Below are 229,257 nucleotides of genomic sequence, written 5' to 3'. Positions count from 1 at the left end.
TCGTCGATATCGTCGAGACGGGGGCGACGCTTCGCGCGAACGATTTAGAAGAATATGAGACGATTTTCACGGTTAACGCGAAATTCATCACGAGCGAGACAGCGCTCGCGAACGACCCGGACGAATTGAAAGCGTGGATTCGCCGGTTAAGCAAGGAGGCAGACAGATGAACGGACAAACGAATCGCACGCGCCGAGAACAGTGGGCAGAAGCCGTCAAACCGATTTTAGAATCGGTTGAGGCGAGAGGTGACGCGGCGCTCCTCGAATGGACGACGCAATTTGACGGGGTCGATGTGATTGAAACGGTCGACCTTGAGACGTTTGAACCGCCGGAGGCGTATCGGGAATTGACCGAGGCGCTAACGCTCGCGGCCGAACGGATCCGTACGTTTCATGCGCGGCAACAGCGTCAAGACGACGTCTTCGAAGATGAGATGTTCCGGCTCGGTCGTCGGTTCATGCCGCTCGATTCGGTCGGCGTCTATGTGCCTGGCGGGACGGCGGTCTACCCGTCGAGTGTGTTGATGAACATCATCCCAGCGAAAGTGGCCGGAGTGAAGCGGGTCGTCATGGTGACGCCACCGAAACAAGGCGGGATCGACTTATCGCTGTTGATTGCCGCGAAGATTGCCGGTGCCGACGAATGTTATCTCGTCGGTGGTGCCCAAGCCGTCGCCGCACTCGCGTTCGGCACCGAGACGATTTCGGCCGTCGATAAGATCGTCGGGCCGGGCAACGCTTATGTGGCGACCGCGAAGTCACTCGTCTCGCATTTCGTCGGGATCGATTCCGTCGCCGGTCCGTCCGAGGTGTTGATCATCGCCGACGAAACGGCCAATCCTAGATGGGTCGCAGCCGACCTGCTCGCGCAAGCCGAGCATGACGTCGAAGCGACAGCACTCGCCCTCGTGACGACAAGTGAACAGGCCGAAGCGATTCGGTCTGAGCTGGACAAGCAACTGCTCGATCTGCCACGTCGCGACATCGCGGTCGAAGCGCTCAAGCGCGGAGGCGTCCTCGTCAAAACGAAAGCAGAAGCAATTCGCTACGCGAACGATATGGCGGCCGAACACGTGCAACTTGCGGTGACAGATCCAGCCGATTATATGGCACAGATTCGCCACGGCGGCTCGTTCTTCCTCGGCCATGAGGCGGCCGAGGCGTTCGGTGACTATATTGCCGGACCGAACCACGTCTTGCCGACGAGCGGGACGGCCCGCTTCTCGAGCGGACTGTCGGTCGATGATTTTTACCGCAGACAGACGTTTCTCGAGATGACAGCGATCGACGAAGCGGTCACACGCGCCGCGATCCGAATCGCGAGACAAGAACAGCTTGAAGGACACGCCCGAGCGATGGCGGTCCGATTGGAGGACGTATGAGACGTAACTATACAGCGATCCCGCGCTATGTCCCACATGCGGTGAGCGGATACGCGCTAAATCAAAACGAGAGTCAATTCGAGCTGCCGGAGCGCTTGCAACGAGCGATTCAGCTCGTGACGCTCCGCTCACTCAGCCGTTATCCGGTCGATGAGCTGACGGCCCTTAAAACTAGCTATGCGACTTATGCGGGTGTACAACCTGACCAATTGATGGTCGGGAGCGGCAGCGATGAGCTGCTCGCCATACTTTGTCAAGCCATTCTCGACACAGAAGACGTCGTCTTGGCACCGGCACCCGACTTTTCGATGTACGGCATTTACGCGCACATCGCCCGGGGCCAGTTCTTCCAACCTGAGGCAGACGGCCTCACGATCGATTCATTGCTTCGATTGATTGAAGCGAACGAACCGAAACTTGTGCTCGTGTCGAACCCGAACAATCCGACCGGGAAGATGTGGACGCTCGACCAATTAGAAATGATTGCGAAACAAGTTCCGTACCTCGTCGTCGACGAGGCGTATATCGACTTCACGATGAGTGATTCCTTCAAGTCGCGACTCGCGGATTACCCGAACGTCATCATTTTGCGGACGTTATCGAAAGCGTTCGGACTCGCGAACTTACGGATCGGCTTCATGATCGCCCATCCCGATTTGATCGAGAAGATCGACCGGTTCCGCTCGCCGTTCAACGTCAGTGGATTGAGCGCGGCTGTTGCGACCGTCGTCCTTGACGACCCGGATTATATCGCTCAGTCCGTCGCCTTCCATAATGGGCAACGTCAAAAGCTCGAACGACTGCTCGTGCCAATCGGCAACGTCTTGCCGAGCCGGGCCAACTTCCTATACGTCGAGACGCCCAATAGTGAGCTGTGGGCCGAGCGGTTCCTCGCTTACGGTGTCCACGTCCGTGCGTTTCCGACCGGACTGCGCGTCAGTGCGGGGACGGACGAGGCGTATCGATTCATCAAACAAATGTTAGAAGAGGTGACTTCTTTTGAGAACAGCTGAAATTAAACGTGAGACGAAAGAAACGAACATCGAGCTTCGCCTCGATTTAGACGGTACAGGTCAAAGTGACATTAAGACAGGCGTCGGCTTTTTCGACCATATGTTGACACTGTTCGCCTTCCATAGCCGCATCGACTTAACGGTGCAAGTCGAAGGGGACACATGGGTCGATGCGCACCACACGGTCGAAGACGTCGGCATCGCCCTCGGGCAGATGATCTTAGAAGCGCTCGGGGACAAAGTCGGGATCCGTCGCTACGGGACGAGCTACTTGCCGATGGACGAGACACTCGCCCGGGCCGTCATCGACGTCTCGGGACGCCCGTTCCTCGTCTACCGAGCTGAAATCAACAATCCGAAGCTCGGTGACTTCGACACGGAACTCGCGGAAGAGTTCTTCCGCGCCGTCGCGATGAACGCGCGGTTGACGCTCCATCTTGACGTGTTATACGGCTCGAACTCGCACCATATGATCGAAGGGCTGTTCAAAGCGTTCGGCCGCGCCCTCGCAGAAGCGATCGGGAAAGACGGGCTCGACCGCCTCCCTTCGACGAAAGGACGGATCGAAGGATGAACGTCGCGGTGATTGACTACGGCATGGGAAACGTCTTCAACGTCGAACGGGCGCTTCAAGCGATCGGTTGTTACGTCACGATCACGAACGATCCGGCTGAAATCGAAGCGGCCGACGCCATCCTCTTGCCTGGCGTCGGTGCGTTCCCGCAAGCGATGCAGTCGCTTGAGGACACGGGACTCATTACGTTGCTCAAGCGAGTGGCGACAGAGAAGCCGTTGCTTGGGATTTGTCTCGGGATGCAACTGTTATTCGAGTCGAGCACGGAAGGCATGCCGACGCCAGGACTTGGTTTGATTGAAGGACGGGTCGAACGGATGCGGGCCAAACGGTTGCCTCACGTCGGTTGGAACTCGATTTTACGCGACGAGGACGTCTATTTCGTCCACTCGTATCACGTCGTGACCGCTGACGACAATATCGTCGCCTCAGCTGACTATATGGGAGAGCGCGTACCGGCCATCGTCCGATCAGGTCTCGTGACCGGGATGCAATTTCACCCGGAGAAGAGCGGCGCGTTCGGACTCAGCTTATTAAAAGAATGGAAGGAGGCGGTCGAACGTGAAACTGCTACCGGCAATTGACTTAATCGGCGGCAAGATTGTCCGCCTGACTGAAGGAGATTTCAACACGGAAGAGCAATACGGCGACCCGTATGAGAAGTTAAAAGAATGGACCGGGCGCGTCCAGATGCTCCACTTGATCGATTTAGAAGGAGCGAAAGCTGGTGAGCCGAAGCATCTCGATGTCGTCCGTTTCGCCAAATCGTGCGGCTTTTTCGTCCAGACGGGCGGAGGGATTCGCTCCGAAGCAGCGCTTGATGCTGTCATGGCTACTGGTGTGGACCGTGTCCTGCTCGGTACGAAGGCGTTCACCGATCCTGATTTCCTGGACCGGGCACTCGCCAAGTACGGGAGTCGTGTCGCCGTCGCCCTTGACGCCTATGACGGCATCGTCGCCATCAACGGCTGGCAAGACGCGACCGAACTAAAAGACATCGATGTGGCCATCGATCTCGCCAGCCGCGGGGTCGAGACGATTCTTTACACGGACATCGGTTCGGACGGGAAACTGAACGGACCGAACTTAGAGCGCATGAAGGCGCTCCGGGCAGCTGTCTCGGTCACGCTCATCGCCTCGGGCGGTGTCACGACCGAAGCCGACGTCAAGGCACTGAGTGAGGCCGGAATTGATGAGGCGGTCGTCGGGAAAGCGCTTTTGTCTGGCAAAGTCAGTCTTGACGACTTGATCGAATGGGAGGCGCGACATGCTAAAGCGTAGAATCATCCCATGTTTAGACGTGAAAGACGGACGTGTCGTCAAAGGCATCGAGTTTGTCGAACTGCGTGACATCGGTGACCCTGTCGAGATTGCCAAGTACTATGACGCCTCAGGTGCGGATGAACTTGTCTTTCTAGACATTACGGCAAGCACGGAACGAAGACAGACGATGCTTGACGTCGTCAGTGCCGTCGCCCGAAAAGTGTTCATCCCGCTCACGGTCGGGGGCGGCATCCGTTCACTTGAAGACATCTCGTCCCTGCTCAAAGCAGGAGCCGACAAAGTGTCGCTCAACACGCTCGCCGTCGAGTCACCTGACTTGATCAAGCGGGCAGCCGAACGTTTCGGTTCCCAGTGTATCGTCGTCGCCATCGACGTCCGTTTCGAAGAAGGTGACTATTACGTATACACGTACGGCGGGAAACACCGGACCGAGCTGACGGCAGTCGATTGGGCCAAGCGCGTCGCTGAACTCGGGGCCGGGGAGCTGCTCGTCACGTCGATGAACCAAGACGGGAAACAGAGTGGCTATGATTTAAAAATTCTCGAATTGCTACGGGCAGCGGTCGATATCCCGATCATCGCCTCAGGCGGGGCCGGGAACGCTGAACACGTCGTCGAGGCACTTGAAACAGTCGACGCCGCCTTACTCGCTTCGATCTTGCACGACCGAAAAACGACAGTAGAAGAGGTGAAGCACGTATGCAGCGCGAACAACTTGCCGATGCGGTTCGTTACGACGCAAACGGACTAATCCCGGCGATTATCGTTTCGACGGAAGATAACGCCGTGCTCATGCTAGGTTATATGAACGATGAGGCGATTCAGAAGACGATTGAGACGAATATCGTCACGTTCTGGTCACGTTCGAAAGGGCGGCTTTGGATGAAAGGTGAATCGAGCGGCAACACGCTCGACCTTGAGAGCATCCATGTCGATTGCGATCAAGACGCGCTGTTAGTCCGCGTCCATGCGAACGGACCGACGTGCCATACCGGAAATCGCAGTTGCTTTTTTACGGAGGTGAACACATGATCCACGAACTCGAAAAACTGATTCAAGAACGAAAGACAGAGCCGAAAGAAGGTTCTTATACGTCGTACTTGTTTGATGAAGGGTTAGACAAAATCGCGAAAAAGTTTGGGGAAGAGTCGTTCGAGGTCGTCATTGCGGCATTGAACGATGAAGACTTGGTCGAAGAGACGGCTGATTTGTTGTACCACTTGCTCGTCTTGCTCGCAGCCAAAGGCGTCTCCTTACATGACGTCGAGACGTTGCTCGCCGAACGGCATGGGACGACGACACCGGCGAAACCGCGCCGCGACGTCACGGAATGGTGACAGACAAAGGGAAGGAAGCCGCGGCTTCCTTCCCTTTCTGGTTAACGATTGACGGAAGCAGCCATACGAATGTACGTATGACGGCGTCCACGGATGGCGATTGACAACGCCTGAATATTCTCAGGTGTGGCGATTCCGGACAGACCGGCGTCGCCGATATGGAAGATGTCGGTACCGCCGCGTTTTGATGATAAGGCGATGTCGCGGATCGTCCCTTCGTCGGCGCCTTCTTGTGACGTTCCGATGGCGGCCAAGACGAGCTTGTTCAGTGCTTGGATTTCTTGCGTCACGTGATAGAACTCATCTTCACGGACACCTGGGACGGTTCCTGGCGCGGGAATCAAGATGATGTCGGCACCAGCTTCGGCAAAGCGGACGTACGCATCACGGTCGATCACGTTACCGACACCCGCTTGATGCATCTTCCCGGCAATGATGACGCCGGCAAATTCAGATCGGGCCGTGATGATCGCCTTTTCGATAGCCTCATTCGTGACACCGGTGTTCGGATTACCGGTCAAACAGACGAAGTCGATTCCGAGTTCGGAAGCGCGGGCGAACGCTTCCTGCGTCGCCAGTCGGCCTTGTTTCACGTCGAACATGTCCGAGGACTTCTCGCTGAAGTCGACAGGCTCGAGATTGACACCGACCGGCAGTCCGATCAGCCGTTTTAATTCCGTGATCGGATTGTCGGACATCGTCTCACCCGGGATGTCGCCGAATAGGGCGTGGCTTTCAAGCCCCTTTATGTACGGATGGAACACGTCAAGCATGTTGAGCAAGATCATGTCGGCACCGAAAGCCCGGGCGAGCTCGGCGTTCGTCACTTCAGGATAGAGCGGCTGCACGGTCGGAATGACTTCGGCGAGCACGGTCCGGCCTTCGGCTTTTCGGATCGACTCAATCAAATCGTTACGGTTGAACGTCAAGAAATCACTCGCTTTGCAATCAAGAATGCGTTTCATAGTCAATTACCTCCTCTGATTCGTCCATTTTCCTATTCCCTATTCTCGCCAATATTCCTCTATAATAAAATAGAATGGAGGCAAAAACATGACAGAAAAAGAAAAGATGATTCAAGGTGAACTTTATCTGGCCGGTGATTTGGAACTCGTCGCTGACCGGCGGCAGGCGCGACGTCTGACGGAGCGGTTCAATCAGTCTGGAATCGATGAGCTCGACGTCCGCAAGCAAGTACTCGGCGAACTGTTCGGTTCGACCGGGGCATCGTTCTACCTCGAACCGACGTTCAAGTGTGACTACGGATACAACATTCATCTCGGGGACCGTTTTTTTGCGAACTTTGACTGCGTGTTTTTAGATATCTGTCCGATCCGGTTCGGAGATGATTGTATGCTTGCTCCAGGTGTCCATATCTATACAGCAACACATCCGCTCGACCCGACGGAACGGATCTCGGGCCTCGAGTATGGCAAACCGGTCACGGTCGGACATCGCGTCTGGATCGGTGGCGGGGCCATCATCAATCCGGGCGTGACGATTGGGGACGATGCGGTCATCGCCTCAGGTGCGGTCGTGACGAAAGACGTGCCGGCCCGTGCCGTCGTCGGAGGCAATCCGGCCCGAGTGATCAAGCTAATTCCATGAATCTTAAAATGACCTTTCCGAACTCGTTCGGAAAGGTCATTGTTCATTTCCAGACTCGTTTTACGTTGAGCGTTTCTTGGGCATAACCCCAAACGGAAATCGGGGACATGAACAATTGATAGCTCACAACAAAAAAGATGAATCCGAAGAAGTTTTTGCGGACCCGTAAGTTCAAGTTTTTGAAAACGTAATCGCGTTGGTAGAAGTAGAGCAGTCCATAGCTAAGGACGGTCAATGGCAGGACGAGGAGCGTCATCGGTCCAACGATCCAATAATGACCGAACAGAGCGAGAACGAGACCCGGGATCCAGAAGAACGTGAAGGCGATATCGAGATACGGCATGATCAAATTGACCCCGGTCAAGTACTTCGTATAAAGCTGGGGCTGACGCCACGGTTTCACTTCTTGCAATCCCTCGATCATCCCACGGGCCCAACGCGACCGTTGACGCGCAAAGTGGCGGAACGATTCAGGTGCGTCCGTGAACGCGACGGCGAGCGGTTCGAAATAGACGCGACGCTTCATTTCAAGGAGGCGCCACGTGAGAACGATGTCTTCTCCGATCGCGTCGGGCCAACCGCCGACTCGTTTGACGGCATCGGTCTCATACAAACTGAACGCACCTTGAGCGACGAGTGTCCCTTGGTAAAGCCCTTGAAGCCGCTTGATCGATGCGATGCCGAGAAAATAATCCCACTCTTGAAGCCGTGTCCAAAACGAACTGCGGCTATTGCGAACGAGCATGCTGCCGGCGACGGCACAGACGTCTTTTGGACTCGACACGAGCCGTGCGACCAAATAGCGAATCGCGGACGGATGAATCAACGTATCGGCATCGAGCGTGATGATGTATGAGGTAGTCACTTTCGTTAAACCGTAATTGAGCGCTTGGAACTTGCCGGCTCTCGGTTCATGCAATAGCTCGATTTGTAAGTCGAAATCTTCTTGCGCCCGCATCACTTCGGCTGATGTCGCATCGCTTGAGTTGTTATCAATGACGAAAACTTGGAGCGGGCCCGTGTAGTCTTGCAGTGCCACGTAACGAATCGTCTCGTAGATAGATGATTGTTCGTTGTAGGCGGCAATCATGACCGTCACGGCTTCGTCCGGATGTTCGTTTGTGAACGGCGGTTGCCGATCGAGGACGAGACTCGCGAGCAAGAACGCCATCAAATAGCCCGGAACGTAAGCGATACCGCCGATGATGAACAAGGCGAGCACCCAATTCGTCAGTGCAGCCAAATCGGTCAACCAAGGTAAAGAGATGTAGATAGAAAACAATAACCAGAGCCATGAAAAACCGTGTGCCAACCAAAAGCGAGTCAAAATCGTCCAATACCAACGATTTCCGATGCGATTGCGTCCCCATCTCGATTCGACCGGTTCATTTCGTGAAATCATATGATGTCCTCAATTCTGTTTCAATGGAAACGAGCTTGTCTAATATTGGAAATATATCGTTCAAGTTAGATATACAGACAGCAAATTGAATTTTGATGGGGAATGATTATAAAGTCAACAAATGATGCGTCGTGCATAAAAAATATTGACCCAAATTAAAAACAGGACCCGGGTCCTGTTTTTAGTTTTAGTTATGAAATTGTTTTGGATGCGTGCGCCCAAGCCATCAATGTTTGTCGAGCAAGGGCAAGTGCTTGCTCGTTCCCGAGCGTGACGCGAATCCCGTCCGGTTGCCGCGACGTATGGATGCCGTGCTCGGCTAAGTGGGACCAAACCGCTTCGGGTTGGTCGAGTGTGACGTATAAAAAATTCGCCTCAGCTGGCTGAACTTGACCGATCGTCCCGAGTAAATCTGACCACTTGACGCGCATGTCGTGATGCCAAGCGATCGATTCGTCCAAATAGGTCGCATCAGCCAAAAAGACGTTGGCAATTTTCGCGCTCACACCGCTTATATTGAACGGGGGGACGAACTGCCGGAAATACTGAGCGAGTTCGGTCGTCGTGATCATAAACCCGAGACGGACGTTGGCTAAGCCGAACGCCTTTGATAGCGTCCGTAAGACGATCACGTTCGTCAGTTCATTCAAGTGCGTGACGATACTCGATGCAGGCGTGAAATCGATATACGCCTCATCGACGATCAAATAAGGGACGAGGCCTGCCAGTTCGGTCAACTCACCGACCGTCCACAACTTACCGGTCGGGTTGTTCGGGTTCGACAACAGCAACAGCTTCGGTGCATGTTGCTGAATCGCCAGGGCGAGCGCCTCATACGATAAATCGTCCGCCTGAACATGCCGACCGTGTGCGATTGTCGTGAAGATCGGGTAGAGCGCGAAGTCAGGACTCGGTGACAAGACGACGTCTTCTGGTGACAAGAGCGCCTGCGTGACGACGTGAATCATCTCATCACTGCCACAGCCGACGAGCAACTGGTTCGGTTCGACGCCAGCATAGGCCGCGTAGCGGGTGAACAGTTCATCGATCGGTTGGACCGGATACTCATGCAGGTCATGGAACGAGATCGTTGCCAGCTGTTCATGCAACCGCTTTGGCACCGGGAACTGGCTTTCGTTTTGATTCAACCGATGTCCTTCCGGATAAGTGACGGGATAGATCGGGAGGTCGACTTGCCTCATTCCGTCGGCTCCATCGAGAACCATTTTTTAGCGAGTTTATCGATCTCGCCTGAGTCGATCATCTTGTTCAGCTCGTCGTTGAACTGATCACGCAAGTCGTCTTCCAATTTGAAAGCGGCCGCCGATCCTTTTTCGCCGTCTTCTTTAAGCGCGAACGTATAAAGACCTGCGTCTTGGTCTAAGTATTTTTGAGCGACCGTGTCTTCGATGACCATCGCGTCGATGCGGCCCGTGTTCAACTCTTGAACGATTTCTGGAATCTTATTCAATGAGACGAGTTCAGCGTCAGGTGCTTGGTCTTGAGCGATAGTCTCTTGAATTGAAGCGGTTTGGACGCCGATCTTCTTGCCGGCTAGCGCTTCGATCTCTTTTAGCGATTCATCTTTTGTCATGATCAAGTTCGTTGCCGATAAATAGATGTCCGAGAACGACGCATTTTCTTTCCGCTCTTCGGTCGGCGTCATGCCAGCCATGACAAAGTCGATCCGTCCGGCGTTCAAGGCTCCGAGCAAACTACCGAAGTCCATGTCCTCAATCTTTAACTCATAGCCGAGACGCTCTGTGACCGTTTCAGCGATCTCGATGTCGAAACCGACGATCTCATCCCCGTTCGCCGTATCAACGAACTCATACGGGAAGTAATCGGCACTCGTTCCCATGACGAGTGTCTTTTTTTCTTCTCCCGTTGTCTCTTGGCTGCATCCCGCTAATAATGCGCTTGCGACTAGTCCCCCTGTAACGATCCACTTTTTCATGTATGAATTCCTCCTTCAAGATATGAGACTAAGTGTAATTGTATAATTATTAATTGTAAAGTATAAAAATACAGAAAAGCTAAAAAAAATCATCCAGTCCGCTTTAAGCTGGATGACAAGGATCATCCGTCAATCTGCTGCACGTAGCTGATGACGTCGGTCAAATAGGTCTCGATCGGGCGATTTGCATCGATTGTAAGCGTATGCATAAAGTCGGGTTTTTTACGGTTTGCGACAGTTCGATGAAAACCGTCCGGGGAAACGGATTCGATTTGACTAATCTTGCGTTCGCGCTCGGAAAGGCGGCGATTGATTTCATCGACGTCGTCGACGATGCACTCGACGTAGCGATAAGTGGCACCATGGTTTTCGGCGAGTGCCAATCCGCGTTCAAGCATCACATCATACAGGCAAGGGCTGTCCAGAATGACGTTCCGGCCTAGTGACAAATTGAACGCAACAAGTGCCCAATCGATGTCATAGGCGACTTTTCCGGCCAGTGCCGGGTCAAGCGGATGATCCACCATTGATTCGAGCAAGGCTGTCTTCGTCACGTCATGGTCGACGATGACCGCATTGAGCTGAGGCGCGATGGCACAGGTCAGCGTCGATTTGCCTGAGCCCGGAAATCCGGACATTTGTAAAAAGAACATTGTCTCACCTTACTTTTCGTTTGATTTACCACGGCTGAAACCGGCGAATAACCTGCCACCGAACGGCAACATCGCCTCGTCAACGAAGCAGACGAGGTCGTCAATCTCATTCATTTGTTCATGTCTTCTTTTGCGGTGATGTTCCATTTTTTCAACGCTCCGTCTTCTTCGTAAATGACCCGGACTTCCATCTGACTCAGTACGAGCCGTTGCTCCGAGGCAAAAAGGACGAGCGGATAGCCGATCGACAGCGGCTCGTCCGCCTCATAAATGGGACTGTGGGCCTGCATCGCGTAATAGCCGTCAGACCTGGTGTTAGCCGCACCGGCGTCAACTTGGATGACTGTCTCGAAACCTTGTAGCCGTAGTACGTAACTGTACGTCGTTCGGGCCCCGCGTTCGAGCCGCCATTCCTCAATCACGGCCTCATGATCGTTTTGATTCGCTTCGAATAAAACTTCTTGCGCCGTGTATTCTCGTTCATATGGAATCATCTCTTGAATGTTGACGGCCGTCATCGTCGCGAGTTTTTGCGATTCTTCCGACGGCGGTGTGATGAGAATCCCGATAAAGATCAAGATAGGGATGAGCAAATAAATGATGACCCGACTTTGCATATGGCTTCACCTGTCCTTTATCGAGTTTTTTCGCCATAATTTGTCAGAACCCTGCCTGACACTTGAAATATGTCACGAGCAGCACGTTCAATCGTCAAAAATAGGACGACCGGATGTATGATGAATTCAGGAGGGGATTGGGATGAAGATTGGGGTTATCGGCGGGGGAATTGCCGGGTTGACAACGGCGGCTCTCGCTAGTCGATCGGGACATGACGTGATCGTGTTTGAATCATCGCGCGAATGGGGCGGATGTGCCGGTAAGTTTGACCGCGGGGACTACCGTTTCCCGGCGGGGGCGACGCTCGGGATGGGGTTCGAACGAGGCGGACTCCATCAACGCGTGCTCGACTACTTAGACGAGGCGGTCGCAGTCGAGAAGCTCGACGAAGTGATGCATGTCCATATGAGTGATCGAACGGTCGTCTACTATCAAGCGCGCCAAGCGTTTCTCGATGAACTGAGCGCGAAGTTTCCGGAACTGCAGTCGGATATCCGGTCATTCTTTCAAGAAGTATGGACGGATTTTGATAGAATTCGACCGCTGTTCGAACGGTTGCCGGCTTTACCGCTCTGGACGCTTGACGATGCGCTGACCGCATTTCGCGGATTTCGGCCGAATCAAGTAGCGGCACTTGTAAAACTATATCGTCCGCTACATGAAACGTTGCGACGTCATCGGTTGGGCGGGACACCGTTCGAGCAGTTCATCGATGGCATTTTACTCGATAGTTTACAGACGGGGGCACGCGAGGCGAGTCACTTGCTCGCGACCGTCGCGCTATCGATTTATCATGAAGGGGCATTTTACGTCGAAGGTGGATTGTACACACTCGCCCACGCCTTGGAACGATCGATTCGACATAGCGGAGGCACGACGCTGCTCGGTCGTCAAATCATGAAAATCGAGCGCGTCGCCGACGGCTGGTTATTGACCGATCGCCGGGGCCGGCTTGAGATCGTCGACGTCGTCGTTGCCGCGATCCCGCTCGAGGCGACACATCGCTTGCTGAGCGGTGCTGACGAGCGTCGATTTGCCGGGCAATATCGACGTCAGTTGAAGCAATCGCAATGGGGCACGTTCAGTCTATACGTGACGTTGCCCGAGCGCGTCTGTCTGGACCGGCCCTTATTCCAACAAGTGTATACGGACGACTTGCCGTCCGGCCATGCCTTCATCTCGATGTCGGCCGAGGACGACGTATTACGGACGTCTCTCCCCGAACGAACCGTGACGGTCTCGACGCATATCGATTTATCAGAGTGGGACGATTGGAAAGACAGGGCCACCTATGAGAAACTAGAAGCAATATGGACCGAGCGTCTCATCTCGGCCGTGAAGCGGGCGTTTCCGGACTGGACGAGCGAATCAGCGGTCCTCCTTCCCGGGGGTCCAGGAGCGTGGGTGAAATATACGAGACGACCGCACGGTGCTGTCGGCGGCTATGCGCAAACACCGCGTCAGGCTCTGTTCCATGCCGCGAGCTATCGGACGACGCTACCGAACTTTTTCGTGTGCGGGGATACGGTGTTCCCGGGAGCGGGGACGATCGGGGCAATGACGAGCGGGTTGCACGTCGGACGTGCGCTCGGTGCAAAGCTATAATGAAGGAGACGGTGTCATGCATAAGAAAACATTTAATGAGCTGACGACGAAAGAACTGTATGATCTGTTGGCGCTGCGGACCGAGGTGTTCGTCGTCGAGCAAGATTGTCCGTATCAGGAAGTCGACGGGAAAGATGTCACGGCGCATCATTACTGGATCGAAGAAGACGGGACGATTGTCGCCGCACTCCGAGTTCTCGTCGAAGAAACGCCGATCGCCATCGGTCGTGTCGTCACGAAAGCGTCACATCGAGGCAAAGGGTACTCGCGCAGGTTAATGGAAGAAGCTGTCATTGACTTCGGGTCCGTCGAGCTCTACTTACAAGCTCAGACATACGTCGAACCGTTCTATGCGAGTTTCGGCTTTTCGCGAACGAGTGAAGAATACTTAGAAGACGGTATCCCGCATGTTGATATGACGCGGGAAAGAACAAAATCTTCCTAAAGCAGTGCGGTACCGTTCGCCAGAAGTTCATGGTAGAATGTTGAGGAATACATGCGCACATGAAAACGTGCGATAACATTATAGCGTGCAAAGGGGTTTACGATGGTGACTGACCAACAAGTAATTGAAAAAGCGAAAGAATTAGCCGACCTTTTGGCAAAGACTCCAGAAGTGGCCCGCTTCAAAGAAGCGGAAACGAAAGTGAACGAAAGTGAACGCGTCCAAACGTTGATCAAACGGATCAAATATTTACAAAAAGAAGCGGTCAACTGCAAACATTACGGCAAGACCGAAGCGCTTGCCAAAGTCGAACTAAAAATCGACAAGGCGATGGACGAACTCGATTCGATTCCGGTCGTCCAGGCGTTCCAAGAGACACAAGTCGAAGTGAACGACCTCCTTCAATACGTGACGGTGACGCTCGCCAACTCGGTGACGGACCGAATCATCGAAGCGACGGAAGGCGACGTACTCGCAGGTAAAACAGGAAGCGGCATGGCAGCGGAGAAATCACGCGGCGGTTGCGGATACTAAAAAACAACAGCTGGCCTTTGGTCAGCTGTTCTACTTTATAGAGGTGAGACGAAATGGAAGCGATACATCAGACACCGATGATGAAGCAATATTTTTCAATCAAGGCGGATTATCCTGACGCCTTTGTATTTTACCGGCTCGGTGACTTTTACGAGCTCTTTTTTGAAGACGCCCAAATCGTGGCGAAAGAACTCGAATTGACGCTCACCGCGAAAAACGGCAAAAACGCCGAGCATCCGATCCCGATGTGTGGAGTCCCGCATCACTCGGCAGCCGTCTACATCGAGCAGTTGATCGAAAAAGGATTCAACGTCGCGATCTGCGAGCAGATGGAAGATCCGAAAGCGACAAAAGGCCTTGTGAAGCGGGAAGTCATCCAAGTCATCACGCCAGGTACTTACATGGCCGCGCTCGGAGACAAAGACAACCGTTATTTGGTCGCAGTCGCCAAAGTTGGTGAAACCTACGGGGTCGCCCGTGGTGACGTGACGACAGGTGAATCTTGGCTGACGACGTTGCCGACGAAAGAAGCGGTCCTCCGTGAAGTCGAAGGATTGGTCCCGAGTGAGATATTAGTCGATGACGATCAGCTCGCGGACATGTTGCAACCGCTCGGGATCCCGCTGTCGATTCAAGTCGAACGCCGGTCGAGCGAACTGTCCACATCGGCGAAAGACGACGCCCAAGTGAGCGCGTTTGATTTGCTGTACGCCTATTTGACACGGACACAAAAGCGGGCGCTCGACCACTTGCAGCCGGCGATCGCCTATGAGGTCGAGGCCCACATGCAGCTCGACCCGAATACGGCACGCAATTTAGAACTGTTCCGCTCGGCCCGGTCCGGAGAACGGAAAGGCTCACTCTTATCACTGCTCGACGAGACGACGACCGCCATGGGTGGACGTCTTTTAAAGCGTTGGCTCGAACAACCGCTCTATACAGAGCAAGCGATCCATGAGCGTCAAGACGCGGTCGAGAACTTACTTGACGATTTCATGCTGCGCGACCAACTCCGGGACGAATTGAAACACGTTTATGATATCGAGCGGCTCGTCGCGAAAGTCGGCTACGGGACGGCGAACGCGCGCGATCTCGTACAATTGCGCGACACACTAGCACGCATCCCGGCTTTGAGCGTGATGCTCGAAGCGGTCGCATCAAGCCGGTTGCATCATATCCATGAAGACTTGGACACGTTCGAAGACTTGGCGGCGCTTCTTGAAGCGGCGCTCGTCGAATCTCCACCGATCTCGACGAAAGAAGGCGGAATGATTCGTAAAGGCTATTCTGAAGAGCTCGATCAGTTGCTTGAAGCGAAAGCGAACGGGAAGTCGTGGATCGCCAACCTGGAGCAACAAGAGCGGATCGCGACCGGGATCAAGTCATTAAAGATTGGCTACAACCGTGTCTTCGGGTATTATCTCGAAGTGACGAAAGCGAACGCCCGTTTACTCGAAGAAGGTCGGTACGAGCGGAAACAGACGCTGACGAACGCCGAACGCTACGTCACGCCCGAGCTGAAAGAAAAAGAAGCGCTCATCCTCGGTGCGGAAGAGAAGAGCTGCACGCTCGAGTATGACTTGTTCGTCACACTGCGCGACCGAGTCAAACTCGAGACGAAACGGTTGCAACAGCTCGCACGGTCGCTCAGTGAACTTGACGTCCTGCTCGCTTTGGCGATCGTCGCTGAAAAGCGGGACTACGTGCGTCCGACAGCGTCCGCAAACGTTCAAATCGATCGCGGCCGGCACCCGGTCATCGAGACGGTTCTGCCACGCGGTGACTATGTCGCCAACGACTTGACGCTTGACGACTCGCGTCAGATGCTGTTGATCACCGGACCGAACATGTCCGGTAAATCGACGTACATGCGCCAGTTCGCGTTGATCGCGATCATGCACCAAATCGGATCGTTCGTCCCGGCCGAGGCGGCCGAACTGCCGCTGTTTGACCGCATCTTCACTCGCATCGGGGCAGCGGACGACCTCGTGAGCGGTCAGTCCACGTTTATGGTTGAAATGACCGAGACGCGCCAGGCCGTGACCGAGGCGACGGCGAACAGCCTGATTTTGCTTGATGAGATCGGGCGCGGGACGTCGACGTATGATGGGATGGCGCTCGCGCAAGCGATCGTCGAATATATCGCCTCCTCAATCGGCGCGAAGACGCTGTTCTCGACGCATTATCATGAGCTGACCGTCCTCGAAACGACGATCCCGACGCTCGAGAACGTCCACGTCCGCGCCATCGAACGCGACGGACGCGTCGTCTTCTTGCATGAAGTTCATCCAGGCAAGGCCGACAAGTCTTACGGCATCCACGTCGCGGAACTGGCCGATTTGCCGCAATCGCTCATCGAACGAGCCCGGACGATCTTAACAGAGCTCGAACAAGAGAAAGAGCGGGTCGCTGCCCCGACTGACCCGATAACGAAGAAGTCGAGCGATGAAACCGCTCAGCTCTCTTTGTTCGAGACAAAAGATGAGTTAAAACAACAATTGCTCGAGCTCGATCTTTTAGCGATGAACCCGATCGAGGCGATGCAGGCGCTCTATGCGCTCCAACAGTCTGCGAAGAAAGGGTGAGTCGATGGGAATCATTCAAGAGTTGCCAGAACAGTTAGCCAACCGGATTGCGGCTGGGGAAGTTGTCGAACGACCGGCATCGGTCGTGAAAGAACTCGTCGAAAACGCGATTGATGCCGGCGCGACGAAAGTGGAAGTCGAGCTAGAAGAGGCCGGGATCCGGCTCATCAAAGTGCGGGATAACGGCCACGGCTTTTATGAGGATGACGCGGCCCGTGCTTTTTTAAGACATGCGACGAGCAAGATACGAGACGAACATGATTTGTTCCGGATCCGGACGCTCGGATTCCGGGGCGAGGCTCTCGCCTCGATCGCATCGGTCAGTCACGTCACGTTAAAGTCGCGCCAGGCTGATGAGGCCGGCTTTGAGATGACGCTACATGGCGGCGTCGTGATCGAGCAAACACCGACTGCTGCGAACGTCGGGACAGAGATCACGGTCAGTCAATTGTTCTATAATACGCCAGCCCGTTTGAAATACTTGAAAACGTCTGCGACCGAGCTCGCGAGCATCACCGACACGTTGAACCGGATCGCCTTGTCACACCCAGAAGTTCGATTGACGGCTTTCCATGAAGACAAGGAGCTGCTCCGAACGAACGGGAACGGGGACATCAAGCAAGTTATGCTCGCGATCTACGGTCGGCAAGTCGCCGCCCAAATCGTGACGGCGTCGAGCAAGACGAATGACTACAGCTTGAGTGCTCACCTCGTGCGGCCCGAAGTGACGCGTTCAAATAAACAGTATGTGACTTTGATCTTGAACGGGCGGAGCATCAAAAATTTCGCGCTCACACAAAGTGTGCTCGAAGGCTATCATACGCTTCTGCCGATCGGTCGTTACCCGATCGCTGTGCTCGAAGTGAACATGGACCCGATGCTGATTGATGTCAACGTCCATCCGACGAAGCGGGAAGTGCGGCTGTCAAAAGAGAAGGAACTCTGTCAACTGATCCGGGAGACGGTTCAGCTGACACTTCGGGAGCAACGGTTGATTCCGTCGGTCAAACCAAGACAGCCGTCCGTTCCGACAGAGCAATCGAAGCTTGATTTCACCGTCGAACGCTCAGACACAACAGTTGAGCCGAGCGCATGGAACTATCCGATTCCACGCGATCCGGTGACATCTCCGAGTCGCTGGTCGCCGACACCACTCGTTCAAGAGACACCGGTCGAAACAGTGCTGTCAGAAGAACCGGGGGTTGAAAAGGCGGAACGCCGGCTGCCGGCGCTCGACGTCATCGGCCAACTCCATGCGAGTTACATCGTCTGCGGCGCGGACGATGGCATGTACATCATCGACCAACACGCCGCCCAAGAACGCATCAAGTACGAGCTGTTTTATGACCAACTCGGCCAGCCTGAAAAAGAGTATCAGTTGTTGCTGTTGCCGCTCACGCTCGAGTTCACCCAACAAGAGACGCTTGCGATCGAAGAAGTCGTCCCGCTTCTTAAAGAAGCGGGCCTCGATTTAGAGGCGTTCGGAGGCAATACGTTTCTCGTCCGGGAAATCCCGACATGGTACCCGCAGCACGATCTCGAAGGGACAGTCCGTGATTTGATCGAGATGGCGATTCGGGACCGATCAATCGATATCGCTAAATATCGCGAAGAGGCGTCGATCCTGATGGCGTGCAAACGATCGATCAAAGCGAACCATCCGTTAAACCTCGAGATGATGCGACAGTTGATCCGCGACCTTGGCGAGACGACGTCTCCGTATACGTGTCCACACGGACGTCCGATTTTAGTGAAGTGGAGTACGTATGAACTCGAGAAGTTGTTCAAACGTGTCATGTGACAAACGTTGTAATCTTATTTTAACCGACTGTAACGTTTATGGATGCTTAGCTATGGGAACAATATACACATGTCGTCAAACGCATCGAGGTTGAGAGGTGGAGTTCACACTGCCTCACCCTCAAGGTGTAGACATGATTCATAAACCAGTAGGGGGAAATGATTATGACAGACACGCTTAAAGTAACGACACGAGAATTACGACCACGTTCGGTTCGAACAAACTTACGTAAAGAAGGAAAAGTACTTGGTGTCGTTTACGGCTACAAAGTCGAAAGCACACCAGTCGCGTTTGAAGAAATGGCATTGCGCAAGATTCTCCGTGAACACGGAGACAACGCCTTGATCGAACTCAACATCGACGGCAAGAAAGTAAACACACTCGTTCACGGGACGGAAGTTGACCCGTTCACGAACACATACAAGCACGTCGAGTTCATGGCAGTCAAAATGGATGAGGCAACTGAAGTTGAAGCAGACGTCACACTCGTCGGCGACGCGAAAGGTGTCAAAGAAGGCGGCTTCTTGTCGCAAGCACTCTATAAAGTCACTGTTTCGGCAACACCTGCTAACATCCCAGAGCGGATCGAGCTCGACGTTAGCAAGCTAGAGATCGGTGACTCACTCACAGTTGCTGATATTCCGGAGAATAAAGATTACGAAATCTTATCTGAAGGCGATCTTCAAATCGCATCAGTGAACGAGCCGGTAGCAGTCGAAGAAGAGGAAACTGAAGGTGAAGAAGCTTCAGCTCCAGAAAAATCGACTAAAGCATCGACTGATGAGACGACAGAGTCTTCTGAGAAAGAATAATTGGTTTCATGCGGCCCTTTACGAAGGGTCGCTTTTTTTAGTCACAAATCCGACAAATGTAACCGATTACGATGTGAAAAGTATGTCAACAGTTCGAATGGGCAGTTGCAAAAATGTCGCTCCGGGCTTATATTGTTAATGATTTCACATGTTTGTTCTTATTATATGGTTCATTTAAACAGAAAGAAGGGTTTGTGACATGGCATCAATGGAAATCCATGCACTCGAATCATTACGGAAGAAAGCACAGGCTTCCTCAGCGATGATTCACTATCGGCCGATGGAATATTTTTTACGGGCAATGCTCGCGGGGATTTTTATCGGGTTCGCATCAATCTTCACATTAAAAGTCGTCAACGGCATGTATCTTGTAGATTCACCATTTACGACGCTCATCGGGGGATTCTCGTTCGGGATCGCGCTCGTCATGATCATCTACGGAGGCGCTGAACTATTTACCGGGAATACGATGTATTTTACGACTTCAACGATGCGTGGCTATACGACGCTGAGTGATACGATGCTCGTCTGGTTGCTTTGCTTCGTCGGGAACGCGCTCGGCGGCATTCTTTTCGCCTTGTTGCTCGCGCCGACTGGAGTCATTCAAGAGCTCGGCATGAACAACTGGTTATTTTCCGTCGTCGAGAGCAAGATGCATCATACGACAGTCGAAATCTTTTTTAGAGCCATCTTCTGTAACTGGATGGTCTGTCTCGCCATCTTCTTGCCGAAACAGATGAAAAATGAATTTGCCCAAATCTTCTCGATGATCTTCCTAGTAGCCGTCTTCTTCGCTTCAGGGTTTGATCACGTCATCGCCAACTTCGTCTTGTTCGCACTCACACTCGTTGTTCCGCATCCAGAAGCAATCAGCTTTGCTGGAGCCATCCACAACTTGATTCCGGCTACGTTCGGAAACATTATCGGAGGCGCGTTATTCATGGGAGCAATCTATACATGGTTGAACGCTAAAGGATTGCGTGAAGCACAAGAGTCAGAGCAAGAAGAAGTCGAACTGAAAATCGTCAAGCCAGCCAAAGAAGTATGACATACATCACGAAACGCACAGTCGAGCCCACATCAGGGATTCGGCTGTTTTTTTACGTTCGGGATCGGTTGCAACTGTCACAATATCGACGTGCCTCAAATCGGTAAAACGTGACATAATCTATATATAGAATTTTTATCGGTTATCAGCCGTTAAATAATCAATATATAGCGAGGTGATGCGGAGTGAACATGCTCCAGCTTTATAACGATGTCTGTGTGCTACCAGATCAAGATTTGATCCAAGAGAACGCCAACGTCGACGGGAAGTCGCCACTCGGCAAACTAGCGCGCATATCTTCAGAAGTGTCAAAACAATTATCGACCACGTACCTATTGTCGGAACGGTCACGTCTAGCGATCCGTGATAACTACTTGTATGTGCATGACGCCGATTACTATGTGACCGGATCGACGACGTGTTGTCAAATCCCGCTCGGAGAGTTACTCGCGAACGGGTTCCACACCGGACACGGGACGATTCGTCCCCCGCAGGACATTCGTTCGGCGCTGGCGCTCGCCTCGATCATTCTTCAAGCGAATCAGAACATGCAGCACGGGGGACAGGCGTTCCCGATGTTTGACGTCGATCTCGCTCCTTACGTCGAGAAGACGTATGAACGTCAACTCGAGCGGTTGAACGGACTACCGATTGAGCTGACGGTGGAGCAACAACAGCAGATTGCTGAAGCAGAAACCGTATCGGCGACGTACCAGGCGTGCGAGGCGTTTATCCATAACGCCAACTCGATGCACTCGCGCGGCGGCGGTCAAGTTCCGTTCGTGTCGATCAACTACGGCACCGACACGAGTCGGTGGGGACGGGTGTTTATCCGCGAGTTGTTAAAAGCGACAGAGCGAGGATTAGGCAACGGGGAGACGCCGATTTTCCCGATTCAAATCTTCAAAGTAAAGGAAGGCGTCAATTTCAATGACGGGGACCCGAACGTCGATTTGTTCCGCCACGCATGCCGCGTGACTGGCAAGCGGTTGTTCCCGAACTTCTCGTTCGTCGATGCGCCGTTCAACCTTCAGTACTATGACGGGACACATGCTTCGGAAGTTGCCTACATGGGCTGCCGGACGCGGGTGATGGGAAACCGTCATGGGGCAGAGACGTCGATCGGAAGAGGTAATTTATCGTTCTCGACGTTGAATTTAGTGAAGATGGCACTCGTGTCATCCGATATCGAGTCGTTTTATAAGACGTTGGATGGATTTGTTGACATCGCCATCGAGCAATTGCTTGAGCGTTTCGATTATCAATGCAAGCGACATGCGGACGAATTCCGCTTTCTTTATGCGCAGCACGTCTGGCGGGGGAGTGAGACGCTTTTGCCTGAATCGGAATTACGAGACGTGTTAAAACAAGGGACGTTGTCGCTCGGCTTCATCGGTCTCGCCGAAGCGCTACGCGTCCTCGTTGGCGGGACGCACGTTGAATCAAGAGAAGCAGAACGTCTCGGGCTTGATATCGTGACCCATCTCGCGGAACGGATGAGGCAGGCGGGAGACGATCATGATTTAAACTTTTCGCTACTGGCGACGCCGGCCGAAGGATTGTCCGGGAAGTTCGTGTTAAACGATCAACACGAATTCGGGATGATCGCCGGTGTGACCGATCGCGCGTTTTATACGAATTCGTTCCACGTCCCAGTTTATCAACACGTCTCAATCCGGGACAAGGTTCGAATCGAGGCACCATACCACGCCTTATGTGACGCCGGACATATTACGTACGTCGAGGTCGACGGTTCGCTCGCCCATAACCCGGAAGCGGTTGAATCGATCGTGCGGCTCATGCGGGCGCATGACGTCGGCTATGGCTCGATCAATCATCCGGTCGATCGTTGCGGGAGTTGCGGTCTAGAAGGAATCATCGACGAGTCGTGCCCGACGTGCGGGGAACGAGATCAAATCGAGCGGATCCGTCGTATCACCGGTTATTTGGTCGGGACGATGGATCGATGGAACTCGGCGAAACGAGAAGAAGAACGAGCGAGGGTGAAACATCATGCGCGTCCTATCCGTACTTGAAGAATCGGTCGTCGATGGTCCGGGCATTCGAACTGTGATTTTTACAGCAGGCTGTCCGCATCGTTGCCCGGGCTGTCACAACCCTGAATCGTGGAATCCGCGAGGCGGTCGTGACATCTCGGTCGAAGAGTTGTTGGACCGTGTCGAGACGGCCGCATGGGAAGGCGTGACCATATCGGGCGGTGAACCGTTCCTGCAACCGGCTGAGCTGTCGGAGGTCGTGCGCGGTTGCAAGACACTCGGGAAGAACGTCTGGATCTATACTGGCTACACGTTCGAAGCGCTACAACAGCTAGAAAATGAGGACATCGACATCGTCCTTGACCACGCCGACGTGCTCGTCGACGGGCGTTTCGAGCAGCCGCTCATGGACCGCTCGCTCCGTTTCCGGGGGTCGAGCAACCAGCGGATCATTTTTCTGAACAAAGCGTGATCGGGGCGACAACGCCCCGATTTTTTGTATACTAACAAAAAAGGGGGAAATCATTATGAAATGGTGTAGCTATGAAATCGAAGGGGAGACAAGAGTCGGGGTGGTCGAAGCGGACCAAGTATATGATGTCAGTGATCAACTACATACGAACTCATTGTTAGAAGTGATCGCGCGCGAATTTAAACCGGATATCGATCTAGACGTCGCAAGCGTACGAGCGCTCGAAGACGTCAAACTTCAAGCGCCATACCGGCCGCTAAAAAATGTCATCTGCATCGGTAAAAACTACGAGGAGCACGTGAAAGAGATGGATACGGCGGGAGCCGGTAAACTCGTCATCTTCACGAAAGCGCCGACCTCGGTCGTCGGTCCTGATGCCATCGTCGAGCGTCATGCAGCGCTTACCGACCAACTTGACTATGAGGGTGAGCTCGCCGTCATCATCGGAAAGTCAGGACGCGACATTCAAGACGTCGAGGACCACATTTTTGGGTATACCATCATTAACGATATTACGGCACGAGACGTGCAAAAGCAGCACGTCCAGTTTTTCCGCGGCAAGTCGTTCGACACGTTCTGTCCGTTCGGACCATTTATCGTCACGCCGGAAGAACTCGAATTTCCACTGTCAATCCGCACAGACGTGAACGGGGAAAACCGTCAGCTCGGATCGACAGATGACATGATCCGACCGATCGATGAACTGATTCGGACGCTCTCAGCAGGGATGACGCTCGAAGCGGGTGACATCATCGCGACCGGGACGCCAGCCGGGGTCGGACATGGGATGAAGCCACCGGTCTACCTCCAGTCCGGAGACCGGGTCGAAGTGACGATTTCCGGGCTCGGCACGTTACGGAACGACATCGTCTGACGAAATTGACGCAAATTGTGAAGAATCTTGTAATCGTTCCGTCAATTCCATGAAACGGTGCCGGCTTCTATTATACTCAGGGTAGAAGTTAGAGGAAACATCATTGAGGAGATGACATGTTATGGAACGAAATGATCGGCCAAATGAACATAATCGACATGAAGATTGGTTAGATACAGAGCTAGGTTCGTCAAAGCGGGCGCCTGAGCCTCCGCAAGCGGAACAAGTCACTCGGCCCTCTTTCATGAGCCGTATGTTCCCAGGGTTCATCGGCGGCGTCGCCGGGGCGTTGTTGACCGGTGCGATTGCGTTACCGTTTATCGATCAAGCACCTGACGTCACGTCGAATACGAATGTGACGTCAGACGGGACACCTGTCCAAACCTCATCGAACATCAAAGACACATCGGTCACCAATGCGGTCGCGGTGGCACAACCGGCAGTCGTGACCGTGAACAACTTCGCGGCGAGCGGATTCTCGAACGAAGCGGTCGAAGCGGGTGTCGGATCAGGGGTCATCTATAAAAAAGAAAATGGCTCGGCTTACATCGTCACGAACCATCACGTCGTCAATGGCGCCGACCGTCTGACCGTCACGTTCAACGACGGTTCAACTGCTGAGGCGAAGCTTATGGGAAGCGATGCGACGTACGATTTGGCCGTGCTCGAAGTCGACGCGGACAACGTATCGTCTGTGATTAAGATCGGGAAATCGAGCGAATTGAAACCGGGGCAGACGGTCATTGCCATCGGTAACCCGCTCGGACAGTTTGAGAACTCGGTCACACGCGGGATCGTCTCTTCGACGTCGCGTCTCGTACCGGTCGATACGGACGAGAACGGACAAGCCGACTTCAATGCCGAAGTCATCCAAACGGATGCGGCCATCAACCCCGGTAACTCTGGTGGGGCGTTGATCAATGAATCCGGTCAGTTGATCGGGATCAACTCGATGAAAATCGCGACCGATTCTGTCGAAGGGGTCGGCTTCTCGATTCCGGTCGACATCGCGTTGCCGCTCATCAATCAAATTGAGCAGACCGGCGAAGTGAACCATCCGTCGCTCGGTGTCTCATTGCGTGACGTTAATGAGTTCCCGCCTGGTTATTTGACTGAACAGATCAAGCTACCGGAGTCGGTGACGGCCGGGACGATTATCGTCGACGTGCAGGCGAACAGTTCGGCGGCGGCAGCGGGCCTTGAGGCTCGTGACGTCATCGTCAAAATCAACGATCAACCCGTGTCCTCGTTCATCGATTTGCGGAGCGAATTGATTCGTGACACGGACGGCGTCGTCACGATCGAGTACGTCCGGGACGGCAAGACCGAAACGGTCGATGTCGAGATTCAAAATGCGAACGGAGACGCGTTGTAAAGATGGGCACGATGCCCATCTTTTTTGTTATGCTTAGAAAAAGGAGGGGATAACGTGATTCGTAAGTTATACGGTGTGTTATTTTTAGGGGCCGGCATCATGCATTTCGTTCAAGAGCGCGCCTTCATGTCGATTATTCCGAAATCATGGCCGTTCAAGCGCTTCATGGTACAGGCTAGCGGTGTGATTGAAGTCGTCTATGGCGTGTTGTTGCTCTTGAACAAAGGGACCGGTTTCGTCAAGAAGACGTTGCCAGCTTTTTTGATTGCCGTGTTCCCGGCAAACATCAATATGGCACTCAAACCATCCCGGATCGGGGGCAAGACGTTACCAAAATGGGTGACATGGGGTCGACTGCCGCTGCAATGGGTGTTGATCAAAGGCGTCAAGAAACTGTGACTACATAACGGGGGAATCAATCATGACTACGAACGTACTGAACTGGTTCGAGCATTTTCATGCTCATCCGGAAGTGAGTTGGAAAGAAGAAAAGACGACGAAGACGATTGCGGACATCTTGGCGTCATGGAACGTGCGTCACGAGACGTTTGACGACGTGACGGGTGTCATCGCTGAAATCGGCACCGGTGCCGACGTTATCGCCGTCCGAGCCGATATCGATGCCTTATGGCAACAAGTCGACGGAGAGTTCAGGGCTAACCATTCGTGCGGCCACGACGCCAACATAAGCATGGTGCTCGGCGCGCTCGAGCTGTTAAAGGACGAGGCGCTCTCGAAACGGATCCGCTTTATCTTCCAACCGGCGGAAGAACAAGGTAACGGCTCGCTCGCGATGATCAATAAAGGGGCACTTGACGATGTCAGCCACTTGTACGGCATTCATTTGCGCCCGCTCGAAGAGCTGAAGCGCGGCCAATACGCCGCTGCGATTCAACACGGCGCCGCTTTGTTCTTGAAAGGACGGATCATCGGGGACGATGCCCACGGTGCGAGGCCACACCAAGGTCAGAATGCGCTCGACGTCGTCTTCACGATTCAACAGATGTTGAAAAGCATCTATCTGTCGCCGTTTGAGCCGCATTCGATCAAGCTGACCGGTGTCCAGGCAGGAAGTGACAACATGAATATCATTCCGGGCAACGCCACGTTCTCGATTGACGTGCGGGCCCAGCAAAATAAAGAACTGCTCGAGCTTCGTGACCGTCTCGAGACGATGTTGCATCAAATTAGCGTGCTGCATGGCGTCGAGATCGAGTTGGAATGGCAAGACTTCACGCCGGGTGCCGAGATCGGGAAACACTCGAGCCGGATTGCAGCAGAAGCGATCATCGCACTCCATGGCGAGGACGCGCTCGTCAATCGCATCGTGACGTCGGGAAGTGACGATTTTCATTTTTACACGGTCGAGAAACCGGGACTCGATGCCACGATGATCGGGATCGGGGCAAATTTGACGCCGGGACTGCATCACCCGCAGATGACGTTCGACCGCGACGTCTTGCCTGAAGGGGCGGCTTTGCTCGCCGAGACGCTACGCCGAGCGGTTGCAATACGATAAAGTGAAACGAAATGGACGGGGCGTGAGCTTGCCGTCCATTTTTTTGTTGCCAACTCCTCATGTAAGCGTTATCATAATTTCATTAGCGACAATATAACGACAATTCTGAATTTTCGCTAACGGGGAGGAATTTACATGGAACTGCAGGGGAACAGGCAAGACATGAAGCTTGGTTGGGCGTTGTTGCCGCTACTTGTCATGATTGGGGTCATGCTCGTCGCCATCGTCAAACTCGAGCAAGGGCCACACATCCCGCTCATCGTCGGGACGGCGACCGCTTCGCTTGTCGCGTGGCGTCACGGCTACAAATGGAAAGACATCGAGGAGATGATGTACAAGGGGATACGGCTCGCCTTGCCGGCGGTCGTCATCATCATCTTGGTCGGTTTGACGATTGGCGCCTGGATCGGGGGAGGCGTTGTCGCCACAATGATATATTTTGGGTTGAAGATCATCTCGCCGGCCTACTTCCTCGTGACGATCTGTCTCATCTGTGCGGTCGTTGCTTTGTCGATCGGCAGTTCGTGGTCGACGATGGGGACGATCGGTGTCGCCGGGATGGGCATTGGGCTCAGCATGGGGATTCCGGCGCCGATGGTCGCAGGTGCCGTCATCTCGGGCGCCTACTTCGGCGATAAGATGTCGCCGCTGTCGGATACGACGAACCTTGCGGCCGGTTTGACGCATACGAACTTGTTCGTCCACATCCGTCATATGCTTTATACGACGATTCCGGGACTCATCATCGCGCTTGGCGTCTATTGGTGGCTCGGGACGCGTTTCAATGATACGGCGACGAATCCTTCAGATATCGTGCAGACGCTAGGCATTTTGGAGGACAGTTTCGTCATTTCGCCTTGGTTGCTGCTGATTCCGCTCGCGGTCATCGTGCTCGTCACGAAAAAAGTACCGGCCATCCCGGCACTCGTCGTCGGGATCGCGCTCGGCTTCCTGGCCCAAGTCGTCATTCAAGGCGGATCGCTCTCGGATAGCGTCGGTGCGCTTCAAAGCGGCTATGTCATCGACACCGGCAATGAGCTCGTCGATAATTTATTCAGTCGGGGTGGGCTCGACGCGATGATGTATACCGTCTCGATGACGATCGTCGCGATGACGTTCGGGGGGATTTTGGAGTATTCGGGGATGCTGCAATCAATCATGAACCAGATCGTCAAACTGGCGAAGACGGCCGGCTCGATGATCGCGTCGACGATTCTTGCCGGGATTGCGACGAACGCGACGTGTTCCGAGCAATACATATCGATCGTCGTGCCGGCACGCATGTTTGCCGGGGCCTATGAGAAGATGGGGCTCCACTCGAAGAACTTGTCCCGGGCGCTCGAGGACGGCGGCACGCTGACGTCAGTGTTCATCCCGTGGAACACGTGCGGGGTGTTCATTCTCGGGACGCTCGGTGTCGGGGCGTTCGAGTACGCGCCGTACGCCGTGCTCAACTTCGTCGTCCCGGTCATCTCGATCATCTATGCGTTCACAGGGTTCACGATCGAACGGATCACGGTGTTGCAAGCAGAAACACAAGTCGAAGATCAAGCGGCATTATAAAAATTTCCCGGCCCTCTAGGCCGGGAAATTGAATTTATAGACGGCGCGGGGGCGGCCTTGGGCGTAGCTCATTTCTTCACCAATGACGCTGACAAGGTATGCGTCGTGTAGTTTTTTGATGAGCCGCTCGGTCGTCCGTCGCGAGACGTTCAAGTAGTCGGTCAGCTCTTTGGCGGTGAACTCGAGTTTGCGTTTCGAGAATCGGATGATCTTGCCGGCGTTGGCCGGGCTGATGCCGACTTGTTTGACGATATCGAACGCAACTTCTTCGGTCACACGGTAAGAAGTCACGTCGTCGCGTTTCGGGAAAGACAATCGCTTCGAGTCGTCAACGATGCGGACTCGTTCGTCGGTGGCTGCAGACAAGGCGATTTGTGCATGTTCGTAAGCTTGTTGGTATTGGGTGCCGTAGCCGATCCCGATTGAAGAGTCAAAAGACGCGGGGGCGAGCGTATTTTCTTCGAGGGCGCTGATCGTCTCGCCTTTCGTCGTCAACAGAGCGGTCGAGGGACCGTCCGTCGTTTCGAGATGTCCGCCGATATAGTGAACCGTTGCCAAATGGTCGCGGAGCGCCTCAGAATCGGTATCATATAAAATGATTGAAAATTGAGCGTTGTCCGCCAATAGTTGCCGAACACGTTGAATCAGTTGCTCGAGATGGTACCGGATCGTACTCGGCGGCTCGATCATGAGCTGACTCTCATAGCCTTGCTCTTGCAATTGGCGGTGGACACGCTCGATGCTCGTCAAGGCCAAGTTCGTTTGAGCGGGTTGTAAGTCCGCGTGAAACGCGAATACGTCTTGAAAGTCGACGTCAGGATGAATCTTCATTAAACGAGGTGGTGTCGTCACTGCGGGGAGGGACGATAAAATCGCCGCCAACCGTTTCGGCTCGATCACATCGATCGACACGTGTTCGAGGGAGACGGCACGAGTGAGCGCCGCCGACAGGAGCGTCGTCAACAGCACGGTCTCGTCTTGGACGACGTGGTGTGCCATATTCGTACTGAGATAAGGCAGCGCGTACGAATAAGGGAACGATCCCGAGAAGAAGACGCCGTCGAACGAACCGAGCTGTTTGGCGATCGTGGCCGCCTCGTGCGGATGTTGATACGTATAGTAGGCGAAGCGAACATCTTCATAATCAGGGGCCAGCGCTGTGATGGTAGCGACGAAGTCGGCTGAACCGACGATTGCTAAATGAAGCGACATGCGAAAACTCCTCCTTGCAATTTAGCGACTATTTAACGACAATATATACAATGAACTTTTAAATGTAAAGGAGCACTTATCATGAAACTAGAAAAAATAGAACTGTTTGCGATTGAACTACCGCTCAAAGTCCCGTTCATCGTCAGCTACCATCGCTATGACGTCATGCCGTCGGTGATCGTCAAGATGACGACCGAATGCGGTCTCGTCGGGTACGGTGAGGCGGTTGCCGACGAACACGTGACGGGCGAGTCGCTTGAGAGTACGATCAGTGTCATTCGCCACTTGCTCGGTCCACTGTTGATCGGACGGAACCCGATGCATCTAGAACGGATTCACGACGAGATGGACCGGGCCATCCGTGACGTTCCAGCGGCCAAGGCAGCGCTCGACATTGCTTGCCATGACTTGATCGGGAAGAAGCTCGGACAACCCATCTACGAGTTGCTCGGCGGACGCTATCACGACGCCTTCCCGGTCACACACGTCTTAAGTATCGGTGAGCCTGAAGCGATGGCGGCGGAAGCGTCGGAACAGGTCGGAGAAGATTACACGGCCGTCAAAATGAAAGTCGGCGTCGATGTCGCCTCGGACGTCCGTCGTGTCGCGGCAGTAAGGCAAGCGGTCGGTCCTGACGTCCCAATCCGTGTTGATGTCAACCAAGGCTGGGTAAACGCGGCGAAGACGCTGCAGGCGATGCGTAAGCTCGAACCGTTCGATATCGATTGGGTCGAGCAACCGGTCAAAGCCGACGATTTTGAAGGAATGCTCGAAGTTAAAGGCAAAATATCGGTCCCGCTTATGATTGACGAAGGGGTACGGGGTGTCGCCGACATGCGCCGCTTGACGATGATGCAAGCGGCGCATAAAGTGAACGTGAAATTGATGAAGTGCGGCGGTATCTATCCGGCGAAAAAACTCGTCCATATGGCCGAGATGTCCGGTATCGAGTGTCAAATCGGCTCGATGGTCGAATCGTCGATCGCCTCGAGCGCGGGCTTCCACGTCGCGTTCTCGAGCAAAATCGTTCAATCGGTCGAACTGACCGGCCCGCTCCGGTTCGCTACGGACGTCGGCAATTTGACGTACGATTTACCGTTCATCCGCTTGAACGACCGCCCGGGTCTCGGTGTCGACGTCGATGAGGACGTGCTCCGTCGCCTGACGACCGATTACTACGAAGTCGGAGGCGCCGATCATGTGGCACGGTGAATGCAATGGACTTGAACTCGACGTTCGGCATCTGACCGATATGGACTTGACGGCCATCGAAGCGGTGCAACAAACCGTGATTGCTGATTTGGCCGAAGGTAGCCATTACCAAGCGCTCACGACAGACGAATTCATGAAGCTGTTGTCGGATCAGACGATCATCGGCGCGTTCCATCAAGGGGTGTTGATCGCGTTTCGGGCGTTGCTCATCCCGCCGCTCGATGACGAACATTTAGGTCGTGACATCGGGCGGTGTGAGGATGAACTCGATCGCATCATCTACCAAGAGGTGACGAACGTCGATCCGTCTTATCGGGGCTACCGTTTGCAGCAACATTTAGGGAAGCTGTTGATGGAAGAATTGAGCCAAGACGAGCGGTTTGACCTCGTCTGTGCGACCGTCGCCCCGTTCAACATCCCGAGCTTGAAGGACAAGTTTGTCCTGGGCCTAAGAATCGGCGCCCTCAAACAAAAGTATGGCGGTAAACTTCGTTATATCTTTATGAAAGAACTGCATACGGGTTGGCGACCGTTAGGTGAGACGGCGTGGCTTGAGATGAGTGATACGGACGGCCAAGTCGAATTATTGAAGACGGGTTGGTACGGCACGGCGATGAAACGAGTCGACGAGACGTGGCTTATCCAATATGAACGGTAAAAATGGCCTGATCCATGTGATCAGGCCAAACGTGTTTAGTCGAGGATAAATAAAATGTCATCGGCAAGTTTTTCATACGTCCGATCGCTCGGGTGGAACTGGTCGCTTGCGAGGTCTCGGGTGACGTCGCTCACGTACGCGAACGGATCGATCACGTCGATGCGGTACGTATTCCCAAGGTTAGCCGCCGCAGCGTTCCAGTCGAGAATCAGCTGGTTGAACGCCTGTCCGTTTGTGTTCTCGGGGAACGGGTTGTAAAGCGCGATATAGACGATTTGAGCCGTGTCGTTCAGACCACGGATTTCTGCAAAGATATCATTTAAGTTTGCTTTAGCGTCCGTGACGACTTGTTCGATATCGACAGATTCGAAGTTATCGACGTTCTCGCCCCGGTTGAACAGGTCGTTGCCGCCGATCGTGAGCGTGATGTAGCGGGCGTTTTTGATTGTCCGCTGAACTTCCGGCTGAGCGAGCTGAGCGAGCAGGTCCTCGGTGCGTGCCCCCGATATGGCCAAGTTTTGTGTGCGGATATCTTGGTCTTCGAGAGCTGCGCTGACCGGTTGAACGTAACCGGCGCCTGACGTCGAACCGACGCCGCGTGTGATTGAATCACCGAGAGCGACGAAAATTTCGCCGTCTGGTTCAGGTCTCGTATCTTCGCTGACCGAGAGCGTACGCTCCGGCGGGTTGACGATGTCTTGATACCCAATCCAAAGACCAAACAAGGCCGTTGCCGTCAACAAGACAGAGCCGATTAAAAAGGCATACCATTTCCCATTTTTCATCTGATGACCTCACTTTCTATGTAACCATCATATCAAATATATTTGAACCTGCCCTATGTGAATGTTCGAATAGGACAGAAGCGGACGAGTCCGCTAGAATAGAGTTGAGGTGAGACGATGCAACCAACATTGAAAATAGACCATTTGACAAAAGTAATCGGGAAAAAAACCATCATCGACGATATCTCGTTCGATGTGTTTCCTGGGGAAGTGTTCGGCTTTTTAGGACCGAACGGTGCTGGTAAGACGACGACGATCCGGATGATCGTCGGCTTGATCAAACCGACGAAAGGGTCCGTCTCGATTTGCGGTTTTGGCGTCGAGCGCCAGTTCGTCCAAGCGATGAACCAGATCGGGGCGATTGTCGAGAATCCCGAGCTGTATAAATTTTTGAGTGGCCGCGAGAACTTGAACGTGTTCGCGCGCATGTTACCGGGTATCACGGAGGCCCGGATTCAAGAAGTGATCGACCTCGTCGATTTGACGGCCCGGATCGATGACAAAGTGAAGACGTACTCGCTCGGGATGCGCCAACGGCTTGGAATCGCGCAAGCGATGCTCAACAACCCGCGTGTCTTGATTTTAGATGAACCGACGAACGGGCTCGATCCGATGGGGATCCGTGATTTGCGACTGTTTATCCGTCGCCTCGTCGAAGAAACCGGACTCAGTGTGCTCGTTTCAAGCCACATCTTGGCGGAAATTGAGTTGCTCGCTGACCGTGTCGCCATCATGTCGCGCGGCAAGATTGTGAAAGTCGGTACCGTTCAAGAGCTGATCAATGAATTGGCGTCGACGGTCGACGTTCACGTGGCGGACAGTTTTGAGGTGTTGCCGATTGTTCGTGGTTTTGAATCGATCGAGCAGGCGGACGTCGTCGACGAACGGACGATCCGTGTCTCGATGAACTTAGAAGACACGGCCCGATTAAATCGTTATTTGCTTGATCGAGATGTGGAAGTCTTTGGTCTCGAACGACGTGTTCAGACGCTCGAAGAACTGTTTATCACATTGACCGGGGGTGACCATATTGTCTAATCCATCTTTACTCGGCCTGATTCGTAACGAAGTGTTGAAGATCCATAATAAGCGACGACTATTGGTCGTCTCGGTCATCCTCGTCGTACTCGTCTCGATGTTCACGTACGCCAACTATCGTCAAATCGAGAAGCAGCGTGAAGAGCAAGGGACGATCGACTGGCGTGTCGACTTGCAGCAAGAGATCGTCGATACGCAAAACCGGCTCGCCTCGGCGAACGTCCAAGACGAGTTCCGGCAAATCCTCGAGTTCCAAGTGCAACAAAATCAATACTACTTAGATAACGACATCAACCCGAGTTATCCTGGGGCGCCGACGTTCATGCGTGTCTTCTTCTCCCAAGGGACGACGCTCGTCCTGCCGCTGTTCATCATCGTTCTGATGGCAGACATCGTCAGCGGCGAGCATAATGACGGGACGATCAAGACGCTGTTGTCACGTCCGGTCCGGCGCTTTAAGATTTTGCTGGCGAAATGGATGACGACGCTGTTGTACACATCGATCCTCATCTTCATCACGGCGTTCGTCAGTTACGCCATTTCCGGGATCGTGCTCGGATGGGACGGTTGGACCGCACCGATCTTGACCGGATTCCAGGCCTCAGCGACCGGGACGTTCTCGACCGACTTCGTCCATACGCTGCCGATGTGGCAATACTTGCTCATGTCGGTCGGTCTATCGTGGTTCGTCGTGGCGGCCGTCGGTACGATCGCACTCATGATTTCGGTCCTCGTCAAAAATACGGCGACCGGGATCGGGATCATGATGGCCATCCTCATTTCGGGACCGCTCCTCACGTCGCTCGGTTCGAACTGGGACAGCTCGAAATACTTGGTGAACGTCAACTTCGGTCTTCATACCTATCTCGAGGGGCAAGCCCCGCCGATCGATGGTATGACACTGCCGTTCTCGCTCATCGTCATTTTCGTTTGGACGCTCGCGGCGTTGGCGTACGCGTTCTATCACTTCACCCAAAAAGATGTCTATTAAATGAGAAAGTGTCACCATCCCGGTGACGCTTTTTTTATACGGTTGAAAGCACTAAACAGGAAGACTGAATAGGTTAAATGTCTCAATAGTTAGAATTGTCAAAATAATCAATAAGTTGGATTCCTTAACTGTGGGAAACTATGTAAAGTAAGAGACACCACATAAGGAGGGAAACACATATGAAAAAAGTTTTATCGACATCATTGATCGCAGGCGTCTTACTCGTTCCACAATTCGCCGGGGCGGCAGAACTGAAGACAGGCACGTTGACAAAACCATCGACTGAGGCGCCGGCGACGATCGTCAAAGAGTTCGCCAAAGCGAAAGGAGAATTCAAGACGATCGAATCGAAGCGCGACAAAGTCGGACAAGTCGTCAAACTCCAACAGACGGTGGACGGTGTTCCCGTATTCGGCGGTATCGTCGTCGGAGTGGTCGACGAGGCCGGGCAATTGAAGACGGTCGTCGATGACACGAAACAACTGAAAGGACTACATAAATCGATCAAACTGAACGAACGAAAAGCAGTCGCCCGCTATAAAGAACTTGTCGGTCATACAGGCGCCTACGAGCTCGAGCCGGCAGCGGAACTCGTCATCTACCCGAACAAAGGTGAAGCGGCTTATGCCTATGAGGTGACCGGGACGATCCTCGATGCTGAGGAACCATCACGTTGGACGTACTTCATCGATGCGGCGAGCGGCGAGGTGTTGAACAAATACAACCAGTTGGCTCACGCCAAACCGGCGAACGGCGTCACAGGAACGGCGTTTACCGGAACGGGGATCGACGTGCTCGGACAGAGCCAAACGTTCAAGACGACGAAGAGCGGTTCATATTACTATTTACAAGACTCGACGCGCGGTAAAGGCATCTACACGTACGATGCCGGCAACCGGACACGTCTTCCCGGATCACTTTGGGCCGACGTCGATAACGTCTTGAACACGACGTATGACCGGGCCGCGGTCAGTGCGCACGTGAATGCGACTAAAACGTACGATTTCTTCAAAAACACTTACGGCCGCAATAGCTACGACAACAACGGGGCGGCTCTCAACTCGACGGTCCATTACAGCCGCAGTTACAACAACGCGTTCTGGGACGGCAGCAAGATGGTTTACGGGGACGGGGATGGACAGACGTTCACGTACCTCTCGGGTGCGCTCGATGTCGTCGCCCACGAGTTGTCACACGCCGTCACCGAGTACACGGCCGGCTTGATCTACCAGAACGAATCGGGTGCGATCAACGAAGCGGTGTCTGATATCTTTGGTACGGTCGCCGAATACAGTGTCGGATCGAACTTTGACTGGTTGGTCGGGGAGGATATCTACACGCCAGGCGTTGCAGGGGACGCTCTACGTTCGATGTCGAACCCGGCCGCTTACGGTGACCCGGATCACTATTCGGTGCGTTATACAGGAACGCAAGACAATGGCGGTGTCCATATCAACTCAGGAATCGTCAATAAAGCGGCCTACTTGTTAGGTAATGGCGGATCGCATTACGGTGTCTCGGTCCAAGGTGTCGGCGTCATGGAGATGGGGGACATCTACTACCGCGCCCTCACGGTCTACTTGACACCGACTTCGAACTTCTCGAGTCTTCGCCAAGCGGTCGTCCAATCGGCTAAAGACCTTTACGGTTCGACGAGCACACAAGCCGTTGCTGCCGCGAAATCGTTTGACGCGGTCGGCATCTATTAATCGGAATCAATTAAGTAGACAGACATCTCTTCCCGCGCGGAAGAGATGTTTTTAGTTTAGTAGGTGATAGACTCGCTAAAGAGGGTAAATAGGGTTGTAGTTTAAACTGAACTGATTCAGAGGAGGATTTATGAATATTCACCAATTTCGTATCGACCATAAAAATGGAATTCGCTTGAGCGACTTCCAAACGAGCATGCAAGACCGGCCGTCTGATGAGACGTTGACTGAGGAATTGATTCCAAAAAGTGTCGACAGGTTAAAAGAGTTACATTGGAAGCTATATGCCGAGGCTAAAAAGGGTGTCGTCGTCGTCTTGCAGGCGCTAGATGCCGGAGGGAAAGATGAAGCGATCAGCTATATCTTCTCAAACTTGAATGCCCAAGGGTTGAAGACGAACGCCTTCCAAAAGCCGTCGGACACCGAAAAGAAACATGACTACTTATGGCGGATGCACGATTTGATGCCGGAGCGGGGTCAAGTCGGTATTTTGAACCGATCGTATTACGAAGAAGTCATCGCACCCCGCGTCCACGATCTACTAGGCGACGAGGTGATCCCAGATGAAGCGAACGTATGGGCCGTGCGCTACCGTCAGATTAACGATTATGAGCAGTATCTTAAGGAGAACGGCTTTGAGGTCATCAAATTTTTCTTTGACGTCTCAAAAGAAGTGCAACGCGATCGTCTGCTCGAACGCTTGAAAGACCCGAAGAAGAATTGGGAGTTTTCATTCAGTGATGTCGAGGAGCGGAGACATTGGGACGATTACCAGGCCATCTTCGAAGACATGTTGTCGAATACGTCGACAAGTCAGGCACCATGGTATATTCTTCCGGCCGACGATGACTGGTACGCGCGTTACATTGTCTCGACCGTTATGATCGACGTGCTCGAGAACATCAATCCGCAGTTCCCGACGTTCACGGAAGAGGAGCAGGAAAAGATTGACGAGGCGATTAAAGAGTTAGAAAGTGAATGATTGAGCGTCGTGTGCTGAAACGATTGATTTCCCTATTGCGTTGAAAGCGAATCCAATGTACAGTGGACGTATCGAATCAGACGTCAGACATCTATACAAAGGAGCAATCATTGTGGGGAATATTAGTTTGTTGTTCGGCGGCGTGGCACTGTTCATTAACAGCCTCGTCCTGTTTGGGAAAGTCGATATGAAAAGTGCCGGGGTGTTCAGCCTGTTCACCGGCATGTTCCAGACGTTCATCGCGACATGGCTCGTCATCGGGGCGAGCCCGTCAGAACTGTTTGGATACGCAGGTATTTACTTGTTCGCATTCACGTATTTGTACGTCGGTGTGACGTTCATCTTTAACTTGGACGGACGCGGTGTCGGCTGGTTCTCGCTGTTCGTCGCGATTTCGGCACTATTTTACGCCGTCGTCGGGTTCGCGAACGGTGACAGCATGGGCGCGGTGACGTGGTTGTTCTGGTCGTTCCTTTGGGGATTGTTCTTCTATGGGATGGCGCTGGAACGAGCGATCGACGGCGTGACAGCACGCGTCGCCTTCGTCCTCGCTTGGTTGACGTTGATCGTACCCGCATTGCTCGGCTTGGCCAATTTGATGACGCCGCTCTATGACGTCATTTGGTGGGCGGCGAGCGGTACGGCTGTTCTCTACTTTGCCTTCGCGATGTCGCGGTTCAAACGCCAAGTCGAGACGGCAAACTAAAAACGCTCATCCTGAGCGTTTTTAGTTTGCATGTTAAATTGTGTCTAAAGTGTGAAAAGTGGGAAAGGAGTAGGTAAAGGAGGCGGTCACAGATGAGTGATGGCTTGATTTTACTGCTCGGTTTATTAATCTGCGGTTGGATGCTGTTTGCGGTCGTGTTTGATGATACAATTAAAAGAAGAATTTGACGGGCCGTTTCCTTTTTAGGAACGGTCTTTCGTTTGAGGAGTGACAGAAATGAAAAAGACACCAGTCATCGTGATTGTCGGGCCGACGGCAGTCGGGAAGACGAAGACGGGCATCGAGCTCGCCAAGGCGTTCGACGGAGAAATCGTATCAGGCGACTCGGTCCAAGTGTACCGCGGAATGGATATCGGTTCCGCCAAAGTGACGGTCGAAGAGGCGGAAGGCGTACCGCATCATTTGATCGACATTTGTGACCCGGATGAAGCGATGAGCGTCGCCAAATTTCAACGTCTCGCCCGCACGGCGATCGATGATATCTACTCGCGCGGGAAGGTGCCGATTGTAGTCGGTGGGACGGGCCTGTATATTCGGGCGATTTTATACGATTACGAGTTCACGGAGCGACCGGTCGATACGGAACTGCGTGCAGCGCTTGAAGCCGAAGCGGAAGCACACGGCGCGGAGGCGTTACATGACCGCTTGCGTGGCCTCGACCCGAGGCGCGCTGACATCATTCATCCAAATAATGTCCGCCGTGTCATCCGTGCCCTCGAAGTCGCGCTCTCAGGTGACGAGCAGGCAATGGATAGTGCCCCATCTGAGCATTACGATTATAAGTTGTTCGTCCTGCACGCCGATCGCGACGTCTTATATGAGCGGATCAATCATCGCGTCGATTTGATGATCGAAGCGGGTCTCATCGAAGAAGTCGAGCGCTTATTGCGTGCCGGGTACCGGGAGACACAGGCGCTACGGGCCATCGGCTATAAAGAAGTCGTGCCGTACTTAGACGGGAAGCTGACGCGAGAGCGGATGACCGAGACGTTGAAACAACATACACGCCAGTTTGCAAAACGGCAATTAACGTGGTTCCGTCATCAATTTGATGGGATTTGGGTAGATATGGGAAAGAAATCATTTGAACTATCGTATAAAAATATCTATGATGAGGTTGAGGAGTTTTTTCGAAAATTCCGATTATTTGAACGAGACATAGACTAGGGGGAATGCAACATGAAGGCAAGCTATAACATCCAAGATCATTTTCTGAACCAATTGCGCAAAGAGATGGTTCCGACGACCGTGTTTTTAGTCAGTGGCTTCCAAATTCGCGGAGTCATCAAATCATTTGACAACTTCACAGTGATCGTCGAGTCGGAAGGGCGCCAACAGTTGATTTATAAACATGCGATTTCGACGTTCTCGCCAGCACGGAACGTCACGTTGTTCGAACCGGAAGCGGTCGAGATGACGGAAGGTTAATTGAAGCATAAGGAAAGAGCGGCCCGGGGACCGCTCTTTTCTTATGCCGTTTTTATGTTGCGGTCATCATGGAGCGCCTCGAGGACGCGATGGATGGCGCAGCCACCGAGCAACGAGTCGAGTTGCTCGCACATTTGGGCGGGACTCGACCGATACAAGTGCGTATACGTCCGTTTCCACGAGCGGTCGGCCGACTGGATGCGGACGAGCAGGTCGGCGTGACCGAGCTCTTTCAGCTTATCGATATTCATCCGGTTCGTCCGGGCGAAGGCAGATAAGACGACCGCTTTCGCGAGCGGTGTTTGCACCGGATACCCTGAGACGATTAAAGCGGCCATCGCCCCTTTCATCTCATGCGCGACGACCGAGTCGATGAGGTCGTCGTGCGTATATGGATTTCCAGCGTGACCGGCGACTGCCCGTTCAAGCTCATTGTCTGATACGGGACAGACCGCCCCTTCAAGGATACCGTCAATCGTTGGATGGACATCTGCATAACGTGCCGCTTCCCCTGTCGCGATCAACCGTTCATACGTGTCTAGTAGTGAAATCATCATCGTTCCCCCTTTTTGTAACTACTTATATCGTAACAATATAGGTAAGCGCTTTCAATATATTCCTCGCAAGTTTCTGACCAGTAACGAAAGTATGTTCGCCTCGAACGATAAAACACGATACAATGGGCAAAGAGAAGAAAAAGGGGGTCATATCATGAATTATTATCAACAGATCGACGCGGTCGCAGGTAGTGGTACGTTCGACCGGGCCCGGTTTCAAGTTCCGAAAGTCGAGAAGTCGACACTTCGGCTAACGGATTTGTCGGACGGGACACCGATTCAGACGAATGCGCTCGTCAGTTCGGTCGAGGTCCGTGAAGGGAAGTCTGGCGCCAAATGGTTGCAACTCAATTTGACGACGTCTGGCGGGCTGATCCGGGCCAAACACTGGCTGCGGGGAAACGAAGATCAACTGCTACCGATTTACGAATCGGGCGTGATCGCCTTAGAAGGAAAGATTGACGTCTATCCGAAGCCGGACGGCGCCAAATCGATTACGATCGATCGTGTCCAACCGATGTCCCGGGACGAGGCGGTGTCGCTCTTACCTGGACTTCCAGGCGACGAGACGTTCGATCAGTATGCCGAAGAGCTATTCGCGATTTTGTCGACGCTGTCTTCGGACTATGAGGCGATCGCGCTGGCGCTCCTCGATCAATATTGGGACGATTTCGTGTTGGCCCCGGCTGCGCTCTATCATCACCATAACTACGTCGGTGGACTGTTAAAACATACGGTCTGCATGTTGCGACTTGGTTACCGCATCCAAGAGCAAGACGATTATTTGGCGACTGCGTTCCGGATCATCAAAGAAGCCGAGCAGTTGCACAAAGTAGACGTATGGAATACGATGAACGGTGTTAAAGTCGAGCAGGCGTTCCGTGGGACGTTTGAGTCGCTCTATACGGCGTGTGAGGCGATGGCAGAACTGAAAGAACCGCTCCGCTGGGACGAGCTCGCGCTCGGTATCTTGTTCCATGATATCGGCAAGTTGTTCGAATACAGTCATCTGTTGTCGTCACCGAGACGGTTCGAGCAGCTGTTTTACGTCACCGGCACGAGTGAGACGACAGGGATCGCCATCAATCCGATGGGGAGTCTGGTCGGTCACATGCCATACGGAGGGCTGTTGTTCGAGAAGAGTCAACAAGCCGCCGGCATCACGTTGCCGCTTGACGTCCACCACCGGATTTGGCATATGATCTTGTCCCACCACGGAAAACGGGAATGGGGTTCTAGCGTCCTGCCGGCCACGACCGAAGGGTGGCTGCTCCATTTGATCGACTTGTTGGACGCTCGCTACGAGAAGTGGGCACGGGTCCACGAAAATTTATAAAGTGAGGTGCAAGGCATGATTCCCGTGCAATTAGTGACCGGCTTTTTAGGCGCCGGAAAAACGACATATATGAACCGTCTTTTAGAAGCGACGGACGAACGATTGCTCTTGATCGTCAACGAGCTCGGCTCGGTCAACATTGACGAACAATTGATCGTCAACATGGATCAAGAACAGATCGAACTGTCGAACGGTTGTATTTGTTGTTCAATCCAAAATGATTTGAGTAAGACGTTTTATCAACTCGCCTCGCGAGGCGAGTCGTTCGATCGCATCGTCATCGAGACGACAGGTGTTGCCGACCCGGCCCCAATCATCCAGACGATTTATTACGACGATTACTTACGCTCGCGCTTTAAACTGACGGCGATTTTGACCGTCGTCGATGCGAGCCAGATGGACCGCGAACTGTTCATCGAAGGTATCCATCAAATCGCCTATGCCGATGTGATCTTGCTCAACAAAGTCGATCTCGTCAGCGAGGCCGAGCTCGAGCGTGCCCACGGCCGGATTCGTGAATTGAACCCGACCGTACGTGTCATCGAGACCGAGCAGACGGTCGGAGCGTATGAGTTACTCGAGAACACGTTCCAGCTCTCCCGCATCGATGAACGTCTGCTCGGCGAGCTGACAGCCGGACATACGTCCGTCTCGACGCTGCGGGCTATCACGATCACGACCGACGTGCCGTTAAACCGCGAGCGGGTCACGCGTTACGTCAGAGAAGTGCTCATGCACTATGAACAAGACGTCTATCGTCTCAAAGCGATTGTCCGTATTGAAGGCGAGTCTTCAAAATTTGTCGTCCAGGCGACGAACCAGTTGATGGGCGCGACGTTCGCCAATGAACCGAGCGACGATACCCGGTCTGTTTTTGTCTGGATCGGCAAAGAACTTGACCGGGAAGCGCTTGAACGTGGGATGAAAGCTTGTGAGGTGAATGAACGATGAGGTTGATGCTAGTAGATGGATTTAACTTATTATCGCGTTATTATTTTGCGACCGAACGGCGCCGGGCGCTCGACCCCGAAGTGACGTTGAAAGGTTTGCTCCGTAAAGTCGACGGCTGGACGAACGAGTTTACCCATATCGCTTTCTTTTGGGACGGACCAAGAGAGACGACCCATCGGTTCGCCTTGTTCCCCGACTATAAGGCGACCCGGACCGGTCTACCGGAGCCGTTGTTTCATGATTATGTCAAACTGCGGGCCGCGCTCACGGAACGCGGCATCTTTCAGTCTGAGCTGGCCGGGTACGAGGCGGACGATTTGATGGGGGCCGTCGCGACGGCGTTTCCCGGAGAATCGTACATGTACTCGTCCGACCGGGACTTGCATCAACTGTTATCCCCGAACGTGTTTCAAATCGTCCCTAAAAAAGGTGAGGAACTGTTGATGAGCCGGGAATTGTTCGAAGCGACGTACGGGGTGAGACCGTTACAGTTCGTCGATGTGAAGGCGCTCCAAGGCGATGCGTCGGACAACATTCCGGGCGTCAAAGGGATCGGTCCGAAGACGGCGACGATCCTCGTGCAGTCATACGATACCGTCGAGCAATTATACGAGCTGTTGCGAACGGAACAGTTGCTTGAAGCACACCAAAAGTATGCGAAAAAATTGGACGGTCACGAAGAAGTCGCGTTGCTGTCGAAGCGTCTGTCACAAATCGATATCGACGCTCCGATCGAGACCAACTGGGAGGCGTACCGCTTTGGTTCACGTTTATTTTGACGCGGCCACGAATCAACAGACCGGGGAGAACGGGCTCGGTGTCTGGCTAAAGGCGTCCGATGGGACGGTCGTTACGTTCACAGAGAAGCGGACCGGGCTATCGAGCGTTCAAGCCGAGCTCGCGGCACTCGTCTTCGCGCTCAAACAAGCAGAAGCGCTCGAAGGGGAGTCGACGTTCCTGTTTTATTCAGACGCCGAGACAATCGTTCGAGCGCTCGAGCAGCGCTTTATGAAAGATAAATCGGTCAAACCGCTATTTCTCGAGGCGTTGATCGCCTACGACGAACTGCCGGTCACGTTCATCAAGTGGATCCCACGGGCAGACAACCGGGCTGACTCGGTCGCAAAGGCAGCGCTGCTTGGCAGATGAAGAAGTCGAGACGTGTCTCGACTTTTTTTCGATTCTCATAGGCGCACGTTTCTTTTTTGCAAAAATTTCGCTAAAATGAAAGCGTAGTCAAAAAAAGAGGGGGAATTTTTCATGGATTATCGGATCGAACGGGACACGATGGGGGAAATCAACGTCCCAGCTTCAGCAAAATGGGGAGCACAAACACAACGAAGCTTAGAGAACTTTAAAATCGGGACGGAGAAAATGCCGCTCGAAGTCGTTCATGCGTTCGCGATTCTGAAAAAAGGCGCGGCCTTGGCCAACGCTGAATTAGGGGTCCTCGAGCAGGGCAAGGCGGACATCATCGCCGAGGTCGCAGATGAGATTGTGGCGGGTGATCATGACGCCGAGTTCCCACTCGTCGTCTGGCAGACAGGATCAGGCACACAATCCAATATGAACGTCAACGAAGTGATCGCCCACTTGGCGAACGACAAGTTAAAAGCACGCGGGCAGACGCTGACGATTCATCCGAACGATGACGTCAACAAGTCACAAAGTTCAAACGACACGTATCCGACTGCGATGCATATCGCCGCCATCCTTGCCGTCGAGGACAAAGTCATTCCGGCCATCGAAGCGCTCCATGCGACGCTCGAGAAGAAAGCTGAAACGTATATGGACGTTGTGAAGATCGGGCGCACCCACTTGCAGGACGCGACGCCGGTCACGCTCGGGCAAGAGATCAGCGGCTGGGTCCGCATGCTTGAACTATCGAAACAGATGATTGAACGGACGCTTGAACCGTTAACAGAACTCGCGCTCGGTGGGACAGCGGTCGGGACAGGTATCAACGCGCACCCGGATTTCGGTGAAGTTGTCGCTGCCAAAATTTCGACTGAGACCGGTAAACATTTCGTGACGGCCGTGAACAAGTTCCACGCACTGACGAGTCACGATCAACTCGTCTTCACGCACGGGGCGTTGAAGGCGCTCGCAATGGACGCGATGAAGATCGCCAACGATGTCCGCTGGCTCGCCTCTGGTCCCCGTGCCGGAATTGGTGAGATCACGATTCCTGAAAATGAACCGGGTAGCTCGATCATGCCTGGAAAAGTGAACCCGACGCAAAGTGAGGCGTTGACGATGGTCGCGGCCCAAGTGCTCGGCAACGATACGACGATCGGATTCGGCGCGAGCCAAGGGAACTTCGAATTGAACGTCTTTAAGCCGGTCATCATGTACAATTTCTTGCAGACATGCCGTTTATTGACAGACAGCCTTCATTCGTTCGACGTTCACTGTGCCGTCGGGATCGAGCCGGATTTAGATGTGATCGCCCATAACGTCGAACGCTCCCTTATGCTCGTCACGGCGTTGAATCCGCACATCGGCTACGAAAATGCTGCGAAGATTGCCAAGCATGCCCATAAAAAAGGCATCTCATTGAAAGAGTCAGCGCTCGAGACGGGTCTATTGACCGAAGAGCAGTTCGACCAGTGGATTCGTCCGGAAGAGATGACATCACCTAATCTAAAAGTTGGAAAATAACAGGAAGAGCGGTCGTTGAACCGCTTTTTTTTTGATTTTATAGGACTTTTGAACTAGATTAATGTCAAACAATAGGAATTAAATGAGGAAATAGTTGTATTTTCGCGGGTGAAGTCGCATAATCAGAGACAGAAGCGAATATCGGGGAGAGCGAAACTGGGGGGTCGGGCATGGAGCAACATCAACTCACAGATCAAGTACATAGAATTTTGGCGAAAATCACGGAAGCTAGACAGATTCAAAAAACCGAAATCGAATTTTTATTAGATTGGATGAAAACGGAAGTCAAAAATCGTCGACTCATGCATTTGCTTGAGATTTTTAGCCGGGTCGAGTCTGACGTGCGTGAGCTGCCGCCAGTCTTGACGCAGTCAGAAGCGATTGCGTTGATTGCGCCGGTCAAACGTTATATTCATACGGTTTTGGGAATCGAACAAGAAGATGAAGACTTAGTATTGATTTTATCGGGTAGTTTCTCTACGTTTAGTCGCTACAAACCGAGAGTTGAAAAGTTAGGGGCGAGGCCGGTGTTTCTGCAGACGATCGCAGAAGCGGTCGAGTACGATTATGAAGACGTCCCGAAAGCGATCGTCATGGATGTCGAACTATGGTCTCACTTTCCAGAGCGAGACATTCAGTCGTTCGTCAGCAAAATGAAGAAACTCTATGTGCCGCTCATCGTCATCGGGACGAATGAGCATTATCGCTTGGCCGCTTACTCATACGGCTTTGATGATTACTGGGAATCGTGGATCCCGATGGAAGAACGGCTTGTCCGGCTCGGCTTACATATTGAAAAGGCACGGCTCGTCTCGAACGCGCTTCTCATCGATGAATTGACGGGCGCTTTTAACCGTAAATACTTAAAAGCGACGTTCAGCCGGTTCGTCTCCCGCTTAGAACGTTCCGGAGAGAGCTTCACGCTTGCACTTTTAGACATCGATCACTTTAAGCAGTTAAATGACACGTTTGGCCATACGTATGGCGACGAAGTGTTGCATCGCATCGCCGAAGAAATCCGTCTAGCCATCCGGTCGAGCGATGAGTTGATTCGGTACGGCGGCGAAGAGTTTTTGGTCATCCTTAACGTTTCCGATCGGACCATCGTCGACGCGGTGCTCGAACGGGTCAGGACGCGGATTGAGCAGATGGAATTTCCTTATGAGCACCATGTCACCGTGTCGATCGGTTATACGCGTGTCTGCCAGACCGGGATGACGCTAGGGGAATGGTGTGCCTATGCCGACGAGGCCTTATATAAAGCGAAGCGTGACGGGCGTAACCGCATCATCCGGTACTCGTCAGCGGTTCGTGAAGAGAAGCGTCTCGCTTATGTGACGATGAGTCCACAGCAATACGCCTCACTCGCCGAACAGCTACCGAAACAACATCGGCGCTATGAGGTCGTCTATCGACCGTACGACTTATACGTCTGTAACGACAACGTTGAGATGTTCATCTTAGACGAGTCGGGATCGACCGCGACGAAAGGGACGCTATCGGCCGTGAAAGAACAACGCGGCAAGTATAGCCATATCCTCGCCGTCACGAAGCGAACGGCGACCGAGCTCGGGACACTGTATGATGATTTGACTGAGCAAAACCATAATGATGTTATCACGAAAAAAATTGAGCAGTGGCTTGAAAAATTACCGGATTGAAAAAGACATCGATTTCATTCGATGTCTTTTTTGTCGTATTGGCGGAACGTGAAACTATAATCATGTCGCTCATCTTTCGGATGGAACTGTTCGTCCGTGACGATGAGATTTTGCGGCGTGAGCGGGTAATACGTGTCCGCCTCGAACGTCCCGTCGACTTCGGTAATATAGAAGCGTTCGGTGACTGGCATCGTCTGTTCATAAAGCGTCGCCCCGCCGATGACCAAGAAGTCCTCGGTGTCGCGCGCGGTGAGGATGCGATCGAGGTCGTGCCAGACTTCGACGTCGGGTGCTGAAAATTCACGGTTCGACGTGACGACGATGTTGCGCCGGTTCGGGAGCGCCCGGCCGATCGATTCAAACGTCTTTCGACCCATGACGACCGTCTGACCCGTGGTGACGGCTTTGAAGTATTTCAAGTCGTCAGGCAGGCGCCAGAGCAAAGCGTTGTCTTTCCCGATTTCACGATTTGATCCACAAGCGACGACATGGATGATCATACGCTGACCGCTCCTTTAATGTGCGGGTGCGGGTCGTAACCGACGAGTTCAAAGTCCTCGAACCGGAAGTCCTCGATCGATGATACGTCACGCAAGATGTTCAGTTTCGGAAGCGGGCGCGTGTCACGCGTCAGCTGCAGCTTCACTTGCTCGAGGTGATTATGATAGATATGCGCGTCACCGAGCGTGTGGACGAAATCGCCGACCTCAAGACCGGTCACGTGGGCGACCATGTGCGTCAGCAAGGCGTATGACGCGATATTGAACGGCACGCCGAGGAACGTGTCGGCGCTGCGTTGATACAACTGGCACGACAGTTTGCCGTCGGCGACGTAAAACTGGAACAACAGATGGCACGGCGGGAGCGCCATGTCCTCGAGTTGACCAGGGTTCCAAGCAGACACGACGAGTCGACGAGAGTCGGGATTCGTCTTGATCTGTTCGATCACTTGGGCGAGTTGATCGACACTCGAGCCGTCTGGTTTCGGGAACGAGCGCCACTGGGCACCGTATACCGGGCCAAGATTGCCGTCCTCATCCGCCCATTCGTTCCAGATACGGACACCGTTGTCTTGCAGGTAACGGACGTTCGTGTCGCCAGAGATGAACCAAAGCAGTTCATGGATGATCGAGCGCGTATGTAATTTCTTTGTCGTGATGAGCGGGAACCCGTCCTGCAGGTTGAAGCGCATCTGATAGCCGAAAACGCTCGTCGTTCCGGTACCGGTCCGGTCTTCTTTGACGACGCCGTGGTCGAGAATATGGTTACATAAGTCGTGGTATTGTTTCATGGTAGGTGTGCCCCCTTTTCAATCATTCATTTCTAACGTTATCACATCTACCACAAGATGTAGATGATTTCTTGACTGTAAAATCGATATACAGCTACGAGACAGTGATTATTCGTTTTCGGGATGTCCGATTTCGGGTATACTAGGGAAAGACAATTAAAGGGAGGGATTCGATGAAATTACAAGGTATGAATATTTTGCAGATCGTCAGTGACGACTTTGAAGATTTAGAACTCTGGTATCCGGTCCACCGGTTACGTGAAGAAGGGGCGAACGTCATCCTCGCCGGCGAGAAAGCGGGTCACGCTTATATTGGGAAGTATGGCGTCCCGGCCAAGTCGGACGTGGCGTTCGACGACGTCGACATCTCGTCGTATGATGCGTTGCTCGTCCCGGGTGGTTGGTCGCCCGACTTGTTGCGCCGTTTCGACTCGGTGAAAGGGTTCGTCCGCTACATGGATGAGCAAAAACGGCCGATCGGTCAAATCTGTCACGCGGGCTGGGTATTGATTTCAGCCAACATCCTTCAAGGCGTCAACGTGACGAGTACACCGGGCATTAAAGACGACATGGAAAACGCGGGCGCGATCTGGCACGATGAGCCGGTCGTCGTCGATGGCCATATCGTCTCGAGCCGTCGTCCGCCAGATCTGCCCGACTATATGCGTGAGTTTATCAAGGTCATGGCCAAAAACTGAAAAAAGAATAAAGGAGATTTCTACAGTTGAACTTAAAATCTAACCCAATTCTCCGTAAATCGATGGAGTCGACTGCTTATAGCACGGAGCCGATGACGAAAGCCGGTACGTGGTCGAAAGTGTTCACGTTGCTCTTGCTCGTGACAGCCGCGGCTGGTACGACATGGCTGCTCGTTCCGACGATCGGGGAAGCGCTCTTGTTCCCACTCATGATCGGCTCGCTCATTCTTGGCTTGATCATGGCGCTCATCATCACCTTCAAACCGAACACGGCGCCTGTCGTCGCACCACTCTACGGCATCGTCGAAGGGGTGTTCGTCGGTTCGATTTCGTACTTCTTTGAAGCGATGGCACCGGGCATCGTCGGTCGCGCCGTCTTGACGACGTTTATCGTCGCGTTCGCGATGTGGTTCGTCTATTCGACCGGGCTCGTCAAAGTGACGCAAAAGTTCCGGGCCGGTGTCACGGCCGCGATCTTCACGGTCATGCTATTGTATCTCGTCCAGATCGGCATGAGTTTCTTCGGTTCCGGACTTCCGTTCATGACGGGGTCGTCACCGCTCGCGATCGGTGTCCAGTTCGTCATCGTCATCATCGCCTCACTCGCGCTCGTCCTCGACTTCGACTATATCGCACGTCAAGTCGAAGCCCGGGCACCGAAGCAGTTGGAATGGGTGGCGGCGTTCGGATTGATTGTGACGCTCGTCTGGCTCTATATCGAATTGCTCGACTTATTGTACCGACTCGCGATGCGAGACTGATCATCGGCCTTGGGCCGATGATTTTTTTAGGAAGACAGGAAAGGATGTGACCGCCCTCGCGATTAAAGGGGGCGAAACTTATGAAAAAAATTATTATCATCGGTTCGGGCATCGTCGGCATCTCGGCTGCCTATCATTTGGCCGGGAAAGCCGACGTCACCGTCATCGATCGAAAAGAAGTGGGCCGGGCGACCGACGCGGCCGCAGGCATCGTCTGTCCGTGGATCGCCCAACGCCGCAATAAAGCCTGGTACGCGCTCGCCAAAGGAGGTGCTCGCTATTATAGAGACGTCGTCGCCGAGTTAATGAATGAGGGTGAGCGTGATACCGGCTATAAACGCGTCGGGACGCTCGCGTTGCATGAAGACAAGAAGTTGAACGAGATGCTTGAGCGGACGACGCTGCGCCGGGAAGAGGCACCAGAGATCGGTGAGTTGACTCGACTGTCGATTGAAGAGGCGAAAGTTCTTTTCCCACCGCTGTCAGATGAATACGATGCGCTCCTCGTCGAGGGCGGGGCCCGCGTCGATGGCGAGAAGTTGCGCGCGGCGCTTGAACGTGTCGCCGTCAAACGTGGCGTGAAACTTATCGACGGCTCTGCCGTTCTCGTCGAAGAAGACGGCTATCACGTCGAATGTGACGGCGTCCGCTACGACGCGGACGAAATCATTTTGGCGTGTGGGGCCTGGTTGCCTGAACTGCTCGAGCCGATCGGTTATACGGCACGCGTCTCGGGGGAGAAAGCGCAAATCGTCCACGTCCAGTTACCAAACGTCGATGCGTCAGATTGGCCGGTCGTCATGCCGCCGCGACGCCGGTATTTGCTCGGGTTCGAAGGGGGTCGGGTCGTCATCGGTTCGACGCATGAGCGGGGTAAGGCGTTCGACGCACGCCCGACGGCGGTCGGTGTCCATGAAGTGCTCGCAAAAGGTCTAGAGTCGGCGCCTGGCTTAGCAGAAGCCGAATTGATCGAGACGCGTGTCGGTTTCCGTCCGGTCACACCGAACTCGATCCCGATTCTCGGTCGTGTGCCGGGGGCAGAGAAATTACTCGTCGCCAACGGTCTCGGTTCATCGGGCTTGACGGTCGGCCCGTTTATCGGCAAAGTACTTGCAGACTTGGTGCTGACGGGAGACTGCGAACTTGATCTGTCGCTTTATCCGATAGAAGACCATGTCTACCGACAACTGCAGTGAACGAAACAGGCGACAATCCGCGGATTGTCGCCTGTTTTAACGGCTTCGTCGCATGATCCCGTGCAAGAAAAAATGAAAATACTCCTTCATCGTCTCGGTCATTTCGTGCGACGCGAAATCTGGATCTGATAAAACTGCCTGTTGCATCAAGCGAACGTAACGAAGGTAAGCATCGGTCGATACGTCTGGGTCGATCGCCCCGGTCGTCTTGCCGTACTCGATCAAGCTTCGAAACGCGGCATAGCCACGGGCCGCGAGTTGTTGCCATGACGGGTCGGCCGTGACGATTGATAACACCGCGTCATCGAACAATGCCGCTGATTCAATTTTCCGTCTTAATATCTCAATCAGTAACTCCTCGAACGGGATGTGTTCCCCGATGCGCTCCTCGATCCAGCCCATCTCATCTTCGGTCAGACGCGTGAGCACTTGAAGGACGACTTGTTCCTTCGAGCCGAAGTAATTGTAAATTGAGACAGGTGAGACTGAGGCAGAGCGGGCAAGTTCACTGATCGTGAAGCGTGACTGCTTCTCGCTCATCAGCGACTTGGCGGCGTCAAGTATGGCCCGTTGTTTCGTCTCCGTCCGTTTCGTAAAACCGTCCACCTTCATCCCTCTTCTCCATTGTTTTGTAATCAATATACCATTTCCATTTCAAAAAATAACGTGATATACTAGTTTTGTAATCATATCATGTTTATATTTCAAAAAGGAGAGGGCGAAATGATCCAAATTGAGAAGTTGACGAAACGGTTTGACCAGACGCACGGTATTTTCGACGTCTCGTTCCGTGTCGAGCCCGGCACCGTTTTCGGCTTCATCGGTCCGAACGGGGCCGGGAAGTCGACGACGATTCGTCATTTGATGGGACTGCTCCACGCCGACTCAGGGAAAGCGACCGTGATGGGGCATGACTGCTGGAAGGAGACCGAGACGGTGAAGGCGCTCGTCGGCTATTTGCCAGGTGAGATCAACTATCCGCAAGACATGACCGGGGAAGAAGTCATTCGTCTGACGAGACGCCTTCACGTGACGAGTGCGGAGCGGGAGCGTCAATTGCTCGACGTGTTCGCTTTCGATACGGGTTTGAAAGTCCGGAAGATGTCGAAAGGGATGAAGCAAAAACTCGCCATCGTCACGTGTTTCATGAAAGACGTTCCTGTGTATGTCCTCGACGAGCCGACGAGCGGGCTCGACCCGCTCATGCAAGAGCGTCTCGTCGACTGGGTGCTCGCTGAAAAAGCAGCCGGGAAAGCGATTTTGATGAGCTCGCACCACTTCCCGGAAATGGAGAAGACGTGTGACCGGGCCGCCCTCATCCGCGACGGCCGGATGATCATCGAAGAAGAGATGGCGGAACTGAAACGGCGAAGCAAAAAGACGTATCGCATCGGCATGAAAGACGAGGCGGCGGCGATCAAATTGAGCGAACAGATCGGGACACGTGAACAGACATTCGTCACGGTATCGTTATCGACGTCAGAAGAGTTGAACGGCTTGATCGAGCTACTCGCCCGTCACGACATCGCGTCTTTGACGAGCGGCACCGACGAACTCGAGCACATGTTCATGCAATATTACGGGGAGGCGACTTAAATGGTACTCGTATCGTCACTGTTCAAGCAAAATCGGGGTTGGATATTAGGTTACGCGCTCGGGACGAGTGTGTACTTGTTCTTCTTGGCGGCCATCTTCCCATCGATTCAAGAGACCGGCCTGATCGAAGGGAAGCTCGATTCACTACCGCCAGAGCTGCTCGACGTGTTCAAGATCGACCCGAATCTCGCGATGGACAACGTCATCAACCTGCTCGCCGGGAACTATTATGGGCTCATCTTCTACGTGCTCGCCATCTTGTTCGCGTTGACGTTCGCGTCAAGGCTCATGGCCAAACCGGTCGACTCGGGCGAGGTCATGCTCTACATGGCGGCCCCGATCTCAAGAAGCGGCTACGTGACGGCGAGTATCGCCTTGCTGGTCATCGCGACCGTCTTGTTCGTCGGGTTGAACGGGCTCAGCCTCATGCTCGCGAACGTGTTGTTCGACTTAAACATCGATAGCGGTCTGTTGTGGACGTTGCAACTCAACGCCGGTCTCATCTTGCTCGTCCTCGGGTCGCTCGCTTACGTGCTCGCGAGCCTGTTCGATGACAGCACCCGGTCGTACATGGTCACAGGCGGCATCTTTTCAATCTTCTTGATTGCCAACATCTTCTCAGGCTTCAGCGATCAACTCGACTGGTTGCGAAACCTGTCGATCTTCTCTCTATTTGACGCAAACGCATTGATTCAAGGCGATTCGGTTTGGTTGTCGTTGTTTTGGCTGACAGCGCTGAACGTGTTGATCATCGTCTCCTGCTATGGCTGGTTCACACGGAAAGACTTGACGATTTAGTTTTTCGGAATAAGATGTCGGGTATGTTACAATCAGCTCGACAGATTAGAAAGGGGAATGATTTATGCAACTCGCAACGTTACGAAACGGCGTTCAAATCCCGATGATCGGATTTGGCGTCTGGCAAGTAGACAATGAGACCGAGGCGCCGCAAGCTGTCGCCGAGGCGTTGAAAGTCGGGTACCGTCACATCGATACGGCGGCCGTCTATAAAAACGAAGAAGGCGTCGCCAAAGGGATTATGACTTCAGGCGTCAACCGCGCCGACATCTTTTTGACGTCGAAGATTTGGAACGAGGATATCCGTCAAGGACGGACGAAGGATGCGTTCGACGAGTCGCTCGCTCGCCTCGAGACGGACTATTTAGATCTCTGTCTTCTCCATTGGCCAGTCGACGGGTTCGTCGAGGCATGGAAAGATTTGATCGACCTGTACGAGGCCGGGAGAATCAAGGCGATCGGGGTGTCGAACTTCAAAGAGCATCATCTTGAAGCGTTGAAAGAAGCGGGTCTGATGACGCCACTCATCAACCAAGTCGAACTTCATCCGCAACTCCCTCAACCGGACCTCGTCGAGTACTGCCAAGATGAAGGCATTCAAATCGAGGCGTGGAGCCCGCTCATGCAAGGAAAATTCCTCGATGTCCCGGTGTTTGCCGAAATCGCTGACAAGTATGGGAAGACACCGGCTCAAGTCGTCCTCCGTTGGCACTTAGAGACAGGGAACGTCGCCTTGCCGAAATCGGTCACACCACACCGGATCGAAGAAAACTTCAACGTCTTCGACTTCACACTCGATGCTGACGATATGGCGAAAATCGATGCGGTCGCGACACATGAACGCATCGGTCCAGACCCTGACACTATTGAATTTTAAACCGATTGAGACTCATTATTTGAGTCTCTTTTTCATTTCGCTTGTGTATGAGCAGAGACACACGGGTATAGAATACTATGTTAATAAAGGAGGTGTCAGGTCTTCTTCGGAAGATCCTATTTATGGACTTGTCAAAATGGCCTTTAGTCAACTGGCTGGCGTTTTTAGCGACAGTCGTCATCAACTACTTCGCGAGCGGTAATAACGCGGCCGTGTCAGACCGGATCGATATTTATTTCAAGCCGGCCGGATACGCTTTCTCGATTTGGGGACTCATTTACGTCGCGCTCGCAGTATGGCTCGTACTCCAATTGAAGAAAGGGTCGGTCGCGAACCGACAGGCTAACCGGATGAAGGCAGGTTTTCTCGTGTCGTGTATTTTGAACGGTCTTTGGCTGCTCGCATTCACAAACGAGTGGTTCATCGCCTCGCTCGTCGTCATGGCGGCGTTTTTAGCGACGCTCGCTTGGTTGTATTACATCGCCTTCCGCACGTCGACGAGCTGGCTTGACCGTTTCCCATTCTCGGTTTACCTCGGTTGGGTGTCGGTCGCGACGATCGTTAACGTCTTCATCGTCATGAAGACGGAACGGATTACGACGTTGCTCGGCTTAGATGAGTTGGCATGGACGTCACTCATGCTCATGGTCGGGGTCGTCCTCGCTTTGGTGTTCATGTGGTGGCACCGCGACTTCATCTACCCGCTTGTCTTCGCCTGGGCGTATGTGGGCATCTTCGCCCGAATCGACAACGGGACGCTTTACGTCGTCCTCGTGAGCGCGCTCATCGTGCTCGCGCTCGGTTACGTCGGCTTGATCATTTGGAAACGGCCGCGTTCGTTTTTGCATCACTCCAGAAAAACAGTATGACAAGCAAAAAGATAGCCTAAAACGGGCTATCTTTTTCTTTGGGAATAACAAGTTCTGATGAACCTATACATAAATATATTTGATGGATAAATATTCATTATAGATTATAAGTTGTTTTTATAAATCCCTTGATATCAAATATGTATCCGCTTTCAAAAAATATTCACTCCGTTACCGTTATGCAAAAATTCATTCAACATACTTGATTTTTCAGAATATTTAGAACAGAATAAAAATTACGAACAAGATGGATAGAGAGGGGCTGATTCGATGGAGCGAACAAGTTTGTACGATCCACGATTCGAAAAAGATGCATGCGGTATTGGGTTATATGTCAATTTAATGGGAGAAACAAAGCACGATATCGTCAGCAAATCGCTATCGATGCTCTGTAAGCTCGAACATAGAGGTGGGCAAGGCGTCATCGACGCTGGTGACGGGGCCGGCATCATGACCGAGCTGCCCCACGAGTTATTCACTCAGACGATGAACTTGCCAGCGCCGGGGGGCTATGCGGTCGGCATGGTGTTCTTCCAACCGAACGAGACAAAGCTGCGCGACAAGCAACAACAAATGGAGCGACTCGCCGATGAACTCGATTTCGCGACAATCGCCTGGCGGGAAGTACCGGTCGACAGTTTGGCGATCGGTGAACACGCTCGGGTGACACAACCGACGATTTATCAATGGTTCGTGTCGTGCCCGTTCGCGGACTACGATTCAAACGAACGCTCGCTCTATCAGCTTCGCCGGATGATCGAGAAAACAGACGAATTAAACCTTTATCTTCCGAGCCTGTCGACGAAGACGATCGTTTATAAAGGGATGTTGACGCCGATCCAGATTGAGCGGTTTTATCTCGATCTGCAATCGCCGGCTTATAAGAGCACGTTCGGGATCGTCCATTCACGGTTCTCGACGAACACGTTCCCGTCATGGGAGCGGGCCCATCCGAACCGGATGATCGTGCATAACGGTGAGATCAACACGTTACGCGGGAACATCGATGCGATGCGTGCCCGCGAAGGTGTGACCTCGACCGACCTGTTCGATGATGTGAACGAACTGTTCCCCGTGCTCCAAGAAACGGGCAGTGACTCCTCGATGCTCGACAACGCGTTCGAGTTCTTCACTCGGACCGGTCGTTCGATCGCACACACGGCGATGATGCTCATCCCTGAGCCGTTCGCCGAAGTATCGATGGATCCGTTCAAAAAAGACTTTTATCAGTACCATTCGTCGATTATGGAGCCGTGGGATGGACCGACGGGCGTCGTCTTCACGGACGGGCGTCAAATCGGGGCAATCTTGGACCGGAACGGCTTGCGGCCGATGCGTTATATCGAGACGATGGACGGGGAACTCATCCTGTCGTCTGAGAGCGGGGTCATCCCGGTCCATGCGGAGAACGTCAAGACGAAGCAGCGTCTCCGTCCCGGGCAGCTCCTCCTCATCGACTTGGAATCGAAACGTCTCATTCCAGACGCAGAGATCAAACAGACGATCGCCCGGGCCGAACCGTACGGGAAATGGTTGAAGCAGATGACGACGATTGCGGACCAGCCTGTGAATGAACCGGTCGTCGAACAGGTGCACCGTAAACAACGGGCGTTCGGATACACGAAAGAGGATATCGAGCAATATCTCGTGCCGCTCATCCTCGAGAAAAAAGATCCGATCGGCTCGATGGGCCATGACCAACCGGTCGCGGTCTTGTCAGAGCGACCGCGGTCGCTGTTCCATTACTTTAAGCAACACTTCGCCCAAGTGACAAACCCTCCGATCGACGCGTTGCGCGAGAAAATCGTCACGGCGACGTTCACTTGGCTCGGTCCTCAAGCGAATCCGGTTCATACCGGTCGGGGACACGCCCGCCGCGTCTGGCTCGAACATCCGATCATTGACGCGGCGACAGTCGAGGCGGTGAAGTTGAAAATGAACGTCGTCCGCATCACGACAACGTATGAAACAGACCTCGAACGTTCGCTCGAGTCATTGTTTGAACGTGTCGATGCGGCCGTCCGAGATGGGGCTGAAGTCATCGTCTTGTCTGACCGTGACATGTCCGAGTCATCGCTCGCGATGCCGGCCCTGCTCGTCATGAGCGCGGTCCATCAACATTTGATTCGGTCGAACTTACGGGCGTCATGCAGTCTCATCGCTGAAAGCGGAGAAGTGAGAGAAGTGCACCAAGCCGCCGCTTTGATCGGATACGGGGCCGATGCGGTCTATCCGTATTTAGTGTACGCGACGATCGCCGAAGCGGTAGAAGCCGGATTGATTTCGTTCTCGGTCGAAGAAGCGATCCGCCGCTATCAAACGGCTGCAGTCGATGGAATCGTCAAAATTATGTCGAAGATGGGAATCTCGACCGTGCAAAGTTACCGGGGAGCACAAATTTTTGAGGCGGTCGGCATCGACCGCGCATTGATCGACCGTCATTTCCGCGGGACGACGTCACAACTGTCCGGGATCGGGTTCAAGGAGCTCGAAGCAGAATCACGGCGTCAGCACGAATCGGCATTTAGCCGTGACCGTCCGCTTGAAGCAGGAGCAGATTTCCAGTGGCGAGCCGACGGAGAAGAGCACGCCTTTAACCCTAAGTCGATTCACTTGTTGCAACGGGCATGCCGCGAGAACGAACGCCGTTACTATGACGCTTACGTCAAACAGCACGAAGCATCCGGTCAATTTTTAAGACAGTTGTTCGACTTTAAATCGCAAGAGCCTATCCCGATCGACGAGGTCGAATCGGTCGCCTCGATCGTCAGCCGTTTCAAGACGGGCGCGATGTCGTTCGGCTCCCTGTCGAAAGAGGCACATGAGACGCTCGCCATCGCCATGAACCGGATCGGCGGGAAGAGCAACTCAGGTGAAGGCGGCGAAAACCGTAACCGCTTCACTCCTGACGCGGACGGGAACGAGCGCATCAGTCGGATCAAACAAGTGGCAAGTGGACGATTTGGTGTCACGGCCGAATATTTGTATCATGCCGATGAGATCCAAATCAAGATGGCGCAAGGTGCGAAACCAGGGGAAGGTGGGCAGTTGCCGGGCAATAAAGTCTACCCGTGGGTCGCCGAAGTGCGCGGCTCAGTCCCAGGTGTCGGGCTCATCTCGCCGCCACCGCACCATGACATCTACTCGATCGAAGACTTGGCCCAGTTGATCTTTGACTTGAAGCACGTCAATCCGAAAGCAAAAGTGAGCGTCAAGCTCGTCTCGAAATCCGGTGTCGGAACAATTGCGGCCGGCGTCGCCAAAGCGAACGCCGACACGATCGTCATCAGCGGCTACGATGGCGGGACAGGGGCTTCGCCTCGGACGTCGATCAAGCATACGGGTCTTCCTTGGGAGCTCGGATTGCTTGAGACACACCAGACGCTCGCATTGAACGGACTTCGCGGTCGCGTCACGCTCGAGACGGACGGCAAGCTCATGACCGGACGCGATATCGTCCTCGCCGCCATCTTTGGGGCGGAGGAATACGCGTTCGCGACGGCACCGCTCGTCGTGCTCGGCTGTATCATGATGCGGGCCTGTCATCTGGACACGTGTCCGGTCGGCGTCGCGACACAAGACCCGGCGCTTCGCCAAAAGTTCATGGGTAAACCGGAACACGTCGTCAATCTCATGACGTTCCTCGCCGAAGAAGTGCGCGAAATACTCGCCTCGCTCGGCGCGAAGACGATCGGTGAGGTCATCGGCCGAACGGACTTGCTAGAAGAGAGCGCCTGGAAACAGGAGCACGCGAAAGCGAAAATGCTCGATTTGACACCGATGTTATCGGTCCCGACAGCGTTACCGGGGAAGGAAGAGTTAGCTCATCCGGCTTTTCAGTCGTATGACCATCGGAAATTGATCCCAGCCGTATCGCGTTCGATTAAATCGCTTCAACCGACGTTCTTCGTCGGGCGGGTCCGCAATACGGACCGGGCCGTCGGGACGATGCTCGGCTACGAAGTGACGAAAGTTCACGGCAACATCGGTTTGGCTGAAGATACGATCTCACTCCGACTGAGCGGATCGGCCGGACAAAGTTTAGGCGCATTTCTTCCTCATGGCATCACGATCTCTGTGATCGGGGATGCGAACGATTATGTCGGAAAAGGGTTGAGCGGCGGGAAACTCGCGGTCATCGCTGAGAAACATGCCCCGTTCGACGAGAGCGAACAAATCATCGCCGGCAACGTCTGCCTGTACGGGGCGACATCGGGGATGGCATTCTTCAACGGACACACGGGGGAACGGTTCGCGGTCCGAAACTCAGGTGCCGTCACCGTCACTGAAGGCGTCGGGGATCACGGGTGTGAATATATGACCGGTGGGACGGTCGTCGTCCTAGGAACGGTCGGCCGCAACTTCGCGGCCGGGATGTCCGGAGGTGTCGCCTTCCTATACGGTGACCAAGACTATGACCAACTCGTCAACACGGAACTCGTAGCGGTCGAACGCGAGTTGACCGATGAGGACACAGAACAGATTTACACGCTGCTCGAGATGCATCAATTCCACACGGATAGTGTGAAAGCGAGTCGTATCCTCGAGTCGTTCGATGACGAGCGGAAGCGCTTCGTCAAAATCGTACCTCGCGATTATGCGAACGTACTTGACGTCATGCGTCAAATTGAAGCCACTCGTCCGGAACTGAACGAGGCAGACCGTGCCCTCGAACTGTTCCGGGTCGTGACTGAAGGAGGCGTAGTATGAGACATAAATTTATCGATATCCCACGTGAGACGCTCCCTGAGCGGACAGTGCTCGAGCGGATACGTGACTATGATGAATATGCATCCCGGATGGACGATGAACCGATCGTCAAGCAGGCCGAGCGCTGCATGGACTGCGGGACCCCGTTTTGTCACGTCGGTGACATGATCGGGCAAGAGACGATCGGGTGCCCGATCCACAACTTGATTCCGGAATGGAACAAGCTCGTCTCGGACCAAGACTGGTATCGTGCTTACGAGCGGTTGATGGAAACGAACAACTTCCCAGAGTTCACGGGCCGCGTTTGTCCGGCCCCATGTGAAGGGTCGTGTACGCTCGGCATCAGCGAGGACCCGGTCGCCATCAAATCGATCGAACGGACGATTATCGACCGCGCGTTCGAAGAAGGGTGGGTCCAGCCGCGCCTCGTCCAGATGCGGACCGGACGCTCGGTCGCCATCATCGGCAGCGGTCCAGCGGGTCTCGCTGCGGCGGACCAGTTGAATCAAATCGGTCATCACGTCACTGTGTATGAAAAAGCTGACGAGGCGGGCGGGTTGTTGTTTTACGGGATCCCAAACATGAAGCTTGATAAAGACGTCGTCCGGCGCCGGATTCACTTGCTCGCGGCGGAAGGAATCCGCTTTAAGACAGGTGTCAACGTCGGTGTTGATGTGACGGTCGAGTCACTCCGCCACAAGTTTGATGCCGTCATCCTCGCGACGGGGGCGCAGAAACAGCGAACGCTCGGGATCGAAGGGGACGACGCGACCGGCGTCGAACCGGCGATGGACTATTTGACCGAGTCGACACGGGTGCTCGGCGGAAAAATGATCGACGCACAGTATGACGCGGCCGGGAAAGACGTCATCGTCATCGGTGGCGGTGACACCGGGGCCGATTGTGTCGCCACAGCGATCCGCCAAGGTGCGAAATCGATCACACAGTTCGGCAAACACCCGGAAAAAGGCATGTTCCGGGCGCCAGAACGTCCGTGGCCACTTCAACCAGACACGCTTTCGGTCGATTATGCTTACGCCGAGGCGATCGAACGTTATGAGCATGACCCGAGAACGTATTTGATCCGCTCAAACCGAGTTATTAGCCAAGACGGTCGCGTCGCCGGCATCGAGACGGAACGGATGGAAAAGATCGTCAAGCCGGACGGTCAGGCGACGTTCTTCGTCGTCGAAGATTCAGTTAAGACGTATCCGGCCGACCTCGTCCTCGTCGCCATCGGTTTTGAACGTCCTGAATCCGAATTACGCAAACTTGGCGTCGAAGCGAAGCAAGACTACGTTTCGAACGTGGACGGCGTCTTCGTCGCCGGGGACGCGAGACGCGGACAAAGCTTGATCGTCTGGGCGATCCGCGAAGGGCGAGAAGTCGCCGAAACGGTCGACGCTTACTTGGAGGCTTGTCAATCTCGTCTAAAAACTTCATCATAAAAAGGAGCGACGCGATGTCGCTCCTTTTTAGATTGATCAATAGGAGGAGTCAGAGATGCTAACAGAAGTCCTCATGTATACCGGGTTTTGGTTTTTACTCGTGCTCGTCTTGCTCGGCACGATTTACGCGCGGCGTAACCGGAAGTGATTACAGCACCATCGCGGCGATCAAGCCGAAGACGATGAGCGGGATGTTGTAGTGGAGGAACGTCGGCCAGACCGTCTCGCGCAAGTGGTCGTGTTGCCCGTCCGCGTTCAAACCGCTCGTCGGTCCGAGCGTCGAATCACTCGCCGGGCTACCGGCGTCACCGAGTGCTCCGGCCGTTCCGATGATGGCGATCGTCGCCTCGACCGAGAAACCGTACTGGATACATAACGGCACGAAGATGGCGGCGATGATCGGTATGGTCGAAAAGCTCGAGCCGATACCGAGTGTGATGACGAGACCGACGAGGAGCATGACGAGGGCGGCGAGGAACTGCGAGTCACCCATCAAATTGCTTGCTCCGCTCACGAGCGGTTCAATCGCACCTGTTTCACGGATGACGGCGGCGAATCCGCTCGCAGCGATCATGACGAAACCGATGAAGGCCATCATGCGCATGCCGCTCGTAAAGATATCGTCCGCTTCTGACCAAGGGATGAGACGGAAGAGCGTCAACAGGATCAAACCGGTCACGGCCGAAGCGATCATCGATTCGGTCTGCAATTGAACGACCAAGACGACCAAGACGACGATCGCCGTCAACCAAATCTTCATGTTGCTCAACGTGCGGACCTCATAGTCGCTCGGACCGAGTTGGATCGTTTCATACGACCGCGGTTTCCGGTAGTGGAAGAAAGCGGTGATGAGTCCAACGAGCATCCCGAGTGCCGGGATGGCCATGATGCTGACGATATTGACGTCACCGACGGCCATCCCGTTCGTCTCGACGTTCGGGAGCAAAATCTCGTTCAAGTAGATGCCGCCGAAGCCGACCGGTAGCAACATGTACGGTGTGACAAGCCCGAACGTGAGGATCGTCGCGACGAGCCGGCGATCGAGTTTCAACTCATTGAACAAGACGAGTAACGGCGGTACGACGATCGGGATGAAGGCGATGTGGATCGGTAAGACGTTCTGTGAGCTGATAGCGAGTAAGAGCAGCAGCGACAGCAGTAACGCTTTGACGCGACCGACACTCTTGCCGGTCACATCACGGCCAGACATGCTGATCAACCGTTCAGCCAGGACATCAGGCAGGCCGGTCTTTGACAAGCCGACAGCGAACGCACCGAGCAGGGCGTAGCTGAGGGCGATCGTGGCACCGCCACCAAGCCCGTCGCTGAAAGCGGTCAACGTGTCGTTGAAACCGAGTCCTCCGACAAGTCCACCGACGATGGCGGCGAGGATGAGCGATAAGACGATATGGACACGACTGATCGCGAGAGCAAATAAGACAATGACAGCTAATAATACAGCATTCATGAGTTCCAACACCTTTCGAATCATAAGTTCTTTCTCTTGTTATCACTTTAATACGATAAAGACTTTTGAAATTTAACATACGTTTTATGACTTGTCAAATCATGAAAACAAAAAAAGCGACAACTTCGAAAAGTTATCGCTTCTTCATCATAGTTCGACGTTATGGTACACCTGACGAACGTCTTCTAAGTCTTCGAGTACGTCGAGTAGTTTCTCGAATTGCTCTTTCGACGCTTCGTCGAGTTCGACTTCGTTTTGCGGTAGCATCGTCAGCTCGGCGACTTCGAACGTCTCCACACCCGCCGCTTTGAACGCGGTCTGGACGGCATGGAATTCTTCCGGCTCGGCATAGACGATGACCGTCTCGTCTTCTTCGATGACGTCACGGACATCGAGGTCGTGCTCCATCATGAGTTCGAGCACGTCGTCTGCTGTCATCCCGCCGACACCGATGACGGCCGTCGCATCGAACATATACGCGACCGACCCGCTGACGCCCATGTTACCACCGTTCTTGCCGAACGCGGCCCGAACTTCAGAGGCGGTCCGGTTGACGTTGTTCGTGAGCGTGTCGACGATGAGCATCGACCCGCTCGGCCCAAAGCCCTCATAGCGGAGTTCGTCGAAGTTCTCTTCGTCGCCGCCTTTCGCTTTGTCGATGGCCCGGTCGATGATCGCTTTCGGGACGTTATACGTCTTCGCGCGCTCGACGACGAACTTGAGCGATTGGTTCAATTCCGGATCAGGTTCACCTTGGCGGGCGACGATGTAGATCTCGCGGCCGAACTTCGCGTAGATACGACTCGTATTGGCGTCTTTAGACGCCTTTTTCTCTTTAATGTTGTTCCATTTACGACCCATTACGTGTCATCTCACTTTCCATTGTTCGATAGATTCACTGTCGATTATATAAGAAGAAGCGAGCGTTGACGAGAGAAAATCATCCCTCGCTCTTGTCCATCTTCTCAACGATCTCGGTCAGCGTCTTTAAACTGTCGATCAAGCGGTCGGTCTCATCCTCATCGAGGAACGCTAACCGATCCTCGAACAGGCGCCGAAACGAGTCGCGCCGCTCGAGGAGAACGCGCTCTCCTTGGTCGGTCAATTGGTTCCAGATGACACGGCGGTCGCGCTCGTCAGGGACACGTGTAATATATCCTTCGTCGACGAGCTTCGTGATGAGCGGCGTCACGTTCGGCGGGGCAATCGATAACGTCTCACTAATTTGTCCGTTCGTGACCGCGCCTTCATCCTCGATCAACATCAGTAGATGAAAGTGAGAGAAGTTTAAGTTCGGAATTTGCGGGAGGTCGGAGCGGCGGAGCAGTTTTCTTCTGATTAACGGGATCAGTTTCACAAACTGATCGGCTGCATCTTGTCTTGGCATAGTCATAGTCACTTCCTAGTCAGGTTCTTTCTTCATTATACACGACCACAGGCGGGGTGGACGAGCAATCATCGGACTGTGAGCATTTACACACCGATTCCGCCAAACTAACGACACAAACAATGTAAGCGTTTACATATGGGTTTGTCCTTGTTTTCATGAAAACGCATACGATTTTACTGAGCTGATCTGTAAAAATCAAGACCTATCCTCAAACAGCAAAAAAATATTGTGAAAGAGTTCACATTGTTGTCACGCACAAATTGAATGAAACGGTGTATTCTATGAATGTGAAGGAAAGCACAAACTCTTATCAGGCAAACCGATTATCCCGTGCTCTCCATCAAGTCAGAAGATCAGCTCTCATTCATGAGGAGGAAACCAACATGGCAGTTAAAGAGAAAGCAGTAGTGGAAACATCAGCAGAACAGATGGTCGACACGCTCGTCAAGCAAGCGCACACGGCACTCGACACGGTGATGACGTTTGACCAAGAGAAAATCGACACGATCGTCCAAGCGATGGCGTTAGCCGGACTCGAGCAACACGTCGTACTCGCTAAACATGCATATGAAGAAACAGGTCGCGGTGTGTTTGAAGACAAGATGATCAAAAATATCTTTGCGACAGAATATATTTTCAACTCACTTCGCGGTGAGAAAACAGTCGGCGTCATCGAAGACGATGAGCAAAACGGCATCACGTACATCGCCGAGCCGGTCGGTGTCGTCGCCGGGGTCACACCGGTCACGAACCCGACATCAACGACGATGTTCAAAGCGATCATCGCTATCAAAACACGTAACCCGATCATTTTCGGCTTCCACCCGTCAGCACAACAATGTTCAAGTGCAGCGGCCCGCGTCCTTCGTGACGCAGCAATCGCAGCAGGTGCGCCGGAACATTTGATCCAATGGGTCGAAAAACCGTCACTCGACGCGACGAAAGCACTCATGAACCACCCAGGCGTGGCCATGGTACTCGCAACAGGCGGCGCGGCAATGGTGAAGTCGGCTTACTCGACAGGTAAACCAGCGCTCGGCGTCGGACCTGGTAACGTCCCGGCTTATATCGACAAGACAGCGAAAGTGAAACGCGCCATCTCGGACGTCATCTTATCGAAAACGTTCGATAACGGCATGATTTGTGCGTCAGAACAAGCGATCATCGTCGACCAAGAAGTATATGAAGACGTGAAACGTGAAATGACAGCGCTCGGCTGCTACTTCTGCTCACCAGAAGAAAAGGCCAAACTCGAAACACTCGTCATCAAGACAGACACATGTGCGGTCAACCCTGAGATCGTCGGGAAACCGGCAGCATGGATCGCCGAGAAAGCTGGACTCAGCGTCCCGGCCGACACGAAAATCTTGATCGCTGAACTCGAGACGGTCGGCGCGACAGAACTGCTCTCACACGAGAAGCTCAGCCCGGTGCTCGGCGCTTATAAAGTTCAATCACGAGAAGAAGGCTTCGCGATCGCTGAGAAAATGCTTGAAATCGGTGGTCTCGGCCATACGGCCGCAATCCACTCGACAGACGACGACGCGATCCTCGCGTTCGGACTTCGCATGAAAGCTTGCCGTATCATCGTCAACTCGCCAACGGCACACGGCGGTATCGGTGACCTTTACAACGAACTGACACCATCACTCACACTCGGTTGTGGGTCGTACGGTAAAAACTCCGTCTCTGAGAACGTGACGGCGAAACATCTACTCAACGTGAAAAAGGTGGCGAGACGTCGCGTGAATATGCAATGGTTTAAAGTCCCTGAAAAAATTTACTTCGAGAAAAACTCGGTTCAATACTTGCAGTCGCTCACGTCGAAAAAACGGGCAATGATCGTCACAGACGAAATGATGGTCAAACTCGGATTTGCTGACAAAGTCATCAAAAACTTGCCGGCTGGTGTTGACTACCGCATCTTTGACCAAGTCGAGCCAGACCCATCAGTCGAGACGGTCATGGCCGGAGCTGAGGCGATGCGCCAATTCCAACCGGACATGATCATCGCGCTCGGTGGTGGATCACCGATGGATGCCGCGAAAGGGATGTGGCTCTTCTACGAACGTCCAGAAGAGAAGTTCTCAAACCTTCGCCAGAAGTTCATGGATATCCGCAAACGGACGTACAAGTTCCCGACGCTCGGCAACAAGTCGATGTTCGTCGCGATCCCGACGACGTCAGGTACAGGTTCAGAAGTGACACCGTTCACGGTCATCACTGATAAAAAACGGAACGTCAAATACCCGATCGCCGACTACGCGATCACACCAGACGTCGCCATCATCGACCCTGAGTTCGTTATGACGGTACCGGCTTCAATCACGGCTGACACAGGAATGGACGTCTTGACACACGCAATCGAAGCGTACGTATCGGTCATGGCGAACGACTATACAGACGGACTTGCCCTCCGTTCGATGAAGATGATCTTCGACTACCTCCCGAAAGCTTACGAAAACGGAAGCGACGCTGAAGCTCGTCAAAAAGTGCACAACGCCTCAACGATGGCCGGTATGGCATTCGCGAACGCGTTCCTCGGGATCAACCACTCGATCGCGCACAAAATCGGTGGCGAGTTCCACGTGCCGCACGGTCGGACGAACGCGATCCTCATGCCGCACGTCATCCGTTACAACGCGACACGCCCATCGAAACTCGCGGCGTTCCCGAAATATGAGTCATTCATCGCTGACGAGCGCTACGCTGAAATCGCACGCTTCCTCGGACTCCCGGCGAAGACGACTGAAGAAGGTGTCGAGTCACTCGTCCAAGCGATCATCGAGCTCGGACAGCGCTTGAACATCAAACTCTCGTTCAAAGCACAAGGCATCAAGAAAGCGGACCTCGATGCGAAAATCGACAAAATGGCGGTCGACGCGTTCGAAGACCAATGTACGACGGCGAACCCGAAAATGCCGCTCGTCGAAGAATTGAAAGAAATCATGTACGCGGCGTACGAAGGCGTATAATCAAAAAAAGGCGATCACTCCAACGAGTGGTCGCCTTTTGTCATGCAATTAAGGAAAGTCCCATGAACAGGAGGATGACGGATAAAGCGGTGACGTTGAACCAGACGACAAACTTGATCGCGATCTCAGCCCACGTTCTATTTCTCAGCCCAAAATAAAGCAAGATTGCATATAAAACTAGACCGCCGACGAGTCGGTACGGAGAGGATGCGTCAAAACCAATGTCGTATGCATGTTGTACTGTATTGAGCAAGGCGAGGAGGAGGAAAGCGCACAGGTAGCGCTTTTTCTTTATTTGTTGATTCGGATTGTAAACATTATTCATAGATTGCACCAACCGTCTTTGGGTTTTCGTATTTCTATCTTTCGACTTTGTAATATCTTTTCACTATACCATTTTTATGAAAGGTGAGATGGCGAAAACAGACAATTTCGTCTCCTGCGTTCATTCATCGCCAACGAGAGCGACCGTGTGAGACTGAAGCAAAGAAAAGCTAACCAAACCCCATGATTCCCGATGGAGGGGACGAGCAAGAAGGCCACAATCGTAAACACGATAAACGCATAGATGAGTGAGTTACGGACGGGCCGAGCGTCTCCGATGCCGGCAAAGACACCTTCATACAACATGGCCAAACCACCGATGAACGGATACAAAATAATCCACATATAATACGTCTCAATCGTCGAGCGGAGCGCTATATCTTCCGTGAAGAGGTGAATGATTCCATCCTGTGCCACTGACAGTAGTACGGTGATAATAACCGTTGACCACAAAATAAACCGAGAGCCGATCTGAACCGTGAGTCGATAGGTTTCATTCGATTTTTGCCCGATTGCGCGCCCAATCAATACGGTGGAAGCTTGACCGATGCCGCTGAACCAATAAGCGATCACATACTGCAATTGAAACAAGATGGCATTCACACTCAATGCCTCGACGCCTTGTTTGGCTCCAAGTGCAGTGAACGAGCCCGTCATGAGAAGTAAGAAGACGGTACGGATGAACAAGTCACGGTTGACGGTCAAATAAGTAATATAAGCGCCCGTGTTCATCAAATCGCGGCTTATCTGTGCGGAAAACGTGATACGGCTTTGTACGAACAGCCAACCCAATCCAAACGTCATCACTTCTGACAAACTCGTCGCAAAAGCAATCCCGGCAACCGGATCGTAAAACACGTGGATAAACCAAACGTCTAAGATGATGTTCATCAGGTTGCCACCGACTTGGATGACTAAGGCGGTGCGCACGCTCCCATGCCCAATCAGCCAGCCGAGTAGTACGTACGTACCAAGCGCGAATGGAGCGGCGTAAAGTCGCGTCGTAATATAAGTCCGAACGGAGTCGGCCATGGATGCATCCGTTACAAGTAGATGAATGGCGGTTTCGCGAATCGGGATCAGGAACAAGAGAAAACTTGTTCCAACAACAAACGCGATGACGAGCGGCCGGAACAAACTCATTTGAACGCGTGTTGAATCGTTTTGACCGAGTGCTTGCGCTGTGAATCCGCTCGTACTAATCTTTAGAAAGCCGAACAGCCAATAAAGGGTGTTAAAGACGACCGCACCGACGGCGACTGCACCAATCGCGGTCAATTCGTCCGTGTTCGCAATTACAATCGTATCGACGACACCAAGCAGCGGCGTTGAGAAACCGGCGAGCACGAGCGGGTAAGCGATGAGCCAAAATGATTTAGTCGACACCATGCAAGAACCGACCCTTCTCGACGAAGGCGTCGCGCAATGCAATCGTGTACGGATGGCGCGAGTCATCAAACAATTCATTGCCGTTGAAAGAGTCCACGATCGTCCCTTCGGACAAGACAAGGATACGGTCACACAGTTTCGATACGACCGATAAATCGTGGGAGATGATTAAAAATGCCATCGACTGGTCGCGATGATAGGACTTTAGCATGTCGACGATGTGATGTTGCGTGATGGTGTCCAGTGCTGTCGTTGCCTCATCGAGAAGAATGAGTTGAGGATTCAGGCTAAGAGACCTGGCGATGGCGGCACGTTGTTTTTGCCCTCCGCTCAATTCACGAGGATACGAGGCCATGCATGTGTGCGGAAGTTGAACGATGTCAAACAAGTGTTCTAACTTGGCCCGTTCATCGTACGGTTCAATCAAACGAAAATGACGAAGCGGCTCCAAGATGGAATCTGCGAGCGTCCATCTCGGGTTGAACGATTCGGCGCTGTCTTGAAACACAGCTTGAATGCGTTGCCTCATCTGTGTGACTTCCCGACATGAAGCGGTCTGCCAAGACAGATCACATAGCTGAATCTGTCCTGCGTCAACCAGCTCAAGTCCGAGTATACAGCGAGACAAGGTGCTCTTTCCGCTACCGCTCGTCCCAATCAAGCCGACCGATTCGCCAGCCTGAACCGTGAACGTGACGTCACATAATACAGAGTGGCTACCATAGTTTTTCGAGACTTTTTCAACGTGTAATAACATGTTCGAGTCGTTCCTCTCGTTTTAAAATCGGTGCCGCTTGAAGCAAAGACTTGGTATACGGGTTCTCCGAGGCGATCAGGTGCTCACGATTTCCTGCGTCAACGATGCGCCCATTTTTCATGACGAGGATGTGATCGGCATAGGTCATCGCTTCGGCTAAATCGTGAGTGACCCACAGCATGCTCGATGTTTGACCGATCATCGACTTCAACCATTCGGTCACTTGCCGAGCCGTCAGCACGTCGAGCGCATTCGTGATCTCGTCCGCGATGATGAGTGTTGGTTGAAGAATGCTCGCAAGTAATAAGCAAAACCGCTGAAGTTGACCACCGCTCAGTTCGAGCGGATAGCGATTGAGGAGTTCTTCCGATAAATGAATCTCGGCCATGGCGGAGCGGATACGGTCTTTGTCGTATGCCTCGTCATGACTTTCGAACAAGTCCCGAATATGCTCATCCATCGTCAAAAATGGTGCGAACGACGTCGTGTAATGTTGTGGGATGTATCCAATCTCGCACCCATAAATGGAACACGTTTTACTGGCATCCCCAATCTCTTGGTCGTTCCAATAAATTGTACCTGTCGTCTGAAGCGTGTTGGGAAGCATCTGCAAAATCGATTTGACGAGAAGTGATTTGCCGCTTCCGCTCGCGCCGACGAGACAGACCCACTCATTTCGTTCGATGGCGAATGAGACGTCTTGTAAAAGTGGACGTTCGTCATGCTTGATAGAAAGTTGATCAATGACTAACATTACGTTGCCTCCTAACGCTTAAACTTGAGAATGACGTGTCAGTTTTGTCGAGAGTCTCGTCGACCCGATAATCGTTAACACGATACAGAACGCCGGCCAAAAAACGAGCGCCGGATTCGTTGCAAGGTAATGTCGTCCTTCACTGATCATCCCCCCCCATTCTGGTAACGGTAATTGAACACCTAGTCCAATGAAGGAGAAGGCGGAAATCAAGAGGATGACTTTTCCAAGGTCAAGACTCATGACGACAAGAATGTGCGGACAGACGGCAGGAAGGACGTGCCGGAGTGCGATTTTCGGTTTCGAAAGACCGTTCACGCGCGCAGCGAGGACGTGTCCCTTCGTGCTCTCTTGCAGGACGAGCGTGTGTACGAGTCGTGTATAGGACGTCCACTTAATCAAACTGATGGCGAGCACAAGGCTTTGAATGCTCGGACCTAGGACTCCAGCGAGGACGATGGCGAGCACCGTATCCGGAAAGATGATGGTCGCATCTGTCACTTTTGTGACGATTCGCTCCAATTTGCGATAGACGAACCCGCTGATCGTCCCAAGAATGATGCCGACCGTCGCTGTGATGAGAATGATGACGGTACTTAAACCGACCGTGATCCCGCCTGCAAGAAGGAGTCGTGACAAGACGTCTCGCCCTAGGTGATCGGTGCCGAGCAGATGATGCAGCGATGGTGAGGCAAGTCGATTCGTCACGTTCGTCGCGAACGGGTCGACCATCGATGTCAATGCATACATCACGACGAAGATTGCCAAACCGCTTATGATGAATCGGCGCTGTTTCATCGGGACACATCCTTTCGATAGAGGTGAGGCTGCAGTAAACGTAACATCACGTTGGTCACGAGATTGATACTGACGACTAAACAAGTCGTAAAGACGAGATACCCTTGCAAGACGGGGAAATCACGGCGTAAAACAGAATCCACCATCAGTTTGCCGACCCCGGGATAAGCGAATAACACTTCGAGCACGACGACTCCTCCCATGAGGCTCGCCACGCTCACGCCGAACATCGAGATGACAGGGGGCAAGGCGGCCCGGGCGATATAGCGCGTCAGTAACTTTTTTGAACGGATTCCCCGAACTTTTGCTATCACGACGTAATCAGCCGCCATCACGTCGAGTAATGTCGAGCGGATGAGCCGGATATAGACGCCGCCAACGGCAATGCCTAACGTCAAAGACGGTAAGACGAGGCTGTCCCAGCCGTTTCGTCCCATTACAGGGAACCATTGGAGTGACACGGCGAATACATACATCAAAAACAAGCCGATTAAAAAACTAGGGACCGATGACCCGACGATCGACAATCCGGTTGCTAGCTTGGAAAAGACAGACATTGGTCGGAAAGCGCTGATGGTACCGAGCGGGACGGCGAGCACAATCGCCACGAGGAGACCTCCGGCCGCGAGTTCGAACGTCGCGGCATAGTTGTTTTTAAACAATTGTGTCATAGGCTGACCGGTGATGAGTGAATCGCCTAAGTTTAATCGAACGATTTCAGAGAGCCAATTCACGTATTGGACCCATACCGGATCCGTGAAGCCAAGCTCCTCGCGGAGGCGGTCAATCTCGGCGACATCGACTTGCAGTTCGTCGACCTTCAATAAGTATAGGACGGGATCTCCCGGGACGAGTCGGAGAAGCAAAAAACTGAAAAAAGTGAAGACTAGAAAAGCTAGTCCCCACTCAAGCGATTTACGTGCCACGAATCGCGTCATATCACAACACATCCAAATCTTTTGTGATCATATAGTATTCGCTCTTTTCAGTGACCCACCCATGCACGTTGTCTTTCAAAGCAACATTCGTCGAAGGGTGGACTAAAAATGAGTTGATGACACGTTCATCGACATATTGCGCAATTTCTTCGGTCATTCGGTCGCGTTCAGCACGGTCGACCGTCTGATTCAAGCGGTCGATTTTCTGCGTCAATGTCGCATCTTCTACGCCACTGAAATTCAACGCGCCGTTCGGATGGAACGTGGCGTTCAAGTAGTAGCCGCCGTCCCCACGTGGTGCGGTCAAATTGCTATACGTCGCAAGGTCCCAGTCTCGTTCGGCGGCCATATATTCTTCCGGTGTGTCAATCATTTGAATATCGATTTCTATCCCGACTTGCTTCGCATCCGATTGAATCAACTGTGCGATGAGTGGTAGGTCAGGTCGTGAGCTATACGTCAACAGATTGAGCCGAACCGGCTCACCGTCTTTCATCAACACGCCGTTGACTTGCTCGTAACCGTCTTGTTTGACCAGGTCCAGGACATCTTGTCCCTCGTCAGAAGGGTAGGACGGGGCGAACGGGAAAGACGGTAAGAATGGACCGACAGCAGGTGTGGCATAGCCATTCAAAATGCCGTCCACGATTTGTTCGCGATTGATGAGCGAGTCAATCAGGCGGCGCATCGCGAGTGACTGCATATGTTCACGTTCAAGGTTCATCGTCAACTGATGGACACGGAACGTCTCCGCCTTGTCGACGACGAACCCGTCCTGCTCCAACGTGTCGATCATCTCGATTTCTGGACGATAGACGATGTCTGCTTCGCCAGACCGGAGCGCCATCGTGCGCGACCCCGGGTCTTCGTTGAACGTGAACGTGACCGTATCGAGTTTCGGTTGACCGTCCCAGTATGCATCATGCCGTTCAAGTTGGATGTTCGAGCCGGGTTGGAACGACGTCACTTGATAAGGGCCGGTCCCGACAGGTATTTGATCGATGGCATCATCTGCAGTGACGTCAATGATGGATGTGTTCGGATGGACGAGTTCATTGACGAGTTCTGGATAAGGGACGGTCGTCTCGATTAGGAGGCTCGATGCTTCCGCTGTAATCGATTCGATACGCAATGCGCTGCGGATCCCTGTATTCTCTTCTAGAGAACGGTCGAGTGAACGTTTGACGGCCTGCGTGTCGAGCGGTTTCCCGTTATGGAACGTCACGTCTTCTCGTATGTAAACGCGCCACGTCGTTTCGTTCACTTGTTCGAACGATTGTGCGAGCCAGGGGTCGACCGATAACGTCTCATCGTTCAATTTAAAAAGCGTCTCTGTCACACCGGCCCGGAGCGGAACGTAACTTGAATCGCGGTGGGGGTCTAGCGACTGAGTTGAGAAGTTATAGACGAAATGTAAATGCCGATCGTCTTGATTGGAATCGTTGCAAGCCGTTAAAAAAAATAGAGCGATAGTACATATGAGCGGAACTACATATTTCATAGAGATGACATCCTTCTTTCAAATTGTAATGATTACGAATTACATCATAGCGTAATCATTACAATGTATCAACTGGTGAATTTTATGTTTAAATTAACAGGTAACACTGGTGGTGATTGAATGGTTATGTGTTGTTAAATATATTTAAACCTATAAAAAATTAAATGCAAAAGTACTAAAAGCCATTTATAATAATAATTTCCAAGTTATCCATTGTTTCTTGATCATTGGTTGAAATTATTACTTAGTTATTGGAGACAACTCGTATGAACATTATGTTTAGCTTACTATCGGTACTATATGTCGTCTTTTTGTACGTCAGTCCGTTCACAAACGCCACCCCGTATGAGACGGCCGAATACTTTGCGTCTTTCGACCGAGACGTTAACAGTTGGGAGAACGTCGAGCTGTTCGAGTCGCTCGGGACCGAGCTCGATCTTGAGATGGACCGTTTCGTCCATTATGCCTCCGTACCGAGCCATTGGACGACGTTGACCATTGAAAACGACGAACGATTCGATGGTGTATCTCATTTCATCTTAGAAGCTGGATTTGACGGTGAAGTGATTCAAACGGATTGGAACGAACCGATTGATGATGTAGAAGGAAAAGTCGTCGTTTTGCCGATGACGGTCAAATCACTCGAGCTTGACGGGAGGGACACGTCGGCTGATCCATATGGAGAGGTCCTCATTGATGATGAGGCGAATCGCCACTTGCTCAACCTGTTGGAGGCAGGAGCCGAAGGGTACATTGTCACGCCCGATGAACAAGAAGAGGCTTATTACGGAACCATTTATACTTCGCCACGGACGCGGCTGCCCGGCATCGGCGTCGACGTTGTGACAGCAGATCGTTTGACGGACGGGACGCATGTCTCGGTCGAACCGTTCGTCGACGACGAGGTGCCGTATGTCGAATTTATTCAACCTGGTAAAACAGACGAGGAGATTGTGATCTTGGCTAGGCTTGACGGCACGAGTTACGGGGACCATGCGTTATGGAGCCTTGGTGGTTCATCGATATTGTACGCGCTTATCGAACAAATGGATGGCATTGATACGGATGCGACGATCCGATATGTCTTCTTGAACGGAAGTGGGGGTGGCTACGAGACCGCCATGGATTATTTAGAAACAGCGAAACAGGCTGAAACTTTGCCGTCTTTAGTACTGTCATTAGATATTCTTGGTACCGGGGAAGATGCACGTTTTGTAAGGACAAAAGGGATGACAAGACTGCCGGTCCTTGAGCAAGGATGCTGGTCAACACTTGATGTGAAGCCACTCGGGACGTCGTATTTAGATGAATTTCATGCGGAAGGCGTACCGGTCATGTCATTAAGCGATTCATTGACGGCTGAGTTTGATGCTTTAACTGAAGCCGATACAATCGACCGTTTGTCGAACGAGGCGATGGAAGACCACGTCGCTTGGCTAACAGATTGGCTCGCCACACAATGATGTCTTGAACCGTCCCCGTGTGAGGGCGGTTCTTTCTTTTTGACTGAAACACTCGTCCTCTCTCGAATTGTTCGGTATGATGAAAGAGGAGGCGATACAATGGAACGAAACATGAACATTACAAGACATTACGGTGAACTGGCCGGTACGCTTTTATGGCATGACACGCCGCGAAAGACGGTCGTCATCTTGAGCGGGAGCGGGCCGAGCGACCGGAACGGCAATGTCGGACCTGTCCAGTTCAATACGTATAAAAAACTAGCCGACGCGCTATATGGCATGGGCGTCAACGTATTTCGGTACGACAAACAAGGGATCGGGGAGTCGGACGGTGACTTTAATAAAGTCGGACTCCATGACTTGGTCAACGATGCGATCGAAGTCGTGAAAACGATCCAACGGTTGCCTGAAACGGGCGATGTCTACGTGCTCGGCCATAGCGAAGGGGCGGTCATCGCCCCGGCCGTTCAACTCGAGACAAATGCGTCCGGATTGATCCTCCTCGCCGGCTTCAACGACTCGTCGAAACAGATGTTTTTACATCAAGCCGACGCGCTCGCGTCCGAGATCGGGCGCGTGAAAGGGTTGAAAGGGATGTTTTACCGGTTGACCGGCGTCCCGAAAAAAGTCAGACAACGACAAGACGATCTGCTCGAGCGCTCGCTCCGGACGAACGTCGCTGCGTTCAAATACCGAGGCCAAGTCGTCAACGCCAAATGGATTCGTGAACATGCGTCGTATGACGTCCGGGAACGGCTCGAGCTCGTGCGCGTCCCGCTGCTTGCCATCACCGGTGACCGTGACGTCCAAGTCCCGCCTGAACACGTCCATTCACTGCGGACGAAAGGCGATGTCGACAGCTATATCATTAAAGATATGAACCACCTGCTCGTCGAACGGACGAGCCCGCATTCACTTTTAACGTTGCACAAAGAATATCGTGAGGCAATCGAGGCCCCGCTTCATCCACAGCTGTTACAGAAATTGAACAATTGGTTAATCAAATAGTCAAAAACAGTCGAAAACGGTCACTTAGTGACCGTTTTTTGTGATATAATTGTGACAATAAGATAAAAAGTGAATGAATTTGAATGTTTTTGATTGTTTTTTGAATGTAAACGCTTTATATTAGAGATACGGAGGGAATACGATGTTAACGAAACAACGACATCAGATGATTTTGCAACGGTTGTCGGAACAAAAGATCGTCAAGCTGAAAGAGTTGGTCGAATGGATGGGGGCGTCAGAGTCGACGATCCGCCGTGATTTGACGGACCTTGAGGCCGAAGGCTACCTTGAACGGGTCCATGGCGGGGCGACGCTCGTCGTTCGCGCTGAAGACGAACCGACGTTCGAGGAAAAACGGGATCGGCACGTCGATGAGAAAGTCGCGATCGCACGGAAGGCCGCGACGTTCATCGAAGACGGGATGTCCGTCTATCTCGATGCCGGGACGACGACACAGGCGATGGTCCCTTACTTGACAGGTAAGAAAGTCATCGTCGTCACGAACAGCCTCCCGATTGCCAACGACTTGTTCGATCTCGATATTAAAACGTTCGTGATCGGCGGCGAGTTGAAACGTTCGACGCAAGCGCTCGTCGGCTACAACGCCCGCGAGAGCATGATGAACTATCGGGTCGATGTCGCTTTTCTCGGTATCAATGGGGTCGACCTAGAAGCCGGCTATACGACGCCTGACCCAGAAGAAGCCCTCGTCAAAAAAACAGCGATTGAACTGGCTCGGAACGCCTACATCTTGGCGGACGATTCAAAATTCGGGAAACGTTCGTTCAGCCGAGTGGCGCCCCTCGAGGCGGCGACACTCATCACGATGAGCGGTGCACCGTACGTCAGTTCAGTCGAAACATTAACAAAGGTGGTGAACGCCCAATGATTTACACGTTAACACTTAACCCATCAATCGATTATTACGTCACATTGCCAGAAGTCGTCTTAGGTGAGGTCAACCGCATCCAAGAGACGACGCAACGGGCCGGAGGAAAAGGTATCAACGTCTCGTTCGTCTTACGTGAGTTTGACGCCGATACGGTCGCCCTAGGATTCATCGGCGGAACGACAGGTGAATTTATTAAGAAAGCGTTGACGGACAAGGGTGTCGAGACCGATTTCATCGAAGTCGATGGCGAGACCCGAATCAACGTCAAGATCCGGGCGAAAGAAGAGACGGAATTGAACGCGAGTGGTCCTGTCATCTCGGACACGGAACTTGAACAGTTGACAGCACAGTTCGAACACGTCCAAGCAGGTGATATCGTCGTCTTGGCCGGAAGCATCCCTAGCAATCTGCCGAGCACACTTTACCGAACGCTCGCTGAGAAAGTTCGAGCGAACGGAGCCGACTTCGTCGTCGATACGACAAAAGAAGCGATGCTCGAAGTGCTCTCGCTCGAACCACTCATGATCAAACCGAACCATCACGAGCTTGGTGAACTGTTTGACGTCAACATCGAGACGTTTGACCAGGCGCTCCCTTACGCTGAACAGTTAGTCGAGCGTGGCGCCAAAAACGTCATCGTCTCGTTCGCAGGAGACGGAGCGATGCTTGTCAACGGTTCAGGCGCCTATACGGCGAACACGCCGAGCGGGAAACTTGTCAATTCGGTCGGAGCGGGCGATTCACTCGTCGCCGGTTTTGTCGCCAACATTTTAGACCATGACGCAACCAAGGCGTTCCGCTATGCGGTCACGACCGGCAGTGCATCTGCTTATACGTTTGGCCTCTGTACGAAACAAGACGTGGACCGCTTGGTCGGCGAAGTCGACGTCACCCCACTATCACGATTGGAGGAAACAACATGAACATCACGGACCTACTCAAAAAGGACACGATCCAACTGAATCTCCGCAGTCGTTCAAAAGCGGACGTCATCGAAGAGCTCGTCGACGTGCTCGACCGGGCCGGTAAGCTATCGGACCGGAACGGTTATCGCGACGCCATCTTGGCCCGCGAAGCGCAAAGCACGACCGGACTCGGTGAAGGGATTGCCATCCCGCACGCGAAGACGAAAGCTGTCAAAGCACCCGCGATCGCCTTTGGTCGCTCGAGCGGGATCGACTATGAAGCGCTCGACGGTCAAGACAGCCGCTTGTTCTTTATGATCGCTGCAGGCGAACACGCCAACAACGAACACTTGGAAACACTCTCGAAATTATCCGTCTTCCTTATGGATCCAAAATTCCAGGAACGTCTCTATGCGGCAACGTCAGAAGATGACGTCATTCGCGCGATCGAAGAGAAAGAAGCGGCCGAAGCGGCACCGGTTGCTGAAAAAACGGTCAAAAAGGATGCACCTTATATCCTTGCCGTCACAGCTTGCCCGACCGGCATCGCGCACACGTATATGGCAGCAGACAGCCTGAAACAAAAAGCAGAAGCGATGGGTGTCGACATCAAGGTCGAGACGAACGGTTCGACTGGCGTCAAAAACGAATTGACGGCAGCTGATATCGCCAAAGCGACAGCTATCATCGTCGCGGCCGATAAAGCCGTCGACATGGAGCGGTTCGCCGGGAAACACGTGATCGAAGTACCGGTCGCGCAAGGCATCCGCAAACCGGAAGAGTTGATCAACCGGGCTGTGAAACAAGATGCACCGGTTTACCGTTCGACAGGGACGTCAGGCGCTCCTAAAGAACAGCGCACCGGCATTTACAAACACTTGATGAGCGGGGTATCAGCCATGCTGCCACTCGTCGTCGCCGGTGGTCTGTTGATTGCCCTCAGCTTCTTCTGGGGCATCAACTCGGCAAACCCAGATGACCCGTCTTACAATGAATTTGCGGCTCAGCTCATGACGATCGGTGGCGCGGCGTTCGGTTTCCTCGTCCCAATCCTTGCCGGTTTCATCGCGATGTCGATCGCCGATCGTCCGGGTCTCGCACCTGGTCTTGTCGCCGGTGTGCTCGCGAGCGAAGGGAATGCCGGATTCCTCGGTGGACTCATCGCCGGTTTCTTAGCTGGTTACGTCGTCCTGTTCTTGAAAAAAGCACTCGCGAAATTGCCAGCGACGCTTGAAGGAATTAAACCAGTCCTCCTGTATCCGTTGCTCGGCTCGTTCATCTCAGGGATGATCATGCTACTTGTCGTCAACGAACCGATCGCAGCGTTCATGACATGGTTGATGGATACGCTCAACAGCATGAGTGGTGCTAACGCCATTTTGCTCGGTGTCATCGTCGGTGGGATGATGGCCGTCGATATGGGCGGTCCGATCAACAAAACGGCATACGTGTTCGGTACGGCGGCACTCACAGCCGGAAACCAAGAAGTCATGGCGGCCGTCATGGCAGGTGGCATGGTGCCACCGCTTCTCGTCGCGCTCGCGTCAACCGTGTTCGCTCGTCAGAAGTTCTCGAAACAAGAACGTGAAGCTGGTAAGACGGCGTACATCATGGGCGCCTCGTTCATCACAGAAGCGGCCATCCCGTTCGCTGCGGCCGACCCGATCCGGGTATTACCGTCAGCGATTCTCGGGTCAGCACTCGCCGGTGGATTATCTGCCTTCTTCGCGATTCAATTGCCGGCGCCGCACGGTGGGATCTTCGTCTTCCCATTACTTGAAGGAGCTGGAAACGTCGCGATGAGCATGGGTCTCTACGCACTTGCGATTCTCGTAGGGGCACTCGTCGGAGCACTCCTCCTCTCGTTCTTGAAAAAACCGCTTACGACAGCGACGGCAGAGCCAACGCGTGATGTCGCTTAACAAACTCGACCGTAGGGATTCCTACGGTCGTTTTTTGTCAAATGATTGTCAGTCGTTTCTGGAAGAAGTGTGATTTCGATTCGGTGATTTGTGGTAAGATATTTGTAAAACTTAGGGTAGGAGGGGGTACGGATGCAAATACGGAAAGCTGAGCCGAAAGACGCTTACGGGATCGCGCGCGTCAGGGTCAACGGTTGGCGAACGACTTATCGGGGGATCGTTCCGACTGAAGTTTTATTAAAGCTTTCTTCTGGGTCGATCGAGTGGTCGGAAAAAGTCCGGAGTGCCCTTTCCAACCGCGAAGTCAGCGGATTCGTCGCCATAGTCGATGAGGAAATCGTTGGTTTCGTATTGTATGGGGACGAGCGGACGGGGGACTATCCGGACCATCCGAACGAGATTTACGCGATTTACATTTTAGAAAACCATCAACGGAACGGAATCGGCTCACTCTTACTCGAACGCGCGGTCCAAACGATGTCTAGCCGTGGACTACTCATTTGGGCGCTCGAGCTGAACCCGCATCGGGCGTTTTATGAACAGCGCCAAGGGCGAGTCATCGATGCGAAAGAGCGCTTGTTCGGCGAACTCGCGTTGCGCGAAGTCGCCTATGGCTGGACGGAAGCGACCCATGATGCGATCATCGGGGCATGAACGGACGCGACGAAACTGTCGCGTCCGTTTTATTTAGACAACACACAAATATATAGCAAAATAGGTGACTACATGAACATGTATAACATAACCAAATATCATCCTGAAACGAGAGGGAAGATTGACGAGTGGACGGAAATCTCGGACATCGATCAAACGTTTGAAGGTGTCGTCTTCACGTTGGAGGAATATCTCCGCATGGAGTCTAATTACGTTAAAGCGATTGAGCGAATCATGGGCTATTTAGGAGTGAAGACATTGACCGTCTCCTATCTTGAGCGACGTGACTATGCGTATCGAGCCTCTTCGAAATGCGCGTTCAATGCGCTCTATCCGATCCGGATGAGAGACCTTCGCAAAAAAGTGAAGCTAGGGAAGGTGCTGTCACGAGACCAAATCCCGAACATGCTTCGCCTCATGTTAAGGAATACGCTTTACGCCGAGTTAGAATATAAAGTGAATGAGTCAGACGAAGAATATAGGTTCAAAGTGTTCTTTGGGTACGACTATATGATGGGCGTCCATTCGTTGAACGATTTGTCGCCGCTGCGAGACGAGTTGTTGCATTTGGATATGTATCTCGAAGATTGATGCAGAGGTGACACCTAAAAAACGATTACAAGGTAAGGGGAGGACGATGTTTATCTTTCCTCCTTATCCATTCCGTTAATAGGGTTTAAATGGTAAAATTTATAAAAATAAGAGTCGGAAGATTCCTGATTTTATAACGATATCTTACAAAAAGGTGCTGGCTAAATGCATAACTACACTCTACTGGAGAGAGCCCTATTTTTATCGCCTTCCCTCAATTTCGAGAAGATGAAAAAAGAGATGGATGGAAAGACTGTCCTGATTACTGGAGCGAGTTCAGGAATCGGCAAGGAGTTCGCCTATCTATTAGCGAATACAACTGCGCATCTGATTCTGGTGGCCCGCAGAGAAGCAAGCATGAACGTCATGAAAGTCGAAATCGAAAAGTCTACAGCCAGTGTAACGGTATTCCCGGCAGATTTGCGCAATGAAGAGGAACTAAAAGGATTGCTGGCATTTCTTCATCAATTAACGGACGGAGTGGATGTTGTCGTCAGCAATGCCGGAATCTCCATCAACCGTCCAATTGCCCAGTCGCTGGATCGTTACCATGACTTCACACGTACCATGGCGCTTAATTATTTTGCTCCGGTACAGTTGTTGCTATCGCTCATTCCGGTGCTTGAGAAAAAGAACGGGCACATCATCAATGTCTCCACCATAAATGCTTTGCTATTCCCTATACCTCACTGGGCTGCCTACCAGGCGTCGAAAACCGCTTTTGATACGTGGTTGCGCTCGGCGGAGCCGGAACTGAAAATCAAAAACATTTCCACCACTTCCATTTATCTGCCGCTCGTGAAAACACCCATGATAAAACCGACTATTGCTTATCAGACTTCCCCTGCCATGTCACCGGTTCACGTGGCGGAAATTATAGGACACGTCTTGTATACGAAAAGAAAAGTTTATAAACCCTGGTGGCTGATTCTAGGTCAATGGGCTTCAGTTATTTTCAGATCACCGTTATCGTTTATCGTCCTCAGGTTATTAAGAAAAAAGGAGCGTGAAAGAGGCAATGTTTAATTTGCTGAAAATATTGTCGCAACTCAATTTTCTTTCCCCATCAAACTTAGGACGTCTTTGCTTCGCTATCCATCAAAACGGTGTAAACCTTATGCTTCTTTTTTCATTGACGGAAAAGACGGGAGGCCAAAAAACTGCTTTGGTGGATAGTCGGGAAACACTCAATTATCTGGAGCTGCAGAAGCACTGTGAAAATCTCGCTCATCTTCTAGCGGAGAGGTATGGGATTTGTAAAGGGCATAAAGTGGCGTTCTTCTGTAAAAACCACGCGTCCTTCGTGCAGGGCATTTTTGCTGCTTCGCGGCTCGGCACAGATATATACTTGCTCAATTGTTCCATGAGTCAACTACAGTTCGATCGACTAGTGCAAGAACATCATTTCGACTTGCTGATTTACGACGAAGAGTTTAGCGGATTGATTGAAAAATCGTCTTACCAACATTCAAAAATCGTCAGTTATCATGAAAAAATTGAATCCATCAACAGTTTGTCGGATTCGGCTCTACATAGAAAAGAAAAATTGACGGCCTCTGCCAGCGGAAAGATTGTGCTGTTGACCGGTGGCACCACTGGAAAGCCTAAACAAGTGATTCACCGCCCATCCCTCTTTAATTTCCTGGATCCTTTTGCTGCTTTACTGAACCGACTGCAGCTGCCAACATACAGCACTGCCTATATTGCAACGCCGATTTACCATGGCTACGGCATCGCAGTACTGTTATCATTTCTTGCTTTGGGAAAGAAAGTTGTCATTCAGGAGAGCTTTGATGCGAAAGGAGCATGCGCCCTTATTCGGCAGCATCAAGTAGAAGTTGTCACGGTAGTTCCTTTGATGATTCATAAAATGTTGAAGCACGATAAAGAAGCGCTCAGTTCCCTAGCTTGCATTGCGTCTGGAGGTGCAAAACTAAATCCGGTTTTAGTGAATGAAGTAAACAATCATCTGGGGAATGTCTTATACAATCTATACGGAACTTCGGAAGCTGGCTTGAACATCATTGCTACACCCGAAGATTTAAATTTTCATGCAAACACGCTTGGAAAAGCAATTTCGGGAAGTCAATTGCAGGTAGTCGTGGACGGGGAAAAAGTTGAACCTGGCAGTATTGGACAATTTTGTATTCGGAATAAATGGACCATGAAAAACAGCCCAAGCCACTGGATTCAAACTAGCGATATCGGATACCGGGACGAGAACGGCTATTATTTCCTGTGTGGACGAACAGACGACTTGATCATTTCAGCCGGCAACAATATCTATCCTTCGGAAATAGAAGTTGCTTTGTGCAGCCATCCGAGTGTCGAAGACGTCGCTGTAATCGGTGTAGAGGATGTCTACGCTGGCAACATTCTGAAGGCATTCGTACAGCTGTATTCTGATAAAAGAATGACTGAAGAAGCACTTTTGAGCTGGTTACGCACACGAGTGGCAGAATACCAAATCCCCCGAGAAATCGCTTTTGTTGAGGAGTTGCCTTATACACCTGTTGGAAAGCTGGACAGAAAACGAGTTCAAACAATTACTCGTATCGAGGGCTAAGTAATTTACGAATAGAGCTAATAAAAGATGTTGAGAGTACTTTGATTGTGGGGTGAGGAAGTGGAATTGAACGAGGCAATCATCGAGTGGATGAAGTGTTGCGGTTAATTTGACAAACCGCCGAATGAAAAGGTTTTCAATTGACAAGAATAGAAAAACGGTGACGATTTTTTGTCTAGGTCATCAAAAAGACCCGATTCTAGCCGATAGATAGAATAACGCAGCGGGAATTATTCTCGGGAAAAGGGGTTGTCTATGAAACGGACGAAACAACGAACTATCAGCATTAAACAAAAGTTGATCACGATGTCATTGCTCTTATTATTGATTCCATCGTTATTGATCGGCTTTGTCGCCTACTATCAGGCGAAACAAAAAATTACGGATCAAATCATGCAGTCGGCGCACGCGGGTGTGGAGCGGATGAATGACGAGATCACGAATTTGATTGAACCGATTGAGCGCGACGTCGCCTTTTTTGCGGGGCGGATCGATGAGTCGCTCTACGAAGAAGGAGAAGACAACCTTGGGTTAGAGGAGAAGTTCGTCGAATATTTGGCGACCCATCCGAAAGTGACGAACATCTATTATGCGTCCACTGAAGGCACGATGACGATCTATCCGGTCCAAACGATGCCGGACGACTATGATCCCCGGACGCGTCCGTGGTACGAAGCGGCAGATGGTGCCAAAGGAAACGTCGTCATCACCGACCCTTACGTCGATGCGGCCTCGAACAAGATGATGGTCACGTTATCGCAGACAACGGATGACGGTCGTGGCGTCATCGCGGTCGACGTCGACGTTGATGATATCGCCGAAGTCGCGACTAGCATTCAAATCGGGAAAGAAGGCTACGTCACGATCCTTGATGCGAACCAGCAGTTCGTGACCCATCCGACGTTAGCAGCAGGCGAGAAGGGGTCGGGCGATTGGGTCGAATCGCTTTATGATGGCAAAGATGGCAGTTTTTCATATGTGTTCGAAAATGAAGACAAACAGATGGACTTCATGACGAACGACTTGACGGGTTGGAAAGTGGCCGGAACGCTGTATGATGATGAGATCACAGAAGAGACGATTGGTATTCTTTGGACGACCGTGGGCGTGATTGCTGCGATGAGTCTGTTGGCCTCAATCATCTTATACTTCATCTTACGCTCGATCATTCGACCGTTGAACCGTTTGACGACGGGCGCGGAACGGATTCAGGCGGGAGATTTGACGGAAGAAATCATCATCGATTCGAACGATGAGATCGGCCGGGTCGCTGAAAGTTTCAACGGCATGACGGCGTCACTCCGTTCGATCATCATCAACCTCGATCAATCGATTGGACAAGTCGCCGCATCGTCGCAAGAACTGATGGCCAACTCGGCGCAAAATACAGCATCTTCTGAGCAGATTGCCGGTGCGGTCCAGCAGATGGCGGCCGGCGCCGACGATTCGAAACGTCAGCTCGACGACAACGCCGTCTCGCTCCAAGCAATCACGGCAGGCATCATGCGCATCGCTGAAAGCTCGACGGACGTATCGGAACTGTCTCGCGAGACGGCGATCGAAGCGGAAGACGGGACAGCTGCCGTCACCCATAACGTGACGCAAATGAAAGCGATCGACACATCGGTCGAGACGTTCGGCGCAGTCATCGAGTCGCTCGCAAAGCGCTCGAATGAAATCGGGAATATTGTCGATGTGATCAACGGGATCGCGACGCAGACGAACTTACTCGCTTTGAACGCTGCGATTGAAGCTGCCCGCGCCGGTGAGAACGGGAAAGGGTTTGCCGTCGTCGCGAGTGAAGTCCGGAAGCTAGCCGAACAGTCACAGGACTCGACGAAGCAAATTTCGCAGTTGATTGAGAACATCAAGCAAGAGACGGAGCGGTCTGTCACGTTGATGAAAGAAGTGTCGGCCCATACGAAAGCGGGTCTTGAGACGACCGAGAACACGGCGGAGCGCTTCAAGAAGATTATGTTACGGACGCAGGAGATGACGCCACGGATCGAGGACGTGACGGCCACTGTCGAAGAGATCGCGGCGAACGTCGAAGAAGTTTCAGCATCAGCGACGCAAATCGCTCACATCGCCGACGAGAATTCGAACGCCTCGAGACAAGTCGCGGCGACGACAGAAGACCAGCTCGGTTCGATGGAGGAAGTGTCGCAATCCGCGAAAGCACTCGCCGATATGGCGGAGGAGTTGCAAGAACTCGTATCACGATTCAATGTATAAACGAAAGGCAGAGCGGATCCGCTCTGCCTTTTTGGTACACTTCGATTCTTCTTAGAGTTCATATCATCGTTTGCTCGACACTTGGTTGCGGCCTGAGTTTTTTGCCACGTACAGCGCCTCGTCCGCGTCTTGAAGTGCTTGTTCGACGGTCTTTCCGCCATCAAGCGAACTGACGCCGAACGAACATGTGACGTGCGGGACCGGACCGAACGGTTCGTCGTTGATCTTTTGACGTAACTTGTCGGCCAACTGGATGCCATCAGTAAGTGTCGACTGCGGGGCGACGATTAAAAACTCCTCGCCACCCCAGCGACCGATCGAATCGGTCTTCCTTATATTGCGGCGGAGCAATTGAGCGATCGAACGTAACACGAGATCGCCGGTCGGGTGACCGAACGTGTCGTTGACGAGCTTGAAGTAGTCGATATCGAGCATGATGACGGCGGCAGGTGCTTTCGTGTCGACCGTATCTTGGACAGCCGAGGTCAGGACGTCGCCGACTTTTTTACGGTTGAATAACTCGGTCAACGGGTCGAGTGACGACAGATGCTCCATCCGTTCTTCATAACGTCGCTGTTCGGTCATGTCTTCGATGACGCCGACCCCGCCGTCGATTCGGCCGTCAGCCTGAAAGCTGGGCGACATCGTCGTCCGGACGAAACGGGGCTGTCGATTCGGAGGGGTATACCAACCGGCTAAACGGACGGTCTCGCCTGCCAATACACGGGCGACGGCACCGTATAAGTCAAACGTTGAGGTTGTGCACTGTTCAAACGTCGAGCTTGTCATCGGGACGACCCCGAGTAAGTCGACGAATGAATCGTTGTAACTGATGATGCGTCCGAACGTATCGAATGCAAAGAGACCGATCGGTAACTGGTCCCACGAGGAAGGATCGGGTTTCATGGTGTGGGTGTCTTGGTGAATTCGTTCTTGATCAGCCATAGAATGACATATGCGCGAACGCATACTTCCTCCTTTCTTTAACGAAACGAGAGTTTAGGACGTTCGTACTGATACTTTATACCCTTATTTGGAAGAATATTAGCTAAAACATGATAAAAATAAGCTGAAATCTAGAATCTGTCGGCTGATGGACATAAAAAAGAGACCGCTGGCGCGATCTCACAACGGTCATAAGATTGGGCTGAGCAATCGTGACACACCTTCGCGCATCCGGACGCTCCACTTCCGGACCGCATAGTCGTCGACCGTATAGCGCCGACTGACGGCGACGTCCGACTCGAACAACGAGGCGAGCTCAAGAGCGACCCGCTCATCGTAGATGATGGCGTTCACTTCGAAGTTCAAGCGGAAGCTGCGGGCGTCCAAATTCGTCGTGCCGACGGTCGAAATTTCGTCATCGACGACGAGCGTCTTCGCGTGCAGGAAGCCTTCATCGTACATATAGACGTTCGCCCCGTAATCGAGCAGCTCACCGAGGAACGACAGTGACGCCCACATGACGAACGGATGGTCCGGTTTTCCAGGGATCATGATGTCCATCTCGACACCGGAGAGGAGCGCCATCTTGCAGGCGTCCATGAAGCTCGTATCCGGGATGAAGTAAGGCGTTTGGATGATGACTCGCTGCTTGGCCGACGCGATCATTTTGATCATCATATTTTTCAAGTGCTCGGTGTCCGAGTTCGGTCCGCTCGTCACGATCTGCATCGGTGACTGCTCTTTAATATCGTGGCGCGCGAAGCAGAACGAGTTTTCAGGGTCGTGATGCTTGCTCCCCGAAAAGTTCCAGTCCAAGATGAACCGGTGCTGCAGGTGATAGACGACGTCCCCCTCGACCCGGAGATGGGTGTCGCGCCAGTAGCCGAACTTTTCGACGAGGCCGAGGTATTCGGTACCGACGTTGAAGCCGCCGACGTAGCCGATCTTGCCATCGATGATGACGACTTTCCGGTGGTTCCGGTTGTTCAACTTGAAGTTGATCAAGCCGAGCGTCGGCGGGAAAAAGACACGGACTTCGCCGTTATGCGCGATCAACTCCTTGAAGTCTGAATCGCGGAGGCTGCGCGATCCGACCGCGTCATACAACAGCCGGACTTTGACGCCCGCTTTGGCGCGCTCGATCAGTTCGTGGATCAAGGCCTTCCCGAGGGCATCACGTTGGATGATGTAATACTGGATGTTAATCTCGGTCTCGGCGCTACGGATATCGTCCATCAGCGCCTTGAACTTCTGTTCCCCGTCATGCATGATGGTCGACTTGTTGTGGACGCTGATGAGTGACTTCGATGAGCGCAAGTTCATCTCGAGCAACTGCTCGTACTTCTCAAATAGCGGTTGGGCGAGCATCGTCTCTTTACGGTGAATCTGCTCGATTTGACTCTCGACTTGCAACGAATGAAATGAGCGTTCCTCAACACTTAAGTTAAAGAAGTTATCTTTTTTCAGCTGTCTACCGAGGAACAAGTAGATGATAAATCCGAGGATCGGTAGGAAAAACAAGACGAGCAGCCAGGCCCAGGTGGCACCGACATCGCGGCGTTCCGCGAAGATAACGGCTAAAGCGAACAATAAATTTAACCCGAGGACGATATACAGCCCCCAACTGATCATGACCGACCACTCCATGCGACCCACTCCTAAACGACAAATTGTGCAACTAGCTTTATAATACCTCAATCGAGGGAATAGTATGCTAGTGAAAAAATAAGGGGGAGACTGAGATGAACTTGAAAGTGGATTGGCAACAAGGGATGGCGTTTCAAACAACGACTCCTTCCGGTCATAGCGTGACACTCGATGCGGCGCCGGATGTCGGGGGATTGGATACGGGGCCACGGCCGACCGAGATGTTGCTGCACGCCACGGCGGCCTGTACGGGCATCGATATCGTTTCGATTTTGCACAAGATGCGCCTGCCGCTCGAACGGTTCGGGATGGAAGTCGACGCGGTGCGGGCGACCGAGCACCCGATGCGGTTCACGACGATCCATATTTTATATGTACTCGAAGGGGAGATGCCGGAGGAACGGGTCCGCCGTGCCATCGAACTGTCCGTCGATCGCTATTGCTCAGTATCGCATAGCTTGAACGCGACTTTGACGTATAGTTATCAATTGAACGGGGGCGACGTCATCCCGTTCCGATGACATCGCTCAGGCAAGATGGTTGAAATCGGTCGAACGTCTCCGTTATATTGGTATTTCAAATACTGCATAAATAAAGGAGGACGTTATGATTCGACTCGCGACGAAACGCGATGCTAAACACATCGCGCACCTAATCGAACAACGAGCCGTAGCGCTTAATGAAACAGGAAGTGACCAGTGGACGGAATATTTGGAGCTAGATTTGTTAGAACGCGTGCGAACCGACATTGCGACGGGAAGTGTGTACGTGTATGATCAACATGGCTTTGTCTTGGCCTCGATCGCCTTGCTTCCTCCGGATGAATGGGATCACAATTTATGGGAAGATGGCGAGCGCGGTCAATACATCCATCGCATCGTCGTCAGTGAGCAATTGAAAGGCCGTGGCGTCGGTCAACAGCTGATGCAACATGTACTCCGCGAAGCCGATGGTAACGAGCCGATCCGTCTCGACTGTGTCGCCGACAACGAGTTTTTGAACGAGTATTATCCACGTTTTGGTTTCGTTTACGTCGATTCACGTAACGGATACAACACGTTTGAATATGGTTTGGATGAAAGTGTCAGTGCGTGAGGGGTCAATGTACCCCTTTTTTTGTTACAATGAATCATGAAGAAACAAAGGAGGAATAGATATGATCAACACTATATTGGTCGGTTTCGGCTTCTCGGCAATGACGTTCCACCTGCCATTTTTGACGACGCTCGAGGAATTCAACATCACTGGGGTCGTCTCCTCTAGACCGGATGACGTCCGTGCCGTGCTCCCTGATGTGGACGTATACGCGACGCTCGAAGAAGCGATCGCGACCGATGCGACGCTGTTCGTGATCACGACACCGTCGAACTTACATAAAGACATGGTAACGACGTGTCTCGACGCAAACAAAGACGTCCTCGTCGAGAAGCCTGCGTTCCTAACGTCTGAGGAAGGGGAATCCCTCATCGCCCTCGAGAAGACGCGTGACGGGATCGTCAACGTGTTCCACAACCGACGCATGGATGGAGATTTCTTGACGGTGGCGTCACTGCTCGAATCAAACCGAATCGGAGACTGGAAAGTGTATGAATCACGCTTTGACCGGTTCCGTCCGCTTGTCCGGGACAGATGGCGTGAGAACGCAGGTCCTGGGTCTGGTATTTTGTTCGACCTCGGCAGTCATTTGATCGATCAGGCGCTCGTGTTGTTCGGCGAACCGGACCACGTCTCAGCAGACGTCATGGTCCAACGAGACGGCGGACAGTCCGACGACGGCTTCAACGTGACGCTACACTACGGTGAGAAGCGCGTCTATTTACGATCGAATCCGTTCGTCGCCGTTGAAGCGCCTCGCTTTGAAGTCCACGGTACGGCAGGCAGCTTTATGAAATACGGTCTCGACCCGCAAGAAGCCGCGCTCCGAGACGGCACGATCGAAGCGGGTGTCAGTGAGACGGGGACGCTCGTTGTAAATGAGCCGCAAACGATTGAAATCGAACCGGGGCGTTATTTGGCATTTTATCGCCAGCTCGCTGACAGTTATTCGACGAGACGGCCGGTCGTTCCCCTCGAGGACGCTTTGTTGACGACGCGTGTGATCGAACTTGCACGGCAATCGTCTCGAACGCAAACAACATTATCGTTTGAATAACGAAAAAGCAGGAAGTCCGCGAATTGGACTTCCTGCTTTTTCATGCGGCTTCCTCTTCCGGATTTGCCATCTTTTCCGTATGCCGAACGATCGGGAAATTGCTGAACAGTTTGCTGCCGATGAGACCGGCGATGATGCCGACGGCGAACACGATGATTGCCGTCACCGTCACCGTCTGCCAGTCATTAAAGCCATACATGACGAGCAGTCCCGGGATACCGGCGGCAGACCCAGGTGCGTTGTTCACCATTCCGGTCATCGCGACGATGAGTCCGGCGATGGCACCACCGACAAAGTTGACGCTATAGATTGGGATCGGATTCGCCGAGATGAGGTCGGCTTGTGTGAGCGGTTCGATCGCGACCGAAAGTTGGTCTTTCTTCGAGCCGATGTTCAATCGCTTAAAGAGTAAATAGTTCATCGAAATCGACGCCGTCAAGGCAAGGGCCGCGATTGCCATCGGGACACCGGTCAGACCGAGCATCGCCGTGAGCGCCATCGAACTGAGCGGTGATGTCGAGACGACCGTGACGATTCCGCCAAGGACGAGTCCCATCACAATCGGATTTTGCGTCGCTGCGAGCTCGATGACCGCCCCGATTTGAGCGAGCGTGTTCGAGACGAGCGGATCGACACCGATGGCGACGAGACGGGCGAGCGGTGCCATGACGATGACGTAAAAAATCATGTCGACACCGGCCGGGAGGTGCCGGTCGAGCTTGCCGCCGAGTAAGGCGAGGACGTACCCTGCGAAAAAGCCGGGGAGAATCCCGAAGCCTGACACGGACAAACCGAGCATCAACGCGTAGACCGGGTTGATGCCGAGCGCAATCGCGACCAGTGCTGCTGCCGCAGGTCCCGACAGCGCACCGGCAGCTTGGCCGACTTCTTCATATAAAGGGAGCGGCAGTAACCCACCGATCGCGTAGGCGTTGAACGCTTCGACGAGGAAGCTCGCGATTGCGGCGCCGGCGAGTGCTCCCATCGCTTTCATCCCGAACGGTGCTTTGTAACTGAATAACGTGAACAAGGCGAGAATCAACAGCAACAGGGCGATCCCTTGAATAATGACCATACGTGTACCTCTTTCTCTCTGTTTTATTTTCTCTATAGTTAACCATTCAGACCGTTATGTAAAGCCATTTCATCCATCTGACACGACTTTTTTGGATGGGAGCGTTTCCAAATGAAAAACGAGGCAAATGTGAACGGTTTTTTTGAAAAAGTTGTGAAAATGTGTCGTCTGATGTGTCAGGAAGCCGTGGAGTGGGAACATAAAAGAGATAGATTTTCATATAGGATCGACCAAGGAGGAGTAGAGATGCAAATGGAGAACAAAAATTGGCACGCACTCGAACCGGAAGAGGTGAGGAGTAGTCTTGAGACAGACGTAGACAACGGGCTGTCAAAGCAAGAAGTGTCGAGTCGGCAAGAACAGTTCGGGAAGAACGTTCTGCCGGAAAAGGAAAAGACACCTGAAATCATAAAATTTTTGAGACAGTTCAATGACATTCTTGTGTACGTCCTGATCGGTGCGGCCGTCGTCACTGGCTTTTTAGGTGAGTATATCGATACGATCGTCATCGCGCTCGTCGTCACGATCATTGCCGTCGTCGGCTATTTGCAAGAAAACAAGGCTGAACAGGCGCTTGAAGGGATTAAAAAACTGCTCGAGACGAAAGCAAGCGTTATCCGAGACGGCAAACAGATTCAAATCGAATCGAGCGAACTCGTCGTCGGAGACCTTTTGGTGCTCGCCGCCGGTGACAAAGTGCCGGCCGATGCGCGAGTCATTCTAGCCGAGAAGTTCAAAGTCGAAGAATCGGCTTTGACAGGTGAAGCGACGACGGTCGAGAAGAAAATTCAAGTCGTGGCGGAAGATGCTGTCCTCGGTGACCGGAAAAACATGATTTATTCAGGAACGAGTATAGCGACGGGCAGCGCGAAAGCGATCGTCACGTCGATCGGTGAAGGGACGGAGCTCGGTCAAATCAACGCATCGATCGCTGAAGTCGAGACGGTGAAGACACCGCTCATCCGTCAGACGACGAAATTCGGTCAAACGGTCTCGATTGCGATCCTTGTGATCTCGGTCATCATTTACGCGTTCGGCTACTTTGTACGTGATTTCGATCCAATCGAACTGATGCTGACAACGATCGGGTTAGCGGTCGCAGCGATTCCGGAAGGTCTCCCTGCCGTCATCTCGATTATTCTCGCACTTGGTGTTCGTAACATGGCCGAGAAGAAAGCGATCGTTCGTAGTCTACCGTCCGTCGAGACGTTAGGGGCGGTCTCTGTCATCTGTACCGATAAGACAGGTACGCTGACGAAAAACGAGATGACCGTCAAGCAAGTCGTCACGGCGAAACACGACATCGAAGTGTCTGGCGGCGGATACGCTCCAGATGGTGACCTCGAACAAAACGGTCAACCGTTTGACCTCGATGACGACGAGTCGATGATCGATCTGCTCACGGTCGGGAAGACGTGTAATGATGCCCAATTGTATGAAGAAAACGGCGAATGGGTCATCAATGGCGACCCGACAGAAGCTTGCTTGCTCACGCTCGCCGAAAAAGCGGAGCGACCGATTGAGCGGCTGAAAGTCATCTCGAAAATCCCGTTCGATTCGGAGTATAAGTACATGGCGACGCTCGTCGACTATAAAGATGAGCGGATGATCTTCATCAAAGGGGCGCCAGACCGCCTGTTCGATATGGCTGAAGATACGGAATTTGACCGCACTTATTGGGATGAGAAACGTAAAGAGATCGCCGACCGCGGACAACGTGTCCTCGGTGGCGGATTCAAACGGGTCGATCGCTCGAAAGAGACGGTCGACCATGAGGACGTCCAATCCGGTATCACGTTCCTTGGTTTGTATGGAATCGTCGATCCACCACGTCCAGAGGCGATTGAAGCCGTCGCGGCGTGCCGTGACGCCGGTATCCGCATCAAGATGATCACGGGTGACCATAAAGACACAGCCGTCGCCATCGCCCGTGAACTCGGCATGGAAGTCGAAGGTGCACTTGAAGGGAAAGAATTGACGAACATGTCGGACGAGGAGATCAAAGAAGCGTCGGTTCATAACGATGTGTTCGCCCGGACGAGCCCAAATGATAAGCTGCGTCTCGTCAAAGGATTGCAGCAAAACGGGCTCATCACATCGATGACCGGTGATGGTGTCAACGATGCCCCGGCCTTGAAACGGGCCGACATCGGTGTCGCGATGGGTATCAAAGGGACCGAAGTCGCAAAAGAGGCGTCGCAGATGGTCCTCGTCGACGACAACTTCAAAACGATTTACAACGCGGTGCGTGAAGGCCGCCGTGTATACGACAACTTGAAGAAGACGATCTTGTTCTTGCTCCCGACGAACGGTGGACAAGCGCTCCTCGTCGCGATGAGCATCTTGCTCGGTGCCGCGGCACCGCTCAGTCCGGTCCAAATCCTTTGGGTCAACATGGTCGTTGCCATCACGCTGTCACTCGCGATCGCCTTCGAACCGCTCGAAGAGAGCACGATGAAACGTCCGCCGCGTCCGGCGAACGTCCCGCTGTTGAGTCGCTATTACGTGTTCCGGATCATCTTCGTCTCGATCTTGATCGGGGGAGGCAGCTTGATCATCAACTACATGTTAGCTGATTTTGATTTCTCGACTGCGAAGCTGCAGACGATCACACTCAATACGATCGTCATGGCCCAGTTGTTCCACTTGTATAACTGTCGGACCGAACTCGCTCCGGCGTTTAACCGGCACTTTTTCGATAACAAGATTGCGTTTATCGTATCGGCACTATTGATTGCACTTCAACTGTTCATCACGTACGTGCCGTTTATGCACACGTTGTTCGGGACAGCGGCACTTGATTTGAATGATTGGATCTATCCGGTCGTCTTCGGTGCCATCGTCTTCGTCATCGTCGAGATTGAAAAAGCGATCTCACGTCGTGTCATCGGCAATAAAGACATACACTGATGTTTCGACTCTTGATCGATGTGGAATTAGTCCACTATGACAGAGGAGGGATGCTCAATGAAACGTGACGAATCGCAACCTGGGGTTCACCCAGACCCGATGCCAGACGATGAGTCTGATCCGGCGAAAAAACCGGCTCCGACGCAACATCCAGATCCGGACCCGGAAGAAGATAACGAGGAGTCATAACGCACGTCGATGACTCGAACGATAAAAAGGCGACTTTCCCATTCAATCGGGAAGGTCGCCTTTGCTGTGGGTCACTTTTTCGGTGCGACCACACGATACTCGTTCATTTTATCAAACTCTTTTTCATTGAAGTATTCGACGACGACGAAGTCACCGACCGGGCATTCCCACCGGTCTTTCGCGACTTGGCACTCTTTGAGCGTCACTTTCTCGTCGAACATGTCGAGCTCTAACGTATCTTTGAGGAATTGTTCAGCCTGTTTGTCGGCGATTTTGAAATACTCGCTTAGGATGACGTCTTCTCCCTTGTCGTTCGTGTGTGTCATTACTTTAAAAAATCTCATTGGATTTGACCCTTCTTTCTCTAGATAAACTCTCGCTCTAGTATAAAGGAAAGAGTGGGTTTTGGGAAACCCACTCTCAAGTACAACATCAAACCACTTTCGGCCGTCGCGGCGGCGCCTCGTTGAACGGTTGCTTATGACGAATGATGAGCCAAAACAATAGACCGAATAACGGGATGTACGGGAGCGGCCACAAGCTCATCTTATAGCGCTTCGCATCTCGGGTCATCAATGTCATTTGGACGAAGGCGAGCAAAAAGAAATCGACCGTCATCGTGCGGACGAATTGATTCTGTTCGACGTATGACCAATACTGTGCGACATTCCCAGTCATCGCGGCAGCGATGAATAAACCGATCGTGACGAGGAGCAACACGACCCCGAGCAGTCTCGTCGGCAACGGCTTGATTGGCGTCGGGTAGGGCGACTGCCGTGCGAACGCGAGATACGGAGCGATGATGAATCCTCCGACGACGAAACCGGTTGCTGCCGGTAGGAGTGGATTCGGCCGCAGTTGGTTCACTTCCGACCAAAGCAGCGGGAACAGCGCGAGCGGGTAGACGCCTAGCACGCTAAAGAGGGATAAAGAATATCCTTCATAGGCATCGGTATTGTACGTCAGGAAGTCGAGCAAGAACCGGCTCGAGAACGGGGTGTTGGGACCAAGTAGCGCGATCGCGATCGCGGCGGCCCAAGGAATCAATAAAAATTTTCTAGTCATGGCTACACCTCTAATCTGTCTCTGTTGTCATTAGTATACCCTGTTATCGGACGAACAAAAAATGAGAAGTGTCTGACGACACGTTCTCATTGGTTCTCTCTTGCATAAGCTTTGATCATCGTCACGAGCTGTTGGGCTTCTTCTGAATTCGCTTCAAGACGGATCCCGTAATCGTACATGCTTCCTATTTGACTGCGGTGACGGACGTGACCAGTCAACTCGATTGACTGGATGAGCGGGACGAGGTCGAGCACGACCTGAACTTTCAGCCCTTCCGACAGCGGGAACAAGTAGTCGCAGCGCAACTTCAAGCCGTGGGCACTAATGTTGAGCAGCATGCCTTCACCGTCATGCAACTCCTTATCTTCCCATACGAGGCGGTAGGGGATGAAACGGGGGTTCGGTAAAATGTAGCGGAACGTTTCTTGTCGGCGATAACGCATCGGTTCACCTCATTTCTCTTCTAGATTATCGGTTCGATTCCACCATTTTTGAAGCGTTGGACCGCCAAATTTTCGGGAAGCACGGTTTACAGAATCGTAAGCGCTTTCTATAATGAGGATAAAGGTTTGGTTTAAGGAGGGGATCGCGTGAACGTGTCTGATTTACTCCGACGTTACTCGATTGACGAACCAATCATCTATGTGAAGAACCTGCACGGGCAGTGGGTCAAGCTCGAACATCTGCCGCCCTACACCATACTTGAGGTCGAGACGACGGACGAGACCATCGAAGCGCTCGCTATCGACGCTTACATGGCGCTCACTGTTTGTCGGGAGACGTCGTCACTCGAAGATGCGCGGCCTTACGCGGTGCGTCTGCAAATTCGAGAAAAAACCGCAACCCGTTGAGGTTGCGGTTTTTTATTTAGGCTGCTTTTTCCGTCTCGTCGTCTTGTGGTTCGGTCCGTTTCGCATAATACATGAACGGCGTGGCCATCCAAGCGATGATGAACTTCGCGACATACGTCGTTACGAAGATGTTCCACCAGATATCCCATTCCATTCCCCAAAAGGCGATCGTACAGAACGTGAGCGTATCGATCAACTGTGAGACGACCGTCGAGCCAGTCGTCCGGAGCCACAGTTTCTTCTCACCCGTTTTCGCCCGAATCTTCGAATAGATGAAGACGTCGAACAGTTGCGAGACGAGGTACGCCGCGAGACTGCCGAGCGTGATGAGCGGGAGCATCGAGAACAACGCCTTGAAGCTCTCATGCATATAGAGCGCTTCTTCGAACGGTTCGTAAAGCAAGGCGAACTGCATGAGTACCGTCGAGACAATCAAGATGAAGAAGCCGAGCCAGACGCCTTTGCGGGCGGCGTGACGGCCATGTTTCTCGTTCAAGATGTCTGTCGCTAAATAAAGGGAACCGTAGACGATGTTCCCGAGTGTGAAGATGAAACCACCAATCACAATCTGCTGCGTCACTTGGATGTTGGCGACGACCGAGGCCATCGCGATCCAGGCGTACAGTCCGACCCGTCCGAACAGTTTATAGCTGAGGACGAGCAGACCGAGCGTGAGCAGGGCAGAAGGGATCCATAACCATTCATTCAGCATCTGTCATGCTCCTTCCGAAAAATCATTCAATTCAACTTTTCAAGTTTATAGAGGAACCGGAGACGTGTCAAGACAGTATCCATGACTGTAAGAAAAAAGCCCTCATCCGAGTTTGGATGAGAGCAGCCTATGTAGTTGATAAATGTCACACACCACTTAGATAAATAGCGATGCCTTTTATGGTCGATGACATGCTATTCAATTGGGTCCGGGCTTCTTCCCAATAAGCCCAATCGTCAGTCTCTAAAAACTGCGTCAACCCCTCACTGACGGCTGTGAGTTCGTTCAATACGCTGGTCAGCCCTTCACGGTCGATTCCTGACGCGTCAGATGCGACAAGGTGATCGAACGCCGGGAGAATCTCATCAATGTCGGCACGGACGGATTCGAGATCTTCCCGGTTACTGTCGATTTGCGTAGAGATTTCGTCGAGCGGGCGGTCTTCACAAGACGTCTCACAGGGGAAAATCGTCTGCTCTGATTCACGCAACGCGCCCAGCGTGTCACTGCTCAACGACTGAAGATATCCTAAAAATATGGTGACTTCTTCTTCGGTCGGGACTGGCTCGGAGAAAGGTTGCGTCTCGGATACATCGATTACGACATTTTTAGTTTTCGGAGGTGAGTCAGGCGGACGATTCGTTGTCTGTTGCGTACAAGAGGCCAACAAGGCGACGGCGGCTAGAAGTGTGATGAAACGTTTCATATCTAGTCTCCTTTACACATGTTTGTTAATCATTATACCATTCCCTGAAATATCCAATTGATGCATCCGACGAGAATCGAACTCGTGCTGCAGCATTACCATTTCTCGAATGGGTTTTCGTGGAAACTTGAAAAGGCTTGGCGTTGCGCCGTTTTGTCGAATAACTTGTAGAAAATTGTAAGATAATGGTGAAATAAATTGTGAATCTACCTCTGCATCGTGGGTAGGTGTACACGAAACTGTGCACGAAATCAGTAGCCGTAGACCTCTAAAAATTGTTTGACAGTGACTGGGTTAAAGTCCATGTCTTCATAGAATGTATCGACATGCATCAACACCTCGTCGTATCTATCGAGGTTCCAACCAGGGCTTTCCTGCATATCGTTGTATTCGAGAAGTTTTTCTTTTAATGAGTCAAGCCTTGCGATTGCGCCACTCAATTCTTTGGCCGCTTTAGCGTCAGCAAATGAATTTGATGCAATAACCGCTTGCTCCCTTGTGGAATCTACGATTGTTAATGCGTAGTCAGCGGCGATGTGGTCTGCATCCATTGAGATGTACACTGAGTCGACGATTGACCGAATCTCTTCTGTAAGCTCCATAAACCCTAGAATGACAAACTCTGCGCTTTGCAAAGCCTCAGGGGATTCTTCATTGACGATAGGTTCACCGTTTTCTAGAGTTGACCCTTCGACGTGATAATCTTTCGGTAGCACTGTATCACCAAGAAGAATTTTGAACAGTCGTTTTTTACGTGTATTTTCTGCATACTCGATCGGTTCTTCCCAACTCTCCCACGAGTCAGCGATCAGCATCGTTTCTAGTGAGGATCGTGTCGATAACAATTCTTGTTGGAGCTCATATAACTTTTGCGTATGCAATTCTTCCGGGTCTTCTTCGGCCATAACTCGCACAATCTCGGAGCCGCGGAACAATTCATTGCGCGTTTCCTCGATCACATCATTCATAGCGTCGAATTTTGATTCAATCTCACTCAATGGTTTAGTGCACGGCGTTTCGCAAGATGAAATCGTACCTTTAATTAACGTTAACGTCGCGTTGGCTCGCGAAATGATATCGGTCAACTCTTCGTATTGCATCTGGTAAGCAGATGGCACGCCGTTCGGAATAGAGGCTACCGAGTAAGGCCCGAGTTCAATCACTTTGCCAGATTCACTGTCAACATCTCCAGCGGCGACGGGTTCTTCGACTATTTTCGCGACGGGATCCTGAATATCGTCAGGCTGAAAATAATACAAAGCGAAAAGCAAAATAATCGAAGTGGCCAACACTATATCAATTTTGCGCGTTGTACGCTTATACTTATTTTTTTGCTGTACTGTATCCATGTACTCATTCTTACGTTTCCAAAAGTCGTGTTTGGCGACCCCTACAATTACTCCGATTGTACCCACGAATGCTATTGCGTAATTGAATAACGATCCCACAAGTCCACTCCTCTCAATTCTTCGACTCCATTGTAGCACCTATACTACATATACCCATATTTGTTAAATGAAGTATCTAATTGTAATTAGACACCAATATGTAATTTTAATGGCGGTTTCGAAATAATAATGTTGTCTATTTTCGGAAGCAGCCGAAAGTGGATCGAGAAATCGGTTATAATATCACTTGAAAGGTGGGGGGAATATGAAAAATATATCAGCAGTGATTTTATTGTGTTGCTCTTTATGGATGACAATTTATTTGTATGGAGAATATGCTATTAGTTCTGTTAAATTTAATCCTTCTTTAGTAACATTCCCAGTAGCACTTTTTATATTGTCTATCATATTCTTTTTCACTTCTAAAGAAAGCTATCAAGCTAAAGAAAACAAATTGAATGACTAGTTAAGAGTTTAGAAAAGATTAGAGAATGCATCAAATGAGCAAATAAGCGTCCTTAGGGGCGTTTTTTGTCGTCTGTCAAAGTTACATTCATGGCTACAATTCAATACGTGACATCGCATTACAAAGAGGTCACGTATAAGCAAATAATAATGTCGTTCCAGAAACAGACGGCCGATACGTTTTGGATGTTGATGGACGAACATTCTGTCAGGGATATCTGATTCATTCGACATCAATCGGAATCGTTCGACAAACGCCAAGTGTGCACAAACTGTCCACGGATAAATAAAAGGCACCTCCTGCAAGATACAGGAAGTGCCGTGAACCGCTTGGTTGAGCGGGATATTTGATGCCTCCGACGAGAATCGAACTCGTGCTGCAGCATTACCATTGCTGAGGTCTGCCACTAACCTACAGAGGCGTTACAACTAGTATGTTACACAGTCTCGATTGAAAATTCAAGCTTTTTTAGAATAATAAGACCCCCGTTCTTCTCTTGATGAGAAGGGCGAGGGTCAAACAAATCATGCTTACTTCGTCCGGACCCAAACAGCTCCAGCCGAATTGTCTTTCGCTTCGCCGACGACGTCGACGACGAGTCCGTATTGTGGAAGCTTACGGCCCGCATCCGGGATGAGCGAGTTGATGTACGTATTGGCGTCATTGAACTGTTTCACGCCAGATTGCGCCTTGTAGTCGTAAATTCCGCGGCTCGGAGAATCGAGGTACCAAGCGAGCGTTTTGTCTAAACTGAACGCGGCGTCCGCGATTTGGTAACGCGTGCTGCCTGAAACCGTTTCTTTGCCGTTCAAGTTACCGACAATCGCCTCTGGATGTGAGTCGACGACTCCGAGGAAACCTTCGCCCGGGTGGATACCGACCCAGTTGTCCGAGAACGAGTCGTCGGCATACCAGACAACGAGACCGGTGTTGTACTTGACGCCACGGCCGTTCAAGAGACCCGTGTCAGCGCCTGCGTGGTTACGCCATTCGAGGTAGTAGTAGTGCGGTTTCGTGTCATAACCGTCCGACTTGACGAAGCCGTCGAGCGTGACCGCCTCAGCACCTTCCGCGTCATCTGCGAGAAGCGTCTGTCCGCCTGACGTGATCGCCAAGTTGTCGAGGGCGAATCCTTCAAGGGCGAGACCGCCGTCTGTCACGTATTCGAACACGATCTGGACGTCTTGACCGGCGAACTGTGACAAGTCGTACGATTTGTTCACCCAAGCGCCGTTTGTTGACTCGGCGTCATTTCCGGTGTTGTCGTCACCGTAGACGTCAAGGACGACTTCTTTGCCGCCGCTCAGTGCTTTGACGTACAAGTAGTCGTAATCATATTCGATCTCGAACCGTGTATCGAAGGCGAGTGTGCCGTCAGCACTGAGCTTGACGCTTGGTGTCACGAGTTCAGTGTGCAAGTTATCACCTTTTGTCGAGTAGTAGTAGTACTGTCCGAACTCAGGTTCAATACCTTTCACTTTCTTGTCCGGAAGGTTCACTTTCAACAACCCTGGGTTGTTCGATTTCGTCACCGATTGATCGAGTTTCGAGACGAAACCTTGCTGGGTGATGTCTTCAAGATCGACTTCCGTGATGTTGGCCCAGTTGCCGCCCATCAATTTTTGGAAGTATTCCTTGTTTTGTGGCGAGAAGCTCGTCGGCTCCGTTCCTGCCACTTTACCAGCCCAGCTGCCGCCGCTCATGATCGACCATGATTGGACCGGCTCGCCTTGGCCTGTGTACTGCGTGTCATATTCGTCAGGAAGACCGAGGTCATGACCGAATTCGTGGGCGAATACGCCGACCGCTCCGTCTTCAGGTTGGATCGTGTAATCGTATGCGGCCATTTTACCGCCCCAATATGGGACGTCAGCCGTCGTGTTCTCCACGCCATATACGCCATCTAGTACCCAACGGTGTGACCAGACCGCGTCGTCACCGAGGACACCGCCGCCCGCTTCTTGGCCGGTACCAGCATGAATGATCATCAAGTGATCGACCAAGCCGTCCGGTTCGTTGAAGTCGCCGTCGCCGTCGAGGTCATACAAGTCATACTCATCGTATTCGGCGAGGTCCATTCCTGAAGCGACCGCCGCATTCAACGTGTCTTTGACGAGTTGACGGGGACCTGGACCAATGTTGTCATTCCCGCCGGCCGGATTGTCACCGCCGTAGTCTTTCGCCGTACCTGGTACGGTCAACCATTCAGAGACGGTACCGTCGACCGTGTAGCTGCCGCCAGACTGTTCTTCATAATACTGTTTGAACGTCTGAACTTTCTCACCGTTGAACAGTTCGAACGACTTATCACCGAACATATACTGCTCGTAGTGTTCTTTGCTGAAATTGTCGCTATACATATAACCGGGATCTTGGACAATGTTGTTATGTTTGAAGTCGCTGTACTCGACGAGGAGGACGAGCACTTTGTCTTCACGAACCGCACCGTTATAGCCCGTTGCTTTGGCCGGATCAACTTTGATTTGGCCATTCGGTTTGCCTTTTCGATAATTGCCTTGACCTTTTTTCGCTTTGTCGAGGAGACGTTTCGATTCTTTTTCGAATTGGTTATGTATCTTCTCTTTCGCTTTCGCCGCTTTGTCATTCAATTTGTCATCATGTTTGTGATCGTGGGCATCTTGCGCTGTACCTTGCTTCTTTTTAATATACGCGTCGACGGCTTTCTGTCGCTCTTTCGTTGAAAGCCCTTTTTTGATGACGCCACGCTTTTCGAGCGCTTTGGCGAGTCGATCCTCATCGATGATGTTGTGATCGAATGGGGCAGTATTTGTTGCGGTTGGTAACGGTGAAGCGGCAAGTGGAGCGGCACCGACGGCCGGGATCGCACTGACGCTCATGACCGATGTCAGCGCGACGGCGAGCGTCGTACGACGGATGGAACGTTTTTTCATTTGGACTGACCTCCTGTAAAAATAATGGGAAATTGTGTGAGCTTGATGTAAACGTTAAACTTGTGTCTGATTAATGTCAATATTCAGAAAATAATAATTATGAAAAATAAGAAAAAAGAGACTTTCGTCCCGATTAAGTCAAAATACCTAATCCGAACGAGTCTCTCAGTCGATATATCCATAATGGAACTTCGAAGTTTTGCGTGAAAGTCGCTTAAATCCATACTTTTCGAATGCCGGGCTCTCAAAATGTGCTTTTAGGACAATTCTGTTTTTCGCAACGCGTTTGGCTTCTGAAATCAGTTCATCTGACAACTGCGCTTCGTTTGCCAACGCTCGTAACGGGTTCAGATGAACTGATTCTGAAATCGTTTTTTCGAACATCGGATCGAAATAGACGACCTCAAATTCGTCATCCGCACAATTTTTCAAATAAGTGAGGGCGTCGGTCCAAACGACCTCGATGCGTCGCATCGCTTCATTCAAAGCGTTCTCTTTCTCTTCCCAGACCGACATGCCTTCTTTGACGAGTGTCGCTGTGATGAATTCGCTCTCGAGGCCGACGACGCGACCGCTCGGGCCGACGGCGTGGCTCATGACGATACTGTCGGAACCGAGTCCGAGTGTACAATCGAGCACGCGGTCTCCGAGTTGAAGGTCGGCCGCATCGATCAGTGGGTCGTTGCCATCACGAAGCAGTTGCTTGACACGGAAGACCGAGCTTGATGGATGGAAGAAGAACGGCTCTTTGGCGCCGAGCGGCGTATACTCAACGCGGCGCTTATCGAAAACGAGGACGGCGGCACCGTGCCGGCTCATCAACGTCTCGATTGAATGCTTTCGCCGCGAGACGAACGGCACATCGTGTAGCAATGAGTGCTCGTTTGCTTTATGAATGATTGCTTCAGTCGGCCGTAGACAAGTTGTAACGATATACATCATTTAATCTCCTTACTTAAAAAATGAGACGCGGTGGCGTCTCATTTTTTCTTACTGAGTAGATCTGACAACTCGTCGATGAGCGCCTTGTTCGAGGCGAGTTCTTTCTTTTTCTCATCGTTCGGGTTGATCGGGCGTTTCGAGCGGGTTTGGAGCGCTTCGAGCGTCTCATCGATCGACGTTTTGAGCGTATCACGATCTTCTGGCTTAAGTGACGCTTCTTGTGGGCTCTCACCACTCGCATCAAGTTCGCGTAAGCGTACCATCAATTGTTTCGCTTCACGATTCAAATCGGATAACAATCTGTCAATTTGTTCCAAACGAAGTTTAATACCATCACGTTCTGTGAACATATCTTTCACCTCTTTTACGGTTTAACCACAAGGGTCTCTTCTTGTTTACTTTACCATAATTTTCGGAAGACGAAACTACCGGGAATATATTCCATTTATTTTGACTTCGGGAAACACTGTTTCTCTATGCCCACACGAAGAACAACTGGTATACTAACTTAGCTAAAAAGGAGGTGGGCGGATGCATTCGACAAATCATCCACCAAAAGCGCTCAAAGGAGCCATTTTATCAATCACGACTTATTTGATTTTATCTGTTCTCAAAGTCGTCTTCGGCTATATTTACAATTCGGAAGCCGTGCTCGCCGACGGTTTCAACAATACGACCGACGTCATCGCATCAATTGCCGTCTATATCGGGATTCGTGTGGCGGCAACGCCGCGGGATGCTGAACATAAGTATGGCCATGCGAAGATGGAGACGATTGCCGCGCTCGTCGCTTCGCTCATCATGGTCGCGGTCGGGGTGTTCGTGTTATTGAACAGCATCGCCAATCTGCTCGCCGGTGTCTACGTCGAGCCGAACCCGCTCGCCGCCGTCGTCGCATTCTTTAGTGCGATCGTCATGTACGGCGTCCATCGCTACAATTTGAACTTGGCGAAACAGACCAAATCACTCGCGCTGAAAGCGGCCGCGAAAGACAATTTGGCCGACGCCTTGATCTCGATCGGTGCGACGCTCGGCGTCTTGTTCGCTTACTTTAAGCTGCCGTGGATGGATACAGTGCTCGCGGTCGTCATCGCGGGGCTCATCATCCGGACGGCCATCCAAATCTTTCTCGATGCGACGCATCAACTGTCTGACGGGTTCCCGCCTGATCTCGTCGAGTCTTATGAAGAGACGATTCAACATTTTAATACCGTCAAAGAAGTTCGGGAGATCAAAGGCCGGCATCTCGGTAACCACGTCATGCTCGACGTGACGATCGCCGTTGACGGTGCCTTGACCGTCGACGAGGCCCACACGCTTTGTGACGATATCGAACGGGAACTCGATAAACACCACGCCGTCGATTCGGTCCACATTCATATCGAACCGGTCTGATTTAGGTTATCTTTTGCGCTTCGTGACGCGCTTCGTATATAATGAGTTTGGAAAGACGTTGGAATAACTGTTAAGGAGGGCACGGGATGAAAATCGTGCGTCAACCTATTCGCCAGATCGATGAGATCGAATATGAACATTTTCAGAAATATGGTCAAAGCTCTTACGGCATCTCAGCCGAAGAATTAAAAGGTATTTTCGTCGAGATGGGGGCCGAGCATGTATACACGGCCGACGAACATAGTTATGGGGAGGACTTTTACTTCGACCTCGTTCAAGACGGACAAATCGTCGGTAAAGTACTGCTTCTCAAGCTTGCTCGCGTCTATCAGCTCGATTTGATGGTGTTTGACCCGTATAAAGATAAAGGTTATGCGACAGAAGGATTGCGCCTCGCGCTTGAGCAATCCGATTTAAAAGACGGTCATACCGTCCGCGCCGGCATTCCGCCGACGAGTCCACATAAAGATGCGATGCGTCGCGTCCTTGAAAAGAACGGCTTCGAGAAACGCAACGGACTTTATTATTTAAACTTTAAAAAACGATACGTGATGAACCACTGAACTGACGGCGTCTAGCGCGTCAGTTTTTTCGTATGGAGGTTTTGAGATGAAACAAGTGACGATCAACGATATTGCCAAACTCGCCGGGGTCGCCAAAAGTACCGTTTCCCGCTATTTGAACGGTGGATCGGTCGGGAAGGCTACACGCGAAAAAATCGAGCGGGTCATCCGTGAGACGAAATATGAACCGAACCAGTTCGCCCAAAGTTTGAAGTCGAAGCAGACGAAAATGATCGGCGTCATCGTCCCACGGCTCGATTCGTACGCGGCTTCAAGGACGATGATGGGGATTGACGAACGCTTGACCGAGTACGGCTATCAGATGCTCGTCGTCAACACGGCCCAACAGACCGAGCGTGAGATCGAGCAACTGTATAACTTGGCCAAACAAAAAGTGGCCGGCATCATCTGGCTCGGGACGACCGTGACGCCAGCGCATCTACAGGCGATCGAAGCGATTCAAATCCCGGTCCTGTTGATCGGTCAGCAGCACGATAGCGTGCATAGCCTCGTCTACCCGGACAATGAGTCGGCTTATGCGCTCGGGCAACAGTTCATGGAGTGGGGGCACCGGGACATCATCTATGTCGGAGTGGCAGAGGATGATATCGCCGTCGGACAAGCCCGTCGTGACGGATTTTTGAGAGCGTTCAATGAAGCTGGCGCCATCGTCCGTTCGATGACGACGACGTTCAGAATCGACGACGCCATTCCGATCGGTGAGCAGCTCGCGACCGACGTGACGGACGCGACGCTCGTCGTTTGTGCGACCGACAACATCGCGCTCGGTGTCTTGAAAGGGTTAGCGAACGGCGGCAAACGAGTGCCGGACGATATCTCGGTCAGCGGTTTCGGTGGGTATGATTTCACGGAAGTATTGCATCCATCGCTGACGACGGTTCACCTTCCATATCGACGGACCGGGTCTCGTGCGGCTGACATGATCCTCCAGTTGCTGACAGGTGAAGCCACCCCGATGAAAACGTTCACAACTTTTGAATTAAAATTGCGAGGAAGCGTTGACATGTTGAATTAAATCGTTTACATTTGTGTTGCGGAACCGGTTCCGCAACATTTTTTATTTGTTTATGGAACCGGTTCGATAAATGATACGAAGCAATACATTCAAACATGGAGGTGGACGGATGAACACCGTACATTGCATTGGTGAACTATTGATTGATTGGGTTTGTGAAGACGCGTCGAGCGATCTCGTCAATGGGACGACGTTCGTGAAGAAAGCAGGTGGCGCACCGGCGAACGTGGCCGCCGTCGTCAGTAAACATGGGGGACGCTCAAGTTTTCTCGGACAGGTCGGAGCCGACCCGTTCGGACAATTTTTAAAACAGACGCTCGTCGACAACGGCGTCGGCGTCGAGAATCTAGTCGAACAGGGTGACACGACGTTCGCTTTCGTCTCGATCCAAGCGGACGGGGAGCGCGACTTCACGTTCCGTCGTGGGAGTGACGGCGACTATGCGTTCGAAGCGATCGACTTGACCGCTTTCAAGCCAGGCGACATCGTTCATTTCGGTTCAGCGACGGCACTGCTAGACGGTGAGTTGAAGAATGCTTACTTCAAACTGTTACAGTTCGCCAAGCGTGACAACTTATTCGTCTCGTTCGACCCGAACTACCGGGACGCGCTCGTCACAGATATCGACGCGTTTAAACAAGACTCGCTCCACTTTATCGCAGAAGCCGATTTTGTGAAGTTGAGCGAAGAGGAAGCGCAACTTTTGACCGGGCATGACGATTTAGATCAAGCGGTCGCGTCACTTCTCGAAACGGGTGCGACACGGATTGCCATCACGCTCGGCTCGCGCGGGACATTGATCGCCACGAAGGACGGCAACAACGTGATTTCGTCGGTGAAGATTGACAGCGTCGATTCGACGGGAGCAGGTGACGCCTTCGTAGGTGCCTACTTGTATCGCTTAGCGACACTCGGGGTCGATGACGCTCGTTTAGTAAAGGATATCGAATATGCGAACGTGACCGGCGCGCTTACGTGCACCGCTTACGGCGCGATTCCAGCCATACCATCACAACAACGTGTGCTTGAAGCGCTAGGAGGGAAATCAGAATGAACTACAGACAAGAAGCAGAAGCGATTTTAGAAGCGGTCGGTGGAAAAGATAACGTCGCCGCCGCGGCCCACTGTGCGACCCGGCTCCGCCTCGTCCTAAACGACGAGTCGAAAGTCGATGAGAAAAAACTCGACGCACTTGACGTCGTCAAAGGAACGTTCTCAACAGGCGGCCAGTATCAGGTCATCATCGGCCAAGGTACGGTCAACAAAGTGTACGCCGAATTCGCCGAATTGACAGGTCTCGGTGACATGTCAACGACCGATGTCAAGTCGGCCGGGGCGAAGAAGATGAACCCGCTCCAACAGTTCGTCAAGATGCTATCTGATATTTTCGTACCGATCATCCCGGCCATCGTCGCCGGTGGTCTCTTGATGGGGATCAACAACTTGCTCACAGCACCTGATTTGTTCTTCGACGGCAGCTCGCTGATCGATCAGTACCCTGGTATCGCCGACCTCGCTGCGATGATCAATACGTTTGCGAACGCCGCCTTCGTCTTCTTACCCGTCCTGATCGGGTTCTCCGCCGCCAAGCGGTTTGGGGGTAATCCATACCTCGGCGCCGCGCTCGGGATGATCATGGTCCACCCGGATCTCGTCAACGCCTACGCACAAGCGACGGTCGGTGACATCCCGGTTTGGAACATTCTCGGCTTTGAGATTGAGAAGCTTGGTTACCAAGGACAAGTGTTACCGGTCCTCGTATCGGCTTATATCTTATCGAAACTTGAGATCAACATCCGCAAGTTCATGCCGGTGTCACTCGACATCTTGCTCACACCGCTGCTTACACTCCTCATCACGGCGTTCGTCACGTTCGCATTCGTCGGACCTATCACGCGTGAAGCAGGTAACTTGATCATCGATTCGCTCGTTTGGACGTATGACTCACTCGGCTTCTTCGGTGGTCTCGTCATGGGTCTCTTGTACGCCCCGATCGTCATCACAGGGATGCACCACAGTTTCATCGCCATCGAGACGCAACTTCTCGCCGATATCGCGCGCACAGGTGGTTCGTTCATCTTCCCGATCGCGGCCATGTCAAACGTCGCCCAAGGCGCGGCTACGCTTGCCGTCTTCTTCTTGACACGCGATAAGAAGATGAAAGGTGTCGCTTCGGCATCAGGCATCTCGGCACTGTTAGGAATCACTGAGCCGGCCATGTTCGGGGTCAACTTGAAACTACGCTATCCGTTCATCGCCGCCATCATCGGTTCTGGGATCGCCTCGGCGTTCATCGTCGGTCGTGAAGTCCTCGCCGTCGCCCTCGGCGCAGCAGGTCTTCCAGGGATCATCTCGATCGCACCGGCATCGATCGTGTCGTATATTATCGGCATGGCAATTTCGTTCGCGGTCGCATTCGGATTGACGTTCGTCCTTGCGAAACGCCAAGCGAAAAAAGAAGCAGTCAAACAAGCAGCTTAAGAAAAAGGAAGTGATTGTATGAGTTGGACGAAGGCAGAGCGTTACCGCTCGTTACGTGACGTGAGTGCCCTCGAGATGGAGACGCTCCGCACGAAGACGGCCGCTTCCCCGTGGCGGTTCGGATACCATATCCAACCGCCGACAGGACTCCTGAACGATCCGAACGGATTCACGTATTACAACGGGGAGTATCACATGTTTTATCAGTGGTTCCCGCTCGGACCGGTACACGGTCTGAAGCATTGGTATCATGTCACATCACCCGATCTCGTCACGTGGACGGACCGCGGGGTGGCGTTAGTCCCGGAGACGACCGAAGACTCACACGGTGCCTATTCGGGCAGCGGCTTCGTGAAGGACGGTGAACTCCACGTCATGTACACCGGCAACCACCGGACGGACGACTGGACGCGTCACGCCTCGCAAATCATCGGCGTGCTACGAGACGGAAAAATCGAACGCCGGAACGTCGCCATCCCGGACGTACCGGCGGGGTACACGGAACATTTCCGTGACCCGAAAGTGTGGCTCGAGAACGATGTCTATTACGCCATCGTCGGAGCGCAGCGTGATAATGAGACGGGCTGTGTCGTCTTGTATCGGTCGACTGATTTGAACGACTGGACGTTTATCGGTGAAGTCAAAACGGGTCTCGACCCGTTCGGCTACATGTGGGAATGCCCAGACGTGTTCGAACTGAACGGTCAACACGTCCTCGTCTTCTCGCCACAAGGCATCGAGCCGGAAGGCCACCGTTATCACAACATCTATCAGTCTGGATTCTTGATCGGCAAACTCGACGTCGAAACGTTGACGTTCACACATGGCGCGTTCGAAGAACTCGATTTCGGCTTCGACTTCTACGCACCGCAGACGACCGAACATGAGGGACGTCGCGTGCTCGTCGGTTGGATGGGTTTGCCGGAGATTGACTACCCGACAGACCGCTACGGTTGGGCCCACGCCTTGACGTTGCCGCGTGAACTCTCGCTCGAGGACGGATTGCTTAAACAGCGTCCGGTGCAAGCGATGACGAAGCTACGCCAAGACGAATTCGTCAACACATCCGGTACGGTGATTGAAACTTCGACACCGGACCGTTACGAGCTCGAGCTGAAAACGGACGGATCTGACTTCACGCTCGACCTGCTTCAAGTCGGGAATGAGTCACTCGTCATTCGTTATGATGCAGCGACGCATGAACTGGCGATTGACCGGACGAACGCCGGTGAGCCGTTCGCGACCGAGTTCGGAACGACCCGGACGAAAACGATCGCCGTCGAATCACTTCACGTGTTCGTCGACTCGTCGAGTGTCGAATGTTTCGTCAATGACGGCGAGGCCGTCGCCACGCTCCGCGTGTTCCCGAGCGAGCTTGAAAAACAGTTGCGTTATGAAGGAGCGACTGCGAGCCTGACCGGTTGGACGTATCAATAAGGAAGAGCTGGGCTTCGGCCCGGCTTTTTTGTTGTCCTAAAAATCCGACTGCTTCATTCCTTGCGTGTGTTATTCTGGGAATAGGAAATAACTTACATATCAAACAACAGGAGACGATAGGACAATGTGGATGATTTTTGGATTATTGGCGATTGGGGCGACGCTGTTCAACTTGTATACGTTCAGTGTCGGGAGAGACTACAAGCTGCCGATGGCAATTGCTTTATCGCTGACCGCATTGACGCTGTGCGCGGATTATAGCTATTTATCTGTCTGGGTCGAAGCGGAGGATTGGAGTGCGTTGGCGGATGTCGTACCGGGCATGGGGCGAGCGTGGTGGGTGCTGACGAGCATTTCGATTCTGCTGAACATGTTGCCAATCTTTTTAGAAAGAAGCATGAAGAAACGAAGATTATAATTCCGAAATGCAAGTGAAACCAAGCGCTCACTTTTTGCGTATGAAAGGATAATCATAAACTTGGGAGTGATGTAATTGTGGACCGACTGTTTGATTTTATGAAAGAAGTAAGGCGGATCACGTTGCCATATGGATATGGCAGAGAAGGACTCAAGGCGATTGACGCTGAAGAGATGGATCAGGTGAAAATCGCTGAGTCCTCAGGGCGGACGCGATTCAGTGAACAATTTTTAGTCGAGTTGAATCGATTAAATGACATTAAAGTATTCGCGGACATGCTTCGAAATGCTGATGAGTTTACGGGCGAAACGATTCACAATGAACCGGATTTTGATCTCGAAATCCGTTACAAGGGCGATGACGTGGAACGCTATCATCTTTGGCTCGGTCGAGTCGGGTCACCGAGTGTACTGATGAACGTCTCGCAAACGCATCTCGTATACAAAGTGCCGGCTGACGTCACAGACCGTTTGATTCGTACGCTCGGGATTGACGACTAAAGAAGTTAATTGTGTTCATCCTTGAAACCAATCACAAGCGTCTCTCGTATAGATACAAGACAACATGTGGAGGTGGGACTAGATGAAACGTCGGGATAAATGGATGACAGGTATAGCTGCACTGACCGTAGGGTTAATGGGAGGATGCGAGACGAGCGAGCTCGTCGCGGAAGACATCGTGCAAGTCCGTATCGCTGAATCGGTCGACTTTGGTCGGTTCCAGGAGCGAGAAGTCGTCACATACGACAGACTCGAAGACGTCAAAGTATTTGCGGACATGATTCGAAATGCTGACGAACAACCAGGAATCGTGAATATGGCGACACCTGAATACGATGTGGAAGTTCGATTTAAGAGTGACGAGACAGACCGCTATTACGTCTGGATTGGGGAATCCGGTAAACCGACTAGCCTGATGAACGTGAATGATACGAACACGGTGTACCTCGTCCCGGCTGACGTGACGGACGAGTTGATTGAACTGCTTGAGACGGATTGAAAAAAGACACCTGACTAAAGGTGTCTCACGAGTTGAAGCGGATGAAGCGTTCGATCTGTTGTTCGCTCTTCCGGGCGTGGCGACCGATCCAAATCAAGTGGCCGGGGCTGTTCAAGATGATAAGTTGAGCGTGCGAGATGAGCCGCTTCGCATAATAGGCGTGACGGATCGGGACGGCCTTGTCGTTTTTAGAGTGTACGATGTACGTCGGACAAGTCACCCCGAGCAACGCCTCGGCGGCGACACGTTGCCTAAGATCGAACTGGGCGCCAAGCCCGAACGTCATCTGACTCGCGACCCGCTTCAATAAGAAGATATCGTACGGCGTCACTTCGTCGCGAACGGCGTCTAGTGCGAGCAGACTCGTCGATTCGATCATCCGTGCCGTCGCCTCGAACGGTTGTTTTTGAATCGCTTTAAAGACGAAGTACTTCATCGCATATTGTGCCAGGATGAACGCGGGCTGAGCGACGTTTCGGCTGACGTAGTCTCGGTACGGGAAGTCGACCGCGCTCGTCACGGCGGCGGCGAGCGTCAAACTCGACGCCCGCTCATTGTCAGAAGCGAGCTCGATCGCCGTCGGTCCACCTGCCGAGATGCCGTAGATGTGATAGCGATCGATGGCCATGACTTCCATCAAGCGCTGTAAGTGTCCTGCGAACTGTTGGGGCGTGGCCGAAAATGAGTACGGAGTCTCACCGTATCCAGGTCGCGATGGGACAATGACCCGGAATCCGGACAAGACGAGACGGTCCACATGGTACGGTTCTAGACTCGACGATTGGGTCCCATGAATCAAGATGACGACCGGACCATGACCGCGGTCCATATATTCGATTTTCGTGCCGTTGACATGGGCATAGTGTTTCACAGCGGCGTGCGCCTCCTTAAATGAATTGTAATGGAAAATAACTTTATTTCATGGAAATTACATGATAATGTCTGTTTATACATCATACATATAGAGAACTGAAAGGGGATTAAACCGTGAACAACCGAGAACGGTTACTCGAGGTGAGACGGTTTTTCGAACGCCACACAGATGACAATCATCCAAAGACGTTAGAAGACTTGCTCGAATATTTATCGACAATTGGAGATACTTCTAAGTTAGCAAAAAAATCGGTGAAAGACGACATTCAAGCATTGACCGATTCGGGGTTCGAGGTGCAGGATGAGCTTGAAAAGAACGGTCTCGCCAAAAAATACTGGCATTCGGCCCGTCTATTTGAAATTCACGAGCTTCGCATGATGGTCGATGCGATCGTCGCGGCCAAGTTCATCTCGGAAGATGTGACGGAAAGTATCGTCGAGAAGCTTCAGAAACTGACGAGCATCCCGGAAGCAGAGACGCTCCAATCGATCATCAAGACACCGAAGAAAAAGCATGGACAGATCCCGTACCATATCGACCGCATCCAACGGGCGATCCAAGAACAGAAGGCGATCTCGTTCCAATACACGGACGTCGTCGGCTTTGACGTCACGAAACGCACGTTCCCGCTCCGCCGTGACGGCGAGCGCTACGTCGTCAATCCGATCGACCTACACTGGAACCATGAGCAGTACTATTTGATCGGCATCGATGAATCGATCGGGGAGATTCGCAACTATCGTGTCGATCGCATCGTCAATTCGGAAATCGTCGAGGACGACACGCCGCGCCTGAAGCATCATCTGGCGGACGATTACTTCCAAAAATCGTTTAACATGTATAACGGGCTCGATGAGGAGATCATTCTTGCCGTCGATGAGCGGGTGCTCCCGGTCATCTTCGACAAGCTCGGGGAAGACGTGTCGATCACACGTGAAGAGGAACGCTTCCTCATCCGCTTCGATGCGGCCGTATCTGACGGTTTCGTCTTCTGGCTCCTGTCGCTCGGCACGCAAGTCGAGGTGCTCGAACCGGTCACGCTGCGCGACCATATGCGTGAAACGATTGAGTCGATGGCAGGCCGTTACGCCAAGGCGAGCATCCACTAAAACGATTGATTTGAAACTGTGATATACTGCTTGCGACACTTGTAGAAGGGGGACAGGCGGATGTTGAATTGGATGCCTTTGATCATTCCGATTGTCGCTGTCATTTTTGTCGCCGTCGTCGCAAGACGCGCCATGAAAATGGACCAAGAGAAATAAAGCACGGACGGACATCCGCCTCGCGATGAGGGGGATGTCTTTTCAAAACAGAAAGAAGGTGTTACATGGATACGATCACACATACGTTGTTCGGTTTGACGTTGTACGGGGCGGCCGACAAACGTGAACTACAAAAAAATGAAAAGCGGGCGCTGTTCGTGACGACGCTTGTCGGGAGTCAAATCCCGGACAGTGACGTCATCTCGCGGTTATGGGACACGGAAGGGATGTATCAGATGTGGCATCGCGGCATCACCCACTCGATTTTCCTCGTGCCGCTGTTCGCGTTACTGATTTACATACTCGTCCGCGTGCTGTTCAACGTGACCGATATCCGCTATTTCTGGTGGGCGCTCTTATCTGTGTTCATCCACAATACGGCCGATTTGTTCAACGCCTGGGGGACCGGTTATTTCGAACCGTTGTCCGACGTCCGGGTCACGTTCGGCGTCATCCCGATCGTCGACTTCGTCTATTGGGGGATTTTCCTCGTCGCTTGGCTCGTCGCGCGTCGGGCGGACGTCCGGCACACGGTGTACCGCTACGCTTGGGCCGCCATCGTTGTCCACGTCTTGATTCAAAGTGCGCAGGGTGCGTACTTGTATCAGACGTACGCCGCCGAGCACGATGAAGTGGCACTATCGGCCTCGTTCATCCCGACCCAGTTCACGGTCGTTACGAAAACGGACGAAAGCGTCTCGATCTTCAGTGACTCAATCTATCAGACACCTGAGCTCGAATACGAGCTGACGAGCGCGGACGATGCCGACTTGACGCCGCTGTTTGATGAGAATAAAGAAGCGATCACGCTCAAACAGTGGTCCCCGTTCGTTGTCGTCGTCGAAGAGGATGAACGTCTCGGTCTATACGATCCGCGTTTCTTTGACGGCGAGTCGTCATTCCTCTATGAATACATCGAATTGTAGGTGACATCATGCGACGGCTACGTTATTTGTTCATCTTCGGTTACGAACAGGCGCTCAGTTGCATCTTCCCGGTTGCGATCTTCGGCGCGCTCGCGCTGACGAAATGGCTCGACTTTCCGCTGCCACGCTATGACGTGCTGCTCATTTGGTGCCTGCTCGTCCAAGTTGTGCTCGTCAAGACCGGGCTCGAGACGATGGAAGAACTGAAAGTCATCAGTTGGTTCCACGTCATCGGTCTCGGCCTCGAACTGTTCAAAGTACAGATGGGGTCGTGGAGCTATCCCGACGAGGCGCTGACGAAACTTTTTGGCGTCCCACTTTACGCCGGCTTCATGTATGCGAGCGTCGGCAGTTACGTCGTCCAGTCGTGGCGCCGGCTCGACCTCGAGTTTTTGAAGATGCCCCCACCGCTGATCGCTTTCGGGCTCGGTATTGCCATCTACTTCAACTTCTTTTGGCACCATATTTGGCTCGATTTGCGCTGGCTGTTGATCGGACTCGTCTTTCTCACGTTCGGTCGGGCCATCGTCACGTACCGGCTTGACGACCGCCGTTTCACGATGCCGGTCGTCGTCGCTTTCTTTTTGATCGCCTGCTTCATCTGGTTCGCCGAGAATATCGTCACGTTCTATAACGGTTGGGCGTATCCGAATCAGTTGAGCGGCTGGGCACTCGTCGACCTCGGCAAGTTGTCATCGTGGTTCTTGCTCGTCATCATCAGCATCTTGCTCGTGGCGTGGCAGAAGCGACGCCAGGAACTCTCGTAAAAAACGTGTGCAACCGGAATCTAATCTGTACCCAATGTAAAGGACATATGAAAAAAAACTTATGCGACTTGAAGAAGATGATTCCTGTACTGTACAGGAGTCATCTTTTTCATGTTCCATTGGTAACGATGATGATTGTAGTAGCTAATGGTCCTACGGACCTCATTACGCAAAGAGTCGAACGTAGTGCACTCCTCTAACTCGAGGATATCCTTGAAATGTCCAAAGAATGATTCCTGGACGGCGTTATCCCAACAGTTGCCCCGTCGGGACATAGATTGGACTAACCTCATACGCTTCACTTGTTTCTGGTAGGTAGGACTCGTATAGTGCCCACCCTGGTCTGAATGGATGAATGCATCCTTCGCCAAACGAACCCTCCGGTTCTTACGTAAATGCTTCAACGTGTCCAATACGATGTCGAGATTGATGTTCTCAGAGAGATGGTGTGCCAGTACCTCATTGGTCGATCCGTCCACGATGGTCGAAAGATAGGCGCGCTTACCTTTCCCGTAAAATATGTATGTGATATCGGTGAGGAGGACCTTGTAGGGCGTGCCCTGTTTGAATTCGCGCTTGAGGTGATTCGGCACCACTCGGTGCTCGGCCGTCGCCTTAATGAGCCGTTTGTATGGGGCCGCCTTACGGATTGGGCACACGATGTTATATTTGCGCATGATACGTCGGATGCACTTCAGGTTCATCGACACACCGAAATGACCAGACAGAACCATCTTGATCTGCCTAGCTCCCTTCTTTCGCTTCTTGAAGTGGAACGCCTTCAGAACGAGGTCGCGAAGAACAATGTCTTTCGCTTCGCGCTCCTGTCTGATCTGTATCCTCCGTTCCGAGAAATAGGCGTGGTATCCCTGACGTGACACCCCGACAACGTGACAGAGATGGCTGACCATACCTTTCATTCCGTGCTTGATGATGACACTTTGAATCAACTCGTATTTTTGTGATGCGCTTAATCCAGCTTTCCTCTCCCTTCCGCCAGGCGGATCTCCTTTAATAGTTCGACCTCGGCTTTTAACAGTTTGTTTTCGGCCTCGAGCTTCGCGTACCGTTCTTCCGTAGACAGTTCTTTATCTTTGCTGCGTCCTGAATTACCTGCTCGTGTATCGCGCAGACCCATTACCCCGTCTCTTTTATAAGACGCTAACCAGCGTCTCTTACAAGAGTTTATGCGCGAAGCACCCACAGCCTCGATATCAAATCCGCAGTCACGGAAGATTTCTACCGGAAACTGTCCATCAAGTGTCTGTGCCATAAAAAGTTCTTTGAACTCATCGGTATACGTGATTCCTTTCGGGCTCACGGACTTGACGTATTTATTTGTGCTCAACTCATTTATCTCTTTCGACGTAAACAGCTTCTTCGACATCTCAAATCCACTCCCGATATGATTTAGTTCAGTGTACACAAAAACCCTGAGCAATAGACTTTTTTTAGTGTCTATTACTCAGGGTACAGTTTAATCGGTCGCGCACGTTTTTTTTAGGTCGTTTGTTGTTTGGAGCGGGCCCACATATGGATGATGAATATATATAGTGGGAACGTGAGCGTGAGGGCGATGATCAATAGCCCGAAGGCGGGACTCGGCCAGGCTGCTTCGTTAGGAGGAGGGATGATACGCGTCCAGCCGTATGTGAACAGCGCCAAATAAGGGAGCCACAGGACATAGAGGAACAGGTTAAATGGTGAAGGTGCAAGGTGCTTTAAGCGTTTGATGATCAGACGTGCGAACAAAATGAGTGAAGCGAGACCAGTAATCGCTATGATAATCAAAGAAGCGTCACCCATAAGTAGGGATACTCGTCCGCTATTGGCGAGCAGTTGGATATTTATAAGTGAGGTGAGTGCCAGTAAGATTGATATTGATTGTAACTTGAGGAAGTGGGTCATAAAATACTCCTTAATCTGATAGGATGATGAAACATTGTTCAGCAGTGCTCGTATAATTATGAAAGAGGTGATCAAATTGGCGCAATTAATTGCGGCTTGGTTTGTCGGGTTTATGTGTGTGCTCTCGACGTTTGTGTATGTATCAAAATGGCGGAGCGAGCGTAAACTAATGAAATTGTTAGGTGCCGTATTCAGTGTTTTTTTAGCCGTCGTTTGTTTTATGATTGCCGTACCAGATACATACGATCGGGCCTTCGACCGTTATGAAACGGCGAGCGGAAATTGCTACGTCGTCGACAATCAGTCAAAACAAGGTGGCGTGACGCTCTGGTTCGAAGAGGAGTCCTACGATTTTCCAGAGATACCGGAAGACGTCGCATATGACCCAGGCACGTTGTTTGCTTGCAACGTCACGTTGACGAAAGTGAACTCGACTGGAGTTGACTATATGTTAAAATCTGAAGATGGCAAAACTCTCTTTTCAACATACTAAAGTATTCTTCTGATGAGAAGGATACTTTTTTTAAACGATTTTCTGCCATTCATCTTACTAAATTCAATTATCATCTGGAATCTATTTTTCCAATAAAGATATAGTGGGAATGGAATGGATGTCGCTGAGTTATAAAGAGCATTTATTTAATGCGAAAACTGTCGAATCAAATGACTAGTTAAATTCCTGAAATTTTCCGAATATTGTTTTTATTCATAAATAATTATGATAAAATCATAACAGTGTAAATGGAGAATTTTTACTTTAAGGTGAGTGATATGCTCTATTTTGGAATTGGTTCTTAAATCTATATGTAAAATCGAAACGGTTATGAGATTGTACTTTTTTTGAAAGGAGAGAATCGGATGAATTTGCTTGCTCGAAAATCGGCTCAGTTTTTCATCACACTGTTTGTGTTGATTGCGATCAGTGCTTTGCCGTCACTCGTCGTGCAGCTCGAGTTCGTGCCATCGAATTACTGGAACGGGCTGCAACAACAATTTAGTCAGTTGGCGAAACTTGATGAGATTACATACTTCAACGTAACCGCGCAACGAGAATTACCGTTATTGCCTGCACTCGGTCCGCTCATGAAAGAGACGGTCATCATCTTTATGACGTCGCTTGTCGTTTCGGTCGGGTTCGCTCTTCTGTACGCTTATTTCTTTTATCGAAGCGGGAAGCGCGTGCGCACGGTGCTCCAACAATCGAGCCAGACGCTCGAGATGATCCCGGATTTATTTTGGCTCATCTTCTCGCAATACCTCGCCATCACGATTTACAAGAAGACGGGGTTTGATCGGATTGAAGTCGCAGGCGGGTTTGCCGAATACATACGCTTTTTGCCGATTGTGACGTTGACGCTCACCATCCTGTTCTTCTTTCTCAAATGGTTGACGAAACACATCCTTGAGGAGGAAGCGACGCTGTTTCTCGAGCTAGCGCGGGCCAAAGGCGTCCGACCGGCCGCCCTGTTCTGGAGACACTTGCTCCCGAATTTGGTGTATCGCTTCTATCTCTTTTTCCGCTCGAACCTAATTACGGTATTATCAAGTCTTTTAATCATCGAATATTTATTTAACGTTCAAGGGATTTTCCGTTTCGTCGTCTATAATCCTGTCATGCCGATCCTACTTGTCATTTTGTTGGTCGTCTATATCCCGATCTTTATATTGGATTTACTGGCGGAATGGCTCATCCCGAACGCCTGGAAAGGAGGTATTTGATGCGTCGTACGCTACTGCGTGACCCGATTTTCATCATAGGGTTCGTGATTTTTGCCAGCTTGCTGTTACTCAGTATCGGCAATACCGTATTCCGCGATGGCCAAGTCGATCAATTCCTGAACCGTTACTCCGACGAAGGTCGATTGATTGGCATCCCGCCACTCGAACCGTCGAAAGATCAATGGCTCGGAACCGACCGGGCCGGGAACGACTTGTTCCAGATGATGATTGAAGGCTTTAAATGGACGGTCGGCATTTGTGCGACCGTCGCACTCGTACGGATGGCGCTCGGCCTATTGGTCGGGATCCCACTCGCATTTCGCGGGGCACGCTTGAACCGAATCTTCAAAATGGTGTTAGATGGATTCTTGATTCTGCCTATCTCGTTGTTGGCCATGATGATGTTATTCCCGTCCTTTTTCTTCGCGGACTCGACGATGGTGCCGCCGTTATTAGACCGCGTAACCCTACAGTTGACGGTGTTCGTGTTGCTCGGTTTGCCTGCCGTCACGCTTTATCTGATAACAGAAGTCCGGCAGTTGCTCAAACAAGAGTTTATGATCGTCGCTGAGACGTTAGGAGGCAGCGTCTGGCATCGGACGAGGCGGCACCTGTGGCCGCACCTCGTCCCGACGTTGGTCATTGTCTTCATGCAGCAATTCGTGCAAACACTGATGTTGCTCATTCATCTATCCTTATTCGGTGTCTTTTTCGGGGGAACCGTCTTCCTGTTTGAAGGGGTCAGACCGACACTGTTTGAATGGTCGTCGATGTTCGGTTTCTATTTCACGCAGTTCACGGCAATGACTTGGATGACGAACCATATGTTCCTCGTTCCAGCCCTCGGGCTGTCCATGCTCGTCTTTCTCAGTAACTTGTTGACGAGTCGACTCGAGCGGGCATTCCGATTACGACGTCAAAAATCAGTCGTCACCGATGACACGACGTCTCAAGCCGAGGCGGCAGCAGCAACGCTTGCGGATCCGTTCACGCTCGTTCATGCGAATGCCTCGTTTCAACAGATGAATCAAAAGAAAGCGGATGACATCAAGTACTGATGCCATCCGCTTTCTTAATTAATGTCTGATTATCGTAAGAAAACATAGGGAGGTTGAAGATGATGAGCACGAAATCGCTTACGCTCATTTTTATCTCAGTGTACATACTAATGAGCCTTCCTGCCATGTTAGGGATTGGCTATGTGATTGATTGGATTCCAGAAACAACGCTATTAGAAAAAATAAAGGGACACGTGATTTAAGGTCTTGTGAATAACTATCTTTTCAAAATGGTTGTTTCAGGAGTTGTCAGTGTATACAGCCACTCCCACTTCTATATAGGTTGTGAACGGTGAGGATATACGATTCACAATGAAGTATTGTATTTGATTAAAGAGTAGAAACGATCGAATTCAAAAACGGTCTTCCGCTAGAAAAGATTTATCTTTCGGGACCACCAACAGATTTTGTTTTGCCATCCCAAAAATCATTTAAATGATTCCACCATTTGAGTGATTCTCGGTGCAAATAGGGATGAAAAACACTCGTATCTCTTCCACTGTATAATAATTTATTTTGTAAATCTTCTAATAACCCAATTGTCACAGCTTCCTTAACGTAAGCATCGCCAGTTGTATGCAGCAATTCAATTACATCAAACACAGCTGATAACTCATTCAACTCATTTCGTTTGTACAAGTCAACGACGTGCGTAGCGAAATCAGCAAAATCGATATATAGTAATTGTTCATCTCCAGTCTCGTAATTGTCCTGAATATACGAATCCCATCGTTTTTTATAAGAAGGACATGCTTGGAGAAACAGTTCCATGACTTCGCCTTTAGACACTTCTTCTTTCATTTTCACACCCTCCTTTTTAAGACACAATTAAAACAGACATTGTCGATGCGTCATCACCCTCACAGGTGATTGTCACAATGATTGTTTACTCATCATAATGCGTTTTAAATTGTGCCATCCATTTATCGAGTGTGTCATAGTCTATGTTTCCTGACTTTGCCGTGTGAAAGAAACCGTGGTACCTGAGCGTCGTCTCGCTATTGATGATGAATTCATCGAGCTCGTCCCCGTCCTCATCGTATAATGTGACACGGTACGAGTACCCCATATAGCCGAAGCTAGGTTTTCCTTTTTGAAACGTGATGTCATTCAGATTACGCATGATGGAGTCGATGTCACGCCGCTCGCTTAGTGAGACCTCATAGCCGCTCTGACCGTCAAACACATGGATACGGGACACATCCGACGGGGACGTCGTGATGACCCGCTGCGGGATATACGTCGTCGCGTACAGCAGCTCGAGTACGAGACAAGCGATTGCAAGGCGTTGGCGTTTCGTGTGTGGTTTCTTTAAAGGATTTTCCCACATGTTCAATCGTCAATCACATCTTCTCCAGCTTGCCGCAGTTTCTCAAGCGAGACGAGCATGTGCGCAATCACTTCGTCAGGATGACGTTCCCAAGCACTGAGTTCGGCGACGACTTTGAGCGGGGCGCTCGAGCGGTACGACCGTGTCGGGTTTCCTGAAAAGCGCTTGTCGGTCAGGTTCGGGTCGTTCTCGAAGTCACCGGTCGGTTCGATGAGATAAATGCGCTCACGGGCATCTCCGCTCGCCAGCTCGGCTCCCCATTTGGCGGCGTCGAGCGTCGCCGTGAAGTAGATATAGTTCGACTGTTTGTCTTGGTAGTTCGAATCGCGTCGCGGCTCAAGGAGTTCCCCAAGCTTCAGTTCGGCTTTCGTCCCGTGAAAGAACGGGCCCAGGTCGAGCGGTTTTGATTCATTCGTCATGAGGCATCTCTCCTTTTGTCATGTATCCAAAGTATAGTGGTTGAAATTAGGAGAAGGTAGTCTGTTTTTGGTTACGGAATCACGATACAATGAGGCTAGGAAGAGCGGATCGCTCTTCCCTTTTCCATATCTACAATTGTTTCCGGAACGAATAGCTGGTGATGGCGTAGCCCATCTTGTCCGTATAAAAGCGGTGCGCATCGGTCCGGGCGAGCCCAGACTCGAGCGCGACACATGTCGCGCCACAATCATGAGCGTACTCGTGAACGAAATGAAGCAACATCTCGCCGTATCCGTTTGAACGATGCGCGGCACTCGTGACGAGGTCATATATGTAGACGTGCTTCCCGAGATACAGGTTGACGCGTACCTCGATGCCGGCTAATGACACGATGTCGTCGTCAGCATATAATGCATGCAACTCATACCCTTGTGGCCGCATTTTGGCGACGAGGTCTCGATACGACGCGAGGGTCAGGTCGGGCCGGAGCTGGTTCATGACAGCGAACGATTGGTCGAGTGCGAACGGCGTCTCGATCGGTTTGATCGAATAGATGGTAGATTGAATTGGAATCAGTCCTCCTTGACTTGAGGTGAGTGCTATCGTTCAGTTCGCTTTTATAATCCACTATTCCTGTTCGAACGTGGAAAACGAAATGAATCGAGAGGAAGGGAAACAATGAAGCATGCGTTGGTTATTGGCGGCAGTGGGATGCTAAGAGAGACGGTCCTTTGGTTAGCTGACGTTGGGTACCACGTGTCGGTGATCGGCAGGGATGAGGCGAAGATGGGGCAATTGATTCCTCGCCGCCCTGACCGCTTGTCGGCCATATATGTGGATTACCATGACAGCGTCCAAATGGCAGATTCGGTGCGACAAGCGATTGCCGAACGAGGGGCGATCGACCTCGTCGTCGCCTGGATTCATTCGGACGCGCCTGACGCCTTGCCATGTGTCTTGAGAGAAGTTAGACATGATGCACAGCTGTTCCACGTCCTCGGAAGTCGAGCCCATCTTGAGGACGTGAAGAGCCGTTTGGTGCTACCGGACAAACTCCGCTACCACCAAGTGCAGCTCGGTCACATTACCGAGCATGGCGCAAGACGTTGGTTGACGCACGAGGAGATTGCCGGTGGCGTGATCATGGCGATTCAGGAGAACAAGTTGTGTCACATTGTAGGAGTTGTAGACTAACAAAACGAGTTATTCGTCATTTGATACAGCTAGGGATGTGGCAATATGGAAATTCTTATTGGTCAACCGAAGCTTGAACAACATCTACAGCAATTCATTCACCTCAAATGAATAGAACGTGCGATTACATATAAAAAACCTTGAATGACCACTTGTACCCAGTGATGATCATTCAAGGTCTTATAGTCTTATACGTCTAGGCTAGTTGCTGATGCTTTAGAGAGGATTTGCTCAACGACCGCATTGCAATTCTCTCGGCTCACTTCATAAAATGTATCCTCATACGTCAATCCAACGTGTTCGCCGCTCTGCAGTTCATATTGTTCAAGCAGCGGACGGATACGGTCATGGACGACTTGTGCCGCCGCAGGTGACGTATACGGGAAAATGATGGCGAACGTATCGTGTGCGACCCGGTATTTTTGATCGGTTCGTCTTGTCGCCATGTGGAGCTCATCACTGAAGTAATTCATGAACCATTCATATTCGGTCCGTCCATAACGTTCCTCGAAATGCGTGAACTCGTGCAGCTGGATAAACGAGACCGCGAAAGATCCACCGTGGCGGATGAGACGGTCTCGTTCTGAGTTGACGTCCATCCGAAACCGTTCGGCGTTGTCGAGCCACGTCTCGGGATCGACGGCGATCAGTTGCCGGGCCCGTTCTTCTAGCTCATGTCGTGACAACTGGACCTTCTTCACGAGTTGATGAATGAGGCCGGACAAGATAGACATGGTGAGGAGGAGAGCTGTATAGCTAAGCCCTTTCCAGTTGAAAAACTGAACTTCTCCTTCTTGATAGATAGGAGCGAACCACAAGAAGTAGACAAACAAGAATGCCAGCAAGGCGACAGAAAACGTCAATCCTGCCCGCATCCCAAAGGCGAGAGAGGCAATGACGATGATTGGTAAGATGACTAATCCGATGACTCCGACGTCACTCATCAAGAGTAGAGACACGTATAGGATGGTGCCGATGATGAGGCAAGAGATGAGCCCGAATAGTTTAATTGATTCTTGAGTCCATTGATTCATGATCATTCCTCTTTCTGTGTTCGTGTTGTCCCCAATTTTACATGAAGTATCAAGTATAGACTATACAGTTCGTTTTTGAGTGAACAACAGAAGCAGACAGACGATATTTCGAAATGGAGCGAGTGTGTTATTCGGCAGTTTTTAGACTTGATTGAGACGTTTAGGGCAAACCTGCTTAAACACCCGGTGACGCAAAGCTTGTCCTCGGATGTTTTGTCGTTTATTCCACGAAGACGGTGAGTCCGTCGTGGATTAGCGTACCAATCTTCTCACCCAAGCAGATTCGCTTCATCGCGTCCGTCTCTTTAAAATCGAAGACGTGCACCGGGAGTTGATTGTCTCGAGCAAGTAAGAGCGCCGATTGATCCATCACTTTCAAGTCATGGCGCCACACATCGTTGTAGTGCAGCGACGCATATTGTTTTGCCTCGCTCGTTTGATTCGGGTCTTGGTTGTAGACTCCGGAGATCCCATTCTTGGCGACGAAGATGGCGTCACAATTCATCTCGATTGCGCGTTGCACGGCCGGATAATCGGTCGACACGAACGGCTGTCCGTTCCCACCTGCAAAAATGAGAACGTAACCTTTCTGCAGATGGTTGAGTGCCTTCAGACGAATATACGGTTCGGCCATACTCGGAATCGGCATGGCCGTCATCACGCGAACTTCACGATTTGTCTTACTTTTTAAGACGCCTCGCAACATCAAACTGTTGATGACGGTCCCGAGTGTACCGATGTTGTCTGCCTCGACACGGTCGATGCCCCATACGTCCGCCTGGTTACCACGAAAGATGTTGCCGCCACCAATCATGAGCGAGACGTTGATGCCGAGATCGACCAACGACAGGACTTCGACCGCAATCTGGTCTAGCTTATGTTGATTGAAATTCGAGTTATCCTCGCCCGCTATTGCGGCTCCGCTTAACTTGATCAAAACATTTTGATAGTTGTTCATCTAGACACTCCCTTTCTGAATCCAAATCTTCAAAATTGTATAGTGTTTTCAATTATTTAGCAATACTTTTCGCTAATGAATGCTGTAAAGTTGATGGAAGGGTACTGAGTGGTGAATACAGTTTTGGGGGAGGGGACAGATGAGAACATGGATCGGGGCTGCGGCGATTTGTTTTGATCATCAAAAAGTGTTGCTCGTGAGAAATAAGGATGTGTTGGGATGGAGCGTTCCTTCCGGCGGCTTGGAGACAGGGGAAACACTCGACGAATGCTGTATCCGAGAGGTAAAAGAAGAAACGGGCTATTCGGTAGACACGGTAAAGAAATTATTGGTGAAAGAAAAAGAAAGTGACGGCTATCAAATTCAAACTCACTATTATCTTGTCGGACTTACAGATACGTTGGCGTCGAGCCAGATTGATCAAGATATTTCAGCTGTGCAGTGGGTGTCGATTGATTCAATGCATACAATCAGTCACCTCTACCAAGAAGATGTTCAAATTATTTTGGATACGTATGAGCGATTTCAAAATAAACTTGAAATCTATAAAATAAAAGCGAGGTGACTGATGAAGCGATTCGTAAACGTGTTCGGGAAGGAACTTGAAGTGATGACAAAAGGTGAGCACGGGTTTCCGATTGTCATCTTAACTGGGATGGGGTGCGCATTTGACGAATGGCACGAGGTCTCGGAAAAATTGAGTAAGGCGAACCGAGTGATTCTATATCATCGACCAGGAATCGGAAGAAGTGAGCTGAACGAAGGCAAACGTAACACGGATGCAACCGTACGAGAACTAAGGGAACTTTTGGACGTCTTACAAATTACTGAGCCCTTCGTTTTATTGGGACATTCATATGGCGGATTGTGTGCGCAGCATTTCGCAAAACGTTATCCAAATGATGTGGCTGCACTTATTCTCATCGATTCCACATCACATGACCTGGACAGACTCGACACGTTAGATTTACCTGTCATGAACGATTTATCTTCAGACGAAGATTGGCTGAAACAATGCCAGGATTATGCGGAACGAACCGAAACCGAATTGACCGAATTGATACAGCCAACGCTAGCACCGAACCAATCAAAGTTGCCGGTGGACGTCCAAGCCGAATTAAAGGGATTTGTCTGTCGACCAAACTTGTATAGAGCGATGCTGGCCGAAGTCGAGAGTTGGTATGACGATGCCCGTCTGATCAAACGATTAGGTAATCTGTCAACCACCCCTCTTTACGTGATTGGGCGCGACGCTGACTTCGAGGTAGACAGAGGGAAGGCGGACGGTCTGCCTGAATCAGAGTTACGACTTTTAGAAGGAACTTGGGGTCAACTCATTCGCGAACAGACGACTCTCTCTGCGGACAGCCGACTCGTGATTGCAGAGCAGGCGTCACACGCAATCCATTTAGATCGTCCAGACGTCATCATTTCGGTCGTGGAGGAATGCTTGTCTCGTTTGAAAACGAGTAGACAGTTTGAATAAGGACTTATTCAGTATAATTTTAGATTCATATAAAAACCGGGTGATCGAGAAACAACTATCGATCACCCGGTTTTACTATTCTAAATGTAAACGAAGCATGATTCTTGCAAACCCGTTTCAGAAAATATCACGACACATTTTTTTCATCTATGTTCATTACATACAGCGCACGTTTAGACCGTTCCCGGACAACGCGAATGGTGATGAAGCCGACGAGTAAGAAAGCGAGCGAGAAGGTGATATACGTCGAACGAATCCCGACATATTCAGCGAGTAGACCGATGCCGAACGTCAACCCGATAATCAAGATCGATTCCGCTACATTGATCACTCCGGAGAAACGGCCCATCAGGTCGGTCGGGACGTTGTTTTGATAAAACGTCAAGAAACCGGTGTTCGCGAACGACAGGGCAAACGTGAGCAAGAAGAATCCAACAGCTGCGAGCACGAACGATTCGGAGAAGGCGAAGACGAGATAGCCGACGGGTGTCATGATGGCACCGAAACTGATTAAGAACGGTAACGTCATCCGAGCACTGAACGTCGCATTGATAATGGAGCCGGCGATAATCCCGGCTCCGGCGACACTGACGAGAAAGCCATAACGACTCTCCGAGAAGTCGAGCATTTGCGTCGCGAACGACGCCTCGAGCGAGTCGAGTCCAGACATAAAAATCGTCATGACGCAGAACAGACTGTAGACGAGCGTGACGTAACGCCGCGTCGACGCAAAACGGACGACTGCTTTCCAGTCCTCGATAATCATGCGAAGACTGAACACTCCGACTTCATCTTTCGGGGTGAATAATGTCGGCAGGAGGGACAAGATACCGACAGAAACGAGGAGCGCTGCTGCATTCAACTGAATGGCGAGCGTCGGTGTGCCGATCATGAACAGGATTCCGGCGATGGCCGGTCCTAAAATGAAGCCTGCCGACTGGACGAAGTTTTTCAAAGCGTTGAACCGTTGGCGGTCGCCGCTCGACACGAGCTTCGTCATATAGACGAGTGAAGCCGATTCAAAGATTGAACTCGCAACGTTCAACGCGAAGACGAGCACGTAGATGATTGCGAGCGAGTCGATGAAGGCGAGGCTGAACACGACTGCTGCGCGGAGTGTGTCGAGCAAAATCATCAAGCGGCGCGTGTCGGCACGGTCAATGACCGTACCTGACCAAAAGTTCGCGCAAAGGGCCGCGAGCGGGACGAGGATGTATAACACAGACACGGCGAACGGTGACTGCGTCATGTCGAGGACGATCAAATTGAGGGCGATGAAATACACCCAAGCGCCCAAATTCGAGATGCCGACGCCGGTCAGTAAGAGTAGCGGATGTTTCCAAGTGTGCATACAGATCGTCCCCGTTCAAATAAGATTTTGAACAGTATGTCACAAAAATGATTGTCATGCTAGAAAAATCAAATATTTTCTTTTTAATGGTTTGTATACTTTTGAATGCGTTGCATTAATTTTGGTTGTTGAGTAATTCGATTTTAAATACGCTCGTCATCCCCGATTGATCTTTCATCAGGATGACTGAGATTAAATCCTCTTCAGACAAGTCAGAGAGTTGGATGATTTTATCCTGTCGATAGATGCTTACGTGCTCTTTCACAATTTCATATCGAATCGTGCCTTGATCAGTTGCGTCATCGAACGACATCTTTTGCACTTCAATGGCATCGTCTTCAACTTCTCGTACCTCAGCATAAAATGTTTCAATGTCAGACGGTGAAAGGACCCAGACATCTTGTTCATACGCTTTGTAGGCGTCGGTGTATCCTGCAACATAACTAATCAAGACACTCACGACTATAGTGACGATGAATAAGACAATCGCAAGTTTATCAGGCGGTGCGATGGCGGCACCTTGGCCTGAATTTGATTGTACAGCGTCAGTTCGACGTCGTTTGTACACTTTGATATAAATGGTGGTAGCAGTTGCGACCAGAACCAAAATGACAAACCCTGTGACTAAATAAATCGGGAACATCATAAACTATCCTGCTTTACATATGACGTTACGTAATGGGCGGCGATACATGAAGGAATGTCCTCGAGCGGTCCCGTCAACTTGATGACGTGGGGGAGATGATAAAACGTGCTCGTCGTCTCGAAGTCATCGAAACGATTTGCTGCGTCATGGATGAACAGTGGTACGTCCGCGCCGAGGGCGATCCCGAGTTCGACGTGGCTGCTCTTGCCCGCCGGTAGCAAGATGACGACAAAATCAGATGTACGAATCGCTTCGTATTCTTTGGCGCCGATGTCTCGCAAGTCCTCGATTGTCGCTGCTCGTTCATTCATGGTCCAATCGTATGTATGGGTGTGGCCTTGTTCGATGAAATGGTCCCGCAATTGCCGGACGTGATTGATGTTATAAAAACCGGACCCGATGTAAAACTTCATAAGTAGCCTCCTAAATCGTGTTCATGTTGTATGCGACGACTCGCCATAATAGAAATAGAAACGCGAGAGCATAGGCTGTAAGCAAGCCGATCCCGAAAGTAATGCCTTGTCGTCGCGTCCACTTTCGACTGTGGTATATGTGAAAGCTTAAACCGATGGCCGAAATGATGAGCAAGATGACTGTACCGCCTATCCAGACGAATTCAGCATGCGTCCAGTTCGGAGCGAGTAGAAAGTAGGGAATGGCAATCAGCAGGCTTGAAGATCCGATGAGTTGCGCTCTTGTCATAGCCGTTCGCGTGAAGCCGTGATTGCGACCTCGTGGATGATGAGTAACAGAATCGCGATGAAGAAAGTGATCAATGAGACGTATTCCGCTCCGACGTTCAAAAAGAAGTTGAGGCCGAACAACGGAGACACGAATAGAATGTAGAGCGGATATTGGATTGAAAACAAAGCGTCCAAAAGAAGGATGTCACGCATATATGTCTCGAAGCTGTTCAATGTAAAAACGGTGACACTCGCGAACAGGAGTGCCGTGATATATAGCTTGGCAACCTGGTTTCGTAATAAACAAGTTCCTAGTAGACAGAACAGGAGCGCGACCGAGGCTGCGGCATGCAGGGGACGAATCGTTGCGTCGGGGAAGGTGGCCGACGGGATAATGTTCACTATCAACGCGATGACATAAACGACTGACAACGTCACGATGCATCTTTTATTAGTTTTCACAATCTGACTCCTTTCATACGTCTTGCGCTAGTTTGGCCAACACGAGTGTGGCTTCTTCTACGTCGAACGAGCTGTGCCAGCGGACGTTTTGACGATCTAAAATCCGGTAATGCCCGCTAATCAGGTTTTGTTGCAACACATAATCTCCTTCTGTTGCGGCTTGCTTCCACCAGACACGACCACCGAGTGTCTTTGACTTCGGTTCGTACGAGACGTCTTTGGCGATCAGTCTGACGAACTCGACTGGGTCGTCCCCGATTTCGCTCAAAAGAATCTCGCTGTCATTAAACAGGGCGCACAATGTGACGACCGTGCTCCAGTTGGCGATGGTCCGCTCTTTTTCGATTTGAATGAGCGTCTTTTTGGATAAGCCTAAGATGTCAGCCATCTCTTCTTGGGAATACTGTCGTTCCAGACGAATCGGTTTTACATTTTTTGACACGAGTTGGATGAAATCTGATTTGTTCATCGAGCACCTCTTCGGTTGGATAGATGAACCCTTTTTAAGGGATCAGAATTACAATAACTTACAAGTGTAATTTTACACTAAGCATGAACAGTGTCAATGTGATTTCTCATTTTATGTATATAATTCGGAATCATCCTTGCGATAAAATAGATGAAGTTGGAAAGGGGAATAAAAATGACGAAAGAACAGTTGATTACGTTGTTACCCGTTTCAGAGACGGAAGTTCAGCTCGAGGATGTAGTGGGAATCACTTTAATTTGGAGGGAATTACGTGGAGCTGCATTTGCCTAAGCGAATAAATCCGTTTTTCTGGTCGATGTTTCCGTTTGTTTTTGGGTTGGTCGGTTATTATCAAGTTTTTATCAGTTGGGAGATTCCACAGTTTGGTTTTCGTGAACTTGAAGACGTCGGGCGACTGGCTTTCATCCTATTCACGAGTGCCTGTGAGGCTGCCTGGATCATTGTCATTTTATGGATTGGGATTCAGTTGCTGAAAAAATGGTTTGAGTCAGCCAAACAAAAAGGAGTGAAACGCGATGACGATGAGCGGATCACATAACCGGTTACTTGATGCCGACTTGTGGAGCGGGACACTCATCACGCTGCATCAAGCAGACGACGCTGCCGTCGTGACGTGGCGAGGCGAAGAAATCAAACTCGCACTCGCATTGACAGATCCGTTCATTCGCGTGATGGATGAAACCACATTTGTGCTTGTCGACTTCACACGCGATAACTTGCGACCAAACGCCTGGGTCGTTCGAGCGGACGGTTCCATCGAGACAAGTTTTCACGCCGGTACGTTTATCGCGTCCATCGTCGTCGATGAGTCGGGTATTTGGGTCGGCTATGGAGATGAGGGAATCTTTGGCGAGGGGATATCGACCGAGGCGCTCGTCTGTTTCTCAAGAAGCGGGTACGTCTTGTTTCGCTATAACCACGACACGCGTAAAGCCCCGATTATCGTCGACTGTGAGTTGATGATCACGACTGCCTCTGGCGTGTGGCTTTGTCCGTCCATTTGGTATGCCTTGATTCATCTCCATCGTGACGGTCGACTCGTCACATACCGGACGCCGAAGATGCTCCATGACAGCGAGGCGATGACGATTGAGGGCGAGACCGCGTATTTCGTGAAAGAGGGCGTACTGTATCGCTGGGCGTTCGGTCTGCGGGAGAAAGCGGTCGAATGTGGACAGCTTTCAGGAAAACTACGAGGCGCCCACGATAACGAAGGTGCCGGTTTTCTTCAAATCGAAGGGACGGATGTCACGTTCGTTTGTGTATGAATGGTACTTTTACCCGATTAAAGACGAGCGGTTTTTCAACAAGACATGGGACGACATCATCCGGGCGAACACGAATTGACGTGACGGGTTGTTGTTATTTCAACGCGTGAGCTTCCACTCGCATGCCAAGTGGAAGAATGGGCGAGCTATCCTCTGATTGAGTTGCCGTTTGAATTGTTATGCGGACTGGTCGATCGATTTGGAAGGGGTGGAGTCCATCCTGAGGCAATCATCGATTATATAGAAAATGATATAGGTTTATGATATTTCACATACCGCAAACGTTCATGTATTTCAAAAAAAGTGGACACGATGATAAGTCGCTTCACGCATAAACACAACCATCCGCTTGCCGTCGAAAGGCTTCAAGACATCCCAAAGGAGAGAAGCGGAGAGCTTGCCCAGGCCATTCACCGAGGAGAACGGTAGAAAGCTTAGCCGAGGACTTGACTGAGCGTATGAACAGTATAGCGTTCGTTCGCTTCAAAAAGATGCCGCAACAGGTGGACGTGCACCAATCCGTATAACATCACGATGCGGTCTCCTGTTTTAGCATCACGTGTCACGTGGTCATAGATTCGATGATTTCGGTAATTCCAATAGGATTCGACCCAGTGTGCACCAGTCGGACCAGTGGCGGCGATGTCCATATAAGCTTGATGCATGAAACGTGTAACCTCTTCTTGATTGATGTAGGTATAGAAATCGTTGATTGAATGTTGATGGAAAACAGTCTCCACGTTTTGCATGAGTGCGCGTTGTGTTGCGATAATCGCCTGCATCTCGACCGGATGCGTGTCTATCACGTCACCGAGGCTGACACCGTCGACCGTCTCGTTCCAATCAACGGCTCGAACGAAAGGTAAGCCGCACGTCTTGGCGAGCCGGAATCCAATTTGTTCACGTTCATCTTCAGTTGCAGCGAGCGGATCTGCCACATACGCTTGATAACGTTGATTCAACGAATGCTGATCAGTTTTCGCGACTTCGAGACAGACGGTGGTCGGCTCGAACCGAGCTAGTACACGGATAAAGTCGTCGATCTCTTGTTGACGTTTTGCGCCAAGAATATCGGTCGTCCCCGGCATGATCACATCACCGTTGTTCGGCATGTTCAGATGCGTTGTTCCGACGATTAATAGTTCGATCATGTTAACATCTCACTCCCTATCAAACATAATATATAGTTTCCTTTTACGGATTATTGAATAAAAGGTTTCACTGCAAAATTCACGAACAGGAGAGCCGATTGAATCGAGACGACCTATGTGTATTTCGTTCGGTAAACGGAGAACAATCCATTCATCAAGCGACATGGACGATGCTTATCCGAACCAGACTTTTTTTGAAAACTGTATGGACAATGCGCTAAAACCAATGCTTCAATGAGAAGAAGAATGGGCGTCTATACCGATGAAGGAGGGTTTGATGTGAAACAACTTGAAGTAGCTACATACCACATGACAATTGACGCACCAATCGACCATGTTTTCTCCTGCCTCGCAGAAGATGAACATATCGTCAAATGGAACGACCATTTGATTGAAAACATTTATGAGGATGGGGACGCGTCACTCGTGACGGGGAAACGGTTCATCTCGGTCCAACAGTTCGAGAAGAAAGAGATTCGGGTCGAATCCGAATTGACGTATGTGAATCGCCCTTATGAGTGTGAAGTGCTAGCGATGACGAATCAGGGAATATCGACGTCTACTTATGTGCTGACCGAGACCCCGGATGGGACGGACGTAATAATTCGCCTCACACTCATCCCATCATCATGGCTGTACTCCTTGTACGTGAAAGGCTTTGCTTGGGCGATTCGGCTCATTTACGACGATCAGTTCAAACAATTTCGGATCTATACGGAAGCGAGCGCACCGAAGCAGCCTTCCGTTCAGGGGGCGGAGTGACAATGATTCGACCTATTATTCCGACGCTGCGTGAGCCGGTGCGTGACGTCTTTATCGCTGAGTGGGGATCACCTCAAATGGTCATCTCGACCGGGACGTATGACTGCGCTACGCTCGACGGTTTCGTCGCGATGGAAGAAGCGACAATCATCGGGCTGATCACGTATGTCATTAGAGAAGAGGAACTTGAAATCATCTCGCTCGATAGCTTACAAGAAAACCGCGGCATCGGGTCGTCACTACTCGATGAAGTGGAGCGCTTGGCCCGGCTTCATCGACTCAAGCGTATGTCGCTCATCACGACGAACGATAACTTACGAGCGCTCGCTTTTTATCAAAAGCGGGGTTGGCGCCTCGCAGGCATCATCCCTGGTGCGGTTGATGAGGCCCGCCTACAAAAACCGTCGATTCCAATGATCGGCGAGCACGGCATCCCGCTCCATGACGAGATCATCCTACGCAAAGCCATCACCAACTAAAGAAACGAGGTACATCCTTATGATTCGATTCGGTATCATCGGCACGAACTTTATCACCCATTCATTTTTAGAAGCCGTCCACGAAGTCGAAGGTGCGACCGTTGCGGCCGTCTATTCACGGACAGCGGAGCGTGCGACCGATTTCGCAAAAGAGTATGGGATCGTCCATACGTTCACATCGCTTGACGATATGGCGACGAGCGACGTCATCGACGCAGTCTATATCGCAAGCCCGAACTCGCTCCATGCTGAGCAGGGCATCTTGTTCATGCGACATGGCAAACACGTCCTCTGCGAGAAACCGTTCGCCTCGAACGTCGACGAGGTCAAATTGATGCTTGAGACGGCGCGCGAGCACGACGTCGTCCTCCTTGAGGCGCTCCGCAACATGTTCATGCCGAACTTCCAAATATTGCGTCAAACGCTGCCTCGCGTCGGTCCCGTCCGGCGCGTCATCTTGAACAAGTCGCAATATTCGTCGCGCTACGACTTGTATAAGCGCGGGGACAACCCGAATACGTTCAATCCCGCTTTCTCTAATGGTTCGCTGATGGACCTCGGCGTCTATTGCCTCGGTCCCGCCTTGAAACTGTTCGGTCGACCGGACGCCGTGCAAGCGAACGCCGTCAAACTCGAGTCGGGCGTCGACGGGAGTGGTTCGGCCATCTTGTCGTATGACGGCATGGACATCATCGTGCTTCATTCGAAGATTCACGGCACGGACGCACCGTCCGAAATCATCGGGGAAGCGGGGCGTATCGTCATCGACGATATCGCCTCACTCGACCGCTTGACGTTCGTCGGGCGCGACGGGACGACCGAGGAACTCGCCACGGAACAGACGACACACATGAAGTACGAGATTGAAGCGTTCGTGCTTATGATTCTAGCAGGCGAGAGGGAGACCGAGATCCACTCATTTGACGACATGCAGTTGCTTGCTGACGTCATGACCGATATCCGGCGCCGCATCGACGTCCGTTATCCGGCAGATGTATAAAAACAAGCCTCGAGCGCGCGCTCGAGGCTTGTTTTATGATTCTTTATTGAGATACAAATGGCGGATAAACAAACCTAGTGCGACCGTCATGATGACGGCCGGGATCAGGCCGACGAGCAGTAATGAACCCATGCGTTCAATCCTTTCTGAGCGCATCGAGGCGCTGTTTCATGTCATCGAACGACTGCCCGTCCGTCAGTACGCTCAGCTCACCGGCGACGAGGTCGTTCACTTCACGGTTCCAAGCAGTGCTGAGCGTCGTCTCGAGCAATTGTAAGTGCGAAGCGGTCCGTTCGGCTTGAGCGGCACCGACTGCTTCGAGCTGTTCCCGGACGGCGGCTTTTAAGCGCGCGCTCAAGTCGTCGCGCAGCTTCGTCCGACCGTCGGCTTCGAAGAACTGATTCGCGTTTTTATAGTGCTTCAACACGGGACGGAACGGGTCCGCTTCGAACGTGACCGGATCGACGACGTCGCGGAGCCAGTCGATGTCGATGTCTTCTTCGTATGATAACGTCGGCAAGATGGGGCGCAGTTTGAGCGTCTCACGCTCGATCAACCGTTCTGTCTCTTGCTTCAAGAAGCGCTCGAGCCGATATTGGAACACTTGCAGCTCTTGGTGGATGTCGTAGGCATACTTATCGAGCGTACGCGTCAGGGCGCGCTCGAGACTCGCCTTGGAGCCGTCGACTTCGACAGGATGGAACGTCTCCTTGACGAAGTCCGAGAGCCGGAAGAGGGAGCGCGTCTCGAGGTGGGCGAGCAGTTCGTTCACTTCGCGCGTGAACGGGTCGACGAGCGTCATGACGCTTAATCGGTTGTCGGACTCACGCAACTGTTCGAGTTGTGTGCGATGTGTTTCTTTAACAGTCGCATCGGCTTCGGCTTCGCGTAAGACGTCTTCGAACGCGGCGACGAGAGCGCTCGTCTCGTCTTTGATGCGGACGGCGTTCGCTTGGCGCAGGTCATGGTCGACGAACTGCTCGAGCTTGGCCGAGAAGCGGTCGAAACCATTGTCTCTGCCTTGGATGGCGTTCCGGCTTGAGATCGGCAGGACGGTCGGATTGCGGACGCCGAGCTTCGTCAACTGGTTCGACACGTAATCGGTCACGGCATCGCGTTCCGCGTCATCGGTCGCCAAATCGGACGCGTTGACGAGGAAGAACATGTCATGGCCGCCCGTCCCTTGGACCCGCCCGAGCTGGATGACGAGCTCGCGGTCGGCCTCGGTGAAGGCGTGGTTGTAGTACGTCACGAACAGGACGGCGTCGGCGTCGCGCATATAGCCGAACTGTACCTCGCTGTGGCGGTTGAACTGAGAGTCGGCGCCCGGCGTGTCGACGAAGATGATACCGCGCTCGGCCCAAGGGGAGTCGACATATAGCTCGATCTCCTTGACGATGCAACTTTTCTCTTCCTCGGTGACGAACGAGCAGAACGTGTCGTAGTCGACCGACTGCTCACTGCCGAGATAGGACAGGGGAGCGTTCTTGACGGCGTTGACGAACGGGTGGTCGATGCTGAGCGCTTCAAGCGAAGCGCCGTAGCCGTTCAGTTCCGCCTCGAGATCGTCCCGTGTCTTGAACGTGATCGAGGCGCTCTTATGGGCTTGACCGTTCGGAGGCACGATCTTTGTGATCGAGGCCGTCAACGGGTTCGGCGACGTCGGGAGCACCGTTTCGCCGAGCAACGCGTTCAGCGTCGACGACTTTCCGGACGAGAACGCACCAAAGATGGCGAGCGTGTAACGCTCGGACTCGGCCCGGGCCAACTTGTGGCGCAACGACTTCACCCGTGACTTGAATAACGGATGTTTCTCTAATATTTCACATACCGCGTATTCATACGAAAAATCAAATGAAAAAGCAACGATATCATCGCCCAAAAGCGAGGTCGACGCAACTTCTTGTTGCTGGTGTTCGACTTGTTTTTTCGGTAACTGGCCGGCCTCTACGTAATGGCGGGTCTCGAGGTCGCCCAACCGGTCTTCCGAGATGTCACGTGTGGCGTAAGTAGAGAGCAGCGCTTGCTTTTCAGCAAGCCGGCGTTGAAGCGCCAGCGTATCGAGCATGTCATATAAGTCGTCTTGCTCGGCCTTGATTTGGTCGATCCGATTTTTGCCTTTGGCCTCGAGATACGTCTCGACCGAGGTGACCCACGTGTCGGACACTTTCGTCACCCAAGCGGCGAGGGCAGACTCGATGTCACGGCTGAACTGGAGGACCGTGTCGCCACTCAGTGACGCCCCGGACTTCACTTGCTCGCTGATGAGCGTCTTCGGTGCGGACGGCAATGTGTCGGGACGAGACAAGATCGCTTCTGGCAGCTTCAAGTCACGGACGATGTCCTCGGCGTATTTGATCAAGTGGGGCCGCAAGTTCGTATCAATCAATCGGTTGAACTCTTTGGCGGCGACGTCTTCACGCCGCACACGTTCCTGGCGCGTCTTTTCTTTTGAGAAGAACAGGCCGACTTTGAACTCAGGTGCACAACTCTCCAGGTAATCCCGCAACAGTTCACGGAACTCATAGTTCATGATCGGCGCACTGGCGACGATCGGCGACTGGTGTTTAAAGAACTCACGACGGAACGACTCCAGCCACGTCGATTTCTTCTCGAGTCGCTGGAGCCGGGATTGGATCTCCGCCGTCTGCTTCTCGACGACCGGAAGCTGTTCGATCGCTGTCTCGATTGACCGCACAGACCGGTCGAGCAACGTGTCGACGAGGAGACTTGCTCGCGCCTCACTCTGCTCTCGGGCGGTGTCGATGACGGCTTGGACGTGGGTCCGGAGCCGTTCGACCTCGTTCTCTGGGTGATCGAGTTCACGGAGCGAGATATAGAACATATCGTCCGGATTGATGGCATGACGCATAAACGCCGTCTCGAGCGAGCGTTTGAACGCGTCAAACGGAAGTTCCGTCTCATCGTGCTTGTCGATCTGATTGATGATGATCGAGTAGGGGCGGGCTTCAGCGCTGAACTGTTTCATCAACTGGATGTTCTGTTCCGATTGGACGTGATTGTAGTCCATCATGAAGAACAAATGGTCGGCGAGGAAGAGCGACCGTTCCGTCGCTTGGCGGTGACGCTCATCGGTCGAGTCGATACCTGGTGTGTCCATCAAGACGACATCACTTCCGAACGGGAAGCGCGGCAGGGTATATTCGACTTCTTTGATCTCTTCGATTTTGCAGTAGTCGCCCAAGTGCTCGAGCTCGTCGGTCCCGAGTCGGATCCAGTCCGTGTCATTGATGGCGACCGAGGCACTTGCGTCACCGTTACGGAGCGTGACGATGTTCGCGCTCGTCGGGATCGGGCTCGTCGGCAATACCCCGTCGCCGAGCCAGTTGTTGAGCAGCGTCGATTTACCGGCCGAGAAGTGACCGCAGACGGCGATCCAAATCTCGTCACGCGTCACTTTCCGGAGTGCGGTCCGGGCGAGCCGGGCCGACTCGGTCTCGTCTTCTGTTTCAAATACGTCGGTCAATTGCGCCAGGCGCATGCGTTGTTCTTTCATAATCCCCATCCCCTAATCATGATTCCGTCGTGATCCCGACGCGGTGTCTGATGTATATTCTGTCTTTCCAGGCGCGAAGCACGAGCTCGGCGACGTCATCCCGTGCGATCGGGCCTGAGTTCAACGTGCCCAACACGTCGGCCGTGATGACAATCTCACCGACAGATTTGCCTTCGATCAATTGCGTCGGACAGACGATCGTGTAGTCGAGGTCGGAGGCTTCGAACAGCTCATAGGCTCGGGCGTGGTCCTCGGCTGCGGTCGTCATCGACCGTTTCGACTCACGCGTCTCGAAGCGATAGTTGTCCGAGTCGTGTGCCCGTAAAATGCCGGCTGTGCCGACGATCAAGATGCGTTTGAGTCCTGCCTGTTGCATCGCCGCGATGACGAGCGGGGTGAAGCGCGACAAGACGTTTTGTTTGTCGGTGCCGAGTGCTGACATGACGACGTCAGCACGTTTTATCGTTTCAATGACGGCTTCCTGATCGGTGGCGTCGCCGATGATGACGTCAAGACCGTCCCTCGGTTGAAGCGGTCGTCTCGTTAATAGGCGGACGTGATGTCCGTCCTCCAGTAATCGTTCAAGCATCCGCATCCCCGTGCGGCCGCTTCCTCCAAATAAAGCAATGGTTGACAAGTAAACCCCTCCCCATCAAGATTAAAGAAAATATCCAACGCCATCATACCACGGAAGCGCTCTCGAATCGGGCAAAATGACCTGACTTCGACCGGTTCGAAGGGCAAATGTTTCACGCACGCCGAAGTCGGCTAAAAAAATTGCATGACGTGTACAAAGGGGGAAGACACTCCGGTGTCGAGAACGCATGAGATTTGGAGCTAGAACGATCAAAACCGGGATTTCTGTCGCCCTGGTGTTACTTATTGCCGAAGCGTTTCAATTTGAACAAATCGTCGTCCCGGCACTCGCGGCCTCGCTCGCCTTACTGCCGTCGGTGTATCAGACGGGTGTCCGGCTTTTAGAGGAGATGAAAGGGAACTTGATCGGCGCCTTACTGGCCGTGTTCTCGTTGATGCTGACACCGAACCCGACACCGATCGCGATCGGCGTCGTCATCATCATCGCCATCTCGATCCTGCTCTTCTTGAACCTCGAGTCGACGACGCGGACCGTCATCTTGACGACGATCTTGATCATGGAAGGGGCGAGCCAGTCCGACCTGTCGATCTGGATGTTCGCCGGCGAACGTTACTTGCTCATCATGATGGGAATCACCGTCGCGCTGCTCGTCAACGCGTTGTTGTTCCCGCCGCGCTATGAACGGAAGCTCGAAGACGAGATCACGACCGTCTTTCAAATGGCAGTCCGGATCGCCCGCTTGTTCTCCGAGACGGAAGGCGGCCGCTCGTCGTTCGAATCGCTCGACGAGACGAAAAAGAAACATCGCGGTTCGAAGACGACGTATGATTACTTCGAAGAAGAGATCAAAGCCAACCGCTGGCTCGAGAAGAAGACGCCGATCTACCGTCGGGCCGTCCTCAAGTCGAAGATGATCGACACGAACAGTGCCGCCATCCACGTGCTCGACAAGTTGTACGACGATTATTTGACGGTCGAACATTTGCCGCCACAACTCGAAGAAGAACTGTTGCGCCATATGCGGCACTTACTGCGTCGGCATGAGCGTTTGTTCTCGGCATATGAGCTCGAGAACGAACACATCATCGACCGCGAGGAAGACTTGATCCACGAGAACTTCGACTTCGCCAAGCTGATGATCGAGAAGATGCGCGACGAAGAGGAAGAACTCATCTTGACCGTCGTCCCGCTCGTCGCGGCGATGACGAACTGGGTCAAGGCGATGAACGAACTCGAACGCTACCTCATCACCGAGATGAAGAAGCATAGCGACAACTTGAAAGTGGAACCGCGCAAGAAGTGGTTCTTTGAAGACTAAAACCGCTCTCGTGAACTAAACCAAAAAGTTAGACACTAAATAATTTTTCAGGCAACTTCGAGAACCTGGGTCCGGTATTCCACCGGGCTCAGTTTTTTTGTCGTTTTTTGATGCGGCGGTGATAGTAGGAGTCGACATAACGCTCGATCTCTTGTTTGAAATGAGTCATGTCATAAAGAAAGCGTTAGTGAAGTTACAGATGTACCATAATCAGCTGGTTGAACTGCTTTTTGAATAAAAAAAAGCATCAGCTAACTTGGCTTTTAAAAAGTCAGTTAGTTGATGCAATTTTTATGAGCTGAGCTTGTTTATTTTTTATTTTCGTCACGTAAGGGGAGAACCGGGTTGAACCCATGTAATGATCTTGTTCCGATAGACTGGAGAGTAACGCGAGGATACTTTTAAGCTGTTTCGCCCCTTCTTGGATGCTCAAGTGGTTGACATGCCCTTTCTGATCTAATCGGTTTACAAACAGCTCGACTTTCCCGCCGCTTTCAATCAATTCCCGACTGACCAATGCCGTATCCTCTATCAGTTCCTCAAACTTATGATGTAGGCCGATCCCGTTCGAAGCTGACAAATCGAGGTACACCGTGAACATATCTTGATTGACCGGCTGGTACAGTTTCGTCTGCAAGGTGGACTTCTTCGCCGTCGCATACCAATCGATTTGTCTGGACGGTTCATCCTCATAGGGCTTCGAGGAGATTTGTAGTAACCGATCCTTAATTGGAGAATATTTAGAGACGCGCTCACCAAGCTTCAGGTGTGATCGGATACGCTGCGCATGAGTACTTGAAATCGATGGATAGACAGTCCAACGTAACGGGGGAGCCAAATAGAGTGTCAACGTCCCTAACGATAGAGGCAAGCTAATCGTGATGGAGATTTCAGCTATTTCGATAGGTCCCCTTCGATTACCTGTAAGTTCGAAGACGAAATCAGAAGGTAACTCGTCCAATTCGATGATGGATTCCGTATGCCCCTCTAGATTCACCACGTAATGTCCATCGTTAGAAGTACGTATATATGTTTTCGTGCTCATTTCGTTTAACAGGTGCACGTTCGTCAGGGCGAGGGTGAACTTACACCTGTCGCCCTTGAACAGAATCGAGTCGTACTGTCTCCACGTGACGTCCATTTGTGCAATCAGTCGTTTCGTGTAACGCTCGATGTAAAGACTTGCCGCCAAAAAAACAGCGAGAACGAATGAAAGGATCGAGAGGTACGGCACGAACAATAAGATGAGCATCACTGAAAACAAGACGATTTGGATGCGCTTCTCAAGCAAGAAAAATACATTGGTCGAGATGTTCATCCCGGTCACATGCCCATCTCGACCGGGACCGGGACGGACTCCAAGATTTCTTCCACAACCATTGCTTTCGAGGACTTGATCTCGCCCTCGAGCGTCAGGGTCAACCGATGAGCGAAAACGTATGGGGCCAAGAACTTGATGTCCTCTGGTGTGACATAGTCACGATTGTGGATATAGGCATAACTTTGCGCGGCTTTCGAGAGCGCGATCGTCGCACGTGGACTGATGCCTGTCTGAACGTTCCGGTGACTACGTGACGCGGTCGCGATTGAGACGATATAACGTAACACGTCTTTCGAGATGTGAATTTTCATGGCATCGGCTCGATATTGTAAGAGTTGCTCAAAATCGACATTCGCTAAAATGGTCTTACGGGTCTCGGTGACGGATTCCTCTAACAATTGAAGTTCGAATTCCTCAGTCGGATACCCTGTATGTAGACACATCATGAAGCGGTCAAGCTGCGCATCGGGCAAAGAGAAGGTGCCGGATGATTCAATCGGATTTTGCGTCGCGATGACAAAGAAAGGGGTAGGGAGATGATATGTCTTGCCCCCGACCGTCACCTGTCGTTCTTCCATCGCTTCGAGCAACGCGGACTGCGTACGTGGGACGGCCCGGTTGATTTCATCGATGAGCACGATGTTGGAGAAGATCGGGCCTTGCTTATTTTCAAACTCTTGCGTCTTCAGGTTAAAAAAATCCGAACCGATAATGTCAGATGGTAATAAGTCGGCTGTGAACTGGATCCTTGAAAAGTCGCCATGGAAACTCGTCGCCAATGTCTTTGCCAGCATCGTCTTCCCGGTACCAGGGACATCTTCCAAGAGCACATGTCCGTTCGCCAGCAGCGACGTCACACACAGTTCGACCACTTTCGGGTTGCCCAAATAAACTTGGTTGATTTCATCGATCATCGTACGAATGTTCATCAAGATTTCTCTCCTTTATGGTGTTGTATGTACTGTCTGACAGATACTTTGAAGTCATGAAGTGAGCGCTCGTCAATCACGTCCCGTTCTCCATATCGTACATCGGCATACGGCTTCGCAGATTGATCGAATCGAATGCGTGCAAACCACTCTGAGACGGTCTCATGTGGTTTTCGTTTTTGAGTGTCGTTCAAGGCATCATTCAACGCCACGAGTAGTTTTCCAAGCTCAGTATCAGAGGCATAGAGAACGGTTGGTGTGGTCGTGGACACTGTGTTTATGTTGGCTTGCGCTGACAATGGTCTCTCGTCAGCTGAGGACAGAGTCGCTTTGCGTCGCCGCTTGTCCCACCAATCCCGTACGCGCTTGTAGTACTTGAGAAATAGAATGAGCAAAAGACCTACAACCGCCCATTTCAGGACGTCTGAAGCAGTATTTTGATTCTCACCGGTAATTTTTTTCTCAAAGCGTTCTTTCGACAAAAGATCATCCCATTTCGCTATATCATTAGTGTCCTCTAGATTGTCTACTTTATCAAAGGTTGCCGACTCACCGTCGATATACCTTGGCTTCCCAGACATGTCTTGTTGGGTGGGACGATCTACAATCATTCCATAAAGGAAAGTCCCGCCGATCTTAACTAAAGCGACGATGATCAAGGTCGATATGATGAAATAATACATTCTTCTTTTCTGCATAAACCCTCCTTCATTTTATTCTTCGAAAAGGTAAAAGCATAAATCAATCTTTCAAACGAATTCAGTAGAGTAAGTTAATTTATACTTAAATATTCCATTATAAAAAAATAATGTCAATAATTGAATTTAAATACATTTAGAGGCCGTTAACCACCAACTTTTTAATTCGTCGTATAATAAAGAAATCTTAAGCGATGCGGAGAGAAGCGAATGCAGACTCATTTACAGCATATGCCGAAGTTCTGGAACATCCGGTTCAGGTCCGACGAGTCAGACATCGATTGGGACCGGTTGAACAGTTTCACAGTATCAAGGTGAAACTTTTTTGAGGGATGAGCCGTATACTAGAAGGAGAACGGACAACGCGTCCGAACGGATAGGGGGAAACACCAATGTCAGACATAGAAACAGTACCAGCATCACTCAGCGAAAAACTACCGATCGAAGCACGGACCGTGTTCCGGTTGTCTAGCGCTATCTTTTACTTGATCGGTCTCGTCATCACCGGCGGTCTCGTCGTCGCCTCGCACTATTTCGACTGGCCGACATGGCTCCAATATACGATGTACGCCTTGCTCGCCATCGATCTCATCTATAGCGTGATCGACATCGTCGTCTTCCAAAAGTGGAAACAAGAGCGCTTCACGTATGACGTGCGACCGCTCGAGATTCGACTGCACCACGGCATCATCACGACACACGACGTGTTGATCCCGATGACGAAAGTACAGTACGTCCACGCCCAACAAGGACCGCTGCTCCGGAAGTATGGTTTACAGACGATCACGATCGGCACTGCGGCCGGATCGCATGATATCTATGCGATCGAGGAGTCGTTCGCGAAGACGCTCCGTGAACAGATCGCAGTCTATGCCCGCATCGAGGAGGAGGATGTCGTATGACGGAAGCGACGCTCACTTGGCATCGTCTACCGACTCGCGTTTTACTGTTACGTGTACTAGAGGTCATCAAGTCATTTATCATCCCGCTCGTACTGCTATTTGTGATCAACAACGATTGGAGCTCGACGTTCGGCATCATCTTGCGCGTCGGGATCTTGCTCTTCCTCTTGCTCGACGTGATCCAAAAGTTCTTCGGCTGGCGCAATTTCCGTTACGCCTTGGACGACAAGACGATGTATATCATCGACGGGAACTGGATCAAAAAAGAGAAGTCGCTCCCGCTCTATAAGATCCAGAGCGTCCATTCGAACAGCCCGTTTCTTTACCGTCTGCTCAGTGTCGTCGAGTTGACGTTCGACACGAACGCGAACAGTGATGACGCCTCGTTCAAACTGGCCGGCGTCTTCCCGAACGAGGCGAAGCGGCTCGAGGACATCCTCGACCAGGTCCGTCATCGGAAGACTGAAACGGACTTACCCGTGGAAGAGGAGACAGACACGACATCTGCACCGGTGGCGATTGAAAAACCGGCGAGCCGTTTGTTGTATGCCATCTCGACCCGCGAGATCATCATCGCCTCGCTGACGTCACTGTCGGTATTCGCCATCTTCCCGGTCGCCTCGACGGTCGTGTCCTCGATCGATGACTTCATCAACCTTGATGGGACGTTTGATCAAGTCGGGGAGTGGGTCATCAGCGCCTCGATCATCGCCATCGGCGTGCTTGTCCTTACTGTCTTGTTCCTGTCTGTCATCATCGGCATGGTCATCAACTTCTTGAAATATGGGAACTTCCAACTCGAACGAAGAGGCGATCGGATTCGTGTCGAGAAAGGGCTCTTGAACCGCTCGGCGAAAGAGATCCCGTACGAGAAGATTCAAGCGATCCGCATCAAAGAGACGTTCATCCGGCGCTGGTTTAATATCGTCGGCGTCGAGCTCGTCGCTGCGGGCACGATGGACGAGTTGAAAGACGAGTCATCGACGATCCTCCCGTTCGTCAAACGGGACAAGGCGATGGCCGTGCTGAACGAGCACTTCAACCAGTTCACATGGGCCGACACGCTCCATCGTTTACCGACACGGTCGCTTTGGATCAAGCTGATGCGGATCAGTTGGTTCGGTCTCATCATCAGTGGTGTCGTCCTCTATTTCTTCCGCGATTACGCCTGGTGGCTCGTCCTGTTGTGGGCCATCATCATTGGCGGCCGCCTGTTGAGCTATATGACGACGCGCTACGCTCGGAACGGTCGCTTCGTCGAGCTCCGGACCGGTGCGTTCAACGTCCACTCATTTTTGACGGACAAGCCGCGGATTGAACAGGTCCAAGTGACACAGACGCCGCTTCAGCGCCGTTTCGATGTATGCAACGTCCTGTTCTCGACTCGTGGTGTCTTATCGAATGAAATGATCGAGGATATCCCGAAACAAGAGGCGGATGCCATGTTGAAATGGTTCTCCCGCTACACGGTAGAAGAAGATATGAAAACACCGGGTTAAATCACCCGGTGTTCGTCACGTCAACTTCATGTTTTTTGTGTTTCTAATACTGAAAACCGGGAACAAATATGGTATGATGCAAGTAGAAAGAGACCGGTGCTCGATACACCGGCCTCTGGCTTACAGGCTACCACTTTAAGAGTGGCCCAGCCGCCACAATGGTTAGTGAATCAGAAAGTGACCCATCTCATTGCGCCGAGGGGGTCATTTTTTTGTGCGTTCAGACTTTGCACGATCGGATGATTGGTAGATTACCAAGTGAACAATGATCGGAGCGAGGATCGGGACGATTACGTAATCGCCGACCCAGGTCCATAGTTGTTCCATCCGCACCACCGCCTTCCTCCATTGCGGAATTGGCGGCTGACCCCACTATTGCTGTGTTAACCTGCCTCTTCATTATAGCAGATTCCGACTAAAATAGATGCTGAAAATAAGAACGTTTGTTCTTATTTTATAAAATGAACCTTTAGATGGAGTCGTCTCAACACTGGGTCCAAAGGTGGAATTGAACTACGATAGTGTTGCATGTCTGAAGTCAGACAGGATATAATGAGTCTCGTGTGTAACCACATGGGTGGGTGAGGGTGCCAACAAAGGATTGATTCCTATGGCAAAACAAACAGAATGGAAAACAGAAACATACGGGGGCGTGCTGAACTTTCTGGCGACAGCATACATCCCGGCCGTACATGCGGCAATCTTGACACAAGCCGGACTCCCGTTCGAGGGAGCGCTCGTCGGAGCGATTTTGACAAGCATCATCGGGACGTTCATCGCGGGACTGTTCAACTTACCGTTGTTGCTCCTACCTGGTATGGGCATCAATGCGTTGTTCACGTACACGCTCGTCTTGCAGATGGGATTGAGCTGGCAGAGTGCGCTCGCCGTCTCGCTCGTCTCGGGGGCGCTTGTCGTCCTCATGACGGTGACGAAAGTGGCGAGGAAACTCGCGAACGCGTTCCCGCCGATCATTCATGACGGACTGACGGTCGGGCTCGGCCTGTTCCTCATCTTGATCGGGCTCGAAGCGGCAGGGATCGTCTCGGGCGGTGGCGGGGCACTGCTCCACATCGGAGACCTCGGGGAGCGACCGGTGCAGGTCGCGTTCCTGACGCTATTCGTCGCGATTCTTTTGTTCTTGAAGATGGGACCGAGCAGCTTCCTCTGGACGATCGCGTTCGGTGTCGGCTTGAGCGCTGTCACGGGCACGCTCGACTGGACAGGTGAGTTCGCGCTCACACCGTTCTTCGAGTCGTTCGGTACCGTGTTCGGCAACGTGTCGTTCGCGCAGTCGACATCACCGATCTTCCTGATCGCGGTCGGCGTGTTGACGCTCGTCTTGTTGATCGAGAACATCAGCCTGATCCAGAATCAGACGCGGGCGATCGGCAAGGACGATCAAGCCCCGAAAGGTTTGATCGCCCAAGGGTTGTCGACGATGGCGGGTGCCATGTTTGGCTCGAGCCCGACCGTCTCGACGGTCGAGGTCGCGGCCGGCATCTCGGTCGGCGCACGCGGCGGCATCTCGTCGTTCGTGACGTCAGGTCTATACGTCGTCTCGCTGTTGTTGTTGCCGCTGTTCGCGATCATTCCGGTGACGGCGATCGCGCCGGTCTTGATCATCATCGGTATGATGATGTTCCAGAACGTGAAGCATCTGCCGCTCGACAATTGGGAGCAGGCCTTCCCGGCGATCCTCGTCATTATCATGATCCCGTTCACGTACTCCATCGTCGATGGCATCGGGCTCGGCTTCATCGCCTATACGATGATCGTCTTGTTCAAGAAGGGCTATCGCTCGCTCAGTCCGGTCGTCGGTGTCTTGACCGTATTGTTCTTGGTTTTCTTTTCTTTACCAGTCTGGCTGTAAACATGCTGAACGGGACCGTTCAGCATATGCTCTCCAATCGACAGTAGAAACTTGTTCCTAACGATTGGGGAGATAATCACGAGAAGAGGAGCTTCGTCCTGGGAGGATGATGCTCCTCTTCTTTCGTGTAATCAACTTTATTCTTTACTAATCGTTCTAGAAAGGATATAGTGAGGGTGTAGTTAGAACGTTCATTCTAAAACTATGTGGTAACCAAAGGAGGATCGAGATGGCTAGAAGTAAAGAGTTTGACGAAACGATTGTATTAAAGAAAGCGATGGAATTGTTTTGGGAACAAGGGTATGAGAAAACATCGATGCAAGACTTGGTCGACCACATGGGCATTCATCGACGAAGCATTTACGACACGTTTGGCGACAAACGCTCGTTGTTCTTAGCATCGCTCGGCGAGTATGAAAAATTCATCACGCATGAGATGGAGACGATTATTCGTCAACATGAGTCCATCAAATCAGCCATCGAGGACGTGTTCCGCTTCATCCTGCGGTCTTCTGAAACGTATCCGAAAGGGTGCCTATCCGTCAATGCGGCCGTCGAATTGTCGCTCGTGGACCAAGAAATCGACCGGATGGCGACGACGATGTTCCATCGGACCGAGAACATGTTCCAAGAGTTGATTCAACAAGGGCAACGCACTGGCGAACTGTCAACCGACATCGATGCGGAACAGACGGCGCGTTTCTTGCATAACAACTTGATCGGTCTTCGTGTCTTGATCAAAACGAACTACACGCAAAAAGAATTAGAAAGCATCATCGCGTTGGCACTTCGCGTGTTGGACTGACTTTCTTTTTTTACTCTTTTTAGAACGTTCATTCTAAAAAACGTCAACAGGTTTTTATCATACTTAGGGTGCACAGTTACAAGCCGTTGCGAAATGGGCGCAACAAAAGCCGGACGAAGACTATGCATGGCTACATGCGATCGAACAACCTGTCCTCGTGACAAATGGGATTAAAGATGTCATGGTGCTGACTGAAAATAGTTACATTTTGGCCGAAAAAATACCGAACGCACAATTGATCGTCTATCCGGATTCTGGACACGGTCATCTGTTCCAGTTCCCCGAACGATTTGCCGCACACGTCAACCTATTCCTCGATTCAGATGCGATTTGATCATCTGTCGAGACAAACAAAGGAGAGTCAATCATGAACAAAATGATGAAAGCAGCTCAAATCAGTCGATATTCGAAAGTAATCGAAGCGCAAGTGAACGAGGTACGTGTTCCGGACATCGGGGACAATGATGTGTTGATCAAGGTAAAGACCGCCGCCATCAATCCACTCGAGATGTTGATCATGACCGGTAGCGTAAAACTGATTCAAGATTATGCTTTCCCGCTGACAATCGGGAACGAACTGGCGGGTGTCGTCGAACAGGTCGGGAAACATGTGACCGGTTATTCCGTCGGGGATGACGTCTACACGCGTCTGCCGATCGAAAAAATCGGGGCCATCGCTGAATATGTAGCAGTCGATGCATCTGCCATCGCAAGGATGCCAAAAAACTTATCTTACGAAGAGGCAGCAGCTGTCGCTTTAACGGGACTCACAGCCTACCAAGGACTACATGAAGAATTAAACGTCCAGTCTGGACAATCTGTGTTCATTCCGGGAGGATCGGGTAGTTTCGGTCAAATGGCCGTTCCGCTCGCGAAGTCGTTAGGTCTGACAGTGATCGTCAGTGGAAATGCGGAGTCACGCGAACGGACGCTGAAGCTCGGTGCCGATCAATATTTGGATTATACGACGCAAAACTATGAGGATGTCTTGAAAAACGTGGATTATGTCATCGATACGTTAGGGCCGACAGAATTCAAGAAAGAGCTGAGCATCCTCAAACGAGGCGGACGACTCCTGTCTTTGCGGACAGGACCGAATAAACGTTTCGCAAAAGACCGACAGCTCCCGTTCTGGAAACAAACGATCTTTTCGATGGCGGGTGCGAAATATGACCGGATGGCCAAAAAACATGACGTCGAATACCGCTTCATCTTCGTACGTGCGAATGGGGTACAACTCAAAGAAATCACGAGCGTCGTGGAGGCGAACCAAGTCGTTCCTGCCCTTCATCCGAAACGATTTACGATTGATGAAGTGAACGAAGCACTACAGTTAGTTGCGACGGGTCGGCCGAAAGGAAAGGTCATCATTACGTTCTGAAGTATGTGAGACTACTGCTTGTAGCAGAAAAAGAGGGAGAGACTGCCATGAAAAAAACGGTTCTCATCACAGGCGTGTCAGGTGGGATCGGCAAAGAATTGGCCGATCGCTTTGCCCGGGATGGACATGAGATGGTACTCGTGTCACGGAATGAAGCGAAACTGTTAGAAATCGCTAAAGATTATCGGATCAATCATGGTGTCGGCGTCACCGTCACCGTCATCGCCAAAGACATCGCGTCACCGGGAGTGCCAGAAGCGATTTACAAGGAGCTCCAGGAGAATGGGATCCACGTGGACTACTTGGTCAACAATGCCGGGTTCGGTCTGTACGGGACGTTCTTAGAGACAGATATGAACCAAGAGGTGAATATGATTGACGTCAACATCAAGGCGTTGACGGTGATGACCAAATTGTTTTTACCCGGTATGGTTGAACGGAATCAAGGGGGCATCATGAATGTGTCTTCCATGGTCGGTTTTTTCCCGGGACCGTTGATGTCGGTGTACCACGCGACGAAGTCATACGTGTTGTCGTTTTCAGAAGCGCTCGAAAATGAAGTGAGCGGGACGAACGTGACGGTGACCGCTTTATGTCCAGGGTTAACATCGACTGGTTTCGTCGACCGCTCCGGGATGCAGGCGTCAAAACTGTTTCAAACGGGCACGATCATGGAAGCAGGACGGGTCGCGGATATCGGGTATCGTGGCTTTATGAACGGAAAGACCTTGATCATCCCAGGGAGACGGAATCGGCTCGTTGCCTTCCTGCCCCGACTGCTTTCGCGTAAGCGAATCACTCGCATGATGCGAACGATGCAGGATGGATCGAAGCAGTGAATGAATAGGGCGTCATTAGCATAAACATCTGAGGCTCAAACATAGCGCGGTACCGTTCCTAACGGTGCCGTTTTTTGTATGATTGAAAAAGGAGGTGTTCGAATGGATCAAGCAGGCGGATTCATTTCCATCGGGATGGCTTATCCGAACCATTATCCGTTACCTAAACTTGCTCAAAATGTATGTGAGGAACTGTTAAGTAGCGGTGGAGAAATCATAAACGTGACATTCAGTCAGGATGAAGCGGGGAACGATTGGACGACAACGACAGATACCGACTTTGCTCGGATCGGGCATTACGGATCTATCCATTTACGAAGTAACTATTTTGGAGGCGTGGATATGGTGATGACCGTGTCCCTTCAAGTGATGGACACTTATGTCGGGATTCTCATCGATTTGAACTGGGGGGATGTCGTTTCACATCCTGCATCGAGATCCGCGTTCACACAGCAAATCGAACGACTGCTCGTCGACGTGTATCGTCATGTGCCATTCTCCTACGCGATTGCTGGGCACGAACTTGAACTGGATTGGGCCCCTGGGGTATTTCCGACGTCAGCGGACTGGCTAAATGCGTTTTCCCTTTCTATTGTCCCGACGCCAGAAGGCTTAACGGTCACTTACGGTTCGATTTCAATCGACGGGATAACTCCACAATTCAAAAAGAAAGTGTCCATCTCGCTAGATGTATAAGTCATCATTGTGAGAATCAATCGCTTCCGTCAAGCGTTCCTTGATTGACCAAGGATAAAAAAATATGACCGGAACAGAAGTAATCGAACATGATACAATTTCCTTACCTTATGAATTGAGGAGGGACAGATTCATGACTAATCGTTCAAACGTCATCGACGAATTTGCATCCTATACAGATTGGCTAAACACGCTAGAGAGATTGGATGAATCGATGTGGGAAAAGCCAATTGCGACCGACAAATGGTCAATCAAAACAGTCGTCCTTCACATCGCCCATTGGGACAACCATCTGTTGAACGTCATCATCCCAGCCGTGAAGAACGGAGAAGGGATGATCTTCCCTGAGTTCGACTCGTTTAACGCGCGGGCGACCCAAAAAGCGAAACGTCTCTCGGGAGAAAACGTTCTCCAATTAGCCAAAAAGAGTCGAAGTTCACTCATAGAAGTGCTGCGGTCATTGCGTCAAGAGACGCTGACTTCGCACACGACGGCGAACGGGGTGACCCATTGCCCGCATCAGGGTGTTCCGTATACGCTTACTTATATCGTCACCGAGTTCATCGGACATGACCGGCATCACCAGCAGCAAGTCGACTCCATATTGGGAAGAACATCTTGAAGAGACGAGCGAAAGTGCGCGGTATCAGACGAAGATTGAAACGGTTGCACATGTATATCGAAGACCAGACCCATCCGTTCCCGACGACGTTCCATGACGGGTATTGGCACAACAAAATCCCAATTGATCAATCGTTCTTACTGTCGGTGCAGGAGAACAGCCGGATTCAATATGCGGTCATCGAGGCAATGATGGAGGGGGCCTCCCGTCTCGTGCGTCTCCGAGAAGAGGAGCGGAACCGGGTCGTCTTGTTGGACCTTCCGACGCTTTGGCAGTCCGAACTCCTCGTGTTTGAAAATGATGCACGACTGAAGACGTTTATGGAACGTGACTCGCCAGAACAGACATGGACACCCTTGCCCTTAGATGATGTGTTTCAACAAAAGCTCGTCGCCTCAGCGGATGTCGAGGTGCATCGGTTCCACGAACTGATTCAAGATGAAGATTATATGCATAGTGGAGAAGTCTGGTTGCTCGTTCAATGAACGGGCAACTTTTTTGTATGACGAATAATAGGAAGTTAAGCACAACGTCTCAACGTAAACCCAAAAACAACAGTGATATTTACAAGTTGATTAAAATGTCGAAAGGTAACTTGATAGAAAATATGGTACAATTTAACATGTAAAAGGAAGATGACTCATAATCTTTACTACACAGTCTTTCGAAGAGAAAAAACATCATCATGATAAAAGCTCACGATAAATGTTTGATGGTTTAAAAAGAGACGGAGGTCGTTCAGTTGAAAAGATTCACACTTCTTCTACTTTGTATTCCTTTGATTCTTTTATCGGCATACATTGGTGACAAAGAAAATGTCGAAGCTATAAAAGAGAACGTTAACGTGCAGCCTAAGACTATAAAAATAAGCGACGATAGTGAATTAAAAATCGTGCCACTTTACACACAGTATCAAAAGTATTTGGAGGCATCTCTAGAGACGAATGATTCAGAACAGAAAAAGAAATTTTTTAGAGAATTTGTTCTCGATTACATAGGGAAGATTGGAGAAGAGGAGAAGTTCGGAACAGCGGATTTGAAAGGCAACTTTTTGATGAAATCGACATCCTATGAGCAACAACTCCTAAATCGAATCGATGTGCTGATGAGCAAACATGGTGAGATTGAAGAAATGATTATAAAAACTTACATCGCTTCCCATCAGGCACTTCCTAAAAAGAAAAGTACGATTTTTCTCGTACCAATCAATTCAGAATTTGCATTTATCGGTGAGTCACTGGGTGGGATTAGTGGAAATGCATATAAAGATACTTTTGTCTTTTATCTGAATGAAGACTTCGATAAAGATATCCTTGCTTATGCGACTGCACATGAATATCATCACTTGATTCTTCGCGACACACCAAACTTTATGGTTAGTTCGGTTTTAAATTCTGTCATATTAGAAGGGAAAGCAGATGCTTTTGCAGATCGAATTGTCAAAGGCGTCTCACCTCCTTGGCATGAACCAATGGATGAGAAGACGAAGGAGCATGTAGCCAACCTTGTTAATGATTATGAAACAACATTTAACGATTTTGTTATCGGTAATGAGCAAAAGAATCTTCCTCGCTGGAGTAACTATATTTTAGGAAAAGATATTCTCAACCATTACTTAGAATCAAATCCAAAGCTTTCGATTCAAGATTGGACATTCAAAGAAGATCATGAAATCTTAGAGGGCTACAAATATCAAGAGATTCTTCAGCAATGACGAAACAAGTCACATGATTTTCCAGTATCGCAGTCGTGATACCCGGTCCCCAATCAGTTCGCTCTATTGATTGGGGGCTTTTGTTTAAAGGAAGGATTACTGAGCTGTGATTATGAAGGGTGATGTTTGACGAAAATCAGCGCGTGCATTCCCTACAACTTCGTGACGAAGCGACCTATCTACTTCCGATTCACGCCTGGTAAGGATGGGGGACCGACTCGTCAAACATTCACCGCTCCACGACCCGTTGATGATCCAAAGCTCAAAACAATATGAGCAAGAGCCGGTGAAACAAATTGACTGGGTCGCTACAGCCAAGACAGGGAAGCTACAGGCGAAAGTATATGAGCGCCAAAACCTCGATATGTTCACATTGATGCTTGACTTGAGCGGTCCGCTCGGGAATGGTCTCCACGCCCGTTACGAAGAGTTGATTCAACAGGCCGCTTATCTGGTATCCTATTTGGTGAAGGAAGAGTGTAAAGTCGAGCTGTTCATCAATCGCCTAGATGCTGATAATAAAGTCGATCACCTTCGGATGAGTGACGGTCGTAAGCAGTTGCGCCTCGCACTCGTGCGCCTGGCGTGGATTCACGAGTCGAATCGATTCGTCGCCTCAAAACGGTTTGGCCGAATCATCGAGCGCCAAAAACATCCACATGCGGAACTGATTCGGATTGATGCGTCATTCCTAAAACAAATGTCTGTCGGTTGAAAGGAGAAAGAAACATGTTCCGCCTGATCACAACATTCGCTTTAGCCGGGGTCTTCACGCTCGGTGCTACGTCGGCAGCTGCGGCGCCGACAGAACGATCCGCGGAGCGTTTCGCTGAAGAACATTTCGAGTCAATCGTCCTCGACCATATCGAAGGAGACGACCCGAGTAACTATCACTTGACGGAAAGTCGCACCGTCTCGTTCGGTCCGCTCCATGAAGTATTGATTGCCGCGCAATCCTGTTATTCGTTGGACGAAATGTGTACGTTCGTCTCGAGCAAGGAGTACGTATCAGCCGTCCTACAAGATGGGGAGCCGAGAAACGTCATCGGTACGTGGGAGCAAGAACCGGGCATTTTCGCCTTCTCCACGTTCGGGTATGGCGACGAGTTGGCCATTGCCTTAGCTGATGTGTCCGGCTCACTCGTCCATTCTGCTCAAGAGAATGCCTGGTTTGACTTAAACGGGGAGACGTTGACCGCCATGACGACCGATGCGAAACGGTTCATCAGCGGAGACACGATCACGCTCGAGATGTATCAGAAACTCTTGGTCGAAACACATTCAAACGATCAAGGTTCTGTGGAGGATGCCCTTACTGGTGGTTCAGGTGACGTTCAGACGATAGAGCCGAAATCTTTTCGGATGATTGGACTCGCGTTGTTGACGGGACTCCCGCTCGGTTATCTTTTTTACCGGAGGCGATGGAAAAGGTGAATGTGAAACGTCCGTGGTTACGTGAAGTTGACGCGACCACGGCTTTATTTGTGCGTCGACACGCAGTGGACACGGATAAATTTGAACAAAAGACGGAAAGATTATCACGTTCGAACGATGGGACGTTATGGAAAATCGACCGTTATGAATTCGACCAAGTCTATGATCAAAGGCTTGATGAGGTGTATCGCTCGATTCGTCGACAAGATGCTGACATCTTTTCATTTCATTCGGATGACATACAGATCGATAAGGGTTTTACCGATGTAACGATACTACGTTACCTCATCTTGCATCCGTTCACGCGAGACGTCTATGTCGATGCCGCATCATCTGGGGTCGTTGAGACGGTGTATGTCTGGATGCATCCGATTGAGGTGTGTAAACAGAGAGACCGAATCACTCGTGTGACGCTAGACGTCTCGGACATCGCGACATGTTTTACGGACTACGAGAAAGAGCCGGACTTGAAACTTTGTCGAATCCTCTATCATCAGACAGAGATGCTGATTTTACCGAGCCATGCATTCAAAGAGGGAGAAGCAAATCGCCTAATTTACCGACATCTCGCCGACGCAGAGTTCCCGTTACGCGTGGAGCGGAAAACAAAGGTACTGTTGCCGAAGAGACATCGTTTCTCGTTTGAACGCTTAGAAGAGGATTCTGTCACATCCGGAATCGTTCATAATCATGAGACGATCGCCCCATGGCTGACACTTTCCCGTGACGAACATCGCCAAGACGTCGTCACGTTCTCAAATGAAACGGATTTGCTGGTGAGCTATTACCGTGAGGGACTGACACTCCAAGGGACGACAATCGAATCCGTTGAGTCGATTGACACAGCGGATTATGAGACGTTCTTTCACCACGTGACAAAGGGTATGTTTCCAATCGAGTTGACGTTCTGTCTCGGAGGAACGTTCGGCCCGAGGGAGAAAGTGTATCGATTGACGCTTCATGATGACGACTGGAAGAAGTTGATTAAAGACAAGCTGCTGCCCCAGCTCGGCAATCTGAAAGCAAGCGGGTTTTGGCAGTCCCTCTCATCCCCTACATCTGTACAGACACTTGAAACGTTCATGGGAGAGTATCATCCTCATATCTTCGGAAACTTCGCACTGGCGTATGATGCGCACGACGTGTATCACTTTCTCGACCATGTGAACGGAGTGATTAAGCGGTTTTGAAGTAGTAAGCAGTGTTTTTACATTGCTTGTTGCATATTTTTTACGAAATGGAGCTGTACAAATGAAAACATATACGTGTCTCTGTTGTGGTTACAAAACGCTGGAGGAAAAGCCGCCCGGAACGTTTTTGATTTGTCCGAACTGCTTTTGGGAGGATGATAGCGTAGGCCCCGACGATTGGGGAGGGGCAAACGGTGTTTCTTTACGAACGGCGCAGCGAAATGTGATTCGTTTCGGGTTTTCCGAGGAACAGTTGGTCGGCGATCGTCCATCGAGAGAATATGAAAAGGACGCGACATGGAAACCCGTATGGGAAGCGAATCCGTCGATGTCACCCTCCTTATTAATCGATGGTGTAGTCTTGCATCGAAAAAAGAATAAGCCTATTGATATCAACCGGTTCAATGAACAGTTTGAAAAAATGTTGAAACAAAATGGATGGACGTTTGGCGGAAAATTTGTTCAGTCTGAAGAATAAGAGACTGTTTCGAAAACTACACAACGCATCAAGCCATAAGGTTATACCTCGCTGATCTTGTTTGGCATTTAGAGTAAGAGAACATACAGAAATCAGGTGAAGTTATGTACCGATATAGAATAACCAAATACAATCCCGCTTTTCGAGACGAGCCCTATGGATACAAAAAGGATGAATGGACAGCCATTTCTGATATCGGAAAGTCGTTTGAAGGCATCACGCTTCACTTTGAAGAGTACATGAGAGTTGAAGATGCCTATGTGACCTCGGTCAAGTGGATCATGAAGCATTGCAATGTGATTTCCCTAAGAGTGTCTTATATTGAGAAGCGAGGTCGACTTTCACGTCATGAAATTCAACGGCCTGACCTTTCGGAAATCGTTTATACTGCAAAAACGAGAGATTTGTATAAACGGGTAAAGAAAGGAACTGTGCTGACTGGGTGGAGAATCGAACATATGATTCGCTTGATGTTGCGAGAAGAGCTTTATGCGCAACTCGTTGGGAATGAATCGCATCATAAAGATGAACCGTTTAAAGTGTTTATCGGATACGATTATTTGATGGGGATTCATACGAATATAAATCTTCAGCACCTGAAAGAACAGCTTTTGAATATCGGAATGTATCTCGAAAATCCGTCTGGGGAGAGTTGACTTGAACATACTTAGAGAATTCAAATCAATCGATAGTGAAGTTTGGCGAGTGCAACTCGACGAGAGTGACGCATTCCTCATCATCAAAGATGAGAGAAGGCGGAGTGATCTCACCGATTATCCGTGGTTTTCTGAACATGAGGCTTCTATTTTTGAATCAAAAGAAAACGTGATTCATGTCAGTTATCTCGTCACCCCGGACGTCCGATTGAGTCCGGAACACTTGGCTGAAGTGTATGTAGTTGTCGAACAGCTATTGCATCACATCGCCCAGGCCTCATGTGATATCGTATTCAGCCCATACAGTTTCCCTACCAAAACGGAGATACATACTCATATAAATGAGACGTGTAAGATTGATTCGTATTCAGTCGATGCGTATCGACACCTGACTCAAGTACAGTCCAAATAGATTACGGTTATACAAAAACACCGCCCTTACGCCAATGCGTAGGAGCGGTGTTTTCACATGTACGGCCCGTTCGCCTGAACGACGAACTGCGAGTGCTCGTAATGATAGGTGATACGGGAGTAGTCGAACGGCTTCCCGTTCGTGAGATGAAAGATCGTCTCGATGCGAAGCGTCGGGTCGTCCGCCTGCAAGCCGAGGTATCCGGCTTCCGTCGCGTTCAACCGACCGACCTGCATGTACATGTCGGAGAAGCCGATCGTGACGCCGAGCGCGCTCTGGACATAATCGAAGATCGAGTCGGCAACGATCTCCCGGTTCAAATACGGGACGATTTGCTTCACGTAATACGACTCCTCGTGACAAAGCACCTCGCCATCGACGAAGCGGACCCGTTCGACGTGATAGACGTCGTCCGTCACGTCGATCCCGAGGTTCTGCGCAACTGTCTCGTCAGGTTTTGTGACCGAGACGTCGAGCACGTCCGACGTCAAGACGCGGTCGCCGAGATTGCTCTTGAACCCTTGCGTCGAGAACAGGCTCATGTAGCCCGGGCGGTTATGACGCCGGACGAAGATGCCGCTCCCGCGAAGTTGGAAGACTACCCCACGCCGTTCGAGCAGTTCGAGCGCTTTCGTCACCGTGCTCTTACTGACGGCATATTGGCTCATCAACTGTTCGAGCACGGGAAGTTTATCGCCTTGTTTCAAATCATGTTGATTGATGTACTGTTCGATCTCTGCTGCAATCTGTTGGTATTTTAGCACGTTCATCCCTCATCTACTTGAAAATGTTGCCTTCATTATACCACACACATGTTTGCTAAACGTTCACAAACTTTTTTATTGTATCGTTATTGATTAATTGTACCGGTACAATTATAGTAAGGGTGTACAAAATGTAAGCGTTATGAAAAAAGGAGGGTATTCACTTGAGTAAAGTTCGGGATTATTCAAAACTCGCCAAGGACATCTTGGAGGCTGTCGGCGGGGAAGACAACATCATCAACGCAGCCCGGTGTGCGACACGGCTTCGTCTCGTCTTGAAGCGGTCAAACCCGCAGGCGAAAGAGCGTGTCATGGCGATGCCAGGCGTCATCACGGTCGTCGAGACGGGCGGACAGTTCCAGGTCGTCATCGGACAGCACGTCGGAGAAGTGTTCGAGGAGTTCACGCAGCTCGTAAAAATCGAAGGCACTGAAACGGAGGCGGACCAAAAAGGAACGATACTCAACCGGATCATCGCGACGATGTCCGCGGTGTTCGCGCCGTTCATCTATATTTTAGCGGCAGCCGGGATTTTGCAAGGGGTACTCATTTTAACGACATTGTTGTTCGAAGGTTTCGCCGAGACGGGAACGTACGAAGTGTTCAGCTTCATCTCATGGGCACCGTTCACGTTCTTACCAATCTTTATCGCCATCACGGCATCAAAACACTTCAAGACGAACACGTTCATTTCCGTCGCGGCAAGTGCGGCCTTGGTCAGTCCGACATGGGCCGAGATGGCGGCACGCATCACGTCAGGGGAGACGATCAGCTTCCTTGGGATTGCCTTGTCCGGTACGACGTACACGTCATCGGTCTTGCCACCGCTCTTCCTCGTCTGGATCTTGTCTTACGTCGAGCGGTTCTTGAACCGGCATATGAATGAGGTCATTCGTCCTCTATTTGTGCCGTTCTTCAGTTTGGTGCTCATGGTGCCGCTCACGATCCTCGTCATCGGACCAATCACGACGATGGGTGCGGTCGGGATCGCCAACGGCTATAACTTCTTAGCTGAAAACGCGCCGTTGCTCGCCGGCGCCATCATCGGGGGGCTCTGGCAAGTCGTCGTCATCTTCGGGGTCCATTGGGGCGTGACGCCGATGGTGCTCGCAAACTTCGACTTATACGGCCGTGACTCGTTCCAAGCGTATCAGACGATCGCCGTCATCGCCCAAGTCGGTGCCGTTCTCGGTGTCATTTTGAAAGCGAAGAGTCAGGAAGTCAAAAAAGTCGGTGTCTCGGCTGGGATCACTGGGCTGTTCGGGATTACCGAGCCTGCTATCTACGGGGTGACACTCCGCTTTAAGAAACCGTTCATCTTCGGATGTATCTCGGGAGCGATTGGTGCCATCGTCGCCAGCTTCTTCAACCCATATTACTTCGCCTACGCCGGACTCCCGGGTCCACTCACTCTTGTGAACGGAATCAGTGAAGACGTGCCGACATCGATTTGGGGACTGTTGATCGGGACGGCGATTGCCATCATCCTCCCGGTCGTCTTGATTCAAATCTTCGGTTTCGGGGAAGACACTGCCAAACAGGCAAATGAAGAATTGGCGACGCCAGCGACAGCGGAAGCGAGCGCGACGGTCGTCCAAGAAGAAACGATCTCTGCACCGCTCTCAGGCCGAGTCATCGCCTTGAGTGATGTCCCGGACGACGTGTTCGGCTCGGGTGCAATGGGGAAAGGTTACGCCGTCGAACCAGACGGGAATGAAATTATTGCACCGTTCGACGGGACAGTCGTCATGGTCGCACCGACGAAACATGCAATCGGACTGCGTTCGAACTCAGGGATCGAACTCTTGATTCACATCGGCCTCGACACCGTGACGCTCGATGGGAAACCGTTCACTGTCCACGTCAAAGATGGGGACAGCTTCAAAGCGGGCGATGTATTGATGACGTTCGATCGCGACATGATTGCCGCCCATAACTTATCAAGTATCACACCAGTCATCGTGACGAACAGCTCGACTTACGCCGATGTACTCGTTCAACCAAGCGATGAGACAGACACAACGAAGCCGATGCTCACGATTGTGAACAAATAAGGAGGAACTATAATGAAGACATTACCTAAAGATTTTCTATGGGGTGGCGCCCTCGCCGCTCACCAATTTGAAGGCGGCTGGGACGCCGACGGCAAAGGACCGAGCGTCGTTGACGTCTTGACGGCCGGCGCCCACGGCGTCGCGCGTCGAATCACGGACAAGGTCGGGCCGGACGAGTTTTATCCGAACCATGAGGCGATCGATTTCTACCACCGCTATAAAGAGGACGTCGCCTTGTTTGCCGAGATGGGTTTGAAGTGTCTCCGGACGTCGATCGGCTGGAGCCGCATCTTCCCGAACGGTGACGACGCCGAACCGAACGAGGCCGGGCTCAAGTTTTACGATGACTTGTTCGATGAGCTGTTGAAGCACGGCATCGAGCCGATCATCACGTTGTCACACTTCGAGATGCCGCTCCACCTCGCCCGTGAGTACGGCGGGTTCCGTAACCGGGCCGTCGTCGACCATTTCGTCCGCTTCGCCGAGGTGTGTTTCGACCGTTACAAAGACAAGGTCAAATATTGGATGACGTTCAACGAGATCAATAACAAGATGGACGTCAACAACCCGCTCTTCCTCTGGACGAACTCAGGCGTCATCGTCGAGGAAGGCGAGAACGCCCGTGAGGTCATGTATCAGACGGGTCACCATGAGTTGATCGCGAGCGCGCTCGCCGTCGCGAAAGGGAAAGTGATCAACCCGGACTTCGAGATCGGGGCGATGGTATCGCACGTGCCGATCTATCCGTATTCGTCGAACCCGGACGACGTCATGCTCGCCGAGGAGATGATGCGCCAGCGCTACTTCTTCCCGGACGTGCAAGTACGTGGGTTCTATCCGAGCTACGCTTTGAACGAGTTCGAGCGTGAAGGCTACAACATCCCGTTCCTGGACGGGGACGACGACATCTTGAAGAACGGGACTGTCGACTACCTCGGTTTCAGCTACTACATGTCGACGACCGTGAAGAGCGACGTCGTCGCCGACAACAGCGGCGACATCGTCAACGGCGGTCTGCCGAACGGTGTCGAGAACCCATATATCAAGTCGAGCGACTGGGGTTGGGCGATCGATCCGGTCGGTCTTCGCTACGTGCTGAACCGGTTGTACGACCGCTATCAGATCCCGCTCTTTATCGTCGAGAACGGTTTTGGCGCCGTCGATGAGATCATCGACGGAAAGATTCACGACGCGGCCCGCATCGATTACTTGAAGGCCCACATCGAGCAGCTCAAACAAGCGGTCGTTTATGACGGAGTCGACTTGATCGGCTACACGCCGTGGGGCATCATCGACATCGTCTCGTTCACGACGGGCGAGATGAAGAAGCGGTATGGCATGATTTACGTCGACCGTGACAATGAAGGCAATGGCTCGATGGAGCGGATGAAGAAAGACTCGTTCGATTGGTATAAGCACGTCATCGAGACGAACGGGGAAGCGTTGGAATACGAAGCGACAAAATAATTTTCCATGAATAAACCCACCTCTTTCAAAAAAAAGAGGTGGGTTTATTCCTTCTACAGATATTGCGGCAATAGGAATTTGCAAAAGTCACTGATTATAGCCGAAGAATAACGTAAATGTGATGAGCATGACGGATGAAATCATGAGAACCACAGCGAGTGAGCTGGCGAACAGCAAAAAAGTTTTGAGAAGTTGATCCGTTTCTTCCAAACCCCTATTAGGAATGCAAGATTCAGTACCAAGAAAAATGTGAGCACGAGCAGAGGTACCGCGCGCTCTTGCATTAAAATAAACAAATCCATAATAAAACACGTTCCTTTCTGTCTTTATCATATTTGCAAAAGAGGTATATTTCTCGTAATCAACCGTATAATGATGAAAACTGCTAGACGTATCGTCTGCTAATTTGGAGGAAATAAGAATGAAGAAACTGCTTCGTGCAACTGTGGCCTGTCTCGCTTTGTTTACGCTGAGCCTCGCTCCTGCGAATCCGGCTGATGCCGCTGCCAAAAAGTTTAAAAACTGTACCGAGCTCAACAAAACCTACAAGGGTGGTGTCGCGAAAAACAAGACCATCAAAAACAAAGGCGGCAAGACGAAATACAAGCCGTATGCCAACAGTTCGCTGTACAAAGCGAACGAATCGAAAGATCGCGATAATGATGGGATTGCCTGTGAACGCTAAGAGATGAGGGGACAGTCGTCCTCCATCTCTTATTTAGTTATTGAAGCGGTATGATACGTCTCCCGCAGCATCGTAACCGGTGATGGCGTCAATCGATTCGATTTGGTCGACGACGACAAACCAGACGTCATTCCCGGATTTCGTCTTCATTAATTCCGGCTCGAAGCGGTCCCCGTCCAACTCGACGACGACACGTGTCGTCGTCCCATGATTCATCCCATATAAGATATCAAACGGAACACAGTCTGGCTCATCCCCGCACGTCCGTCCGTCGACCGACCAGGTGAGACCATCATCTGACAGCGAGCGGGACGTGACCGATTCGACACGGTCGTCGATGGTAATCTCTAAGCCGATGCCTTCGATGAACAGTTCATCGCTCAGCTCGTCCGTTGAGTAGCGTTCTGTGAAGAAACGGATTGTCATCTCAGGGTCAGCGACCTGATGGACCAGGATGGGCTCGGCCGTCGCTGATAATTCGGGTTGCTCGGTCGATTCCACTTGCCAGACAATCCCGGCAGAGAGTAGCAACACAACGACGATGATGAGCACAATCTGTTGATTACGCTTCATAAGAACTCGCTCCTTGTGTTGATAATAAAAACTGACGCACCCGCTCGAGCGGGAACTCCGGACTCCAATGAACGAAGTGACCTCCGGGAACGGACTGATAGGTGACTGGAGGTCGATCTTGCTGAAGACTCGCAACGGCAGACTTCGTCAATTCAGCTTCTTTCGTGTCCACGCCGATAAAGTCAGCGTAGACGAGAAGCGTCGGTACGCGGAGCATCCTCATGAGCTGAATCATGTCCAAGTTGTAGTAGCCGAACAGTAAGTTCACTCCACCGGGACCTAGTGTGGCCGGACTCTCTAAAGCCCGTCGCACTTCGTTCCGCTCAGGTAAACCCGTCTGCGTGCAGAACGCTTTGAACTGTTCATTTGAAATCGGTTCTGTCGCTTTGTCCGTTATGAACCGCGCCTCGATTTTCCGGACGGCTGTCGACCCAAGCATGCGGTAGATTACGTTCAAGAGCGGGACGACGAGTCCAAACGCGCCATATTCTTGCAGCGGGACTCGTGGGAACGGCTTATGTCCGGCGTCGAGCAAGACGAGCCGCTCCAGCTTTTCAGGGTAATGGGCGGCAAACGCAAGGGCGACCGCGCCCCCGAGCGAATGACCGCTCACATGGACAAGGCCGAGTCCTGCTTCTGCGATATAGCCGTTCACCCAATCCGCCAACTCCAAAGAAGTGACTCTCCCTTTGAGTCCTTCGCTACGCCCGAATCCTGGCAGATCGAGCAGATGGACCTCGAAGTCGTCGGCAAGCGCCTCAGCGAGCGTCAGTCCCTCGTTTCCTGAGAACCCCCCAGCTGGTAGAAACAAAAGCGGAGGTCCGCTCCCGATCACTTCCGCATCATATCGTCCCAAGTCATCAATCCTTCCTCAAATCCCAATATATGTATTCCTTTCATTGTAAAGGAGATATCGTACGAAAAGAAGAACATTCTTCCATAACAGCATGCAGGTCACTTAAAATTCGGGTATAGAGTACTGACACGTGTTCAGTCCGCACTTGTCGTTTTGCTGTGTCGTCTTCTACTTAGCCAAGGAGGAATGCTGTGTGAAACTATCAGGCAAGACAGCGCTCGTGACCGGTGCCGGTTCTGGAATGGGGCGGGCCATCGCCAAGCTATACGCCGCGGAAGGTGCTCGCATCGTCGCCGTCGATATGAACGGGGATACAGTCAAGGCGGTCGCAAGTGAGATCAAGTCGTCCGGCGGGGAAGCGGTCGGTATCGCCGCGAACGTGACGAAGCAAGCGGACATCGACAACATGGTCGCGACGGCGACGAGCCAGTTCGGCTCACTCGATATTTTGGTGAACAATGCCGGCATCATGGACAACTTCATGACGGTCGGTGAAGTGACCGACGACGTGTGGGACCGTGTCATCGCCGTCAACTTGACCGGTCCGATGAAGATCGCCCGGGCCGCCATCAACGTGATGGAGACGCAAGAGTCGGGCGGGGTCATCATCAATATCGCCTCGGTCGGCGGCTTGTTCGGGACACGAGGCGGGGCCGCGTATGTCGCATCAAAACACGCGCTCATCGGCCTCACGAAAAACATTGCCGCGACGTATGGCACGTTCGGCAAGATTCGGGCCAACGCCATCGCACCAGGCGGGGTCAATACGAACATCGGGGCGACGATCACGGCGCCGAGCGAGCTCGGGATGCGCGCCATTCAAGCGGCAGGAGAAGCACCGATGGGGGAACCGGATCAAATCGCAAACGCCGCGCTGTTCCTCGCTTCAAGTGACTCGAGCTTCGTCAACGGGGACGTCTTGAAAGCAGACGGTGGTTGGACCGCCCGCTAAAAGAGAAGCGACTTGTGAGGAGGTACACGATGAGAGCAGTGATTTGTACCGCATATGGTCCGCCGGATGTGTTACAGCTTCAAGAGATTAAAAAGCCTGTGCCGAAAGCAACCGAACTGCTAATTAAAGTACACGCATCAGCCGTTCAATCCGGGGACCGCCGGCTTCGTGCGTTAGATGTACCGTCAGCAGGCAAGTTGCCGATGCGGGTCGTCGTCGGCTTCAAAGCGCCGAGACAGCCTGTCTTAGGTGTCGTCCTAGCAGGTGAAGTGGTCGAGACGGGCAGCCGCGTACAACACTTCAAGGTGGGAGATCGTGTCTATGCGCTGACCGGGATGCGATTTGGCGGCTATGCCGAATATGCGTGCATCAAAGAGACAAAATGTGTCGAGCTCATGCCTCAACACGCAAGCTTTTCAGAAGCAGCCAGTCTTCCGTTCGGTGGAACGACAGCCCTTCATTTTTTGCGTAAAGTGAACATCGAACAGGCGAAGTCCGTATTGATTTACGGAGCTTCCGGGGAAGTCGGCTCCATCGCGGTACAGATCGCCAAACATTTCGGTGCTCACGTGACAGCTGTCTGTCGGGAACGAAACTTCGAATTGGTCAAAATCCTTGGCGCAGACGTCGTCATCGATTATACAAAAGAGGGCTATGACAGCGAACTGACAACGTACGACGCTGTGTTTGACGCGGCAGGAAAAATCGATAAACGGATGGCTCGTAAACATGTCGGGGAAAAAGGCCGGTTCAGTTCAGTTGCCGGACAGGGAGTAGCAAGCGAACGGAAAGAGGATCTGACCCTGTTGAATCAGATGTTTGAAGCCGAAGACCTGAAGGCCGTCATCGATTCGATTTATCCGATGGAGGAAATCGTCGCAGCGCACCGCTATGTGGACGCCGGCCAGAAAGTTGGAAATGTCATCGTGTCGGTCGTGCATGAGGAATGACATCGTCTCTCGTCCATCGAGAACGCAAAAAGAAGGAGTCTAGCCATCGAAACTCGGCGGCCAGACTCCTGTTTTCATTTCCTCTTCACTTGGTCTTCTTGCTCTTGCGGTAGACGAGCGGGGTGACCTTATGTACTTTCTTGAACGTCTGGACGAAGTGACTGACGCTCGTGTAGCCGTAGTGACTCGCTATTGCGGCGACCGACTCCGTCGTCTCTTGTAACTGATGCGCCGCCGCTTCCATGCGGACGTCACATGCATAGGCGAGCGGACTCTTGCCCGTCCACTTCGTGAAATAGCGGCAACATTCCGCCCGGCTCAAGCCACCGGCCTCGGCAATCTGTTCGAGCGTCACGCGCTCCGTCACATGTTCATGGATATAAGCGAGCATCGCCTTCATCCGGTCTTGACCGACGAGTCTCGTTTGCTCGTTTGTCTGTTGAATCCAGTAACGCCAGACGACCGCCATCTGGAGCGTGGCATCTAAGAGGGCGAACGATGAGTCGCCATGTAAACTTCGGGATACCTTGTCGATCGTATCTAACACGGCCTTCTCCGCGCGCTCGGTCGGCGTGAGGAGTTTTAGGGGCAACGTCGCCCCCGTCATGAACGGCGTGACGAACCTTTCGGCAAGCAACGGTGCGAATAAGTCGTATGGATCGACACGGACGTCGACGAACCGAGTCGCTTCTTCGGACGAAACGACTTGATACAGTTGCCCCGGCGCCAACAAAAGGCCCGACCCGGTGCGAAGACTATGACGGTCCCCGTTGACCATCAAGTCGACGCGACCTGCCCTCACTATAAAGGCGTGGAAGTGATCGGTCACGTGGATCATAGCTGTCATGACCGCGCCTGTTGTCGATTCCACGATCTGAAGTGAACTTTGTTCCAACATCTTCATCCCACCTCAATATTTGAACATTTGTTTCGGGATTACACCGGGCTGACAGTCTTGAACCAGATGAATTCATGATTAATCCGACATTTATATCTCTATTGTCACGAGACGTCTTATCACGTTCCTTCTATATAATGGAGCAGAAAAGATAGCCGGCTCCACTCAGAAGATGAAAAGTGACGTGATCCCGGCGTGAACGAGAATCGCGACCGGGACCCCGATCCGAAACTTCGGCTTCAACGTCTTGTGACGGAAGAGGCGCATCGCGACATAAGCCCCAAACGCTCCACCGATCCAGACGAGAATGAGCAACGTTTGTTCCGAAATACGCCAAGCCCCGGATTTTGCACGTCGTTTATCGAGGAAAAATGACATAAACGCTAGTAAATTAGTCACAATGTAATACAGCAGTAATAGTTCCAAAGACTAAAACCTCCTTTCTCACCTTATCAGTATAGCTGAAAACGGCTCAACAAAGCCATTTTTATCTAGATTGTAAGAATTCAGACTCCTCTCATCTCCCTGAAAGCTTCTGTAACTGAACTGATATCACTCTCATATCAGCCTGTAACGGCAGTGAAATATAGAGGTGTTACAGTAAGGGAGCGTTAGAAAAGGGAGGAATATTCTTATGAAAAAACCACTATTGACACTAACGGCACTCGCTGGCCTTAGTTTAGGAGTCGCTGCTCCAGCTTCGGCAGCATCAACACACACGGTTCAGTCTGGAGATACTTTGTACCGTATCGCCGTGAACAACGGTGTATCTGTGAACGACATCAAACAAGCAAATAGCTTAAACTCGAATATGATTTATCCTAACCAAGTGTTGAAGCTCGCGAAGTCGGAAGCAAAAGCGACAGCTTCTTCAAACACTTACACAGTTAAATCAGGCGACACGTTGTATCGGATCGCGACAAACAACGGTGTCTCTGTCAATCAATTGATGACATGGAACGGTCTTAAATCAGATCTCATTTTCCCTGGTCAACAATTCGCTGTGAAAGGTGCCAAAGCAGCATCGGTTGCGAACAGTGCACCAGCAGCTAAACCAAAAGCATCAACGTCTGCACCGGTGACAAAACAGTCTACGTCTACAACGCAAACTCAAGCTCCGGCTTCGGGTAAGACGATGACAGTTGAAGCAACGGCGTACACGCCATATTGTGCAGGTTGCTCTGGTATCACGGCAACAGGTATCGACGTTCGTTCGAACCCGAACCAAAAAGTCATCGCGGTTGACCCTTCAGTCATCCCGCTCGGCTCTAAAGTATGGGTTGAAGGCTACGGCGAAGCAATCGCTGGAGACACTGGCGGCGCTATCAAAGGGAACAAAATTGACCTCTTGATGCCGACACAACAGCAAGCGCTCAACTTCGGTCGTAAATCAATCACAATCAAAGTCTTAAACTAATCGATCGACCCCAAAAACACCGCAGGCGCGGTGTTTTTTTGCGTTCTATTCGCTCAAACCTGCAAGCTCGTATACCTTTCTCCTTCGAAATCAGGCAAACTAGATATATCAGGTCTTGTCTGGTCAGAAAAACCGGGTATGTACCAAATCGTAAAAGGGGGGAGAACCTGATGCTCACGACAGAAATCATCATCAGCGTGTTCGGCATCCTGCTCGTCATCTTGAACATGACGTTCGCCATCACGATCATCTTCTTTGAACGGCGCGACATCGGCTCGACATGGGCCTGGCTGCTCGTCCTCTTCTTTTTGCCGCTCATCGGTTTCTTCATCTATATCTTCTTCGGTCGTTTGATCAAGTCGAACAACTTCTATCAAGTCGATGAAGAGCGGCGTAGTGAGTATGCGTTGCACGTCCAACAACAGCTCGATGAGTTGGATGGGAACCAGCTGATCTTCAAGCAAGACCCGCTGTTAGCAAAATACCGGCGTCTCGCCCGGCTGAACCTGTCGTCGACGAACGCGCTCGTCACGTATCATAACGACATCCAAGTCATCCATGACGGGAAACAAAAGTTCGCTGCCTTGTTCGACGATATCGAGGCGGCCAAACAAGAAATCAATATCCAATACTACATCATCCAGAACGATTCGCTCGGCCAGGCGTTGATCGCGGCGCTGACCAAACGGGCCCAAGCCGGTGTCCGGGTCCGGTTGCTCTATGACGCCGTCGGCTCGAGAGGGCTGAGACGTAAACATTTCAAAGAGCTGCTTGAAAGCGGAGGCGAGGTCAAGTCGTTCTTCCCGTCGAGCCTCGGCATCAACTTCCGCGTCAACAATCGCAATCACCGCAAGCTGTGTGTCATCGACGGGGGCATCGGCTATATCGGCGGCTTCAACGTCGGCGACGAGTATATGGGGACGAACCAGCATTTCGGCTATTGGCGTGACGTCCATCTGCGGATGAACGGGGAGGCGGTCCAAGAGTTGCTTGAACGGTTCTTGCTCGATTGGAACCGTTCCGTCCCGACGAAACGAAAAGCGTTGAAAGAAGAGTTCATTTGGCCAAGCAAGACACTCGAGGCGTTCAAGTCACCCGTCCAGATCGTCACCTCCGGTCCGAACTCGACGACGGAGCATTTAAAGAACATGCTCGTCAAGATGATCGGGGAAGCGAAAGAGACGATCTACATTCAGACGCCATACTTCATCCCGGACGCGAGTTTCCTTGACGCCTGCCGGATCGCCCTCATGTCAGGGACGAAGATTCAACTGATGATCCCGAACAAACCGGACCACATGTTTGTCTACTGGGCGACATACGCCAATGCGGCCGAACTCGTCCGGTACGGGGCCGAGGTGTATACGTACGAGGGCGGTTTCTTGCATGCGAAGACGCTCGTCATCGACGGCGAGGTCGCTTCAATCGGGACGACGAACATCGACGCCCGCAGCTTCCACCTCAACTTCGAGATTTCAGCCCTCGTCTATGATGAGGCTGTCGCCCGGTCCGTCATCGACGCATTCGACCGCGACAAATCGTGCGCTGAGCTGTTGACGCTCGAACGTTATGAGACACGGACGAAATGGATTCGTTTCAAAGAGAGCGTGTCGCGTCTGTTGAGTCCGATACTATAAAAAAACCAGCCAAGACGCTCGGGTTCAATCCTGAACATCTTGGCTGGTTTTATTTTTTCAACACGTGTTTGACGTGTCGTTCAAACGCCTCGACGACCGTGGTCGGCGCTTCCTTCTCACCGTACTCGGCCGCCTCGAGCCAACTTGCGAACAAGCTTCCATCGGTAAAGTCGATCCGTTCCAACCACTCGTGCGCGGTCTCCTCGCGATGGCGAGGGTGCACCTGTTCAAGCCGGCGTCCGGCCTCGAGCAAGCGGACATCACGTGGCGTCCGCGTCAAGCGACGTTCCGTCCGTGCCGTCTGATGGGCCTTTTTCGGGACCGACAGCACTTCGTGGATGTCTTTTCGCTTTTGTAAATAGAAGAACAACAGGACACCGCCGACGAGCAGGACGATGAAGAAGATGACTAGCGCGGAAGACTGATTCTTCGCCGATTCGAGCAACGTCTCGTTCGCGATCGTCTCGGCATCGAGGTTCGGGTTGTCCGGTATCATGAATCGGTTGACCCGGTCGGACGGGTCGAGCGTGATCCCGTCGAACCAGCCGCCGATCCAAAGCAAGAACGGTCGGATCCAGGTGATGAGGTCGCCGAACAACAGCTCTTTGACCGTCCGGATGACAAAAGCCATTCCGAGACCGACCGCTAGGCCGACGACGAGCGTCGACAACATCCGTTTATAGTCGCGACGGTAATACAGGCTCCGTTGCCAAAACAAAAACAGGAACGGGAACACGATCATGAGGAGCGGTTGCTCGGCCGGTGGGAACAGCCAATCCGTGATCAAGAACAACACGCTCGCGATCGCGTAACGGTCGGTCCAATCGAGCGTGCGGATGAAGGCGTGCGCATACGTGAACAACAGCAACGTGATGCTCATCTCATACGAGAACCAGAGCGCACCGATACTGAGCAAAGTCTGGATGCCGAGCTGCCAGTTCCGCGGCAGACGGAGCGTCAACAGGAAGACGAGCGGATAGACGTGACCGACATAAAATGCCGCGAACAACCACCAGAGCCAGTTCATTTGCCGTCACCTCCGAGCCGAAGAATCGATTGGCTGCCGCCGTATTTGGCGACTTTCCGTTCGAATAACGACCGGGCCATCGGGAAGTCTCGTTCCGACAGACAAGCGAGCGTCGTCATGACCTTGCGGAAATGGGTCTCGCCGCTCCCGGGTGCGAGGTCGTACGTGATCCCGTCTTTCGTCAGCGTCGGGACGATCAGTCCGTAGCTCGCGTTCTCTTTCTCGAAGTCACGGCACAGCGCCGCCGCTTGCGAGATCACGCGTTCCATCTGATGGGTGAGGGAGCGCCCGTCTTTCGTCAACAAGTCCAAGACGACGACGTACTCGTTCGCCTGGACGGGCTGTTCGGTCCGGGCCAGCAGTTCGCCCGTCTTCGCATAAGCCGACCAGTACAGTTGACGCATCGGTTGACCGTGATACGGGGCGACCGACTGGAACGTCTCCGGGTCACGATAGGCGCTATGACGGACCATCTCCTCGCCCGGTAGCGTCGGCGGGCGTTTCGGGATCGGATAAGGCAGGAACTCTGGGAAGACGTACCCGATCCTTGCGAGCGGTTCCTCTTTATAGAGCGAGAACATGCGGAGCGGGTCACGGATCTCCATGCCGATCGCCTCGACACGGATCGAACCTCGCTTGATGGCTTTGAGCGGTAGGTCGTAAGAGACGACCGCCTCGCCACCGACATAATTCTCCTGGCGCCAGAAGGCGTGGTTTTCCACTTCGACGGTCGGGTGGAGATAACCCGACAAGCGGACGACACCGAGCGGGACTTTCGCAGTCGAGATGAGGCGGATGACGTACGACTCTTCGTCACCCGGGAACAGTTTCAGTTCGTCCGTCACTTCGACACGGACGTGTTCGGCCAGGCGGAACAACAGCTCGGGCATGACGAGCGCGTAGATGCTGACGCCGAGCAAGGCGCTCGCGAGGAACACGTTCCCGTAAAGCGCCGTGAAGACCCCGACGACGAACAAGAGCCACATGTAGCCGGATTCTAGATAGCGCGGGCTGACGAGTTGCATGTCACACCTCGGATGGGACCGCGATGGTCTCTAACACAGATTTGATCAGTTTCGACGGTTTCGTCTTGAGCGATGCCTCGACCGTCAAGACGATGCGGTGCCCGAGAATCGGCAAGGCGAGCGCCCGGATGTCTTCCGGTGCGACGTAGTCCCGTCCGTCCATGTAGGCGTGGGCCCGGGCCGCCATCGTGTAGGCGAGCGTCGCCCGCGGGCTCGGCCCGACCTCGATGTCCCGGTGGTGCCGGAGCGCCTCGACGAAGTCGAGCAGATAGTCTTCCATCGCCTCGTGCAGCGTCACGTCACGGACGGCTTGCTGCATCACGGCGAGCTCTTCATGTTTCAACGTGAACGGCGCTGCGCTCAAATGCTCGTTCCGGAGCAGTCGGCGCTCTGACTCCCGTGACAGCGGGGCGAGCGAGAGCTTGAATAAGAACCGGTCGAGCTGTGCCTGCGGAAGCGGGAACGTCCCTTGTCCGTCGAACGGGTTCTGCGTCGCGATGACGAAGAACGGGTCCGGCAAACGGAGCGACACCTCACCGAGCGTCACTTGACGCTCTTGCATCGCCTCTAAGAGCGCCGACTGTGTCCGCGGTGTCGTCCGGTTGATCTCATCGACGAGTAAGATCGATGTGAAGATCGGTCCGGTCCGACGTTCGAACGCACCTGTCGTCGGATTGAACAGTTCCATCCCTAAAATGTCACTCGGCAGCGTGTCCGGCGTACATTGCACGCGCTGGAAAGCGGCCGATACGGAGGAGGCAAGGCTCCGGGCGAGCGTCGTCTTGCCCGTCCCCGGCCGGTCCTCGAGTAAGACATGTCCCCCTGAAAGCAAGGCGATCGTCGACAGCTTGATCGCTTTCGATTGCCCGATCACTAAACCGTTTAAATGTGTTGTCCATTGTTGCACCATAATAAAATTCCCCCGTCTGTTTTCTGATAATTAAGAAAATCATAGCACACTCGACGCTTACACAAAAAGGAAAACAAAAAACGATGACCGCAAAGTCATCGTTTCGGTGTATCCAAATAGCGTTCGAAATGCCGCTCGAGCCAATCTTGGAAGAACGACATGAACGTACAGATGCCCCAGTAGATCAGGGCGACGACCAAATAGACGGTCATATAGTCGAACTCACGACCGCCGACGATCTTCGCCTTGTTGAAGATCTCAGGGACGGTGATCATCGCGGCGAGCGAGCTCGCCTTGATCAGATCAAGGAACACGTTCGAGAGAGGGGGCAGGGCGATTCGCGTCGCTTGAGGCAACGTGACCCCTTTCAACGTCAGCCACTTGTTCATGCCGAGCGACCGGGCCGCTTCAATTTGTCCCTGATCGACGGCACGGATCGAGGCGCGGATGATCTCCGCGATATAGGCGGCCGAGTTCAAGCTGAATCCGATGATCGCTGCCGTCAACGCCGCGAACTCGATCCCTATGAACGGGAACCCCGAGTAGAGGATGAACAAGATGATCAAGATCGGGACGCCGCGCATGAACGAGACGTAAAACGTCGACGGATAACGCACTAGCTTCGATGGAGACAGCTTCCCGAGCGCGAGCACGAGTCCTAACACTAAACCGAAGAACATGCTGAGGAAGGAGATCCAGAGCGTGTTCGGCAGCCCACCTAGCAAGTATGGGAACGAGCGGATGGCGAGGTCGGCGTCAAAGATTGCTTCCCACTTCACACCTTCGAACATATCGCCTTAGTCCAATTCGACGATTGTCGCGTCGACGTCCGGTTCGACGGATACGTCAGCACCGTTATAGAACTGTTCGGACAGCTGCTTCACCGTGCCATCCTCAAGCATCTCTTCAAGGACGCGGTCGATGTTCTCTTGAAGCTCTGAATTGTCCTTGTTCATCAAGAACGCGACGTCTTGCGGGTTATAGGCGATATCCGGGTGGATCGCGATATCGAATTCCGGGAAGAAGGCGAGGGCGAGCGTCTGGAGGTAGTAGTCGTTCAAGATGACGTCGGTCCGACCTGTCGACACGTCGCGAAGATACTGATCGTTCGTCGCGTTGTCGTAGATGACTTCTTCAGCCCCATACTGGCGCGCCACGTCCATGAAGACGGTCGTCGCTTCACCAGCTGCCTTTTTGCCTTTCAAGTCTTCGAGCGACTTGATGCCTGAAAGATCGCTCTTCCGGACGATTGCCGTCCCGTAAGTGTGCTTATACGGTACGGAGAAGGCGAACTTCTCTTTGCGGTCTTCCGTCACCGAGATGTCGTTCGCCACGACATCGACTTGTCCGTTCTGGACGCTCGTCAACATGTTGTCGAACGCCATTTCTTTGAACTGGACCTCGAGGTCGAGACGTTTTCCGATCTCTTTCATGACCTCGACGTCAAACCCCGTCAAATCGTCACTTTCTTCTTCACGGAACGAGGCGGGATAGAGTGTCCCGGCCGTACCGACCGTCAGCGTACCTTCTTCTTTGATCTCATCCCAGCGCGAAGTTTCGGCCTGATCGGTGCCAGAATCACCACACGCCGCGAGCGGGACAGCGAGCAAGATAACTGCTGCTAAACCTTTTGTCATACGTTTCATTCATGTTCCTCCTTAAAGTATCATCTGTCTAAAAATAGCATGATGAACGCCTAGAGGCAACTACGAAGAACATAGAAACAGCAGGTAAGATATTTTTGAAACGTTTATTCTAAAAGCGCTATCATGTCATTGAATCAGGGTTTCATACAGGTAATACAGATAAGAATAATTTATGAAACAGCATGCTATTCACCAACCTTCAACCTCTAGAGAATCGACAGGTGCGCAAGTGGGAGATAGAGGCAAGATGAGTCCACAGCTTTTTAAATCAGGTGAGAGGACTGTGCTAGGTCCCGAGAGGAAGGCCTATGCTATCCTGTCCAAGAACAGGCGAGGACAGTTAGGTTCTTTGCCATCGTTTAAGGGTATTTCCTCTGTAGATAGAGGGAGGGAAAACTAAAAACGATGGAAGGAGTGACATAATGAAGAATAGTAGCTTGATTGTGTATTACTCATGGATCGGCAGTACAGAAGTAGTCGCGAAAGAAATTCAAAGGATTACAGAGTTTGACATTCAAAGAATCGAAGATAAAAAGCAGCGAAAACTCGGTAACATCGCCGGTGCAGCAATGGGAGCGTTTTTTGGTCTGAGAGGCGTTATCATGCCAATGGACTTTGCATTAAAAGAATATGAGCATCTATTCCTAGGAACCCCAGTCTGGGCAGGAAAGACGCCTCCGGCAATTAATAGTTACTTAAAAAAGACTTCTTTCAAAAACAAGAAAGTTTGGCTGTTCATAACTAAAGGTGATGAAAAAGTTCCCCAACAGGTTATCGATTCAATTACAAAAAGGATTGAGAAGAAAGGCGGAAAAGTGATGGGCAGTATTTCGATAACGACAAAATGGGATCCCAAGACGAACATTCCTATTGCGCTTGAGGATGTCCAGAAACCGATCTATGACTGGCTGAAAAGAGGAGGCATTTTATAAAATCTGAACGGAATCAAGCTGTGCCAACGTCCGAACGAGGAACAACAAAACGAATCGGTGGCTAAGAGAAGCACGACCTGCCGACATAACTGATCACATAAACGTGGGAAGCAGGTGAGTCCTGAAAACTACCGAGGAGCGGTTCAAATTTTATTAGTTTACATAACATATATTATCAGTAAAAATAAAACTCTGTCTCAATCCTTTAGTATACTTAAAGTAGTGAGACAGAATCTAGAATTATGAGATTGGGATCAAATTCGCGTAAACCGGATCAATGTGACACATGGTTCCGGTTCGAACTCGGCGCTCGGCTCGAAGCCAAGCTTTGAATACAATCGTTTGGCCGGACCGTTATGTTTGCCGGTATGCACGTAGACAAGTTTGTCCTCGTGTAGACTGAGCACGTGTTCTAACAACGTCGTCGCGAGCCGCGCCCTGAAGTATGTCGGATCGATGCACAGCTTCGTGATCTCGACCGTGTTCTCGGCCGCCTCGATCGTCACAAACCCGATCATCCGCTCCTCGTTGTATAAGCCGTAGCTCAGACCCGGCAAGTTTTGAATGACCTCGACCGTCTCATATCGGGCCGGGATCTCGTCAAATCCGATCAGTTCGGCCTCGACCGCATAGGCGTTCCGTTGAATCTCGAGCATTTGCTCGGCTTGCCGGTAATCCGTCGTCCGAATCTCCCGTAACTCCATCTGTCATACCCCCAAAGATTATCGTGAAAAGCGACGGGCTTGCTTACGCTTAGCCCGTTTCAGTGCCAAATAGAGCCGATGTGTGCCTTCAAGCGCTTTGCCGTGGCCGACGAACGTATGACGCGGCGCCAAGTCAAGCAACCGCTCGGCATGGTCGACCGCGGCCCGCTTGTCCCATGTCGCCAGACCCGGGAGCGGGAACAACGGACGCGTGTCCCCTGCCACTGCGACTCCCCCATGTGATTGGAACGCGTCACCGGCGAACAACAGGCGATGCTGTTCATCGAAATAAGCGATCGAGCCCGGGGTGTGGCCGGCGGCGGCATAGACGCGAAGACCGAACAGCCGCTCACCCGGGTCGAGCAACTTGTCCGGTAGCGACCGGATCGGCGGCAACGAGCCTCTTATGTTGAGTGGCCGCTCACCTGAGTCCGTCGTTCGGTCCCCTGCTAACAAGCGGGCGTCACGGCGTGAGACGTAAAGCTCGGCGTATGGATGCGCCTTCAGGATCGTATCGACCCCACCGACGTGGTCCCCGTGGGCGTGGGTGAGCAGAATCGCGAGGAGGGGGCGGTCTTGTGCCTCGATATACGTTAAAATGTCAGCGGCGTTCTGCTTCAACCCGGTATCGATCAAGACGAGGCCGAGCTCTTTCTCGATCAATTGGACGTTGATCGGCAAGACGGGTGAATAGAACGTCAGCTGGTGGACATCTTCAATCCGTGTGACTTTCATAAGACCTCCCCTTTCCTAGTCGAACAGTGTGACCCAATCGTCCTGCCACCGGGCGTCAAAGCACATATGGAGCTGTTCGAGCGTGTTGCGTGCGAGCGACAACGGCGGCAAGGCGTCACGCGAGAAGAAACCGATCTCGCTCGTCTCATGGCTGACTTGAGCTTCCCCGCCAATCAGCTCACACTCGATGAACAGTTTATAATAATGTTGTGACAACGGCGGGTGCGGGTGACGGTGCATATCGAACAAGGCGACGAGGCGCATCGGGGCGACATCAAAGCCTGCCTCTTCCCCGATTTCCTTGATGATATTGTCTGACGGTGACAGGCCGACCTCACAGAAGCCGCCTGGCAGCGTCCACAGCCCGTCCGACCGCTCACGCACGAGCAGCAACTCGTCGTCTCGGAAGACGACACCGCGTACGTCGAGCTTCGGTGTCGGATAGCCGTTGACGTGCGTCAGTTCAGTGATCTCATGCAAGGCGAGGTTCGACTGTCGTTCGAACATATCGGTCGCAATCTGCTGAAGCTCGAGATAACGCTCGCGGTCGAACTCGTCCTTCGTGAACGTCAAGCCCGCTTGCGACAGTGCTTGTAGCCGTTTGGCCCAAGTGAGCCAGTCTGACATAGAAATCCCTCCATCGTTTGTCCTGCTTATCCCATTCGCCATCGGGCTTGATTGTTCCTTTTCATAATACCCGCTCCCACAAGAAAGTATTTGTCGCTCCAGTCTGGAGTTTACGACACCCGGCTCATGGTATACTTGACGGAAACATCCGTAGCAGTAGAAGGAGGAGGCATATGTCCGCTATCGAATTGTTGTCCCGGTTCAAGCAAGACCTCGACCAATACTCATCAAATCAACTCCGCTATAAGGAGAAGACGGATGTTTGGTCGATCGGGCAGATGTATGACCATATCATCGTCGTCGCCCATGAGTATCTAGACGAGATGGAAGTATGTCTGACGAATGCTGAGCACCAACCGCTCGGGAAGACCGAGTTTGGGGAGCTGTTGTTTAGCGACGGTGGATTCCCCCCTATTAAAATCAAACTACCGGACGAAATGAACGGCCCGCCCGACAATACCGATAGCCGTGAAGCTTTGAAACGCCGTCTTGACGACCTCATCACACGGTTGGAGAAGTGTGCGCCGATGATTCGCGCGGCCGACCCGAACTGTAAAGCGCTACATGGCGGCTTCGGCTGGTTGAACGCGCAAGAGTGGTACACGCTCATCGAGATGCACACCAGACACCATTTGCTTCAACAGGCGGAATTGGAACAGTATCTTAGAGCGTTCCATGACTGACAAAGACGAATAGAGACAAAAAAAGCCTGCACACATGACATATACTGTCGCGTGTGCAGGCTTTTGCTGAATCAATCGAGATAGACGTCCTCGATGTCACCGAACGTCTCCTCGTCGAAGACGAACGAGCCGTTGGCGTAGCGGTCGAGCAGTGTCAGTTGTTTCGCGTTGACCGTCTTCGCGGTCTCTTTGCCGACGATGTGGATCGTCTCATCCCCATGCACCGGCAGCACGCGGCGGATCTGGTGCGGTTTTGATTTGACCTCACGGATGAGCATCGTGCCACGCAGGTTGCGGTTCGTGCAGTCGAACTGGTCTTCGAGCTTCATCTTCTTGACCGCTCCGCGTTGCGTCACGAGGACGAACAGCGGCGGTGTGAAGAAGGCGAACGCGTCGGCGACGACGTCACCGTCTTTCAAGTTCATCGCTTTGACACCGGCGGCACGCTGTCCGACGACCGGGACGTCGTCTTCTTTGAACCAAAGCCCGTATCCACGCTCAGAGACGAGGAAGAGTTGGCCTGGACCGTCACTGATGCCGGCGAAGACGACCTCGTCGTCCCCTTTCAGTTTCAGCGCCATGAGCGCCTTCGACTTGCGCTGGGCGTCATAGTCACGGAGCGGCGTCCGTTTGACCATGCCGTCTTTCGTGACGAACAGGCAGTGCGCGTCCGTCTCGAACGTCGAGACGACATCGGCCGAGACGACTTGCTCGCCTTCGATCGGCACGAGGTTGGCCACGTGTTGGCCCGCGTCTTTCCATTTCGTCTCCGGGATCTGGTGGACCGGGATGAGCAGGTAGCTGCCTTTGTTCGTCCAGACGAGCAAGTGGTCGGTCGTCATCGCCTGGGTGAGGAGGACGGGCCGGTCTTTTTGTTTCATCTCCGGCATGTCCTCGCTCGAGGCGCCGTATGAGCGCATCGACGACCGTTTCACGTAGCCGTCACGGCTGACGAACACCATCGTCTCTTCGACGGCGATCATGACCTCGGTCTTCAGTTTCAATTCTTCGACTTCGGCCTCGATGACCGAACGCCGCTCATCACCGAACTCGTCACGGAGCGCCGTCAACTCTTTTGAGATGAGTTTCCGCTTCGTCGCGTCGACGTTCAAGATGTTGGCGAGGCGCGCGATCTCTTTTTGCAACACTTTCGCTTCTTTTTGGAGCTCGACGATGTCCGTGTTCGTCAAGCGATACAATTGAAGCATGACGACCGCTTCGGCTTGACGGTCCGTGAACGAGAAGCGATCCATGAGCTTCTGCTTCGCCTCGGACTTGTCCTTGGCCGAACGGATCAGTTCGAGCGTCTCGTCAAGCACTGAGATGGCTTGTTCGAGCGCGTCGACGATCTCGGCGCGTTTCTTCGCCTGTTCGAGCTCGAACGTCGTCCGGCGGGTGACGACTTCCTCGACATGTTTCAAATACGCATCGATGATCGGTAACAGACCGAGCTGTTTCGGTGTCCGCTGCACGATCGCGACCATGTTGTAGTTATAGGCGAGCTGCAGGTCGGTATGCTTCAAGAAGAAGTGGAGCACACCTTCCGCGTCCGCTTCTTTCTTCAATTCGATGACGACGCGGACCCCGGTCCGGTCGGTCTCGTCACGGACTTCGGCGACGCCTTCGACTTTCTTGTCGAGACGGAGTTCTTCCATCTTCTTGACGAGATTGGCCTTGTTCACCTCATACGGGAGCTCGGTGATCGTGATCTGTTCACGGCCGCCCTTGAGCGGCTCGATGACCGATTTGGCGCGGATGATGATCTTGCCTTTACCGGTCTCGAACGCTTTCAGGATGCCGTCTTTGCCCATGACCGTGCCACCGGACGGGAAGTCGGGACCTTGCATGTAACGAAAGGCGTCATTCGGCGTCTCGACTTCGCCGGCGAGTCGGGCGATGGCGAGATTGAGCACCTCGGTCAAGTTGTGCGGTGGGATCTCGGTCGCATACCCCGCCGAGATCCCGGTCGTCCCGTTCATAAGCAGGTTCGGCAGGAGTGACGGCAAGACGAGCGGTTCCTCGGTCGAATCGTCAAAGTTCGGCGTATAGTCGACCGTGTTCTTGGCGATCGACGTCAGCATGACACCGGCGATCTTCGACAGCCGTGCCTCGGTATACCGCATCGCGGCAGCCGAGTCGCCGTCCATCGAGCCGTTGTTCCCGTGCATGTCGATGAGCGGGTAGCGGAGCTTCCAGTCTTGCGACAGACGCACCATCGCCTCATAGACAGAAGAGTCACCGTGCGGGTGGTAGTTCCCGATGACGTTCCCGACCGTCTTGGCCGATTTCCGGTACGCCTTGTCGTTCGTATTGCCTTCATGGTGCATCGCATACAAGATCCGGCGCTGAACGGGCTTGAGCCCGTCGCGCGCGTCCGGGAGCGCCCGGTCTTGAATGATATATTTCGAGTAACGCCCGAAACGGTCTCCGACGACCTGTTCGAGCGACAAGTTTAAAATGTGTTGAATCGTCGACATCGTTACATCACTTCCTCAATCGCTTTAGTCACATGTTCATTGGCGATGATCGAATCATCTTCTTGGAGACCGAAGGCGACGTTCTCCTCGATCCATTCGCGGCGGTGGGCAACGTTGTCCCCCATTAGCACCGAGACGCGCTTGTCAGCGACGGCAGCGTCATCGATCGTCACACGGATAAGTGTCCGTGTGTCCGGGTTCATCGTCGTCTCCCACAGTTGATCGGCGTTCATCTCACCGAGACCTTTGTAGCGCTGGATGATATAGCCTTTTTTGTACACTTTGACGAGTTTCTCGAGCGCTTCCTCGTCCCAGGCGTATTCGAACTGCTCCGACTTGCCTTTCCCTTTCGAGATGCGATAGAGCGGCGGCAAGGCGACGAACACTTTGCCCGCCTCGACGAGCGGTCTCATGTAACGGAAGAAGAACGTCAACAAGAGAACTTGGATGTGGGCCCCGTCCGTATCGGCATCGGTCATGATGATGACTTTGTCGAAGTTGCAGTCACTGAGGTCGAAATCGTGTCCGACCCCGGCGCCGATCGCGTGGATGATCGTGTTGATCTCCTCGTTTTTCATGATGTCATTGAGTTTCGACTTCTCCGAGTTGATGACCTTCCCGCGGAGCGGCAAGATCGCCTGGATCGTCCGGTCACGGCCTTGTTTGGCCGAACCGCCGGCCGAATCCCCCTCGACGAGGAACAGCTCGTTCTTGGCGGCGTTTTTTGATGTCGCCGGCGTCAGTTTCCCGTTCAGAATGCTCGAACGTTTCTTTTTCTTGCCGTTACGCGCCTCTTCACGCGCTTTTCGGGCCGCTTCGCGGGCCTGGGCCGCGCGGATCGCTTTCTTGATGAGCATCGTCGCCATCTGCGGGTTCTCCTCGAGGAAGATCGTCAGCTGCTTGGCCATGACGGCGTCTGCGCTGGCACGGGCTTCAGGCGAGCCGAGTTTCGACTTCGTCTGTCCCTCGAACTGGAGGAACTCCTCCGGGATCCGGACCGAGACGATGAGCGTCAAGCCTTCACGGACGTCGCCGCCGTCGAGGTTCTTGTCTTTTTCTTTCAACAAGCCGTTTTTGCGGGCGTACTCGTTCATGATCCGGGTCATCGCCGTCTTGGCGCCGACTTCATGCGTCCCGCCGTCCCGGGTGCGGACGTTGTTGACGAACGACAACACGTTCTCCGAGTAGGCGTCCGTGAACTGGAAGGCGAGTTCGAGCTCGATGTCGTTCTCGGTCCCTTCGAAGTAGACGGTCGGGTGGAGCGTCGCCTTGTCGTCATTCAAATAGTGGACGAACTCGGCGATCCCGTTCTCGTAATGGAACGTCTCTTGCTTGTCCGAGCGTTCGTCGGTCAACGTGATCGTCAACCCTTTCAATAGGAAAGCCGACTCCCGGAGCCGTTCGGCGAGCGTGTCGTAGTTATACGTCGTCGTCGAGAAGATGGTCGTGTCCGGCTTGAAGTAGACGCTCGTTCCGGTCTGGCGGGCTTTCCCCGTCTCGAGGAGCGTCGTCTGTGGCACACCGCCGTCAGCGAACGTCTGCTCGAACACTTTGCCGTCGCGATAGATCGTGACGAGCAGCTTGCTCGAGAGCGCGTTGACGACCGAGGCGCCGACCCCGTGCAGTCCGCCTGACGTCTTGTAGCCGCCTTGGCCGAACTTTCCGCCGGCATGGAGGACCGTGAAGATGACCTCCGGCGTCGGTTTTCCCGAGGCGTGCATCCCGGTCGGCATACCACGCCCGTGGTCACGGACCGTGATGGCATCGTCTTTATGGATCGTCACATCGATCTGGTCACCGAAACCGCCGAGCGCCTCGTCGATCGCGTTGTCGACGATCTCGTAGACGAGATGGTGCAGCCCGCGATGGTCGGTCGAGCCGATATACATCCCTGGTCGTTTCCGAACGGCAGCGAGCCCTTCGAGCACTTGGATGGCGTCTTCATTATAATTAAATAGTTTTGTTGACATGTCAGTCACCTCATCTTCGAACACATGTTCGTTTTTCATACCTAATTGTATAGCTGTTTCGGGATTCTGGCAAGCCTCCCTCTCCGCGCCGTCGACGCGTGAAAAAAAGTAGACCTGCCGCAGGGGCAGGTCTCAGCCGAGGAGTCGAGCGTGCTCGACGTAAATACACCGGTTCTCGATGTAGTCAAGTCCGGCAGCATGAACGATTCGTTCGGCGTCCTTGCTCGACAGACCGAGCTGGTTAAAGACGAGTCCGACATCCCCATGACGGACCGCGTCCTCGGCCACGCCGGCCAAATATTCGTTCCGGCGAAACACGTCGACGATATCGATTCGTCCCGGGATGCTCTCGACCGTCGGATACACCTTGCGGCCGTTCCACGTCTCGAGCGTCGGATTGACAGGGATGACCGTATACCCTTGCAGGAGCAAATACTCCGCAATCTGGTTGGCGGTCTTGTTCGGGTTCGATGACACACCGACGACAGCGATCGTCTTCGCTTCAGCGAGATGTTGTTTCAAACGTTGGTCGTCCATCCTGAAATCCCCCTTTTGTTTACGTTCTCAGTGTAACGTTACCTCGTTCCCCGTTTCAAGCTTTATTTTCGCTTAACGGATGAACGGCTGTCGAAACAAAAGTTTATATCCCTCATAGTGGTTTACATAATAATGTATTGTCACCCTGTTGATTCGCTCTTAAATCGGAAGATGCCACCACGTCTGTTTTAACGAATCAAACGACGCTTCTATAAACCTTGCGTGAAATATCTATTTCACGCAATTATAACGTCCTGAAATCAACGTTTACAGAGAGTGGATTGACTCGATTCTCGAACAGGCGTAGGCAAATCCTTACAGTTTCGGTATACTGGAACGAGGAGGTGTTCACGTGGGGACTGCCTATGAGGAACGTCGCGGTACACTGTATAATTACCGCATCACTTTTTACGGGAACGCGCTCGCATGGCTCATCCATGTCGTGTTCTTGGTCACGTTTTGGCGTCTCGACGTCACGGTGCTCGCCTGGTCGAACGTGTTCAGCGTTCTTTATTACACGCTCTCATTTTATTTCGTACATAAACGGTACTACCGGACGTTCTTTATCGGACTGTTCGTCGAAGTCGTCTATAACGCCATCATCTCGACGATCGTCCTCGGGTGGGGCGCAAACGTCCATTACTTCATCATCATGGTGGCGTACGGTGTGTTCTTCATGCCGAACGTCAGCCGCTTGGTCCGCGTCATGTCGACCGGGCTCGCGATGGCGATCTACGGGTTCCTCTACTGGAACGTCACGGTCGGGACACAGCCGCTCGCCCCCATGATCGAGCAAGTGATCGGGCTGACTTGTCTGCTGTCGACGATCGCACTCATCGCCGGGCTGACGTTCGTGTTCGAGAACTCGGTCGTCGAGGTGACGACCGAGTTAGAACGGTCGAACGAACGCTTGAACGTCCTCGCTTCACGGGACGGATTGACCGGGCTGTATAACCGGATGACCGGCTATCAACGAATCGAGCAAGCCATCGCAGAAGCGGTCGCAGACGGCCGCCCATATGCCGTCGCACTCGCCGATATTGACCACTTCAAAGCGTTCAACGAGCGCCACGGCCATGATTGTGGCGACCTCGTCCTCAAACAAGTCGCCGCCGCCCTCGAGCGGACCGACGGGATCTGTGTCCGTTGGGGTGGAGAAGAGTTCTTGCTGTTCATGAGCAATCAGACAGCAGATGAGGTCGCAGAGACGCTCGACTGTCTCCGGGAACGGATCAAGACGACCGAGACGATCTATGACGGGCGTCGCCTCAGTGTCACGATGACGTTCGGCGTCTCGTGCCGTGACGGATTAGAGGCCGTCGACACACTTGTCAAAGAAGCAGACGACCGCCTCAGGGCCGGGAAACAGGCCGGTAAGGACCGGATCGTCACATCGATCAGTTAACAAAAGGAGAGATTTTTTGAGTATATTCCGCCAGCTCGGGCAAGCGCCGGCACGTGTCACGACGCAGCGTTTCAAGCTGAACGGATACGAGCGCATGCCCGGCTTCATCCAACGTTTCTTGAACCATTTGGCCGCGAAACACTATTCAGAACAGACCGCGCAGCGGTACTTATACGATTTCTTCGACTTCTTCCGGTGGGTCGAGGCCGCGAGCGCATCCGAGGTCGACCCAACCACGGTCGACCTCGCCTCGTTCGTCGAACTCGATTATGCGGGCGCGGATGCCTATGCGTCCTATCTCGCGCTCGAGCTCGATAACGCCCCGAGCGTCATCAACCGAAAGTTGTCGACGATGCAGTCGTTGTTCAACTTCTTGATCGAGTCCGGGATCGCGTCACACAACCCGTTCCAAGCGGTCGAGCGCCCAAAGCGCGCCAAACGGAACCCGGTCTATTTGACTGAACACGAGTGGCTCGACTTCTCGACGCTCGTCCGCAGCAACGTCGGCATGTCCGACCGCGAGGCGAGCTGGTACGAACGGAACCGCGACCGTGATTTTCTGATCATCCAGCTGCTCGGACTGACCGGGATGCGCGTCTCCGAACTCGTCGGGCTCGACTGGAGCGACATCGACCTCGCGACCGGGACGATCCGTGTCATCGGGAAGGGGAACAAAGAGCGGGTCATCCCGCTCGCCTCCCCGCTCGAGCCGTTGCTGCTTGACCATCGTCAAGACGGGACCGGGCCGCTGTTCCGTTCCGAGAAAGGAAGACGCATCTCCGTCAGGACGGTGCAACACCTGCTCAAAGGACATATCGACCGGTTGAAACCGTATCTCCCGTTCTTGACCCACAAGCAGGTCACGCCCCACAAACTTCGCCACACGTTCGCTTCCCGGTTGGCGATGAGCGGGGTCGACGTCTTGACGATCCAACAACTGCTCGGTCACGAGTCGGTGGCGACGACGCAAGTCTATGCCCATATCGGTGACGAGAAGAAAAAACAAGCGTTATCCGGTTTACGATAATATGTTATGTAAACCATACTGTAAAAGCACGGCCCTCTACGAATCGAGGGCCGTGCTTTTACAGTTGTTTCGTCGACAAGATGACGATCGTCTCGTCGAGTACCGTATAATAAGCGTCTTCGAACGTCTGTCGCTCGTTCGCCTCCAAGTTGAAGATGCTGACCCCGCCGTTGCGCCCATCGGCCGATTCGTGGATGAAGTAGTTCGCGTCGAGCACCCGTTCGAACGGTGACGTGTCCAAAAATCTCGCCCCGGTCGTCGCATCGATCAACTCCGTATGCTCCATCGATTCTTCGACCTTGATGAAGATGGTCGAACTGACGTCGTCATACGTGAAATCGATCGGCTCATAGGCACCCCAGTCGACGACGGCGAGCTCGTGCAGGACGTCCGGTGCCGCCAGTTCGTACACCGTCTCCTCATTGGCTGCGTCGATGAACGCCGCAAACCGGAGTTTTTTGTCACGCTCCCCGAGATACTGGACCGTGTCCCCCTCCCCTTGCAACCGGATCAAATCATCGAACGGGATCTCGTCCGCTTTCGACCAAACGGCCTCGACCGCCTCGTCGAGCGGACAGATGAGAATCGCTTCGGAATGGTCGATCGGGTCATCGGGTGAGATGCGTCCCGATTCGAGCGCGTCATAGTAATCAAACTCGTCCAACCGTGCGTTACATACAATGTAAGACACGCCTTCGAGCTCCGTCGTGAACAAATACAGTTCACGGAAGCGCCCGGCATGGCCGACGAGCCGCTCGTCACGAATACGTTCTTCGCGGGACGTCTCGGCGTCGAACAGCCACGCCTCGTCCGTAGCCTCGAAACTCGTCAAAAAGAGGAAGTAACGGTCGGCGAGCACCCAGTATAACGTGCTGTTGCCCCGTTTCTCGAACGTCGTCAGCACTTCTTCATCACCTGTACGGTAGTCGAACGCGATTAGTTCCGTGCTCACGACCCCCGTCCGGTCCGGGTTTTCGTTCAAAAAGTAGACACGGTCGGCGCTGATGAACAGTTTTGATATGCCATAGTCTTCGAAGACGCGGCGATTGATTTGCGTGATGGTGCCATCCGCTTCATCGTATCGAAAGATGGAAAAGCTCGTCTCCCCCGTCTTCTCACGGTAGTACACGGACGACTCGGTGACGGCGATCAAGTCTTCGTGGCTGATTGACATGGCACGTGCATCGACGATTCTCATAGAGCACCTCTTTCATAAGTGGATTCGATCGGTTCGACTGTGACGATACCGGGAGGACGTTTCGGGAACGAGATCCGAAGGTGGGCGTACTCGATGATCGACTGGTGAGAGTCTGCCTTCTCGACCCAGCGGATCCGTTGCTGGTTCGCGAGCGCGTGGCCGATCTTCTCTTCGATTTGAAACTTGGAGATGCCGCGATAAGCGACTTCTTGAATATAGGTCGACTCATCGGACTCGAACTGCTGCCACACTCCCATGACGAGCTGTCCGAGGGCCGAGACCCGGTTCTCGGGTAAACGGACCGTGCGCAACGTCTGCTCGACTTCTTTCAGACAGACGACCGGGTCGTCGGCGACCGCGAACAGCCGCTTCGCCGAGTTGTTCATGACCCGATAACGGCGCTTCCCGCTCTCGAGCCGAAGCACTTGGGCGTACGGTTCGACCGGTACGCCGTGGAAGAACGTGTCCGTCCCGCCCCAGGCGAACCCGAACGACGGGTCGAACTTCCGGATTGTTCGCATGAACGCGAGCATGAAGTCTTCGACTTCCCTGCGCTCGAGCCGGAGCCATTCGGCGAGCGCCAACGGTCCGTGCTGTTTCGAGATCCGGTCGACCGGAAAGAACAGGTCCCCTTCGGCGAGACGGTGAGGGCGCAGTTCGACCCCATCGGCCCGGTAGTCGGTCGCTTGACGGCCGCTGCGCCCCGCATAGATGATCCACTCGTCGTCCGTGCTCTCGATGGCGTACGCCTGATGCGCCCAAGGCGGCGTCACATATAGCGCCGGGAACTCCTCATACGTCTCGAGATGCAAGTACGAGCGGTCGTTCCAGATTTGGGCGAGCAACCGGACGATCTCCCCCGTATCCGAGTCTTTCGGGGCGATATAGTTGCCGGTGTTCCCGATATAGGTCAAGACGTGGAAGTCGTAGGCGTGGTAGAGATGCCGGACGATCCGTTCGAACACCGCTGCGATCATCCGCTCGAACAGCGGGTGGTCCTCGCTCCGGTCGACCGTCGTCGCATCGACGGTACACATGAGCCAGCCCATGCGCACATACAGCCGGATGCGGAGCGGATAAGAGATCAACGGCGACGAGGACGCGTGGATCTCCGTCATTCCGATGTTGGCCATATTCTCAACCTCTAGCGTAAACCCGCTACGCCTCAGCTGCTCCTCCATCTTCTTCTTCCAATTGATCGTCTCCATCTGCCTCACTCGCTTTCTGTCGCCACGTCATCTTGACTGACTCGTTCTGAAATTTTTCCCGTTTCTCGTTTCATACAAACGCTTTTCCATCGGAATGGGTCTTGATCCGTCCGAGCGCCTCGTCAACGATCGTCCGGGATGTACCGAAGTTGAGACGCTCGAACGTCGACGCCGCCCCCCCGAACGGAACACCCGGTGACAAGAAGACCCGCACCTCCTCGTGGAGCCATTTCTTCCGAGCTTCGGGCTCAAGGCCGAGCGCGGCGAAATCGATCCATAACAAGTAACTCGCCTCCGGTATGAAGCACGTCAGCCGGGGTAACTCGGCATTCAGGCGCTCGACGACATAGGTGGCTTGTTCCTCGAGCTCGGCCGTCAGCTGGTCGAGCCATCGTTCCGCCCGGACGTCTGTGTAGGCGGCGATGATGGCAGTATTGGCGAACGGTGTCGGTAGGACGTGGTGTTTGTTTTGGACTTGGATGATCCGTTTGCGCCAGGCGTCATCCGGACAGATGATGTACGACGCGAACAGGCCGGCGATGTTGAACGCCTTCGACGGGGCGCTCACCGTGATGACCCGGTCGTCGAGTCGATTGATCGCCGTATGATGCTGCGACGGATACGTCAGATCGGCATGGATCTCGTCGGCGACGATGATGACGTCGTACGTTCTCGCCAACTCGACGACGCGCGCGAGCTCGGACTCTGTCCAGACGCGACCGACCGGATTATGCGGTGAACAGAGCAAAAACAGTTTCGCCTGTCGCATTGCGTGTTCGAGGGCGTCAAAATCCATCTCATACTTGCCACCGACTTGTTTGAGCGGGGCGTCACGCACAACGCGTTTCAACCCGGTCACGAGCTCATGGAACGGTGGATAGACCGGGGATTGGATGACGATCCCGTCCCCTTCCTTCGTCAACGCCTCGACGATGTGGGTCAGTCCGGGCACGACCCCGCTCGAGAACAATACATGTTCGGGGGTGACGTCGAGTCCGTGTCTCCGCCCGTACCAAGAGCTGACGGCTTCCTGGGCTTCTTTCGCGAACATCGTATAGCCGAACTCTCCTGTCGCCGCACGCGCCGCGAGCGCTTCCGAGATCGAAGGTGCCGTGCGGATATCGATATCGGCCACCCAGAGCGGCAGTACGTCAGACTTCACATGGAACCAGCGCTCGAGGCCGTCCCATTTCACCGAGTCGGTGCCGACCCGGTCAAGCGGTTGATGTAAGATTGATTTCATAGTGATCCCTCCTGTCCCTACTGTAACAAAAATTGAAGCCACTGGTCGTCAAAAGCGTGGCGGATTTTCGAGACGTCGGCTATAATCGACCGAGAACAGTGTTTGGAGGTGACAACGATGAGCGTAAGTATTATCCGCCATAAACGGCGAAAGAAAGCGGCTTTCTACATAACGGCCGAAGGGATCGAGCTCCGCATCCCGGCCCGACTGTCGAACCGGGTCGTCGAGACGATCTTAAGCGAGCATGCGGACTGGATAAACGACCGGCTCGCGGCATTACCTAAAGCCCCGTCATTGCCGAACGACCGGCTCCGTTATCGAGGTGAGACCGTGCCGCTCGTGCGCACGAACACCGTTGACGCCTTCGACTACGACGGGACAGCTTTCCGGTGCCCGGACCGGTGGGACGAGTCCAGGATAGGGGCCGCCTACGAGGTGTGGCTCCGTGACGAGGCGCTCACTTATGTCACCGGGCGGGCGCCCCACTATGAACGTCTGCTCGGGGTGAGTGCCGCGCGCATCCGCATCGGCCATCAAAAGACGCGCTGGGGCTCGTGCCGCTCGCGCGGAACGATCTCGATCAACGTCCGGCTCATGCTCGCCCCGGTTGAGGTGATGGATTACGTCATCGCCCATGAGTGGACGCATCTCGTCCATTTCGACCACTCCAAATCGTTTTGGTCGACTTTATCCTCTGTTTATCCGGACGTCGATGGTGCGATGGCCTGGTTGAGACAATACGGTCATACGCTCGTCGTCAAAAAAACCAATTGAGCGGACTCGCCACCGACGACGGTGGCGGTTCCTTCAATTGGTTTTTTCGTCAGATCGCCGAAGTGAACTGTTCGGCCGTCCCGTTCAATGACTGAGCCGACTGCTCGATCTTCCCGAAGCGTTCGAGCGTCGCTTCCATGATGTTGACACTCGCATGAATGTCTTCGTTCGATCGTGAGACGCCGTCGACGATCGAGGCGAGCTCTTTGTTCATCCCCTCGGTATTGGCCCGGACCTCGATGACGGCGCGCTCGACGAGACGAGACAAGTTACGGACCTCGGTCGCGACGACGTTGAAGCCGAGGCCGTGTTCACCTGCCCGCGCCGCCTCGATGGCGGCGTTCAGTGACAACAAGTTCGTCTGGGCCGCGATCTCTTTGATCGTGCTGGCGATTTTCGTGATTTCTGCCGCTTGGTCTTGAAGGTTGCCGAGCGTCTTCAAGTTTACCGATGCGTCCGACTCGAGCCGCTCGATCGTCTGCTTCAAATGTAGGCTCTCCTCCATGCCACTGCGGGCCCGGTCATCAAGATTCTCGGCCATATCACGGAACGTGCGGGCGTATCGTTCGATCGTCTGTTGCCGCTCGGTGATGTCCGAGGCGATCTTGACGACACCGATGACGTCATCCCCCTCATAGATTGGCATATACGTCGCCTCGAGCCAAATCGAGTCGCCCCGGGCGTCGACGCGCTCGATCTTGTCGGCCGAGCTGAACCCGTCGAACAACTTGTTCCAAAACGCTTGATAGTCCGTACTGTTGACGAAGTTCGGCGTACAGAACAGATGGTGCTGCATCCCGATCATCTCGTCGCGTTTGTATTTCATCGCCTTGGCGAAGGCGTCGTTCACATCGACGACACGGCGCTGGCGGTCAAATCGAATCATCGCCATGTTCGCTTCGATGGCGCGAAGCACGTCTGGTGACGATAGGCTGACATCTCTCGTTTCAATCATTCCGATAATTCCCACCTTTATAATTTGAGTTATTTCAGGACATTTTTCCTTTGTTAGTACAATCGAATTCAAGTGTAACTTGTGACAAAAGTCCTGACTAGCGCCGTTTTTAACAGTAAGTCAATATCTTGAGTTTGAAGTATTTACCAACTTCATCACAGGTTATCAGACAATGAATCGCAAAAAAAAGAACTCCTTGTTTACAGGAGTCCCATTCGGACCTTTTCGTGAAACTGACGGTGCTAATCTTGTAAAAAGATTTGCTTCTACATAGTTGTCGATTCTTCGGTCAGTTGCGCGCGACTGGCGGATTCATCGACGCCGCCAATCGTCGCTGCAGCCGAAGTCTCATCAAACCAAACGCTCTGCTTACTCCACGGCACCGGGAAAAAGTTCATGGAATATTTTCGCACCTTCACTCGACAACTTGAACTGTTCGTCCGTGTTCATATCTTTCACGAAGACATCAACTTTCTGCGAACGTTTGTGGTAACTCAACTCGAACTGTTGACCTCGATTTCCTTTCAGCAGCGTCAAATACATGTACTCTCCCGCTTCCCCATTCTTGGTCGAAGGTGTCCCCGTCTCGAGCGCCTCGGTCAATCGTTCATAGCCTTGCCCCTCGATGCTGACTGCGTCCGGATAGTAAAACGGGACACTGGGATGGTACGGGTATTTATGGACATAACCGATCGAGACGGCATCGGTATCGGTCGGCTCCGTGATGAATGGATTCGGTTTGAATCGAATCGAGATCGTCTTCGTCATCTTTTGACCGTTTGACTCGTAGGTTAATTCGTATAACGGAAACGGTTCGAGCGGTTCGAGCGTACCGCCTTCAAGAAGCGTCCGGACACTTAAGTTGTCGACTCCGTCCAGTAATTCGCCATCGTTCAACGAATGCTGTCCATAGTGAATCCCGTCACTCGACATTAACATGTATGGCGTCTTCGTCTTCGTGCCATATCCTAACGCAACATGAGTGTCCTCCCTGACCACGTAAGGAGCAAAATCTAAATACGGTGTGAAGACCCCGTCGTCCCCGATTCCAAACTCGATGGACCCGTTGAAACCGGGCGAGATCGTATAAAGACTGTTCATGAACGGTCGAATGGTGAGGTCTTGCCTGTAAGAATGGATCGCTTCTTCCCGTGATAACCTTTCCCGAATTTCTTCTGTCCCGCTTACTACGCTAGGTAGCAACGAGATCTCGCGTGCGGTCTCGTCTTTCAAAAACTCCGGTCTTTCCTCCAGCTTGACCGCCCGATATCCCTCGACATGGTCCGACTTACACAGCGCGTAAACGGCATCACCTTCGACGAACGATGCCTCATTGAAGGCGTATGTTTCCGTATCGGGCTCAGTGAACGGCATTCGGCTTGCAAACGTCACGCCAAGCAAGGATAGATGGTCCTCCTCGATGTCGTTGAGTAACTCGCCTTGTTCACAATAGGTCAACACGTCCTTTGCCTTGATTGCCTGCACTTCAAGGTCGAGTGTGATGTGCTCTGCCGTCCAATGGGCCTCGACAATATCATATCGGACTACTTCTTGGTCCCGGACGCATCCTGCGGCCAAAACGATTAGCGATAGACCGATTCCTAATCCGAACTTTTTCATCAGTTCACCTCAATTCTTCGGTTTCTTCTTCAAGTCGGGGAAGTAGGACAAGAACGTCTCCGCCCCTTCGCTCGTCAGTTTATACGTTTCCTCAGTAGATTGGTCCGTCACGTAGATATCCAGTTTCTTCGATCGCTGTTTATAAGTCACCTTGAATTCCTGACCTTTGAGCCCGTCGACGATCGTTAGAAGCGGATAGTCGCCCTGATCGCCTACACGTTTCGTCGGCTCGGCGGAATCGATTGCTTGAATCAGATCATCCATCTCGTTGCCGGCCGCACGCAACACAGCGGGATAGGATACTGTCGATTCGTTGTCAAACGGTTCCTGATGGAGATACACGAGCGGCCCGGTCACAATCGGCATATACTCCTCGTCAGGGTGTGTCTCGAGCGTCTTTCGTTCATCAGTGGACAACAGCTTTGCGGCACGATATGTGATGCTTGCTGTCTCGGTCACCCCTTCTCCGTCGCGGGTGTAACTGAACTCATATAACGGATAGGTCTTATTCGGCACGAGTTCCGTGTCAAGCGGGAGTCTCTTGACGACGAGGTCGTCATACGTCGGTTCTTCTTTCGTTGGATCATTGATTGTATGTAACGGACTGACCGAAACGTAAAGGTCAGCAAGTAGTAATAACACGTATGGTTTGGCGTCACGCGAATCATAGCCAATGGCTAATTTGACATCTTCCACATCCGCCATCATCGGTTCGAACGCGAACAAAGGGAATTGGCTCGGCCGATCCCCGACGGTCAATTCGATCTCTCCGTGGATCGCAGGAGAAAACGCCATGACCGTATCGGGAAACGGCTCGATTTCATTCCCGGCCTCTGTCAATTCATCAGCATTTTGCACGGCGAGGCGAGCGGCTTCGTCTGCTGGACGGACAGACGGATAGTGCCGAATCGAATGACCCGCAGTCAAATCGACGAACTCCGGGAATGCATCGACCATTTCCACTGAATAATGTGGTGAGGCCATATCCCGACACATCGCATAATTTTCGTCCCCTTGTATGTATGTCACGGCTTTAAATCCATATTCCCAACCCGTGTCCGTCATCGGATGGCGGCTCGCCACGACCGTATCGAACACAGTCAGGTCGCCCTTCAACTCGGTCGTCAAGTCCCCAGTGCAGGCCGCGAGCGTCTCACCGGCCGATTCGAGCACCACTGGTTGTTCTAGTGAGTATTTGCTGACGGTCCAATGTGCGTCGACATACGACAAGTTCACGACGTCTTGTTTCTCTTCCCCACAACCGGTTAATAAACCAGTGGAGAGTAAAAGTAATCCGACTAGTTTTTTCAACTCATCCGCTCCTCAAAATCTATTTGTACCAATTTTACCATTATATTACTTTGGAGAGGGTATGAAAAACCCGCCCATGAAATTGGACGGGTGCGATGAATCGATTAGATGCTGTTATCGATGGCGCGTGTCAGTCTCGTCTCGACATCCAGTGCGATGGACTGGAGCGACTCGTCCTCGATCAATTCGATCAGTTTCGTCGGTTTCGGCATCCCGACGTGGGTCGCCCCGTCTTTCGTGAAGACGGCGAGCTTGCACGGCAGGAAGTAGCCGCCCTCACGGTGCGCCGTGATGACTTTCTTGGCCTCTTTCGGGTTGCACACTTCGAGGATACGATAGTCCCCGTCGATGGCTTCACCTTTCTCTTTGAGCGTATCACTCAAGTCGAAATCCCACAGCACGCCGAACGCTTCGTCCTTGAGCGTCGCTTTCAACTTTTCGACCACTGCTTCGACCGACTGATCCGTCTTCACCGTATAATCAAACATGTAAGCCCCTCCTTGTTTGTTGTCTCTCTCGTCATGTACCCGAACTCGCTTGAAACGAATCGTTCCGACGATTTCGAAAAAAGTATATGTGATTTGAAACATATTCTACGCCGAACCCGTATAATCGAGAGACAATAAAGTAATCCAACCTTAGGAAAAGGAGAAGTGGTTGTCGTGACGGTCACCGTATTCACGCATACAAGCTGCAGTTCTTCCCGCAAGACGCTCGATTGGTTACGCGAACAGAATATCCCGTTCATCGAGAAGAAATTGACCGACCAAGGAATGTCATTCACCGAGTTCAAGGAGATGCTCCGGCTCACCGAAAACGGGACGACCGATCTCTTGTCTGTCCAAAAAAGTGTCTACAAACAAGCGGCCGACCAGCTCGACGAGATGTCGCTCCGCGAACTGTACAGTTTTGTCGCGACGCATCCGCAGATCTTGAAGAGTCCGATCGTCGTCGATGACAACCGGATCCAGATCGGGTTCAGCGAGAAAGAGATTCGGACGTTCATCCCGCGGCATAACCGGATCGCCGACTTGAAACGACTATTAGACAAACAGTAAGAGCGCCGCAAATTTTGCGACGCTCTTTTGTCAGGCTTTCTTTAGACGGGCCGCCAAGCGGTTGCCGAATGATTGGATCGACTGCACGAGCAGGATCAAGACGAAAATCGTCACGTACATGACTTCCGGCTCGAACCGGAGATGCCCGTACTGATAGGCGATATCGCCGAGTCCACCCGCACCGACGAGACCCGCCATCGCCGTCGCACCGATCAGACCGATCGTCGCGATCGTCAGACCGAGCACGATCGACGACCGCGCCTCACGGATCAATACGTACCAGATGATCTTACGCGTCGAGATGCCCATCGCCTCGTACGCCTCGACGACGCCGCGATCGACTTCGAGCAGTGCCGACTCCATCAAACGGGCGATGTATGGCGCCGTGAAGACGATGAGCGGCAACAGCACGCCTTGAACGCCGATCGTCGTCCCCATGATGAAACGGGTGAACGGCAAGATGAAGAATAGCAGAATGATGAACGGGATCGAGCGGACGACGTTGATCACGCTCGACAATGCCCCGTAAAAGTAACGGTTCGCGAGCCGTCCATTCGGCCGCGTCAAGACGAGGAGCGTCCCGAGCGGCAAGCCGATCAGTGTCGAGATGACGAGCGCGATGCCGGTCATCGTCAGCGTCTGGATCGTGCCCGTCCAAATCAAGTCACCCCAATTTTCCCAAAACTGCAGCATGGTTCGTCACCTCCTTCACTTTGACGCCGCTCGCTTCAAGGTAGCGGACGGCTTGGTCGGTCTGTGCCTGGTCCCCGTCGAGATGGACGAGCAAGTTGCCGACGAGACCGCCTTTCAGCTTTTTGATCCCACCCCCGATGATGTTCGGCAGCAGGCCGAACCGTTTCGTCAACTCGGCGAGGACGGCCTGTTCGGTCTGGTGACCGATGAACGACAAGTTGACGAGCGTCCCGTGCGAGCTCAATACGTCGACGACTTCTTTCGGCACGTCGAGGTTCGCTTTCAAGAAGCGACGCGTCGTCGGATGTTGCGGGTCCGAGAAGACGTCGAGGACGTCGCCTTCCTCGACGATCTTGCCGGCGTCGATGACGGCGACCCGGTCACAGATGCGCTCGATGACTTCCATCTCATGGGTGATCAAGAAGATCGTCAGCCCGAGCTCACGGTTGATCTCGAGCAACAGATCGAGGATCGATTCGGTCGTCTCCGGGTCGAGCGCGCTCGTCGCCTCGTCGCTGAGCAGGATGTCCGGCTCGTGCGCCAAGGCCCGGGCGATGGCGACGCGCTGTTTCTGGCCGCCGGAGAGTTGCTCCGGGTAATGTTTACGGTGATCGGTCAGTCCGACGATATCGAGATACTTGTCGACCCGCTCGCTGATCGAGCGTTTATCGAGTCCTTCTAGGCGGAGCGGGATGGCGACGTTGTCTTCGACGGTCGCCGTCTTCAGCAGGTTATAGTGCTGGAAGATCATCCCGATGCGGTGACGGAGCTTTGATAACCCTTTTTTGTCGAGCGTCGTGATGTCTTGCCCTTCGATCTCGACTTGACCTGACGTCGGCCGTTCGAGCAGATTGATCATGCGGATGAGCGTGCTCTTGCCGGCGCCGCTCCGACCGATGATGCCGAAGATCTCGCCCTTTTCAATCGTCAGCGAGACGTCGTCGAGTGCCGTGACGGTCCCTTTGTTTACCGTGAACGTTTTTGAGATCTGTTTGAGTGCGATCATAGTGCCTCCTTAAAACGCCGGGACGATCGAGCCGTCGAACGTCTCTTCGATGAACGTCCGGACCTCGTCCGAGTGGTAGTAAGATTTGAGTGTCTCGACGACTTCATCGTCTTTGTTGTCGGTACGGACGACGACGTAGTTCGGGTACGGGTTGTCGACCGTGTCTTCATGGAACAAGGCGTCCTCATTGATCGATAGCCCGGCACCCATCGCGAAGTTCGTGTTGATGGCCGCGAGCGCGACTTCCGGGAGCTGGGTCGGGAGCTGTGACGCCTCGAGCTCGATGAATTCGAGGTTGAGCGGGTTCTCGGCGATGTCACGTTTCGTCGCCTTGTCCGTCAATCCTTCTTTCAAGGTGATGAGTCCGGCCGTCTCATACAGGCGCAGCGCCCGAAGTTCGTTCGCCGGGTCGTTCGGGACGGCGACTTTATCGCCTTCCTTCAACTCCTTGATGTCCGTCAGCTTGTCCGAATAGAGCCCCATCGGGAAAGCGACCGTCTTGAACACGTCGTCGATCTTATAGCCTTTGTCCGCCTTCTGCAGCTCGAGGAACGACAGCGTCTGGTAACTGTTCACGTCGAGACTGCCTTCGTCGAGTGCGGTGTTCGGCGTGTTGTAGTCGTTGAACACCTTGATGTCGAGCTCGAGGCCATCCTCGGCCGCGAGTTCTTTTACTTTCTCGGCGATCTGCTGATGCGGTCCGCCTGTCACGCCGATCGTGAGGGCTTCTGTGCTGAGCGATTCGCTCGCGTCCGATTGGCCGCACGCCGACAAGGCGATGGCCGCGAGTAGAGATGTTCCTGCGAGTACTGTTTTCTGTTTGATGTTCATGAATGATTCCTCCTCCAAAATAAAAGCCCGCTACTCATAAAGAGTGGCGGGCACGACAAGTCAAAGACAGTCGGACACGCTCATCTCCCAGACGTTTCGTCTGTTGGAATTAGCACCATGATCATTACGATCTGGTTGCCGGGTTTCATAGGGCCAGTCCCTCCACCACTCTTGATAAGCTATCGGTCTTATTTAATTGTTATCATCTTACTTTTAATTCTTTTATTTGTAAACAGAAAATACTAAATTTTCAAAAATTATTTTCAAATAGTCAATATCGAGCGGGACGGGTGAACGTTGCAATTCGGTCTCGACCCGGACCGCCTCGACCAGTTGCGGGATGTCGGCCGGCACGAGTCCGAGCGTCTCAAGTGACGTCGGCGCGCCGATCCTGGCGAGCCACGCCTCTAAATATGGGGCGTCAGACGAGCCACGCAACCGTTCTTGGACAAGGAGGCCGAATCCGACCTTGTCGCCATGTAAGAACGGATGGGTCGACTCGAAGCGGCTGAGCGCGTTGTGGACAGCGTGGGCGACGGCAACGCGTGTCCCGGCGTCCCCGAAACCACCGACGGCACCGCCGACGGCAAGGATGTGATCGACCGCGAACCGGGTCTCTGGCCCATACGCGGTGAAACTGGACTCACTCAAGTCGAGTTCGACGAGCCGGCCGCATTGCTCGGCCAAGGCGAGACCGGTATTGACGCCGGCATCAGGCGAACTGTCGCCGCTCAAATAGCGGGCCTCGTAAAACTTGGCGACCGTGTCGATGACGCCGGCCCGGAAGTAGTCGTACGGCGAGTCGGTCACGACCCTTGCGTCGACGATGACCCGCTCGATGACGACGCGAAACACGTCGTAGCGGTCATAGGTGCCGTGCTCGTCATAGATGACGCTGAGCGGTGTGAAGGCGGCACAGTTCGAGGCGAGCGTCGGGATGACGATCAGCGGGACACCTTGCCGGTAAGCGACGAGTTTCGCCGTGTCGACGAGCTTGCCCCCACCGACGGCAAGGAGGACGTCCGCATCCTTCAAACGGAGCCGTTCGACCTCGGCGTCCGTGCATTCGCCACGGAACAGCGATGTCGGATAGGCAGTGATCGCTGGCAGGACACGCTTGACGACGTCAAAACCGTTCTGCCCGCGCAGCACGTGAGCACGACGGCCAGCGATCAATTCATCGAGCCGCTCGAGCCCGTCATCCGCATGGTCGTACTCGAGCACGGCTTGGCGGATCATGCCCGGACCTCTTCATACGTCGCGAACAGTTTCTCGATCCGCTCGACGGCCTCGTCGATCTTCGGCTCGGCGGAGACGAGCCCGAACCGGACGTACCGCTCGCCTTCTGAGCCGAAGAAATAGCCCGGCGTCACGGCGACCCCTGCCTCGTGGAGCAGCTTATGCGAGAACGATTTTGCGTCCCCGTCCGGCACTTTCGCCCAGACGAAGAACGAGCCACTCGGGGCCGTGATGTCCCATCCGGCCTGACGTAACCCGTCGACGAGCCGGTCGCGGCGGGCCTCATACAACCGTGACAAGTCGTCCCGGAGCGAACGTGGCGACTCGAGCGCGGCGATGGCCGCCTCTTGGATGGCCGAGAACACACTCACATGGACGTGGTCTTGATACGTGTTGATCGCCTCGATGATGTCGCGGTTGCCGACGGCGAAAGCGACCCGCCAGCCGGACATGTTGAACGCCTTCGACATCGTATACACCTCGATGCCGATGTCTTTCGCACCCGGCGTCTGCAGGAAGCTCGGCGGGACGTGCCCGTCGAAACCGATGCTGCCGTACGCGAAGTCGTGGACGACCATGAGGTCATGCTTATTCGCGAACCGGACCGTGTCGTCAAAGAACGCGGGCGACGCGACGGCGCCGGTCGGATTGCTCGGGTAGTTCAAATACATGAGTCGCGCCCCCAGCGGATCGAGCGTCTCGTAATCAGGAAGATAGCCGTTCTCTTCCCGGAGGACGAGGTCGTGGACGACCGCTCCGGCGAGACGTGCCCCCGAGATGTAGTCCGGATAGCCCGGGTTCGGGAGCAACATGCCGTCACCTGGTTCGAGCACACATTGCGGGAGCGTGATGAGTCCCGACTTGCTGCCGATCAAGATGGCCACTTCGGTCTCGGCATCGAGCGCGACGCCGTATTCGGTCTGGTAGAATGTCGCGACCGCTTGCTTCAGGCGCGTCTGTCCCCGGAACGGTCCGTATTGGTGTGTCGCCGGGTCGAGCAGGGCCGTCTGCAGCGCCTCGCAGATCGGGGCCGGTGTCGGCAAGTCGGGCGTCCCTTGGCCGAGCCGGATGACGTCGCGGCCTGAACGCTCGAGTGCGGCGACTTCAGCGGCGAGTCCGACGAAATGCTGAGGTGGTAACGTTTTAAGTAACTTCGAGCGTCTGTCTGTCATGAATAGTCCTCCTATGCAAAAACACCCCTTTCCGCGGAAAGGGGTGTCGAGATACGGACGTATTCAAACAACCACCTTTCCATCTCTCAAGGTCACCTTGCTGGAATTAGCACAGTATTGAAACAATCTGTTGCTGAAGCTTCATCGGGCCAGTCCCTCCGCTTCTCTTGATAGAAAGTGTTTTTATATGCAATTGATAATTTCTGTAATATGTCATTTAGTAAACCAAACGTTACCAACCTTGTCAATCCTTATTTCAAAAATTCCTTACCGCTATTGAATCCCGGTAAAAAAACGTTCATAGTAAAAGGTGAACGTTATTCTGCAAAATTTACAGCATGAGGGGATAGACCATTGGAACTAAACCGTCAATTGATATGGAAGTTAAGCGTGATCGGACTGATTCTGCTCGTCCTATGGAAAGTCATCAGCGAGCCGGACACGATCTCTCGGGTCATGCAGTATGCGTTTCAGCTGTTGACGCCGATCATCATGGGGATCGCCATCGCGCTGCTCCTCAACACCGTCCTGTCCTATATAGAAGAGCGGTTCCACTTGAAGCGCTACCAAGGCTTGTTGATCGTCTACGTCACGTTCATCGGGATCCTTGTCGTGTCAGCGGTGACGCTGTTCCCTCGCATCTATTCGAGCGTCGCGTCTCTCATCGAGGAGCTCCCGTTTTATATTCGCCAAATCGATGGCTTTCTCGGGCAGCTGAAAACGTATGTCGAGGAGTATAATGCGACGATCGCCCAAGCGATCGATTTTAACCGGTTCGAGGAACGGTATTCCGGATGGGTCGAGACGGCCGTCGTGTCTTCGGTCGGTTACGTGTCGAGCTTCACGATGACGTTGATCAACTTGTTGATCGGGATCGTCATCTCGATCTACTTGTTGAAAGACAAGGAAGTGTTCGCCCGGATGTTTAAGCGTCTACTGTACGCGATGTTCCCGGTCGCCTCGGCGAAGACGACGATCGACATCTTCCAAGAGATGGACTATATCTTTAAACGCTACATCATCGGAAAGTCGCTCGACTGTCTCATCATCGGCGTGATGGCCGTCATCGGGCTCTTGATCATCGGCGCGCCGTACGCGCTCTTGCTCGGTGTCATCATCGGGGTGCTGAACTTCATCCCATACGTCGGGCCGCTCTTAGGGATGATTCCGGCGTTCATCATCACCTACTTCTACGACCCGTTCACGGCCCTGCTCGTCTTGTTGTTCATCTTCTTGCTGCAACAGTTCGACGGACTTTGGCTCGGCCCGAAAATTCTCGGCGACAGCGTCGGGATCACCCCGTTCTGGGTCATCACATCGATCATCATCGGGGGGAGCCTGTTCGGCCTCGTCGGGATGTTCATCAGCGTACCCGTGACCGCGATGATTCAAGTCGTCTTGTCCCGGTTGATCGATTATCGGCTCACCCGCAAGAATTTAAATGAACTGTTATAACGCAAGTCAAAATATGTTGACACATTTCAAGAATCTGTCATACAGTTGAAACGAAGAGTAAACTTTCAGAAAGGAGGACCCGCCATGTCAGTCATGACGCAGCCACATCGTATCCAATTTCATACTGACAGGTCGGGGTCTTCCGTTTCATGAACTGAAGTCACCCGCCTGTCTTCCGAGGCGTGCATAAGCAAGTAGGGACGAGTATGCCTCCGTGCATCCTTCGTCCCTTTTATTTTGTAGAAGCAGGTGAAACGCATGATTCAATCACTCAAACGGCTCGACCGTAACATTTGGATTCGCTTCCTCGGCGAGACGATCACCGGTGTCATGATGTTCATGATCGCCCCGTTCCTCGTCCTCTATTACAGCGACAAGCTCGACAGCTACGTCCAAGTCGGCGTCATCTTAGCGACCGGACCGATCATGGCGCTCATCGGCTCGGTCGTCGGCGGACGTCTCGCCGACTTATACGGTCGAAAACCGGTCATGATGACCGCCATCCTCGGTGATGCGGTCGCCCTCATCGGTTTCGCTTTCGCGGAAACGTTTTGGCCGCTGCTCCTTTTGAACGCCATGCTCGGTTTGACGAACTCGCTGTTCCACCCGGCCGCGAGCGCGATGGTCGCCGACGTGACCGAGCCGGAACAGATGAACGAGGCGTTCGGTCTCTTACGGATGGGACATAATATCGGCGCGGCGTTCGGTCCCCTGCTCGGCAGTGCCGTCTTGTTCATCGACCGACAGTACATCTTCTTCACGGCAGCGTTCGTCTTCGCCCTGTATGCGCTCGTTCTCGGACGTTTCATCCGCGAGTCGCTTCCTGAGACGACCGAAGCGGAGACACCGTCGAACCGTGACGTCTTACGCGTCTTTTACAACGACAAAGTCTTTCTCGTCTTCATCTTCGCCGGCGTCTTCATCTCGATGGGCTTCTCGCTGATCGAGAGCATGTTGCCGCTGTTCTTGAAAGAGTCGATGCCGTCGTTCACCGACCGCGAGAACCCGTTCGCCTATCTGCTCGCCTTGAACGGCATCATGGTCGTCTTGTTCCAATTCCCGATCGCCTCAAAACTCGGGCGCAAACCGTTCGGCAACGTCATGCTGGTCGGGGCGACGATTTTCGGGATCGGGATGATGTTGATCGCGGTCGTGCCGCGGCTCCTCTATACGCTCGGTACCCCGTACCTCGTCCTCGTCGGTATCCTGCTCGCCGTATACGCGTTCTATACGCTCGGCGAGATGATCATGTCGCCCGTCCAACAGACGTTCATCGCCATGATCGCCCCCGAGAACATGCGCGGTGCCTATAACGGGGCCGCCAGCATCCAATGGTTGATCGGCGGTGTGACCGCGCCGCTCATGGCCAGCCTGTTCCTCGACCAGCGCGCCGGGCACATCGCCCTCATCCTCGTCGGGGCGGCGAGTTGTCTGTCGGGTCTCATCTATTGGCGTCTCGGGAGATACGTCAGCGCGGAAGAAGCTAAACAAAAGACCGCTTAATTGTTCAATCCACCTAAAACAACTTGGTTTAGGTGGATTTTTGTTTCGTTTCAAACCTGTTAAAGTTTGAATTTTACATTCAGTTTTCCTTTACAAACATAATGATTCTTCTTATGATAATACGGTTAAGGAGGGATCTTTCATGGAAAGGATCGATAAACAGAAAATTGTGGACAGTGTGCCACAAAAAGGATTTTTCGGACAGCCGAAAGGCTTGTTCACGTTGTTCTTCACTGAATTTTGGGAACGTTTCTCGTATTACGGGATGCGGGCCATCCTCGTCTTCTACATGTATTACGAGGTATCGGAAGGCGGGCTCGGGCTCGACCAGAACGTCGCCCTGTCGATCATGTCCGTGTACGGCGCGCTCGTCTACATGTCAGGAGTCATCGGGGGATGGCTCGCCGACCGCGTCTTCGGGACGTCCCGGGCCGTATTTTTCGGTGGTGTGTTCATCATGCTCGGTCATATCGTCTTGTCGATACCGGGCAGCCTCACGTTCTTGTTCATCTCGATGGGTCTCATCGTCATCGGGACCGGACTGTTGAAGCCGAACGTGTCGAGTATCGTCGGTGACCTGTATCACGAGACGGACCGTCGCCGTGACGCCGGGTTCAGTATCTTCTACATGGGGATCAACCTCGGGGCCTTCATCTCGCCATTGATCGTCGGCGGCGTCCAAAAGAGCTACGGCTTCCATTGGGGCTTCGCTCTCGCCGCGGTCGGGATGTTCATCGGTCTCGTCGTCTTCGTCCTCACGAAAAAAGGCAACCTCGGCCTCGCCGGGTCTTACGTGCCGAACCCGTTGACGGCGTCTGAAAAGAAGAATGCAATCAAGTACACGACATTGGCCGTCATCCTCATCGGAGGATTACTGGCCATCCTGATCCCACAAGGCTTGTTCACGATCAACACGTTCATCGGACTCGTCGGTGTGTTCGGGATCGTCATCCCGACGATCTACTTCATCGTCATGTACCGGAGCCCGAAAACGACAGAAGTCGAGCGGTCACGCATCATCGCCTACATCCCGCTCTTCATCGCCTCGGTCATGTTCTGGGCGATTCAAGAACAGGGCGCGACGATTTTGGCAAGCTATGCCGATAAGCGGACCGATCTTGAATTTTTAGGGTTCACGCTGTCGCCGGCCTGGTTCCAATCACTGAATCCGTTGTTCATCATCCTGCTCGCCCCTGTGTTCGCCTGGTTATGGGTGAGGCTCGGTGATCGTGAGCCGAGCATCCCGACGAAGTTCGCTTTCGGGATCTTGTTCGCCGGTTTGAGCTTCCTCGTGATCTTGCTGCCGGCCTACTTCGGTGGACCGGACACGCTCGTCAATCCGCTCTGGCTCGTCCTCAGTTACTTCATCATCGTCCTCGGTGAGATCAGTCTGTCTCCGGTCGGTCTGTCGGCGACGACGAAACTCGCCCCGGCCGCCTTCTCGGCCCAGACGATGTCGCTTTGGTTCTTGTCGAACGCGGCGGCACAAGGGATCAACGCCCAGCTCGTCCGGTTCTACTCGCCAGAGAACGAGATGCTCTACTTCGGGATCATCGGCGGAGTAGCGATTGTGCTCAGCATGATCTTGTTTGCGCTGGCCCCGGTCATTAAAAAGTATATGCGCGGTATCCATTAAGTCAAAAAAACGCCATTCCTCGCGCGAGGAATGGCGTTTTATTATCCATCGGATTACTTACGGACTTGGATGAGCGACAAGTAACGGTCGATCATGTCGTGGTTGAAGTAGTCGTGGAAGTGGTCTTGCTTCAACGCTTGGATCGACTCATGGAACGTCGCCGGGAGCGACGAGATGCCTTGGCTCTCGATCTGTTTCGCCGAGTACTCGAACAAGTCGTCCTCGTTCGGTGCCGACGGCTCGATTTTCTGCTCGATCCCTTCAAGACCGGCGTAGATGAGCGCCGCCAGTGCCAAGTACGGGTTCGCGCTCGGGTCTGGGTTACGGACCTCGACGCGTGTCGCGCTGCCGCGTGAAGCCGGGATGCGGATCATCGAGCTACGGTTCGACGGGCTCCAACAAATGTTGACCGGTGCCTCGAACCCTGGGACGAGGCGCTCGTATGATTCTGGGAGCGGGTTCGTGAAGATGGCCGTCGCCCGGGCATGCTTCAAGATCCCTTCGATGAAGTGGCGGGCCGTGTGCGAGAGACCGTAGTCAGACTCCGGCTCTTCAAAGGCGTTATCGACCGGGTTGCCGTCTTTGTCGTTGTTCCAGACCGAGATGTTCAAGTGCATACCTGAACCGTTGACGTCACGGAGCGGTTTTGGCAAGAACGATACTTTAGCCCCTTTTTCCTGTGCCGCGAGCTGGACGACTTCCTTGAAGAACTGGATGTTGTCCGCCGTGTGCAAGGCGGTGTCGTATTTGATGCCGATTTCGTGTTGGGCCGGTGCGACCTCGTGGTGGACCGCTTCGATGTTGAAGCCGACCTCGCTCAAGCGGTTGGCGATATGTTGACGTACTTCGTAGCCTTTATCTTCTGAACGTGTCGAGAAGTAACCGGCCTCGTCATAAAACTCGCCGTTTTCGTCAAAGATGAAGAATTCTGGTTCGGCCCCTACGAAGATGGAGTAACCGTCACGGGCAGCGCGCTCTAACGCATCTTTCAACACGTTGCGCGGGTCGAACTCGTAACGTTCGCCGTCTGGTGTGCAGACGTCGCAGAAGAAAGCGAGGATGCTCTCGTCACCGTCTTGTTCGTAGCGTGGTCGATCTAAATCCGGTCTCAAGAATAGGTCTGAGTTTTTGATAGAAGAAAAACCGGCGATTGACGAGCCGTCGAACATCGTCTTCCCTTCAAAAACTTCCGGCAACAACTTTGCAGAAAGAGTCAACAGCTTCAAGTCTCCGATCACGTCAGAGAAATACATGTGGATTTGTGTAATCCCTTTCTCTTGGACCGTTTTTTCAATCTCTTCTTGCTTCTTCCTATTGCCGTCCTTATCAGTTCCGAATAGATTTGCCATGATTCTTAAAAACCTCACTTAATTTATTTGACAGGTCATCACTGTCATGACGTACCATACGTACGCTTCTCCTTAAGTCATAACCTACTTTTTAAAAAGTTAAACCCCTATTCTTTCGATTTTGGCGTCTCGGCATCGATGAGCACGCTGCTCGGGAAGGAAGTTCGCGGCCCCGCTCGCGCGTTTGTTTTACTCGCGGCGGATCGCGTAGACCGTTGATGCTGCTATAAAATCTGAGTTCGAAGTGGCTCATTCTCGTGACGCTTGGTATGATGGGTAGAGACTGAACAGAGAGGAAGAACGCTGTGAATATATTTATGACCGGTGCGACCGGATTTTTAGGAGGACGGCTCGCCCGCGAACTGATTGCCCGAGGACATCGACTTTGCGTCTTGGCCCGAACGCCACAGAAAGTGACGGCGATGTTTACGAAGAGTGAACTTCGTTCGATTGACGTGCTCGCCGGTGATTTGACGGCTCCGCTCCTTGGAGCGGACGAGGCGTTTATCCAATCAAACGTTGATCAATTCGATTTGGTGCTCCACATGGCGGCGCTCGTCAAATTCGACGAAGAATTGCGCGAAGAGCTGTTCGATACGAACTTGACGGGGACGAGACAGGCCCTCGCTTTAACGAAGGCGTTGCACTGCCCCCGCTTCTTCCATGTCAGCACGGCCTACACGCTCGGGGCTCGTGAAGCAGGGGATGAGACGCTATATGCGACGGACCAGCCGTTCCATAATCCATATGAGGAGAGCAAGGCCCATGCCGAACGCGAAGTCTGGGCGGCCCGACACGACCTCGCCGTCTCCATTTTCCGGCCGGCCATCATCGTCGGTGACTCGAAAACCGGGGAAGCCGACTCGAAGTTCACGATGTACGGTTACATGCGCGCCCTCGAGGTGTTCAAGCGCCGCCTCGAGCGTCGAGGTGCCCCGGCCGAACCGATCCGTCTGCTCGGCTCGGAGACCGGTACGTCTAACCTCGTCCCGGTCGATTACGTAGCCGACGTGTTGCTCGCCGCCATCGAGCACGCCCGCCCGAACACGATTTACAACGTGACGAACGATGCCCCGCCCCGGAACGAGACGATGCTCGAGTATATGAAGCAGGCGCTCGCGTTCCCGCATCTCAAGATCACCGAGACTCAATCCTCAAAGCTCAGCAACGTTGAGCACACGTTCAACGAGATGGTGAAAGTGTTCAATCCTTATTTGAATCGTAATATCGTCTTCAACGATCAAAATACGAAGCAACTTTTAGCCGATGCCGGCTATAAGCCGCTTGATTTGGATGAACGGTCGCTCCGCCGGATCGTCGACGCCTACTACGATACGAAGTGACATCAAAAAACGGACCTGACAAATTTGTCAGGTCCGTTTTAAAATGGTCATTCAACTTTTGTCGCAAACGAGAACGATTTTACCGTCCTGAATCTCACTTTCAAGTGATTCGACCATCTGCTTCGTCAGCCCGAGGCTCTCGAGCTGGTCAAGACGGTCATCCGAGTTTTTCGTGAATTTTGACACGAGTGATTCCCACATGCCTTTCTCGGTGATGCGGTAAGGCTGCACACCCGCTTCGGCAGCGAGTCGAATCGTCAATTCTTCATCTTTGGCAAATAAGTAAATGCTCTCATTGACGCATCCGCCCGACACCATTCCGTTCACTTCATGGTCGACCGAAGTCATATCTGGCACAATTCTCGTTTCTAACATCTTTCATCCTCCTAAACGTTCGCTTTCTAAAATCGAATAATATACTATTCCCGAAAAGTGAGTCATAAAACCCGATTGGACGAATCGTTTTATTAACAAGAGGTCAATGTATCGTGTAAGACCAATACTCGATCTCGAAGTGGTCGACGAGCCCTTGGATGCGCTGTCGCTCCCCGGCTTCGGTCTCCACCCCTTCCCGTCCGACTTTCATCCGGAACAGTTCGGGTTGCGAACTGAGCTTCGAGACTTTGTAACCGGCCTGTTGCAACAGGCCCGAAACGATTTCAAGTTTCTCGCGCTCAGGCGATTTGAACGTATGCGACACTTTCATAACATTCTCCCTTCCCCTTTTTCTCTGACGTATTGTATCATATCAACCGGGAAGTACCGCCGTGCTATCAAGTTTTCATTGATGATATAATAAGAACAATGAGACAAGGAGTGATTGAGATGCCGAGACAGGATATGAACACAATCATGCTCGACTATATGAATGAGAAAGAGGACTATGAGGCGTTCGCCGCCAAGCTGAAGTCGCTGCTGAGCGAACTGTTGGACGATGCCGGGATCCAGTTCCACTCGATCGTCGCCCGAGCGAAAGAAGCCGAGAGCCTGTATGCAAAACTGTCCCGCAAGCCGTACCAGTACCGGTCGCTGCGTGACGTCCAAGATTTGGCCGGGATCCGGATCGTCACTTATTTTCATGATGACGTCCGCGCCGTCGCCCATATTCTTGAAGAAGAGTTTCGAATCGACCGCGAGCAGTCGATCGACAAGTCGACGTTGCTCGACCCGAACGAGTTCGGATACCTGTCCGTCCATTACGTCGTCGGATTGAGCGATAAACGGCTCGCCCTCGGTGAATATCGCCGTTTTGAGGAGAAAGAGGCCGAGATCCAAGTCCGCTCGATCCTCCAGCACGCCTGGGCCGAGATCGAGCACGATTTAGGTTATAAGAATCCGAACGCGGTCCCACCGGAGATCAAGCGCAGCTTCAGCCGTGTCGCCGGACTGCTCGAGATCGCGGACTCGGAGTTCGTCAATATTCGCAAACAGTTGCGCACGTTCGAACAAGAGACGGTCGAACGGATCGTCGAGTCACCGGAGAAAGTCACGATCACCCGCGATAACTTGAACTACTATATCGCCAACGACGTCACCGTCGAGAAGCTTGATAACGCCATCTTCCAAAGCGACTGGCTGCTCGAGACCGACTTGTCGACCATCGTCGAGCTGACGCGCATGTTCCATTATGCCGAGATCCGAACGTTTCAAGATTTGAGGGATACGCTCGATCGTTACTTCAATCGAGCCGTTCAATGTGCGACGCTACTGCCGTCCTCGTTACTGCCGCGTCAAGGGATGGGTGTCGTCTATGCCGTTCTCGCCAAACTGCTCGCGGAAGGCGATGATCAACAGATCGAATTCTTCTTCCGTCGGTTTTATCCGGACTTGAAGCATTACGACGAAATCATTCAAGAATTGCGTATCCACGAAGAGCCATCATAACTTTACAGACTTCATGTTTTTGTTGTAGAATGTTTTTATGTACTGAAATATATGCAAATAATGATTTTTTATAGAAGGGACTTTCGAGGATGACAACACCTGTACACACTGCATCCCGTCGCCAGCTCGTCGCAGACGCCGAGCGTGGGATTCGCATGAACTACCGCGGAGTGAAAAAGAACCTCCGCTCGATGTTTTCGCAATACTTGACGCGTAACGAATTCTTCATCCTCCGATCGCTCTGTCAAAATAGTCCACAAATCGCCTCGGCTTTGTCGAATGAGTTTCAATTCTCGGCCTCGATGATCACGGCCCTTGCTGATGAGTTGACGAAAAAAGGCTTGATCTCGCGCGAACGCAGCGAGCGCGACCGTCGTGTCGTCGAACTTCAAGCGACAGAGGAAGGCCGTGTCTTGTTCGAAACGCTCGAACACCTTAAAATCGAGTACTTGATGGACGTGTTCGACGATTTTTCAGACGAAGAATTGGTCCTTCTCTCGAAGTTGCTCGACCGCATGGACGCCTAAGGCGAACCAGACTTTATAGTGAATACGACTTAAAACAAGCAACAGGTCCCGATGATTCGGGACCTGTTGCTTGTTTTAGATATCAGATTCATTCCCCTAGCCGCGTCTGATCGGCTGCCTGTTCACGCGCCCTCATCTTTTCATTCCATCTTCGGTGCTCTTCAAAAAACAAGTCTTGCTCGTTATGGAGACGCATTTCTCTCATTTTCTTACTCAGTTCCCGTTTCTCTTTCACTGAGTCACGACCTAACACGAACTGCCAAGTCAAATATATGCCGATCGCAAGTAGGAAACTGCCGCTGCCAGTCCCAACTCTCTCATAACTGATTAACCAAAAAATAATGAACAGTCCTACATTTGCGATGTGTTTTCTTTTTAGCACGCTCTGTTAAATCCCCCGTCAATTTATTCAATCAATTTTCCGACAGTTTATAATATATCAAAAAACTCGGGATGATTTTCATCCCGAGTTGAAAAATTGTGCTATTGCTTAACAATCGCCGTGACGACGATCCGGTCTCGATACCCATGTTCTGGGTCATAAGGACCCGCACACGTGATGAGTTGAAGACGAACCGATTGTGTCGCCGCGAAAATCGAGGCGAGCGGAACATCTTCGACCCGGTACCGTTCGACTGACACGACCTCATATTCGATCACTTGCTTGTTACGTTGGAGCGTCACCTGCTCTCCAAGTCGTATCTGATCAAGATTAGCGAAAATGGCCGGGCCTTGTAAATCGTCTAAATGTCCGGATAAGACGACGTTGCCTTTCGCTCCTGCTTTCGCCCCGTAACGATACCAGCCGACCTCGTCTGCTTCAGCCGGTGTGTCCATCCGGTCGTATCGGTCTTTACCGACCGGTTGGATGACAGTATCGACTTCAATAGACGGGATCTTCAGTCGTTCCGGAACGAACGTCTCGGTGTGAAAGGACTGACGATCGATTTCAGTAGCGGCCAACACGAGCGGTTCTGCGAATCCGACAGTTGAAAGTTTCGCATCCACGTCCGGGGCATCCGCTACTGGTGCTACCATGAGGAACGAGAACGTTCCGATCAAAAGTAGCTTAAGCGTCTTGTTTCTGACGACGAAAGACGTAGAAGCCAGCTGCTGCTGCGCCAAGTACTGCTGCTGCGAGCAACCAGTTCATTGAAGCTGTCTGAGCGAGACCGCCTTGACCTGTCTCAGGAGCTTCGGCCATTTCTCCACCATCAGCTGCGAGGAGTACTTCGAAAGCAGGTTCCCCTTCAAGAAGGCCGATTGCGAATGCCGTATAGTTTTTACCGCCTTCGAGGGCGACGCCGTCAAGCGCTTTTACGACGTCAGTCGCGCCAGCTGGGCGAACTTCAAGATCGTACGTTCCAGCATCGAGTGTACCGTAGTCACTGACTGCTTTGAACTCGAGGTTTGAGAAGAGTGGGTCTCCACCTTTTGGAGCTACATCGACTGCAGGTGCGTCAGGTGCGAAGTGAGCGACGCGGACTTTCGATTTGCCATCTTCAAAGTTGGCGTCATCTTCCATCGCTGCGATCTCGATGTTTGCAAGTTGACCGATCGCTGCCGCTGTGTAGAATTTACCAGCTTCGATTGAAAGATCGGCTGCGACGACGACTGTCTCAGTGTCGCCTGCTGGTTTGATTTCGACGTTGTAGTCACCAGCCGGTAGTGTCAAGTAATCCGTAAGCGCTTTGAACTCCGCGCCTTCGACTGCGACTTCACCGTTGACATAGACGTCCACCGCAGGGGCGTCAGGCGAAGCGTGGAGCACACGGACCATCGCGTTCTCGTGTCCATCTGCACTGACTGGCAGGATGAACGCGAACGCTAGAGCAAGTGTACCAAGTAAAGACATCAATTTCTTCATGTGAAATTTCCTCCTTTTTTTCCTTGGGTTGACCGATCGACTGCATACGACAAGTTTGATGCGATGCTGCATAGTGTGCTACATCTGATTGCTATGTAGCTGGTGACATCTTAAACTTAAGACAACAGGACGACGGCGTAAAGATGACGGTGTGCTTTGAATATGCCGGTCGGCACATTTGGTTGTTACCGTTTTCTTTACATAGTCTTCCTTCCCGTTTCCATAAATTTAAAAACCCCGTAACGACCTGTTACGGGGTTGAATGTGCTCGAGCCCACTCGATATCGTTGACGAAAATCGCATCGACACCGAGCAGTTGGAACCGTTTCAGCTGTTCGATCGTCTTGACCGTGTACGGACGGACCTTGACACCGTTCTGTTGAATGAGCTTGATCTCGTCATCGGTCATCGTTCGAACACTTGGATGCACGCCTGTCGCCCCGAGCTCGTTCAAGTAACCGGCCAAGTCGAACAGCGGTTGGGAGATGAGCGCGGCAGACTCGTACTCGGGTGCTAACCGCTTCAACCGGTAGAGCGTCTCATGATTGAAGGAAGAGAACAGGACGCGGTCGGCCGGGAATCGATGGGCTCGCAGCGTCTCGACGAGCCGGTCTTCGATCCCCTCGTACCGGTCGATGTCGGTCTTCACTTCAAGGTTGAGACAGACGCCCGTTCCTTTTACTAAGTTTAACAGGTCGTCTAGTGACGGGATGCGCTCCTCGAGGTCGAATAAGACACCGGCGTTGTATCGTCCGAGCTCGGACAACGTCATCTCGGCAATACGGCCCGACCCGTCTGTCGTCCGGTCGATCGTCTCGTCGTGAATCAAGACGAGGCGACCGTCTTTCGTCAAATGGACGTCCGTTTCAATCCCGTCGGCATGGGCGGCGAGCGCTGCGCGAAACGCCGCCATCGTGTTCTCCGGGAACTGGTTCATCACCCCGCGGTGCGCGAATAGCTTCATCGGAAGACTCCTTACTCGGTGACGTATTTTTTCGTCAAATAGCGGACGAGCGGACGGACCGAGATATCGCCTCCGGTCACTTGCTTGATCAGCTCGTTCGGGGTGAGCGACTTACCGTGGCGATGGACGTTCGTCTCGAGCCACTGTTTGATCGGACCGAACTCGCCTTCATGCACTAACGTCTCAAAGTCGGACCGTTCCGATTTGAGCGTCTCGGTCAACTGCGCCGCATAAATCAATCCGAGCGCATAGCTTGGGAAGTAGCCGAATGAACCGCCGGCCCAATGGACGTCTTGCAATACGCCTTTCGCATCATTCGGCACCTCGACGCCTAAGTACTCTCGATATTTCTCGTTCCAAGCGTTCGGCAGCTCGGCGACGGTCAAATCACCTTGGATGAGTGCCTTCTCAAGCTCGTAGCGAATGATGATATGGAGGCTATACGTCAGTTCATCCGCCTCGATCCGGATGAGCGATGGCTTCGCCTCGTTCACGCCTGCGTAGAACGTATCGAAGTGGATATCTTGAAACGCCGGATGCCGTTCTTGTAGCCGTGGATAGACACTGCGTAAAAATGCTTCGCTGCGCCCGACGAAGTTTTCAAAGAAGAGCGACTGTGACTCGTGGATACCCATCGATGCGCCTCCCCCGAGTCCGACCTCATCGAGCGCCTCGTCGATCTGTTGCTCGTAAGTCGCGTGGCCCGCCTCGTGCATCGTCCCGAACAGGGCGTTGCGGAAGTCCGACTCATCATACTTCGTCGTGATCCGCACGTCGCGGCGGTTGATCGTGATCTCGAACGGATGCACGGTCGCGTCGAGACGACCGCGGGACAAGTCATAATCGACGACCCGCATCCAATCGTGACAGATCTGTTCTTGCACCGCCGCCTCCATCGACCAGTCGAGTTCATGCTTGCTCGACTTCAACTGACGGATCAACGGGACGAGCTCGTCCCGTAGCGTCTGGAACAATTCGTCGAGTTGTTCGACGGTCATACCCGGTTCGTAATCATAGAGCAACGCATCGTACGGATGCGTCTCATATCCGAAATAATCCGCGAACTTACGCTGGAACGCGACGATTTTTTCTAAATACGGGGCGAATGTGCCCCAATCGTTCTTGTCTTTCGCTTTTTCCCATGCCGTCTCGGCTTCAGAGACAAGTGTGACGTAGGCCTGATACTCCGCCGGAGGGATCTTGGCGTTCCGTTCATATTGCGTCTTCGCCACGGCGACCGAGCGGACCTCGGTCGGTGTCAACTCTTCGGTCGCTGTCATCTCGGCGAGCAGTTCCGCGAACGAATCGCTCGTCTGACGTTTGAACGCCTCTGTCGACAAGTAACCGATCGTCTCGGCACGAAGCGGGGCCGACTGTTCCGGCATCTGTGTCCGCATGTCCCAATATAGTAGCGAGATCGCCTCATCGAACGCACGTAACTGTTTGAAATGTTCACGCCATTGCTTTGTAATTTCCATCTGATTCCCACCCCTATGACAGTTGTTTCCTTACCTCTCTACTTTAATCGATGTGACGAAAAATGCCTATTCTTTCGACACATCCGCTTTTTTCTCATAGTGGAGCGGCTTCGTCGCCGGACCTTCAAGGACGTTTCCTTGCGTGTCAAAGCGCGATCCATGGCATGGACAGTCCCAAGACCGCTCCGCGTTGTTCCAATTGACGCCGCAACCCATGTGCGTGCAACGGGTCGATACGAGATGACAGTTGTTATCGAGATCCCGATAAGCGCCGACTTTCTTGCCATCGACGTGAACGACCCCACCTTCGTCGAGTTGGAGGTCGTCGAGCGAGCCCGGCTTCTCGAGCGTTCCTTTGACGAATTGGGTAGCCGTGTCTATATTCGTCTTCAAGAACTGACCGACATCCGCCGGTTTGAACTTCGAACGGAGCGGATCCAACAGTTCGGTAAACCGGTTCTCGTGACCGGTCAGTAGGTCGGCGAGCAACAGTCCGGATGCGATCCCGTTCGTCATCCCCCATTTGGCGAATCCGGTAGCGACGAAGATGTCCGGTTCACGACTGAACATTTGACCGACGTAAGGAAGATGGTCCAACGTGATCAAGTCTTGGGACGACCAACGGAAACTTGATTTTTTAGCGCGGAACGCCTCATTCGCGAACTGCTCCAACCGGTCGTAGCGCGTCCGCGTCTCCGTCACGTGACCGCTCAGATGCCCCTCCCCTCCGACGAGGACGTACGAGCGATCGCCGTCATTGAACGTCCGGAACGAGCGGCTCGGCGAATCGACGCTCAAATACATGCCGTCCGGCACGGGACCGTTCGTCTCGCAAGCGACGATGTAGGACCGTTCGACCTCAAATTTCGAGAAGTATAGTCCACGGATGTCGTTGAACGGATAATGCGTCGCGACCACGACTTGATCGGCTTGGACACGGCGCCCGGTCGATGTCGTGACGATCGGACGCGGGCTTTGGCTGATCTCCGTCGCCCGTGTTTTCTCATAAAGCTTTCCGCCCGCTTCGACAAAACGACGTGCCAGTTCGTTCAAATATTTCACCGGATGAATCTGGGCTTGGTCGCGGATGACGGCTGCTTGTTGTACCGGGAATGGAAAGACGGCGTTGACCTCGTTCGTCGCATCCCCGCCATTCAACCCAATTTTTTGATACGCCTCGATCTCGGAGGCGAGCTGACTCGAGCTGTCGATCGTATACAGATATGAATCTTTCACTTCGTAATCGATGTCGAATCCGGTTTCGACTTGACGTCTCAAATAGTCGAGCGCCTCATCGTTGAACTCATAGTAAAGACGTGCCATCTCTTCATTGAACGTCTGCATCAATTTCGAATAGATGGCACCATGCTGGACGGAACATTTGGCCGTCGTGTGCCCGGTCGTGCCGCGGCCGACTTCCATCGCTTCGAGCAGGACGACCTGCTTGCCCCGGTTTTGAAGCTCATAGGCGGTGACGAGTCCGGCGATCCCCGCCCCGATGACGACGATGTCACAAGAAACGGAACTCTCGAGTCGTGGATACTGTAGGGTGCGATCGTGTTGTCTCCACAATGAATTCGTGAATGGATAGCGATGCATGATGATACCTCCTTTAGGAATGAACGTGTCTGCTTATGTGTATACCCATTCCCTTCTGTTTCATCACTCGATAAATATTGACCTGTTTCTCGATTTTGAAGACGATTTCATTGCCCGACATCCATTATGGTAGAAAAGTAAACTATGAAGGAGCGATTGCAAAGTGAAACGTACCCGTAGACATCGTAGACACACCTATATAATGAGACGCTTGACCGTCGGCTTGATGCTCGTCGGAATGATCGCGATCATTCCGGCACTCATCGGCTTCAAGCAAGAAACACCGGTGAAACCTGATCCGAAGGCGCCGGTGGCCGAACCGGTCAAACAAGGACCGTCTTTCCCGGATATCCCAATCCAAGAATGGGTAGAAGATTCCACTCTGACCGCCGACCCGGAACAGGTTCTTGTCGGGGCGATGACGTTCGTTGATTTGACGGACGGTGTCGTCTTGTTGGACAAACACGGGGAGGAGCGTGTATACCCGGCCAGTACGACCAAGCTGATGACGGCATTGCTCGCCTATGAGAAAGCGGCGGTCTCCGGCGAACTGGACCGCCCCGTCGTCGAAGTGCACGCGACGACGCTCGACATCCCCTGGGACAGTCACATCGTCCATCTCGCTGTCGGCGACCGCCTAACCGTCCGGCAAGCGCTCTACGCGACACTGCTCGAATCGGGCAACGATGCCGCCAATAGCTTGGCGGAGTATGTGAGCGGCTCGACGGCGGAATTCGTTGAACTGATGAATGAACGGGCCCGCGTCCTAGGCTTGACTGGAACAAACTTCAAAAATGCCCACGGCTATTCGGACCCGGACCACTATACGACGGCACGCGACATGGCTAAAATCACTTACGCGTTCGGGACGTATCCCGAACTCGTCGAAATCGCCGGAACGTATGAGTACGAGGCGAAGTTCGAAGACAAAGATGGATTGATGAAGCGACGGTGGTGGTATCACCTCGGGTCGGCGATCAACAGCCGCAGCATCCACTACTCGGACCTCGTCAAGGCGACGAAGACCGGTTATACCGACGAATCGGGCTACACGATGGTGTTTTTGATGGAGCATGAAGGCAAGCAGTACGCGCTCGTGACGATGCAGGCACGTTCCGGACAGACGTTCCCGACGATGCGGCTCGTCGAACAACTCGCATTCGGACGTCAGGCTGAATAAACGTTACATATAAAGAAGACCTGAACCGATCGGTTCAGGTCTTCTTTATGGCATATTCGTCTTAAAACAGTCACTTATGTTACAAGGAGATTACAGAGGCGTTGCCTCAATATTTCTAATTGTCATAATATTTAAACTTTTAGGGTGAAAAATAGCCTGTTTATCCGTTGGTATAATAGGCTTTAGAGCCGTTTTTATGAAAAGATGACAGTTTGCAATCATTCTGAAGGTCCGTTAAGGTTAGTGACAAGTTCGTAAAATCAGTTGGGTTCGTCATCTTTATGGGAGACTTCCCACATTTCAAACCAAAACTGTTGAACAACATTGAAAGCGTACAGGAGGTAATCAAATGTTATGGCAAGAATGGGTATCCATCGCGCTTTACCTCGTGATGATGCTAACGATCGGTTACGTCGCTTATAAGCGAACGACCGACTCATCAGATTATATGTTAGGCGGCCGCAAAATGGGGCCGGGTGTTACCGCCATGTCAGCCGGAGCTTCGGATATGAGTGGTTGGATGTTAATGGGTCTTCCGGGGGCAATGTATGCCACAGGATTATCAGCGATTTGGTTAGCCGTTGGATTGGTCATCGGAGCTTACTTGAACTACTTGTTAGTCGCTCCCCGTCTACGTGTCTTCACGGAGATGGCAAATGACTCGATCACGATTCCTGACTTTTTAGAGAATCGGTTCCGAGATCACTCGAACTGGCTACGGATCCTATCAGCTTCCGTTATCATCATCTTCTTCACGTTCTATACGTCAGCTGGACTTGTGTCTGGCGGGAAGTTGTTCGAAAGCTCGTTCGGGATCAACTATCAGACCGGTGTCATCGCCACGATCAGCGTCGTCATTCTTTACACGCTCTTCGGTGGGTTCACTGCTGTTAGTTGGACAGACTTTGCACAAGGAATTATCATGTTCATCGCACTCGTACTCGTACCGGTCGTCGCTTTGACAGACGTCGGTGGGATGACGAACGCCGTCAACACGGCGACAGCGATCAACACCGATCTTTTCGACTTGTTTAAAGGGACGACAACGCTAGGGATCATCGGTCTCCTCGCTTGGGGACTCGGTTACTTTGGCCAACCGCACATCATCGTTCGTTTTATGGCGATCAGAGATGTGAAATCATTGAAGGCGGCACGCCGGATCGGTATGGGCTGGATGACCGTCTCGATCATCGGTGCGGTCATGACCGGCCTCGTCGGTATCGCCTACTTCCGTGGTCAAGGCAATCCGCTAGCAGACCCGGAGACGGTGTTCATCCGTTTCTCTGACGTCTTGTTCCACCCGTTCATCACCGGATTCTTGCTCGCAGCGATCCTCGCAGCCGTCATGTCGACTGTATCGTCGCAATTGCTCGTCACGTCGTCGGCGTTGACTGAAGACTTCTATCGTAAGTTCTTCAACAAAGATGCAAGCGATAAAACGATGGTACTCGCCGGTCGAATCGGCGTATTGACGGTCGGTGTCGTGGCGACACTCATTTCGCTCAGCCCATCGAACACGATCTTGACGCTCGTCGGCTATGCTTGGGCCGGATTCGGCTCGGCCTTCGGTCCAACGATCCTCTTGTCGCTCTATTGGACGAAGATGACGCGCCAAGGCGCACTCGCCGGTATTCTCGTCGGTGCCATCACGGTCATCCTTTGGATCATCACGGGACTCTCGAGCGTCATCTATGAGATGGTGCCAGGCTTCTTCTTGAGTATGCTTGCCATCGTTCTCGTCAGCACGTTCACGAGCCAACGCGAACAAAAACGGATCAGCCGTGAGTTCAGTGAAATGGAAACAGAACTTGCTGCCGCTAGAAAAGATTAAGTCATACAAAACGCTCGACCCAATTCACGGGTCGAGCGTTTTTTGTCGGTTGTACTTCTTTAGTACATCGTCCCCGCCATCACCCAAAGTTGGAGGAAGAACGTGGCGAGCACGAGTGCGAGCATGGCATTTCTCATCCATCGATTTCGGTTCCAATAATACGCCATTAAGACGAACGGATGAAGCGCGGTCAATTCGTAGGGATTGAACCAAAACCAAGTGAGGATCAAGACGAGCAGGAAGTAGAGCACCGATTTCTGTTTCGTGGCACGATACTCCCGCCACATGTCGTAAGCCCCTTTAAAAAAAGCGACGAACGTGACAACCCAAAACACGATAACAATTATATTATTCAATCACCTTACCACCTTCATGAGACGTTTTCGAAATAGAAGCCACCCCAGTAAATATGTCGATACGTGAACTCCTTGCCGCTCTCGGCCGTGATCACGATCTCATCTTCGGTCAAGACGAGCACGTGCACGGGGACCTCCCCTTCCCGTAGCATCGGGCTGAACAGCTGGAACTGCTTGTTCAACCACTTCCGTTCCGTGAAGTCACGATAGTGGTGCAGTGCCAACGACGGGTGGACCAAGAACACTCCGACGATCAAAGCGATGGCACCAGGAGAAGCGGAGAGCTCGATCAGTAAAAACAGGACGAGCACGAGCGACAAGACCGCATAGCCGAATTCTAACAGCTCCATCAAGGAAGCCCGGCTGGCGACCACGTATTGGATGACACGAAACGTGACGTACAGCAGGAGGCTGACCATCAAGTATTGCGAAAATGGAGCGGTGCTCATTGAGATATCCAAATAAAAGAGTACCGGTAATAACATGACCCACTTCCATAATTGTAAGGCGAGGTAAAACAATGTTTGATCGATGAAACGACGATTGTGTACGAGCCGTTGCATATCCATGTTTCCCACCTCCGATTAAAAGATGTGTCTTAACGGTATCATTCCCTCAATCGTTGAATGATAACAAGCATTTGCAGGTCAATCGGAAATTTCTTTTCGTTCAATGAGCGTCGCGTTCAATAGCCCTCCAAGGAGGATGACGGAAGCCGCCAAATAAAACCAAACCAACAAGATAATAAACGCACCGAGCTGACCGTAAAACTGTTCGTAGTTGGCATATTGAGAATAGTAGCTGAAGACGTTGGAAACTGTCAATATGCCGATAGTAGCGAGTGTTGCCCCGGCCCAACTGTCACGGAACGTCCCGCGATGGCTCGGCAGCCATTTGTAGACGAGCAGGAAGACACCAAACATGACGAGCGTCCCGACGACCCAGCGGAAGTAAAACCATATTTGTGCATATCCCGCGACGATGTCGTCGACAAAAATGATCCGCGTCGACAGTTCGCGCAGCGCGGTCTCGGCCACAGGGATGACCAATGAGAACGGCAGAACGAACATGAGTGCCAGCGTGACGGCGATGTCCTGGAGAGCCCCTCTTAAGAACGACTTGTTCCGGATGAGCCGATACGCATCATTCAATGACCGGACGAGCGACTGGACCGCCATTGACGAAATCCATAGCGCCGGCAAAATGCTGAGCGACGCCAGACGCAGCCTCGAGTCATCAAATATCGCCTCGATGTTCCCTTCTAGCAGTCGGTAGCTCGCTTCCGGCATGACGAGAGACAGCGCCGAGATGACGTCCCCGCTCGTGAACGGGAGCCATCCAACAATGCCGAGGACGAACAATAAGAACGGAAACGTCGACAAGATGAAATAATAAGCCAACATCGCGGCTTGATCGAAAAAACGTTCGGCAAAAAAGCGCTTGAATAAAACTTTAAACGTCTGTATCATGTTGTCTACTCTTTTCTTAATTTATTTAATATAAATGCGGTATTTGAAATAATAATAATGTTGCTTGAAAGGCAAGAATACGACAGTCGTTGCCTATTCTTGCCTCGTCCTTAACTGATGTGTTCTCGTTTCGATTCCCACGCCTCGAGATGTTCCTTGCCCGGCAGATCGACGTCATCGCGCGAGAACACCGGATCCCGTCCGGACCGTTTTTGGGCGACGTAATCGTCGAGCAACAGTTTGGCGACTTTGCTGAGACGGAAGATGGCGTACATGTTGACGAGCGCCATCAATCCCATGAAGATGTCGGCGATCGACCAGACGAGTCCGGCCGAGCGGACCGAGCCGAACATGATCATCCCTAGCACGGCGATACGATAGATGACAACATACACTTTCCGTTCCGAGATGAACTCGATGTTCGTCTCTCCATAGTAATAGTTCGCTAAAATCGAGCTGAAGGCGAACAGCAGGATGGCGATCGTCATGAGCGTCGTCGCGACCGGTCCGATCTCCGTCAACAGCGCCTCTTGCGCGAGCTCGATACCTTGGAAGTCTTCAGAACCAGGAACACCGGAGATCAAGACGATCATCGCGGTCGCCGTACAGATGAACAGCGTATCGACGAAGACACTGAGCGATTGGATCAACCCTTGCTTCACCGGGTGGCTGACCTCAGCGGTCGCGGCGGCGTTCGGCGCCGACCCCATCCCCGCCTCGTTCGAGAACAAGCCGCGCCGTATACCTTGAAGCACCATCGCTCCGACGGCCCCGCCGAACAATTCTTGGAAGCCTAGCACACCTTCTGAGAAGATGGCCGAGAACACGGCCGGAACGACGTCGAGATTCGTCAGCACGACCCAGAGCGCGAGCAAGATATACCCACCTGCCATGATCGGGACGATGATCCCGGACAACGTCGAGATCGACCGGATCCCGCCGAAGATGACGATCCCCGTCGCAACGGCCAAAATAACACCAACCCAGACCGTATCGATGGCGAAGACGTTATTGACAGAAAGCGCAATCGTGTTCGCTTGCACGGAGTTAAAGGCAAAGCCAAACGCGAACGTGATGAGGATCGCAAAGACGATCCCGAGCCAACGTTGACCGAGCGCCCGCTCGATGTAATAGGCCGGTCCGCCGCGCCACGCCTTGCCGTCATGCACTTTGTACACTTGGGCGAGCGTGCTCTCGACGAAAGCCGAGGCCGAACCGATCAAGGCGATGAGCCACATCCAAAACACGGCCCCAGGTCCCCCGAGCGCGATCGCGGTCGAGACGCCGGCGATATTTCCGGTGCCGACCCGTGCCGCTGTCCCGATGGCGAACGCCTGGAACGAAGACACTTGCCCTTTCTCATGTTTGAGCCCTTTGATGAACAATAACTTGAACATTTCCGGCAACATTCTAAACTGCACGAATCCCATCCGGATCGTGAAGAAAATCCCACCGGCAATCAATACGAAAATAAGAACGTACGTCCATAACAGGTCGTTCGCTTGCATGACCAATTCGCGGACATCCACTGCGCATCCCCTCCTTTTATGGAGTTCTTACCCGGTCTAGCCCCGCCAGAAACGATTCCGTCACCGCGTTGCCGCGTCTAGTATTTGTTCACAAAGGGCATGGGTCGTCAAGCTGTCCTCGGCGCGAACACAACCGTTCGGCTCCCCGTTCAACAGTTTGAGAAACGCGTCGATCATCGTCGTAAAGCCGCGCCGTGTCAAATTCGACTCCCACGGGCTCAAGGCGCGCTCGAGCATGCCGTCGGGCGTATAGTCGTAGACGCGCTCGACGTCTCGAGAGACGCGTTTTAGACCCGGTGACATCACTTCCATCACTTCTTCGGTGCAGCCGTTGTCCCGGTTCATGATGCCGACCGCCTCGACGCCGCCGGCCGTGAAATTGATCTGGAGCTGTTTGAGCGTATCCCCTTCATAACGCGTCCGAACAGACAAGTCCTCGACCGGATTGAGACCGGTCAAGTAACGGAGCGTATCGACGACGTGGACGAAGTCCTCGATGATGAACTCACGCAGCGTCGCCGGCTGATATGTACGATTCTTTTGGATCAAGACGAGGTTCGGGTTCTCGACTTCTTTGAGCGCCGCCGTCGCCGTCGCAAAACGACGGTTGAAGCCAGTGACGAGTTCGACCTCGTGCTCGTCTGCGAGCCGGACGAGACGTTCGGTCTCCTCGAGCGTGAACGTGACCGGTTTATCAATGAAGACGTGGACGCCTTGCCGAAGGGCGTACTCGGCTTGTCCGGCATGCGCTGACGTCGTCGAATGGATCAACACCGCATCCATCTCACCGAGCGGGACGTCCTCAAGCGTTCGGAAGTGACCGCTGAATCGATATTGATGGACAAGTTGTTCTGCTTTCCCCTGATCCCGCGAGACAAGATAAACATCTACCCCATCTAACCCGGCATAGACCGGTAAGTACGCTTTCTTGGCAACATCACCTAAACCAACAACGACTAATTTCATTTCAACATCACTCCTCTTTCGATTGACTGAACAAAACCCCAAAGCGTCGGCCCGGGGTCGATGGTTCATTTAATGGACCGCTAAAATTTCAAAACTTGTAATTGGCTTACGAATGGCGTCCGATACGATTTGATAAAGATCAGCGAGTTGCTCGTTATCGTTCAAGTCCGGCGTTCGATCAAGCTCGACTTCACACGTTCGTGTCGTCTGCTCCTTGTCTTGAAACGCATATTCAATCGTGTATAGTTGCATGAGACGTCTCCTCTCCACTATGTATACGTATGTATTACCTGTAACTGAACGATTGAAACGCTTCAAGTACACCTAGTCAAATCGTTCATGTTATATATATTCAGAAATCCTACAATTTCCAATCATAAGCCTTGTATAATCATTCAAAGATTCCTAGAATGAACAAGTATGTACCAAATGATTAAAGGAGTTTTTAAATGAAAGCACGATTTACTTATTTAGCCTTACCGCTGGCGATGTTTCTACTGGCCGGATGTAGCACCGAAGAAGAGACGTCTCCTATCGATGATACGATTGAAGTGACCGATTCGCAAGAAGAATCGTCCGATGTGGCTGAGTCTCAAGCGGAATCCGTTGAAGTGACCGATTCACAAGAAGAACCCGCTGTCGAGACGGAAGCGGAGGAACAACAACCGACTAGCGATCGCTTCTCTGGTTACGAACGTGTCGAAGTCGACGGTGGTGATTTGTCCGGACATCGCGAGGCGAATGTTGTCGTCGACGTCGGTTTCGGAGACCGTGAATATTGGGCGTTCACGAACGATCATGGGCAACTCGTGAAAGTAACAGCTGACGAGATCATCCTACAAGATGATGAGAGCGAGGACGTCACCTCGTCAGGACGCTACTACTGGGACGAGGCGAAAGTCCCCGGCGTTGAACATCAATCTTTAGATGAAGGACATGTCATCGCTGATTCACTTGGGGGCGTCTCTAACGCCTTCAATATCACCCCGCAAGACAGCACGCTCAATCGTCACGGGGACCAGGCTTATATGGAAAGTGTGATCCGTAGTGCGGGCGGGGCGACCGATTTCGAGGCCATCATCACGTATCCGGATACCGAGACGCAAATCCCGTCGAGCTATCAATACACATACACGTTGAAAGGTAATGTCATCGTCGACAAGTTTGATAATGTGAACCCGGACGAGGTCAATGCCGGCCTCGGTCTGACCGAGAGCGAACCAAAACCGGAGGCTACTCCCGCTCCCGCTGCAGAGCCGGTTGGCGACGTATCAAGCGTCGATGCGAACGGGAACGGGCAAGTGACGATCCAGGAAGCGAAAGACGCCGGCTTCAGCATGCCGATCACGAGCGACCACTGGCTCTACCCGCATATGCGGGATAATGACGGGGATGGAATGGTCGGCGAATAACACGTAACCTCCCCGCGTGAGTCAACTTTTTGTACGACGATTTCACAGTATACGTGACGACGCTCTTTCTAGTTAAAGGAAGAGCGTTTCTTTTTGTTGAATAAGATATGCAGTCGAATGTTTCACGTTTCTCTTGAATGATGGTGAATCGGGATGGAACACAAATTTTCAAACCCGCCTTATTAGGAGTTATTGCTGTCAGTACGGCATACATATAGTCTAGGAGGTTCTAATATGAAACGTTTGGTGGGTTTGCTGATCATTACGCAAACAATTTTGTTTGGCATGTTAATCTTTCAATTGAATGAATTAGCTGATTCAGTCTTACAGGCTGCATCTTACGTAGCAACACAAGAAGGATCGCTTGCATGGGGTGGAAACATCTCGCCTTGGTTTTTGTTTTTACTTCTCGGACTGACATTGCTAGGCGCCTATTTAACGTTTTCTAAAGAATAAGAAGCGTTTTTGTCGTCCGAACAGAAAAAAGACCATAGACATGTGTCTACGGTCTGAAGTCGCTCTAGAAGCGTTTCTTTGTATCTACGAGCAATGACGACTTACTTACCTTCTGAAGTCGGCTCGACAGCACGTCTCGGCGGACGTTTGCCGAAGAACTGGTAGTACTATTTATATCGTCTTATCCGTTATCAATCGTTATCTCTTGCTATACGTATGAAGTAAAATGATTGGGATAACAACATAAATTATCCACCTAGTGTGCAATGAGGTGTGCAATGGCCCGTTCAAGAGCTGGTGTGCAATTCGTTTCCGTCTTGCGATATATGGGTAAATGATTCTATCAAAACGTCACCTGTTTGCGGCACGGGGAGGCAATCACATCATGCAGTTAGCAATCATCGGTACCAAAGAGGAAATCATCGAGATCATGAAGTACATGGAGAATATGCAGGTCACGTCTAACACCGAACGCGTATTAAGAGCCGAGTTCAGTTCTAGGGTTGAAGAGCGGACTCAGTTACAGTTTGAGGGAATGAACCATTCGATTGAAAGAGTGAGCTCTCGATAGAGGGCTTTTCTTATGTCATTTATCATACCCTCATTTAATCATATGGACACATGACTAATCTCGCCTTCAAGAGCTATGCTCAATGTGAGGTGATAATGTTGGCCAAATACAAATACAGCAAACCCATTCGTAGAGCAAGCGAAGAAGAACTGGCATGGATTTACGGACGACTATCAAGGGCGCTCGAGCGGCAAGACGTCATTTTCAGCATCGAAAAGATTTTGACAGGTCGCGTCCTCCTTCATGTTCAATGCGATAACGAACTGTGTTCGGTATATCTAAGTTTCAAAACGGGGCGTTTTTCAAGACCCACTGAGTTGACGATCCCCGAAATGGAAAAAATCCAATAAAAAAGTCCCCACTCAACAGAGTGGGGTTTGCTGTGTTCATTCCTTCGTGTAACCGTCCCTTGTTTTACCTGACTCATATAGACCGACCGAGGCAAGTCCTGCAATCACACCTGCCCAAATACGGATATAAATGTCGACCGTTGTGAACGGGGCGGCGGCAATCCCGACCAAGATGCCGATAACGATAGCGACAAGCGGGATCATATTTTTCGGGATGCGGACCGTTTGTTTCGCTACTTCACTCAATCCGATGATGACCGGAGATATCAACGTGACGAGCAATAGGAGCTCTGCTGGAAATTCCATGTTAGACGTCCTCCACTTCGATTTTTTTGAAGTCTTTCTTCAGTGCTTGTAAAACATTTCGTTCAAGATTATCTTCGTCTCCGAAGGATCCGATTCGTTTTCCGTCCACGATGACGCGTCGTAACTTGCCTTTTGTTCCGACAGGTTTTACCTCCACCGGTTTGGACGTTGCCTTTGGAGGTTCAGGCTTTTTTGAGGGGACCGGTTCGAAATCGAAGTTTTTCCCGTAGTTGCTCGGGATAAACTCGCCGCTGAACAACTGGTACCAACCTCGATCGATTGCATAAACGTGACGTACGTCTCCCTTTTTCAGCTGTGCGCCAGTCTGTGTTCCAAATTTTGCGCTGGCATAGACCGGAACGTCTCGGAGCATCTTCGCCGTTCCAAGTTTGACCATCGAAACAGGTGGCTTGATGGTCTGTGGTTTTTGAGCACCGATATAGGGAACTTTGTAGAACTCACATACCGCCATCGCGAGTTCCGAAGCGCATTCTTGTTGGAACGACTTGTCAATCATGAGCAATGCCTCACGGTTGTTGTCCATAAAGCCAAGTTCAAATAAGACTGCAGGCATCTTTGTATTGGCGGTAACGTAAAGTTGTTGCTTCACGACACCACGATTTTTTTGAACTGTGCCTTTGGCCAAATGTTTGAGCGCGATTTTTGCGAACACTTCAGACTGACCGCCCGACGGATCAATGTGTGCCGAGAAACCTTCAGGATCTTTACCTGGCCCATCGAATTTTCCATCAAGAGCGTTATAGTGAATCGAGATAAAAAGGTCAACCTTTGCATCATTCGCTCGTTTTACACGAGATGCTAGTGAATGATCCGCATCTCCAGGAGCCATTTCGACTACTTTGAACCCGCAGCGTTTCAACTCTGCAATCAGATAAGCTGCAACTGCTTTGTTAAACTCATTTTCCGGAATGAACCGTCCGATTGATTGAATGAAGGGAGTTCGTTTCCCTGGCGTTAGTGGCGCTAGCCCGTGTCCATCGTCAACGCCGATTTCAATTTCTTCTGCTCGGATATTTGTCAATGTAATTCCTCCTTATGAATGTAATCAAAAAGACGCCATCCGAAGATGACGTCATTTGATGACAAAGTGCCATAACGCTGCCACACCTGCCGCGGCGTACGGCGTAGCAATCAACACCCATTTCCAATAGTGAGACTTAATTTCACGCTCGGTCTCAAATCGCTTTTGTCGGGTCTCCTCGATTTTGACGTTGACCTGCCCGTCGAGTTGCACCTGCTCTCTGAAGATATCGAGCATCTTGTCCGACTGCTTGATGACGGTGCCCATCATGACCTCGTTGCGCCCGTCGCGCTTCGCCTGCTCGGCGCGGAACTCTTTCAGGTCGCCGGCGATGTCCTCGACCTTCGCGCCGGTCAACAGATTGCTTTGCGCCTGCGCGGCCACATTCTCGGTCAACGTCTTCATGGTCTTTTCGAGCGTATCGATCGAACCTTTTAGTTCGTTATGGTTCAGCTCGAGCGTCTCGACTGCAGGTGCAAGGTCCGCGCCTTGTTTTGCCGTCTCCTCGATCCGCTGAATCACCTTTTTCTGCTCTTTCATATCCTTCTCCAGTTGGTCAACCCGGTCGACTAACTCCTCAGCCATATTCGACACTCCCTCTTCCGTTATCGCTCGGCCGCACGAGCACTGTATCCCTGTACAATTTCTTTCGAAGTGCATGGCAGTCGCCATGCATCATCAGGCCGTCATAGCTGCGCAACGTCCGAAGGACCGCGTCACCGTCCACTCTCCCCTTGCTGTACTGCCTTGCCAAATACTTCACGCGTCGCTTCATGCGGATTGCCGTCGATTTCCGCATCCGGATATATGTCCGGAACACGCTAAATCCAACCTAGTCGATGACCATGAGGGTGACGAGGAGCTTAAGCGCCACGTCCCATCCCCCGAGCAACGCCGTGACGCTCGTGGCGACGATAGCGACGGCTCCTTCTAATGCTTGTTGTGTACGCATATGCGACCTCCTTGTAATGTGGGGTCACGGGCTGTGTCATGTGCATGAGTGTGACCCTCCTTTTGAGACGGTGACGGACAACAAAAAAGCGCCCCGAGGGAGCGCTTCTGAGAGAAATTAATTACGTTAAATAATTTTAGTGCATGTCTGTCAAATCAAGTCCATTGTCTCTTCTGTACTCATATTCCTCTATCCATTTAATATTATAAACTTGATCTAGAGTCACCTGAGATTCTCTATTAAAAATGTGACTGTTCATAATATCGACCACTTTACGTTTAACCAGTGCCTCATCTTCAATATTCCAGAAATGATGACAATATTCTTCTAGAACCGAAGCTAATATTGCATAATCAGACCATTGATTCTCTATCCAAAAATCAATAGGATAAAAAACTAAGTTTGTTCGATAACCACCTGCTTCTTCGTCAAGTTCGAAGGTTATCATCTTTTGGTCACTTATAATGGCATTGAGTTTTGGCAAAGACTCGATGGAAATACCTTCTGAGATAATTTGCCTTTCAACGCCCATTGTCCCTATCCGGAAAAGTTGATTGTGCTCTGGTGATATATTACACATTGAAACGAATCTGATTTTACGACTAATTTCAAATTCCATTATGTCTGGCGTTGGAAAACCACTGCCATGAACTTTCATTTACATTCACCTCCAAGATAATTACAACGTCATTATTATAATTATCTTGGAGTGGTAATTACAATCTAATCATTTACTAATCAGTTTTGCAGCATCTTTAGTCAGTTTACTTTTATCAATCGTTTTACTATTTGATAGATTTAACATTTTTCCTTTGATCATGGATTATACCTCCTATCTTTTCATCGCTATTTGACCCAACTACCATGTTACTCTAATCTTTTTTCTCTTTGGTTTTTCCTTGATTTTACCATTAGATGTTAAATCACTTTGACTAACTTGTTGTGAAATTTGTTTTAATCCATAAGCAAGAACTAATAATATCCAAAACTCTTTTCGGTAGAAGGTACTCTCTGTAAGCCCAATAATCATAAACACAAATATAGAGAATGATAAAACCGGTGAAAATCTATGATACTTGTACGTAGTTAGTTTTTTACCAACAATAATTAATATTAGTAAAAAGCTAATCAAACCAAGAGCTCCCGACTCTAAAACAATTTGCAAGAAACCGTTGTGTGCCTCGTTTACTCCTAAATACGATATACCTTCTAAAATTAGTGTATTACCCCTACCATATCCCAACACCATAGAATCTCTTACCTTATCGATTACTAAGTCCCAAATATAAGTTCTGTGAGTAAAAGTTAAATCCTTACCTAAGTAATTTACTATGACGGTTTGTCAAATTAAGCGCAACACTTCGTCCGTGAAGGCCTCGTGTGCGGTCTTCCAGCCCAGGCATTTGCGTGGGCGGCCGTTGA

The 229,257-nt window shown here is 52.2% G+C and carries 229 protein-coding genes, 1 tRNA gene, 2 pseudogenes and 2 riboswitches (1 of these 234 only partly in view); of the genes and pseudogenes, 128 read left to right on the top strand and 104 right to left on the bottom strand.

The window, feature by feature from the left end; genetic code table 11:
- The 9 genes in view from hisG to hisE are tightly spaced (each overlapping or abutting the next) and all read left to right on the top strand, a layout consistent with a single transcriptional unit that may run on beyond the window.
- A protein-coding gene (gene hisG / locus KNP77_RS01155) for an ATP phosphoribosyltransferase (RefSeq protein ID WP_214887927.1) crosses the window boundary here: on the top strand, nt 1-170 show its final stretch. The gene continues 439 nt to the left of window position 1, outside the view; 170 of the gene's 609 nt are visible here — the last part of the coding sequence; the start codon falls outside the window, past its left edge; it ends in the stop codon at nt 168-170.
- The gene (hisD, locus tag KNP77_RS01150) at nt 167-1,384 is read left to right on the top strand and encodes a histidinol dehydrogenase (RefSeq protein ID WP_070327388.1); all 1,218 of its coding nucleotides are present in this window, start codon (nt 167-169) and stop codon (nt 1,382-1,384) included. The genes hisG and hisD overlap by 4 nt, the downstream gene beginning before the upstream one ends.
- Nucleotides 1,381-2,397: a pyridoxal phosphate-dependent aminotransferase gene (locus KNP77_RS01145; protein WP_214887924.1), complete on the top strand. Its 1,017-nt coding sequence runs from the start codon at nt 1,381-1,383 to the stop codon at nt 2,395-2,397. Before hisD ends, KNP77_RS01145 begins: the two co-directional genes overlap by 4 nt.
- Entirely contained in the window at nt 2,384-2,971 is a 588-nt protein-coding gene (hisB, locus tag KNP77_RS01140) for an imidazoleglycerol-phosphate dehydratase HisB (protein WP_070327386.1), read from the top strand. Before KNP77_RS01145 ends, hisB begins: the two co-directional genes overlap by 14 nt.
- A complete protein-coding gene (gene hisH, locus KNP77_RS01135) occupies nt 2,968-3,555 on the top strand; it encodes an imidazole glycerol phosphate synthase subunit HisH (RefSeq protein WP_214887921.1) in 588 nt (195 codons plus the stop codon). The genes hisB and hisH overlap by 4 nt, the downstream gene beginning before the upstream one ends.
- Nucleotides 3,533-4,252, top strand: coding sequence for a 1-(5-phosphoribosyl)-5-[(5-phosphoribosylamino)methylideneamino]imidazole-4-carboxamide isomerase (locus KNP77_RS01130; protein WP_214887917.1), 720 nt, complete (start codon nt 3,533-3,535; stop codon nt 4,250-4,252). The genes hisH and KNP77_RS01130 overlap by 23 nt, the downstream gene beginning before the upstream one ends.
- Entirely contained in the window at nt 4,239-5,006 is a 768-nt protein-coding gene (gene hisF, locus KNP77_RS01125; protein WP_070327383.1) for an imidazole glycerol phosphate synthase subunit HisF, read from the top strand. The genes KNP77_RS01130 and hisF overlap by 14 nt, the downstream gene beginning before the upstream one ends.
- Nucleotides 4,955-5,287 (top strand): phosphoribosyl-AMP cyclohydrolase, encoded by a 333-nt coding sequence (gene hisI, locus KNP77_RS01120; RefSeq protein ID WP_131465196.1) that lies wholly within the window; start codon nt 4,955-4,957, stop codon nt 5,285-5,287. Before hisF ends, hisI begins: the two co-directional genes overlap by 52 nt.
- Nucleotides 5,284-5,592: a phosphoribosyl-ATP diphosphatase gene (gene hisE / locus KNP77_RS01115; RefSeq protein WP_070327382.1), complete on the top strand. Its 309-nt coding sequence runs from the start codon at nt 5,284-5,286 to the stop codon at nt 5,590-5,592. Before hisI ends, hisE begins: the two co-directional genes overlap by 4 nt.
- Before the next feature lie 41 nt (nt 5,593-5,633).
- Here hisE and KNP77_RS01110 read toward each other — a convergent pair whose 3' ends face one another.
- Complete coding sequence (locus KNP77_RS01110; RefSeq protein ID WP_070327381.1) at nt 5,634-6,557, bottom strand: DUF7916 family protein; 924 nt, start codon at nt 6,555-6,557, stop codon at nt 5,634-5,636.
- Between the two features lie 88 nt (nt 6,558-6,645).
- On the opposite strand from KNP77_RS01110, the gene KNP77_RS01105 reads away from it, so the two are divergent.
- Nucleotides 6,646-7,200, top strand: a complete 555-nt coding sequence (locus tag KNP77_RS01105) for a maltose acetyltransferase domain-containing protein (protein ID WP_016509483.1) — start codon at nt 6,646-6,648, stop codon at nt 7,198-7,200.
- Between the two features lie 43 nt (nt 7,201-7,243).
- Here the strand turns inward: KNP77_RS01105 and KNP77_RS01100 are convergent, their stop codons facing one another.
- From KNP77_RS01100 to KNP77_RS01080, 5 genes are all read right to left on the bottom strand, one after another.
- Nucleotides 7,244-8,602 (bottom strand): glycosyltransferase family 2 protein, encoded by a 1,359-nt coding sequence (locus KNP77_RS01100; protein ID WP_131504999.1) that lies wholly within the window; start codon nt 8,600-8,602, stop codon nt 7,244-7,246.
- A 191-nt stretch (nt 8,603-8,793) separates the two neighbouring features.
- Entirely contained in the window at nt 8,794-9,804 is a 1,011-nt protein-coding gene (locus KNP77_RS01095; protein ID WP_214887914.1) for a pyridoxal phosphate-dependent aminotransferase, read from the bottom strand.
- On the bottom strand, nt 9,801-10,559 hold the full coding sequence (locus KNP77_RS01090) for a transporter substrate-binding domain-containing protein (RefSeq protein ID WP_070327378.1): 759 nt from the start codon (nt 10,557-10,559) through the stop codon (nt 9,801-9,803). The genes KNP77_RS01095 and KNP77_RS01090 overlap by 4 nt, the downstream gene beginning before the upstream one ends.
- A gap of 122 nt (nt 10,560-10,681) precedes the next feature.
- The gene (locus KNP77_RS01085) at nt 10,682-11,197 is read right to left on the bottom strand and encodes a P-loop nucleotide/nucleoside kinase family protein (RefSeq protein ID WP_251138858.1); all 516 of its coding nucleotides are present in this window, start codon (nt 11,195-11,197) and stop codon (nt 10,682-10,684) included.
- 125 nt (nt 11,198-11,322) lie between these two features.
- Nucleotides 11,323-11,829 (bottom strand): hypothetical protein, encoded by a 507-nt coding sequence (locus tag KNP77_RS01080; protein WP_214887908.1) that lies wholly within the window; start codon nt 11,827-11,829, stop codon nt 11,323-11,325.
- A gap of 142 nt (nt 11,830-11,971) precedes the next feature.
- Between KNP77_RS01080 and KNP77_RS01075 the strand changes: the two genes are divergently transcribed.
- From KNP77_RS01075 to nhaC, 14 genes are all read left to right on the top strand, one after another.
- The gene (locus KNP77_RS01075) at nt 11,972-13,435 is read left to right on the top strand and encodes a phytoene desaturase family protein (RefSeq protein WP_214887905.1); all 1,464 of its coding nucleotides are present in this window, start codon (nt 11,972-11,974) and stop codon (nt 13,433-13,435) included.
- Between the two features lie 16 nt (nt 13,436-13,451).
- The gene (locus KNP77_RS01070) at nt 13,452-13,880 is read left to right on the top strand and encodes a GNAT family N-acetyltransferase (RefSeq protein ID WP_070327374.1); all 429 of its coding nucleotides are present in this window, start codon (nt 13,452-13,454) and stop codon (nt 13,878-13,880) included.
- A 102-nt stretch (nt 13,881-13,982) separates the two neighbouring features.
- Nucleotides 13,983-14,414: a YlbF/YmcA family competence regulator gene (locus tag KNP77_RS01065; RefSeq protein ID WP_070327373.1), complete on the top strand. Its 432-nt coding sequence runs from the start codon at nt 13,983-13,985 to the stop codon at nt 14,412-14,414.
- Nucleotides 14,415-14,467: 53 nt separating this feature from the next.
- A complete protein-coding gene (gene mutS / locus KNP77_RS01060) occupies nt 14,468-16,999 on the top strand; it encodes a DNA mismatch repair protein MutS (RefSeq protein ID WP_214887902.1) in 2,532 nt (843 codons plus the stop codon).
- Between the two features lie 4 nt (nt 17,000-17,003).
- A complete protein-coding gene (gene mutL / locus KNP77_RS01055) occupies nt 17,004-18,800 on the top strand; it encodes a DNA mismatch repair endonuclease MutL (protein WP_214887898.1) in 1,797 nt (598 codons plus the stop codon).
- 164 nt (nt 18,801-18,964) lie between these two features.
- A complete protein-coding gene (locus KNP77_RS01050; protein WP_070327370.1) occupies nt 18,965-19,612 on the top strand; it encodes a 50S ribosomal protein L25/general stress protein Ctc in 648 nt (215 codons plus the stop codon).
- A 208-nt stretch (nt 19,613-19,820) separates the two neighbouring features.
- Nucleotides 19,821-20,660 carry a formate/nitrite transporter family protein gene (locus KNP77_RS01045; protein ID WP_483297947.1) on the top strand — a complete coding sequence of 280 codons (840 nt, stop codon included), beginning with the start codon at nt 19,821-19,823 and terminating at the stop codon, nt 20,658-20,660.
- 191 nt (nt 20,661-20,851) lie between these two features.
- Nucleotides 20,852-22,696: an anaerobic ribonucleoside triphosphate reductase gene (locus KNP77_RS01040; protein ID WP_131465184.1), complete on the top strand. Its 1,845-nt coding sequence runs from the start codon at nt 20,852-20,854 to the stop codon at nt 22,694-22,696.
- A complete protein-coding gene (nrdG, locus tag KNP77_RS01035) occupies nt 22,674-23,129 on the top strand; it encodes an anaerobic ribonucleoside-triphosphate reductase activating protein (RefSeq protein WP_070327369.1) in 456 nt (151 codons plus the stop codon). Before KNP77_RS01040 ends, nrdG begins: the two co-directional genes overlap by 23 nt.
- A gap of 55 nt (nt 23,130-23,184) precedes the next feature.
- On the top strand, nt 23,185-24,003 hold the full coding sequence (locus KNP77_RS01030; protein WP_131443861.1) for a fumarylacetoacetate hydrolase family protein: 819 nt from the start codon (nt 23,185-23,187) through the stop codon (nt 24,001-24,003).
- 121 nt (nt 24,004-24,124) lie between these two features.
- Nucleotides 24,125-25,378 (top strand): S1C family serine protease, encoded by a 1,254-nt coding sequence (locus tag KNP77_RS01025; protein ID WP_214887892.1) that lies wholly within the window; start codon nt 24,125-24,127, stop codon nt 25,376-25,378.
- A gap of 54 nt (nt 25,379-25,432) precedes the next feature.
- Nucleotides 25,433-25,777, top strand: coding sequence for a DoxX family protein (locus KNP77_RS01020; protein WP_173647363.1), 345 nt, complete (start codon nt 25,433-25,435; stop codon nt 25,775-25,777).
- Between the two features lie 22 nt (nt 25,778-25,799).
- Nucleotides 25,800-26,897, top strand: coding sequence for an amidohydrolase (locus KNP77_RS01015; protein WP_214887889.1), 1,098 nt, complete (start codon nt 25,800-25,802; stop codon nt 26,895-26,897).
- Between the two features lie 162 nt (nt 26,898-27,059).
- Nucleotides 27,060-28,460, top strand: coding sequence for a Na+/H+ antiporter NhaC (gene nhaC, locus KNP77_RS01010; protein ID WP_370246370.1), 1,401 nt, complete (start codon nt 27,060-27,062; stop codon nt 28,458-28,460).
- Between the two features lie 15 nt (nt 28,461-28,475).
- Here nhaC and KNP77_RS01005 read toward each other — a convergent pair whose 3' ends face one another.
- Nucleotides 28,476-29,672 carry an HTH domain-containing protein gene (locus tag KNP77_RS01005; RefSeq protein WP_214887886.1) on the bottom strand — a complete coding sequence of 399 codons (1,197 nt, stop codon included), beginning with the start codon at nt 29,670-29,672 and terminating at the stop codon, nt 28,476-28,478.
- A gap of 81 nt (nt 29,673-29,753) precedes the next feature.
- Here KNP77_RS01005 and KNP77_RS01000 point away from each other — a divergent pair, with 81 nt between their 5' ends.
- Nucleotides 29,754-30,884 (top strand): mandelate racemase/muconate lactonizing enzyme family protein, encoded by a 1,131-nt coding sequence (locus tag KNP77_RS01000; protein ID WP_214887883.1) that lies wholly within the window; start codon nt 29,754-29,756, stop codon nt 30,882-30,884.
- Nucleotides 30,871-31,542 (top strand): hypothetical protein, encoded by a 672-nt coding sequence (locus tag KNP77_RS00995; RefSeq protein ID WP_214887880.1) that lies wholly within the window; start codon nt 30,871-30,873, stop codon nt 31,540-31,542. The genes KNP77_RS01000 and KNP77_RS00995 overlap by 14 nt, the downstream gene beginning before the upstream one ends.
- 35 nt (nt 31,543-31,577) lie before the next feature.
- Here the strand turns inward: KNP77_RS00995 and KNP77_RS00990 are convergent, their stop codons facing one another.
- Nucleotides 31,578-32,327 (bottom strand): GDSL-type esterase/lipase family protein, encoded by a 750-nt coding sequence (locus KNP77_RS00990; RefSeq protein WP_071397395.1) that lies wholly within the window; start codon nt 32,325-32,327, stop codon nt 31,578-31,580.
- Between the two features lie 117 nt (nt 32,328-32,444).
- On the opposite strand from KNP77_RS00990, the gene KNP77_RS00985 reads away from it, so the two are divergent.
- The 7 genes from KNP77_RS00985 (at nt 32,445) to hfq (ending at nt 39,202) form a co-directional block, all read left to right on the top strand.
- Nucleotides 32,445-33,365 carry an ABC transporter ATP-binding protein gene (locus KNP77_RS00985; protein ID WP_070327361.1) on the top strand — a complete coding sequence of 307 codons (921 nt, stop codon included), beginning with the start codon at nt 32,445-32,447 and terminating at the stop codon, nt 33,363-33,365.
- Nucleotides 33,358-34,356: an ABC transporter permease gene (locus KNP77_RS00980; protein WP_070327360.1), complete on the top strand. Its 999-nt coding sequence runs from the start codon at nt 33,358-33,360 to the stop codon at nt 34,354-34,356. The genes KNP77_RS00985 and KNP77_RS00980 overlap by 8 nt, the downstream gene beginning before the upstream one ends.
- A 179-nt stretch (nt 34,357-34,535) precedes the next feature.
- The gene (locus KNP77_RS00975) at nt 34,536-36,065 is read left to right on the top strand and encodes a M4 family metallopeptidase (protein ID WP_131465170.1); all 1,530 of its coding nucleotides are present in this window, start codon (nt 34,536-34,538) and stop codon (nt 36,063-36,065) included.
- 130 nt (nt 36,066-36,195) lie between these two features.
- Nucleotides 36,196-37,047, top strand: a complete 852-nt coding sequence (locus KNP77_RS00970; RefSeq protein ID WP_214887877.1) for a PPK2 family polyphosphate kinase — start codon at nt 36,196-36,198, stop codon at nt 37,045-37,047.
- A gap of 112 nt (nt 37,048-37,159) precedes the next feature.
- Nucleotides 37,160-37,753 (top strand): AmiS/UreI family transporter, encoded by a 594-nt coding sequence (locus KNP77_RS00965; RefSeq protein WP_353048802.1) that lies wholly within the window; start codon nt 37,160-37,162, stop codon nt 37,751-37,753.
- A gap of 237 nt (nt 37,754-37,990) precedes the next feature.
- The gene (miaA, locus tag KNP77_RS00960) at nt 37,991-38,941 is read left to right on the top strand and encodes a tRNA (adenosine(37)-N6)-dimethylallyltransferase MiaA (protein WP_214887871.1); all 951 of its coding nucleotides are present in this window, start codon (nt 37,991-37,993) and stop codon (nt 38,939-38,941) included.
- A 12-nt stretch (nt 38,942-38,953) separates the two neighbouring features.
- On the top strand, nt 38,954-39,202 hold the full coding sequence (hfq, locus tag KNP77_RS00955) for an RNA chaperone Hfq (protein WP_016509830.1): 249 nt from the start codon (nt 38,954-38,956) through the stop codon (nt 39,200-39,202).
- Nucleotides 39,203-39,243: 41 nt separating this feature from the next.
- On the opposite strand, the gene KNP77_RS00950 is transcribed toward hfq, so the two are convergent.
- Entirely contained in the window at nt 39,244-39,756 is a 513-nt protein-coding gene (locus KNP77_RS00950; protein WP_236635976.1) for a hypothetical protein, read from the bottom strand.
- 157 nt (nt 39,757-39,913) lie between these two features.
- Here KNP77_RS00950 and KNP77_RS00945 point away from each other — a divergent pair, with 157 nt between their 5' ends.
- The 6 genes from KNP77_RS00945 to KNP77_RS00920 all read left to right on the top strand — a co-directional run bounded on the left by KNP77_RS00945 (nt 39,914) and on the right by KNP77_RS00920 (nt 46,368).
- The gene (locus KNP77_RS00945; protein ID WP_251138857.1) at nt 39,914-41,095 is read left to right on the top strand and encodes a DNA-binding protein; all 1,182 of its coding nucleotides are present in this window, start codon (nt 39,914-39,916) and stop codon (nt 41,093-41,095) included.
- Between the two features lie 15 nt (nt 41,096-41,110).
- Nucleotides 41,111-42,046 carry a CobW family GTP-binding protein gene (locus tag KNP77_RS00940; protein ID WP_131465164.1) on the top strand — a complete coding sequence of 312 codons (936 nt, stop codon included), beginning with the start codon at nt 41,111-41,113 and terminating at the stop codon, nt 42,044-42,046.
- The gene (locus KNP77_RS00935; RefSeq protein WP_214887843.1) at nt 42,043-42,825 is read left to right on the top strand and encodes a 5'-3' exonuclease; all 783 of its coding nucleotides are present in this window, start codon (nt 42,043-42,045) and stop codon (nt 42,823-42,825) included. The genes KNP77_RS00940 and KNP77_RS00935 overlap by 4 nt, the downstream gene beginning before the upstream one ends.
- Nucleotides 42,806-43,195, top strand: a complete 390-nt coding sequence (locus KNP77_RS00930) for a reverse transcriptase-like protein (protein ID WP_131440526.1) — start codon at nt 42,806-42,808, stop codon at nt 43,193-43,195. The genes KNP77_RS00935 and KNP77_RS00930 overlap by 20 nt, the downstream gene beginning before the upstream one ends.
- A gap of 111 nt (nt 43,196-43,306) precedes the next feature.
- A complete protein-coding gene (gene fumC, locus KNP77_RS00925; RefSeq protein ID WP_131440527.1) occupies nt 43,307-44,707 on the top strand; it encodes a class II fumarate hydratase in 1,401 nt (466 codons plus the stop codon).
- A 170-nt stretch (nt 44,708-44,877) separates the two neighbouring features.
- Nucleotides 44,878-46,368, top strand: a complete 1,491-nt coding sequence (locus tag KNP77_RS00920; protein ID WP_214887840.1) for a GGDEF domain-containing protein — start codon at nt 44,878-44,880, stop codon at nt 46,366-46,368.
- A 14-nt stretch (nt 46,369-46,382) separates the two neighbouring features.
- On the opposite strand, the gene KNP77_RS00915 is transcribed toward KNP77_RS00920, so the two are convergent.
- Entirely contained in the window at nt 46,383-46,868 is a 486-nt protein-coding gene (locus KNP77_RS00915; protein ID WP_131465156.1) for a dihydrofolate reductase, read from the bottom strand.
- Nucleotides 46,865-47,659, bottom strand: a complete 795-nt coding sequence (locus tag KNP77_RS00910) for a thymidylate synthase (protein ID WP_131465154.1) — start codon at nt 47,657-47,659, stop codon at nt 46,865-46,867. Before KNP77_RS00910 ends, KNP77_RS00915 begins: the two co-directional genes overlap by 4 nt.
- A 173-nt stretch (nt 47,660-47,832) precedes the next feature.
- Here KNP77_RS00910 and KNP77_RS00905 point away from each other — a divergent pair, with 173 nt between their 5' ends.
- From KNP77_RS00905 to KNP77_RS00895, 3 genes are all read left to right on the top strand, one after another.
- Nucleotides 47,833-48,357, top strand: coding sequence for a type 1 glutamine amidotransferase domain-containing protein (locus KNP77_RS00905; RefSeq protein ID WP_214887837.1), 525 nt, complete (start codon nt 47,833-47,835; stop codon nt 48,355-48,357).
- A gap of 26 nt (nt 48,358-48,383) precedes the next feature.
- Nucleotides 48,384-49,118, top strand: coding sequence for a Bax inhibitor-1/YccA family protein (locus KNP77_RS00900; protein ID WP_084812878.1), 735 nt, complete (start codon nt 48,384-48,386; stop codon nt 49,116-49,118).
- 80 nt (nt 49,119-49,198) lie between these two features.
- Entirely contained in the window at nt 49,199-50,314 is a 1,116-nt protein-coding gene (locus KNP77_RS00895; RefSeq protein ID WP_214887835.1) for an NAD(P)/FAD-dependent oxidoreductase, read from the top strand.
- A 36-nt stretch (nt 50,315-50,350) separates the two neighbouring features.
- Here KNP77_RS00895 and KNP77_RS00890 read toward each other — a convergent pair whose 3' ends face one another.
- Entirely contained in the window at nt 50,351-50,926 is a 576-nt protein-coding gene (locus tag KNP77_RS00890; RefSeq protein ID WP_251138856.1) for a TetR/AcrR family transcriptional regulator, read from the bottom strand.
- A gap of 111 nt (nt 50,927-51,037) precedes the next feature.
- Here KNP77_RS00890 and KNP77_RS00885 point away from each other — a divergent pair, with 111 nt between their 5' ends.
- The 6 genes from KNP77_RS00885 (at nt 51,038) to KNP77_RS00860 (ending at nt 60,612) form a co-directional block, all read left to right on the top strand.
- A complete protein-coding gene (locus KNP77_RS00885) occupies nt 51,038-51,910 on the top strand; it encodes an ABC transporter ATP-binding protein (protein WP_201740699.1) in 873 nt (290 codons plus the stop codon).
- Nucleotides 51,911-52,708 (top strand): ABC transporter permease subunit, encoded by a 798-nt coding sequence (locus KNP77_RS00880; RefSeq protein WP_071397415.1) that lies wholly within the window; start codon nt 51,911-51,913, stop codon nt 52,706-52,708.
- A 64-nt stretch (nt 52,709-52,772) separates the two neighbouring features.
- Nucleotides 52,773-53,585: an aldo/keto reductase gene (locus KNP77_RS00875; protein WP_214887830.1), complete on the top strand. Its 813-nt coding sequence runs from the start codon at nt 52,773-52,775 to the stop codon at nt 53,583-53,585.
- 122 nt (nt 53,586-53,707) lie between these two features.
- Nucleotides 53,708-54,454 carry a TspO/MBR family protein gene (locus KNP77_RS00870; RefSeq protein WP_070327341.1) on the top strand — a complete coding sequence of 249 codons (747 nt, stop codon included), beginning with the start codon at nt 53,708-53,710 and terminating at the stop codon, nt 54,452-54,454.
- Nucleotides 54,455-54,724: 270 nt separating this feature from the next.
- Entirely contained in the window at nt 54,725-59,164 is a 4,440-nt protein-coding gene (gltB, locus tag KNP77_RS00865) for a glutamate synthase large subunit (protein WP_131505006.1), read from the top strand.
- Nucleotides 59,161-60,612 carry a glutamate synthase subunit beta gene (locus tag KNP77_RS00860; protein WP_214887828.1) on the top strand — a complete coding sequence of 484 codons (1,452 nt, stop codon included), beginning with the start codon at nt 59,161-59,163 and terminating at the stop codon, nt 60,610-60,612. The genes gltB and KNP77_RS00860 overlap by 4 nt, the downstream gene beginning before the upstream one ends.
- Nucleotides 60,613-60,760: 148 nt before the next feature.
- Here KNP77_RS00860 and KNP77_RS00855 read toward each other — a convergent pair whose 3' ends face one another.
- From KNP77_RS00855 to KNP77_RS00845, 3 genes are all read right to left on the bottom strand, one after another.
- Nucleotides 60,761-62,080 (bottom strand): Na+/H+ antiporter family protein, encoded by a 1,320-nt coding sequence (locus KNP77_RS00855; RefSeq protein ID WP_131443845.1) that lies wholly within the window; start codon nt 62,078-62,080, stop codon nt 60,761-60,763.
- Nucleotides 62,081-62,227: 147 nt separating this feature from the next.
- Entirely contained in the window at nt 62,228-62,941 is a 714-nt protein-coding gene (locus tag KNP77_RS00850) for a YebC/PmpR family DNA-binding transcriptional regulator (RefSeq protein WP_070327338.1), read from the bottom strand.
- Between the two features lie 79 nt (nt 62,942-63,020).
- Nucleotides 63,021-63,467: a MarR family winged helix-turn-helix transcriptional regulator gene (locus KNP77_RS00845; protein WP_070327337.1), complete on the bottom strand. Its 447-nt coding sequence runs from the start codon at nt 63,465-63,467 to the stop codon at nt 63,021-63,023.
- A gap of 386 nt (nt 63,468-63,853) precedes the next feature.
- Here KNP77_RS00845 and adhE point away from each other — a divergent pair, with 386 nt between their 5' ends.
- Nucleotides 63,854-66,445: a bifunctional acetaldehyde-CoA/alcohol dehydrogenase gene (adhE, locus tag KNP77_RS00840; protein WP_214887825.1), complete on the top strand. Its 2,592-nt coding sequence runs from the start codon at nt 63,854-63,856 to the stop codon at nt 66,443-66,445.
- Nucleotides 66,446-66,485: 40 nt separating this feature from the next.
- Here the strand turns inward: adhE and KNP77_RS00835 are convergent, their stop codons facing one another.
- The 7 genes from KNP77_RS00835 to nikA form a co-directional block, all read right to left on the bottom strand.
- Nucleotides 66,486-66,770, bottom strand: coding sequence for a hypothetical protein (locus tag KNP77_RS00835; RefSeq protein WP_214887822.1), 285 nt, complete (start codon nt 66,768-66,770; stop codon nt 66,486-66,488).
- A 74-nt stretch (nt 66,771-66,844) separates the two neighbouring features.
- Nucleotides 66,845-68,158, bottom strand: a complete 1,314-nt coding sequence (locus tag KNP77_RS00830; protein ID WP_214887819.1) for an MATE family efflux transporter — start codon at nt 68,156-68,158, stop codon at nt 66,845-66,847.
- Entirely contained in the window at nt 68,145-68,915 is a 771-nt protein-coding gene (locus tag KNP77_RS00825; protein ID WP_070327335.1) for an ABC transporter ATP-binding protein, read from the bottom strand. The genes KNP77_RS00830 and KNP77_RS00825 overlap by 14 nt, the downstream gene beginning before the upstream one ends.
- Entirely contained in the window at nt 68,899-69,669 is a 771-nt protein-coding gene (locus KNP77_RS00820) for an ABC transporter ATP-binding protein (protein WP_131440560.1), read from the bottom strand. The genes KNP77_RS00825 and KNP77_RS00820 overlap by 17 nt, the downstream gene beginning before the upstream one ends.
- Before the next feature lie 18 nt (nt 69,670-69,687).
- Nucleotides 69,688-70,467 (bottom strand): ABC transporter permease, encoded by a 780-nt coding sequence (locus KNP77_RS00815; RefSeq protein WP_131465134.1) that lies wholly within the window; start codon nt 70,465-70,467, stop codon nt 69,688-69,690.
- Nucleotides 70,464-71,405 (bottom strand): ABC transporter permease, encoded by a 942-nt coding sequence (locus KNP77_RS00810; protein ID WP_214887816.1) that lies wholly within the window; start codon nt 71,403-71,405, stop codon nt 70,464-70,466. Before KNP77_RS00810 ends, KNP77_RS00815 begins: the two co-directional genes overlap by 4 nt.
- A gap of 1 nt (nt 71,406) precedes the next feature.
- Complete coding sequence (gene nikA / locus KNP77_RS00805) at nt 71,407-72,906, bottom strand: nickel ABC transporter substrate-binding protein (protein WP_070327331.1); 1,500 nt, start codon at nt 72,904-72,906, stop codon at nt 71,407-71,409.
- 266 nt (nt 72,907-73,172) lie between these two features.
- On the opposite strand from nikA, the gene KNP77_RS00800 reads away from it, so the two are divergent.
- From KNP77_RS00800 to KNP77_RS00755, 10 genes are all read left to right on the top strand, one after another.
- Nucleotides 73,173-74,369: a zinc-binding metallopeptidase family protein gene (locus KNP77_RS00800; RefSeq protein ID WP_214887813.1), complete on the top strand. Its 1,197-nt coding sequence runs from the start codon at nt 73,173-73,175 to the stop codon at nt 74,367-74,369.
- 111 nt (nt 74,370-74,480) lie between these two features.
- Nucleotides 74,481-75,377 carry an alpha/beta hydrolase gene (locus KNP77_RS00795; protein ID WP_251138855.1) on the top strand — a complete coding sequence of 299 codons (897 nt, stop codon included), beginning with the start codon at nt 74,481-74,483 and terminating at the stop codon, nt 75,375-75,377.
- 142 nt (nt 75,378-75,519) lie between these two features.
- Complete coding sequence (locus KNP77_RS00790; RefSeq protein WP_131507020.1) at nt 75,520-76,266, top strand: DeoR/GlpR family DNA-binding transcription regulator; 747 nt, start codon at nt 75,520-75,522, stop codon at nt 76,264-76,266.
- Complete coding sequence (pfkB, locus tag KNP77_RS00785; protein WP_131507022.1) at nt 76,263-77,192, top strand: 1-phosphofructokinase; 930 nt, start codon at nt 76,263-76,265, stop codon at nt 77,190-77,192. Before KNP77_RS00790 ends, pfkB begins: the two co-directional genes overlap by 4 nt.
- Nucleotides 77,189-79,096: a PTS fructose transporter subunit IIABC gene (locus KNP77_RS00780; RefSeq protein ID WP_131465124.1), complete on the top strand. Its 1,908-nt coding sequence runs from the start codon at nt 77,189-77,191 to the stop codon at nt 79,094-79,096. Before pfkB ends, KNP77_RS00780 begins: the two co-directional genes overlap by 4 nt.
- Before the next feature lie 132 nt (nt 79,097-79,228).
- Nucleotides 79,229-79,750, top strand: coding sequence for a GNAT family N-acetyltransferase (locus KNP77_RS00775; RefSeq protein ID WP_214887807.1), 522 nt, complete (start codon nt 79,229-79,231; stop codon nt 79,748-79,750).
- Nucleotides 79,751-79,828: 78 nt separating this feature from the next.
- Nucleotides 79,829-80,341, top strand: coding sequence for a hypothetical protein (locus tag KNP77_RS00770; protein ID WP_131440576.1), 513 nt, complete (start codon nt 79,829-79,831; stop codon nt 80,339-80,341).
- Between the two features lie 165 nt (nt 80,342-80,506).
- Nucleotides 80,507-81,367 (top strand): SDR family NAD(P)-dependent oxidoreductase, encoded by an 861-nt coding sequence (locus KNP77_RS00765; RefSeq protein WP_214887804.1) that lies wholly within the window; start codon nt 80,507-80,509, stop codon nt 81,365-81,367.
- Nucleotides 81,348-82,907: a class I adenylate-forming enzyme family protein gene (locus tag KNP77_RS00760; protein WP_353048801.1), complete on the top strand. Its 1,560-nt coding sequence runs from the start codon at nt 81,348-81,350 to the stop codon at nt 82,905-82,907. The genes KNP77_RS00765 and KNP77_RS00760 overlap by 20 nt, the downstream gene beginning before the upstream one ends.
- Before the next feature lie 255 nt (nt 82,908-83,162).
- Nucleotides 83,163-85,142, top strand: coding sequence for a methyl-accepting chemotaxis protein (locus tag KNP77_RS00755; RefSeq protein WP_131465118.1), 1,980 nt, complete (start codon nt 83,163-83,165; stop codon nt 85,140-85,142).
- A 63-nt stretch (nt 85,143-85,205) separates the two neighbouring features.
- Here the strand turns inward: KNP77_RS00755 and KNP77_RS00750 are convergent, their stop codons facing one another.
- Together KNP77_RS00750 and cls (KNP77_RS00745) are read right to left on the bottom strand one after the other, a co-directional pair.
- Complete coding sequence (locus tag KNP77_RS00750; protein ID WP_214887801.1) at nt 85,206-86,048, bottom strand: sensor domain-containing diguanylate cyclase; 843 nt, start codon at nt 86,046-86,048, stop codon at nt 85,206-85,208.
- 228 nt (nt 86,049-86,276) lie between these two features.
- Nucleotides 86,277-87,734: a cardiolipin synthase gene (gene cls / locus KNP77_RS00745; RefSeq protein ID WP_131465114.1), complete on the bottom strand. Its 1,458-nt coding sequence runs from the start codon at nt 87,732-87,734 to the stop codon at nt 86,277-86,279.
- A 125-nt stretch (nt 87,735-87,859) separates the two neighbouring features.
- Between cls (KNP77_RS00745) and KNP77_RS00740 the strand changes: the two genes are divergently transcribed.
- The 3 genes from KNP77_RS00740 (at nt 87,860) to KNP77_RS00730 (ending at nt 89,886) form a co-directional block, all read left to right on the top strand.
- Entirely contained in the window at nt 87,860-88,255 is a 396-nt protein-coding gene (locus KNP77_RS00740) for an OsmC family protein (protein ID WP_370252266.1), read from the top strand.
- Between the two features lie 85 nt (nt 88,256-88,340).
- On the top strand, nt 88,341-88,829 hold the full coding sequence (locus tag KNP77_RS00735; RefSeq protein WP_214887798.1) for a GNAT family N-acetyltransferase: 489 nt from the start codon (nt 88,341-88,343) through the stop codon (nt 88,827-88,829).
- A 61-nt stretch (nt 88,830-88,890) separates the two neighbouring features.
- The gene (locus tag KNP77_RS00730; RefSeq protein ID WP_214887796.1) at nt 88,891-89,886 is read left to right on the top strand and encodes a Gfo/Idh/MocA family oxidoreductase; all 996 of its coding nucleotides are present in this window, start codon (nt 88,891-88,893) and stop codon (nt 89,884-89,886) included.
- Between the two features lie 40 nt (nt 89,887-89,926).
- On the opposite strand, the gene KNP77_RS00725 is transcribed toward KNP77_RS00730, so the two are convergent.
- Nucleotides 89,927-90,961 carry a PTS sugar transporter subunit IIC gene (locus tag KNP77_RS00725; RefSeq protein WP_214887793.1) on the bottom strand — a complete coding sequence of 345 codons (1,035 nt, stop codon included), beginning with the start codon at nt 90,959-90,961 and terminating at the stop codon, nt 89,927-89,929.
- 246 nt (nt 90,962-91,207) lie between these two features.
- Here KNP77_RS00725 and KNP77_RS00720 point away from each other — a divergent pair, with 246 nt between their 5' ends.
- Together KNP77_RS00720 and KNP77_RS16045 are read left to right on the top strand one after the other, a co-directional pair.
- The gene (locus KNP77_RS00720; RefSeq protein ID WP_071397444.1) at nt 91,208-93,871 is read left to right on the top strand and encodes a cation-transporting P-type ATPase; all 2,664 of its coding nucleotides are present in this window, start codon (nt 91,208-91,210) and stop codon (nt 93,869-93,871) included.
- Nucleotides 93,872-93,928: 57 nt separating this feature from the next.
- On the top strand, nt 93,929-94,060 hold the full coding sequence (locus tag KNP77_RS16045) for a hypothetical protein (RefSeq protein WP_016509559.1): 132 nt from the start codon (nt 93,929-93,931) through the stop codon (nt 94,058-94,060).
- A 71-nt stretch (nt 94,061-94,131) separates the two neighbouring features.
- On the opposite strand, the gene KNP77_RS00715 is transcribed toward KNP77_RS16045, so the two are convergent.
- The 3 genes from KNP77_RS00715 to KNP77_RS00705 form a co-directional block, all read right to left on the bottom strand.
- Nucleotides 94,132-94,386 (bottom strand): hypothetical protein, encoded by a 255-nt coding sequence (locus tag KNP77_RS00715; protein ID WP_070327313.1) that lies wholly within the window; start codon nt 94,384-94,386, stop codon nt 94,132-94,134.
- A 106-nt stretch (nt 94,387-94,492) separates the two neighbouring features.
- Nucleotides 94,493-95,125 (bottom strand): hypothetical protein, encoded by a 633-nt coding sequence (locus KNP77_RS00710; RefSeq protein WP_016509573.1) that lies wholly within the window; start codon nt 95,123-95,125, stop codon nt 94,493-94,495.
- Between the two features lie 86 nt (nt 95,126-95,211).
- Nucleotides 95,212-95,568: a PilZ domain-containing protein gene (locus KNP77_RS00705; RefSeq protein ID WP_071397445.1), complete on the bottom strand. Its 357-nt coding sequence runs from the start codon at nt 95,566-95,568 to the stop codon at nt 95,212-95,214.
- 147 nt (nt 95,569-95,715) lie between these two features.
- Here KNP77_RS00705 and KNP77_RS00700 point away from each other — a divergent pair, with 147 nt between their 5' ends.
- Entirely contained in the window at nt 95,716-95,976 is a 261-nt protein-coding gene (locus KNP77_RS00700) for a hypothetical protein (RefSeq protein ID WP_233589672.1), read from the top strand.
- Nucleotides 95,977-95,992: 16 nt separating this feature from the next.
- Here KNP77_RS00700 and KNP77_RS00695 read toward each other — a convergent pair whose 3' ends face one another.
- From KNP77_RS00695 to KNP77_RS00665, 7 genes are all read right to left on the bottom strand, one after another.
- A complete protein-coding gene (locus tag KNP77_RS00695) occupies nt 95,993-96,688 on the bottom strand; it encodes a queuosine precursor transporter (protein WP_070327311.1) in 696 nt (231 codons plus the stop codon).
- Between the two features lie 145 nt (nt 96,689-96,833).
- Nucleotides 96,834-97,394: a hypothetical protein gene (locus KNP77_RS00690; protein WP_214887790.1), complete on the bottom strand. Its 561-nt coding sequence runs from the start codon at nt 97,392-97,394 to the stop codon at nt 96,834-96,836.
- 251 nt (nt 97,395-97,645) lie between these two features.
- Nucleotides 97,646-98,743, bottom strand: coding sequence for a hypothetical protein (locus KNP77_RS00685; protein ID WP_214887788.1), 1,098 nt, complete (start codon nt 98,741-98,743; stop codon nt 97,646-97,648).
- Between the two features lie 855 nt (nt 98,744-99,598).
- Nucleotides 99,599-99,669 (bottom strand) — tRNA-Thr (locus KNP77_RS00680).
- A gap of 109 nt (nt 99,670-99,778) precedes the next feature.
- Nucleotides 99,779-102,160: an immune inhibitor A domain-containing protein gene (locus KNP77_RS00675; RefSeq protein ID WP_131505015.1), complete on the bottom strand. Its 2,382-nt coding sequence runs from the start codon at nt 102,158-102,160 to the stop codon at nt 99,779-99,781.
- 165 nt (nt 102,161-102,325) lie between these two features.
- Nucleotides 102,326-103,099 (bottom strand): class I SAM-dependent methyltransferase, encoded by a 774-nt coding sequence (locus KNP77_RS00670; protein WP_236633497.1) that lies wholly within the window; start codon nt 103,097-103,099, stop codon nt 102,326-102,328.
- A 41-nt stretch (nt 103,100-103,140) separates the two neighbouring features.
- A complete protein-coding gene (locus KNP77_RS00665; protein ID WP_070327307.1) occupies nt 103,141-103,452 on the bottom strand; it encodes a hypothetical protein in 312 nt (103 codons plus the stop codon).
- 181 nt (nt 103,453-103,633) lie between these two features.
- On the opposite strand from KNP77_RS00665, the gene KNP77_RS00660 reads away from it, so the two are divergent.
- The 9 genes from KNP77_RS00660 (at nt 103,634) to KNP77_RS00620 (ending at nt 111,431) form a co-directional block, all read left to right on the top strand.
- Nucleotides 103,634-104,497 (top strand): cation diffusion facilitator family transporter, encoded by an 864-nt coding sequence (locus tag KNP77_RS00660; protein WP_214887785.1) that lies wholly within the window; start codon nt 103,634-103,636, stop codon nt 104,495-104,497.
- A gap of 86 nt (nt 104,498-104,583) precedes the next feature.
- Nucleotides 104,584-105,060 (top strand): GNAT family N-acetyltransferase, encoded by a 477-nt coding sequence (locus KNP77_RS00655; RefSeq protein ID WP_070327305.1) that lies wholly within the window; start codon nt 104,584-104,586, stop codon nt 105,058-105,060.
- Nucleotides 105,061-105,106: 46 nt separating this feature from the next.
- Complete coding sequence (locus KNP77_RS00650) at nt 105,107-106,096, top strand: LacI family DNA-binding transcriptional regulator (RefSeq protein ID WP_214887783.1); 990 nt, start codon at nt 105,107-105,109, stop codon at nt 106,094-106,096.
- Between the two features lie 109 nt (nt 106,097-106,205).
- Nucleotides 106,206-107,150, top strand: coding sequence for a carbohydrate kinase family protein (locus KNP77_RS00645; protein ID WP_070327303.1), 945 nt, complete (start codon nt 106,206-106,208; stop codon nt 107,148-107,150).
- Entirely contained in the window at nt 107,147-108,577 is a 1,431-nt protein-coding gene (locus tag KNP77_RS00640) for a sucrose-specific PTS transporter subunit IIBC (RefSeq protein ID WP_070327302.1), read from the top strand. Before KNP77_RS00645 ends, KNP77_RS00640 begins: the two co-directional genes overlap by 4 nt.
- Nucleotides 108,578-108,595: 18 nt before the next feature.
- Nucleotides 108,596-110,014, top strand: coding sequence for a glycoside hydrolase family 32 protein (locus KNP77_RS00635; RefSeq protein ID WP_214887780.1), 1,419 nt, complete (start codon nt 108,596-108,598; stop codon nt 110,012-110,014).
- Between the two features lie 124 nt (nt 110,015-110,138).
- Nucleotides 110,139-110,432, top strand: coding sequence for a hypothetical protein (locus tag KNP77_RS00630; protein ID WP_214887777.1), 294 nt, complete (start codon nt 110,139-110,141; stop codon nt 110,430-110,432).
- A gap of 77 nt (nt 110,433-110,509) precedes the next feature.
- Nucleotides 110,510-110,932, top strand: coding sequence for a YhfM domain-containing protein (locus KNP77_RS00625; protein ID WP_131489784.1), 423 nt, complete (start codon nt 110,510-110,512; stop codon nt 110,930-110,932).
- Between the two features lie 82 nt (nt 110,933-111,014).
- Nucleotides 111,015-111,431, top strand: coding sequence for a YhfM domain-containing protein (locus KNP77_RS00620; protein WP_236633498.1), 417 nt, complete (start codon nt 111,015-111,017; stop codon nt 111,429-111,431).
- A 25-nt stretch (nt 111,432-111,456) separates the two neighbouring features.
- Here the strand turns inward: KNP77_RS00620 and KNP77_RS00615 are convergent, their stop codons facing one another.
- Nucleotides 111,457-112,302, bottom strand: coding sequence for an alpha/beta fold hydrolase (locus KNP77_RS00615; protein ID WP_131465086.1), 846 nt, complete (start codon nt 112,300-112,302; stop codon nt 111,457-111,459).
- Nucleotides 112,303-112,418: 116 nt separating this feature from the next.
- Here KNP77_RS00615 and KNP77_RS00610 point away from each other — a divergent pair, with 116 nt between their 5' ends.
- The 3 genes from KNP77_RS00610 (at nt 112,419) to KNP77_RS00600 (ending at nt 115,263) form a co-directional block, all read left to right on the top strand.
- Nucleotides 112,419-113,414: a helix-turn-helix transcriptional regulator gene (locus tag KNP77_RS00610; protein ID WP_071397464.1), complete on the top strand. Its 996-nt coding sequence runs from the start codon at nt 112,419-112,421 to the stop codon at nt 113,412-113,414.
- Between the two features lie 221 nt (nt 113,415-113,635).
- Entirely contained in the window at nt 113,636-114,496 is an 861-nt protein-coding gene (locus tag KNP77_RS00605; RefSeq protein ID WP_131489783.1) for a metal-dependent hydrolase, read from the top strand.
- 8 nt (nt 114,497-114,504) lie between these two features.
- Nucleotides 114,505-115,263, top strand: coding sequence for a DUF817 domain-containing protein (locus tag KNP77_RS00600; protein ID WP_131457662.1), 759 nt, complete (start codon nt 114,505-114,507; stop codon nt 115,261-115,263).
- 59 nt (nt 115,264-115,322) lie between these two features.
- Here the strand turns inward: KNP77_RS00600 and KNP77_RS00595 are convergent.
- A protein-coding gene (locus tag KNP77_RS00595) for an IS3 family transposase (RefSeq protein WP_214887773.1) occupies nt 115,323-116,650 on the bottom strand; the annotation gives its coding sequence in 2 pieces (ribosomal slippage) (nt 115,323-116,251 and nt 116,251-116,650; 1,329 coding nt in all).
- A 113-nt stretch (nt 116,651-116,763) separates the two neighbouring features.
- Nucleotides 116,764-117,069, bottom strand: coding sequence for a hypothetical protein (locus tag KNP77_RS00590; protein WP_214887771.1), 306 nt, complete (start codon nt 117,067-117,069; stop codon nt 116,764-116,766).
- Between the two features lie 178 nt (nt 117,070-117,247).
- Between KNP77_RS00590 and KNP77_RS00585 the strand changes: the two genes are divergently transcribed.
- From KNP77_RS00585 to KNP77_RS00575, 3 genes are all read left to right on the top strand, one after another.
- The gene (locus KNP77_RS00585) at nt 117,248-117,664 is read left to right on the top strand and encodes a hypothetical protein (RefSeq protein ID WP_214887768.1); all 417 of its coding nucleotides are present in this window, start codon (nt 117,248-117,250) and stop codon (nt 117,662-117,664) included.
- 365 nt (nt 117,665-118,029) lie between these two features.
- Nucleotides 118,030-118,890 (top strand): ABC transporter permease subunit, encoded by an 861-nt coding sequence (locus KNP77_RS00580; RefSeq protein WP_201739238.1) that lies wholly within the window; start codon nt 118,030-118,032, stop codon nt 118,888-118,890.
- On the top strand, nt 118,890-119,948 hold the full coding sequence (locus tag KNP77_RS00575) for an ABC transporter permease (protein WP_131465076.1): 1,059 nt from the start codon (nt 118,890-118,892) through the stop codon (nt 119,946-119,948). The genes KNP77_RS00580 and KNP77_RS00575 overlap by 1 nt, the downstream gene beginning before the upstream one ends.
- A gap of 381 nt (nt 119,949-120,329) precedes the next feature.
- Here the strand turns inward: KNP77_RS00575 and KNP77_RS00570 are convergent, their stop codons facing one another.
- The 4 genes from KNP77_RS00570 to KNP77_RS00555 form a co-directional block, all read right to left on the bottom strand.
- Nucleotides 120,330-120,749 carry a DUF7674 family protein gene (locus tag KNP77_RS00570; RefSeq protein ID WP_131489779.1) on the bottom strand — a complete coding sequence of 140 codons (420 nt, stop codon included), beginning with the start codon at nt 120,747-120,749 and terminating at the stop codon, nt 120,330-120,332.
- An 85-nt stretch (nt 120,750-120,834) separates the two neighbouring features.
- Entirely contained in the window at nt 120,835-121,278 is a 444-nt protein-coding gene (locus KNP77_RS00565; protein WP_214887765.1) for a DUF5395 domain-containing protein, read from the bottom strand.
- A 2-nt stretch (nt 121,279-121,280) separates the two neighbouring features.
- Complete coding sequence (gene arr, locus KNP77_RS00560; RefSeq protein WP_214887762.1) at nt 121,281-121,697, bottom strand: NAD(+)--rifampin ADP-ribosyltransferase; 417 nt, start codon at nt 121,695-121,697, stop codon at nt 121,281-121,283.
- Between the two features lie 130 nt (nt 121,698-121,827).
- On the bottom strand, nt 121,828-122,196 hold the full coding sequence (locus KNP77_RS00555; RefSeq protein WP_131489776.1) for a GNAT family N-acetyltransferase: 369 nt from the start codon (nt 122,194-122,196) through the stop codon (nt 121,828-121,830).
- Nucleotides 122,197-122,376: 180 nt separating this feature from the next.
- Here KNP77_RS00555 and KNP77_RS00550 point away from each other — a divergent pair, with 180 nt between their 5' ends.
- A complete protein-coding gene (locus tag KNP77_RS00550) occupies nt 122,377-122,892 on the top strand; it encodes a Rossmann-fold NAD(P)-binding domain-containing protein (RefSeq protein WP_131489775.1) in 516 nt (171 codons plus the stop codon).
- Nucleotides 122,893-123,080: 188 nt separating this feature from the next.
- Here KNP77_RS00550 and KNP77_RS00545 read toward each other — a convergent pair whose 3' ends face one another.
- Together KNP77_RS00545 and pyrH are read right to left on the bottom strand one after the other, a co-directional pair.
- Nucleotides 123,081-123,926: a GGDEF domain-containing protein gene (locus KNP77_RS00545; RefSeq protein ID WP_071397477.1), complete on the bottom strand. Its 846-nt coding sequence runs from the start codon at nt 123,924-123,926 to the stop codon at nt 123,081-123,083.
- Between the two features lie 220 nt (nt 123,927-124,146).
- Nucleotides 124,147-124,884 (bottom strand): UMP kinase, encoded by a 738-nt coding sequence (gene pyrH / locus KNP77_RS00540; RefSeq protein ID WP_214887759.1) that lies wholly within the window; start codon nt 124,882-124,884, stop codon nt 124,147-124,149.
- A gap of 139 nt (nt 124,885-125,023) precedes the next feature.
- Between pyrH and KNP77_RS00535 the strand changes: the two genes are divergently transcribed.
- Together KNP77_RS00535 and KNP77_RS00530 are read left to right on the top strand one after the other, a co-directional pair.
- Nucleotides 125,024-125,449, top strand: coding sequence for an NUDIX hydrolase (locus KNP77_RS00535; RefSeq protein ID WP_071397479.1), 426 nt, complete (start codon nt 125,024-125,026; stop codon nt 125,447-125,449).
- Between the two features lie 3 nt (nt 125,450-125,452).
- Nucleotides 125,453-126,370 carry an alpha/beta fold hydrolase gene (locus tag KNP77_RS00530; RefSeq protein ID WP_214887751.1) on the top strand — a complete coding sequence of 306 codons (918 nt, stop codon included), beginning with the start codon at nt 125,453-125,455 and terminating at the stop codon, nt 126,368-126,370.
- Nucleotides 126,371-126,497: 127 nt separating this feature from the next.
- Here KNP77_RS00530 and KNP77_RS00525 read toward each other — a convergent pair whose 3' ends face one another.
- The 6 genes from KNP77_RS00525 to KNP77_RS00500 all read right to left on the bottom strand — a co-directional run bounded on the left by KNP77_RS00525 (nt 126,498) and on the right by KNP77_RS00500 (nt 129,981).
- The gene (locus KNP77_RS00525; RefSeq protein WP_214887747.1) at nt 126,498-127,721 is read right to left on the bottom strand and encodes an MFS transporter; all 1,224 of its coding nucleotides are present in this window, start codon (nt 127,719-127,721) and stop codon (nt 126,498-126,500) included.
- 115 nt (nt 127,722-127,836) lie between these two features.
- Nucleotides 127,837-128,367 (bottom strand): hypothetical protein, encoded by a 531-nt coding sequence (locus KNP77_RS00520; RefSeq protein WP_214887744.1) that lies wholly within the window; start codon nt 128,365-128,367, stop codon nt 127,837-127,839.
- Nucleotides 128,364-128,780, bottom strand: a complete 417-nt coding sequence (locus tag KNP77_RS00515) for a group-specific protein (RefSeq protein WP_070327285.1) — start codon at nt 128,778-128,780, stop codon at nt 128,364-128,366. The genes KNP77_RS00520 and KNP77_RS00515 overlap by 4 nt, the downstream gene beginning before the upstream one ends.
- Before the next feature lie 10 nt (nt 128,781-128,790).
- Entirely contained in the window at nt 128,791-129,069 is a 279-nt protein-coding gene (locus KNP77_RS00510; RefSeq protein WP_071397483.1) for a hypothetical protein, read from the bottom strand.
- Nucleotides 129,066-129,512: a hypothetical protein gene (locus KNP77_RS00505; protein WP_131489768.1), complete on the bottom strand. Its 447-nt coding sequence runs from the start codon at nt 129,510-129,512 to the stop codon at nt 129,066-129,068. The genes KNP77_RS00510 and KNP77_RS00505 overlap by 4 nt, the downstream gene beginning before the upstream one ends.
- A gap of 13 nt (nt 129,513-129,525) precedes the next feature.
- The gene (locus KNP77_RS00500; RefSeq protein WP_214887741.1) at nt 129,526-129,981 is read right to left on the bottom strand and encodes a helix-turn-helix transcriptional regulator; all 456 of its coding nucleotides are present in this window, start codon (nt 129,979-129,981) and stop codon (nt 129,526-129,528) included.
- Between the two features lie 271 nt (nt 129,982-130,252).
- On the opposite strand from KNP77_RS00500, the gene KNP77_RS00495 reads away from it, so the two are divergent.
- Nucleotides 130,253-130,540 carry a hypothetical protein gene (locus tag KNP77_RS00495; protein WP_214887738.1) on the top strand — a complete coding sequence of 96 codons (288 nt, stop codon included), beginning with the start codon at nt 130,253-130,255 and terminating at the stop codon, nt 130,538-130,540.
- Nucleotides 130,518-131,270 carry a hypothetical protein gene (locus KNP77_RS00490; protein ID WP_071397487.1) on the top strand — a complete coding sequence of 251 codons (753 nt, stop codon included), beginning with the start codon at nt 130,518-130,520 and terminating at the stop codon, nt 131,268-131,270. The genes KNP77_RS00495 and KNP77_RS00490 overlap by 23 nt, the downstream gene beginning before the upstream one ends.
- Before the next feature lie 434 nt (nt 131,271-131,704).
- On the opposite strand, the gene KNP77_RS00485 is transcribed toward KNP77_RS00490, so the two are convergent.
- Nucleotides 131,705-132,421, bottom strand: a complete 717-nt coding sequence (locus tag KNP77_RS00485) for a DUF5694 domain-containing protein (RefSeq protein WP_214887735.1) — start codon at nt 132,419-132,421, stop codon at nt 131,705-131,707.
- A 279-nt stretch (nt 132,422-132,700) separates the two neighbouring features.
- Between KNP77_RS00485 and KNP77_RS00480 the strand changes: the two genes are divergently transcribed.
- From KNP77_RS00480 to KNP77_RS00470, 3 genes are read left to right on the top strand one after another with little or no spacing between them, the layout of a single operon-like run.
- Nucleotides 132,701-133,183, top strand: a complete 483-nt coding sequence (locus tag KNP77_RS00480) for an SRPBCC family protein (RefSeq protein ID WP_214887732.1) — start codon at nt 132,701-132,703, stop codon at nt 133,181-133,183.
- 2 nt (nt 133,184-133,185) lie between these two features.
- Nucleotides 133,186-133,662, top strand: a complete 477-nt coding sequence (locus tag KNP77_RS00475; protein WP_214887729.1) for a GNAT family N-acetyltransferase — start codon at nt 133,186-133,188, stop codon at nt 133,660-133,662.
- Nucleotides 133,663-133,681: 19 nt separating this feature from the next.
- Nucleotides 133,682-134,662 (top strand): Gfo/Idh/MocA family protein, encoded by a 981-nt coding sequence (locus KNP77_RS00470; RefSeq protein ID WP_214887726.1) that lies wholly within the window; start codon nt 133,682-133,684, stop codon nt 134,660-134,662.
- A 136-nt stretch (nt 134,663-134,798) separates the two neighbouring features.
- On the opposite strand, the gene KNP77_RS00465 is transcribed toward KNP77_RS00470, so the two are convergent.
- The gene (locus tag KNP77_RS00465; RefSeq protein ID WP_251138854.1) at nt 134,799-138,179 is read right to left on the bottom strand and encodes a dynamin family protein; all 3,381 of its coding nucleotides are present in this window, start codon (nt 138,177-138,179) and stop codon (nt 134,799-134,801) included.
- Between the two features lie 16 nt (nt 138,180-138,195).
- Nucleotides 138,196-138,816, bottom strand: a complete 621-nt coding sequence (locus KNP77_RS00460; protein WP_214887719.1) for an NAD(P)-dependent oxidoreductase — start codon at nt 138,814-138,816, stop codon at nt 138,196-138,198.
- Nucleotides 138,817-139,003: 187 nt separating this feature from the next.
- Between KNP77_RS00460 and KNP77_RS00455 the strand changes: the two genes are divergently transcribed.
- On the top strand, nt 139,004-140,095 hold the full coding sequence (locus KNP77_RS00455; RefSeq protein ID WP_071397493.1) for an FUSC family protein: 1,092 nt from the start codon (nt 139,004-139,006) through the stop codon (nt 140,093-140,095).
- A gap of 271 nt (nt 140,096-140,366) precedes the next feature.
- On the opposite strand, the gene KNP77_RS00450 is transcribed toward KNP77_RS00455, so the two are convergent.
- From KNP77_RS00450 to KNP77_RS00440, 3 genes are read right to left on the bottom strand one after another with little or no spacing between them, the layout of a single operon-like run.
- A complete protein-coding gene (locus tag KNP77_RS00450; RefSeq protein ID WP_214887716.1) occupies nt 140,367-141,413 on the bottom strand; it encodes a DUF58 domain-containing protein in 1,047 nt (348 codons plus the stop codon).
- Between the two features lie 5 nt (nt 141,414-141,418).
- Nucleotides 141,419-142,345 carry an AAA family ATPase gene (locus tag KNP77_RS00445; protein WP_214887702.1) on the bottom strand — a complete coding sequence of 309 codons (927 nt, stop codon included), beginning with the start codon at nt 142,343-142,345 and terminating at the stop codon, nt 141,419-141,421.
- The gene (locus tag KNP77_RS00440) at nt 142,345-143,043 is read right to left on the bottom strand and encodes a hypothetical protein (RefSeq protein ID WP_214887699.1); all 699 of its coding nucleotides are present in this window, start codon (nt 143,041-143,043) and stop codon (nt 142,345-142,347) included. The genes KNP77_RS00445 and KNP77_RS00440 overlap by 1 nt, the downstream gene beginning before the upstream one ends.
- Nucleotides 143,044-143,435: 392 nt before the next feature.
- On the opposite strand from KNP77_RS00440, the gene KNP77_RS00435 reads away from it, so the two are divergent.
- From KNP77_RS00435 to KNP77_RS00360, 16 genes and pseudogenes are all read left to right on the top strand, one after another.
- Nucleotides 143,436-143,945, top strand: coding sequence for a PH domain-containing protein (locus KNP77_RS00435; RefSeq protein ID WP_214887696.1), 510 nt, complete (start codon nt 143,436-143,438; stop codon nt 143,943-143,945).
- A complete protein-coding gene (locus KNP77_RS00430) occupies nt 143,942-145,444 on the top strand; it encodes a PH domain-containing protein (protein ID WP_070327267.1) in 1,503 nt (500 codons plus the stop codon). Before KNP77_RS00435 ends, KNP77_RS00430 begins: the two co-directional genes overlap by 4 nt.
- Nucleotides 145,445-146,054: 610 nt before the next feature.
- Entirely contained in the window at nt 146,055-147,317 is a 1,263-nt protein-coding gene (locus tag KNP77_RS00425; protein WP_016508713.1) for an NCS2 family permease, read from the top strand.
- 229 nt (nt 147,318-147,546) lie between these two features.
- Complete coding sequence (locus tag KNP77_RS00420; protein WP_214887693.1) at nt 147,547-148,122, top strand: TetR/AcrR family transcriptional regulator; 576 nt, start codon at nt 147,547-147,549, stop codon at nt 148,120-148,122.
- A gap of 100 nt (nt 148,123-148,222) precedes the next feature.
- Nucleotides 148,223-148,456, top strand: a pseudogene (locus KNP77_RS00415) (alpha/beta fold hydrolase); the annotation flags it as partial.
- 33 nt (nt 148,457-148,489) lie between these two features.
- Nucleotides 148,490-149,503 (top strand): NADP-dependent oxidoreductase, encoded by a 1,014-nt coding sequence (locus KNP77_RS00410; RefSeq protein WP_214887688.1) that lies wholly within the window; start codon nt 148,490-148,492, stop codon nt 149,501-149,503.
- Between the two features lie 47 nt (nt 149,504-149,550).
- On the top strand, nt 149,551-150,342 hold the full coding sequence (locus KNP77_RS00405; RefSeq protein ID WP_214887685.1) for an SDR family NAD(P)-dependent oxidoreductase: 792 nt from the start codon (nt 149,551-149,553) through the stop codon (nt 150,340-150,342).
- Nucleotides 150,343-150,444: 102 nt separating this feature from the next.
- The gene (locus KNP77_RS00400; RefSeq protein ID WP_161567348.1) at nt 150,445-151,038 is read left to right on the top strand and encodes an Imm64 family immunity protein; all 594 of its coding nucleotides are present in this window, start codon (nt 150,445-150,447) and stop codon (nt 151,036-151,038) included.
- 133 nt (nt 151,039-151,171) lie between these two features.
- On the top strand, nt 151,172-151,660 hold the full coding sequence (locus KNP77_RS00395; protein WP_214887682.1) for a DinB family protein: 489 nt from the start codon (nt 151,172-151,174) through the stop codon (nt 151,658-151,660).
- The gene (locus KNP77_RS00390; protein WP_214887679.1) at nt 151,657-152,145 is read left to right on the top strand and encodes a DUF3916 domain-containing protein; all 489 of its coding nucleotides are present in this window, start codon (nt 151,657-151,659) and stop codon (nt 152,143-152,145) included. Before KNP77_RS00395 ends, KNP77_RS00390 begins: the two co-directional genes overlap by 4 nt.
- 257 nt (nt 152,146-152,402) lie before the next feature.
- Nucleotides 152,403-153,374, top strand: a complete 972-nt coding sequence (locus KNP77_RS00385) for a DUF2268 domain-containing putative Zn-dependent protease (protein ID WP_214887676.1) — start codon at nt 152,403-152,405, stop codon at nt 153,372-153,374.
- Between the two features lie 205 nt (nt 153,375-153,579).
- A complete protein-coding gene (locus KNP77_RS00380; protein WP_251138853.1) occupies nt 153,580-154,089 on the top strand; it encodes a DUF58 domain-containing protein in 510 nt (169 codons plus the stop codon).
- Between the two features lie 14 nt (nt 154,090-154,103).
- Complete coding sequence (locus KNP77_RS00375) at nt 154,104-154,808, top strand: hypothetical protein (RefSeq protein ID WP_131440686.1); 705 nt, start codon at nt 154,104-154,106, stop codon at nt 154,806-154,808.
- Nucleotides 154,809-154,873: 65 nt separating this feature from the next.
- Nucleotides 154,874-155,998 carry a hypothetical protein gene (locus KNP77_RS00370; protein WP_214887672.1) on the top strand — a complete coding sequence of 375 codons (1,125 nt, stop codon included), beginning with the start codon at nt 154,874-154,876 and terminating at the stop codon, nt 155,996-155,998.
- A gap of 61 nt (nt 155,999-156,059) precedes the next feature.
- Nucleotides 156,060-156,308, top strand: a pseudogene (locus tag KNP77_RS15930) (CPCC family cysteine-rich protein); the annotation flags it as partial.
- A gap of 272 nt (nt 156,309-156,580) precedes the next feature.
- Entirely contained in the window at nt 156,581-157,132 is a 552-nt protein-coding gene (locus KNP77_RS00360; protein WP_214887667.1) for a hypothetical protein, read from the top strand.
- Between the two features lie 465 nt (nt 157,133-157,597).
- Here the strand turns inward: KNP77_RS00360 and KNP77_RS00355 are convergent, their stop codons facing one another.
- Complete coding sequence (locus KNP77_RS00355; protein WP_070327925.1) at nt 157,598-158,308, bottom strand: GntR family transcriptional regulator; 711 nt, start codon at nt 158,306-158,308, stop codon at nt 157,598-157,600.
- 164 nt (nt 158,309-158,472) lie between these two features.
- Here KNP77_RS00355 and KNP77_RS00350 point away from each other — a divergent pair, with 164 nt between their 5' ends.
- The 3 genes from KNP77_RS00350 (at nt 158,473) to KNP77_RS00340 (ending at nt 162,514) form a co-directional block, all read left to right on the top strand.
- The gene (locus tag KNP77_RS00350) at nt 158,473-160,362 is read left to right on the top strand and encodes a beta-glucoside-specific PTS transporter subunit IIABC (protein ID WP_214887663.1); all 1,890 of its coding nucleotides are present in this window, start codon (nt 158,473-158,475) and stop codon (nt 160,360-160,362) included.
- A 12-nt stretch (nt 160,363-160,374) separates the two neighbouring features.
- Nucleotides 160,375-161,829, top strand: coding sequence for a 6-phospho-beta-glucosidase BglA (gene bglA / locus KNP77_RS00345; protein WP_214887660.1), 1,455 nt, complete (start codon nt 160,375-160,377; stop codon nt 161,827-161,829).
- 421 nt (nt 161,830-162,250) lie between these two features.
- The gene (locus KNP77_RS00340; RefSeq protein WP_131488576.1) at nt 162,251-162,514 is read left to right on the top strand and encodes an excalibur calcium-binding domain-containing protein; all 264 of its coding nucleotides are present in this window, start codon (nt 162,251-162,253) and stop codon (nt 162,512-162,514) included.
- 33 nt (nt 162,515-162,547) lie between these two features.
- Here KNP77_RS00340 and KNP77_RS00335 read toward each other — a convergent pair whose 3' ends face one another.
- On the bottom strand, nt 162,548-163,087 hold the full coding sequence (locus tag KNP77_RS00335) for a hypothetical protein (protein WP_214887657.1): 540 nt from the start codon (nt 163,085-163,087) through the stop codon (nt 162,548-162,550).
- Nucleotides 163,077-163,943, bottom strand: coding sequence for an alpha/beta fold hydrolase (locus KNP77_RS00330; protein ID WP_214887655.1), 867 nt, complete (start codon nt 163,941-163,943; stop codon nt 163,077-163,079). Before KNP77_RS00330 ends, KNP77_RS00335 begins: the two co-directional genes overlap by 11 nt.
- Before the next feature lie 193 nt (nt 163,944-164,136).
- Between KNP77_RS00330 and KNP77_RS00325 the strand changes: the two genes are divergently transcribed.
- A complete protein-coding gene (locus KNP77_RS00325; protein WP_214887653.1) occupies nt 164,137-164,895 on the top strand; it encodes a glucose 1-dehydrogenase in 759 nt (252 codons plus the stop codon).
- 29 nt (nt 164,896-164,924) lie between these two features.
- Complete coding sequence (locus KNP77_RS00320; RefSeq protein WP_214887651.1) at nt 164,925-165,845, top strand: NAD(P)-dependent alcohol dehydrogenase; 921 nt, start codon at nt 164,925-164,927, stop codon at nt 165,843-165,845.
- Between the two features lie 85 nt (nt 165,846-165,930).
- Here the strand turns inward: KNP77_RS00320 and KNP77_RS00315 are convergent, their stop codons facing one another.
- On the bottom strand, nt 165,931-166,743 hold the full coding sequence (locus KNP77_RS00315; RefSeq protein ID WP_214887648.1) for a helix-turn-helix domain-containing protein: 813 nt from the start codon (nt 166,741-166,743) through the stop codon (nt 165,931-165,933).
- Nucleotides 166,744-166,908: 165 nt separating this feature from the next.
- Nucleotides 166,909-167,169, bottom strand: coding sequence for a DUF1294 domain-containing protein (locus KNP77_RS00310; protein ID WP_071397523.1), 261 nt, complete (start codon nt 167,167-167,169; stop codon nt 166,909-166,911).
- A gap of 208 nt (nt 167,170-167,377) precedes the next feature.
- Between KNP77_RS00310 and KNP77_RS00305 the strand changes: the two genes are divergently transcribed.
- Both KNP77_RS00305 and cls (KNP77_RS00300) read left to right on the top strand, forming a co-directional pair.
- A complete protein-coding gene (locus tag KNP77_RS00305; protein WP_035386025.1) occupies nt 167,378-168,160 on the top strand; it encodes a LysM peptidoglycan-binding and 3D domain-containing protein in 783 nt (260 codons plus the stop codon).
- Between the two features lie 170 nt (nt 168,161-168,330).
- On the top strand, nt 168,331-169,797 hold the full coding sequence (gene cls, locus KNP77_RS00300; RefSeq protein WP_214887645.1) for a cardiolipin synthase: 1,467 nt from the start codon (nt 168,331-168,333) through the stop codon (nt 169,795-169,797).
- Between the two features lie 49 nt (nt 169,798-169,846).
- On the opposite strand, the gene KNP77_RS00295 is transcribed toward cls (KNP77_RS00300), so the two are convergent.
- The 5 genes from KNP77_RS00295 to KNP77_RS00275 all read right to left on the bottom strand — a co-directional run bounded on the left by KNP77_RS00295 (nt 169,847) and on the right by KNP77_RS00275 (nt 174,405).
- On the bottom strand, nt 169,847-170,824 hold the full coding sequence (locus tag KNP77_RS00295) for a hypothetical protein (protein ID WP_214887642.1): 978 nt from the start codon (nt 170,822-170,824) through the stop codon (nt 169,847-169,849).
- Nucleotides 170,821-171,849 carry a DUF58 domain-containing protein gene (locus KNP77_RS00290; RefSeq protein WP_214887639.1) on the bottom strand — a complete coding sequence of 343 codons (1,029 nt, stop codon included), beginning with the start codon at nt 171,847-171,849 and terminating at the stop codon, nt 170,821-170,823. Before KNP77_RS00290 ends, KNP77_RS00295 begins: the two co-directional genes overlap by 4 nt.
- Before the next feature lies 1 nt (nt 171,850).
- A complete protein-coding gene (locus tag KNP77_RS00285; protein WP_070327249.1) occupies nt 171,851-172,759 on the bottom strand; it encodes an AAA family ATPase in 909 nt (302 codons plus the stop codon).
- 95 nt (nt 172,760-172,854) lie between these two features.
- Complete coding sequence (locus KNP77_RS00280; RefSeq protein WP_214887636.1) at nt 172,855-173,550, bottom strand: amino acid ABC transporter permease; 696 nt, start codon at nt 173,548-173,550, stop codon at nt 172,855-172,857.
- A gap of 6 nt (nt 173,551-173,556) precedes the next feature.
- A complete protein-coding gene (locus tag KNP77_RS00275) occupies nt 173,557-174,405 on the bottom strand; it encodes a transporter substrate-binding domain-containing protein (RefSeq protein WP_214887633.1) in 849 nt (282 codons plus the stop codon).
- Between the two features lie 422 nt (nt 174,406-174,827).
- Between KNP77_RS00275 and KNP77_RS00270 the strand changes: the two genes are divergently transcribed.
- Nucleotides 174,828-175,337, top strand: a complete 510-nt coding sequence (locus tag KNP77_RS00270; protein ID WP_214887631.1) for a flavodoxin family protein — start codon at nt 174,828-174,830, stop codon at nt 175,335-175,337.
- A 254-nt stretch (nt 175,338-175,591) separates the two neighbouring features.
- Here KNP77_RS00270 and KNP77_RS00265 read toward each other — a convergent pair whose 3' ends face one another.
- Genes KNP77_RS00265 through KNP77_RS00255 form a run of 3 tightly spaced genes read right to left on the bottom strand, consistent with a single transcriptional unit; the run spans nt 175,592 to nt 177,403 of the window.
- The gene (locus tag KNP77_RS00265; RefSeq protein ID WP_214887618.1) at nt 175,592-176,041 is read right to left on the bottom strand and encodes a GNAT family N-acetyltransferase; all 450 of its coding nucleotides are present in this window, start codon (nt 176,039-176,041) and stop codon (nt 175,592-175,594) included.
- Nucleotides 176,042-176,059: 18 nt separating this feature from the next.
- Complete coding sequence (locus KNP77_RS00260) at nt 176,060-176,776, bottom strand: MBL fold metallo-hydrolase (RefSeq protein WP_214887615.1); 717 nt, start codon at nt 176,774-176,776, stop codon at nt 176,060-176,062.
- Nucleotides 176,777-176,791: 15 nt separating this feature from the next.
- A complete protein-coding gene (locus KNP77_RS00255; RefSeq protein ID WP_016508712.1) occupies nt 176,792-177,403 on the bottom strand; it encodes an NUDIX hydrolase in 612 nt (203 codons plus the stop codon).
- A 173-nt stretch (nt 177,404-177,576) separates the two neighbouring features.
- Between KNP77_RS00255 and KNP77_RS00250 the strand changes: the two genes are divergently transcribed.
- Complete coding sequence (locus tag KNP77_RS00250; RefSeq protein ID WP_214887612.1) at nt 177,577-178,086, top strand: DinB family protein; 510 nt, start codon at nt 177,577-177,579, stop codon at nt 178,084-178,086.
- A 71-nt stretch (nt 178,087-178,157) separates the two neighbouring features.
- Here KNP77_RS00250 and parC read toward each other — a convergent pair whose 3' ends face one another.
- The 3 genes from parC to KNP77_RS00235 all read right to left on the bottom strand — a co-directional run bounded on the left by parC (nt 178,158) and on the right by KNP77_RS00235 (nt 183,070).
- Complete coding sequence (gene parC, locus KNP77_RS00245; protein ID WP_131470650.1) at nt 178,158-180,563, bottom strand: DNA topoisomerase IV subunit A; 2,406 nt, start codon at nt 180,561-180,563, stop codon at nt 178,158-178,160.
- Nucleotides 180,564-180,565: 2 nt separating this feature from the next.
- The gene (gene parE, locus KNP77_RS00240; protein WP_071397535.1) at nt 180,566-182,533 is read right to left on the bottom strand and encodes a DNA topoisomerase IV subunit B; all 1,968 of its coding nucleotides are present in this window, start codon (nt 182,531-182,533) and stop codon (nt 180,566-180,568) included.
- A 132-nt stretch (nt 182,534-182,665) separates the two neighbouring features.
- Nucleotides 182,666-183,070, bottom strand: coding sequence for a CoA-binding protein (locus KNP77_RS00235; protein WP_016508698.1), 405 nt, complete (start codon nt 183,068-183,070; stop codon nt 182,666-182,668).
- Nucleotides 183,071-183,422: 352 nt separating this feature from the next.
- Between KNP77_RS00235 and KNP77_RS00230 the strand changes: the two genes are divergently transcribed.
- Both KNP77_RS00230 and KNP77_RS00225 read left to right on the top strand, forming a co-directional pair.
- A complete protein-coding gene (locus tag KNP77_RS00230) occupies nt 183,423-184,475 on the top strand; it encodes a GGDEF domain-containing protein (protein WP_131505067.1) in 1,053 nt (350 codons plus the stop codon).
- A 16-nt stretch (nt 184,476-184,491) separates the two neighbouring features.
- Nucleotides 184,492-185,502, top strand: a complete 1,011-nt coding sequence (locus tag KNP77_RS00225; protein ID WP_070327241.1) for a tyrosine-type recombinase/integrase — start codon at nt 184,492-184,494, stop codon at nt 185,500-185,502.
- Nucleotides 185,503-185,560: 58 nt separating this feature from the next.
- Here the strand turns inward: KNP77_RS00225 and KNP77_RS00220 are convergent, their stop codons facing one another.
- From KNP77_RS00220 to KNP77_RS00210, 3 genes are all read right to left on the bottom strand, one after another.
- Nucleotides 185,561-186,700: a hypothetical protein gene (locus tag KNP77_RS00220; protein ID WP_214887609.1), complete on the bottom strand. Its 1,140-nt coding sequence runs from the start codon at nt 186,698-186,700 to the stop codon at nt 185,561-185,563.
- The gene (locus tag KNP77_RS00215) at nt 186,697-187,908 is read right to left on the bottom strand and encodes a hypothetical protein (RefSeq protein ID WP_131464974.1); all 1,212 of its coding nucleotides are present in this window, start codon (nt 187,906-187,908) and stop codon (nt 186,697-186,699) included. The genes KNP77_RS00220 and KNP77_RS00215 overlap by 4 nt, the downstream gene beginning before the upstream one ends.
- Nucleotides 187,909-187,978: 70 nt before the next feature.
- Nucleotides 187,979-189,151 carry a MalY/PatB family protein gene (locus KNP77_RS00210; RefSeq protein WP_214887606.1) on the bottom strand — a complete coding sequence of 391 codons (1,173 nt, stop codon included), beginning with the start codon at nt 189,149-189,151 and terminating at the stop codon, nt 187,979-187,981.
- A 117-nt stretch (nt 189,152-189,268) separates the two neighbouring features.
- Between KNP77_RS00210 and KNP77_RS00205 the strand changes: the two genes are divergently transcribed.
- Entirely contained in the window at nt 189,269-189,925 is a 657-nt protein-coding gene (locus KNP77_RS00205; RefSeq protein ID WP_214887603.1) for a M48 family metallopeptidase, read from the top strand.
- A gap of 49 nt (nt 189,926-189,974) precedes the next feature.
- Here KNP77_RS00205 and KNP77_RS00200 read toward each other — a convergent pair whose 3' ends face one another.
- The 4 genes from KNP77_RS00200 to KNP77_RS00185 all read right to left on the bottom strand — a co-directional run bounded on the left by KNP77_RS00200 (nt 189,975) and on the right by KNP77_RS00185 (nt 194,299).
- The gene (locus KNP77_RS00200; protein WP_214887600.1) at nt 189,975-190,880 is read right to left on the bottom strand and encodes a methyl-accepting chemotaxis protein; all 906 of its coding nucleotides are present in this window, start codon (nt 190,878-190,880) and stop codon (nt 189,975-189,977) included.
- 369 nt (nt 190,881-191,249) lie between these two features.
- Nucleotides 191,250-192,500, bottom strand: a complete 1,251-nt coding sequence (locus tag KNP77_RS00195) for a hypothetical protein (RefSeq protein WP_214887597.1) — start codon at nt 192,498-192,500, stop codon at nt 191,250-191,252.
- Between the two features lie 9 nt (nt 192,501-192,509).
- The gene (locus tag KNP77_RS00190; RefSeq protein ID WP_214887594.1) at nt 192,510-193,811 is read right to left on the bottom strand and encodes a hypothetical protein; all 1,302 of its coding nucleotides are present in this window, start codon (nt 193,809-193,811) and stop codon (nt 192,510-192,512) included.
- A gap of 104 nt (nt 193,812-193,915) precedes the next feature.
- Nucleotides 193,916-194,299 (bottom strand): DUF302 domain-containing protein, encoded by a 384-nt coding sequence (locus KNP77_RS00185; RefSeq protein ID WP_070327234.1) that lies wholly within the window; start codon nt 194,297-194,299, stop codon nt 193,916-193,918.
- Nucleotides 194,300-194,473: 174 nt separating this feature from the next.
- Between KNP77_RS00185 and KNP77_RS00180 the strand changes: the two genes are divergently transcribed.
- On the top strand, nt 194,474-194,869 hold the full coding sequence (locus KNP77_RS00180) for a Spx/MgsR family RNA polymerase-binding regulatory protein (protein WP_070327923.1): 396 nt from the start codon (nt 194,474-194,476) through the stop codon (nt 194,867-194,869).
- 30 nt (nt 194,870-194,899) lie between these two features.
- Here the strand turns inward: KNP77_RS00180 and KNP77_RS00175 are convergent, their stop codons facing one another.
- The 5 genes from KNP77_RS00175 to KNP77_RS00155 form a co-directional block, all read right to left on the bottom strand.
- Entirely contained in the window at nt 194,900-195,562 is a 663-nt protein-coding gene (locus KNP77_RS00175; RefSeq protein ID WP_071397545.1) for a methionine ABC transporter permease, read from the bottom strand.
- On the bottom strand, nt 195,534-196,568 hold the full coding sequence (locus KNP77_RS00170) for a methionine ABC transporter ATP-binding protein (protein ID WP_070327233.1): 1,035 nt from the start codon (nt 196,566-196,568) through the stop codon (nt 195,534-195,536). Before KNP77_RS00170 ends, KNP77_RS00175 begins: the two co-directional genes overlap by 29 nt.
- 9 nt (nt 196,569-196,577) lie before the next feature.
- Nucleotides 196,578-197,399, bottom strand: a complete 822-nt coding sequence (locus KNP77_RS00165; RefSeq protein WP_131442847.1) for a MetQ/NlpA family ABC transporter substrate-binding protein — start codon at nt 197,397-197,399, stop codon at nt 196,578-196,580.
- Between the two features lie 77 nt (nt 197,400-197,476).
- Nucleotides 197,477-197,580: riboswitch (SAM riboswitch) on the bottom strand.
- Between the two features lie 41 nt (nt 197,581-197,621).
- A complete protein-coding gene (locus KNP77_RS00160) occupies nt 197,622-198,638 on the bottom strand; it encodes an iron-containing alcohol dehydrogenase (protein WP_131489721.1) in 1,017 nt (338 codons plus the stop codon).
- A complete protein-coding gene (locus tag KNP77_RS00155; RefSeq protein WP_214887591.1) occupies nt 198,635-199,810 on the bottom strand; it encodes an aminotransferase class I/II-fold pyridoxal phosphate-dependent enzyme in 1,176 nt (391 codons plus the stop codon). The genes KNP77_RS00160 and KNP77_RS00155 overlap by 4 nt, the downstream gene beginning before the upstream one ends.
- A 76-nt stretch (nt 199,811-199,886) precedes the next feature.
- Nucleotides 199,887-199,987: riboswitch (SAM riboswitch) on the bottom strand.
- A gap of 177 nt (nt 199,988-200,164) precedes the next feature.
- On the opposite strand from KNP77_RS00155, the gene KNP77_RS00150 reads away from it, so the two are divergent.
- The 3 genes from KNP77_RS00150 to KNP77_RS00140 all read left to right on the top strand — a co-directional run bounded on the left by KNP77_RS00150 (nt 200,165) and on the right by KNP77_RS00140 (nt 204,404).
- On the top strand, nt 200,165-201,265 hold the full coding sequence (locus KNP77_RS00150) for an AI-2E family transporter (protein ID WP_131463531.1): 1,101 nt from the start codon (nt 200,165-200,167) through the stop codon (nt 201,263-201,265).
- A 258-nt stretch (nt 201,266-201,523) separates the two neighbouring features.
- The gene (locus KNP77_RS00145) at nt 201,524-202,768 is read left to right on the top strand and encodes an MDR family MFS transporter (RefSeq protein ID WP_214887588.1); all 1,245 of its coding nucleotides are present in this window, start codon (nt 201,524-201,526) and stop codon (nt 202,766-202,768) included.
- Between the two features lie 142 nt (nt 202,769-202,910).
- Nucleotides 202,911-204,404, top strand: a complete 1,494-nt coding sequence (locus tag KNP77_RS00140; RefSeq protein ID WP_214887585.1) for a peptide MFS transporter — start codon at nt 202,911-202,913, stop codon at nt 204,402-204,404.
- Between the two features lie 53 nt (nt 204,405-204,457).
- Here the strand turns inward: KNP77_RS00140 and KNP77_RS00135 are convergent, their stop codons facing one another.
- On the bottom strand, nt 204,458-205,753 hold the full coding sequence (locus KNP77_RS00135) for a glutamine synthetase family protein (RefSeq protein ID WP_214887582.1): 1,296 nt from the start codon (nt 205,751-205,753) through the stop codon (nt 204,458-204,460).
- Nucleotides 205,754-206,058: 305 nt separating this feature from the next.
- Between KNP77_RS00135 and KNP77_RS00130 the strand changes: the two genes are divergently transcribed.
- On the top strand, nt 206,059-207,096 hold the full coding sequence (locus KNP77_RS00130) for an SDR family oxidoreductase (RefSeq protein ID WP_070327226.1): 1,038 nt from the start codon (nt 206,059-206,061) through the stop codon (nt 207,094-207,096).
- A 51-nt stretch (nt 207,097-207,147) separates the two neighbouring features.
- On the opposite strand, the gene KNP77_RS00125 is transcribed toward KNP77_RS00130, so the two are convergent.
- Both KNP77_RS00125 and KNP77_RS00120 read right to left on the bottom strand, forming a co-directional pair.
- Complete coding sequence (locus tag KNP77_RS00125; RefSeq protein ID WP_035386614.1) at nt 207,148-207,471, bottom strand: YflT domain-containing protein; 324 nt, start codon at nt 207,469-207,471, stop codon at nt 207,148-207,150.
- 103 nt (nt 207,472-207,574) lie between these two features.
- Nucleotides 207,575-207,802 carry a hypothetical protein gene (locus KNP77_RS00120; protein ID WP_214887579.1) on the bottom strand — a complete coding sequence of 76 codons (228 nt, stop codon included), beginning with the start codon at nt 207,800-207,802 and terminating at the stop codon, nt 207,575-207,577.
- Nucleotides 207,803-207,921: 119 nt separating this feature from the next.
- Between KNP77_RS00120 and KNP77_RS00115 the strand changes: the two genes are divergently transcribed.
- Together KNP77_RS00115 and KNP77_RS00110 are read left to right on the top strand one after the other, a co-directional pair.
- On the top strand, nt 207,922-208,980 hold the full coding sequence (locus tag KNP77_RS00115; protein WP_236633674.1) for a GTP pyrophosphokinase: 1,059 nt from the start codon (nt 207,922-207,924) through the stop codon (nt 208,978-208,980).
- Between the two features lie 89 nt (nt 208,981-209,069).
- A complete protein-coding gene (locus KNP77_RS00110; protein WP_214887577.1) occupies nt 209,070-209,507 on the top strand; it encodes a MarR family winged helix-turn-helix transcriptional regulator in 438 nt (145 codons plus the stop codon).
- Between the two features lie 483 nt (nt 209,508-209,990).
- Here the strand turns inward: KNP77_RS00110 and KNP77_RS00105 are convergent, their stop codons facing one another.
- The 5 genes from KNP77_RS00105 to KNP77_RS00085 form a co-directional block, all read right to left on the bottom strand.
- Entirely contained in the window at nt 209,991-210,545 is a 555-nt protein-coding gene (locus tag KNP77_RS00105) for a class F sortase (protein WP_251138852.1), read from the bottom strand.
- A gap of 31 nt (nt 210,546-210,576) precedes the next feature.
- Nucleotides 210,577-211,374, bottom strand: coding sequence for a DUF4397 domain-containing protein (locus KNP77_RS00100; RefSeq protein WP_070327221.1), 798 nt, complete (start codon nt 211,372-211,374; stop codon nt 210,577-210,579).
- A 250-nt stretch (nt 211,375-211,624) separates the two neighbouring features.
- Entirely contained in the window at nt 211,625-212,338 is a 714-nt protein-coding gene (locus KNP77_RS00095; RefSeq protein WP_131489717.1) for a glycerophosphodiester phosphodiesterase, read from the bottom strand.
- 11 nt (nt 212,339-212,349) lie between these two features.
- Nucleotides 212,350-213,816, bottom strand: a complete 1,467-nt coding sequence (locus KNP77_RS00090) for a carboxypeptidase M32 (RefSeq protein ID WP_214887571.1) — start codon at nt 213,814-213,816, stop codon at nt 212,350-212,352.
- 66 nt (nt 213,817-213,882) lie between these two features.
- On the bottom strand, nt 213,883-215,415 hold the full coding sequence (locus KNP77_RS00085; protein WP_214887569.1) for an FAD-dependent oxidoreductase: 1,533 nt from the start codon (nt 215,413-215,415) through the stop codon (nt 213,883-213,885).
- 202 nt (nt 215,416-215,617) lie between these two features.
- On the opposite strand from KNP77_RS00085, the gene KNP77_RS00080 reads away from it, so the two are divergent.
- A complete protein-coding gene (locus KNP77_RS00080; protein WP_214887566.1) occupies nt 215,618-216,595 on the top strand; it encodes a D-alanyl-D-alanine carboxypeptidase family protein in 978 nt (325 codons plus the stop codon).
- A gap of 349 nt (nt 216,596-216,944) precedes the next feature.
- Complete coding sequence (putP, locus tag KNP77_RS00075; protein ID WP_131463546.1) at nt 216,945-218,426, top strand: sodium/proline symporter PutP; 1,482 nt, start codon at nt 216,945-216,947, stop codon at nt 218,424-218,426.
- 59 nt (nt 218,427-218,485) lie between these two features.
- On the opposite strand, the gene KNP77_RS00070 is transcribed toward putP, so the two are convergent.
- The 6 genes from KNP77_RS00070 to KNP77_RS00045 form a co-directional block, all read right to left on the bottom strand.
- On the bottom strand, nt 218,486-218,713 hold the full coding sequence (locus KNP77_RS00070) for a hypothetical protein (protein WP_236633676.1): 228 nt from the start codon (nt 218,711-218,713) through the stop codon (nt 218,486-218,488).
- Nucleotides 218,714-218,796: 83 nt separating this feature from the next.
- The gene (locus tag KNP77_RS00065; RefSeq protein WP_070327215.1) at nt 218,797-219,351 is read right to left on the bottom strand and encodes a hypothetical protein; all 555 of its coding nucleotides are present in this window, start codon (nt 219,349-219,351) and stop codon (nt 218,797-218,799) included.
- A gap of 78 nt (nt 219,352-219,429) precedes the next feature.
- Nucleotides 219,430-220,251 (bottom strand): YihY/virulence factor BrkB family protein, encoded by an 822-nt coding sequence (locus KNP77_RS00060; protein ID WP_070327214.1) that lies wholly within the window; start codon nt 220,249-220,251, stop codon nt 219,430-219,432.
- 110 nt (nt 220,252-220,361) lie between these two features.
- On the bottom strand, nt 220,362-221,780 hold the full coding sequence (locus tag KNP77_RS00055) for an alanine/glycine:cation symporter family protein (RefSeq protein ID WP_214887562.1): 1,419 nt from the start codon (nt 221,778-221,780) through the stop codon (nt 220,362-220,364).
- A 60-nt stretch (nt 221,781-221,840) separates the two neighbouring features.
- The gene (locus KNP77_RS00050) at nt 221,841-222,746 is read right to left on the bottom strand and encodes a Gfo/Idh/MocA family protein (RefSeq protein ID WP_214887559.1); all 906 of its coding nucleotides are present in this window, start codon (nt 222,744-222,746) and stop codon (nt 221,841-221,843) included.
- A 69-nt stretch (nt 222,747-222,815) separates the two neighbouring features.
- Nucleotides 222,816-222,998 (bottom strand): hypothetical protein, encoded by a 183-nt coding sequence (locus KNP77_RS00045; RefSeq protein ID WP_016509062.1) that lies wholly within the window; start codon nt 222,996-222,998, stop codon nt 222,816-222,818.
- 197 nt (nt 222,999-223,195) lie between these two features.
- Between KNP77_RS00045 and KNP77_RS00040 the strand changes: the two genes are divergently transcribed.
- Both KNP77_RS00040 and KNP77_RS00035 read left to right on the top strand, forming a co-directional pair.
- Nucleotides 223,196-224,158, top strand: a complete 963-nt coding sequence (locus KNP77_RS00040; protein ID WP_214887556.1) for a DNA/RNA non-specific endonuclease — start codon at nt 223,196-223,198, stop codon at nt 224,156-224,158.
- Between the two features lie 234 nt (nt 224,159-224,392).
- A complete protein-coding gene (locus tag KNP77_RS00035) occupies nt 224,393-224,614 on the top strand; it encodes a hypothetical protein (RefSeq protein WP_131458076.1) in 222 nt (73 codons plus the stop codon).
- A gap of 957 nt (nt 224,615-225,571) precedes the next feature.
- On the opposite strand, the gene KNP77_RS00030 is transcribed toward KNP77_RS00035, so the two are convergent.
- The 6 genes from KNP77_RS00030 to KNP77_RS00005 all read right to left on the bottom strand — a co-directional run bounded on the left by KNP77_RS00030 (nt 225,572) and on the right by KNP77_RS00005 (nt 229,168).
- Nucleotides 225,572-225,841, bottom strand: a complete 270-nt coding sequence (locus tag KNP77_RS00030) for a holin (RefSeq protein WP_214887553.1) — start codon at nt 225,839-225,841, stop codon at nt 225,572-225,574.
- 1 nt (nt 225,842) lies between these two features.
- Nucleotides 225,843-226,883 carry an N-acetylmuramoyl-L-alanine amidase gene (locus tag KNP77_RS00025; protein WP_214887548.1) on the bottom strand — a complete coding sequence of 347 codons (1,041 nt, stop codon included), beginning with the start codon at nt 226,881-226,883 and terminating at the stop codon, nt 225,843-225,845.
- A gap of 51 nt (nt 226,884-226,934) precedes the next feature.
- Nucleotides 226,935-227,468 carry a hypothetical protein gene (locus KNP77_RS00020; RefSeq protein ID WP_214887545.1) on the bottom strand — a complete coding sequence of 178 codons (534 nt, stop codon included), beginning with the start codon at nt 227,466-227,468 and terminating at the stop codon, nt 226,935-226,937.
- The gene (locus KNP77_RS00015; RefSeq protein ID WP_214887542.1) at nt 227,461-227,703 is read right to left on the bottom strand and encodes a hypothetical protein; all 243 of its coding nucleotides are present in this window, start codon (nt 227,701-227,703) and stop codon (nt 227,461-227,463) included. Before KNP77_RS00015 ends, KNP77_RS00020 begins: the two co-directional genes overlap by 8 nt.
- A gap of 268 nt (nt 227,704-227,971) precedes the next feature.
- Nucleotides 227,972-228,493: a hypothetical protein gene (locus tag KNP77_RS00010; protein ID WP_214887539.1), complete on the bottom strand. Its 522-nt coding sequence runs from the start codon at nt 228,491-228,493 to the stop codon at nt 227,972-227,974.
- Between the two features lie 201 nt (nt 228,494-228,694).
- Complete coding sequence (locus KNP77_RS00005) at nt 228,695-229,168, bottom strand: O-antigen ligase family protein (RefSeq protein WP_214888138.1); 474 nt, start codon at nt 229,166-229,168, stop codon at nt 228,695-228,697.
- Nucleotides 229,169-229,257: the final 89 nt, after the last annotated feature.

This window comes from Exiguobacterium sp. s142 (assembly GCF_018618455.1).
GTDB lineage: Bacteria > Bacillota > Bacilli > Exiguobacteriales > Exiguobacteriaceae > Exiguobacterium > Exiguobacterium aurantiacum_A.
This window is presented reverse-complemented; position numbering and strand designations above follow the sequence as displayed.

What these genes read in the sequence shown, in the direction of transcription:
- hisD (WP_070327388.1), top strand. Translation starts at nt 167, where the DNA reads ATGAACGGACAAACGAATCGCACGCGCCGAGAACAGTGGGCAGAAGCC.
- KNP77_RS01145 (WP_214887924.1), top strand. Translation starts at nt 1,381, where the DNA reads ATGAGACGTAACTATACAGCGATCCCGCGCTATGTCCCACATGCGGTG.
- hisH (WP_214887921.1), top strand. Translation starts at nt 2,968, where the DNA reads ATGAACGTCGCGGTGATTGACTACGGCATGGGAAACGTCTTCAACGTC.
- hisF (WP_070327383.1), top strand. Translation starts at nt 4,239, where the DNA reads ATGCTAAAGCGTAGAATCATCCCATGTTTAGACGTGAAAGACGGACGT.
- hisI (WP_131465196.1), top strand. Translation starts at nt 4,955, where the DNA reads ATGCAGCGCGAACAACTTGCCGATGCGGTTCGTTACGACGCAAACGGA.
- hisE (WP_070327382.1), top strand. Translation starts at nt 5,284, where the DNA reads ATGATCCACGAACTCGAAAAACTGATTCAAGAACGAAAGACAGAGCCG.
- KNP77_RS01110 (WP_070327381.1), bottom strand. Translation starts at nt 6,557, where the DNA reads ATGAAACGCATTCTTGATTGCAAAGCGAGTGATTTCTTGACGTTCAAC.
- KNP77_RS01105 (WP_016509483.1), top strand. Translation starts at nt 6,646, where the DNA reads ATGACAGAAAAAGAAAAGATGATTCAAGGTGAACTTTATCTGGCCGGT.
- KNP77_RS01100 (WP_131504999.1), bottom strand. Translation starts at nt 8,602, where the DNA reads ATGATTTCACGAAATGAACCGGTCGAATCGAGATGGGGACGCAATCGC.
- KNP77_RS01095 (WP_214887914.1), bottom strand. Translation starts at nt 9,804, where the DNA reads ATGAGGCAAGTCGACCTCCCGATCTATCCCGTCACTTATCCGGAAGGA.
- KNP77_RS01090 (WP_070327378.1), bottom strand. Translation starts at nt 10,559, where the DNA reads ATGAAAAAGTGGATCGTTACAGGGGGACTAGTCGCAAGCGCATTATTA.
- KNP77_RS01085 (WP_251138858.1), bottom strand. Translation starts at nt 11,197, where the DNA reads ATGTCCGGATTTCCGGGCTCAGGCAAATCGACGCTGACCTGTGCCATC.
- KNP77_RS01080 (WP_214887908.1), bottom strand. Translation starts at nt 11,829, where the DNA reads ATGCAAAGTCGGGTCATCATTTATTTGCTCATCCCTATCTTGATCTTT.
- KNP77_RS01075 (WP_214887905.1), top strand. Translation starts at nt 11,972, where the DNA reads ATGAAGATTGGGGTTATCGGCGGGGGAATTGCCGGGTTGACAACGGCG.
- KNP77_RS01070 (WP_070327374.1), top strand. Translation starts at nt 13,452, where the DNA reads ATGCATAAGAAAACATTTAATGAGCTGACGACGAAAGAACTGTATGAT.
- KNP77_RS01065 (WP_070327373.1), top strand. Translation starts at nt 13,983, where the DNA reads ATGGTGACTGACCAACAAGTAATTGAAAAAGCGAAAGAATTAGCCGAC.
- mutS (WP_214887902.1), top strand. Translation starts at nt 14,468, where the DNA reads ATGGAAGCGATACATCAGACACCGATGATGAAGCAATATTTTTCAATC.
- mutL (WP_214887898.1), top strand. Translation starts at nt 17,004, where the DNA reads ATGGGAATCATTCAAGAGTTGCCAGAACAGTTAGCCAACCGGATTGCG.
- KNP77_RS01050 (WP_070327370.1), top strand. Translation starts at nt 18,965, where the DNA reads ATGACAGACACGCTTAAAGTAACGACACGAGAATTACGACCACGTTCG.
- KNP77_RS01045 (WP_483297947.1), top strand. Translation starts at nt 19,821, where the DNA reads ATGGAAATCCATGCACTCGAATCATTACGGAAGAAAGCACAGGCTTCC.
- KNP77_RS01040 (WP_131465184.1), top strand. Translation starts at nt 20,852, where the DNA reads ATGCTCCAGCTTTATAACGATGTCTGTGTGCTACCAGATCAAGATTTG.
- nrdG (WP_070327369.1), top strand. Translation starts at nt 22,674, where the DNA reads ATGCGCGTCCTATCCGTACTTGAAGAATCGGTCGTCGATGGTCCGGGC.
- KNP77_RS01030 (WP_131443861.1), top strand. Translation starts at nt 23,185, where the DNA reads ATGAAATGGTGTAGCTATGAAATCGAAGGGGAGACAAGAGTCGGGGTG.
- KNP77_RS01025 (WP_214887892.1), top strand. Translation starts at nt 24,125, where the DNA reads ATGGAACGAAATGATCGGCCAAATGAACATAATCGACATGAAGATTGG.
- KNP77_RS01015 (WP_214887889.1), top strand. Translation starts at nt 25,800, where the DNA reads ATGACTACGAACGTACTGAACTGGTTCGAGCATTTTCATGCTCATCCG.
- nhaC (WP_370246370.1), top strand. Translation starts at nt 27,060, where the DNA reads ATGAAGCTTGGTTGGGCGTTGTTGCCGCTACTTGTCATGATTGGGGTC.
- KNP77_RS01005 (WP_214887886.1), bottom strand. Translation starts at nt 29,672, where the DNA reads ATGTCGCTTCATTTAGCAATCGTCGGTTCAGCCGACTTCGTCGCTACC.
- KNP77_RS01000 (WP_214887883.1), top strand. Translation starts at nt 29,754, where the DNA reads ATGAAACTAGAAAAAATAGAACTGTTTGCGATTGAACTACCGCTCAAA.
- KNP77_RS00995 (WP_214887880.1), top strand. Translation starts at nt 30,871, where the DNA reads ATGTGGCACGGTGAATGCAATGGACTTGAACTCGACGTTCGGCATCTG.
- KNP77_RS00990 (WP_071397395.1), bottom strand. Translation starts at nt 32,327, where the DNA reads ATGAAAAATGGGAAATGGTATGCCTTTTTAATCGGCTCTGTCTTGTTG.
- KNP77_RS00985 (WP_070327361.1), top strand. Translation starts at nt 32,445, where the DNA reads ATGCAACCAACATTGAAAATAGACCATTTGACAAAAGTAATCGGGAAA.
- KNP77_RS00975 (WP_131465170.1), top strand. Translation starts at nt 34,536, where the DNA reads ATGAAAAAAGTTTTATCGACATCATTGATCGCAGGCGTCTTACTCGTT.
- KNP77_RS00970 (WP_214887877.1), top strand. Translation starts at nt 36,196, where the DNA reads ATGAATATTCACCAATTTCGTATCGACCATAAAAATGGAATTCGCTTG.
- miaA (WP_214887871.1), top strand. Translation starts at nt 37,991, where the DNA reads ATGAAAAAGACACCAGTCATCGTGATTGTCGGGCCGACGGCAGTCGGG.
- hfq (WP_016509830.1), top strand. Translation starts at nt 38,954, where the DNA reads ATGAAGGCAAGCTATAACATCCAAGATCATTTTCTGAACCAATTGCGC.
- KNP77_RS00950 (WP_236635976.1), bottom strand. Translation starts at nt 39,756, where the DNA reads ATGATTTCACTACTAGACACGTATGAACGGTTGATCGCGACAGGGGAA.
- KNP77_RS00945 (WP_251138857.1), top strand. Translation starts at nt 39,914, where the DNA reads ATGAATTATTATCAACAGATCGACGCGGTCGCAGGTAGTGGTACGTTC.
- KNP77_RS00940 (WP_131465164.1), top strand. Translation starts at nt 41,111, where the DNA reads ATGATTCCCGTGCAATTAGTGACCGGCTTTTTAGGCGCCGGAAAAACG.
- KNP77_RS00935 (WP_214887843.1), top strand. Translation starts at nt 42,043, where the DNA reads ATGAGGTTGATGCTAGTAGATGGATTTAACTTATTATCGCGTTATTAT.
- fumC (WP_131440527.1), top strand. Translation starts at nt 43,307, where the DNA reads ATGGATTATCGGATCGAACGGGACACGATGGGGGAAATCAACGTCCCA.
- KNP77_RS00920 (WP_214887840.1), top strand. Translation starts at nt 44,878, where the DNA reads ATGGAGCAACATCAACTCACAGATCAAGTACATAGAATTTTGGCGAAA.
- KNP77_RS00915 (WP_131465156.1), bottom strand. Translation starts at nt 46,868, where the DNA reads ATGATCATCCATGTCGTCGCTTGTGGATCAAATCGTGAAATCGGGAAA.
- KNP77_RS00910 (WP_131465154.1), bottom strand. Translation starts at nt 47,659, where the DNA reads ATGAAACAATACCACGACTTATGTAACCATATTCTCGACCACGGCGTC.
- KNP77_RS00905 (WP_214887837.1), top strand. Translation starts at nt 47,833, where the DNA reads ATGAAATTACAAGGTATGAATATTTTGCAGATCGTCAGTGACGACTTT.
- KNP77_RS00895 (WP_214887835.1), top strand. Translation starts at nt 49,199, where the DNA reads ATGAAAAAAATTATTATCATCGGTTCGGGCATCGTCGGCATCTCGGCT.
- KNP77_RS00890 (WP_251138856.1), bottom strand. Translation starts at nt 50,926, where the DNA reads ATGAAGGTGGACGGTTTTACGAAACGGACGGAGACGAAACAACGGGCC.
- KNP77_RS00885 (WP_201740699.1), top strand. Translation starts at nt 51,038, where the DNA reads ATGATCCAAATTGAGAAGTTGACGAAACGGTTTGACCAGACGCACGGT.
- KNP77_RS00880 (WP_071397415.1), top strand. Translation starts at nt 51,911, where the DNA reads ATGGTACTCGTATCGTCACTGTTCAAGCAAAATCGGGGTTGGATATTA.
- KNP77_RS00875 (WP_214887830.1), top strand. Translation starts at nt 52,773, where the DNA reads ATGCAACTCGCAACGTTACGAAACGGCGTTCAAATCCCGATGATCGGA.
- KNP77_RS00870 (WP_070327341.1), top strand. Translation starts at nt 53,708, where the DNA reads ATGGACTTGTCAAAATGGCCTTTAGTCAACTGGCTGGCGTTTTTAGCG.
- gltB (WP_131505006.1), top strand. Translation starts at nt 54,725, where the DNA reads ATGGAGCGAACAAGTTTGTACGATCCACGATTCGAAAAAGATGCATGC.
- KNP77_RS00860 (WP_214887828.1), top strand. Translation starts at nt 59,161, where the DNA reads ATGAGACATAAATTTATCGATATCCCACGTGAGACGCTCCCTGAGCGG.
- KNP77_RS00855 (WP_131443845.1), bottom strand. Translation starts at nt 62,080, where the DNA reads ATGAATGCTGTATTATTAGCTGTCATTGTCTTATTTGCTCTCGCGATC.
- KNP77_RS00850 (WP_070327338.1), bottom strand. Translation starts at nt 62,941, where the DNA reads ATGGGTCGTAAATGGAACAACATTAAAGAGAAAAAGGCGTCTAAAGAC.
- KNP77_RS00845 (WP_070327337.1), bottom strand. Translation starts at nt 63,467, where the DNA reads ATGCCAAGACAAGATGCAGCCGATCAGTTTGTGAAACTGATCCCGTTA.
- adhE (WP_214887825.1), top strand. Translation starts at nt 63,854, where the DNA reads ATGGCAGTTAAAGAGAAAGCAGTAGTGGAAACATCAGCAGAACAGATG.
- KNP77_RS00835 (WP_214887822.1), bottom strand. Translation starts at nt 66,770, where the DNA reads ATGAATAATGTTTACAATCCGAATCAACAAATAAAGAAAAAGCGCTAC.
- KNP77_RS00830 (WP_214887819.1), bottom strand. Translation starts at nt 68,158, where the DNA reads ATGGTGTCGACTAAATCATTTTGGCTCATCGCTTACCCGCTCGTGCTC.
- KNP77_RS00825 (WP_070327335.1), bottom strand. Translation starts at nt 68,915, where the DNA reads ATGTTATTACACGTTGAAAAAGTCTCGAAAAACTATGGTAGCCACTCT.
- KNP77_RS00820 (WP_131440560.1), bottom strand. Translation starts at nt 69,669, where the DNA reads ATGTTAGTCATTGATCAACTTTCTATCAAGCATGACGAACGTCCACTT.
- KNP77_RS00815 (WP_131465134.1), bottom strand. Translation starts at nt 70,467, where the DNA reads ATGAAACAGCGCCGATTCATCATAAGCGGTTTGGCAATCTTCGTCGTG.
- KNP77_RS00810 (WP_214887816.1), bottom strand. Translation starts at nt 71,405, where the DNA reads ATGACGCGATTCGTGGCACGTAAATCGCTTGAGTGGGGACTAGCTTTT.
- nikA (WP_070327331.1), bottom strand. Translation starts at nt 72,906, where the DNA reads ATGAAATATGTAGTTCCGCTCATATGTACTATCGCTCTATTTTTTTTA.
- KNP77_RS00800 (WP_214887813.1), top strand. Translation starts at nt 73,173, where the DNA reads ATGAACATTATGTTTAGCTTACTATCGGTACTATATGTCGTCTTTTTG.
- KNP77_RS00795 (WP_251138855.1), top strand. Translation starts at nt 74,481, where the DNA reads ATGAACATTACAAGACATTACGGTGAACTGGCCGGTACGCTTTTATGG.
- KNP77_RS00790 (WP_131507020.1), top strand. Translation starts at nt 75,520, where the DNA reads ATGTTAACGAAACAACGACATCAGATGATTTTGCAACGGTTGTCGGAA.
- pfkB (WP_131507022.1), top strand. Translation starts at nt 76,263, where the DNA reads ATGATTTACACGTTAACACTTAACCCATCAATCGATTATTACGTCACA.
- KNP77_RS00780 (WP_131465124.1), top strand. Translation starts at nt 77,189, where the DNA reads ATGAACATCACGGACCTACTCAAAAAGGACACGATCCAACTGAATCTC.
- KNP77_RS00775 (WP_214887807.1), top strand. Translation starts at nt 79,229, where the DNA reads ATGCAAATACGGAAAGCTGAGCCGAAAGACGCTTACGGGATCGCGCGC.
- KNP77_RS00770 (WP_131440576.1), top strand. Translation starts at nt 79,829, where the DNA reads ATGTATAACATAACCAAATATCATCCTGAAACGAGAGGGAAGATTGAC.
- KNP77_RS00765 (WP_214887804.1), top strand. Translation starts at nt 80,507, where the DNA reads ATGCATAACTACACTCTACTGGAGAGAGCCCTATTTTTATCGCCTTCC.
- KNP77_RS00755 (WP_131465118.1), top strand. Translation starts at nt 83,163, where the DNA reads ATGAAACGGACGAAACAACGAACTATCAGCATTAAACAAAAGTTGATC.
- KNP77_RS00750 (WP_214887801.1), bottom strand. Translation starts at nt 86,048, where the DNA reads ATGAAACCCGATCCTTCCTCGTGGGACCAGTTACCGATCGGTCTCTTT.
- cls (WP_131465114.1), bottom strand. Translation starts at nt 87,734, where the DNA reads ATGGAGTGGTCGGTCATGATCAGTTGGGGGCTGTATATCGTCCTCGGG.
- KNP77_RS00740 (WP_370252266.1), top strand. Translation starts at nt 87,860, where the DNA reads ATGGCGTTTCAAACAACGACTCCTTCCGGTCATAGCGTGACACTCGAT.
- KNP77_RS00735 (WP_214887798.1), top strand. Translation starts at nt 88,341, where the DNA reads ATGATTCGACTCGCGACGAAACGCGATGCTAAACACATCGCGCACCTA.
- KNP77_RS00730 (WP_214887796.1), top strand. Translation starts at nt 88,891, where the DNA reads ATGATCAACACTATATTGGTCGGTTTCGGCTTCTCGGCAATGACGTTC.
- KNP77_RS00725 (WP_214887793.1), bottom strand. Translation starts at nt 90,961, where the DNA reads ATGGTCATTATTCAAGGGATCGCCCTGTTGCTGTTGATTCTCGCCTTG.
- KNP77_RS00720 (WP_071397444.1), top strand. Translation starts at nt 91,208, where the DNA reads ATGCAAATGGAGAACAAAAATTGGCACGCACTCGAACCGGAAGAGGTG.
- KNP77_RS16045 (WP_016509559.1), top strand. Translation starts at nt 93,929, where the DNA reads ATGAAACGTGACGAATCGCAACCTGGGGTTCACCCAGACCCGATGCCA.
- KNP77_RS00715 (WP_070327313.1), bottom strand. Translation starts at nt 94,386, where the DNA reads ATGACACACACGAACGACAAGGGAGAAGACGTCATCCTAAGCGAGTAT.
- KNP77_RS00710 (WP_016509573.1), bottom strand. Translation starts at nt 95,125, where the DNA reads ATGACTAGAAAATTTTTATTGATTCCTTGGGCCGCCGCGATCGCGATC.
- KNP77_RS00705 (WP_071397445.1), bottom strand. Translation starts at nt 95,568, where the DNA reads ATGCGTTATCGCCGACAAGAAACGTTCCGCTACATTTTACCGAACCCC.
- KNP77_RS00695 (WP_070327311.1), bottom strand. Translation starts at nt 96,688, where the DNA reads ATGCTGAATGAATGGTTATGGATCCCTTCTGCCCTGCTCACGCTCGGT.
- KNP77_RS00690 (WP_214887790.1), bottom strand. Translation starts at nt 97,394, where the DNA reads ATGAAACGTTTCATCACACTTCTAGCCGCCGTCGCCTTGTTGGCCTCT.
- KNP77_RS00685 (WP_214887788.1), bottom strand. Translation starts at nt 98,743, where the DNA reads ATGGATACAGTACAGCAAAAAAATAAGTATAAGCGTACAACGCGCAAA.
- KNP77_RS00675 (WP_131505015.1), bottom strand. Translation starts at nt 102,160, where the DNA reads ATGAAAAAACGTTCCATCCGTCGTACGACGCTCGCCGTCGCGCTGACA.
- KNP77_RS00670 (WP_236633497.1), bottom strand. Translation starts at nt 103,099, where the DNA reads ATGTATATCGTTACAACTTGTCTACGGCCGACTGAAGCAATCATTCAT.
- KNP77_RS00665 (WP_070327307.1), bottom strand. Translation starts at nt 103,452, where the DNA reads ATGTTCACAGAACGTGATGGTATTAAACTTCGTTTGGAACAAATTGAC.
- KNP77_RS00660 (WP_214887785.1), top strand. Translation starts at nt 103,634, where the DNA reads ATGCATTCGACAAATCATCCACCAAAAGCGCTCAAAGGAGCCATTTTA.
- KNP77_RS00655 (WP_070327305.1), top strand. Translation starts at nt 104,584, where the DNA reads ATGAAAATCGTGCGTCAACCTATTCGCCAGATCGATGAGATCGAATAT.
- KNP77_RS00650 (WP_214887783.1), top strand. Translation starts at nt 105,107, where the DNA reads ATGAAACAAGTGACGATCAACGATATTGCCAAACTCGCCGGGGTCGCC.
- KNP77_RS00645 (WP_070327303.1), top strand. Translation starts at nt 106,206, where the DNA reads ATGAACACCGTACATTGCATTGGTGAACTATTGATTGATTGGGTTTGT.
- KNP77_RS00640 (WP_070327302.1), top strand. Translation starts at nt 107,147, where the DNA reads ATGAACTACAGACAAGAAGCAGAAGCGATTTTAGAAGCGGTCGGTGGA.
- KNP77_RS00635 (WP_214887780.1), top strand. Translation starts at nt 108,596, where the DNA reads ATGAGTTGGACGAAGGCAGAGCGTTACCGCTCGTTACGTGACGTGAGT.
- KNP77_RS00630 (WP_214887777.1), top strand. Translation starts at nt 110,139, where the DNA reads ATGTGGATGATTTTTGGATTATTGGCGATTGGGGCGACGCTGTTCAAC.
- KNP77_RS00620 (WP_236633498.1), top strand. Translation starts at nt 111,015, where the DNA reads ATGAAACGTCGGGATAAATGGATGACAGGTATAGCTGCACTGACCGTA.
- KNP77_RS00605 (WP_131489783.1), top strand. Translation starts at nt 113,636, where the DNA reads ATGGATACGATCACACATACGTTGTTCGGTTTGACGTTGTACGGGGCG.
- KNP77_RS00600 (WP_131457662.1), top strand. Translation starts at nt 114,505, where the DNA reads ATGCGACGGCTACGTTATTTGTTCATCTTCGGTTACGAACAGGCGCTC.
- KNP77_RS00590 (WP_214887771.1), bottom strand. Translation starts at nt 117,069, where the DNA reads ATGGGTGACGCTTCTTTGATTATCATAGCGATTACTGGTCTCGCTTCA.
- KNP77_RS00580 (WP_201739238.1), top strand. Translation starts at nt 118,030, where the DNA reads ATGAATTTGCTTGCTCGAAAATCGGCTCAGTTTTTCATCACACTGTTT.
- KNP77_RS00575 (WP_131465076.1), top strand. Translation starts at nt 118,890, where the DNA reads ATGCGTCGTACGCTACTGCGTGACCCGATTTTCATCATAGGGTTCGTG.
- KNP77_RS00570 (WP_131489779.1), bottom strand. Translation starts at nt 120,749, where the DNA reads ATGAAAGAAGAAGTGTCTAAAGGCGAAGTCATGGAACTGTTTCTCCAA.
- KNP77_RS00565 (WP_214887765.1), bottom strand. Translation starts at nt 121,278, where the DNA reads ATGTGGGAAAATCCTTTAAAGAAACCACACACGAAACGCCAACGCCTT.
- arr (WP_214887762.1), bottom strand. Translation starts at nt 121,697, where the DNA reads ATGACGAATGAATCAAAACCGCTCGACCTGGGCCCGTTCTTTCACGGG.
- KNP77_RS00555 (WP_131489776.1), bottom strand. Translation starts at nt 122,196, where the DNA reads ATGAACCAGCTCCGGCCCGACCTGACCCTCGCGTCGTATCGAGACCTC.
- KNP77_RS00550 (WP_131489775.1), top strand. Translation starts at nt 122,377, where the DNA reads ATGAAGCATGCGTTGGTTATTGGCGGCAGTGGGATGCTAAGAGAGACG.
- KNP77_RS00545 (WP_071397477.1), bottom strand. Translation starts at nt 123,926, where the DNA reads ATGAATCAATGGACTCAAGAATCAATTAAACTATTCGGGCTCATCTCT.
- pyrH (WP_214887759.1), bottom strand. Translation starts at nt 124,884, where the DNA reads ATGAACAACTATCAAAATGTTTTGATCAAGTTAAGCGGAGCCGCAATA.
- KNP77_RS00535 (WP_071397479.1), top strand. Translation starts at nt 125,024, where the DNA reads ATGAGAACATGGATCGGGGCTGCGGCGATTTGTTTTGATCATCAAAAA.
- KNP77_RS00530 (WP_214887751.1), top strand. Translation starts at nt 125,453, where the DNA reads ATGAAGCGATTCGTAAACGTGTTCGGGAAGGAACTTGAAGTGATGACA.
- KNP77_RS00525 (WP_214887747.1), bottom strand. Translation starts at nt 127,721, where the DNA reads ATGCACACTTGGAAACATCCGCTACTCTTACTGACCGGCGTCGGCATC.
- KNP77_RS00520 (WP_214887744.1), bottom strand. Translation starts at nt 128,367, where the DNA reads ATGATGTTCCCGATTTATTTAGTCACAGGGTTTGTCATTTTGGTTCTG.
- KNP77_RS00515 (WP_070327285.1), bottom strand. Translation starts at nt 128,780, where the DNA reads ATGAAGTTTTACATCGGGTCCGGTTTTTATAACATCAATCACGTCCGG.
- KNP77_RS00510 (WP_071397483.1), bottom strand. Translation starts at nt 129,069, where the DNA reads ATGACAAGAGCGCAACTCATCGGATCTTCAAGCCTGCTGATTGCCATT.
- KNP77_RS00500 (WP_214887741.1), bottom strand. Translation starts at nt 129,981, where the DNA reads ATGAACAAATCAGATTTCATCCAACTCGTGTCAAAAAATGTAAAACCG.
- KNP77_RS00490 (WP_071397487.1), top strand. Translation starts at nt 130,518, where the DNA reads ATGACGATGAGCGGATCACATAACCGGTTACTTGATGCCGACTTGTGG.
- KNP77_RS00485 (WP_214887735.1), bottom strand. Translation starts at nt 132,421, where the DNA reads ATGATCGAACTATTAATCGTCGGAACAACGCATCTGAACATGCCGAAC.
- KNP77_RS00475 (WP_214887729.1), top strand. Translation starts at nt 133,186, where the DNA reads ATGATTCGACCTATTATTCCGACGCTGCGTGAGCCGGTGCGTGACGTC.
- KNP77_RS00470 (WP_214887726.1), top strand. Translation starts at nt 133,682, where the DNA reads ATGATTCGATTCGGTATCATCGGCACGAACTTTATCACCCATTCATTT.
- KNP77_RS00465 (WP_251138854.1), bottom strand. Translation starts at nt 138,179, where the DNA reads ATGAAAGAACAACGCATGCGCCTGGCGCAATTGACCGACGTATTTGAA.
- KNP77_RS00455 (WP_071397493.1), top strand. Translation starts at nt 139,004, where the DNA reads ATGAGATTTGGAGCTAGAACGATCAAAACCGGGATTTCTGTCGCCCTG.
- KNP77_RS00450 (WP_214887716.1), bottom strand. Translation starts at nt 141,413, where the DNA reads ATGAACATCTCGACCAATGTATTTTTCTTGCTTGAGAAGCGCATCCAA.
- KNP77_RS00445 (WP_214887702.1), bottom strand. Translation starts at nt 142,345, where the DNA reads ATGAACATTCGTACGATGATCGATGAAATCAACCAAGTTTATTTGGGC.
- KNP77_RS00440 (WP_214887699.1), bottom strand. Translation starts at nt 143,043, where the DNA reads ATGCAGAAAAGAAGAATGTATTATTTCATCATATCGACCTTGATCATC.
- KNP77_RS00435 (WP_214887696.1), top strand. Translation starts at nt 143,436, where the DNA reads ATGTCAGACATAGAAACAGTACCAGCATCACTCAGCGAAAAACTACCG.
- KNP77_RS00430 (WP_070327267.1), top strand. Translation starts at nt 143,942, where the DNA reads ATGACGGAAGCGACGCTCACTTGGCATCGTCTACCGACTCGCGTTTTA.
- KNP77_RS00425 (WP_016508713.1), top strand. Translation starts at nt 146,055, where the DNA reads ATGGCAAAACAAACAGAATGGAAAACAGAAACATACGGGGGCGTGCTG.
- KNP77_RS00420 (WP_214887693.1), top strand. Translation starts at nt 147,547, where the DNA reads ATGGCTAGAAGTAAAGAGTTTGACGAAACGATTGTATTAAAGAAAGCG.
- KNP77_RS00410 (WP_214887688.1), top strand. Translation starts at nt 148,490, where the DNA reads ATGAACAAAATGATGAAAGCAGCTCAAATCAGTCGATATTCGAAAGTA.
- KNP77_RS00405 (WP_214887685.1), top strand. Translation starts at nt 149,551, where the DNA reads ATGAAAAAAACGGTTCTCATCACAGGCGTGTCAGGTGGGATCGGCAAA.
- KNP77_RS00400 (WP_161567348.1), top strand. Translation starts at nt 150,445, where the DNA reads ATGGATCAAGCAGGCGGATTCATTTCCATCGGGATGGCTTATCCGAAC.
- KNP77_RS00395 (WP_214887682.1), top strand. Translation starts at nt 151,172, where the DNA reads ATGACTAATCGTTCAAACGTCATCGACGAATTTGCATCCTATACAGAT.
- KNP77_RS00380 (WP_251138853.1), top strand. Translation starts at nt 153,580, where the DNA reads ATGGGGGACCGACTCGTCAAACATTCACCGCTCCACGACCCGTTGATG.
- KNP77_RS00375 (WP_131440686.1), top strand. Translation starts at nt 154,104, where the DNA reads ATGTTCCGCCTGATCACAACATTCGCTTTAGCCGGGGTCTTCACGCTC.
- KNP77_RS00360 (WP_214887667.1), top strand. Translation starts at nt 156,581, where the DNA reads ATGTACCGATATAGAATAACCAAATACAATCCCGCTTTTCGAGACGAG.
- bglA (WP_214887660.1), top strand. Translation starts at nt 160,375, where the DNA reads ATGAAGACATTACCTAAAGATTTTCTATGGGGTGGCGCCCTCGCCGCT.
- KNP77_RS00340 (WP_131488576.1), top strand. Translation starts at nt 162,251, where the DNA reads ATGAAGAAACTGCTTCGTGCAACTGTGGCCTGTCTCGCTTTGTTTACG.
- KNP77_RS00335 (WP_214887657.1), bottom strand. Translation starts at nt 163,087, where the DNA reads ATGAAGCGTAATCAACAGATTGTGCTCATCATCGTCGTTGTGTTGCTA.
- KNP77_RS00320 (WP_214887651.1), top strand. Translation starts at nt 164,925, where the DNA reads ATGAGAGCAGTGATTTGTACCGCATATGGTCCGCCGGATGTGTTACAG.
- KNP77_RS00315 (WP_214887648.1), bottom strand. Translation starts at nt 166,743, where the DNA reads ATGTTGGAACAAAGTTCACTTCAGATCGTGGAATCGACAACAGGCGCG.
- KNP77_RS00305 (WP_035386025.1), top strand. Translation starts at nt 167,378, where the DNA reads ATGAAAAAACCACTATTGACACTAACGGCACTCGCTGGCCTTAGTTTA.
- cls (WP_214887645.1), top strand. Translation starts at nt 168,331, where the DNA reads ATGCTCACGACAGAAATCATCATCAGCGTGTTCGGCATCCTGCTCGTC.
- KNP77_RS00295 (WP_214887642.1), bottom strand. Translation starts at nt 170,824, where the DNA reads ATGAACTGGCTCTGGTGGTTGTTCGCGGCATTTTATGTCGGTCACGTC.
- KNP77_RS00290 (WP_214887639.1), bottom strand. Translation starts at nt 171,849, where the DNA reads ATGCAACTCGTCAGCCCGCGCTATCTAGAATCCGGCTACATGTGGCTC.
- KNP77_RS00285 (WP_070327249.1), bottom strand. Translation starts at nt 172,759, where the DNA reads ATGGTGCAACAATGGACAACACATTTAAACGGTTTAGTGATCGGGCAA.
- KNP77_RS00280 (WP_214887636.1), bottom strand. Translation starts at nt 173,550, where the DNA reads ATGTTCGAAGGTGTGAAGTGGGAAGCAATCTTTGACGCCGACCTCGCC.
- KNP77_RS00275 (WP_214887633.1), bottom strand. Translation starts at nt 174,405, where the DNA reads ATGAAACGTATGACAAAAGGTTTAGCAGCAGTTATCTTGCTCGCTGTC.
- KNP77_RS00270 (WP_214887631.1), top strand. Translation starts at nt 174,828, where the DNA reads ATGAAGAATAGTAGCTTGATTGTGTATTACTCATGGATCGGCAGTACA.
- KNP77_RS00265 (WP_214887618.1), bottom strand. Translation starts at nt 176,041, where the DNA reads ATGGAGTTACGGGAGATTCGGACGACGGATTACCGGCAAGCCGAGCAA.
- KNP77_RS00260 (WP_214887615.1), bottom strand. Translation starts at nt 176,776, where the DNA reads ATGAAAGTCACACGGATTGAAGATGTCCACCAGCTGACGTTCTATTCA.
- KNP77_RS00255 (WP_016508712.1), bottom strand. Translation starts at nt 177,403, where the DNA reads ATGTCAGACTGGCTCACTTGGGCCAAACGGCTACAAGCACTGTCGCAA.
- KNP77_RS00250 (WP_214887612.1), top strand. Translation starts at nt 177,577, where the DNA reads ATGTCCGCTATCGAATTGTTGTCCCGGTTCAAGCAAGACCTCGACCAA.
- parC (WP_131470650.1), bottom strand. Translation starts at nt 180,563, where the DNA reads ATGTCGACGATTCAACACATTTTAAACTTGTCGCTCGAACAGGTCGTC.
- parE (WP_071397535.1), bottom strand. Translation starts at nt 182,533, where the DNA reads ATGTCAACAAAACTATTTAATTATAATGAAGACGCCATCCAAGTGCTC.
- KNP77_RS00235 (WP_016508698.1), bottom strand. Translation starts at nt 183,070, where the DNA reads ATGGACGACCAACGTTTGAAACAACATCTCGCTGAAGCGAAGACGATC.
- KNP77_RS00220 (WP_214887609.1), bottom strand. Translation starts at nt 186,700, where the DNA reads ATGAGAATCGTCGATGCACGTGCCATGTCAATCAGCCACGAAGACTTG.
- KNP77_RS00215 (WP_131464974.1), bottom strand. Translation starts at nt 187,908, where the DNA reads ATGGAGACGATCAATTGGAAGAAGAAGATGGAGGAGCAGCTGAGGCGT.
- KNP77_RS00210 (WP_214887606.1), bottom strand. Translation starts at nt 189,151, where the DNA reads ATGAAATCAATCTTACATCAACCGCTTGACCGGGTCGGCACCGACTCG.
- KNP77_RS00205 (WP_214887603.1), top strand. Translation starts at nt 189,269, where the DNA reads ATGAGCGTAAGTATTATCCGCCATAAACGGCGAAAGAAAGCGGCTTTC.
- KNP77_RS00200 (WP_214887600.1), bottom strand. Translation starts at nt 190,880, where the DNA reads ATGATTGAAACGAGAGATGTCAGCCTATCGTCACCAGACGTGCTTCGC.
- KNP77_RS00195 (WP_214887597.1), bottom strand. Translation starts at nt 192,500, where the DNA reads ATGAAAAAGTTCGGATTAGGAATCGGTCTATCGCTAATCGTTTTGGCC.
- KNP77_RS00185 (WP_070327234.1), bottom strand. Translation starts at nt 194,299, where the DNA reads ATGTTTGATTATACGGTGAAGACGGATCAGTCGGTCGAAGCAGTGGTC.
- KNP77_RS00175 (WP_071397545.1), bottom strand. Translation starts at nt 195,562, where the DNA reads ATGCTGCAGTTTTGGGAAAATTGGGGTGACTTGATTTGGACGGGCACG.
- KNP77_RS00170 (WP_070327233.1), bottom strand. Translation starts at nt 196,568, where the DNA reads ATGATCGCACTCAAACAGATCTCAAAAACGTTCACGGTAAACAAAGGG.
- KNP77_RS00165 (WP_131442847.1), bottom strand. Translation starts at nt 197,399, where the DNA reads ATGAACATCAAACAGAAAACAGTACTCGCAGGAACATCTCTACTCGCG.
- KNP77_RS00160 (WP_131489721.1), bottom strand. Translation starts at nt 198,638, where the DNA reads ATGATCCGCCAAGCCGTGCTCGAGTACGACCATGCGGATGACGGGCTC.
- KNP77_RS00155 (WP_214887591.1), bottom strand. Translation starts at nt 199,810, where the DNA reads ATGACAGACAGACGCTCGAAGTTACTTAAAACGTTACCACCTCAGCAT.
- KNP77_RS00145 (WP_214887588.1), top strand. Translation starts at nt 201,524, where the DNA reads ATGATTCAATCACTCAAACGGCTCGACCGTAACATTTGGATTCGCTTC.
- KNP77_RS00140 (WP_214887585.1), top strand. Translation starts at nt 202,911, where the DNA reads ATGGAAAGGATCGATAAACAGAAAATTGTGGACAGTGTGCCACAAAAA.
- KNP77_RS00135 (WP_214887582.1), bottom strand. Translation starts at nt 205,753, where the DNA reads ATGGCAAATCTATTCGGAACTGATAAGGACGGCAATAGGAAGAAGCAA.
- KNP77_RS00125 (WP_035386614.1), bottom strand. Translation starts at nt 207,471, where the DNA reads ATGTTAGAAACGAGAATTGTGCCAGATATGACTTCGGTCGACCATGAA.
- KNP77_RS00120 (WP_214887579.1), bottom strand. Translation starts at nt 207,802, where the DNA reads ATGAAAGTGTCGCATACGTTCAAATCGCCTGAGCGCGAGAAACTTGAA.
- KNP77_RS00115 (WP_236633674.1), top strand. Translation starts at nt 207,922, where the DNA reads ATGCCGAGACAGGATATGAACACAATCATGCTCGACTATATGAATGAG.
- KNP77_RS00110 (WP_214887577.1), top strand. Translation starts at nt 209,070, where the DNA reads ATGACAACACCTGTACACACTGCATCCCGTCGCCAGCTCGTCGCAGAC.
- KNP77_RS00105 (WP_251138852.1), bottom strand. Translation starts at nt 210,545, where the DNA reads ATGGTAGCACCAGTAGCGGATGCCCCGGACGTGGATGCGAAACTTTCA.
- KNP77_RS00100 (WP_070327221.1), bottom strand. Translation starts at nt 211,374, where the DNA reads ATGAAGAAATTGATGTCTTTACTTGGTACACTTGCTCTAGCGTTCGCG.
- KNP77_RS00095 (WP_131489717.1), bottom strand. Translation starts at nt 212,338, where the DNA reads ATGAAGCTATTCGCGCACCGCGGGGTGATGAACCAGTTCCCGGAGAAC.
- KNP77_RS00090 (WP_214887571.1), bottom strand. Translation starts at nt 213,816, where the DNA reads ATGGAAATTACAAAGCAATGGCGTGAACATTTCAAACAGTTACGTGCG.
- KNP77_RS00085 (WP_214887569.1), bottom strand. Translation starts at nt 215,415, where the DNA reads ATGCATCGCTATCCATTCACGAATTCATTGTGGAGACAACACGATCGC.
- KNP77_RS00080 (WP_214887566.1), top strand. Translation starts at nt 215,618, where the DNA reads ATGAGACGCTTGACCGTCGGCTTGATGCTCGTCGGAATGATCGCGATC.
- putP (WP_131463546.1), top strand. Translation starts at nt 216,945, where the DNA reads ATGTTATGGCAAGAATGGGTATCCATCGCGCTTTACCTCGTGATGATG.
- KNP77_RS00070 (WP_236633676.1), bottom strand. Translation starts at nt 218,713, where the DNA reads ATGTGGCGGGAGTATCGTGCCACGAAACAGAAATCGGTGCTCTACTTC.
- KNP77_RS00065 (WP_070327215.1), bottom strand. Translation starts at nt 219,351, where the DNA reads ATGGATATGCAACGGCTCGTACACAATCGTCGTTTCATCGATCAAACA.
- KNP77_RS00060 (WP_070327214.1), bottom strand. Translation starts at nt 220,251, where the DNA reads ATGATACAGACGTTTAAAGTTTTATTCAAGCGCTTTTTTGCCGAACGT.
- KNP77_RS00050 (WP_214887559.1), bottom strand. Translation starts at nt 222,746, where the DNA reads ATGAAATTAGTCGTTGTTGGTTTAGGTGATGTTGCCAAGAAAGCGTAC.
- KNP77_RS00045 (WP_016509062.1), bottom strand. Translation starts at nt 222,998, where the DNA reads ATGCAACTATACACGATTGAATATGCGTTTCAAGACAAGGAGCAGACG.
- KNP77_RS00040 (WP_214887556.1), top strand. Translation starts at nt 223,196, where the DNA reads ATGAAAGCACGATTTACTTATTTAGCCTTACCGCTGGCGATGTTTCTA.
- KNP77_RS00035 (WP_131458076.1), top strand. Translation starts at nt 224,393, where the DNA reads ATGAAACGTTTGGTGGGTTTGCTGATCATTACGCAAACAATTTTGTTT.
- KNP77_RS00030 (WP_214887553.1), bottom strand. Translation starts at nt 225,841, where the DNA reads ATGGAATTTCCAGCAGAGCTCCTATTGCTCGTCACGTTGATATCTCCG.
- KNP77_RS00020 (WP_214887545.1), bottom strand. Translation starts at nt 227,468, where the DNA reads ATGGCTGAGGAGTTAGTCGACCGGGTTGACCAACTGGAGAAGGATATG.
- KNP77_RS00010 (WP_214887539.1), bottom strand. Translation starts at nt 228,493, where the DNA reads ATGAAAGTTCATGGCAGTGGTTTTCCAACGCCAGACATAATGGAATTT.